We start from the raw sequence: 222,447 nt of genomic DNA, 5'->3' as shown, positions 1-222,447 counted from the left end.
TCTATGTCGCGGTCAAGGGCGGGCAAGTACTCGCGTTCCTGATGGCTTACAGCTCCGACCGTGTCGAGCCGGACGAATGGCTGAACCGCCGGATCAAGACGGCGCTCGGCAACTTCCTGGTGATCAAGCAGATCTGTGTGGCCCGGGAGGCGGCGCGGAGCGGGGTCGCGTCGATGCTCTACTACCACATCCTCGATCAGTGGGACGAGAGCCCCGTGATCGCCGCCGTGGTCAACGATCCTCCCAACGAGGCGTCCGCGCACTTCCACCACAAGCTCGGCTTCCAGGAGCTGACCCGACTGGTCCCGCCGGACGGACTGCCCCGGGTGGTGTGGGTGTGGCGCAAACCGCGCGAGGCGATGCTGCACGCCCAATATCAGATCGCGGTGGACCTCTACAAACACGAGGACAACCTCAACTGGCAGAAGCTGAACAACTTCTTCTACATCACGGCGGGCCTCGCAGCCGCCACCGCCTTCTTCCTCGGCAAGGAGGGCGCGGGCGGCACCCTGGGAAAAGGGCTCGCGATCATCATCGGGATCATCGGCATCGGGGTATCGGTGGGCTTCTCACTGATGCTGCGCTTCGGCCGCCAGTACCTTCTGGCGCGCAAGGAGGCGGTGATCGAGCTTGAGGAGTACATGGCCTGGCACGGCGGCGAGCGGATAGTGAACCGCCGCACCGACGCTCCCAACTCCGCCTATCTGAAGGTCTCCCCGACCGGCGCGATCATGGTGCTCCTCCCCGTACTGGTGGCGGTCTGCTGGCTCGCGGTACTCGGGGTACTGATCGCTGATTGACCGGCTGAGACGGAGGGCGGGGTACGCCCTCACGTCCCTTCGCCGGTTAAGGGATTGCCGGGCAAGTATTCGTCAGAATCTGGAACACGGTGCAATAGGTGTCGGCTTTGGTGCTCTGGGGCTGTTGGGTGGCGGCAGCGGCGGGAGCCGCGAAGAGTCCGATCAGGGCACAGATTCCGAGAGCGGTTGCAGCAGCACGACGCATGAAGAGCCTCCGTGGTGAACTGAGCGAACGGATGCCTTAGCAGGTACCCCCAGCCCCGGCGTGCACGCTCCAGGTCATTCGCACGGGTGACCTGCCACACGAATGCGCGAGGCCAATACGACGTCGGAGTCGGTCGCCTCGGCCTTCGCCGGGCCCCCTGTCCGCCGGCCGGTCACGACGCACGGGCGGTCTCCACTACCCGCATCCGTCCCACGGTGCTCACCCCAGGAAGCTCAACCGCACATCACGGTTGATGTGGGAGATGTTGGTGTCGACCAGGCATACCGACTGCCATGTGCCCAACTCCAGGGCGCCCGCGATGACCGGCAGTGTGGCGTGGGGTGGGAGCAGTGCGGGGAGTACGTGGTCTCGGCCGTGGCCGGGGGTGCCGTGGCGGTGTTGCCAGCGGTCGTCCGCCGGCAGGAGTTGGCGGAGGTCGCGAGCAGGTCCACGTCGCTGCCCGCGCCCGTCTCGATCACGGCGATGCCGGCGGTGGCGTGCGGGACGAACACGTTCAGGAGACCGTCGCGGCCCTGGGCGACCTCGCCGAGGAACGACACGCACTGCCGCGTCAGATCGACCACGGCCTCCTCGGATCCGGTGACGACGTTCAGGACACGGGTGGTGAAGGCATCGGGCATGCCCCTCATCGTCGCGCACCGCCCGCCCCGTGCGTTCGCGACAGGCTGCCGGGGCTCCCACCGCACGCGGTCGGCCCAGGCGTTGGCCCTCGGGGGCCGGAGGCTGCTTACCTCGCGGATTACTTCTCGGACCACCCCTCGATACTCTTCGTCCGCCTTTCGAGACGGCATTGACCGTGTGCCGACGACCTGGCTACGTTCAGCCGCATGTCGCGATCAGTCCTGCTCACCACGCGCGGTCACATCGACCTGCTGCGGGTGGCCTCCGCCGCGTGTCGCCGCGGCCACTGACGCCTCTTCACCCCGCCTTCGCCCGCGCCCTCCGGCGCCCCGCTTCGCCCCGATTCACCCCGAACGCACCCGCGCTCGTCGTGGTGCTGACCAGGCCATGATCAGGCCGTGATCCGGGCGTGAACCCCGTGGGGGCGGGCGCCGAGGCGCACCCGCGCACATCCGCGTACCCATGCGGACCTCCGCAGACCCCCCGCGCCCCCGCTGCCGTCCTCCCGCCATGGAGTCTTCATGAGCGTCAGCCACGCCCCACCGAAATCAGCTGGTACCACGGATGCCACGGATACGTCGCTACCCGGCCCTCCAGCCTCCGAGCTGGAAATCCTCATCCCCTCCTCGTCCCGCCGCACCCGGGTCCCCCGCTGGCTGCGGCGCACCTCGGGGCCGGTCCTGCTGCTCGTTCTGTGGCAAGTCCTCAGCGCCACCGGCGTGTTGACATCCGATGTACTCGCGTCGCCGGGCACCATCGCCCGGGTCGCCGGCGATTTGATCCGTGACGGCTCCCTGCCGCACGCCATGGCCGTCTCGCTGCAACGCGTCGCCGCCGGTCTTCTGCTCGGCACCGTCGTCGGCACGTCCCTCGCACTCGTCTCGGGGCTGTTCCGTATCGGCGAAGACCTGGTGGACGCGAGTGTGCAGATGCTGCGCACGGTGCCGTTCGTCGGGCTGATCCCGCTGTTCATCATCTGGTTCGGCATCGGCGAGACACCCAAGATCGCGATCATCACACTCGGTGTGTCCTTCCCCCTCTATCTCAATGTGTACGCGGGCATCCGCGGCGTCGACGCCCGACTCATCGAGGCCGGTGAGTCGTTGGGCCTGTCCCGCTGGGGTCTTGTGCGGCATGTCGTACTTCCGGGCGCGCTGCCCGGCGCGATGACCGGGCTGCGCTACTCGCTCGGTATCGCCTGGCTCGCGCTCGTCTTCGCCGAGCAGGTCAACGCGGACGCCGGTATCGGCTTCCTGATGGTGCAGGCCCGGGACTTCCTGCGCACCGACGTGATCGTGGTCTGCCTCATCGTCTACGCCTTCCTCGGCCTCCTCGCCGACTTCGTCGTCCGTACCCTCGAAAGGCTGCTGCTGCAATGGCGACCGACCTTCACCGGACGGTGAACACCACCACCGAGCAGGCTCCCGCGCCCGCGCCGCCCAGGGCTTCGGTGCCCGCGCCGTCGGCGGTCCGGGTACAGGGGCTCACCCGCTCCTTCGACGGACGTGCCGTCATCGACCGGCTCGATCTCGACATCCGCCCCGGCGAGTTCGTGGCCCTGCTCGGCCGCAGTGGCTGCGGCAAGTCCACGCTGCTGCGGATCCTCGCGGGGCTCGACCGCGAGATCGAGGGCACCGTGCTCGTACCCCGCCGCAAAGCCGTCGCCTTTCAGTCGCCGCGTCTGATGCCGTGGAAACGGGTGTGGCGCAATGTGCTGCTCGGGCTGCCCGGCCGCCCGGACCGCGCGCACGCCGAACGGGCGCTCACCGAAGTCGGTCTTGAGCACCACGCGCGGGCCTGGCCCAAGACCCTCTCCGGCGGCGAGGCCCAGCGCGCCTCGCTCGCCCGCGCCCTGGTCCGCGAACCCGATCTGCTGCTCCTCGACGAGCCGTTCGGCGCGCTCGACGCACTCACCCGTATCAAGGCGCAGCGGCTCGTGGACGAGTTGTGGCAACGGCGCGGCTGCGCCGTACTCCTCGTCACCCACGACGTCGAGGAGGCATTGCTGCTCGCCGACCGGGTGCTCGTGATGGACGGCGGTGTCATCGCGTACGAGACCGAGGTTGGTCTCGACCGGCCTCGCGACATCGCAGATCCGCGCTTCGCCGCGCTGCGCACCCGGCTGCTCGAACGTCTCGGCGTCGACACCCCGGCGGCCACCCCATGAACGACCCGACACCCGCCACATCTGCCCACACCACATCTGCCCGCACCACATCGACCCCCACCACACGGGCACGCGCCACGGCGAACGGACTCCCCATGCGACGACACACCGCCCCCTTTCACACCGCCCCCTTCCTCCTGCTCCCCCTGGCCCTGCTCCTCGCCGCCTGCTCCGGCGTCTCCTCCGCCGACTCGTCGTCCGGTGGCGCGGGAGGAGGTGACGGAACCGATGGCAAGGGTTCTGTCACTCTCAACGTCGGGGACCAGAAGGGAGGTTCCGAGGCGGTGCTACGAGCTGCCGGAGAACTGAAAAATCTTGACTACAAGATCCGCTGGTCGACCTTCACCTCGGGCCCACCGCTCCTGGAGGCCGTCAACGCCAAGGCGGTGGACATCGGCGCGGTCGGCAACACACCACCGGTCTTCGCCGCCGGAGCCGGTTCGAAGATCACCGTGGTCGCCGCCTCGCACGGCTCGTCGCGGGGCGAGGCCATCCTCGTACGCGAGGACTCTCCGCTGAAGACGCCGCAGCAGCTCAAGGGCGCGTCGGTGGCGGTGGCTCAGGGGTCGTCGGCGCACTTCCAGCTGGTCGCCTCGCTCAAGGCGGCCGGGCTCACCCTGGACGACATCGAGGTCAAGTACCTCCAGCCGGCCGACGCGCTCGCCGCGTTCACGGGCGGCAAGGTCGACGCGTGGGCGGTCTGGGACCCGTACACCTCACAGGTGTTGCAGGCGAAGCAGGGGCGGGTGCTCACGGACGGTGAAGGGGTGGTCAACGGGCTCAGTTTCCAGGTCGCGGCGCCCGGGGCGCTCCAGGACGAGAAGAAGGCCGCCGCCATCGGTGACCTGGTGAAACGCCTCCAGCGCGCGCAGGACTGGGTGTTCGACCATCCCGAGGAGTGGGCCAAGGTGTGGGCCAAGGACACGGGTCTGCCGTACGAGGTGGCGCTCGCGTCCGTGAAGCGGACCAACGGGACCCGGGTCCCGGTCGCGCTCGACCGGGCCGCCATCGCGTCGGAGCAGGAGATCGCCGACACCTTCGCCGCGCTGAAGCTGATTCCGCGGACGTTCGCGTTCGAGGACTACGTCGACACCCGGTTCAGCGGCGGCCTTCCGGCGTCGACCTCCGCACCGCGTACCTACAAGGAGTCCTGACCATGACCGTGCACCTTCACTGGTTCCTGCCGACCGGCGGCGACGGCCGCACGCTCGTCGACCGGCACGCCTACACGGACGGTGGCGTCAAGCGGTCCCGTATCACTCCGGTGAGCGGGATCAGGGCGCCCGACATCGAATATCTGATCCAGATCGCCAAGGCCGCCGAGCAGTTGGGCTTCGAGGCGGTCCTCACGCCCACCGGCACCTGGTGCGAGGACGCGTGGCTGACGACGGTCGCGCTGTCCCAGCACACGGAACGGCTGAAGTTCCTGGTGGCGTTCCGGCCCGGGGTGATCTCGCCGGTCCTGGCCGCGCAGATGGCGGCGACGTATCAGCGCATCACCCGTGGACGACTGCTCCTCAATGTCGTGACGGGCGGCGACTCGACCGAGCAGCGCCGCTTCGGCGACCATCTCGACCACGACCGCCGGTATGCCCGTACGGCCGAGTTCCTGTCGGTGGTACGCGGGGTGTGGAGCGGCCGGCCGTACGACTTCGAGGGCGAGCACTACCAGGTCGAGGGCGGGCTGACGGCGCTGCCGCCGGATCCGCTGCCGGAGATCTTCTTCGGCGGTTCGTCGGCCGCCGCGGGCCCGGTGGCGGCCCGGCACACCGATGTGTACCTCACGTGGGGCGAGCCTCCGCAGCAGGTCAAGGAGAAGATCGAGTGGATTCGGGGCCTGGCCGACGAGGAGGGGCGCACGGTCCGGTTCGGGATCAGGTTGCACACGATCTCGCGGGACGCGTCGGCGGACGCGTGGGCGACCGCGCACCGGCTGCTCGACGACCTGGACGCCGACACGGTCGCCGCTGCCCAGCAGGCCCTCGGCCGCAGTGAGTCGGTGGGCCAGCAGCGGATGCTGGCGCTGCACGGAGGCTCCCGCGACCGCGACCGGCTGGAGATCGCGCCCAATCTCTGGGCCGGGGTCGGTCTGGTGCGCGGCGGCGCGGGAACGGCGCTGGTCGGCAGCCATGCCCAGGTCGCGGACCGGATCGAGGAGTACCACGCGCTCGGTGTCGAGCACTTCGTCCTGTCGGGCTATCCGCATCTGGAGGAGGCGTACTGGTTCGGTGAGGGGGTGATTCCGGAGTTGTCGGCGCGGGGGTTGCTGCCCCGGATTCCGGCCTCGCAGGCGGGCGTGGCGCCTTGGCCGGACGGGGCGTCGGCTTCGCCGGGGGTGCCGTTGCTGGTGGCCGGGGGGAGGTAGCGCGAGCGGGAGCCGGAGATGGTCGATCGGGGGCGGGAAGATCCGGCTCCCCGGCCCGGTTAGTAGAAAAGTGAACGACACAAGGGACGTGGAGAGCGGCACAGAGGTAGGCACAGCGGTAGCCACAGAGGTGGTCGTCATAGGCGCCGGGCAGGCGGGTCTGTCCAGCGCCTATCACCTGCGCCGTACCGGCTTTGTGCCGGACCGGGACTTCGTCGTCCTCGATCACGCGCCGGGCCCCGGCGGCGCCTGGCAGTTCCGCTGGCCGTCGCTCACCTACGGCAAGGTGCACGGGATGCACTCGCTGCCCGGCATGGAGCTGACCGGGGCCGACCCGTCCCGGCCCTCCTCGGAGGTGATCCGCGCATACTTCGACCGGTACGAGCGGACCTTCGGCCTCCGGGTGCACCGGCCGGTCGACGTACGGGCCGTCAGGGAGGGTACGGACGGGCGGCTGCGGGTGGAGACGTCCGAGGGGGTGTGGTCGGCGCGCGCCCTGGTGAACGCGACCGGCACCTGGGACCGGCCCTTCTGGCCGCGCTATCCGGGTCAGGAGACCTTCCGTGGACGGCAGTTGCACACCGCCCAGTACCCCGGTCCCGAGCAGTTCGCCGGGCAGCGGGTCGTCGTGGTGGGCGGTGGCGCATCGGGGACCCAGCATCTGATGGAGATCGCGCCGTTCGCCGCCGCGACGACCTGGGTGACCCGCCGCCCGCCGGTCTTCCGCGAAGGCCCCTTCGACGAGGATCTGGGGCGCGCCGCGGTGGCCATGGTGGAGGAGCGCGTACGGCAGGGGCTGCCGCCGAAGAGCGTGGTGTCGGTCACCGGGCTGCCGCTGACAGATGCGGTACGGGAGGCCCGCGCGAGCGGTGTCCTGGAGCGGCTGCCGATGTTCGACCGGATCACTCCGGACGGTGTGGAGTGGGACGACGGGCGCCGGGTGGACGCCGATGTCATCCTCTGGGCGACCGGTTTCCGTGCGGCGATCGACCATCTGGCACCGTTGCGGCTGCGGGAAGCGGGCGGCGGTGTGCGGGTCGAGGGCACCCGTGCGGTCGCCGATCCCCGGATCCATCTGGTCGGCTACGGCCCGTCCGCGAGCACGATCGGGGCGAATCGCGCCGGGCGCGCGGCCGTCCGCGACATCCGTCGGCTGCTCGCCGGGGAGCCGGTCGCAGCCTGAGGCACCCGGCCGGCTCGCCCCGGCTCCGATCCGCGGGTCGTACGCGGGTCGTACGCGGGTCGTACGCGGGTCATTCGCTCGGCGTGGCGGTCTTCATGTTCTCGTTGAACTCGGTGACGTTCTTCTGCTGCTCCTCGTAGCTCGCCGTGAAGCGGGTGTCGCCGGGCTTCACGGTGACGAAGTACAGCCAGTCGCCGGACGCCGGTGCGGTCGCGGCGCGCATCGCGTCGTCGCCCGGGTTGGCGATCGGGGTCGGTGGCAGCCCCATGCGTGTGTAGCTGTTGTAGGGGCTGTTGATCTTTGTGTCGTCGTCGCTGGTGAGCAGGGTGCTGCGGTTCAGTGCGTAGTTGATGGTGGAGTCCATCTGCAACGGCATGCCCCGGTCGAGCCGGTTGTAGATGACGCGGGCCACCTTGCCCATGTCGTCCTTGCTGCCCGCCTCGGCCTGGATGATGCTCGCGATGGTGACGGTCTGATAGAGGTTCTGCGTGGTCCGGGTCGCGCCCGCCGCCACCGGTGCCGGGGCGAACCTCTTGTTCGCGGTGTCCACCATGTACGCCAGCAGGGATGTGGGCGTCGTCTTCTTCGTGACCGGATAGGTGGCCGGGAAAAGATAGCCCTCGGGGTTGCCCGCGGCGTCGCGAGGGAGCTTCAGGCCGGCCTTCGGCAGGATGTTCTTCGTCGTACCGGCCGGAACGGCGAGCGCCTTGTCGACGGCGTCGTACACCTGCCCGGCGCGCCAGCCCTCGGGAATGGTGAGCGCCCTCGGCTTCTCGGGCTTGGCCTCCCACCACAGCAGCAGTGGCGCCGCCACCGCGGTGGCCGTCACAAGGGCTCCGGTCGCGATGAGGGCGATCCGGCCCCGGCGTGTCAGTCGCATCGAGCTACGACGCGGATCCATGTTCTGCATGCGGGCACGGTAACCCGACAATTACTCCCTACCCTTGCAAATCCGGCATATTTTCATCTTGTCGGCTCCAGTTGGGCGTCCCGGTGCACAAGTCCGGCGTAACGGCCGTCCAGGTCCAGCAACTCCTCGTGCGTACCCTGCTCGGCTATGCGGCCGGAGTCGAGGACGACGATCTGGTCGGCGCCGCGAACGGTGGAGAGCCGGTGCGCGATGGTGATCGTGGTGCGGTTGGCCGAGAGCGCGTCGATGGCTTCCTGCACGGCCTGTTCGGTACGGGTGTCCAGGGCGCTGGTCGCCTCGTCCAGGACGAGGACCGGCGGGTCGCGCAGGATGGTGCGCGCGATGGCGAGGCGCTGCTTCTCGCCGCCCGAGAAGCGGTGGCCGCGCTCGCCGACCACCGTGTCATAGCCATCGGGCAGGGAGGCTATGTGGTCGTGGATCTGGGCCGCTCCGGCCGCCGCGACAAGTTCTTCGTCGGTGGCGTCCGGCTTGGCGAAGCGCAGGTTCTCGGCGACCGACGCGTGGAACAGGTAGGTCTCCTGGGAGACCACGCCGACCGCGCGGGCGAGGGTGTCGAAGTCGAGGTCGCGTACGTCGACGCCGTCGAGCGTGACGCGTCCGCCGGTGACGTCGTACAGCCGGGGCACCAGATAGCTGAGGGTCGACTTTCCGGCGCCGGTGGGTCCGACCACGGCGAGGCTGCCACCTGCGGGGACGGTGATGTCTATGTGGTCGAGTATGGGTCCGCTCTTGGTGTCGTAGCGGAACTCGACGTCCTGGAAGGCGACTTCGCCCTTGACGGTGTCCAGGTGCACCGGGTGCTCGGGCTCGGTGATGTCGATCGGCAGATCGAGGTACTCGAAGATGCGCTGGAAGAGCGCGAGCGAGGTCTGCATGTCCACACCGGTCGACAGCAGGCTGACCGTGGGCCGGAACAGGCCCTGTTGGAGCGAGACGAACGCGACGAGCGTACCGATCGAGACCGCGGTGCCGCCGACCGCGAAGGCGATGCCCGCGGCCCAGTAGATGAAGGCGGGCATGGCGGCCATGACGATGGAGATGACGGCCATCCGCCAGCGTCCCGCCATGTTCGACCGGACTTCCAGGTCGACCAGGCCGTCGGACTCGCCGGCGAAGGAGCGGGTCAGCGAGTCGGAGCGGCCCATGGTGCGGCCGAGGAGGATGCCGCTGACGGACAGCGACTCGGTGACGGTGGCCGCCATCGCCGCCATCTGCTTCTGGCGCTGGGTGGCGATCTTCTTGCGCTCGCGGCCGACGCGGCGGCTGATCCAGACGAAGACCGGCAGCAGGAGCAGGGAGACCACGGTGAGCCGCCAGTCCAGCGCGACCATCGCCACGATGGTGGCGACCACGCTGGTCAGGTTGGAGACCAGGGAGGTCGCCGTGGAGGTGACGGTCGCCTGCATACCGCCGATGTCATTGGCTATCCGGGACTGGACCTCGCCGGTGCGGGTGCGCGTGAAGAAGGCGAGGGACATCCGCTGCAACCGGTCGTACACGGCCGTGCGCAGGTCGTGCATCACGCGCTGGCCGACGGTCGTGGAGATCAGGGTCTGGAGCACGCCGAAGATGCTGGAGACGACGGCGCTGAGGATCATGCCGAGCGCGAGCAGGCTCAGCAGGCCGGTGCGGCCCTGCGGGATCGCCGTGTCGATGATCGCCTTCAGCATGAACGGCGAGGCGACCGATACCAGCGAGGAGGCGCCGACGAGCAGTCCGACGACTGCCAGCCGGCCGCGATAGGGACGGAAGAGACGGAGGATACGGCGCATCTGCCGCGGCTGCTCCTCATCGGGAGGCGGCGGCGTCCAGGGGACTTCTCGGGGACTCATGGGCTCCTACGGTGGTGGACGGGCGGCCGGTCCCGGCCGCGGCTTGACTTCGAAGAGCATAGCTCATTGTTACCTATACTCACAATGCACAAAGTCCTGGTATTGTTCCCCGTATGAGCACCCCAGACGCCGACGGCCTGCTCGCCGAGCAGCTGCTGCGGCTGACCCGCCGCGTGCACCGCATCCAGAAGCGCCATCTGGAGGCCTCCGGTGTGGGCATCACGCCGGCCCAGTCCCGGCTGCTGCGCACCCTCGCGCACTACGGATCACCGCCCCGCATGGCGGATCTGGCCCAGCGCCTCGAAGTGGTGCCACGGGCCGTGACCACGCTCGTGGACGGCCTGGAGGCGAGCGGCCAGGTGCGCCGGGTGCCGGACCCCGACAACCGGCGGGTCATCCGCATCGAGATCACGGAGGCGGGCCGCCGGACCCTGGGCGAGCTGCGCAAGGCGCGCCGCTCGGCGGCGGAGGACATCCTGGCCCCGCTGGACGCCGGGCAGCGTGCCGTGTTCGGCGGCCTCCTGTCGGCCCTGGTCGACGGAGTGGCGGTCGGCCACGCGGGCCAGGCGGTGAGCGCCCACACCAAGGACAACGGCACCGGCACCGCACCGGGCACCCAGGACGCCCAGAACGGAAACTGCTGAGGACGAGCCGGCACCAGTAAGACGTAAGAGCAGAGACCCACACCCGGAAGAACAAGGAACGAGGAGCGCACGATGCCCCTGCTGGAGCCCGACCCGGACGCGCTGCGCCCCGTATCCCGCCCGGCGGGCCCGGCGCCCGACCGGGTGCCCGGCGACCGGGCGGCGGGCACGCCCGAGCCGCTCAAGGGCGAGCTGATCGCCCTGCTCGGCGAGAGCAAGGTGCTCACCAAGGTCTCGGACCTGGTGCGGTACGCGTCGGACGCGAGCCCCTACCGCTTCCTGCCGCAGGTCGTGGTCGTCCCGGAGGACATCGACGACATCTCGGCCGTGCTGTCGTACGCGCACGGCAAGGGCCGCGAGGTGGTGTTCCGCGCGGCGGGCACCTCACTCAACGGGCAGGCGCAGGGCGAGGACATCCTGGTCGACGTCCGCCGGCACTGGACGGGCATCGAGGTCCTGGACGACGGCGCGCGGGCCCGTATCGGACCCGGCACGACCGTCGTCCGGGCCAACGCCACCCTGTCCCGGCACGGGCGCGTACTCGGCCCCGATCCGGCCAGCGCCATCGCGTGCACGGTCGGCGGTGTCGTCGCGAACAACGCCTCCGGCATGACCGCCGGCACCACCCGCAACTCGTACCGCACGGTGGCCTCGCTGAGCTTCGTCCTCCCCTCGGGCACCGTCGTGGACACCGCGGAGCCGGACGCCGACGAGCGGCTCGCCCGCGCCGAACCCGCCCTGTGCGCGGACCTTCTGGCGATCAAGGCGGACATCGAGTCGGACCCGGACCTGGTGGCCCGTATCCGCGCGAAGTACGAGATCAAGAACACCAACGGCTACCGGCTGGACGCCTACCTCGACGGCGCGACACCGGTCGAGATCCTGCGCGGGCTGATGGTCGGCTCGGAAGGCACCTTCGGATTCATCTCGGAGATCGTCTTCGACACGCTTCCGCTGGACCGGCGGGTGACCACGGCGCTGCTGTTCTTCCCCTCGCTCACCGCCGCCGCAGCGGCCGTGCCCGTGTTCAACGAGGCCGGGGCGCTCGCCGTGGAGCTGATGGACGGCAACACCCTGCGCGCGTCGGTCAGCGTCCAGGGCGTGCCCGCCGACTGGGCCACGCTGCCCAAGTCGACCGCGGCGCTCCTGGTGGAGTTCCGCGCGCCGGACGAGGCGGGACAGACGGCGTACGAGGAGGCCGCGCGCAAGGCGCTCGAAGGGCTCGACCTGGTCGCACCGGTCGCGTCCGTGACGAACACGTTCACGCGGGACGCGAAGACCATCGCCGGGTACTGGAAGGCCCGTAAGGCGTTCGTCAGCGCGGTCGGCGGCTCCCGTCCGTCGGGGACCACGCTCATCACGGAGGACTTCGCGGTGCCGCCGTCGCGCCTCGCCGACGCCTGCGAGGCGCTGCTCGAACTCCAGACACGGCACGGTTTCGACGCGGCGGTCGCGGGCCATGCCGCGCACGGCAATCTGCACTTCCTGCTCGCCTTCGACGCGGGCCGCGCCGAGGACGTCGACCGGTACGCGGCCTTCATGGACGAGTTCTGCCGCCTCACCGTCGAGCGGTTCGACGGCTCCCTCAAGGCCGAACACGCCACCGGGCGGAACATCGCGCCGTTCCTGGAGCTGGAATGGGGCCCCAGGGCCACCGAGTTGATGTGGCGCACCAAGCAGGTCATCGACCCGGACGGCGTGCTCGCCCCCAGGGTCGTGCTCGACCGCGACCCCAAGGCGCATCTGCGCGGCCTGAAGACCATCCCCAAGGTGGAGCTGATCGCCGACCCGTGCATCGAGTGCGGCTTCTGCGAGCCCACCTGCCCCAGCCACGACGTGACCACGACACCCCGCCAGCGCATCGTCCTGCGCCGCGAGATGATGCGGCAGCCCGCCGGATCGGACGTCGAGGAAGGGCTGCTCGACGCCTACGGGTACGACGCGGTGGACACCTGCGCGGGCGACTCGACGTGCAAGCTGGCCTGCCCGGTCGGTATCGACACCGGCGCCATGATGAAGGACTTCCGCCACGCCCGGCACTCGCCCCGCGAGGAGCGGACGGCCGCCCTGGTCGCCCGGAACTTCAAGGCCGTCGAGGCGTCCGCGCGCCTCGCGGTGGCCGCCGCCGACAAGATCGGCGACCGGCTCCTGACGAAGGTCACGCGCGCGGCGCGTACGGCCGTGCGCCCCGATCTCGTACCCGAGTGGCTGCCCGGCATCCCCGGCGCGGCGGCGCGCAAGCTGCCGCGTACCGCGCGCGTGGGGGCGTCCGCCGTGTACTACCCGGCCTGCGTCAACCGCATCTTCGGCGGCCCCGAGGACCGCGAGGGTCCGTCGCTCTCCGAGGCCGTCGTGGCGGTGTCCTCGCGCGCGGGGAAGCCGGTATGGATCCCGGACGATGTCGCGGGCACCTGCTGCTCGACGATCTGGCACTCCAAGGGGTACGACCGGGGCAATGTCGTCATGGCCAACCGCGTCGTCGAGGCCGCCTGGGGCTGGACGGCGGGCGGCAGGCTGCCGCTCGTCGTGGACGCGTCGTCGTGCACGCTGGGCATCGCGCACGAGGTGGTGCCCTATCTGACGCCCGACAACAAGGAGTTGCACCGGGAGCTGACCGTGGTCGACTCCGTCGTCTGGGCCGCCGAGGAGCTGTTGCCGCATCTCACCGTGCGACGCACCGTCGGCAGTGCGGTGCTGCACCCCACGTGCTCCATGCAGCACCTGGGCGACGAGGCGCAGTTGAGGGCGGTCGCCGAGGCGTGCGCGGACGAGGTCGTCGTACCGGACGACGTCGGCTGCTGTGCCTTCGCGGGCGACCGCGGCATGCTCCACAAGGAACTCACCGAGTCCGCCACCCACAAGGAGGCGGCGGAGGTGACGGCACGCCACTTCGACGCGCATCTGTCGGCGAACCGGATGTGCGAGGTCGGCATGGACCATGCGACGGGGCGGAGCTACTACTCGGTGCTGATGGAACTGGAGGCGGCGACGCGGCCGTGACGAGGGGTGTCGGGCGGGGCGGCGGGTGCGGAGTGGGTGGAATGGGTGGCCGGGGCGGGGGTGCCGGGGGTCGGAGCGGCTGAGGTGAGCGGCTCCCGGCCGGCTGAGGTGGGCGGCTCCCGGTCCGCCAGATAGCGGTCCAACGCCGCCGCCCCCGCGAGCATCGCCCGGGACCGGAGCGACAGTTCCTCCTGGCGCTGGGCGATGGCCGTACGCAGGGCCTCACCGCTGCCCGTGCGGCGCAGGCCGTCCAGGACCGCCCGGATCTGCGGCAACCCGTACCGGCCCTGCCGCAGCATCTTGATCATGCGGGCGTCCCGGATGTCGGCGGGGTGATACCAGCGGTAGCCGGTGCCTCGTTCGCGTTCCGGGGTGAGCAGGCCCGCCGACTCCCAGACCCTCAGCGCCGAGGTCCGTACGCCCAGATGGCCCGCCACATCGCCGATCCGCATACCCGCCCGGGGCGGCGCGGCGGCATCCGGCGACTCCCCCGCGACCGCCTCCAACGCCTCCCCGACCTCCCGCAGGGCCACACGCTGCTCGTGCAACGCCGCGTGGCCCGCGTCCACGGCCGCCAACGCCGCGCGGTGGTCCTCCGCATGGACCGCGCGCATCACCGCGCGGGCCGTCTCCGCCCCGTACCCCCGGGCCAGCACCCGATAGGTGAGCAGGGCACCACGGTGACTCTCGTCGAAGCGCCGGTACCCGCTCTCGGAGCGCGGCACCGGGGGCAGGAGGCCCGCGTCCTCGTAGTTACGGATCTGCTGGGTGGAGATCCCCGCGCTCCGGGCGAGATCGATGGGCCGCAGCCCCCCACGCGCGCGGCTCATCCGGGACCCCTTCCGAAGGCGGCGTCACGAGGGGAGCGAAAGCGAGCCGTGAGGCGAATGCGCCATCCCTCGTCTTCCCGTACCGCCAGATGCAGTGCGCCGGCGCGGGCTGTCAGGGGCAGGAGGGGGCGTAACCGGGTGGCCACGGTGAGGGTCTCCTCGTCGGTGGACCCCGTGGCGACGGTGACGTGGGTCGGAGGGTGCGGGCCGAAACGACCGCTGTAGGGGGCCATGCCCGGCCACAGTTCGCCGAAGGCATCGGCCACGGGCTGGAGCGCGGGCACGGCCACGGCGACGAAGCCCTGAGCTGTCGTCACCTCGGTCAGCTCCACCTCGCGCGCGGGCGTTGCCGCCGCGAAGTCCCGTACCGCCCGATCGGTCGCGGCGGACAGTTCGGCGGCCGGCAGGAACGGATAGCGGAGGGTTACGTGGGCGGGGAGGCCGGGGCGGACCAGGGAGGCGTTCACCTGCCGGGCGGCATCGAGCAGTACGTCGGCCTCCGCGAGCGTGATCACCACCGCCGTCGTGCCGGTCGGGGCGGGCTTCCCCGACCTCCCCGGCGCCTCCGACGTCGCGGGCTCCCCCGGCTCCCCCGGCATTTCTGGCGTCGCTGCGCTGGACATGGCGGCATCATGTCAGCCCGGTGCGGGGGTGCCGCGCGGGCGGTTCGTCCGGAGGCGAACATCGGCGTCCCGTAGCAGGCTCGACGCATGCGACAACTGCTGGACACTGACTGGAAAGGGTGCGGTTGCCATGGAACACGTCTCACTCGGCGGACTGGACGTCTCCCGTATCGGACTCGGCTGTATGGGGATGTCGGCCTTCTACACAGGCGCCAACACCGATGACTCGGAATCGGTCCGTACGATTCACCGGGCGCTCGACCTCGGGGTGACGTTCCTCGACACGGCCGAGGTGTACGGCCCGTTCACCAACGAGGAGTTGGTCGGGCGGGCGCTCGCCAAGCGGCGCGACGAGGTGGTCCTCGCCACCAAGTTCGGCATCATGACCCACACCCCCGACGGACCCCGGCGCGGTGTCGACAGCTCCCCGCAGAATGTGCGGACCGCTGTCGAGGGCTCCCTGAAGCGGCTCGGAACCGACCGGATCGACCTGTACTACCAGCACCGCGTCGACCCGGACACACCCATCGAGGACACCGTCGGCACCCTGGCCGACCTGGTCCGGGAGGGCAAGGTGCGGCACATCGGCCTGTCGGAGGCGGCGCCCGAGACCATCCGTCGGGCGCACGCGGTGCATCCGGTCGCCGCGCTCCAGACGGAGTACTCACTGTGGACGCGGGACCCGGAGGCGGAGATTCTGCCGCTGCTGCGCGAGCTGGGCATCGGGTTCGTCCCGTACTCGCCGCTCGGCCGCGGCTTTCTCACCGGTCAGATCCGCAGCCGTGAGCAGTTGGCCGACGACGACTTCCGTAAGAGCAACCCGCGTTTCAGTGACGAGAACTTCGAGCGGAATCTGCGGCTGGTGGACGAGGTCGAGGCGGTGGCCCGCGAGGTGGGTGCGACCCCGGCGCAGACCGCGCTGGCCTGGCTGCTCGCGCAGGGCGACTACATCGCCCCGATCCCCGGTACGAAGCGGGTGTCGAGGGTCGAGGAGAACGCCGCCGCCGACGCCGTGCGGCTCACGCCCGAGCAGATCCGGCGGCTCGGCTCCCTGACGGCACCCGCCGGGGACCGGTACGCCGACATGTCGCCGCTCAACCGCTGAACCCGGTCCGGCACGAGCCGTCACCGAGCCGCGCGGCACGCCGGCGCCCAGGTACCGGTCGGGTACTGGACCGGGCGCCGGTCGGAGCCGCACGCTGCTCGGGTGCCGAAGAACCCCGCCCCTCCCGCAGACCCGACCGCCCGCCCCCCGCGTCCTTGGTACGCGCGACCGGCCGCCCGCGCCTGGAGCTGTACGCCTGCCCCCGTCGCCGTACGGGACTTCCACGCCTCGCTGCCCGGCTACGCCCCCACGCCCTTGGTCGAACTTCCCTCCCTGGCTTGTGAGTTGGGAGTCTCCCGCGTTTTCGTGAAGGACGAGTCGGACCGTCTCGGACTCCCCGCGTTCAAGGCGCTGGGCGCGTCCTGGGCGATGCACCGGGCGCTCGCCGGAGGTGCGTCCGAGGAAAGTGGCCAGATCCTTGCGCCTGCCGCAGATCTGGTCACTTTCGTCACCGCGACCGACGGCAACCACGGCCGGGCGGTGGCCCGGACGGCACGGCTCATCGGGCAGCGCGCCGAGGTGTTCGTACCGCGCGGTGTACATCCCGCCGCCGTGGCCGCCATCACCGCCGAAGGCGCCCTCGTGACCGAGGTCGACGGATCGTACGACGAAGCGGTACGACGGGCCGCCGACGCCGCCCAAAGCCCCATGGAGGCGGGCGGGTCGCGCCGGGTCCTCGTCCAGGACACGGCGTGGCCGGGGTACGAGCAGATCCCTCGCCGGATCGTCGAGGGCTACTCCACTCTGTTCACCGAGGTCGACGCCCAACTCGCCGCCGAGGCAGCCGGACCGCCGGGGCTGGTCGCCGTGCCGGTGGGCGTCGGATCCCTGGCCCAGGCCGCCGTCACGCACTACCGCGGCGCGCCGGCCGGGCACCACGGGACGGCCCTGCTCGCCGTCGAACCCGAGGCCGCCGCATGCGTGCTGGAAAGCCTCACCAGAGGCGAGCTGACTTCGATCACGACCGGTGCCACCACGATGGCCGGCCTCAACTGCGGTACGCCGTCCGCGCTCGCCTGGCCCTTTCTGCGCGACGGACTGGACGCCGCCGTCGCGGTCACCGACGCCGAAGCAGCCCGCGCCGCACGGGACCTGGCCGCTCACGGAATCTCCTCCGGCCCGTGCGGTGCCGCATCCCTGGCCGGGGTCCGTGCCGCCCTCACCGGTCCGGGCGCCGCCGACCGCCGTACCGCCCTCGCCCTGACCGCGACTTCGACGCTCGTCCTCCTCAACACCGAGGGCGCGGCAGCCAATCCGCTGACGCCCGCACCGGACCCGGAACCGGACCCGGACCCGAACCCCGAGGGCTGACGCGGGGGACTCTGTCCGGAAACCGTCCACATATGGCATGGACATGTCCAGACCAAGCTGGGACTCTGACTTCGGTTCGCCGTGGACAACGTTGTCGGTTCGCAGAGATGGACAACGTTGTCCACCCCCCACCATGCACGCACCACATGCACCCGCACCCCGCACCCCGGCACCCCCGTACTCCCTCCCCCCACACAGAACTTGGAGCCGCCTCCATGAAACGAGCCATGACGTTCCTGAGCGCGCTGACCCTCGCCACCACCGGCTGGGCCTTCGGCACCGCCCAGGCCGCCGCGCCCGCACCCACCGGCACGCACACCACCGCCGTGTCCGCCGCCGAGCAGCGCGCCGCCCTCCACTTCTGGACTGACGAACGGCTGCGTACCGCAAGGGACATGACGACGTCGCCGACCACGACCGCCACCGCCACCGCGACGGCTGCTGAGAAGGCACCCCACATACAGGTCCCCCCACTCTCCGCCCCCGCCACTATCACGCCCAACACCCCCACCCCTCCCTCACTGCGCGCCTCCTCCCCCACGGCCTGGACCGGCGACGGTCTGATCAGCACGACCGCGGGCAAGGTGTTCTTCCAGAACGCGTCCGGCGGGACCTTCGCGTGCTCGGCCACGGTCGCCAACAGCGACAACCGGTCCGTCGTCCTCACGGCGGCCCACTGCGTGGTCAACTCCGGTACCGGCGAGGTCTACCGCAACTGGGTCTTCATCCCCGGCTACGCCAACGGCAACCGACCCTTCGGCACCTTCACCGCCTCACGCCTGATCACGGACGCGCAGTACGTGTCGACGGCGGGCAACGCCAACTGGGACTTCGCGTTCGCCGTGCTCGGTACGGTGAACGGCCGGACGGTCGGCGACACCGTCGGTGCCGAGGGCATCGCGTTCAACTCCCCCACCGGCCGCCATGTGCACTCCTTCGGCTACGGGGGTTCGGCGGCCGAGGGCAACGGTGAGCGGCTGAACCACTGCGAGGGCGACGAGTTCGCCGACGCGGGCCGGCCGGGTTCGACGATGTGGGGCATCGACTGCGTCCAGACCGGCGGTTCGAGCGGCGGCGGCTTCCTCGCCGACTTCAACACGGGGAACGGCGGCGGCTATCTGATCGGCAACATCAGCGTCAGCGCGGGCGCCAACGAGTACCACCCGACCCTGGGCAATGAGGCGCTGGCCGCATACCGCCAGGCAGGCGCGTCCTAGCCTTTGGCCGCCGAGCTTCAGGCGAACATCGGCCCCATTCAGTTCGTACGGAGCACGCAGGGCGTAATTCCCCAGCGCGCGCGAGACGCCCGACGCCCGGCATCCCGGCGGATGCCGGGCGTTCGCCTCATCCCGATGCCGGAAGGGTTACGCGAACGGCTGCATATTGCTTCCATATTGCTTCCCCGCGTTCCCTGCCATAGGGTTTCTCGCATGACTGCCGGGTCGGCCATGGGCCATACACGAGTGGGGCTCCCGGCCTCGGAGTGATTCCGGGGCGGGCGCGAGGCCCTCCATTCTCTTTACCCTTCCGCGTGTTGAGTGCGCGCTCTTCCGCATGCCTCCACGCTTCCTCTCTCACCACGGCCTCAGTGCGCCGTGGAATTCTCAGCCGCCCGCCGGGCGGTTGCTCCGCATGCCTGCCTTCACGCCCTGCCCACCTCTGCGGCCCGGCGTTTCATCGGCATGCCCGAAACAGCACCTCCCCCTGCCCCGTAAAGAAAGCCGAGAATGCCGAACGATTTCAATCAGCAAGTCATCGACGAATTCCGCGCCAACAACGGACGCGTCGGCGGCCCCTTCGAGGGTGGCCGGCTCCTCCTGCTCACCACCACCGGTGCCCGCTCCGGAGCCCCGCACACCACTCCCGTCGGCTACCTTCCCGACGGCGGCGAACGTGTCCTCGTGATCGCGTCGGCCGCGGGCGCCCCGAAGCACCCCGCCTGGTTCCACAACCTCGTGGCGCACCCCCGTGTCACCGTCGAGGACGGCGTCTTCGTCTACGAGGCGGACGCCACCGTCCTGGAGGGCGACGAGCGCGACACCGCTTTCGCGCGCGCCGCCGAGGCGGATCCCGGCTGGACGGAGTACCAGGCCCGCACGGAACGGATCATCCCGGTGGTCGCCCTCACCGCCATCCACAACGGGCCGCCCACCACCGCCGCCACCTCCTTCGGCGAGGCACTGCGCACGATCCATGACGCCTTCCGCCGTGAACTCACCCTGATCCGCAAGGAGATCGCCGCGTCGGGCCCCGGCCTGGGTGCTCAACTGCGCGTGAACTGCCTCAGCTTCTGCCAGGGTCTGCACAACCACCACCAGGGCGAGGACGCCGGAATCTTCCCGTTCCTCGCCGCACGCCATCCCGACATCGCCCCGACGATGGAGCGGTTGCACGAGGAGCATGTGGCGATCGCCGGGCTCGTCGAGGAGTTGCGGACGGTCGTCGCCGACGCCGACGCGGACCCCGCGACCGTACGCGCCGAAGTGGAGCGGCTCTCGGACGCGCTCGAACGTCATCTGACGTACGAGGAGGAGCAGTTGATTCCGGTGTTCGAGGCGTCGGGTCCGTGACCGTGTAGCGCCGGCCGGGCATATGAAAGGCGCCGGTCACGGAGGGGTGCTCCATGACCGGCGCCGGACCGGGCGGCGTACACGACCGGGTGCGTCCAGGTGGACCGTGCCTAGTACTCCACGGCGGGCAGCAGCCCGGTGACGGGAGCGACCAGGTCGGTCACCTGGTGGAGTTCGTTGAGGCGGCTCACGCCCTCGTGCAGCCCGCCGAGCTGGCCGGTGACGGTCGGCATCTGGGCGCGGTGCTCCGGCGTCACGGAGTTCGCGGAGAGCGAGTCGAGCTGGCCGACGACGGAGGGCACTTCCAGCGCCTGCTGCGAGGTGCCGGCCGCGAGCGCGGTGGGGGCGGCGAGTGCCGAGGCGCCGGTGGCGAGGGCCACGGCGGCGAGGATGCGTCGTGTTGAGGTCATGCCCCGTGCAACGCCCGAGGTCACGGCTGGACACGGCCGTTCGGCGGGGCTCACCCGTGGGGCGCATCCGGTCACCGTGCGCACACCTGGTCGACAGGAGGGAAAGCAGTTGTCCGTGGTGAGCCGGGCGGGTAGGAAGGGGCGCATGACTGATCTCGGAGCGGTTTTCCGTCCCCAGCTTCCCCCGGAACGGCTGCGGCAGGTGGTCCGCTCGGCCGAGGCCGCCGGACTTGAGGAACTCTGGCTCTGGGAGGACTGCTTCCTGGAGAGCGGTATCGCCAGTGCCGCCGCAGCGCTCGCCTGGACCGACCGCTTGAAGGTCGGGGTCGGCCTGCTGCCGGTGCCGTTGCGGAACGTCGCGCTCACCGCGATGGAGACCGCGACGCTGCTCCGGCTGTTCCCCGGGCGGCTGACGCTCGGTGTCGGACACGGGGTGCAGGACTGGATGGGCCAGGTCGGCGCCCGGGTCGAGTCGCCCGTGACGTTGCTGCGCGAGTACCTGACCGCGCTGCGCGCCCTCCTCGCGGGCGAGCGGGTCACCACACAGGGCCGCTATGTGCGGCTCGACGGCGTGGCGCTCGACTGGCCGCCCGCGACGGCGCCCGCCGTGTTCGCGGGGGCGACCGGTCCACGGTCGCTACGGCTGACCGGCGAGGCGGCGGACGGCACGGTCCTCGACGCGTCGGCCTCACCCGACACGGTACGCACGGCACGGGCGCTGGTGCGGGAGGGGCGGGCGGCGGCCGGGCGCTCCGGCGACCACCCGTTCGTCGTCTACCTCCTCACCACGACCGGCCCCGACGCCGCCGTGCGCCTCCACGCCGAACTGTCCGCCCAGGGCGCCGAACCCGACCCGGACCTCGGGGTCGCCGGCGACGCGCGGGCGGTGGCCGATGCGGTGCAGCGGCTCGTGGAGGCGGGCGCCGACACGGTGGTGCTCCAGCCCACCGGCGACGAACCGGATCCCGAAGGGTTCGTACGGTTCGTGGCCGACGAGGTGCGCCCGCTGGTTCCGTAGCGGACGCACCAGTCACCTTCGGTGGTCATGGAGCGGCGCCTCTCCCCGGTGGTCCGGGAAGGGGCGCCGCTCTGCTCGCGCGTTCTGCTCGCGTATCGCCGGCAGGGGCCTGGTCAGGGGCAGCTGGCGATGGTGCTGCGCGCACGTTCCGGGTTGGCGTGCTCGACCTTGCAGGTGTCCTCGCCGATTCCGCCGTCGACGACACCCCAGCCCGGTCCGACCTTGAGGACGGTGTCGCCGGTGCCACGGATCGTGTCCAGGCCGGGGCCGCCCTGGATGACTCCGCCGGTCTCGACGCCGACGCCCTTCGCCTCGATGATGTCGTCCTCGCTGCCGCCGAGCACCCGGCCGCCGAAGTCGATGACACCGGTGGAGATGGTGTCGTTGCCGTCATTGCCGAAGACCTGGCCGCCGCCGCGCATGAACGGCCCTGGCTGGCCGAAGACGCTGCCGACGGTGATGGTGTCGTTGCCCTGGTCGCCGTAGACGGTGGCGCCGTGCTCTGCGGTGCCGATCACGGTCGCGACGATGATGGTGTCGTCGCCCGCGCCGCCCCGAATGGTGCTCTGCCCCTGGCGCGGCAGCAAGTGGCTGGTCTGGATGCGGTCGTTGCCGTCGCCGCCGAGGATCTGCGAGTCGATGATGAGACCCTTGACGCGGATGTTGTCGTCACCGTCGTCGCCCCAGATCGTGACGTTCTCGACGTCGTTCTCGCACTCGATCACGTCGTTGCCCGGGGTGCCCCTGACCATGTCGCCGGGGGGCGCCGCCTTGCCGTTGACCACACAGTGGTGCGACGGCAGGCCGGATTCGGCCTGGACGGGCGTGACCGTCAGCGAGGCCACCGCGATGACGGTGGCGACGACGGCCAGACCACGCAGTGCGGTACGGGGCCGGGCTCGGTCGGTGCGCGGCCATGAGGGCTGAGCGGGCATACGGGTCTCCTGAGGGGAGGCGGGCGTGACCGCCCCACCGTGCGCCCCGGCCGAGGGACACGCCCGAACATTTGACGCAGCGTCACCCGGCCGGACCCCGCGCCCCGCGCTCACCTGCGCACGACCGCTTCGGCCGCCACGCCGGGGTGGCGGGCAGCCGGGTGACGCGCACCCCCGACCGGACCTGGCCCGATCCACGACGGCGACGGCGACGGCTACGGCGACGGCCACGGCTGTACGGCAAGCTGACGCGGTCGGCCCTCCCGAGGGGCGCCGTGGGGGCGCGCTGCTTAGCGTGACTGCGTGAGCCAGCCCAGATCGCCGCGCCGTACGGACGTACCGGCTGCCGTGCGGCCCGCTCCGCACGGCTGGGGCTGGGTCCAGGCGCTGATCGCGGTGCTCGCCTCGCTCGTCACGATGGGCGTCCTGGCCGCGCTCGGCCTGTGGGCCGCCGGCGCGAACGGGCTGCCGGACTCCGCGTTCCCGAGGGTCGTCGTCGCGGTCGTCGTCATCGCCGTCGGCGGGTCCGTGGACATCTCGGGCGGCGCGGGCGCCCTGGCCACGACACACGGTGACCTGACGGTGCTGCCGCTGTCGGTGACGCTGGCCGGCGCGCTGGTGATGGGCGCAGCCTTCCTGCGTCCGCTCCGCCGTCGGGCGGTGGCGGGGACAAGGGAACTCGCCGGCTGGGCCGCGCGGATCGCCGTGTTGTGGGCCCTGGCTCTGATCGGGCTGTCCCTCGCGGCCAGGCAGGAGTTCGCGGTGTCGACCGGGAACGGCACGCTGAACGCGATCGGCAACCTGCTGGGCACCTCACCGACGGTCGCCTTCCGGGCCGATGTGCCCCTCTCCGTCGTGATCGGCCTGGTCTGGCTGGCCGGTCTCTTCGTGCTGACGCTCCTCGCCTCCCGCAGCGCCCCACTCCCGTCCCGGCTCGTCCCCTTCCATGAGTCGGTACGGCCGACCGCGCACGCCATGGTCGTGCTGCTGCTCACCTACGTCGCCGGAGGACTCGTCGTCGGCCTGGTCGTGGCGGCGAGCCGGGGGCACACGGCGGAGACGTTCGCCGTGCTGCTGCTCGGGCTGCCGAACCTGGTGTGGCTCGCTTTCACCCTCGGGCTCGGGGTCTCGTGGGAGGGCCGGGTCGAAGGGCCGTTCGGGCTGCCGATGCCGCAGATCCTGGACACCGTGCTGCGCCACCCCGGGAACTCGACGGTGAACGTCCGTACGCTCGCCGCCGTCGACGGCCGGGCGTGGTGGCTGATCGTCGTCGCGGCGGTGCTGCTGCTGGCCGCCGCGTTCCTGTCGGCGGCCCGCTCGCCCACCCTGGTGCCCGCCTGGCGGCACGCCGTGCGTTTCGCGGTCGCGCTGGTCGTGACGGTGCTCGCGATCTGCCTCCTCGCCCGGGTCTCCGCGCACTACGGACTCTCGCTGCTCGGCATCGGCTCGGTCGGCGGCGCCCTGTCCGGCGAGGTCGTCCTGTGGCCCCACTGGTGGACGGCGCTGGGGTTCGCCGCGCTGTGGGGCCTGGTCGCCGGTTTCCTGGGCGCGCTGTCGGCCCGAGGGGTGCGGCGACGCGGCGGGGTCGCGCGCAGGTAAGGACTCGTACACAGGTAAACAGGTACGCAGGGGGCAGCGGCCCGCTTCGGCTCGCCCCCCGGTGTCACCTCCGCATGACCGCGGGCTCCTGTCTCCTCAGCAGCCGGGTGATCACGTACCCGAAGACCGCCGACAGGACGACGAGCATGCCGATGTCGAGGAGCCAGACGCCGGGCGAGTGGTGCAGGAGTGGGTCGGCGGTCAGGTTGCCCGGGGCGATCGTCGCGAGGTCGACCGTGCTGCCCATCGCGGCGAGCGCCCACCGCGAGGGCACCAGCCAGGACACCTGTTCAAGCCCCGGCACCCCGTGCAGTTTCAGCAGGGCGCCGCAGAACACCACCTGGACGATCGCGAGGAGCACCAGGAGCGGCATGGTGACCTCCTCCTTGCGCACCAGCGCGGAGACGAGGAGGCCGAGCATCATCGAGGTGAACGCCAACAGGGCGACGGCGAGGGTGATCTCCACGAGGGGTGGCAGGAACACCCCTCTGCCGCCGGGCGCGTCGAGGTCGACGCCGAGGAGCGCGACCAGGGTGAGCACGACGGCCTGGAGCACGGTGATGGTCCCGAGGACGATGACCTTCGACATCAGGTACGCGGATCTGGAGAGCCCGACGGCCCGTTCCCGCCGGTAGATCACACGCTCCTTCACCAGTTCCCGTACGGAATTGGCGGCGCCGGTGAGGACGCCGCCGACGCACAGGATGAGCAGCGCGTTCATCGCGGTCTGCTGGGTCAGCCGGCTGCCGGCGAGTGCGCGGGCCATGGCGCCCATCACGAACGGCAGCACGACCATGATGACGAGGAAGGTCCGGTCGGCGCCGAGCGCGGCGGCGTACCGTCTCACCAGGGTGCGCAGTTGGGCGCCCCAGCTCTGGGCCTTCGGCGGCGGCGCGGGAACGATGGTCACCGCGTCGTGCGGGAGGTCCGGCAGGGCGACGGGGGCCGCGGGGGCGACGATGTACATCTCGTGGAGCGGGGATGCCCAGTACTCGCCCGCCCAGTCCCGCGTGCGGTCGTGTTCGAACGCCTCGAACGCCTCGGGCCACTCGGTGAACCCGAAGTACGGCAGGGCGTCGCGCGGTGGACCGTAGTAGGCGATCCTGCCGCCGGGCGCGAGGATGAGCAGCCGGTCGCAGACGTCGAGGCTGAGCACACTGTGGGTGACGACGACGACCGTGCGGCCGTCGTCGGCGAGGCCGCGCAGCATGTTCATCACGGAGCGGTCCATGCCGGGGTCGAGTCCGGAGGTGGGCTCGTCGAGGAAGAGCAGCGACGGTTTGGTGAGGAGTTCCAGGGCGACGTTGACGCGTTTGCGCTGGCCGCCGGAGAGGCGGTGGATGGGCTGGTCGGCGCGCTGCTCCAGGCCGAGTTCGCGGATGACCTCCTCGACCCTGGCCCGGCGTTCGGCGTCGGAGGTGTCCTGCGGGAAGCGCAGCCGGGCCGCGTAGCCGAGGGCGCGGCGCACGGTGAGCTGGGCGTGCAGGATGTCGTCCTGCGGTACGAGTCCGATACGGCGGCGCAGCTCCGCGTAGTCGTGGTAGAGGTCGCGGCCGTCGTAGAGGACGGTGCCGTGGTCGGCGGGGCGCAGTCCGGTGAGGGCGTTCAGGAGCGTCGTCTTGCCGGCGCCGCTCGGGCCCACCACGGCGAGCAGGAACTTCTCGCCGACGGGGAACGACACGTCGTCGAGCAGCGTCTTGCGCCCCTGGTCCACCTCGACGGTCAGGTCCTGTACGTCGAGGGAGACCTCGCCCGTGTCGACGTACTCCTGCAACTGGTCGCCGACGAGGCAGAACGTCGAGTGACCGATGCCGACGATGTCACCCTCGACGACCGGGGCCCGCCGGACCGGGCGGCCGTTCAGATAGGTGCCGTTGTGGCTGCCGAGGTCGACGATCTCGTACGTGCCGTCGGCGTGGGTCCGCAGTTCGGCGTGGTGGCGGGAGACGACGAGGTCGTCGATGACGAGGTCGTTGTCGGCGGCGTGTCCGATCCGGACGGTGCGGGTGGGCAGCGGGCGGACGGAGGCCGGGTGCCGGAAGGTGCCGCTGACGGCCGGGGCGACGACGGCGGCGGGGCGGGCGGTGAGCGGATGGGCCTGCGAGAGCGGTACGGGCGCGGGCGACGGCGGCAGGTCACGGTCGGTGAGCAGGACGCGGGGGCCGTCCTCCGGGCTGCCGAAACGGATCTCGGAGCCGGGGCCGACGCCGTGCGCGAAGATGCGCAGGCCCTCCTCGTAGGTGCCGTTCGTGCTGCCCTCGTCCTCCAGGGTCCAGTGGTCGGCCTCCACCCGGATGACCGCGTGGTGCCAGGAGACCCGGGGGTCGTCGATGACGATGTCGCTCGACGGGTCGCGCCCCACGTGGTAGTCCCGGCCCGGGGTCAGCACCGTGGAACCCGTGTCGGTCTCCAGGACGAGGTCCGGTGCGGTCGGCACGACGGGCCGCTCTACCATGCCGGAATTCTACCCATTGGTAGGCATGTGCGCCCGCCCGACCGAGGACGGTGGGACGGGTTCAGTCCTTGGGCTTCAGTCCTTGGCCAGATGCGTCACGATCAGCGTCACGCCGGCCAGGGTGACCACCCGGATCGCCGCATCCAGGCCGTTCCAGTTCTCCGACTGCCACATGGCGAACCACTCGCCGCCGATCCCGATGAAACCGAGCCCGAAGAGCAGGAGCAGCATGACCAGGCCGAGGGTGCCCGCGCGCCGCGCGCGGTCGGCGCCGCCCGACCGCCCCAGGGCCCGGCACCACAGCCAGGCGGACGTCAGCAGCAGCACCGCCGCGACGGTCTCCCAGACGATGACGGCCACGTAAACGATGTCGGCGAGGGTGTGCGAATCAATCGCGCGCCACATCAGGTCGGGGTCCTTGAACGTGGTGTCCATCGCGAGGACATGCCGGACGAACTGCTGATTGGTCCCGAAGTCCGTGATGTTGCCGAGGGCGACGAGCGCGGTGTAGACGGCGACGGTCACGGTCAGCGCGGTCGCCGCTAGCGGCAGCGTGCCCCAGGAGAGGACACGGTCGAGCGTGCCGCCGGCCCCGGTCCTGCGTTCTCGGTCCAGCACTGTGTCCCCCTCGCTCCCCCGCACTCGGCGGGCCCGCCCCGGTCGATCATCAACGAGCATGCGCCGGGCGCCACTTGGGCGCCACCGTCGGCGATCGAATCCGGCCGCGCGCGAACCCGGGGCGACAGCAACGCGACAGCAGAGCGACACCGGGGCTGCACGGCACCACTCGGACCCCAAGGGTGAAAACGGACCACCAATGGTGACCCCTGCCCACGCGCCGCCCGACCGCCCCCGCCTAGCGTGACGGCATGCCGATGCAACCCTGGTTCTCCGACGCAAAGTTGGGCATTTTCCTCCATTACGGTATCTACGCGGTCGACGGCGTGCCCGAGTCCTGGGCGTTCTACACAGGCGACGTCCCGCACGACCGGTACATGCGGCAGCTCGACGGATTCACCGCGTCCCGCTACGACCCGCGCGCCTGGGCCGACCTGTTCGCGCGGACGGGTGCCCGGTACGCGGTACTCACCGCCCGGCACCACGACGGCGTCGCCCTGTGGGGCACGGCCCACGGCGACCTGAACGTGGTCCGCCGCACCCCCGCGGGCCGCGATCTGGTCGCCCCCTATGTCGACGCGCTGCGCGAACGCGGCCTCAAGGTCGGCCTGTACTACTCGCACTCGGACTGGAACCACCCGGACTACGCGAGCGTCGTGCACCCCGACCCGCCGGCTCACGACGGTGTGGCCACCAACCCGTACGTGACCCCGAAGGACGGCGTCGAGGACCCGGCGGCATGGGCGCGCTATCTCGCGTACCGCGACGGCCAGGTCGGCGAACTCGTGGAGCGGTTCCGGCCCGACCTGCTGTGGTTCGACGGGGAGTGGGAGCGCAGCGAGGAACAGTGGCGGATACGGGAGCTGGCGCGGCGCATCCTGGCGGGCAACCCGGAGACGGTCCTCAACGCGCGCATGCTGAGCCAGGGCGACTACGCGACCCCGGAGCAGGGCCTGCCGGTGCGGATCCCGGACGGGCCCTGGGAGCTGTGTCTGACGGTCAACGACTCCTGGGGCCATCAGCCCGCCGACGACCGCCACAAGTCGGTCGGCATGCTGGTGCGCTACTTCGCCGAGACGATCGGCATGGGCGGCAACCTCCTCCTCGGCGTCGGCCCCCGCGAGGACGGCACGGTGCCTGAGGCGCAGGCCGAGCGGCTGACGGGCCTCGGCGACTGGATCGCCCGGCACGCCGACGCGGTGTACGGCACGTCCGCCGGACTGCCCCCGGGCCACCACTACGGCCCGAGCACCCTGTCCGCCGACGGCCGCACCCTGTACCTGTTCTGCTTCGACGCGCCGCGCGAGCATGTCGCGGTACGGGGGCTGCGTACGCCGGTGAAACGGGTCCGCGTCGTCGGCACGGGCGCGGAACTCGGCCATGTCGTCGTCGGCGGGCTGCACGAGGTGCCCGGTGTGACGTGGATCGACGCGCCGGCGCCCGGTGACATCGACCCGTACGCGACGGTCCTCGCCCTGGAACTCGACGGGGATCTGGACGTGTACCGGGGCAAGGGGCGGGACTGACCGGGATCAGATGGTGCCGCCGCGCAGGGCGCGCGGGGACGCGCCGAGTTCGCGGCGGCACGCCTTGTTGAACGCCTGGAGGTCGGCGATACCGACCGATGCGGCAACGGCCGAGATCGACAGGGTCGACTCGCGCAGCAGATGCCGGGCCCGCTCCATCCGGCGGGCGCGGATGTAGGCGACGACGGTGCCGCCGGTCTCCGCGCGGAACAGCCGGGTCAGATGGTTGTGCGAGACACCGGCGGCCCTCGCCAGGTCGGGCACGGTCAGCGGCCCCGCGAGATGTGACTCGATGTGCGCCATCGCCGCCGCGACGGGGGCGGGCGCCCGGCGCGGTCCCCCGTCCGGCGCGGCCAGTTCTGCCAGTTCTGCGACGCACCACAGCGCCGTCCACACCTCGGCGGCGGCACGTGCGGGGTTACGGGGCGCCACGGCGACGGCGCGGCGGAGCAGTCCCGTCAGCAGGGGTGTCTCGGCGCCGGCGTCCTGCATCACCGGAACCGCCAGGGCCGCACCTGTCGTACCTGTCGCAGCTGGCGCACCCGTGTCGCTCGGCGCGAAGTGTACGTACAGATGCTCCGACCGCCCCCGGTACCGGAAGTGGACCTCGGCCCCGGGCGGGACCAGACTCACGCGGCCGGGCCGGATCGCGTACGGGGTGCCGTCCACCGTGAGGTCGGCCGTGTACCCGTACAGGTGGAACTGCCACAGATCAGGGAGGCGGAAGGTGTCCGTGGGGCCTGTGGTGCCGTGGACGCCCACGCCGAGGCTCGCCAGGCGCGGGGGCGCGTCCAGACACAGGGTCACGTGGGGCCCGCTCTCGCCGGGAATCACGGTGAGAAGCTACCAGCGGAGCCGGGCGCGGGGGCGCGCGGATGCCCCCTTTCGTCTCCTTGACGATAATCGGCGCGGACCGATATCGTCGCCATGACGAAAAGGGGGATCTCCATGGCCGACATCAGCAGGCGCCTCGGCTGGCGACACCTGCGCTCCGCGCCCACCGCACACGTCCGGCACCACAAGGGCGGCAAGCTCGTCCACGACGGCCCGGGGCTCAGCTTCTGGTACCGGTCGCTGACCGCCGCGCTCTCCGAAGTGCCCGTGGACGACCGCGAGTTGACGATGGCCTTTCACGCCAGGACCGCCGACTTCCAGGACGTCACGGTGCAGGCCACCGTCACGTACCGCGTCGGCGACCCGGCCCTCGCCGCCGCCCGCCTCGACTTCTCCGTCGACCCGGACACCGGAGTCTGGCGCGGCACACCCCTGGAGCAGATCTCCACCCTGCTCACGGAGGCCGCACAGCAGCACACGCTCGACACCCTCGCCCGCAGCCCCCTCGCCGACGTCCTGCTCACCGGCGTCGCCTCTGTGAGGGAGCGGATCGAGGAAGGTCTCGCCACCGAGCCGCGGCTGCCCGCGACGGGACTCGAAGTCGTCGCGGTCCGCGTCGTCGCGATCCGCCCCGAACCCGACGTCGAACGCGCCCTGCGGACCCCCGCCCGGGAACAGATCCAGCAGGAGGCGGACCGGGCGACGTACGAGCGGCGGGCCGTCGCGGTGGAGCGGGAGCGCGCCATCGCCGAGAACGAACTCGCCAGCAAGATCGAACTCGCCCGCCGTGAAGAGGAGTTGGTCGAGCAGCGCGGCACCAACACCAGGCGCGAGGCGGAGGAGAGCGCGGCGGCCGACGCGGTACGCGCCGAGGCGGAGGCGGCCCGCAGTGTGCGGCTCGCCCGCGCGGAGGCCGAGGCGGCCCGGCAGGTGGGCGAGGCCCGCGCGGACGCGCAGGCGGCCTGGCTGCGGGTGCACGCCGAGGTGGATCCGGCGACGCTGCATGCCCTGGGTCTGACGCGGCTCGCCGAGAACCTGCCGCGCATCGACAGCCTGACGCTCTCGCCCGACGTCCTGACGGGGCTCCTCGCGAAGCTCGGCGCCACGGGAGGCGGACGGCCGTGAGCCTCGCGCCGCGTGTGGTCCTGGTCCACCGGGTCACCGAGTACCAGGAGCTGCTGGCCCACCACGGCACCCACGGGCAGGCCGAGTTCTTCCTCACCTCACGCGGCGCCTCACGCGGCCGGAGCCTGACGGAGGCGGCGGACCGGCATGCCCGCACACACAGCGCGCTCGCCGAGGTGACGGCCGCCGTTCCGCTGGCATGGCGTCACGTACGCGTCGAGCGCTCCGATCTGGACCGGTTCCTGTTCGCACCCGAGGACGTGGTCGTGGTCGTGGGGCAGGACGGTCTCGTCGCGAACACCGCCAAGTACCTCGCGGGTCAGCCGGTGATCGGTATCGACAGCGACCCCGGGCGCAACCCCGGGGTCCTCGTACGGCACCGGGCGCGGGACACGGCGGCGCTGCTGCGCGCCGCCGTGTCGCGTACGGGCGCCTTCGACGACCTCACGATGGTGGAGGCCGTCGCCGACGACACCCAACGGCTGCTCGCGCTCAACGAGATCTATCTGGGCAGACCCGACCATCAGACGTCCCGCTACCTCCTGGGGACGGACCCGCCGGGCGGCGCCGGTTCGAAGGGCGGGAAGGGCGGGAAGGGCTCCGACGGCGACGAGGCGCAGGCGTCGTCGGGTCTGGTCGTCGGCACCGGCACGGGTGCCACCGGCTGGCTGCGGTCCCTGTGGCTGGAGCGCGGGAGCGCCCTCGCACTGCCGGGACCGACCGATCCGGCGCTCGCCTGGTTCGTCCGCGAGGCATGGCCGTCGCCCGCCACCGGCACCACCCGCGTCCAGGGCACACTCACCCGTGCCGGACGGCTGCGGCTGACGGTCGAGTCGGAACGCCTGGTCGCCTTCGGAGACGGTATGGAGTCGGACGCGCTGGAGTTCACCTGGGGGCAGACGGTACGGCTCGGCGTCGCGGACACCCGGCTGCGGCTGCTCGTCTGAAGGCCGCGCCTCCTCGACTCCGTCGGAAGACTCCGTCAGAAGTGGGTGGCGATCCCGAAGGCGTCGCGCAGCAGCGCCATGTCGTGCAGGTCCCGCTCCGCCGGCTCGTACCCCTGGTGGAAGCGGACCTGCTGCTCGGCGGAGAGACACGGGACGGTGGCGCCCTGGATCGTGCCGGTGGAGAAGCAGGACGCCGGGTAGGTGAAGGGGTGCTCCGGGTCCATGGACGTCTGGACCGCTGAGCCGTCGGGTGCGAACTCCAAGGGGTGCAGGTCGAGTTCACGGCCCCGGCCGTCGGCGAGGACGAAGCGGACGGGCCGCCAGTCGACGGTTTCCGTGAACCCGGCGGCGCCGAGCGCGGCGAGCAAGTCCGGTTCCTGTTCGGCCCGGTGGACCAGGTCCAGGTCCCGGTGCGGGCGGGTGGCCCGTCCCACGAGCGCGTCGATCCCCCAGCCCCCGCCGATCCAGACTTCGGCCCCCGCGTCGTGGAGCAGCGCCAGGACGGCGAGTACGTCGTCGCCGGTCATCCTCGCCCCGACCCCCTCGTCGCCGGTCACCGCGGCCCCGGCTGGGTCGTGACCTTGCCGCGCGGGACGGCGGAGGTGGTGGCGTTGGCGGGCTCCGGGCCCTCGACGGTCACCTCGTCGCCCGGCCTGACCTGCGTGTAGAGCCACTTGGCGTCGCGCGTACGCAGTCCGATCCAGCCGCCCGTGGCGTCGTACTCGCCCGGCGCCTTCTCGTTGAACGTGAGCGCGACGATGTAGTTCGTGCCGCCACTGGGCGTACGCAACTGCACCACCCACGGCAGTCTCATGTCGTACATGCCGAAGGTCGCCGAGGTGGCGGAGAGTCGCTGCGTCGCGTATTTGGCGACGACGGTCATGCGGCCGGTGGGCGTCGGGCTCTTGGCGTCGCCCGTGGAGACCGGGAGGTCGCGGCCGTCGACGGTCATGGCCCGGCGCTCCAGGTCGACCGTGGCGAACGGCTCCTCGGTGTCGCTGGGTGCGGCGGCCCGGACCGGGCGGGTGTGGGGCGCCTCGTCGCCGAAGTCGGCGGTGAGCGCGAGGGTGAGGGCGGCGATGCCGACGGCGGCGCTCCCGGCGAGGCCCGTCCTGCGCATCCGCCTGCGGCGTACGGCCCGGCGGCGGATCTCGGCGGCGGGCACGACCGGTGGCATGCGGTGCCCGGCGGCGAGGTCGCGCAGCGCGAGAGTGAGGCGATCATCGGACACGGCCGTCCTCCTTCTCACCCTTCTCACCCGTCTCGCCGAGGGCTTCCGCGTCCGCCAGGGACAGGTGCCGGGCCAGCGCGGTGCGTCCACGCGACAGCCGGGCCTTGACGGTGCCGATCGGCGCGCCGGTTTCGGAGGCTACCTGTTCCAGGCTCATGTCGCACAGATGGTGCAGGACCACGGCAAGGCGCTGCGGTTCCGGAAGCTTCCGCAACGCCTGGACGAGCGCGGTGCGTTCCGGTCCTGGGCCCGGCGTCGGTTCGGGAGGCGGGGTGCGGCGCACGATGTCGGCCCAGCGGCGGGCGCGGCGCCAGCGGCTCACGGCGAGCCGCATCGCGACGGTGCGCACCCAGGCCTCGGGAGCCTGGTCGGCGAGCAGGTGCTGACGCTTGTCCCAGGCCCGTACGAAGGCTTCTTGGGCGACGTCCTGGGCCTCGTTGCGGTCGCCGGTGAGGGCGAACATCTGGCCCACGAGGCGGGGGAACGCGGCGGCGTAGAACACGTCGAACTCCTCCTCGGTCATGCCCCGCCAGCCTCACAGACTTCCCGGTGTGCCGTACGACCCGCCCGTCTCCGTCCCGCGTGCCGGTCGCGTACATCGAAGCACAGGGCGGTACTTGAGCCGAGCGCGACCCGGGACGCACCGTTCGGGACGGGTTCCGGGACGCGCGGGTGTGACGACGGCGGTTACGCGTGCGGGTCGGTCCCCCGGCCGCAACCGCCGCGAACCCGGCCGCGAACGCCGCGAACCCCGCCGCGAACGCCACGAACCCGGCGGCAGCCGTCGCGTCCCGGACCGTGGCTCGAAGTCACCACAACCCCGCGCCCGCGGGTATCCCGAAGCGGGACGCCATGCGCTGCATCCGCAGGGCGTCCACGGACTCCGCCATCAGTTCGTACTCCGTGGTGTCGTCCTGGGCGGCGAACCGCATCAGCCGGCCGCCCGTCAACTCCACCGCCACGGCGTCCTGTTGGGCCGGGTCGCCGCACCACACCCGCAGGGCGGTGGGGACGTCGGGGGTGCCGTCCGCCACGGGCGCCAGCGCGCCCGACGGGAAGGGTGCTCCTTCGGGGTCGGGATCGAGCCTTTCGGCGATCCACAGGGCCCGGTCCCGCAGCCACCACAGGGCGAGCGGCAGTGTGGGCGCGCGATAGGTGCCGAGCGGTACGCCGACCCATTGACCGCCGCACACGCCGTACGCGGTGAGCTGGCACAGGAATTCGTCGTGCACGGCCACCTCCGTGGCGTCTGCGTGCCGAGCACGGGGTTTCGGGGCCCCCGTAGCTCCTTCCCCTCTCTATTGCCCCTATTGACTCGCTGTCACCATGCGATTCCAGCCAGTCTCCAGACTGCTTCACGACAACTCGTGTCCGAAACCGCTCGGTGCGCCTCCTGGACACCGCACATGAGGCCGTTCATTGGCATGGACCTGCTCATGATCCTCCGTTAGGCTCCCCACCGGCAGTCCCTGAGAGCGCTCTCTCGGGGCTTTGCTGTTCCTCCCCCACACGCTGGAACAACGAAGGGCCACACCCCATGAGACCCACGAAGACCCTGCGTACCGCCCTGTCCGCACTCCTCGTCGCCGGCCTCTGTACCGCGGCGGGGCTCGTCCCCGCGTCGGCCGCCGACAACTCCGCGTCCTCCGGCGCGGCCGAGGCTCCCGCCTCGGGGGCGCTGCTCTCCGCCATGCAGCGCGATTTCGGGCTGACCAAAAGTCAGGCCGAGGCGCGGATCGCGGCGGAGAAGACGGCAACCGCCGTCGAGGGCAAGGCGCGCAAGGCCGCCGGTTCGTCGTACGGCGGTTCCTGGATCGACTCCGAGACATCGCGGCTGACCGTCGCGCTGGCCGACACGAGCAAGGCGTCGGCGGTACGGGCGACCGGGGCGAGCGTGAAGCTCGTCGAGCACACCGCCAAGGAGCTGGACGCCACCAAGGCCCGTATCGACAAGCTCAAGGCGCCGCAGGGCGTCGCCAGTTGGCGCGTCGACCCGAAGACGAGCCGCGTGGTGGTCGAGGTGGTCTCGGCCAAGAAGTCTGACAACGATGTCCGCTCCTTCCTCGCCAAGGCCCGCAAGACGGGTCCCGTGACCGTGGGCGAGACCGCGCACACCCCGACGACCTTCGCGGCCGGCACGGTCGGCGGCGACCCGTACTACACGGGCAACGTCCGCTGTTCGATCGGCTTCTCGGTGTACGGCGGGTTCGTGACGGCCGGTCACTGTTCGGTCCCCGGACCGGCGGTGTACGGCTGGGACCGCTCGTACATAGGCAACTTCCAGGGCTCGACCTTCCCGGGCAACGACTACGCCTGGGTGAACGTCGGCAGCGGCTGGTGGACCGTCCCGGTCGTCCTCGGCTGGGGTCAGGTCTCCGACCAGCTGGTGCGCGGGTCGAACGAGGCCCCGATCGGCGCCTCGATCTGCCGGTCGGGCTCCACGACGCACTGGCGCTGCGGCAATCTGCTGGCCAAGAACGAGACGGTCAACTACAGCCAGGGCGCGGTCTACGGGATGACGAAGACCAGCGTGTGCGCCGAGGGCGGCGACTCGGGCGGCTCCTTCATCAGCGGTGACCAGGCGCAGGGTGTCACGTCGGGCGGCTGGGGCAACTGCAGCTCCGGCGGTGAGACCTGGTACCAGCCGGTCAACCCGATCCTGAACCGCTACGGGCTGACCCTGCACACCGCGTAACAGGCACTGGCGTAACACGCACTTGCGGGAAGGGGACCCCGGGGACGGGCGCGCGTCAGCCGTCCCCGGGGTCCTTGCCGGTGGTCACCCGCACCGTGTTCGACCGCTCGCCGTACCGGAAGGCGCGGACCCGGTACGAGGCGTGCTTCTCCTCCGGGAGGGTGCTGAGGCCGAAGGAGTTGATGTCGGGGTCGAGGACGGCCACCACGCGGTACGCGGCGCTGCCCTCGGGTCTGTTCTCCAGGAGGTAGCCGTCCTCGTCGGACGCGTGGTCGGTCCAGGTGAAGGAGACGCCGTTGGCCTGCTCGACCTTTGCCTTGAGGGCGGTGGGTGCGGCAGCGGCGGCGCGCAGCGGGTGCGTGGCGACGCCTTCGGCGCGGACCGTCCTGGGGCGGGCCCAGACGGCGTCGTCGTTCCGGTCGTCGGCGCCCGGTCCGCCGGGTGGCAGGTCGACCGTCACGGGTCGTGAGACCGGGCCCGTGTAGGCGCGCAGGCGGTAGTAGAAGGTGGTCTCCGGTATGAGCCGGGGGTGCTGATAGGACGTCACCCCGGTCGGCAGATACCCGAGAATCGTGTACGGGCCCTTGGGGTCCGTCGCGTACTCCAGCGCCTGGCCGGACGCGGTGGACGGCGCCGTGGTCCAGGTCAGCCGGGTGTCGACGGGTGAGACACGCGTGGCGCGCAGGGCGGGGTCACGGGCGGGGGAAGTCGCGGTCCCGCCGGGCTCCGGTGCCGAGCAGCTCACCGTGCCGGCGCCAATCAACAGGGCCACGAGCACGGCCCGTTGAAGAATCCGAACGACCCAGTGGACTTGGTGGACCCGGTGGACCCGTACACGATTCCGGGGCGTCATCGGGTCACTTCCGCCAGAACTTGACGTTGCTCCAGCTGACGGTGACCGGTCCGTTGCCGCTGTTGGTGCGGTAGGCGCCGAACTTGTCGTAGTAGCTGCCGGACGCGCTCGACACCGCGTTCACCAACGAGCCGTTGATGTAGGTGCGGTGGGTCTTGCCGACCTGGTTCACGGTGTTGACCCGGACGGTGGCGCCGACGGTGCCCGCGTTCGGCGACAGGGTGGCCCCGCCCTCCACGCTGTAGAGCCGTCCGCCGCGCTCCACGGCCAGCATGAAGAACGGGCCCTGGGAGCCGCTGGTGTCACGGAAGGTCTGCTTCAGGCTGATCCGGCTGCCGCCCATGCTGGAGATCCGGAACGAGCCCTCGAACTGATGGGTGCCGCCGGTGTAGGTGGCGTAGCGGCGCTCGGCACGCTGCTCACCACTGGTGTCGCCGCAACTCAGGCTGAAGGTGAGCCCGCTGATGGTGCCGCAGCCCCGCTCCTGGGTGGTGAACGAGGGTGACTCGGATGTCCAGCCGCCGGGTTCGACCTCGGCGTGGGCCTGGGGTGCGGTGACCGCCAGGAGCCCGCAGACGGCGGCTAAGCCGGCGCCCGCGCGCTGTGTCTTCGACATGGTCGTGTGCACAGTTCCGATCCCTTCACTGCGATTCACATGACTGAACGATGGCCTGTCATTTGAACGAGTGGCGCGTGGAGCAGTAAAGGACCGGACCAGTCCGGCGTCAAGGGCCGTGCGCGATCACGCAGGGTTCAGCAAGAAGGTCTGTTCAAACCGTGGACTTGAAAACACCGTTCTGCAATTCTCCAACAACTGAACGCAAGAACCTGAGCCTCCGGATCAAGCAGCCATGGACAGGGGAAGCATGAGAAGACATCGTTGGCGATGGCGGACGCTGGCCGCCCTCCTCACGGCCGCCCTCGTGATGATCGGACTCCCGGCCCTGACCGCCTCGGCGGCCGGGGGTCCGAACCTCGCCGCGGGCAAGACGGCCAAGGCGAGCAGCGCGAAGGCCGACTACGGCGCGGCGAACGTCACCGACGGCAACGCGTCGTCGTACTGGGAGAGTTCGGGCTCGGACTTCCCGCAGTGGGTACAGGCCGACCTCGGCGCGAGCACGCGCGTGGACGAGGTCGTCCTGAAGCTCCCGGGTTCCTGGGAGAGCCGTACGCAGACCCTGTCCGTGCAGGGCAGCAGCGACGGCACCGGTTTCGACACCATCAAGACCTCGGCCGCGTACAGCTTCAGCCCGGGGTCGGCGAACACGGTCACGATCGCCTTCCCGGCGACGCAGACGCGCTACGTCCGGGTGAACATCACCGCCAACTCGGGCTGGGGAGCCGCCCAGCTCTCCGAGTTGGAGGTGCACGGCGCGAGCGACTCCTCGGGCAACCTGGCCCGCGGCAAGACGTTCACGGCGAGCAGTTCCACACAGACGTACATCCCGGCCAACGCCGGTGACGGCAACAGCTCCAGCTACTGGGAGAGCGCCAACGGCAACCTCCCGCAGTGGATCCAGGCCGACCTCGGCGCGTCCCTGCGCGTGGACAAGGTCGTGCTGCGGCTCCCGGCGGGCTGGGGCACCCGGACCCAGACCCTGAAGATCCAGGGCAGCACCAACGGGACGGACTTCTCCGACCTCGTGGCCTCGAAGGGGTACGAGTTCAGCGCCGCGAACGACCAGTCGGCGACGCTCTCCTTCGACGCCACCACCACGCGGTACGTACGCGTCGTGGTCAGCGCCAACACGGGCCAGCCGGCCGGGCAGTTGTCCGAGCTTGAGGTCTACGGACCCACCACCGGCGACACCCAGGCGCCGACCGCGCCCGGCTCACTGTCGTACACGGAGCCCGCGACCGGCCAGATCAAACTCACCTGGACGGCGTCCACGGACAACGTCAAGGTCACCGCGTACGACATCTACGCCAACGGGGTGCTGCGTTCAACTGTCGACGGCGCCGTCACCACGTACACGGACACCCAGCCCGCGTCCGAGACGGTCTCCTACTACGTGCGCGCGAAGGACGCGGCGGGCAACCAGTCCGCGAACAGCAACACCGTCACCAGGAACGGCGACTCGGGTGACACGCAGGCACCGACCGCGCCGGGCAGCCTCGCCTTCACGGAGGCCGTGGCCGGTCAGGTCAAACTGACCTGGCAGGCGTCGACCGACAATGTGAAGGTCACCGGCTACGACATCTACGCCAACGGGACACTCCTCAAGAGCGTCGCAGGCGATGTCACCACGTACACCGACACCCAGCCGTCCTCGGCGACGGTGACGTACTACGTGCGGGCCAAGGACGCCGCGGGCAACCAGTCCGCGAACAGCAATTCGGTGACCCGTAACGGCTCCACGAGCGACGACGTGAATCTCGCCGTGGGCAAGGCGATCAGCGCGTCCTCGTCGGTGTTCACGTTTGTCGCGACGAACGCCAACGACGGTCTGACCAGCACCTATTGGGAGGGCGCCGGAGGCAGTTACCCGAACACGCTGACGGTGAAGCTGGGCGCGAACGCGGATGTGAACACCGTGGTCGTGAAGCTCAACCCGGACGCCGCGTGGAGCCAGCGCACGCAGACGTTCCAGGTGCTCGGCCGGGAACAGAACGCGACGGACTTCACCAGTCTGGTGGCGGGCAAGGACTACACGTTCAACCCGTCGAGCGGGAACACCGTGTCGATCCCCGTGACCGCCCGGGTCGCGGACGTCCAGCTGAAGTTCACCGCGAACACCGGTGCTCCGGCCGGTCAGGTCGCGGAGTTCCAGGTACTCGGCACCCCCGCGCCGAACCCCGATCTGGTCGTCACTTCGATCACCTCCGCGCCCGCGGACCCGATCGAGTCCGACCCGATCAGCCTCACCGCGACGGTCCGCAACATCGGCAACGCCGCGTCCGGCGCCACCGATGTCGCGTTCCAGCTCGGCGGCACCAAGGTCGGCACGGCCGCCGTCAGCGCGCTCGCGGCCGGTGAGTCGAAGACCTTCACGGCGACCATCGGCGCCAAGGACGCCGGGACCTACCAGGTCGGTGCCGTGGTCGACCCGGACAACAAGGTCATCGAGCAGAACGACGGCAACAACAGCTACACCAGTCCGACAGCGCTGGTCGTCAAGCCGGTGTCCAGCTCGGACCTGGTCGCGTCGGCGGTGAACTGGTCGCCGAGCGCCCCGGCCGGGGGCGACACGGTCACGTTCTCCGTCGTCCTGAAGAACCAGGGCACCATCGCGTCGGCGGGCGGCAGCCACGGCATCACGCTGACGGTCCTCGACGCGAACGGCTCCACGGTCCGCACCCTCACGGGCGCGTACGACGGGGTCCTGGCGGCCGGGGCGAGTTCGAACGCGATCAACCTCGGTACCTGGCCGGCGGTGAACGGCAAGTTCACGGTGAAGACCGTGATCGCCGCCGACGCCAACGAGGTCCCGGTCAAGCGCGAGAACAACACCTCGTCCAAGCCGCTGTTCGTCGGGCGGGGCGCGAGCATGCCGTTCGACATGTACGAGGCCGAGGACGGCACCGTCGGCGGTGGCGCGAAGACCGTCGGCCCCAACCGGACCATCGGTGACATCGCGGGCGAGGCATCGGGCCGCAAGGCCGTCACGCTCGACAACACCGGCAACTATGTGGAGTTCACGGCCAAGGCCAGCACGAACACGCTGGTCACCCGCTTCTCCATCCCGGACGCGGCGGGCGGCGGCGGCACCAACGCGACGCTGAACGTCTACGTCGACGGCACCTTCCTCAAGGCCATCGACCTCACGTCGAAGTACGCGTGGCTGTACGGCAACGAGGCGGGCCCCGGCAACTCGCCGAGCGCGGGCGACCCCCGTCACATCTATGACGAGGCGAACATCATGCTCGGCCGTACAGTGCAGGCGGGCAGCAAGATCCGGCTCCAGAAGGACGCGGCGAACACCTCCAAGTACGCCATCGACTTCGTCAGCATGGAGCAGGTCACCGCCACACCGAACCCGGACCCGGCGACGTACGCCGTACCGACCGGTTTCGCGCACCAGGACGTGCAGAACGCGCTCGACAAGGTGCGCATGGACACCACGGGCAAGCTGGTCGGTGTCTATCTGCCGGCCGGTGACTACGAGACGTCCAGCAAGTTCCAGGTGTACGGCAAGGCGGTCCAGGTGGTCGGGGCCGGGCCCTGGTTCACCCGGTTCCGCGCGCCGTCGTCGCAGGAGAACACGGACATCGGCTTCCGCGCCGAGAACTCGGCGAAGGGCTCGTCGTTCGCGAACTTCGCGTACTTCGGGAACTACACGTCCCGTATCGACGGACCGGGGAAGGTGTTCGACTTCTCCAACGTCTCCGACATCACCATCGACAACATCTGGAACGAGCACATGGTGTGCCTCTACTGGGGCGCCAACACCGACAACATCACCATCAAGAACTCCCGTATCCGCAACATGTTCGCCGACGGCGTCAACATGACCAACGGCTCCACCGACAACCACGTCGTCAACAACGAGGCGCGGGCGACCGGCGACGACAGCTTCGCGCTGTTCTCGGCGATCGACGCGGGCGGCGCGGACGAGAAGAACAACGTCTACGAGAACCTGACCACGATCCTGACCTGGCGTGCCGCGGGAATCGCCGTCTACGGCGGTTACAACAACACCTTCCGCAACATCCACATCGCGGACACCCTGGTCTACTCCGGCATCACGGTCAGCTCTCTGGACTTCGGCTATCCGATGAACGGCTTCGGCACCGAACCGACGACGCTGGAGAACATCTCCATCGTCCGCGCGGGCGGCCATTTCTGGGGCGGACAGACCTTCCCCGGTATCTGGATGTTCTCCGCGTCGAAGGTGTTCCAGGGGATCCGCGTCAACAATGTCGACATCGTCGATCCGACGTACAGCGGCATCATGTTCCAGACCAACTACGTGGGAGGCCAGCCACAGTTCCCGGTCAAGGACACGATCCTCACGGATGTCACGATCACCGGGGCGCACAAGAGCGGCGACGCGTACGACGCGAAGTCGGGCTTCGGGCTCTGGGCGAACGAGATGCCCGAGGCGGGGCAGGGTCCCGCGGTCGGTGAAGTCACCTTCCACAACCTGAAGATGAGCGACAACGCACAGGACGTGAAGAACACGACGTCCACCTTCAAGATCAACCTACTGCCGTAAGGCGACCGCTCACCGGGGCGGGCGACGGGGTCTTTCTTCCCGTCGCCCGCCCCCTCGGCGTTCCCGGGGGCACTGCGCCGTTCGGTGCAGCTCACATGCCCGAGTCGAGAATCGGATATAGGGTTTATTCCGGGTCGACCCGGAATAAACCACGGGCCGGTGTCCAGTACAGCCCGGCGCAATCCGCCCGCTCGGGAAAGGGTTCCATGCATCCCGCACTCACTCCCGCCGTCCTCGCCCGACTGCGCGCCCCGCGCCCGTACCCCGCCGTCTCGCTCGTGATGCCGACGCATCGCCGTGAGCCGGACAACGCCCAGGACCCCGTACGGCTGCGCAATCTGCTGGCCGAGGCGAAGGAGCGGCTGCGGGCCGACCCCGCCGTCACCCGCGAACGGCGCGCCGATGTCGAGGACCAGCTCGACCGCGCGCACGCCGAGGTCGACCTCGCGCATGTCGAGGACGGGCTCGCGATCTTCGCGGCGCCCGGTGAACACCAGGTCTGGTATCTCGGCCGCAGCGCACCCGAGCGCGTGGTCCTCGCCGACACCTTCCTGACCCGGAACCTGGTCGCCGCGCGCGAGGCCGAGCGGCCCTACTGGGTCATGGCGGTCTCGGCCGACCGGGTCTCGCTGTGGAACGGCGGCCCGGAGCGGGTCACCGAGGTGCACAAGGGCGGCTTCCCGCTGACGCGCAGCCTGACCGCGCAGGACGTGGAGCGCGAGGAGCGGATCGGCGATGTGCCGAGCACCTTCACGGACGAGGCGACCCGGCAGTTCCTGCGCGGCGCCGACGAGGCGATGCGCCATGTCCTGGCGGCGGCGCCCCGGCCCCTGTACATCGCCGGTGAGGCGGCGGCGCTCTCCCTGCTCGACGGCGCCGGCACGGTCTCCCGGGGGGCCTCCCGGGTGCCGCACGGCGGGCTCGCGGACGGGCCGGCCGACGTGGTGTGGCAGGCCGTGCGCCCCTTCCACGCCGCGCACCACGAGGCGGAGATCGGCGCCCTGCTCCAGGAGTTGGACAAGGCCAGGGGCCGCCGGGACTTCGCCGCCGGGGTGGACGAGGTGTGGCAGAGCGCGCTCGGCGGCCGGGTGGGGGTGCTCGCCGTCGAGGAGAACTACCGTACGACGGTACGGGACGACGGCGAGCACCTGGTCCCCGCGGAGGCCGGTGATCTGGACGCTCGCGAGGATCTGGTGGACGAGATCGTGGAGCGGTCCCTGGACACCGATGCGAAGGTCCGGTTCGTGCCGGACGGCACGTTGGCGGAGCAGGACCATATTGCGGCGGTGCTGCGGTACTAGTCGCTCCGCGGGTCGACCGGTTCGGAATCTGGGGACCGTTGCCTCGGTGGCCGGTTTGCGCCGTTCCCCGCGCCCCTTGTGGGGGTGGCTGGCGGCCGGTGTCTAAGCCGCAGGCCGTCCGTGGCTGGGTGCGCAGTTCCCCGCGCCCCTGAAGGGGTGGCTGGCGGCCGTGGCCAATCCGCGGGCCGTTCGTGGTGGTTATTCTCCCTCGAAGGCCTTTCTTAGTTCTGCGATGTTCAGTTTGGTCATCGCCAGCATGGCTCGGGTTGCTCGGGCTGCCTTTTCTTGGTCGGGGCTGCCGATCATGGCTGTGAGTTCCTTGGGGATCACCTGCCAGGAGAGGCCGAATTTGTCCTTCAGCCAGCCGCACTGGCTGGGGCTGCCGCCCTCCAGGAGCCGGTTCCAGTAGTAGTCGACCTCGTCCTGGTCCTCGCAGTGGATCTGGAACGAGATCGCCTCGTCGAAGGTGAACTGCGGCCCGCCGTTCAACCCGATGAACTTCTGGCCGTTGATCTTGAACTCGACGACGATCGCCGTTCCCTCGGGGCCCGGCCCGGCCTCCGTGTACCGGCCGATCGCGCCCAGTTCGGCGTCCTTGAAGATCGAGATGTAGTGGTTCGCCGCCTCCTCGGCCTGACCGTCGAACCACAGGCAAGTGGTGAGTGGCTCGCTGCTCATGGGTGCCTCCCTGCACGCGCGCGAATGCTTACCGGTACGACCGATGCTGCTCCGGAAACTCATCGCCCGCGCGCCGACGGCTCGCCCCGGTCACCGGTCAGTCGTGCGGCATCGCTAGGGTGCCGTCACCGCGATGGCCCCTACCGGGCACACCCGGACGGCCTCGCGCACCATCGGGTCGCCTCCGCCGTCCTCGCGGCCCGGTAGCAGGGCGCTGAGGCCGTCGTCGTCCTGGGTGAACACGCCCGGTGCGGTGAGCGCGCACTGTCCGGCGCCGACGCAGCTTTCCTTGTCGATGTCGATCCGCATGGCCTCGCCCTTCCTCACCAGGTCACCGGCAGTTCGAGCATGCCCTGGATCGAGTCGCCCGGCTTGAACGGGATCTCTTCCGGGGGCGCCGCGAGGCGCAGCCCCGGCAGCCGCGTGAAGAGTGTCCGCAGGGCGATGTCCATCTCGGCGCGGGCCAGGTTCTGGCCGAGGCACTGGTGGACGCCGAAGCCGAAGGCGACGTGGTGGCGGTTCGGGCGGTGCCAGTCCAGGGCGTCCGGCTCCGGGAAGACGTCGGTGTCGCGGTTGATGACGGAGGTGGAGAAGACGATGCCCTCACCGGCCCGGATCGTCACGCCGTCCACCTCGATGTCCTCGGTGGCCAGCCGCAGCAACCCGTCGGCGATCGACAGGTACCGCAGCAACTCCTCCACGGCGGCGGACATCAGCGAACCCTCGGCACGGAGTTCGGCCAACTGCTCCGGGTGGCGCAGCAGCGTGAAGGTGCCGAGCGAGATCATGTTCGCGGTGGTCTCGTGCCCGGCGATCAGCAGGATCGTGGCGACCGCGATCAGCTCCTCGCGGTCGTAGGTCCCCTCCGCGAGCTGCCGCTCGATCAGCTCGTCGAGCAGCCCGTCCCCCGGGTCCTTCCGCTTCCGGTCGATCAGGTCGCCCAGATACGCGTCGAGCCGAAGCCGCGCCCTTTCGGTGTCGGCGATCGCCGGGCCGCGCAGCAGCCGCCGCGACTGCTCCTCGAAGAAGTCGTGGTCGGCGTACGGGACACCGAGCAGCGCGCAGATCACCATGGACGGCACGGGCAGCGCGAACGCGTTCACCAGTTCGGCGGTCGGCCCCTGTGCCTCCATGGCGTCGAGCAGCCGGTCCACGGTCTCCTGGATGCGCGGGCGGAGGGTGTCGATCCGTTTCACGGTGAAGCTCGGGATGAGCCGGCTCCGCTGGGTGCGGTGTTCGGGTCCGTCGACGCCGAGGAGCGCGGTGCGGCGGTCGCGGAGCGCGGCGATGCGCGGGTTCGTCAGCGGGAAGCCGTCGCGTTCGCGTGCGCTGGACAGCCGGGTGTCGGCGAGGAGTGCGCGGGCCGCCGTGTGCCCGGTGACGACCCACACCTCCCGGCCGTCGTACAGCGAGATCCGGGTCAGCGGCCGGTCGGCGCGCAGCGGTTCGTAGGCGGTGGGCGGGTGGTAGGGGCAGGTGCGGTCCTGGGGGAAGGCGACGGGATCGGTCATCGAGCACCTCGCGGGTGAGGGTGTCGGCCTGACGATCTTCATTAGATGCCTCGGGCAACATGAAGGCCACGCCGAGTTCGGCCAGACCGGTCAATTGCTACATCTGGCCGATCCTCACCGCCCGCCGCCGGCGGGCCGCCGGACCGCCCTGGTCAGCGGGGTGCGCCCCGGCGCGGGGTGGCCGCGCCGGGTGCCGCGCGTCCGGAAGCACACCCGCCGGTCCGGAAGTCCCGGCTCCAATTCGCCCGCGAACTCCTGTACGGGCCACACATACCGGTTCCGCTCGACCGATCAGCTCCGCTCAGCCGATCGGCTCCGGCATCGGCACCACGTCGTACGCGAGCCGGATCGTGTCCCCCGTCGCCGGGTCCGCCAGCTCCACGCGCCAGCGCTCGGCGAACTGGTCGACCCCTTCGGCCATCGGGATGGTCCCGGAGATCAGGACCGTGCCGGGCGCGAGGTCGCCCCGGTCGCGCAGCACATCGGCCCAGTAGCCGGGGGTGAGCAGTTCGGCGAGGGTGCCGTGCTGGATCTCGGTCTCCGCACCCCGGTGGGTGACCCAGGCCCGCAGGGTGAGCGCGTCGAGACGGTCCTCGACCTCGGCCAGGCGCCAGGCGCGGCGCGCGAGCACGTCGGGGCCCGCGTTCTTGCTCCAGGCGACCCCGTGCACCTCCAGCGCGCGGTCGGTGTGGTCGCAGGCGGCGGTGAGGAGCAGATCCCCGTCGGCGTCGACCACGAGCGCCCACTCCGCCTCGCCCGAGGTACGGCCGTGCTGCACGGCGACCTGCTCGGTCTGCTGCGCGAGGTAGGGCGACACAGGGTAGAGGGCGGGGGTCACCGAGGGCGCCGGCACGCCCAGCTCGGCCAGTTCGGCGACATGGGCGGCCACGTCCTCCTGGCCGCGCCCGGCGTACCCGGCGTTGAGCAGACGGACGACATCGACGGCGCGCGTGGAGCCGTCGGGGAGTTCGAAGGTGAGGGTGGCCATGGCATCTCCAGAAGGGGTGTCGCGGACGGGCGGGCAGGGGTGTCGCGTACAGAAGTGGGTTTCGAAGCGGTTAACTTCCGGCGCGGGGGTTGCGCATACGACCTGTATACAAGAAGTATGCCGAAAGGTCGATGTCCCCCAGGCAAGGAACGGGAACATGCAGCACACCCCACAGGGCGCACAGGCGCCGGCGCCGGAAGCGGCCACGCCGACCGCCGCGACACCGGCGGGCCGCTCGGGAATCCGCCGCGCCTTCTTCGCCAGCCTCACCGGCACCGCCCTGGAGTGGTACGACTTCGCGGTCTACTCGGCGGCGGCGGCCCTGGTCTTCGGCGACCTCTTCTTCCCCTCCGAGGACGCCTTCACGGGCACCCTGCTGGCCTTCTCGACCTACGCCGTCGGCTACCTCTCGCGCCCGCTCGGCGGTTTCGTCTTCGGCCGCCTCGGCGATGTCATCGGCCGCAAGAAGGTCCTCATCGCCACGCTCGTCCTGATCGGCGTCGCCACTTTCCTGATCGGCCTTCTGCCCTCGTACGCGACGGTCGGCGTGGCCGCTCCGATCGCGCTGGTGCTGCTGCGGTTCGCGCAGGGCGTCGGGGTCGGCGGTGAGTGGGGCGGCGCGGTACTGCTGTCGAGCGAGTTCGGCGACCCGCGCAAGCGGGGCTTCTACGCGTCCGCCGCCCAGGTCGGCCCGCCCGCGGGCAACCTCCTCGCGAACGGTGTACTGGCCGCGCTCGGCGCCCTCCTGACGGAGGATCAGTTCATGTCGTGGGGCTGGCGGGTGGCGTTCCTGCTGTCCGGCGCCCTGGTCGCGTTCGGCCTCTGGATCCGCGCGAAGCTGGAGGAGACGCCCGTCTTCAAGGCGATGGAGGCGGAGAAGAGCCGTCCCGAGGCGCCGATCCGCGAGGTGTTCATGACCCAGCGGCGCGCGCTGATCGCCGCGATGCTCGCCCGGGTCGGCCCCGATGTGCTGTACGCGATGTTCACGGTCTTCGTCCTCACCTACGCCACCCAGGAACTCGGCATGTCGCGCGGTTCCGCCCTGACCGCCGTCCTCATCGGCTCCTCGCTCCAGGTCTTCCTGATCCCGCTCGCCGGCGCCCTCTCGGACCGTGTCAACCGCCGTCTGCTGTACGGGTGTTCCGCTGCCGCCGCCGGAGTGTGGCCGTTCGTCTTCTTCCTGATCGCCGACGGCGGTTCCTGGCTCCCGCTGGCCCTCGGTGTCGTCGTCGGACTCGCGCTGCACTCGCTGATGTACGGTCCGCAGGCCGCGTTCGTCGCCGAACAGTTCTCGCCCCGACTGCGCTACACCGGCTCCTCGCTCGCGTACACCCTGGCCGGGATCATCGGCGGTGCCGTGGCGCCGCTGCTGTTCACCGCGCTGCTCGGTACCTTCAACAGCTGGGTGCCGCTCGCGCTGTACCTCGCCGTGGCCGCCGCCGTCACCATCGTGGGCCTGAGCCTGGGACGGGACGCCGACCACGCCGAGGAGGAGGACGCCCTGCTGGTCGGCACGGCCGCGGGCACCGATGCCCCCTAGTCGGACCCTGACTCCCCGTCCCTCTCACCGGAAGGCCGCTCCCGTGCGTATCGCCCTCAGTCAGCTCACCACCGGGCCCGAACCGGCGCGGAATCTCGACCTCCTCGCGGCGGAGACGGCGCGCGCCGCGTCGGCGGGCGCCCGGGTCGTGGTGTTCCCGGAGGCGTCGATGGCGTGCTTCGGCACCCCGCTGACACCCGTCGCCGAACCGCTCGACGGCCCCTGGGCGACGGCGCTGCGCGCCCTCGCCGCCGACGCCGGGATCACCGTGGTCGCGGGCATGTTCACCCCGGCACCGGGCGGGCGCGTGGCCAACACGCTGCTCGCGACCGGACCGGGCGTGGACACGGCGTACGACAAGATCCATCTGTACGACGCCTTCGGGTACCGCGAGTCCGACTCCGTCGCGGCGGGCTCGCGGGTCGCCACGATCGACGTGGACGGCGTCCGGTTCGGCCTCGCGACCTGCTACGACGTCCGTTTCCCCGAACTGTTCCGCGCGCACGCGGACGCGGGGGCGGTGGCGACCCTGCTCGCCGCGTCCTGGGGCGCCGGTCCCGGCAAGCGCGAGCAGTGGGAACTCCTCGTCCGGGCACGGGCGTTGGACGCGACGGTGTGGGTCGCGGCCGTCGGCCAGGCGGATCCGGCGGCGGGCGATCCGGCGGCGACGGGAGCGGCGGCGCAGGGGTCGGCGCCGACCGGGATCGGGTACAGCGCGGTCGTCGGGCCCGACGGGACGGTGCGCGAGCGGCTCGGCGCCGGGCCGGGGCTGCTCGTCGCCGAGCTGGACGTGGCCGAGGTGGCGGCGGTCCGCGAGAAGATCCCCGTACTGGCCAACCGACGGCTGGGCGACGGAACCGGCAGCGGAATCGGAACGGGAAGAGGTGCAGGGGCGTATGAGCAAGCCTGAGCTGGAGTTCCATCACCCGGCCGGGGAGTGGACGGCGCCCGAGGGCGCGGGCCCCGGCGTCCTGGAGCGGGTGCTCGCCGACGACGGCTCGGGGCTGCGGACCACCGCGCTCGTGCGGTGGGAACCGGGCACCGACACCTCGGCGCAGGGCGTGGCGCGGCACGACTTCTGGGAGGAGGTCTATCTGGTGGCGGGCTCGCTGCACGACCTGACGCTGGACCGCACCTTCACCCGGGGCTCGTACGCGTGCCGCCCGCCCGGCATGCCGCACGGCCCGTGGACGTCGGAGGAGGGCGTCACGATGCTGGTGTTCACGTACCCGGCCACGGATGCCGCTGACTAACCCGCGAGCAGCACCTTGAGCGTCGACTCCAGGTGGCTGTCGATCGCGGCGCGCGCCGCGCCCGAGTCGCCGGCGGTGAGGGCGTCCAGGATGGCCCGGTGCTCCTGGAGCACCGCCTCCTGGCGGCCGTGGCCGCTGTAGAGCGCGACGACACCGGCCCGGACCTGGCGGCTGCGCAGCCCGTCGTAGTGCCGTTCGAGCAGGGAGTTGCCCACGGCCGAGACGAGCGTGGCGTGGAAGAGATGGTCCACCGCGATGAACTCGCGGGCCTGGTCGGGGCCCGTGAGACCGCGCTGCCGGTCCAGGAGGTCGCCCAGCTCCTTCAGGGGTGCGCGGCCCGAGCCGATGGCGTGCTCGGCCGCGTACCGCTCCACCAGGCCGCGCAGCTCCATCAGTTCGGTGATCTCGCGGCCGGACAGGGCGGCGACCCGGGCGCCCCGCTTGGGCACGAGCTGGACCAGGTCCTCGGCGGCGAGCAGCAGCAGTGCCTCGCGGATCGGGGTGCGGGAGACCCCGATGCGGTCGGCGATCTCCTGCTCGGAAAGGAACTCCCCCGACATCGCGGGGTCCGTCAGGACGGTCTCCTTGAGGTACGCGTACGCCTTCTCGCGGCCGGACGTCACCACTACCCCCAAGAGATCGCATACAGCTCGTATACGGAGCTATGGAAAAGCTACCACCGCCCCCGTTGCCGATGGAGCCACGGGAGCGGGGATCCGCGCCGTACATTGGGCGGAGACAGTGGGGGACAGAAGGGAAGACACGGTGACCGCAGCCCCGGCTCGCACGCTCAACGACGGCACCCCGCTCCCCGGCCTCGGTCTGGGCACGTATCCGATGGACGACGCCGAGGCGGAGAGAGCAGTCGCCGGAGCACTGGACCTGGGGTACCGGCTGATCGACTCGGCTGCCAACTACCGCAACGAGACGGGCACCGGACGCGGCATCGCCCGGAGCGGGATCCCCCGCGAGGACGTCGTCGTGACGACGAAGCTCCCCGGCCGCGACCACGGGTACGAGCAGACACTCGCGTCCTTCGAGGGGTCCCGTCGGCGTCTCGGCCTGGAGTACGTGGACCTGTATCTCATCCACTGGCCGCTGCCGCGCGTGGACCAGTACGTGGCGTCCTGGCGGGCGATGATCAAGCTCCGGGACGAGGGCCTGATCCGCTCGATCGGCGTCTCCAACTTCACCGAGGCCCAGATCGAGCGGCTGGAGCGGGAGACGGGGGTCCTCCCCTCGGTCAACCAGATCGAGATGCACCCCCTGCTCCCCCAGGAGGCGCTGCGCGCCTTCCACCGCGCGCGGGGCATCGTCACCGAGAGCTGGAGCCCGCTCGGCCGGGGCGGCGCCCTGCTCGACGACCCGGCGGTCACGGCGGTCGCGAAGGCCCATGACGTGACCCCGGGCCAGGCCGTGCTGCGCTGGCACACGCAGCTCGGTGCGGTACCGATCCCGAAGTCGTCCGATCCGGGGCGGCAGCGGGACAACCTCGATGTGTTCGGCTTCTCGCTGACGCCGGACGAGCTGGCGTCGATCACCGACCGGCCGCAGCGCCGGCTCGGCGGCGACCCGGACCACCACGAGGAGTTCTGACAGAAGGCGCGAGGAGATCCCGGCGAGAGGGGGAGGCGGACGGTGGACGAGGACGAGGACCGGCGGCTGCGGGAGATCATCCCGGACATCTCACGGATCTCGGTCGCTTTGCTGCGCAAGGTCGTCGGGCTGCATCCGGCGGAGCGGATCCCGGAGGAGGCGCTGGCCGTCGCCGACGAGGTCCTGGAGGAGTACGGCACGGACGGGCTGCGGGTCCTGGTGATGAGCCTCGCGGGGTGGGCGGCCGTGGAGATCGAGCGGGACGCCCAGACCACCGGACGCACCCATGAGGCGCTGCTCGACGACATGGACCTGACGCGCCTGGAAGCCAACCCCGACGACTGAGAGCCACCGGCGACCGGGGACCCCGTACCGCTCAAGGCCACGCACGACCGGGGCCCCGCGTCACCGGCGTTCCGCGACCACCAGCCGCGCCCGCGGGCTGCCGTCCGGGCGGCGGCCCAGCTCCGGCAGGGCGTACAGCTCCACCGTGAAGCCCGCGCGGGCCAGCTCCCGCTGGACGTCGGCGAGGCGGAACACCCGGTAGTACATGACGAACGGGGGCCGCCACACGGCGTTGCGCACCCGCATCCCGGAGTCGAAGCCGAGCAGGACCCAGTAGCCGAGGGAGCCCGGACGCGGCGGCGCCACGATCGGGAACGCGAACCGGCCGCCGGGCCGCAGCGCCGCGTGGACCTGCGCGAACAGCGCGGGCCTTTCCCGGGGCAGGAAGTGCCCGAAGGCGCCGAAGCTGACGACGAGATCGAAGACGGGGCCGAACGGCAGCGACAGCGCGTCCCCGCGCACCCAGTCGGTCGGCGGCCCGGCCTGCGTACCGCCGTCGTCGGCGGCGGACTTGCGGTGCCGCTCGCGGCCCACGGCGAGCATGCCCGCGCTGATGTCGACGCCGGCGACCCGCTCCCGGCACACCTCGCGCAGCACCCGAAGGCCCGCGCCGGTACCGCAGCACAGGTCGAGCCCCCGGTCGAAGGGGCCGAGCCGGGCGAGGAGCGACCCGACGGGGTCCAGGATGTCGTCCGGTGTGCGGAACGGCGTGTGGTCGAACTTGGGGGCGAGCAGGTCGTAGCCGTACTCGACGGACGACAGCGCCTGCACGGCGAGTTCGCGGAAGGTGGGGCCCTCGGGGGTGAACATCGCGTTCAGCATAGGCCGTCGGCCGGGTCAGCCGGAGTCGCGTACCAGGTCGTCGGCGGTGAGCGTGGCGGGGCTCGCGTGCCCGGAGAGCGCGAGGGTGAGGTCGAACTCGGCGAGCAGACAGCGGATGACGTGGTCGACGCCCGCCTGCCCGTCGAGGCCGAGCCCGTACGCGTACGGACGGCCGACGAGGACCGTGCGGGCGCCGAGCGCGAGGGCCTTGACCATGTCGTCGCCCGTGCGCACCCCGCTGTCGAAGAGGACGGCGAGCCGGTCCCCCGCCGCCTCGACCACGCCCGGCAGCGCGTCGGCGGCGCCGATGGATCCGGCGACCTGCCGCCCGCCGTGGTTGGAGACGACGACGCCGTCCATGCCCGCGGCGGCTGCGCGGCGGGCGTCGTCGGGGTGCAGGATGCCCTTGAGGACGATCGGCCCGTCCCAGTGCTCCCGCAGGAAGGCCAGGTCGGGCCAGGACTTCGACGGGTCCGCGAACATGCCGACGAAGTGCAGGACGGCAGCGTTCAGGTCCTCGTGCACCGGCTTGGCGAGGCCGGCCTGGAACGCCGGGTCGGTGAAGTAGTTGGCGGTGCCCACGCCGTGCAGGAACGGCAGATACGCCTGGTCGAGATCGCGGGGGCGCCAGGCGAGGATCGGGGTGTCGAGGGTGACGAACAGGGCCGTGTACCCGGCGGCCTTGGCGCGCGCCAGGAAGCTCTTGGTGACCTCGCGGTCCTTGGCCCAGTAGAGCTGGAACCAGCGCTCCGCGTCGCCCATCGCCTCGGCGACCTGCTCCAGGGGGGTGCTCGACGCGGACGACAGGATGTACGGGATGCCCCGGGCCGCCGCGGCGCGGGCGGCGGCCGGCTCGGCGTCCGGGTGCATGATCGACAGGACGCCGACCGGTGCGAGGGCCAGGGGTGCGGGCAGCGTACGGCCCAGGACGTCGACGGACAGGTCGCGTGCGTGGACGTCGCGCAGCATGCGCGGCACGATCCGCAGCCGGTCCAGGGCGGCCCGGTTGGCGCGCGCGGTGCTGCCGTTGCCCGCGGCGCCCGCGACATAGCCCACGGCTCCCGGGGCGAGGCGCTGTTCGGTCAGCTCCTCAAGCCGGGTCAGATCGGTGGGGAGCCGGGGCACCGCGCCCGTCATGCCGTTCAGATAGATCTCGTACTGGAAGTCAGCCCAGTGCGTGGTCATTCGCCGGTTCCGCCTCTCGTCCGTGAGATCGCGCCGCAACGGCACGATCCTGGCGAGTGCGGCCTGGTACGTCCAGCAGGGGCCCGTGGAGTGCGGTCGCGACGCGGCGCACCGGAGCGTCCTGCCGTCGCCGGGCGGGTCCGCGTACGAGAGTGGGCCCTGCGATGCGAGCCGGTGAGCGTGGTGGGGTGCGACGGAATGCCTGAACGGATGCAGGACGTACGAGGCGCGGTGGCCGCCCCGGTGGCCGATCTGATGCGGCGGGGCCGTGAGCCGGTGGTCGTGCAGACCCTGCGGTCCACGGCGGCGGCGACCATCGCGTACGTCGTCGCGCTTCAGCTCAGCAACGAGACCGCACCGCTCACCGCGCCCCTCACGGCGCTCCTGGTGGTGCAGGTGACGCTCTACAACACGCTCACGACCGGGATCCGCCGGGTGAACTCCGTGGTCGTCGGGGTGCTCATCGCGATCGGGTTCAGTGCGCTGGTGGGGCTGAGCTGGTGGAGCCTCGGGCTGATCATCCTGGCGTCGCTCACGGTCGGACAGTTCGTGCGGGTCGGCGAGTTCGTGCCCGAGGTGGCGATCAGCGCGATGCTGGTGCTCGGTGTGACCCGGGTCGGCGACACGGCGTGGGACCGGGTCCTGGAGACCCTGATCGGCGCGGTCGTGGGGCTGCTGTTCAACTTCGTCCTGGCACCGCCCGTCTGGACCGACACGGCGGGCGAGTCCATCGAGGGCCTGGCCCGCCGGATGCGGCAACTGCTGTTGCGCAGCGGGGAACAGCTCACCACGCGGACGCCGCCCGAGAAGGCCGCCGAGCAGTTGCACGAGGCGCGGCGGCTCGACAACGACATCGCCGAGGTCGACGCGGCGCTGCGGCAGGCCGAGGACAGCCTGCGGCTCAACCCCCGGGTCCGTGAGGGCCTGTTGAACCGGATCCTGCTGCGCACCGGCCTCGACACGCTGGAGATCTGCACGGTCGTCCTGCGGGTCCTCGCCCGTACCCTCGCGGATCTCGCGAAGGAGCGCGAAGGGGAGCGGATGTTCCCGCAGGAGGTGGGCGTGGCGCTCCAGGAGCTGCTGGGGCATGTCGCGGACGCGGTGGTGAGCTTCGCGGTGCTGGTGACGACGCAGGTCAGCACCAATGCCGACGCGGCCGAGGAGCGGCTGGCGGAGGAGCTGAGGGCGGCGGGCGCGAGCCGCGACCACGTGGCACGGCTCCTGCTCGACGGGGTACGGCGCGACCCCCGCGACTGGCAGTTGCACGGCGCGCTGCTGACGGAGGTGAACCGGATCCTTGACGAGTTGGACATGGAGCACCGGGGGCGGCGCCTGATGGAGGAGCTGGACCGGGGCACCCGGGAGCAACTCGCGCCGCGGGCCTGGCTGGACCGGGTGCGGGGGCGGTTCGCGCGGGGCGGCGGGCGGTGAGGCCGGGCGGCGGGCGCCGACTTCAGTCGGGGGGCGGCTCAACGGGCGAGTCGGCCGAGGAGCGAGGACGCCGCGAGGATCCCGACGATCGCCGCGAACACCAGCACGCCGTAGTCCAGGGCGAGATGGGCATGGGTGCCGAGGAGCAGTCCGCGCAGGGCGTCCACCTGGTAGCTCAGCGGGTTCGCCTTGCTGATGGCCTGGAGCCAGCCCGGCATGATCGCCACCGGGTAGAGGGCGTTGGAGGCGAAGAAGAGCGGCATGGTGATGGCCTGGCCGATGCCCATCAGCCGGTCGCGGGTCAGCACGATGCCCGCGATCGTCATCGACAGACAGGAGAAGAACACCGACCCGAGGATCACGGCGACGGCGACTCCCAGGAGCCGCAGCGGGTTCCAGGTCATGGCGACTCCGAGCACCGCCGCGATGACGATGACGACGACCGCCTGGATCAGCGCCTTGACGCCCGCCGCGAACGACTTGCCGGTGATCAGGGCGGACCGGGGCGTCGGTGTGACCAGAAGCTTGGTGAGGATGCCGGCGTCCCGCTCCCAGATGATCATGATGCCGTAGAAGATGGCGATGAACATCGCGGACTGGGCGATGATGCCGGGCGCGAGATAGTCGATGTACGGGATGCCGCCGGTGGGTATCGCCTTGATCCGCGTGAACGTCTCACCGAAGATCAGCAGCCACAGCGCGGGCTGCACGGCCCGGGTGTACAGCTCGGTCCGGTCGTGGCGCAGCTTCTGGAGTTCGACGACGCACATCGCGACGACCCGGGCGGGCAGTACGCGCCAGCCGGTGCGGGGGCTGGGCGGGGAGACCAGCAGATCCAGGCCGCGCGGGTGCTTGCCGGCCTTGGCGCCGGCCTTGGCGTCAGCCGACGCGGGTCGCTGTACGACGGGTGCTTCGGACATCGCGGAAGTCTCCTGACTGGTCGTCGAGGCCGCTGCCCGCGATGTCCCGGAAGACGTCTTCGAGCGTCGGCAGCTCGTCGGTCGCGGCCTTTCCCTCCGCACGCCACCGCTCCCCCAGGCCCGCCCGCAGTTCGGCGGAGGTCCCCAGGGCACGGACGCGCCCTCGGTGCATCAGGGCGACCCGGTCGCAGTACTGGTCGGCCTCGTCCATGTAGTGCGTGGTGACGAGGACGGTCATGCCGGTGGCGGCCCGTACGGCGTTGATGTGCTCCCAGACGCTGGTACGGGCGATGGGGTCGAGGCCGATCGTCGGCTCGTCCAGGATCAGCAGCCGGGGGGCGCTGACCAGGGCCTGGGCCAGTTCGAGGCGGCGGATCATGCCGCCGGAGTAGGTCTTGGCGAGCCGGTCGGCGGACTCGGTGAGGTCGACGGCCTCCAGCGCCTGGGCGACCCGCTCGGCGCGCTCGCGCCGTGACACGTCGAAGACGCGGGCGAACAGGGTCACGTTCTCGCGCCCGGTGAGCCCGGCGTCCGCCGACAGTTGCTGGGGCACGTACCCGAGGAGCCGCCGTACGGGCATCCGCTCCTTGCTGGGGTCGTGCCCGAACACCCGCACCATGCCCGCGGGGACGGGCAGGAGGGTGGTGACGCAGCGGATCGCGGTGGTCTTGCCCGCGCCGTTGGGCCCGAGCAGCCCGAACACCTCGCCCTCGGTGACGTCCAGGTCCAGGCCGTCGACGGCGACGGTCTCGCCGAAGGCGTATCGGAGGCCGGTGCAGGTGACCGCGGCGGGTGCGGACGGGGCCGCGGTGTCCGGGGCGTCCGGGGCGTCCGGGGTCATGTCCTCTCGACCTCCTCGTGCAGCGAGCGGGCCAGTCGGCGCAGTGCCGGAATGGCCGCTTCCAGTGCCTGTCGGTCGGCCTCGTCGAGGCGGGCGACCTGCTCGCGGACCAGCGCCGAACGGCGCTCGTGCCAGTCCGTCAGGCGGGCCTCGGCCGCCGGGGTCGGCAGCAGCCGGGCGGAGCGCCGGTCGTCGGGGTCCGTCTCACGGACCAGATATCCGGCGCTGCCCAGTTGGTTGACGAGGGTGGAGACCGAGTTGCCCGCGAGATACAGCTCCCGGGCGGCGTCGGAGACGCCGATACCGGGCCGGGCCACGATCAGCCGCAGCAGATCGACCTGGGCGCCGCGCAGCCGTGGCTCGGTGGTGCCCCCGCGCAGCCGGCGGCGGATCAGCCGCTGCACTCCGGCGAGGGCGTCGGCCAGTTCACCGACCCGGTTGTCGGTGTGCACCGCGGTCCCGATGTCCGCGCTGTCCGTTTTCTTCACTTCTCCAGATTACCTCTGAATGAGAGGTATCAGGGAAAGGGGACGTCAAGGGTGGGCCAAGGCTGCTCCTACGCGGGCTCGGCCACGGATGCGGATACGGGTCCCGCCGCCGACGCCAGTCCGGGCGGCGCGAGCGCCAGCGCCTGGCGTACCGCCTCGATCAGCGCGAGCGCCGCCTCCTCGGTGAGTTCGACGGCGACGCGCGCCGACGGGCCCTGCGCCGGGTTGAGGAAGTCGATGTTGACGGTGTGTTCGTAGGGGGCGTGCTGGGGGTGGTCGATGTAGACCATGGCCTCGGTGAGCGGGAAGTACCCCTGCGCCCCCTTGCCGCTGCCTTCGATGGCGATCTTCTCCGTGAGATACGTGCACATGGTGTCGCCTTCCGCGTATGCGTGGGGGCCGGGGGTGGGTCGGGGTGGTCAGTCGGAGAGGTGGCGGCCGAAGAAGTCGAAGACCCGGTTCCAGCCCTCGACGGCGGCCTGCGGCCGGTAGCTGGGCCGGTCCACCGCGAAGAACGCGTGCCCGGCGCCTTCGAAGGTGTGGAACTCGTACGTCTTGCCGTGCTTGCTCAACTCGGCTTCCAGCTCGGCCGTTTCGGCGGGTGCCGGGTGCTGGTCGTCGGCGCCGAAGAGGCCGAGCAGCGGGGCGGAGAGGTTGCCCAGGAGAGGGGTGAGGGGTTCGGCGGCGAGCCCGAGCCCGGCGGGCGGGCTGCCGATGACGAACGCGCCGTAGCAGTCGACGGCGGCCTGGACGTCCAGGCTGCACGCGGCGAGCACGGACTGCCGGCCCCCGGAGCAGTAACCGATGGTGGCGACGCGCTGGTTGGACGACGGCAGGCCGCGCAGATACCGGATCGCGCCCGCCACATCGCCGACCAGCCGCGCGTCGGGGACACCGCCCTGGGCGCGGGCGGCGGCAGCCGCGTCGTCGGGGTCCGCGCCGGGGGCTTCGCGGCTGTAGAGGTTCGGGCACACGGCCGCGTACCCCTCGGCGGCGAATCGGCGGGTGATCTCCTTGGAGGCCCGGTCGTAGCCCGGCATGTGGTGGATGACCACGACACCGCCGAGCGGTCCCGGGGCGAGCGGCCGTGCGGAGTATGCCTCGATGAGGTCGCCGTCGTGACCGGCGAGCGTGACGGTCTCGGCGAGCAGTGCGTCGTACATGGGGTGCGTTCCCTAGGGGTGGGGGGCGGTACGGGGGGCGGTGGTGCGGGGTTCGGCGGTGCGGGGGCTCACGGTGCGGGGGGATCGGGAAGAGCGGCGGGCCTGGGTGCCGAGGGCGTCCAGGGCGGGCAGCGCGTCGTGGAGGAGCTGTTGGAGTTCCGGCGACAGGAGGGCGACCTCGCGGGCGAGATTGCTGGTGTTCTCTCGGCGTACGGACGTCAGCACCGTAAGCCCCGATGCGCTGAGGCCGACGAGGCTGGCGCGCTGGTCGAGCGGGTCGGGCTGCCGGTCGAGCCAGCCGGCGCAGACCAGCGGGTCGACCATGCGGGAGGCGGTGGACAGGGCGATGCCCATGCGGGACGCCAACTCGCTGATGCGCAGCGGGCTTTCGGCCTCCAGGACGGCGAGGGCCGCGAGCCTGCTGGGCGTCAGATCGGGGTGCACGGTCTGGCCGCGCAGCAGGGGCATCAGATGCTGGATGGCCGCGCGCAGCCGTCCGGCCAGTTCTCGTTCGGCCAGTTCGCGTTCGGCCGCGGGGGCGCCGTCCGGCTCCGGCATCAGGGGCTCCTCGGGTCGTTCGGGGGTGCGGTCGGTGTCACCCGGTGTGCCGTGCCCGGGGCGGACCGGGGCTCGGGGGCCGGGGCGACCGTCGCACCCGCCGTACGGGTACCCGCCGTACGGACACCCGGCTCACCGGCCAACGACTCGCCGGTGACCGGCGTTCCCGCGGCCCGCTCGCCGGTGACCGTCCGGCTGCCCCGGTCGTCATGGACGTACCGGCCGCCGCGCAGCAGCGAGGCCACCGCGGCGATCAGGCAGGCGGCGATGGCGAAGTCGAAGGCGACGGAGAGCCCGTCCGAGAAGGGGCCCGAGATCAGTTGCGGGAAGAACTCACGGCCCGTCAGATAGGAGGCATGGCCGGGCGGGAGGCCGCTGAGCACCTGGGGTCCGAGGAGGGTCGCGATCGGGTTGTAGCCGAGGAGCGAGGCGAAGAGCACGCCGACCGGGGGCAGCGAGGCGACCCTGGCGGCGTCGGCCGGCGGCACGCCCTGCGCGGTGAGGCCGGTGGAGAGGGTGTGCGGGAGGGCTCCGGCGAGCCCGGCGATCATCAGCGAGAAGAAGATGCCGATGGACAGGACCATGGCGGAGTTCTGGAAGGTGGTGCTGATCCCGGCGCCGACTCCGCGCTGGTCGGGCGGCAGGCTGTTCATGATGGCGGCCCGGTTCGGGGCGGCGAACAGGCCCATGCCGATGCCGTTGAAGAGCAGGATCAGCGCGAACGCCGGATAGCTGAAGTCGACGGGCAGCGCCTGGAGCGCCACGAAGGTCCCGGCGGCGATCAGCATGCCGCCGGTCGCGAAGGTGCGCGCCCCGAACCGGTCGGACGCCCACCCCGACACGGGCCCGGCGACCAGGAAGCCGACGGTGAGCGGCAGCATGTAGATGCCGGCCCACAGCGGTGTCTCGGAGAAGCTGTAGCCGTGCCGGGGCAGCCAGATGCCCTGGAGCCAGATGATCAGGATGAACATCAGGCCACCGCGCCCCAGTGAGGCGAGGAGGCTGGCGAGGTTGCCCGCCGTGAAGGCCCGGATCCGGAACAGCCCGAGGTGGAACATCGGCGAGGGCACCCGGGTCTCGACCACGCAGAACACGGCGAGTACGGCGATTCCGCCGCCGATCATGGCCAGCACCAGAGGGTTGGTCCAGCCCATGGGGTGTCCGCCGTAGGGCTGGATGCCGTAGGTGATGCCCGCGAGCAGCGAGACGAGCCCGACGGCGAAGGTGATGTTGCCCCACCAGTCGAGGCGCGCGGGCGTCCGGATCCCGGTGTCGCGCAGCCGCAGATACGCCCACACGGTGCCGAAGACGCCGAAGGGCACCGAGACCAGGAAGACCAGACGCCAGTCGAGCGGACCGAGCAGTCCGCCGAGTACGAGTCCGAAGAAGGAACCCGCGATCCCGGCGACCTGGTTGAGGCCGAGGGCGAGACCGCGCTGCCGGGCCGGGAAGGCGTCGGTGAGGATGGCGTTCGAGTTGGCCATGAGCATGGCGCCGCCGACGCCTTGCAGCACCCGCATGGCGATCAGCCAGAGCGCTCCCGCCGTGCCGTGCATCCAGGTCACCGAGAGCAGCACGGAGAACACCGTGAACACGGCGAAGCCCAGGTTGTACATGCGGGTGCGCCCGTACATGTCGCCGAGCCGTCCGAAGCTCACCACGAGCACGGCCGTGACCACGAGATAGCCCATGATCAGCCAGAGCAGCAGCCCGGTGTTGCCGGGCTGGAGCGGATCGACGCCGATGCCCCGGAAGATGTCGGGCAGCGCGATCAACATGATCGACATGTTGATCGTGGCGATCAGCACACCCAGGGTCGTGTTCGACAGGGCGATCCACTTGTAGCGAGGTCCGGGGACGAAGCCGCCGGGCGCGGCGGCCTTGGCCGGCTCCGGGCCGGGCTCCGACGATTCAGCGGCGGCACTTCCCACGGGACACCACTCCCACCGGGACAATTACTTGCTTGACTTCAACCAATTGACTTCAACCAATCTAGTCCCGATACGGGGTGGCGGCCACTACGGGACGGACCGGGCACCGCCCGCCGGAATGCGCGACACATTCGAGTGAATTGCGCGAGATGTCCGTTACGTGACTTACGGGTAACCTTGACGAGCGTCGTGGAAGCTGTCGACACGGGTGACGCCGGTGGCGCACCGCGACTCCCCCGCGACCCCCCTGCCCCCGACCGCTAAGGAACCCTCCCTCATGCGCGCTCTCCCGTCGTTCCGTAAGGCCGTCGTGGCCACTGGCCTCGCGGTCAGTTCCGTCGCCGTCGTCGGTCTCTCCGCGTCGGGCGCCGTCGCGTCCTCGGTGCCCCCCGAGCCGTTCAACCCCTTCAACCCCTCCTCCGGCCAGCAGCAGGGCCCCGTCCTCGGACAGGGCGGCGTCCTCGTGTCGAACCCGACACTCGCCGACGGAAAGACCACCGCGAAGGTGTACGAGTTCGGACCGCACCACTACGAGGCCGACATCTTCATAGGCAGCACGAAGGTGGGCGTCATCATCGCCAACGGGCACGACGCGTCCGCGCAGAACACCTTCCTGCGCGTCACCCTGCACCCGAACGGTGACCTGTCCTCATCCCTCCGCCGCTGACCGGGCCCCGCCCTGCCGGGCCACCCCCAGAAGGGACCCGCTCCGCCCGTCGGCCCAGAGGGAGAGCGGGTCCACATGCGGGCGCAGGAGCGCGGTCAGCTCCGGGTCGCCCCGGTCGTTCAGCTCGTCGGATGCGAGTTTGCGGGCCACTCCGGCGAGGAAGTCCGCGAGCTGGACACGCGGATCCGACCACGAGGCGACGAGCCGCAGCCCGGCCAGGGGCAGCGCGCTCCTGAGCCACGCGACGCGCTCGTCGGTGAGCATGTTCTGCCGGTCGTGCACCAGCGTCACGGGACGGCCCGGCCCGTGCGCGTGTGCGGCCGTCGCCGCGATCGCGGGGAACAGGGGGTCCATGGCCGGAATCGGGTCCGGGGTCCCGGCGATCCGCGCCCGGAACTCCTCGGCGCGGGGCCGTTCCCGCCGCAGCAGATCCAGAATCCCGCCCAGCCCGCCCCCGCCGTCGCCGGGCGGGCACAGACCGTCGGCCGCCTGGAAGAACACGTCGACAGGGTCGGCGTCCTCCACGCGGTATCTGACCCGCATCACGTCGTTGGACGCGATCAGGAAGCGCCGCCACCGCGCGCGCTCGGGCGTCCGGCGCCCCTCGCGGTAGAGCGCCACGGCGATCTCCTCGACCCCCGGGTCCCGGAACATCCCGGCGCCGGGCGGCCGTCCCGGCTCCCCGAGGAACAGCTCCACGACCCTGCCGACGGCGAAGAACGCCTTGTCCGTCAGATGCACCCCCGCCCCGCCGGCCAGCGGCCCCGACGGGCCGAGGAACCAGGTCAGGACCGGGCGGTGCTTCTCCCGGAGCAGATGGTTCGCCTTGTACTCACGGGCCGGGGAGCGCACCCGGTCCCGGATCTCCACCAGGGCCGCCTCCGCGACGCCGGTACCGACGCGCACGCCTGCGTGGGCGAACACATCGGTGTTGCCGCCGATGAGGTTCTCCCCGTCCGATCCGGACTCGTCACAGACGATCTCCAGCACCTGCCCGGCCTCCTGCGCAGCCTCTCCGTCGACCGGTTTCCGGCGACCGGGTCGACGCCTTTCATGATCGGTGATCGGGGCCTGGTTCTCCATGGGATATCCCGCCGCGCAGGGGGGCGGGGCGCGGCACAGCACAGCACCCGGGGACTGCGGGAGTCTCGTATACCTTGACAGGTATATACCGTACAAGGAATATAGAGCCGTGTCCGTGGATACGTTCTCCGTGCTCTCCGAACCCACTCGCCGCCGGATTCTCGACCGGCTCCTGGTGGGCGACAGCAGCGTCAATGAGCTGGTCGAGACGTTGCGGGTCAGTCAGCCCACGGTGTCCAAGCATCTGAAGGTGCTGCGCGACGCCGGTTTCGTGACGTGCCGTACGCAGGCACAACAGCGCATCTACCGGATTCACGCACGCCCCTTCCGCACCCTGGACGACTGGCTCCAGCCCTATCGCGCGCTGTGGGATCACCACCTCGACGCCCTTGAGCGCCATCTCGACGCGCTCGACGACCCCGGCCCAGACCCGGATACCGACCCCGCCCCCGATACCGCCCCCGAACGGAACTCCCAGGAGGAGTCATGACCCCCGACGCCTACCGTCCCAGCCCCATCGGCCAAGTCGACTACGCGCCCGCCGGCGACCGCTGGACGCTCGTCTTCACGCGCGATCTGCGGCATCCGCCCGAGAAGGTGTGGGCCGCGCTCACCGAGCCCGACCAGCTCGCCGCCTGGGCCCCGTACACCGCCGCCCGCGCCCTCGGCACACCGGGCGAGACCACGCTCACCATGATCGACGACGAAAAGCCGCAGGACCTGCCCGCCGAGGTGACACGCGCCGAACCGCCGACGCTCCTCGAATACACCTTCGGCGACGACGTCCTGCGCTGGGAGCTGACGGCCACCGGTCCCGGCACCCGGCTCACCCTGCACCACACCGTCCAGGCACGGGACTGGCTCCCGAAGGTCGCCGCGGGCTGGCACCTCTGCCTCGATGTCGCCGAGCACCTCCTCGACGGCGATCCGATCCCGCCGATCCGGGGCATGGCGGCGACAGAGTTCGGCTGGAACGAACTCAACGATCAGTACGCGCGCAAGTTCGACATCCCGAACACCGGCCTGCCCGAGCAGCCGGGGGACGAGTAGCCGGAAAACAAGTAGCCGCAGGAGACGGACACCGCCTCCTGACCGCCCCCGGCGCAGGCCGTCGGGATCGCTCCGCCTCGCCGTGCGGGAACGGCACGCAGCGGGCAGCCTTGTTGTTCGGGAGCCCGATCGGGCAGTCGTCCCGGAGGCGTGACAGGCCGAGGAGGCGATCCGTCGTGTCGGACTGGACATCCACCGGACAGCGGCCTGCCGTCGCCCCCGCGCCCGCCGCAGCCCCGGCCGAGGAGCCCCTTCTCACGCAGGCACTCGCCGACATGATGGACGACGTGCGGGCCCACGCCGGCGCCGTCTACCTCCTCGCACCCGATGAGCCGGTCCTGGTCATGGCGGTCATGGGGGGCCTCCCGAGATCCTTCGCCGCGCCCTGGGAGCGCGTCGCCCTCAGCACCCCGCTCCCGGTCGCCGACGCCGCGCGGGAGCGCCGCATGGTCTGGGTGAGCGGCGAGGAGGACATGTCGACGCGCTACCCCCGGGTCGCGGTCGTCGTCCCGTACGCCTTCACGGTGGCCTCCCTGCCGATCGCGGCGAACGGTGTCACCTACGGCGCGGTGTTCGTGATCTGGCCAGGGCCCGAGCCGCCGGAGGCGCCCGACCGGAAGCGGGAACTGCTCACCGCCGCCTGCGACCTGCTCGCCCTCCGCCTGGAGCATGCCGCCCGTGCGGGACGGCCCGTCGTCCCGCACGGGAATCCGCCGGCGCCCGGCCCGGCGAGCGTCGCGGCGGGCGCCGTCGAGGCGGTCCGCATGGTGGCGCGGCTGCCGTACGGGATGTGCGCGCTCGACCTCCAGGGCCGGGTCACGTATGCCAACACGGCGGCGGTCGACCTGCTCGGCACCACCCTCCAGCACATCCTGGGCAGACAGCTGTGGGAAGCGCTGCCGTGGCTCGACGACCCGGTGTACGAGGACCGCTACCGTGCCGCGCTGATCAGTCAGCAGCCGACCTCGTTCGTGGCACTGCGCCCGCCGGGAAGCTGGCTGTCGTTCCGGCTGTACCCGAGCACTCGCGGGCTCACTCTGCGGATCGTCGAGGCCAAGTCCCGTGCGGTTCCCGGGCGTTCGGACACGGAGCCCGACGCTCAGGCCGGGCGTCTGGTACACGTCTGGCACATCCTGAGCTTCGCGAGCGCCCTCACGGAGGCGGTCGGGGTGCAGGACGTGATCCAGCTCGTCGCCGACGAGATCCTGCCCGCGCTCGGCGGTGACGCGCTGGTGGTCCTCGGCTCGGAGCACGGGAGGCTGCGCGTACTGGGGCATCGCGGCTACCCGGACCCGTCCATGGTGGACCGCTTCGACGGGATGCCGCTCACCGCGCCGGGCCCCGGGGCCCATGCGCTCGTCACGGGTGTCCCGGCGTTCTTCGAGTCGCGGCAGGAGCTGGAACGGCTCTACCCCGGCCGCCGCACCACCCCCGACGGGCTCGCGGCCTGGGCGTATCTGCCGCTCATCGCCTCCGGCCGCCCGGTGGGCATCTGCGTCCTCGGCTACGCCGACGCCCGGTCCTTTCCGGCCGAGGAGCGGGCCCAGCTCACCAGCCTCGGCGGCCTGGTGGCGCAGGCCCTGGAGCGGGCCCGCCTCTACGACTCCAAGTACCGTCTCGCGCACGGCCTCCAGGACGCGCTGCTGCCGCACCGGCTGCCCCGGCTGACGGGCATCGAGGCGGCGGCCCGGTATCTGCCGGGGACCCGGGGCATGGAGATCGGCGGGGACTTCTACGATCTGATGCCGGCCGGTACCGGCGCCGCCGCGGTCATCGGGGACATCGAGGGACACAATGTCACCGCGGCCGGCCTGATGGGCCAGGTCCGCACGGCGGTCCGCGCCTACACGGCGGTCGGCCAGCCACCGACGGAGGTCGTCCGCAGCGTCAACCGGCTGCTGGTCGAACTGGACGCCGACCTGCTGGCGAGCTGTCTGTATCTCCATGTGGACTCCGCCGCCGACCGGCTGGTGCTGGCGCGGGCCGGGCATCCGCCGCCGCTGCTGCGCGGACCGGACGGCCGGGTCCGGGTGCTCGGCGTGGGTGGTGGCCCGCTGCTCGGGGTGGAGGCGGGCGCCACCTATCCGAGGACCGTGGTGCCCTTCCCGCCCGGTTCGCTCCTGGCCCTCTACACCGACGGGCTCGTCGAGTCCCGCGGCACCGACTTCGACGACGCCCTCGCGGAGTTCACGCACCGACTGGCCACCGCCCCCGCCCAGCCCCTGGAAGACCTCGCGGACCATCTCCTGCGCCATGGCGAGCAGAGCGGGGAACGCACGGACGACGTGGCCCTGATGCTGCTGCGGCACCTGGACGGCCACAGGTGACGGGCGCCCGGACCGCGAGTGGCCGCCGATGTCGACCGGGAGGGCCGGCAGCCGTCCCCCGTTGACGGCTGCCGGCCCGCACCGGCCCCTCTGCGCTCCGCCGCCGGCCGGTGAGGTTCCGGCGGCGCCTCGCCCCCGCAGCCTGCCTTCGGCGCCCCGGCCGTCACAAGCACTTCAACGTTCTTCGAACTGTCCGCGCCGTCGCCCCACCGCGGCGCACCCACCCCCGGCGCATAGGGTGATCCCTTCGCCACCGAAGGGGCCCCGCCATGACCGACGACCGCATCGCGCCTCCGCTGATCGCCGACGAGCGCGACATGCTGCGGGCCTTCCTCGACTACCAGCGCGCGACGCTCGCCATGAAGTGCGAGGGGCTGACCGACGAGCAGTTGCGGCGCCGGTCGATGCCGCCGTCGACACTGACCCTGCTCGGTCTGGTGCGGCACATGGCGGAGGTCGAACGGACCTGGTTCCGGCGGGTGATCGGCGCCGAGGACATTCCGCTGGTCTGGTCGGAGGACGGCGACTTCCAAGTGGCGTACGACGCCGAGGACTCGACACGTGCGGAGGCCTTCGACGCCTGGCGCGCCGAGGTCGAGCACGCCCGCCGGATCGAACAGGAGGCGGAATCCCTGGATGTGACGGGATATCAGGCCCGTTGGGGCGCGGACGTCTCGCTGCGCCTGGTGATGCTGCATCTGCTCCACGAGTACGCGCGCCACAACGGTCACGCGGACTTCCTGCGCGAGGGAATCGACGGGGTCGTCGGCGCCTGATCGCCCTCGGACGCCGCCGGTCAGGAACGGGCCCCATTCGGCCACATTGGTACGGACCTTACTGTCGACAGAAACGTCAACTACCGCTGAATCGTATTCAAGTTGCCTCTTCGGTGGGCACACCCAAAGGACAACTCGCTTTTCGTCCGGGCCCTTTCCCCATTTCCCTTGTTACGCGTGAGCCGTATGTGCCAGGGTGACAGCGTTACCGCACGAGCAATGGCCGAGTCAGCACCATCGGTCCCCTTGAGGGGAACGTCCTCCTGCCGCCCGACCCCAAAAGGCGTTCAGGCGGCGGCATCACACGGCCTGTCACGCCGAGGCCCCATCCCCCGAGCGCCGTCGGCAAGGTGTGCCGCCGCGGAGTCGTCCTCTCGCCGGCCTGATCTTCTGCGTGCCCCGTGCGCCCTGGAAGGACCTATCGCTGTGCCGTCCCCGCGCCCCCCTCGCCCCAGTTATCCGCCCAGCGCCGGGTCCGCGCCCGGCCGCCCCGACGACGACCTCACCGCCATCCTCAGGACGTCCACCGCCGATGAGGACACCCACGCCGTCGCGGCCCTGCTGATACGCCACTGGGAACCGGTCCACGACTACGCGGCGATCTGCTCCGCCGCATCGCCCGAGACCACGCCGATGCTCGCGGCAGCCGCCTTCCGCCGCGTCCTCGACGACCTCCGCAGGACCGAGCCCGCCCTCGCCCTGCGCCCCTTGTTCCTGCTCGGCGTACGGGACCTGGCCACGGCGTGGAGCACCGACCCCGCCATCGCCGCCCTGCTCCCGGAGGGCCGGGGGCCGGTCGCCGGACGGGATCCACGCGCCGGACGGGTACGCATCGCCGAGAACCGGCAACTCGCCGGACGCGCATTCCGGTCCTTGTCGAGAACCGCGCAGTACCTGCTCTGGCACACCGAGGTCGACGCCGAGCCGCTATCCGTACCGGCCGGTCTGCTGGCCATGGAAAACGGTGAGGCGGAAGTCAAAAGGGAACAGGCGCGCGATCAATTCAGGACAGCTTGCCTTCGCGCCCATATCGACCTGGCGACGCTTCAGGAATGCCGTTACTACAACCGCCTGCTCGACGTACCGATGCGTCGCGGCGGCCCCCTTCTGCCCGACGTGGAGCAGCATCTCCGCGCCTGTGAGCACTGCCGGTCAGCCGCCGAACAACTCAGCCATTTCAACGGGAAATTGGGCGTACTTCTTGCCGAATCCGTACTCGGCCGGGGCGCCCGCCCCTATCTCGCGGCACGGCTGAGCAGGCGTACCCCGGGCTTCCCGCCCCGTCCGGGATTCCCGTCCCGCGCCGCCTTCGCGACCCGCGCCGCCTTCCCGTCCCGGACGTCCTCGCCGTCCCGCTCCGCCGAAGGTCCCGCTCCGCGTGCGACCGGCGCGGGCCGGCACCGGCTGCTGCCCGTGATCGTGAAGGGCGCTCCCCGGCGCGACGGCGGCTCCCACCGCCGCGATTCGAAGACGGTCGTCGCGGGCATCGGGGTCGGCTCGGCGGTCCTGGCCGCGGCCGTCCTCACCGCCAGTCTGTGGCCGAGCGGCGCCGACGACGCCGGATCCGGCGGGGCCGCGGCGTCGCCCGGTGGCAGGCCGGCGACCCCGCCCGTCACCTCGCCGGACCTCCCGCCCGCGTCGGCCGGGCTCCCCGTCGACGCGCTGCGCAGCAGACTGCGCAATGCCGCCGCCGACCTGTGCATCGACGTCGTCGGCGGCAGGGCGGAGTCCGGCGCGGGCACCACGCTCGCCGACTGTTCGACGGCCCGGACACAGCAATGGGCGTACGAGGACGACGGACTGCTGCGCAGCCTCGCCGACACGGAACTCTGTCTGAACTCCCACGCGGACGACGGCACCGTGTCGCTCGGCCGCTGCGCCGGACCGACGGCGCCCGGCGCGGACGACGTGCGGTACGACCTGACGGTCCAGGGCCGGCTGATCACCCGTTGGGACGACGACCTCGCCATCGCTCCGACCGGTGCCGAGAAGGGCGCGGCCGTGGTGGTCAAGATCCGCGACGCGTCCCCCGAACAGCGGTGGCTGATCGACCCGATACCGATGAGCGCCAAGAACGCACCGACCGAGGGGGCGTCACCGTCGACGAAGAAGATCACCGACACTCCGGGCGACTCGGACGGCGCGCAGGCGGACTCGGACGAGGCCGGGGACCGGGGCCAGAGCGAGGACTCGGGCCGGGACACCGACCGCGACGGCGCCCCGGACGGGGAACAGGAGGACGCGCCCCCGCCGGCGCCCCGGTCCGACCGGCAGCAGATCGGCGCCGGCGTGACGGCACCGGCGGACGCCCTCCGCCACGAAGCTTTCCACCACGAAGCTTTCCGCCACGAAGGTGACCGCCGTTCGGGCGAGGCGAGGAAGATTTCCCCGCCGGGCGTTGTTGACTCGTGATCACCGGCTCTGCCGGGACACGGGACACCACGAGACGAAGGAGTCGCCATGCCGCTCGAAGGCGAGTACGAGCCGAGCCCCAGCCAGTTCGCCCGCGACCAGGTCGAACTGTACGAAAGCTCCGGCGGGACCAAGGGCACGACCATGCGGGGCCTGCCCGTCGTCGTTCTCACGTCGATCGGCGCCAAGAGCGGCAAGCTCCGCAAGAGCCCGCTGATGCGCGTCGAGCACGAGGGGACGTACGCGGTGGTCGCCTCGCTGGGCGGCGCCCCGAAGAACCCCGTCTGGTACTACAACGTCCTCGCCGACCCCCGCGTGGAACTCCAGGACGGCCCGGTCCGCCGGGACATGACCGCGCGTGAGGTGACCGGCGAGGAGAAGGCGCTCTGGTGGGACCGCGCCGTCGCCGCCTTCCCGGACTACGCCGACTACCAGACCAAGACCGACCGGCAGATCCCCGTCTTCGTCCTGGAGCCGACCGGGTGACTCGGCGGTACGAGTGACACCGCGGCGACGCGTCACGCCCCGGCGAAAGGAAAACGACGTGCCGGGGCGGCGACCCGCAGGCTAGCGTCGCTCGCATGAAGGACCAGCCCACGGACGTCGACGAGTCCGCACTGCGCCGTGCCCTGACCGCGTGGAAGATCGACACGGTGTCCCTCACGCACGCGCCGGTCGGCTTCGGTGACCATCACTGGACCGCTGTCGACGCTCGCGAACGGCGGTGGTTCGTCACCGTCGCCGACCTGGCGCACAAGCCGCACTGCGGAACCGGCGCGCGGGCCGCGTACGAAGGGCTGCGGCGCGCCATGGACACCGCCGCGTCGCTGCGCGAGGACCTGGACTTCGTCGTCGCGCCGGAGCGGACACCCGAAGGCCGGACCGTCCTGCGGCTCGACGAGCGGTACGCCGTCAGCGTGTTCCCGTTCCTCGACGCGACCGCCGGAGAGTTCGGACAGCCGCTCGACACCGGGGAACGGGGTCGCGTACTCGATCTCCTGGCGGCGCTGCACCGAGCCGCGCCGCCCGCGTCCGTACCCCTCCTCGCACCCGAACTGCCGTCCCGCGCCACCCTGGAGGCCGCGCTCGGCGCACTGGACCGGCCCTGGAGCGGGGGCCCCTACGCCGAGTCCGCGAGGGCGCTGGTCACCGAGCACGCGGTGGGGTTCCGGCGCCGCCTGGACGAGTTCGACCGGGAGACCGCCGCCCTGCGGGAGCGGAACGCGCCGGCCGTCGTCACCCATGGCGAACCCCATCCCGGCAATCTGCTGCGGCTCGGCACCCGGCCCCTGCTGGTCGACTGGGACACGGCGGGGCTCGCCGTACCGGAGCGGGATCTGTGGCTGGTGGCCCGTGGCGCGGACGACCTCGCGCGGTACGCGGAGGCCGCCGGGCGTGTGCCCGATCCGGCCGCGCTGGCGCTGTACCGGCTGCGCTGGGACCTGGACGACGTGTCCGTCTTCCTGGATCTGTTCCGGGGGCCGCACACCGGGACGGCCGACGCCGAGCAGTCCTGGGAAGGGCTGACCGGGACGCTGGCGCGGCTCACGGAGACGACGGACACGGCGACGGCGTAGAGGGGGAAGGCGCCCGCGCCGCCACGGCATCCCACTCGTCGGTGTCGAGGGCGCCGGCCGGGACGCCCACCGGCACCAGGGCCGGCACGTACGTCGGGCCGCGCATGGCCTCGCGCAGGGCCGGGGCCGGGATCGGCCAGGTGAGCGGCATCCGCTCGGCGGCCTCCACACGGCGCGTGAACCAGACGAGTTTGCCGCCGCCCGGCGTCCCGCAGGTGCCCCAGCCGTCGCTGAGGGCCGCGACCTTCGCCAGGCCGCCGCGCGCGGGGCCGAGCAACCGGGGCGGACGCCTGTCGTTGTCGGACACCGACGCGATCAGATGTCTGCCGTTCCACCACAGCTCGACGACGGCGTTCTTCGCGTCGGCGTGCTCGACGACGTTCAACAGGAGTTCGTCGACGCCCTGGCACACGGGCGCCACCTGGAGGTCGAGTTTCCAGTACTTGAGATGTGCGGCCAGAATGCGCCTTATCTGCGAAACCCGTTCCTGATGCGCCTCTACCTCGACGCAGTAGTAGCAAGGGGACGGATCGTTCATGTGCGTGGCTCCTCACCCGCGAAGCACAGTCGCTTTCCTCGCCCGTCAGGGACGAGCGCCGAATACGAAGCGTGAGCGGTTGTCGCTTCTGAGTTACTCCAGACTGCGGCCATTACTCCACTCGTGCAACACGAGAGGGATTTCACTTGCCCGGACCGCTCTGTTCCGGCGTGGCGGCTCCGGTCCGACAGGAGGACCGGACGGTTTGGGGTGAAGATGTCGGCGTCGACGCGAGTGCCGTCGGGAGGTGAGCGGTGTGATGCTTCTGCCGGACAAACCACAGGTCGCCGGACTGCTGGAGCGGTATCGGGTGTGGGAACGCCTGACGCTGGCCAATCCGTCGAACAAGGCGGCCCGCGGCCGGTTCGAGGACACGGCGTACACGCTGTGTGTGCTGATGGGGCAGCAGGACGGCCGCGAGGCGGTACTCGCCGCGGAGCGCTATCTCCGGGTGCGGACGGGGCGCTGTACCGTGTCCGACGCGCTCGGGTAGTGTTCCCTTTCCCAGCGAGGAACCACCGGGGAGGTGAGACACATTTCCGCCAGTTCAGGCCGGGTGCTCTCGCCTTTCGGCCGAGCGGTCCACCGCGCTTAGGTGACCGGGAGAGCGCCCTTCGGCTCCCCGAAAGGCATGCCTTCCCCATGACGGTCCCACCGCCACCCTCTCCTTCGCTTTCCCTGCCCACGGTCGTCTCCACGCTGCGCGCCGCCGGGTGCGTGTTCGCCGAGGACGAGGCACGGCTGCTCCTGTCCACCGCCCGGACCCCGGCGGAACTCTCCGCGATGGTGGAGCGCCGCGCGGCCGGTCTTCCCCTCGAACACGTCCTGGGCTGGGCCGAGTTCCACGGACTGCGGATCGCGGTCGACCCCGGGGTGTTCGTACCGCGCCGCCGCACCGAATTCCTCGTCGACCGCGCCGTGGACCTGGCGCCCCGGTCGGACGCCGTCGTCGTCGACCTCTGCTGCGGCTCCGGCGCGGTCGGCGCGGCGGTGGTCGCGGCGCTGGACGGTGCCGAGTGGTACGCGTCCGACGTCGACCCGGCCGCCGTGGCCTGCGCCCGCCGCAACGTCACCGGGGGCGAGGTGTTCGAAGGCGACCTGTTCGCCCCGCTGCCCGCAGGGCTGCGCGGCCGGGTCGACATCCTGCTCGCCAATGTGCCGTACGTGCCGTCCGGCGAGGTCGGGCTGCTGCCGCCCGAGGCGCGCGAGCACGAACCGCTGGTGGCGCTCGACGGCGGCGCCGACGGGCTCGACGTCCTGCGCCGGGTGACGGCCGGCGCGCCCCGCTGGCTGGCGCCCGGCGGCCATCTGCTCGTGGAGACGAGCGAGCGTCAGGCGGCCGGTGCCGTCGAGGTGTTCGCGCGCGACGGGCTCCCCGCGCGCGTGGAGCGCTGCGACGAGTTGTATGCGACCGTCGTCGTCGGTACGCGGCCCGGCGGCCGGGACGACCGGAGTCGCTGAGGCGGCCGGGATGGCCGGGGTGGCGCGGACTCCTGCAGTCCGCGCCACCCTCGGTTGGTGCTCGACCGGCCGGGCGGGGGCCAAACCCCACCCGGCCGGTCCCCCACTGGGACCCCCCACGCGCGCGACCAAGGCCCCCCACGGACCGTGATCGCGCAAGGTCCCGGTCTCAGAACGTGAAGAACGCCGAATCCTGGGCGTTCCTCACACAGTCGTTGCCGAAGGTCCGCTCGTACGTGACCCGGTGGCCCCGCCAGACGCCCTCCACGGTGACGACCACCGGGTCGTACTGCCGGGTGCACACACCGGTTCCGGTGTCCGGCAGGGCCGCGAAGTCACCGGCGGCCCGGGTGAGTTCGTCGCAGGCCCGCTCGGCGGCCGGGTGGGTGCCGGACGCCGTCGGCGCGCAGCTCAGGGTGGCGGCGCGCTCGGGCGCCGCGCTCGCCGCGCTCGCACCGCGGCCCACCGTGAGGACGAGGGCCGACGGCGCGTACAGCCCCGACGGCGCCGCGGCGGGGGCAGCGTGCGCGGGGCCGGTCAGCGGTCCGCAGAGTGCCGCTGTCATCAGCGTTCCCGTCGCTGCCCAGTGCGCGGTGTTCGGCATGGTGTGCGTCCTTCCGCTCGGGTGGATGCCCGGTGGATCGGTGCCTGGTGGATCGGTGCCTGGTGGATCGGTGCCTGGTGGATCGGTGCCTGGTCGGCGAGCGTGAGTCTGCCGAGTTCGGCGCCGGAATTCACGTCGACCCCCTGCGTTTCAGTAACCTTGCGTATTGAATCAGTGGCGTGAAGTGACGGAATACGGCCACGGGAATCCAGGAATCAGGCGGGCGCGGGGAGTTCCGTTCGGCCGTCTGGCCGGAATGTCGTCGTTCAGTAATCGGCCGGAAACATTCCGGGGGAGAACTCCGGCGGAGGTCGCGGGGATTTCGTTCGGCACCGGGGCAACCTGATGGCGCGCCCGCCCGGTTGAAGTGATGTGGTGACACATACGGCGACAAGGGCGCGACGGCGGGGGCTCGACGGTGGAGGAAGCGGTAGGGGACTTCGAGGAGTTCGTCACCGCGCGCGGTCCACGCCTGTTGCGGGTGGCGTGGCTCCTGACCGGAGACGCGCATCTGGCGGAGGACCTGTTGCAGACGGTCCTGGCGAAGGTGTGGCCGCGCTGGCGGCGGATCGCGGACCAGAACCCCGAGGGATACGTGCGCGCGGCCCTGTTCAACACGTATGCCTCGATGTGGCAGCGCCGTTGGCGGGGCGAGATACCGCATGGGGAGCTGCCGGAGGTGGCACAGCGCGGCGACGCCTTCGCGGCCGTCGACCTGGAGCGGTCGCTCGTCGAGGCGCTGCGCCGGCTGCCGCCGCGCCAGCGGGCCGTGGTGGTCCTGCGCTACTTCGAGGATCTGGACATCGCGGAGACGGCCCGGATCCTCGGCTGCCACCCCGGCACCGTCAAGAGTCAGACCTGGAAGGCGCTGGGCGTGCTGCGCGCCCATCTCGCCGTACCGGAGTACGTCGAGGCCGAAGGAGGTGACGTCCGTGCGTGAGCCCGATCCGGAGCAGGAGTTGCGGGTGCTGCTCGACCGGGCGGTGCCCCGGCTGGAGGCGCCGCCCGATCGAATGGACCGGATCCTGTGGCGGGTACGGCGGCGCAGGCGGCGGCGGGCCGCGGCGGTCGGCGCCTTCGCCGCCACCGCTGCCGTCGTCGCCCTGGTGCGGCCCTGGACTCCGGCCCCGGCGCCCGACAGCAGGGCGTCCGCCGCGTCCTCCCCAGCCACCTCCGACGTGCGGTTCCCCGATCTCGCGGATCTGGTGGTGACCGCGCCCAAGGGCTGGGACACGGTGACCGTCGAAGTCAGGTCGGGCACCACGGTCGTCGGATACGTGGGCAGCCAGAAGCTCACATCGCCCGCCCTGTCGTGCAACGACGAACTGGGCGGAGGCGGCATGTGCTCCACGGGGGTCACGCTGCGCGTCGTACCGATCGCCATCGCCTTCCGGCTGGTCCCCGACCCCGAACACCGGGCCGAGGACACACCCCAGCTCGCGCCTCCTGATGACACGAACCCTGACGAGCGCGACATCGGCTGCGGCCTGCTGGGCATGGAGGAGCAGGTCAGTACGGTGCGGTGGGCGCCGGACGATGTCGCAGGAGAGGGGCGGGCGCTCCGGACGTCGATGTGCGCCGACGAGAAGCCGACGACCCTGCTCGGCCCGGCCAAGGCCCTCATGAACTCCGTGGCGTTCGCGGGGGACGGCACGCCGGCGCCGAGCGTGACCGTGTACCAGTGACCGGCGCGTGACCGGCGCGCCCTGGCCCTCCCACCCCCGAATCCGCTAAGTTAGGCAAGGCTTACCTAATCTTGGAGGTACGGATGGGTGTCCGTCAGGCTGTCGCGACCGCCCCCACCGCGGCGGAACGGGCGCGTTCGATGCTCGCCGCCGCGTGGTCCTGCGCGGTGACGACGGAGAACTGCCGCGAGGAACTCGTCGGCGCACACGCCGTCACCGAGGACGGCGGGGTGCGGCTGTGCGTTCCCGACGACAGCGTGCTCGCCGCCGCCGCGGTGTGCGCGCCGCGCGGTGAGCCCACCGCACTCCTTGAGTTCTGCGACGCGGCCCCGGTGCCGGTACGGGACCGGATCCGGTCCCGGTTGTGGCTGTCGGGGCGGTTCGTCGCCGATACGGGCGCGGGGGCCGATGCGGGGGCGGTCGCGGGGGCCGACGAAGGCTGCGGGGTGGGGGCCGGGGGCGGGCATCTCCTGTTCAAGGTGTCGTGCGTGGTGCTGCACGCGCCGAGCGGCCATATCGGTGTCGACCCGGACGAGTTCACGCGGGCCGCGCCCGATCCGCTGGCCCTGGCGGAGGCGCATCTGCTCACGCATCTCGCCGACGCGCACGGGGACGCCGTCGAGTGGCTGACGCGGCTCGTGGACGCCGAGAGCCTGCACGGCGTGGTCCGCGCACAGCCGCTCGCGCTCGACCGGTACGGGCTGACGCTCCGCCTTGAGCGGGCCCGGGGCCACGGGGACGTACGGCTGCCGTTCCACCGTCCGGCGGACAGCCTGGCCGAGGTCACCGAGCGGATGCACGTCCTGATCGCCTCGGCCCGCGCACTCCGGCGCCCGGTGCTCCGGCCGCTCCCTGAGGACTGAGCCGCGCCCCTTCGAGGAGGCCGTCAGTCCCGGTACCGCAGAAGCAGCAGGGCCGCGTCGTCATGGAGCGGACCCTCCGTGTGCTGGAGAAGGTCCTCGCGCAGGGCGTCCAGAGCCGTTTCCGGGTCGGGGTCCTTCAGCAGGTGGGCGCGCCGTCCCAGTGGGTAGAAGCGGCCCTCGGCGTCGCGGGCCTCGGTCACGCCGTCGGTGTGGAGCAGGAGTTGGTCGCCGGGACCGAAGCCCACGCGGAACGGCCGGGGGGACTCGGTGCCGTGGATGCCGAGGCCGAGCGGCAGCGCGAACTGGGGCGGCTCGGGGAACTCGACCTGTCCGCCGTGGCGGACCACCATCGGCGCCGTGTGCCCGTAGTTGAGGAAGGTCGCGCCGCCGTCGGGGCTGATCTCGCCGATGAGCGCGGTGACGAACTTCTCGCCCTGGAGGGCACGGTCCACCGCCCGTTCCACCCGCGCGCCGACCGCCGGCAAGCCGTCCTCGTCGTGCGCCGCCTCGCGGAACGCGCCGAGCACCACGGCCGCCGTCTCCACCGCGTCGAGCCCCTTGCCCTGGACGTCGCCGATGATGACGCGGACCCCGCCGGGCGCCGGTACGACCTCGTACAGATCTCCGCCGATCCGGGCCTCGGCGACCGCCGACATGTACGAGACGGCGGCCCGCAGATGTCCCGCGCCGCGCGGCACCGGGCGGAGCAGGACGCGTTGGGCGACCTCCGCGATCGAGCGGAAACTCGCCAGTTCGGCCTCCCTGCGCTGCCGCATCAGCGCCGCCACGACGCCCGCCACGGTGACCCCGGCGACCGAGGCGAGGGCGGTGTAGCCGCGCCGGTTCTCGAAGAGGTCGTTGTACACGCCGAGTCCGTAGCACAGGAGCAGGGCGATGAGGCCGATCAGGGCGGTGCGGCGCCAGCCGCCGACGAGTCCGCCGAAGGCGGGACCGAGCGAGACGAGAGGCAGCAGACCGACGCCGGGGCCGACCGACAGGTCGACTGCGGCCACGACGGCCATCACGGCGAACGGGAGCACGGAGAGCACCGTGTGACCGGTACCGGAACCGTCTCCTCCGCCGACACGCCGTATTCGCCCTGGATTGCTCACGCCTGACCCCCTTGGCCCCTTCCCGAAGGGAGACTATGCAAAGGTCACCGTGGAGACTCGTTCCCGCCACGGTGCTGTTATCGAATCGAAGCCGGTCGGCCGGGTGTCCGGGTCGTCGGCGAAAAGGGGCAGCATGGCGCGCAAGGTCCGCGAGACGCCGTCACCGACGGGCTGGCGGCGGCGTCTGGCCCGCGCCCCGATCCTGCTCTACCGCTGGCACCTGGGCGCCCTGCTCGGCCACCGGACCCTCCTCCTGACGCACACGGGCCGCACCTCGGGCGAGGCCCGTCAGGTGGTCCTGGAGATCACCGGACGGGACCGGGCGACGGGCGCGTACCACCTGGCGTCCGGCTTCGGCCCCGGCGCGCAGTGGTACCGGAACGTCCGCGCCACCCCCGATGTGACGGTCCAGGTCGGCAGGCACCGCGTCGCGGCGGTCGCCCGCGCCATGAGGCCGGAGGAGTCGGGCCGCGCCATGGCCGGCTACGCACCCCGCCACCCGAGGGCCGCACGGCGGCTGATGGAGGCGTGCGGGATCGAGACGGACGGCACGGCGGAGGACTACTACCGTGTCGGCCACGACCTGATCCCGTTCGTCGAGGTGACACCCGTACGCCGACTCTGAGCCCGTGCCGTGGGCGGCCGGGCCCGGACCGCGATCCGGAAAGATCGCGAAGGGCGTGAAACCGTGGACGGCGTGCGGCAGTCTTACTCCTCGTGCCCGCTCTCCCCACGCAACCAGCAGCCGCTCCCGCCGCTCCCTCCGGACACATGGTCGTCTGCGGGGACGACGCCCTCGGGCGGCGCCTCGCCACCGAACTCCGGTCCGTGTACGGGGAGCACGTGACGCTCGTCCTGCCACCCGCCGGCCGGGGCGCACGCCCGACCGTGGTGGGCCGGGCCCGCGCCTCCGCGTTCATCGGCCGGGTCTCCGCCGTGATGAACCGCGCGGCGGGCAACGGCGAACCCGCCCTGCCCGAACGGCTGGTGGAGGCCGACGAGGTGACCGACGAGGTGCTGGCCGACGCGGGGGTGGAACGGGCGGCGGCGCTCGCGCTGGTGCACGACGACGACGAGACCAACATCCGTACGGCGCTCGCCGCCCGCCGTCTCAACCCCCGGCTGCGGCTGGTGATCCGGCTCTACAACCGCAGGCTCGGCCAGTATCTGGAGGCCGTGCTCGACCAGGCGGCGGCGCTCGCGGCGCCCGGGATGTCTGCGCGGGAGTTCGACGCGTCGACGACGATCCTGTCCGACGCCGACACGGCCGCACCGGCGCTCGCGGCGGCGGCCGTCGCGGGCACCAGCAAGGTGGTCGAGGCGGAGGGGCTGATCCTGCGGGCCGCCGAACGTACGGGCCCCGGAGTTCCCGGCAGGTCCGACATCTGCACCCTGGCGCTCCTGTCGGACCCGTCCGCCGAACCGGCGCCCGACGGGGGCGTGCCGGGGCCCCAACTCCTGCCCGACGAGGAGACGGTGGCGGCGGGGGCCGCGCGTGGGCGGGTCGTCCTGGAGACCGTGTCGTACTCGGGGCCGGATCTGCCGGGCCGGCGGAGCGTACCGCTCGGCCATCTGCTGTCGCGGCGGCTGCGCTGGTCGTTCGCGGGCCTGGTCGGTGCGGTCCTCGCGCTGGCGGTCGCCGCGATGCTCACCACCAGCGACCGCGACTATCCGCTGCACGCCGTGTATCTCACACTGCTCGACCTGTTCTCCATCAACGAGCCCGCCACCGGCGAACCCGCCGCCCGCCAGATCCTTCAACTCCTCTCCGGCCTGGTCGGGTTGCTGCTGCTCCCGGTGCTGTTCGCGGCGGTCCTTGAGGCGCTCGGCACCTTCCGCAGCAACTCGGCGGTACGCAGGCCGCCGCGCGGGCTGTCCGGGCATGTCGTTCTGCTGGGCCTCGGCAAGATCGGAACCCGGGTACTGGCCCGGCTGCGGGAACTCGACATTCCCGTGGTGTGCGTCGAGTCCGACCCGGACGCCCGGGGGCTCGCGCTGGCCCGGCGGTTAAGGGTTCCGGTGGTGCTCGGGGACGTGACGCAGGAGGGCGTACTCGAAGCGGCCAAGGTGCACCGTGCGCACTCGCTGCTGGCGCTGACCAGCGTGGACACGACGAATCTGGAGGCCGCGCTGTACGCCAGGTCGGTCGACCCCGGACTGCGCGTGGTGATGCGGCTGTACGACGACGACTTCGCGACCGCCGTGTACCGGACCCTGCGCAGCGCGCATCCACGGGCGACGACGCGCAGCCGCAGCGTCTCCTATCTCGCGGCGCCCGCCTTCGCCGGGGCGATGATGGGGCGGCAGATCCTCGGGGCGATCCCCGTCGAGCGGCGGGTGCTGCTCATCGCCGCCGTCGAGGTCGCCGGACATCCTCAGCTCGCGGGCCGTACGGTCGCGGAGGCGTTCCGGCCCGGGGCGTGGCGGGTGCTGGCCCTGGACACGGGGTCCACCGGATCGGCGCCCACGATCCCGGCCCCCGCCCCGCCACCCGATGCCCGGGGCACCGCGACACCACCCCGGCTCCTCTGGGAGCTGCACCCCGGCTACGTGCTGCGCCCCGAGGACCGCGTGGTGGTCGCGGCGACCCGCTGGGGCCTGGCCGACCTCCTGGGCCACCGCCCCGACGCCAGGGCCGGCGATCACGCGCACCCGTGACCCCGGCCGGGCCCGGCGTGACCCCGGCGTGACCCCGGCCCCGCGCCCGGCATCAAAGAAGCGTAAAGACTGCCGGAACCCGGCAATGTGTTCCATGATGTGTTCATGCGATCATGGCGGTGGTCAAGGTAGCGCCAGGGCCGGTACAGGACCCGGGCCGGGCGGAGCCAAGGCCGAGCGGGACATGAAGGAAGACGGCTGCACGGAGGGGGTTCGACGATGACCTGGTTTCTCGGATTGGGTATCGCGGGCCTCGCCGTCCTCGCTCTCTCCCTCGTCTTCGACGGGGTCATCGAAGGGCTCTTCGGCGGCGTCTCCGTCATCGACGGACTGTTCGACGGGTTCCTGTCCCTCCCGGTCATCGCCGGATTCGTGTCGATGCTCGGCTTCGGCGGAGCCATCGTCCTCGGCGCCACCTCACTCGGTACGGGCCCCGCGACCGTCGCGGGCGCGGCGGCAGGCACCGGCGCGGCCTGGCTCACCTGGCGCTTCAGTCGGGCCCTCATGCGGGACCAGACCGCGGCCACTCCCCGGGGCACCGACCTCGTGGGCACCGCGGGCAGTGTCGTCACCGCGATCCCGGCCGACGGCTACGGCGAGGTCATGCTCCGCCTCGGGGGCCAGCCGATGAAGTTCTCGGCCCGCAGCGCGGTCGCCGTCGCGTACGGCGCCGAGGTCTGGGTCGAGGCGGCGCCCACGCCCACCTCGGTCGTGGTCCGGCCCGTCCACACCGAGGGCGACTGACCGCCCACTCCCCCACCCCACGTAACACCACGCACCACTGCACACCGCTACACACCACCGCACACCGCCAACACCCACCAATACCCACACGTACCGCTTCGATCTGCCGTCCCCGGAAGGCAGGGGGGATCACCTCATGAGCCCAGTCGCCATATCCGTCATAGGAGTCGTCGTACTCCTCGTCCTGCTCGCTCTCATCGTCGTCACGCGCTACAAGGTCGCCGGGCCCAGCGAAGCCTTCATCGTCACGGGGCGGCGCGGCAAACAGTCCACCGACCCGGAGACCGGGCGGGTGTTCACGGACAACAGCGGCCAGAAGGTCGTGGTCGGCGGCGGCGTGTTCGTCGTGCCGTTCGTGCAGCAGAAGTTCACGCTCGACCTGTCCAGCCGGCACATTCCGATCGCCGTGCGCGGCGCGGTCACGCTGCGCGGTGTGAAGGCCAACCTCGAAGGCGTCGCGATCGTCAAGGTCGGCGGCACCGAGGACTCCATCCGCGCGGCGGCCCAGCGGTTCCTCGCCCAGCAGGGCGGCATCGTCGGCTTCACGCAGGAAGTGCTCTCGGGCGCCCTGCGCTCCATCGTCGGCCGGATGTCGGTCGAGGACATCATCCGGGACCGGGCCGCGTTCGCGGGGCAGGTCGCCGAGGAGGCGGAGGCGAGCCTGTCCGGACAGGGCCTCGTCCTCGACGCCTTCCAGATCCAGGACATCACCACCGAGGGCTCCTACCTGGAGGACCTGGGCCGCCCCGAGGCCGCGCGCGCCAAGCAGGAGGCCGACATCGCCGAGGCGGTCGCCCGGCGCGCCGCCGAGCAGGCACGTCTCAAGGCCGAGGAAGAGATCGCCATCGCGCAGCGGACCCTGTACCTGAAGCAGGCCGAGATCAAGGCGCAGACGGACGAGGCCGCGGCGACGGCGAACGCGGCGGGTCCGCTCGCCGAGGCCGCGCGGCGCCAGCAGGTCCTCAGCGAGCAGGAGAAGGTCGCCGAGCGGCAGGCCGCGCTGACCGACCGCGAGCTGGACACCCAGATCCGCAAGCCCGCCGACGCGGCCCGCTACCAGGCCGAGCAGGAGGCCGAGGCGCGGCGGATCGCGCAGGTCAAGGAGGCCGAGGCGGACGCGCAGCGGTCGCGGCTCACCGGTGAGGGCGAGAAGGCGCACCGTGCCGCGCTCGCCGACGCCGTCCGTATCGAGGGTGAGGCCGAGGCCGCCGCGATCGGTGCGAAGGGTGCCGCCGAGGCGGACGCCATGCGCAAGAAGGCGGACGCGTTCGCGCAGTACGGCGACGCGGCGGTGCTCCAGATGCTGGTCGAGGTGCTTCCGCAGGTCGTCGCCAAGGCGTCGGAGCCGCTGAGCGCCGTCGAAAAGATGACGGTGATCTCCACGGACGGCGCGAGCCAGCTGTCCCGTACGGTCGCCGACAATGTCGCCCAGGGCGTCGAACTCCTCAGCTCCACCACGGGAGTCGACCTGGCCGCGCTCCTGAAGAACCTGGGGCAGGGCGGTACGTCCGACAAGGGCGCCGGATCCGCCGAGGTGGCGGCCGAGACGGCAGGCGGCGGCAAGGTCAACGGCAAGATCGAGCTGACCGACTGAGAGCGGGGCCCCTCCGGGGGCGCGGGGCGTATGCCGAGGGGATCGGCGTGCGCCCCGCGCCGCGTTGGGCATCCCGGCCGCGTTTGGCATTCTGGCCGCATGACCACTCCCGCCGGACGCCGTGACCCCGTCACACCCACTGACCTCGTCACCGCCGCCGACCTCGTCGCCTTCGTGGACGAGCTGCTGGCCGTTCCGGGGCCGCTGCCGATCGTCGCCGCGGGCCATCCGGTGCTACGCCGCCCCGCGCAGCCCTTCGACGGCCAATTGGACCCCGTACGCCTGGCGGCCCTCGTCTCGGCGATGCGCGACACGATGCGCGCGGCGCCCGGCGTCGGGCTCGCCGCCCCGCAGATCGGTGTGCCGCTGCGGCTCGCGGTCATCGAGGACCCGGCCCCCGTGCCGCCGGAGATCGCGGAGGTGCGCGGCCGGGTGCCGCAGCCGTTCCGGGCGCTGATCAATCCCGAGTACGAGCCGGTGGGCACGGGACATGCCGCGTTCTTCGAGGGCTGTCTGAGCGTGCCGGGGTGGCAGGCGGTCGTGGCCCGGCACGACCGGGTGTGGCTGCGGGCGCTGGACGAGCACGGGCGGGTGGTGGACGAGGAGTTCGCGGGCTGGCCGGCGCGGATCGTCCAGCACGAGACGGACCATCTCGACGGCACGCTGTATCTGGACCGGGCGGAGTTGCGTTCGCTGTCGTCGGCCCAGGCGATGGCGGAACGCTGGACGCAGCCGACGCCGGCGGAGGCCGCGGAGGCGCTCGGCTTCCGGTGCTGAAGGTGCTCAGAGGCGCCATCGGGCGTCACCGAACCGCAGTTCGCTCGCCGTGGCGTCGCCGGGCAGCGAGAACGTGACCCAGCCGTCGGCCCGTTCGCCGAGGAGAAGCCGCCCGCGCGGTTCGAGCGTGTCGCCGACCGTGAGCCCGGCGATGCCGGGCACCGGCCGGTGGCTGCGTCCGCCGGTGTCGAGCAGCGTGAAGGAGTCACCGATGCCTCCCTCGTAGGTGTCCCAGCCGGTGTTGGTGACCTGGACGCGGACGGCGTCCCAGCGCTCCGCGTCGGCCGGTCCGCGTCCACCGTTCGCCGCCGGGCGTGCGTCGGTGAGTACGGCGTCCGGTGTGACGGTCAGTTGCGCGGGGGGCTTCCGTACGCCGGTCTTCTCGGCGGCCCGGGAGATCGCCGGCTGATCCGGCACCGGCAGGTCGAGCGCCCTGCTCTCGCCCAGGTAGGCGGTGGTCCTGTGACCCGGCGAAGAGACGGCGGCGACGGCCTGCCGGGCGCCGGGGGCGTTGTCGGTGACGTCCGCCCGCCCGCACGCCGTACAGGTGATCGCGGCCATCAGACAGGAGACGCCGACAGCGGCGAGTGAGCGGTGCACCCGCGCATCATGGCGGAGGCTCCGTCCACCGCGCACCCTGCGGGGTTCCCCCCTGGGGGTGACTTTTCCGATGGACCACCCGTCGGATCGATCACCCTTACGACAGGTCACTCTTTACGACGGGTCACTCTTTACGACAGGTCACACTTTCCAGGCTCCGGCGTCGGCCGCGTCCCGCGCGTAGGTGGCGAAGTCGCGGGGTTCCCTGCCGATCGCCTCGCGCACTCCGTGCACGAGATGCGCGTTGCGTCCATCGACCAGGAGGTCGAAGAGGTCGGCGAAGTCGAGGGGCAGTCCGTTCTCGGTGAGATGGGCGCGGAAGGCGTCGAGGGTGACGGGTACGTAGGTGATCTCGCGCCCGGTGGCCCGGGAGAGTTCGGCGGCCACGTCGTCGAAGCTGAGCAGCCGGGGACCGGATAGTTCATAGGTCCTGCCGATGTGCCTGCCGCCTTCGACCAGGGCCGCGGTGACGACGTCGGCGATGTCGTCGGCGTCGACGAAGGGCTCGACCGCGTCCCCGGTCGGCAGGGCGATCTCGCCGGAGAGCACCGAGTCCAGGAAGAAGCCCTCGTCGAAGTTCTGGGCGAACCAACTGGCTCGGACCACCGTCCAGTCGGCCCCGGACTCCTTGACCTTGTCCTCGCTGATCCGGGCGCCCTCCTCACCACGCCCGGACAGCAGCACCAGGCGCCGGGCCCCCCGGTCCACGGCGACCCGGGCGAACGCCCCGACGGCCTCGGCGGCGCCCGGGAAGGCGAGGTCGGGGTAGTACGTGATGTAGACGGACCCGACACCTTCCAGGACCGGTTCCCAGGTGCCCGGGTCCTCCCACACGAAGCCCGGCTCCCCGCTCCGGGACCCGACCCGAACGGACACCCCACGCGCGGCGAGCCGCTCGGCAACACGGCGCCCGGTCTTCCCGGTCCCACCGATGACCAGGGTGATCTTGTCCTGCACATGAACTGATTTCGTCATACCCCCACCCAACAGCCCCCCGCCCCCACACTCCATGGCCACGCGCCTCAACCACATAAGCGAGCGTCTACACACCCGAACGAACGGACACCCGCACCCGCACCCGCACCCGCACCCGGGGCAATCATCTAGCCCGGCCGGCGTTTGAGGCCGAGGCGGCGCAGCCGCCGACAAACGGCACCCCAGGCGCACGGACACCCCAAGGCACCCCCGAACCCACCCCCCGATCAGGCGGCCCGGCCTCAGGGCACCGTACGTCCACCCGGATCAAGCCGATCTGCGCGTCGGGCCGTCCGTTTCTACGGTGGCTGAATGGCCATCAGATATGTTTCGCGCCCCGGCTCCGCCCGCAATGTGGCCCTCGCGATCGGTGCGCTGATGTTGGTGTCCGGGCCTGTCGCGGTCGCCCGGCCCACGGAGCCCGAGCCGCCCCGCCCCCGGCCCGCGCCCGCCGGGACGGCCCTCGAAGCGCCGGGGGTCCGGAGCAACCCCGGTTCGCAGGGCACTCCCGCGCCGCCGTCGGACGTGTCGGCGCTGTCCTGGGTCGTCGCGGACGCCGGTTCGGGTGAGGTGCTGGCGGCGCGGGACGCTCACCGCAAGCTGCCGCCGGCGAGCACGCTCAAGACCCTGTTCGCCGTCACGACCCTGCCGCATCTGCGCTCCGGCACCCGGCACACCGTCAGCGAGGACGAGTTGGACGGGGTCGGCGACGGCAGCAGCATGGTGGGGGTTTCGGCCGGGCAGAGCTACCGCGTGGCGGACCTGTGGCGCGGGGTGTTCCTCAGCTCCGGCAACGACGCCGTGCGCGTGCTCGCCGCGATGAACGGCGGCGTGGAGGACACGGTCCGTCAGATGCAGGCCAAGGCCCGGTCGCTGGGCGCGATGGACACCCATGTGGTCTCGCCCGACGGGTACGACGCCGAGGGGCAGGTGTCGTCGGCCTACGACCTGGCGGTGTTCGGGCGCGCCGGACTCACCGACCCGGAGTTCGCCCGGTACTGCGCCACGGAGCTGGCCGACTTCCCGGGCGACGGCTACGTGTACCCCATCCAGAACACGAACCGTCTGCTCACGGGCGCCGACGGCGTCGCCCCGTACCGCGGTCTGATCGGGGTGAAGAACGGCTACACCACCAACGCCGGCAACACCCTCATCGCGGCGGCCGAGCGCGACGGCAGGACCATCGTCGTCTCCGTGATGAATCCGCAGGACGGGGACGGGCACGCCGTGTACGAGGAGGCCCGTTCGCTGCTGAACTGGGGCTTCGAGGCCGTGGGTCACGTACGGCCCGTCGGATCGCTGCTGCCGCCGTCCGCCGAACCCCGGCCCGCCGCCGCCCCGGAGACGGCGCACGTCCCGGCGGCGGAGTCGCAGGACGACTCGGCGCTGCCCGCCTCGCCGGGGGCCCTGGCCGGCGCGGCCGGTTCGGCGTTCGTCCTGACCGGGCTGCTCGTCCTGCGTGCCCGGCGCCGCAGGAAGGCGGGCCGGCCCGACGACTGGCAGGAGGACTGAAGCCTCCTGACATCCACTGGAGCATCGGCCGGCCGCCCGGACCACGGCCTTCCACCCGACCGGCCCACTGCGGACCGCGTGGACCGGCGGCGCCCCGGTGGCGGTGCTACGACGGGTGGAGAGGCCCAGGACGGCAGGTCCGGGCCGCGAGAAGGGACGTTGGCGTCATGACACAGCCCCTCGCGCTCTCGGTCGACTTCGGTACGGGCTTCTCGGACGCCTGGTCGTCCGTGGCAAGGTTCATCCCCAAACTGATCGCCTTCCTGGTGATCATGGCCATCGGCTGGTTCGTCGCGAAGCTCATCGCGCGCGTGGCGGACCGGCTGCTCCGCAGGGTCGGCTTCGAGAAGCTGTCGGAGCGCAGCGGCGTGGCGAACACCCTGAGCGGGTCGAAGTACGACGCGACCGGCATCCTCGTCAAGGTCATCTACTACGCGATCCTGCTGATGGTGCTGCAACTGGGCTTCGGCGTGTTCGGCGCCAACCCGATCAGCTCGATGCTGCGCAGCATCGTCGCGTGGCTGCCGCGCGCGATCGTGGCCCTGATCATCATCGTGGTGGCGATGGCCATCGCGCGGGCGGTACGGGACATCATCTCGGGCGCGCTCGGCGGTGTGTCGTACGGCAGGTTCGTGGCGACGCTCGCCTGGGCCTTCATCGTGGGCCTCGGTGTCATCGCGGCGCTCGGCCAGGCCGGTATCGCGACCTCGGTGACGGGTCCGCTGCTGACCGCCGTCCTGGCGACGGGCGCCGGCATCCTGATCGTCGGTGTGGGTGGCGGTCTGGTGCTGCCGATGCGGGAGCGCTGGGACCGCTGGCTGGCGACCGCCGAGCGGGAGACCGCGGCGGCGCGCAGCAGCATGGACGCGTATCAGCGCGGCCGGACCGACGCGCAGGCCGGTCAGCCGGCACAGGCGCCGGAGCGGCAGCGCCCCGGTGGCGGCCGGGACACCGGGACGTCCGGTACCGACATGGGCGGCGGCCCGACGGGCGGCCCCGGCAGCGGCGGCCCGACCACCTGACGCCCGCCGGCGACGCACCCATACGTACGGCCCCGGTCGCGCCCTCTCGCGGGTGGGATCGGGGCCGTACGTCTCGGGGACCCGTCAGGGACCCAGCAGATCGTGTTCCCGTACGAGCCAGCAGATGGCCGTCAGGCGCAGGGCGGCGAAGTCGTAGCCGACGGGTTCGTCCCAGGCGTTCTCGGCGAGGACGTCGGTGAAACCGAGGGCGTAGTCCTCCAGGTCCTCGCGGCGCGGTGACGGAATGCTGCCGGGGTCCTGTTCGGCGCGGCGCGGCGCGGGGACGAGTGCGTCACGCACCGCCGCCGCGTGCTGGTCGACGGCCGCCACCAGGCCGGGTTCGAAGGCGAACTCCGAGAGCCGGGGCATGAACCGGTCCACCACCCGGGCCAGCGGGCGCCCCACGGGTTCGTCGGACGACTCGTACATAAGTCGACTTTAACCACGACTGCCGACCGCTCCGACCCCTCCGAACAGCCGGAATGCCCCCGCACCCGGTGATTCGGCTCACAGCCGCACTCCCCCGCCCGCCCCCTGCCCGGCCCCCGCGCAACCCTCACGCGGCCCTCAGGGCGACGTCCGATTCCCGCCAGCGCAAGGCTCCCCGGCCCCCGCACGATGGACGGAGATCCATCCCCAGGGAGCATCCGATGACTGTCCGCACCACCCCGCCCGCCACCGCCACCGTCGCCGCCACGGCCACCGCCACCGCCCTGACCCGGGTCGCCGCCGTCGACCGTGACGCGCTCGCCGCCGGGCTCGACGCCGAGGGCAGCGCGTTCACGTCCCGGCTGCTGTCACCGGCCGAGTGCCGGGAGATCGCGGGTCTCTACGACGACGTGACGCGGTTCCGCTCCACGATCGACATGGCGCGGTACCGGTTCGGCTCGGGCCAGTACCGGTACTTCGACCATCCGCTGCCCGAGGCGGTGAGCGCCCTGCGGACCGCGCTGTACCCGGTGCTGCTGCCGATCGCCCGGGACTGGGCGGCGCGCCTGAAGCGGCCCGCGCCCTGGCCCGACACCCTCGACGCCTGGCTCGCCGAGTGCCACGAGGCGGGGCAGACCAGGCCGACGCCGATCCTCCTGCGGTACGGCCCCGGCGACTGGAACGCCCTGCACCGGGACCTGTACGGGGACCTCGTCTTCCCGCTCCAGGTCGTCATCGGGCTGGATGTGCCGGGCGAGGACTACACCGGCGGCGAGTTCCTGATGACCGAGCAGCGCCCCCGCGCACAGACCAGGGGCCATGCCATGACGCTGCGTCAGGGGCATGGTCTGGTGTTCACCACGCGGGACCGGCCGGTGCGTTCGGCGCGCGGCTGGTCGGCGGGGCCGATGCGGCACGGGGTCGGCACCGTACGGTCGGGGCTCCGGCACACCCTGGGGCTGGTGTTCCACGACGCGGCGTGAGCGCCCACCGGGAGCAACTGGCGCCCCGTACGGGAGCACATGGGGCGGTGGGCTCGCGTTTCGCCGTCCCGGGGGTCACCCTGGTGTCAGTCACCCGGAGGGAAGGATCCCTGTATGAGCCAGCCGCCCGATGTCACCGACGTACCGGACGCGAACCGCTACGAGGCCCGGTTCGGCGACACCTTGACGGGGTTCGCCCAGTACATCCGGACGGCGGAGCTGATCGCGTTCGTGCACACCGAGGTGGATCCGGCGTTCGAGGGGCGGGGCGTCGGCGGCGCGCTGGTGCGGACCTCGCTGGACGCGGCGCGGGCGGACAAGGCGCAGGTCCTGGCGGTGTGTCCGTTCTACACGGCGTGGATCGCACGGCATCCGGAGTACCAGGACCTGCTGTACGCGAAGCGGAGCCGAGTGAGCGACTGACGTGAGCGGCGGCCGACTCGACAAGGGGGACGCGGGCCAGGGTGCGGGGGCCGACGCGGGGGTCCGCCTTTCGTCGGCGCGCGGACGCTGGATCCTGACGTGTGTCGTCCTCGCCTCCGGCATGGCGATGCTGGACGGCACGGTCGTCAATGTGGCGCTGCCCCGGATGGGCCGCGATCTGCACGCGTCCCTGTCGGCGCTCCAGTGGGTCGTCAACGCGTACATGCTGACGCTGTCGGCGCTGCTGCTCCTCGGCGGCGCGCTCGGTGACCGGCTGGGCCGCAAGCGGACGCTGGTGCTCGGCGTCGCGTGGTTCGCGGTGGCGTCGGCGCTGTGCGGGATCGCGCCGAACGACGCCACGCTGATCGCCGCCCGCGCCCTCCAGGGAGTGGGCGGCGCCCTGCTCACACCGGGCTCGCTCGCGCTGGTGCGCTCCACCTTCCACCCCGACGACCAGTCCCGTGCGGTGGGTGCCTGGTCGGGCCTCACCGGCGTCGCGGGCGCGCTGGGGCCGTTCCTCGGCGGCTGGCTGATCGACGGCCCCGGCTGGCGGTGGATCTTCCTGATCAATGTGCCGATCGGCGCGGTGGTGATCGGGATCGCTCTGCGGCACGTGCCGGAGAGCCGGGACCCGGAGGCCGCCGACAAGCCCTTCGACGTACTGGGCGCGTGCCTCGGCGCCCTGTTCCTCGCCGGGGTGAGCTATGCCCTGATCAGCGCGTCCGGGCACGCCTCGACCGCGGGCGTCGCCGTATCGGCGGTGTGCGGTGTGCTGGCCGGGATCGCGTTCCTCATGGTGGAGCGCCGCAGGACCAACCCGATGCTGCCGCTGTCGCTGTTCCACTCCCGCCTGTTCAGCGCCACGAACGCGATGACGCTGTGTCTGTACGCGGGCATCGGCGGTGTGCTGTTCCTGCTGCCGGTGCAACTGCAGACGGCCCTCGGGTACGACGCGCTCCAGGCCGGCGTGGCGACGCTGCCGATCACTGTGCTGATGCTGCTCCTTTCCGCGCGGGCCGGGGACCTCGCCCGCCGGATCGGGCCCACGCTGCCGCTGGTGGCGGGCCCGCTGATCGCGGCGATCGGGGTGCTGCTGATGCTGCGCGTGCACCCCGGTTCGGGCTACGCCCCCGATGTGCTGCCCGCCGTCGTCGTCCTCGGTCTGGGCATGAGCCTGTTCGTGGCACCACTGACGGCGACGGTCCTCGCGTCGGTCGAGCCGGTGCACGCGGGCCTGGCGAGCGGCGTCAACAACACGGCGGCCCGGATCGGCCAGTTCCTGGTGGTCGCCGCGCTGCCCCTGGCGGTCGGCCTGTCCGGGGCGGCGTACACCGTGCCGAGCGCCGTCAACACCTCGTTCCACCGCGCCGTGATCGGCTGCTCCGCGCTGTTCGCGCTGGCCTCGCTGACGGCGGCGCTCCTCATCCGCCCGGCCGCCGTGCGCCCCCGTCTGGCGAAGGCCCCGGAACCCCTGTGCCGCTCGAACATGGCGGCGACCTGCCCTCCGCTGGAACCGGGCGAGCCGGAGATCCCGGGCGAGGAGGACGGGCAGGGGACCCGGAAGTGAAGCGGTCGGCACGGGTGCGGTGCCGGACGGTCAGGTTCCGAAGAAGATGCCGAACTCCGAGTACAGCCCGGTCGGTACGCGCTTGATGCCCCGGGCGGCGTCCGCCAGCGGGACGCGGACGATGTCAGTGCCGCGCAGCGCGACCATCGTGCCGAACTCGCCGTCCCGTACCGCGTCGACGGCGTGCAGCCCGAAGCGGGTGGCGAGCCACCTGTCGTACGCGGTCGGGGTGCCGCCGCGCTGGACATGGCCGAGGACCGTCGTACGGGCCTCCTTGCCGGTGACGCCCTCGATCCGGTGGGCCAGCCAGTCGGCGATGCCGGAGAGCCGGACATGCCCGAACTCGTCGCGGGCGTCGTCCTTGAGGACCATCTGCCCGGCCTTGGGCACCGCGCCCTCGGCGACCACGATGATCGGCGCGTAGTTGATCTCGAACCGTTTCTCGACCCAGCCGCACACCTCGTCGAGGTCGAACTCCAGCTCGGGGATGAGGATGGCGTTGGCGCCCCCGGCGACACCCGCGTGCAGCGCGATCCAGCCGGAGTGCCGTCCCATGACCTCCACGACGAGGGTCCGCTTGTGCGACTCGGCCGTGGTGTGCAGACGGTCGATGGCCTCGGTCGCGATGTTCACGGCCGTGTCGAAGCCGAAGGTGTAGTCGGTGCCGCTGACGTCGTTGTCGATGGTCTTGGGCACCCCGACCAGCGGGACGCCCTCCTCGGCGAGCCGGCTCGCCACACCGAGGGTGTCCTCGCCGCCGATGACCACCAGGGCGTCCAGTTCATGGGCGGCGACGGTCTCCTTGATGCGGTCGATGCCGTCGGGGGACTTCAGCGGGTTGGTGCGCGACGACCCGAGGATGGTGCCGCCGAGTGGCAGGATGCCCCGGACGGCGGCGACGTCCAGGCGCATGGTCCTGTCATGGACGGCACCGCTCCAGCCGTCCACCAGGCCGGTGAACGACCAGCCGTACTCCTGCGCGCCCTTGCGGACGACACTGCGGATGACCGCGTTGAGTCCCGGGCAGTCGCCACCGCCGGTGAGTACGCCCACCCGCATGATTCGTTCTCCCTCGGCCCGTCCCGCACGGTTTTTTGTGATCCATCTCCCAGCTTGACCCCATACGGCATGGATTGCATCCGGCGCCCTGTCGCCCTCCGGGCTCGTCCTCGAACGCCGGACGGGCTGAAGGGGGTCGGCCCACAACGCGACGGCGGCCGGTGACCGCTCTCGCAGTCACCGGCCGCCGCCAGGTCCGTTCCGTTCAGTTCATTTCAGCGTGCCTGCTCGAAACGCGCCGCCCAATACGCCGTCCGGTCCAGGTACGCGGTCTCCGCGTTCGCGCCCGTCCGGCCGTAGGCGCCGTCGTACGTCTGGTAGCCGTGGCCGGCGGGTGGGGTGGCGTCCGCCGGTTCTATGGAGCTGCCCTCGTGCCATTCGTTGAACGAGGTGACGGACACCCAGGTCGGTGAGCCGCCGATCGCCGGGTCGAGGGCGTTGGACCACTCCTTGTCGTAGGTGGCGCCTGCCGCGCGGCCCAGGGTCGGGGTCGTGTTGCCGGGGACCGCGCGGTCGTCCAGATAGCCGGGGGCCACCGACGGCGCCCAGATCAGACCGTTCGCGCGGGCGTAGTCCCCGGCCTGCTTCCAGCCGGGAGCGGTGGCGCCCGCGATGCCGTCGTAGGTGTACATCCCCGAGAAGTGCGCGATCTTGGAGGTGTCGGTGGTCTGGGCGAGGACGATGTTGTCGCCCGTCACCGCGTCGAGCGCCGACCAGTCCGTGATGCGCAGACTCTCGAAGACGTAGAACGCGCCTTTGCCGCCGTGCTCGGCCGAGCGGTAGTAGGCGGGGTGGTCACCGAACCGCCGGTCGAGAGAGGCGATGTCGGCGGCGACGGACGCGGCGGTGCGGCCCCCGTAGGGCTCGATGTGCCAGGCGACTTTCACGCCCTCGCGGGCCGCCGCGTCGAGCACGCCTTGCGCGAGCCCGTCCTCGTAACTCCCCTGTCCCCACCAGCTGTAGACGAGGACGCCCGCGCCCGACTGGCGGATCCAGCGCATGTGCTGGGCGACCGCTCCGGCGTAGTCACCGGAGTCGTAGGGGCCGAGCGCCGGGTAGAGGTCGGCGCCGATGTCGGTGGGCGGGGTGTGTCCGCCCTGCTGCCAGTGCCGCCAGGAACCGGCGGTCTGGGGTGTGCCGTACCAGGGGTAGTAGAAGAGGTGCACGTTGGACGAGGTGCCCGCCGGAGTGGTGGTCGGGCCGCAGTTGGCCGTCACGGTGCCCGCCGTCCAGCGGACCGCGCCGAGCAGCAGGGAGCGGAAGTTGCTGTCGGTGTACGACTCGGCGGTATGGCCGAGACCCGTGTAGAAGGCCCGGCCCTGACCCTGCGGATGGCACCAGGTGATCGGGTGGTCGCCGCTCATCTCGCCACCGCTGTAGGTGGATTCGTCCAGGCTCTGCAGGACGCGCACACCGGGGCGGGGGTTGGTGCGGTAGTTGTACCACTCGTCGGTGCGGGTCCAGGTCGGGCCGAGGTGGGCCGTCGCCGGGTGGCTGCGGTCCTCGTTGACGACCTTGGCCTGCTGGATCGCGGGATGGCTCTTGAACCAGGCACCCACGAGCTGTCCGTAGTACGGCCAGTCGTACTCGGTGTCGGCGGCGGCGTGCACGCCGAGGTAGCCGCCGCCGGAGTCGATCCAGGTCTGGAAGGCGTTCTGCTGCGTGGTGTTGAGGACGTCACCGGTCGTGGAGAGGAAGACGACGGCCTTGTACGGGGCGAGTCCGGCCGCGGAGAACACGGACGCGTCCTCGGTGGCCGTGACGGAGAAGCTGTTGGCCGCGCCGAGTTCGGTGAGGGCCTTGATGCCGGCCGGGATGGAGTCGTGGCGGAATCCGGCCGTCTTCGAGAAGACGAGGACCTGGAACGATGCCTCGCCGGTGCGTGCCTGCGCGCCGGGCGCGCCGAGCAGGGCGGCGAGGGTCAGGGCCGTGACGGCGGCCACGGCGGTGGTCAGCCGGCGCAGCAGGGAGCGCCGGCGCGGGACGGAGGGACGGCGCCGTGCGGAGAGTCGGCGCTGTAAGGAAAGTCGGCTCATGTCAGGACCCGATCGTGAAGGAGTCGAGGTCGAAGAGGTTGCCCTGGCCCGTGGGGCCCTTGAAGACGAGGTACAGCGAGGTCGTGCCCGAGGGGCCTCCGGCGAGGGTGCCGGTGACGTTCTGGTAGTTGTCCCAGCCGCCGGTCACGGGCACGGTGAGCGTGCCGAGCAGGGTGCCGGTCGGTGAGCCGGTGCGGACCTCCAGGGTGCCGCCGGCGCCGCCGGACGCGATCCGCGCGGTCATCGACCGGGCGTTCTGGAGGGCGTAGGGCTCGAAGGCGATCCAGTCGCCGTTGTCGGTGAAGCCGACGGTGTTGCCGCCCTCGGCCCCGCCGTGCGCGGCGAGCTGGATGCCGTTCTGCCGGGTGAAGTGCTCGGCCTGCCGGTGGCGCGGTTGCAGCTTGCGGATGCTGTGCGTGGTCAGACCGCCGTTGTCGGTGTACTCGGCGTCGAAGACCCCGTACAGGTTGGCCGCGCTGTCGTGTTCACCGTCGGTGGGGATGGTGAGGGTGCCGGTGCAGCCGTTCTTGGAGGTGATCGAGTGGGTGTGGCTGTCGTGGCCGAGCGCGTACGTGACCTTGACCTTGGCGCAGTCGATGGCCCCGTCCTCCGGGTCGCTGACCTGCACGGTGAAGGGCACGGTGTCGCCGAACGTGAACAGGGCGCCGTCCTGCGGCTGTTGGAGCGTGACGGTGGGCGCCGTGTTGCCCGCCGTGATGACGAGGCTGGCGGTGCCGGTGAGCCCTTCCGGGTCGGTCACGGTGAGCGACGGACGGAAGGTGCCGTTCGTGGTGTACGTGTGCACCGGGTTGGCCTGCGTCGACGTGGAGCCGTCGCCGAAGTTCCAGGAGTAGCGCAGGGCGCCGCCCTCGGGGTCGGAGCTGCCCGCCGACGAGAAGGCGACGGTGAGCGGGGTCGCGCCCGATGTGCGGTCGGCGGCGGCCTTCGCCACCGGGTTGCGGTTGCTGCCCGCCAGGTACTCGATCCGGTAGAGGGCCTGGTTGTTGCTGCCGGTGCCGTAGTCCAGGACGTACAGGGCGCCGTCCGGTCCGAAGGCCATGTCCATGACCTGGGTGCCGGTCCACGGGAAGGCTTCGATGACGCCGGGTGAGCCGTCGCCCTTGACCTCGATGGCCTTGATCCACTTACGGCCGTACTCCCCCGCGAAGAAGCGGCCGTCCAGGGACTGCGGGAACTTGACGGACGAGTTGAGCCCGGCGTCGTACCGGTAGACCGGGCCGCCCATCGGGGACTCGGAGCCGCTGCCGAACTCGGGGGGTGACCCGGCGTCGCCGGCGTAGCGGATCCAGCTCGGTTTGGCGGGCGGGAGCTTTGTGAGCCCTGTGTTGTGCGGCGAGTTGTTGGTGGGGCCGCCCGCGCAGTCGTACTTGGCTCCGGACGGGCCGTTGGGGAAGGTGTACTTGTTGTACGTCTCGGTGGTCGTGTTGGTGCCGGTGCAGTAGGGCCAGCCGTAGTTGCCCGCCGAGGTGATCCGGTTGAACTCGACCTGCCCGCTCGGGCCCCGGTCGGCCGCGGTGCCGCCCGCGTCGGGCCCGTAGTCACCGAGGTAGACGATGTCGGTCGCCCGGTCTACGGACATGCGGAACGGGTTGCGGAAGCCCATCGCGTAGATCTCGGGACGGGTCTGCGCGGTGCCCGGCGCGAACAGGTTGCCGGCCGGAATGGTGTAGCCGCCGGCGGCGGTCGGCTTGATGCGCAGCAGCTTGCCGCGCAGGTCGTTGGTGTTGCCGGAGGAGCGCTGGGCGTCGAACTGCGGGTTGCGGTTCGCGCGTTCGTCGAGCGGCGAGTAGCCCTGCGACTCGAACGGGTTGGTGTCGTCGCCGGTCGTCAGCAGCAGATTGCCCGCGCTGTCGAAGTCGATGTCCCCGCCGACATGGCAGCACTGGCCGCGGTCGTTGGGCACTTCGAGGACGACCTTCTCACTCGCGGGGTCGAGGGTGCCGTCGCTGCGGAGGGTGAAGCGCGAGAGGTTCAGATGGCTCTTGAACGGTTCGAAGTCGGCCGCCGATCCGCTGGTCGGGGCGTCACCGGCCGGGGTGTTCAGCCGCGGCGAGTAGTACAGGTACACATAGCGGTTCGAGGCGAACGCCGGGTCGACGGCGACGCCCTGGAGACCTTCCTCGTCATGGGTGTAGACGTCGAGCTTCCCGGCGACCTTGGTGCTGCCCGCCGCGTCGGTGAGGCGTACCGTGCCGTCGCGCGCGGTGTGCAGGACGGATCGGTCGGGCAGTACGGCCAGGGACATGGCCTCGCCCAACTCGGCGGCTCCGAGGGCGAGTTGGACCTGCTGGTAGTCGCCGGGAGGTATCGCGGCGGGAGAGGGTGCGTCGGGGGCGGCGGACGCCGAGGGCGCGGCGAGCGCCGCGGCCACCAGGACGGCGCACGCCGTGAGCAGTCTCCACCCGATGTGCGGGCGTGTGGACATGAGGCTTCCTTCCTGACGTACGTGGGGGTGTCAGGCAAGGCGCGCGCCGGCCGCGCTTGCACTCTGCTCGTGCTCGCTTGCACGTGATGTGTGAAATCTTGCGTGAGCGGCTCAATTCTTTTGCATGCTGGCAACGCCCGATCTATTTGTCAAGGCTCTGTCAAAACTCTGGGGAGAGCGCTTCCGACGCCGCAGGCCCCGCCACATCCGAGGGAGGTGACGGGGCCTGCGGCGGGGCGGCCGACGGGGACGCCAAGGAGGGGAGCGCCCGCGGAGGCCGCCCGGCTCAGTGGCCGGTCGGCGCCGGAGCGCGGAAGCGCCGGTACAGAACCGTTCCGGCGAGCAGGGCGAGACCGGCCGGGACCGCGAGGGTCAGAGGGTCGGCGCCGGTGTGCGCGAGCGCGGTGGTCGGACCTAGCGCCGGGACGTGCCGGGGCGCCGGACGGTGCGGCTCGGGGTGCGCCGGCCGGGCCTCGGGCTTCGGCCGCCCGGGTCGCGGCTCGGGGCGCGTCCCGGGGCCCGGGGTGTTCGTCGACTCGTTGCCGACGGCCGCGTTGCCGATGCCTACGACGCTCACCGAGTTCCCCGTGACGTTCACCGGGAGATCCACGGGGAGTTGGAGCGTGTTGCCGGACAGCAGCCCCGGGGAGTCCTTGCCGCCGCCGAGCGCGGTGGCCCCGCCACCGTTCGCCCCGCCGCTGCCGCCGGTACGGCCACCGTGACCGCCCGGGGCCGCCTTGTGCCCCGCGCCGCCCTTGGCGGGCCGCTTCGCTCCCTGCGAACGGTTCGCGCAGGAGTTGCCGGCCGCGGGGTTCAGGAGACCGGCCGCGTCGACCGTGTTCCCGCACACGTTCACCGGGATGTGCACCGGGAGCTGGATCGTGTTGCCGGAGATCAGACCCGGAGAGCCGGCCGAGCCACCGCCGGCGGCGGAGTCGGCGTGGGCCGGCGCGGCGCCGACCACGGCACCTCCGGCAACGGCCACGGCGATCAATCCATTTCGGGTAACCCGTTTCATAGGTTTCCCTGCCTTCCAGACATCGTCGCGGGCACTCGCCCGCACCGGGTGAAACGCGAAGGAACCATCCGAGTTATGGCTTATCGGTCTTTCACCCCATCGAGTGCTCTGTTCATCGAACTGACCGCCGGACCCCGTCGGAGGCCCGGCACCGGAGGTCCGACCCCCCTCCCCTCGCCCGCCAATCTAAGTGTTGACTTATATAAGCGGCAGATGGCACAGTCGCAGACGTGCACGCATTCGATGTACTGGGCGACCCGGTGCGGCGCCGGATATTGGAGCTGCTCGCCGAAGGTGAGCGGACATCGGGCGCGGTCAGCGAGGTGATCCGGGCCGAGTTCGGGATCTCCCAGCCGGCCGTGTCGCAGCATCTGCGGGTGCTGCGCGAGTCCGGTTTCACCTCCGTACGGGCCGAGGGCACCCGGCGGCTCTACGCCGTCGAGGCCGCTCCCCTCGCGGAGGTCGACCGGTGGCTTGAGCGCTTCCGGGGCTTCTGGGAACAGCGCCTCGACGCACTCGGCACCGAACTGGCGCGCGGCAAACGCGAGCGCCGACGACGCCCCGCGCAGGACGACACGAACGACAAGAACGACGCGAACGACGCGAACGACAAGGAAGAGCGGCCATGAGCGACATCGTCGACCGGATCAACGACATCCACCGTGAGGTCGGCTCCCGCACGGTGCCCGACGGCGAGGCCCGTACGGTCCTGCTGCGGCGGACCTACGACGCGGGCGCCGACGACGTCTGGGACGCCTGTACGGACCCCGAGCGGATCGCCCGCTGGTTCCTGCCGGTGAGCGGCGACCTGAAGCTGGGCGGCCACTACCAACTGGAGGGGAACGCGGGCGGCGAGGTGCTGCACTGCGAACCGCCGCGTCGGCTCCGGGTGAGCTGGCTGTTCGGCGAGAACCCCGGCTTCAGCGAGGTCGAGGTGCGGCTGACCCCCGAGGGCGACGAGCGGACCGTCTTCGAACTGGAGCATGTGGCCGTGGTGCCGCCCGAGTTCTGGGACACCTTCGGTCCCGGCGCGGTCGGCGTCGGCTGGGACCTGGCCCTCCTCGGCCTCGGCATGTATCTGCTCACCGGCGAGACCATGGAGGACCCCGTGGGTTGGCAGGCCACGGACGAGGCCCGGGAGTTCGTCGGCCGCAGCAGCGAGGAGTGGGGCGTCGCGCACGAGGCGTCCGGGGCCGACCCGGAGACGGTGGCGACGGCCGTGGCGGCGACGACGAACTTCTACGCACCGCCCGCCCAGGACAGCGCGGCACCGGAGACGCCCGGGACACCCGGGACACCGGAAACCCCGGGAGCCTGAACCGCTCGGGTACACCGGACGCGCGCCGCCCCGGTCGGCCGGTCAGTCCTTCATGGCGCGGGCCAGAACCAACTCCGCGTCCGCCTCGACGCCCTGCCGGAACGCCTTGTCGTAGACCGCGTCGCCCACCGCCGCGCGGGCCGTGCGCTCGCACTCCACCCGGATCGGACCGATCTCCGGGGTGCCGCGCTGGGCGTGGCCGACGGCCCGCCAGTAGGCGAGGCTCTTGCCCGAGACGAGCGCGGCGGCCTCACCGTCTCCCCCGGCGGCGACCGCGGCGGCCAGCAGATCCAGGCCGAGCGCGATCCCGAAGCTGTCGCCGATCCGGCGCTTGCCGTCGAGCATCGACCGGGCGTGCGCGGCGGCCTGCCCCGGCCGGTCCTGGAACAGGGCGATCAGCGAAAGCTGGTAGTCCGTGTACGAGCGGGTCCAGTACTCGTCGCGTTCGACGCAGCCCTGCCGCAGCGCGTCCGCCTCGGCCGCCGCCAGGTCGAGCTGTCCGGCGCCGGTCAGCGCGAACACCCGTACCAGATGGCAGCGGAGCAGCGACGGAGAGGCGAAGGGGTCGGCGGGGGCGGTGGCGAGCACCTGGTCGGCGACGGCTCCGGCGGCGAGCGGGCGCGCCGCGAGGAGGTGGGTGAGGCCGAGGAGGTACGCGGCCGAGCGCATCCCCTCCAGATCGTCGTCCCGTTCCGCTTCCTTGGCGCACCGCTCGCCGAGAGCCGCCGCCGCGTCCGGCTCGCTCTGGAGCAGCACGGTGACGCCGAGCGCCCACAGAGTCCGGGTGCGGGTGGCGCCGGTCGTGGTGTAGCGGGCGAGTACCCGCTCCAGGTAGCCGCGGGCTTCGTGCAGGTGGCCGGTGCACGCCCAGAAGAAACCGACCCGGGCCGTCATGTCGGCGGCGCCCTGCGGATCCTTCGCGATGAGGTGGTCGAGCGCGGCGCACACATCGGGGTGGGCGGCGGCGAGACTCCGGTACCCGTCGGCCTGGGAGGGTCCGAGCCAGCCGTCGTCGGCGCCGCGGACCAGATTCCGGAACGCGCGGGCGTGCCGGTCGGCCGCCGCCTTCTCCTCGCCCAGCTCGGTCAGCCACATGTTCCCGTACTCACGGACCGTGTCCAGTATCCGGAAGGAGTTGCCGGACCGGGCGAGCACCGACTTGGCGGCGAGGCCGTCCAGCGCGGGCGCGACCGACTCAGCGGGCAGCGGGCCGCCCGCGCAGACCGCCCGCGCGGACGCCTCGTCGAAGGTGCCGCGCAGCACCGAAAGCCGGGCCCACAGCAGCCGTTCGAGCGGGGCGCACAGCTCGTGGCTCCAGCCGATGGCCGTACGGAGGGTCTGGTGGCGCAGCGGGCGGATCGGTTCGGCAGCGGTGAGACCCGCGAGGCCGGAGCCGCCGGTGCGCAGCCGCTCGGCGACCTCTTCGAGCGTGCCCTCGCGGAGCTGGGCGCCGGCCAGTTCGATGGCGAGGGGAATGCCGTCGAGGCGGCGGCAGATGGTCGCGGCGGCCTCCGCGGTCTCCGGGTCCTCGAAGGACATCCCGGGCACCGCGGCGGCGGCACGGTCCGTGAACAGGGTGAACGCGTCGTCGTCGCACGGCAGCGGCTCGACGTCGAACCGCAGCTCCCCCGGTACGCCCACGGGCTGCCGGCTGGTCGCGAGGACCGTCAGACCCGGGCAGACCGTCAGCAGGTCACCGGCCAGATCGCGGCAGGCGTCGACCAGGTGCTCGCACGAGTCGAGCACCAGCAGCAGCTTCTTGTCGGAGAGCCAGGCGCACAGCGCGTCGGCGGGCATCCGGGGCGTGTGGTCGGCGAGGCCCGTCGCATCGGACACCGTTGCCGCGAGCAACCGGTCGTCCTGGAGCGGCGACAGATCGACCCAGGCCACGGAGTCGGCGTGCGCGAGGACGCCCGTCGCGATGGCGTGCTGCGCGAGACGGGACTTGCCGACGCCACCCGTCCCGGTCAGCGTCACCATCCGGTGTGTCCCGAACGCGGCTGCCAGTCGGGTCAGTTCGGACGTGCGCCCGACGAAGCTCGTCGACTCCTGCGGAGTACTACCCACCACGTGGACAGTGTGGCGCAGCACACACGCCCCGCGCACCGCTCGTGCCGGAAAGCAGCCAGATTCGGTCACCGGGTGGCGCGTGTTGACCAGCGCCGTCGACAGGGACGCGTCAGACACTGATGACCTGCGATCGGCTTGGCGATCAGGCGCAGCGGGCATGGGGCCTGTTACGGGACGAACGGGGTGCCCGGCACAGGCGGGCGCGAGAGTGACCGCCGTCCCGGGCGAGGGGAGTGGTGATCATGCGCGCGCATCTGCGCGGCGGACGGCGCACGGCACGCGTCGAGTTCCTTCTTCCGCACGGCTCCGCGTCGGCGGGCCGCGCCAGGCGGCTCACCAGGGAGTTCCTCGGCGACGGCCCGTGCGGCGCGCCGGACGCGGGGGGCACGTCCGAGCGGGTGCGGGACGCCCAGCTCGTGGTGTCGGAGCTGGTGGCCAACGCGACCCGGGTGGGCAGCAGCCACTGCCGGCTGAGCCTCCGCGTCGACGCGGACGAGTTCACGGTCGAGGTGCACGACGACAGCCCGGACCGGCCGGTGCTGCACGCGCCGTCGGCGACCGCCGAGTCGGGCCGGGGCATCGCCCTGGTGCACGCGCTGTCCCGCCGGTGGAGCGTGGTCGGCGACGGACAGGGCGGCAAGACCGTGCGAGCGGTGCTCTCGCTGAACTGAACCGCGTCCGAACCGCGTCCGAACCGCGTCGTCCGAGGGCGACCGCGGCCCACCGGTCAGAGCGTCCCGGTCACCGTCACCCGTACGGTGACCGTCACCCGCTCGTCCTCGCCGGACAGGGTGTCCCGCGCCGCCGCCCCGGCCGCGTCCCGTACGGCGCGGGTCACATCGACCACGCGGTGCCCCGGCAGGGTCGTCAGCTTGATGTCGACGCGCCAGCCGCTCCGGTCCGCCGTGGGTACGGCACGGACGCCGGATACCGGCTCGGGGCGGCCCGTGGCCCGTGCGATCCGGGCGGTCGTGCCGCCCAGCAGACCGCTCAGCCCCGGCCGCAGATAGGCCACTCCCGGCACCTCGCGTGCGGCGTCGGCAACGGCCTCCTCGACCGAGTGCCGCATGGTCTGCGCGTTCATCGTCCGTCCCCTCGGCCGTCGTCGTATTCGTAGTCGTAGCTGTCGCCGTCGTCATCGTCGTCCAGGAGGTCGACGACCTTCACGTCCACGCTCCGTACCTCCATGCCGAGGCGCCGCTGTGCCGCGTCGGTGACCCGGTCGCGTACGGCTTCGGCGACGTCCTGGAGGTTCCAGCGCAGGGAGACCAGTACCTCCAGGCGGACCCGCACCGGGCCGCGTACCCGGTCGGCGCCCGGTGTCACCGGCAGGACCTGGCAGCTTCCGGCGCGGACCCCGGGCAGCGCGTCGGCCGCCGCGCGGAACGTCTTCGCCGCCGCCGCCTCGACGATCCACAGGTCTTCTTCGTAGTCGCCGAGGGGCAGGGTGCGGCCGGGCCGCAGTTCTAGGCGGACGATGTCCATGACCCGGGCCGTGAACAGGTCGGCGTCCGGCCCGGCACCGCTGTCGGCCGCCGCTTCGTCGGTCGTGCGCGCGTGCTGCACGAGCCGGTCGAGCGCGGTCAGCTCCCGGAGCGCCGCCGAGCAGTACGGGCAGTCCCGCAGATGCGGGTCCCGGTCGGCCTCGGGGGTGTCGTGGACCGCCCAGATCGACTCCAGGGACCGGCCGCAGGCCAGGATCTCGTCGTCGGCCACACCGTCGGGCGGCCCCGGGTTCGCGTTCAACGCCATGCTCCCATCGCCTCCGTCAGTGCGCGCCTGGCCCGGAAGATCCGGCCGCGGACGGCCTGCTGACTGATCCCGACCGCTTCCGCGATCTCCTCGTACGACTGACTGTGCAGCTCGCGCAGCACCCAGCAGGCCCGCTGTTCCGGCGAGAGGTCGCCGAGGGCGACGGCCAGGTCCCGCATCGCCTCGTGCGCCTCGGCGACCCGCACCGGTGACCCCTCGTGCTCGGGCGCGGCCGGCTCGGGGACGGCGTCGAGGCGGGCGGCGGGGCGGCGGGCGCGCAGCACGTTGAGACAGCGATTGGTGACGATCCGGTACATCCAGGTACGGAACGCGGCGTCGCCCCGGTACTCGGGCAGCCGGCGCCAGGCGCTGACGAAGGCGTCCTGCACGGCGTCCTCGGCCTCCGCGCGGTCACCGAGCACCCGGGTCGCCAGATTCAGCAGCAGCGGGCCGTGCCGGCGCACCAGGGCCTCGAACGCGTCCTCGTCGCCCTCGCGCGCGCGGACGGCCAGGACGCTGTCGTCCGGCTCCGCCGCGCGGGGCGGGTCGGGCGCGTGTCCCGACGGTTCGGTGGCGTCGCTGCCGTTCCCGTCGCTGCCGTTCCCTGGCAATCGCTCGCTCCTCCGTGCTGGGCGCGGTACGCGGCTGTGCGCGCCGTCCGTCCTGCTGTCCGCATAGGACACCGGGCGGCGCGCGTCGTCACGGAAGATCTCTCCCCGATCGGCGTGACACATGCGCCACCACCCGTGTCCAACGCTCGACAGGACGACAGCGCAAGCGACGTCGCCATGCGACACGGGAGAGAACGGGAGAGATCGGCATGACCACTCAGGAAGTCTCCAATGCCAAGGCTCCCGCCGCGACCGCGCGGAGCGCGGCGCGCGCGGAGCACTCGACCACGCGCTCGACCACCCACTCGACCACGCTCCGTGGCGGAAAGACCGGCCACGAGGAGCCGGCCGCCTCGCGCGGCAGGACGTCGATCGCGGACATCGTGGTCGTGAAGGTCGCCGGTATGGCCGCACGCGAGATTCCCGGCGTGCACGACATGGGCGGCAGCATCTCCCGCACCTTCGGCGCGGTCCGCGACCGGGTGCCGGTCGGCGGGACCGGTGTCGGCCGGGGCGTCAAGGTCGAGGTCGGCGAGCGTCAGGCGGCGATCGACATCGACGTCGTCGTGGAGTACGGCGTGCCCCTGACGGAGGTCGCGCGGGACGTGCGCGAGAACGTCATCGAGTCCGTCGAGCGGATCACGGGCCTTGAGGTCGTCGAGGTCAACATCGCGTTCAACGACGTCCATCTGCCCGGTGAGGACGACGACGAGTCCGCGTCCGAGGCGCGGGTCGCGTAGCCCGACGCAGGCACCACAAGCAGGTACCCCCACTCCGAGAGGTTGACGATGAACAGAGCAGTGCTGGGTCTCCTGGTGGGGATGGCCCTGGCGTTCGCAGGGTGGTTCGGCGGCTTCGGCGCGTTCCTCCTGGTGGCCGCCCTGGGCGCGGTCGGCTTCGCGGTGGGGCATCTGCTGGACCGTGACATCGACCCGCGTGACCTCCTCGCGCCGCGCGGCGGGCGACGGTGATGGAACCGCCGGCGGATCGCGGTGCGACGAGGATCGCGGACCGGGCGGTGCGCCGTATCGCCGAACGGGCCGCGACGGAGACCGCCGCCGTCCCGGTCGGCGAGGAGCCCCGGGCCGAGGTGGTCCGGCGGGGTGGTTCGGCCCGTCTCCGCCTGGACGTGGGGCTCGGATATCCGGCCGATCTGCCGGGCGCCGGCGACCGGGTCGGGCGCCATGTCACGGACCGGACGGCGGAGTTGACCGGTCTTGAGGTGCCCGGCACCCGGGTCACGATCACGCGGCTCGGCGCGCCGGAACCCGCCGCCCCGGCCGTCCCTCCGGCGGACGAGCCCGCTCGCACGCGCAGGCCCTGGTCGGACCGGCGGCTGCCCGCGGGGCTCGTCGCGCTGTCGGCGGCGGTGGCCTGCGGGCTGTTCCTGACCGACTTCGCCCTCGTCCGCGCGGGCCGTTCCGCCGCCGCCTGGCGGGTCGGCGCCCTCGACCGGATCTCGGCGGTCCACCTGGTCGACCCGTGGGTGTGGGGCGTGGGGGCGGCGGTCGCGGTCCTCGGGCTGTGGCTGGTCGCGCTGGCGCTCACGCCGGGCGCGCGGCGGCATCTGCCGCTGACGGTGCCCGGACCCGGCACCGCGGCGACCCTGGACCGCGCGGCCCTCGGTCTGCTGCTGCGGGACGCGGTCCTCGCGGTGTCCGGCGTCTCGGCGGTCCGGCTGCGGACGCGCCGCCGATCGGTGCGGCTGCGGGTCACGGCCGCGTTCGGCGATCCGGCGTCCGTACGCGAGGCCGTGGATCTGGCGGTCGGCGAGGCGCTACGGGGATGCGGGCTGCTGAGACCGCCCCGGGTACGGGTGCGGATGGTGCGGGACGCGCGGGGGTGGGTCGGATGAGGCCGTCCCGAGGCCCGGTCAACCGGGTGCTGCTCGGACTGCTGGGCGCCGGACTCGTCGTGGGCGGCGGCTGGGTCGCCGTGACCGCGCTGGTCGAACGGGGTGACGTGGGATTCGGGCTGCCCGGCTGGTGGCCCACGCCCGACGCGGGCGCCCGGCTCCTGGACCGTGACTCCTTGTCCCGGATGCAGGGGTACGGGTGGTGGGTGCCCGTCGTGTTCGCCGTGTCGGCGGTGCTGTTCCTGGCGTTCGTGTGGTGGTTCCTCGCCCAGACGAGGACCCGGCGGCAACGGAACCTGACCCTGCCGGCACCGGAGGTACGGCTCCGCACCCGGGCGCTGGCCCGTGCCGTGGAGGCGGACGCCGACCGGCTCCCGGAGGTGTCCGGCAGCCGGGCCCGTATCGACAGCACCCGGGCGCGCCCCCGCGTGACGCTGACCGTGGACCTGGAGCCCCGCGCGGAACCGGCCGGCGTCCTGCGTGCTCTGGTCGCGGGTCCCGTCGAGCGGGCCCGGACGGCGACCGGGGCGGACCGGGTGGACACGGTGGTGCGCTTCCGCAACCCCAGGCACCGCGCGGGCCGCGTCGAGTGAGGGTCCGCCGCTCCGTGAGGGTCCGCCGGGTGACGGACCCTCACGACACATCGGTGGACCGGCCGACCAATCCGGGACCGCCGCGGCTCCGAACACCTTTCGTGGCCCGCGAACGTCCTGGAGGATCGCCCGAGTGGAAGAAGCCGCGCGCATCGGCGCGCCCGACACGTCCAGACCGGATCTGCAAGAGCTGATGGCGCTGGTGGCCCGGGGCGACCACGCGGCCTTCGCCCAGGTGTACGACGCGGTCTGCGGGCCGGTCCTCGGCCTGGTCCGCACCGTCCTGCGGGACCCGGCCCAGTCCGAGGAGGTCACCCAGGAGGTGCTGGTCGAACTGTGGCGTACGGCGGCCCGGTACCGCCCGTCACGCGGCAGTGCGATGACCTGGGTGCTGACCCTCGCCCACCGCCGAGCGGTGGACCGCGTCCGCTCGGCGCAGGCGGCCGGTGAACGCGAACGCAGAGCGGCGCTCCTGGCCCGGACACCGGCGTACGACCAGGTCGTCGAGCAGGTCGAGGCCCGCCTGGAGCGTGAGCAGGTACGGCGCTGTCTGCGCGGCCTCACCGAACTCCAGCGCCAGTCCGTGACGTTGGCGTACTACCAGGGGCTGACGTACCGCGAGGTCGCGGAGTTGCTGGCGGTGCCGCTCGGCACCGTCAAGACGCGGCTGCGGGACGGTCTGATCCGGCTGCGGGACTGTCTCGGGGTGGGCGCGTGAACGAGGTCGATCCGCACACTCTGACCGGCGCCTACGCGCTGAACGCCCTGCCCGGCGACGAACGGGACGCGTTCGAGCGGCACTTGGGCGGGTGTGCCGCCTGTGCGCGCGAGGTGGGCGAACTGTCCGCGACGGCGGCGCGCCTCGGGCTCGCCGTGTCGGTGACACCGCCGCCCGCGATGAAGGACCACGTGCTGCGGCGGGTCGGCGCGATCCGCCAGGAGCCGCCGCGCTCGGGCCGGGGGGTCAGGGGCGCACCCGGGCGCCGCCGCCGGATGTCCCGGTTCGCGCTGGCCGCGTGTCTGGTGGCCGCCGCGCTCGGCGGGGTCGCCGTCTGGCAGCAGCGCCAGGCCGAGCAGGCCCGCCAGGAGGTACGGGCCGAACAGCGGCGCGCCGCCGGCCTCGCGGAGATCCTCGCGGCCCCGGACGCCCGTACCCGGTCCGGCGCGCTGGGCGGGCACGCGCGCGGCACGGTCGTCGTGTCGCTCCAGCGGGACAAGGCCGTGTTCGTGGCGTCGGGGCTGCCCGCGCCGCCGAGCGGGAAGGTGTACCAGCTCTGGTTCGCCGACGCCGGCGGCACGATGCGGCCGGCCGGGCTGATGGATCCGGGGCGGGCATCGGACGCGGTGCTGATGGACGGCGCGGTGGGCGAGGCGTCCGGCATGGGGGTGACGGTCGAGCCGGCCGGGGGCTCGGCGCGGCCGACGACGAAGCCGCTGACGCTGCTGGAGTTCCCGGCGGGGTGAGGCGCGGAGGGGCGGGTTCCCGGGAGGCGGCCACTGCCGCCTCCCCGGGGCGGCTTCAGTGTCCGCGCGCGATCCACTCCGCCAGATGGGGCGCCTCGTCCCCGATGGTCGTGCTGTCGCCGTGGCCCGTGCGGACGACCGTGTCGGGCGGCAGGGTGAGGAGCCGGTCCCGGATGGAGTCGACGATCGTCGGGAAGTCGCTGAAGGACCGCCCGGTGGCGCCGGGTCCGCCCGCGAAGAGGGTGTCCCCGGTGAACACGCTGCCCAGGTCCGGCGCGTACAGGCTGACGGCGCCCCGGCAGTGCCCCGGCGTGTGCAGTACGCGCAGCGCGGTGCCCGCCACGGTCAGCTCCTGGCCGTCGGCCAGCTCGCCGTCGGGCGCCCGGTCGGGGTGCGTGAGCCGCCACAGCTCCGCGTCGGCGGGGTGCAGCAGGATCGGCGCGCCGGTACGGTCGGCGAGGGCCGGGGCCGCGTCGATGTGGTCGTCGTGCGCGTGGGTGCACACGATCGCGGTGAGGCGGCGGTCGCCGACGGCGGCGGCGATGGCGTCCGCGTCATGGGCCGCGTCGATGACGACGCACTCGGTGTCGTCGCCCACGATCCACACGTTGTTGTCGACGTCCCAGGTGCCGCCGTCGAGCGAGAAGGTCCCCGAGGTGACGAGGTGGTCGATCCGGGCGGTGCCCTCGGTACGGGCGGCCATCAGAAGACCACCACCGAGCGCAGTACGTCACCCTGGTGCATCCGCGCGAACGCCTGCTCGACCTCGTCGAGCGCGATGGTCTCGGTGACGAAGGCGTCCAGGTCGAGGCGGCCCTGGAGGTACAGGTCGATCAGCATCGGGAAGTCACGCGACGGCAGACAGTCGCCGTACCAGGACGACTTGAGGGAGCCGCCCCGGCCGAAGACGTCGAGCAGCGGCAGGTCGAGCCGCATCTCGGGCGTGGGGACACCGACCAGGACGACGGTGCCGGCGAGGTCGCGCGCGTAGAACGCCTGCTCGTACGTCTCGGGCCGGCCGACCGCCTCGATGACGACGTCCGCGCCGAAGCCGCCGGTCAGCTCGCGGATGCCCTCGACCGCGTCCGCCGAGCGGGAGTTGACGGTGTGCGTGGCGCCGAGGCCGCGCGCGGTCTCCAGCTTCCGGTCGTCGATGTCGACGGCGATGATCTTCGCGGCGCCGGCCAGTCGCGCGCCGACGACGGCGGCGTTGCCGACACCGCCGCAGCCGATGACCGCGACGGAGTCGCCGCGGCCGACGTTGCCGGTGTTGATCGCGGCGCCCAGGCCGGCCATCACCCCGCAGCCGAGGAGTCCGGCGGCGGCCGGGGACGCGGCGGGGTCGACCTTGGTGCACTGTCCGGCGGCGACGAGGGTCTTCTCGGCGAAGGCTCCGATGCCGAGGGCCGGGGAGAGTTCGGTGCCGTCCTCCAGGGTCATCTTCTGTCGGGCGTTGTGCGTGTCGAAGCAGTACCAGGGGCGTCCGCGCAGACAGGCGCGGCACTGGCCGCAGACGGCGCGCCAGTTGAGGATCACGAAGTCACCGGGGGCGACCTCGCTGACGCCCGCGCCGACCGACTCGACGATGCCCGCCGCCTCGTGGCCGAGGAGGAAGGGGAAGTCGTCGTTGATACCGCCCTCGCGGTAGTGCAGATCGGTGTGGCAGACCCCGCACGCCTGGATCCTGACCACCGCTTCACCCGGACCCGGGTCGGGCACCAGGATCGTCTCGATCCGGACCGGCTCGCCCTTCGCCCGCGCGATCACGCCCCGCACCTGCTGCGTCGCCATGTCTGCCTGCCTCTTTCCTGTCACGCCGTTCGGCCTGCACCGTCCCCAGGAGCGTACGGTCCCGGTCGCGGCGGGGACACCGTGGCTCACGGGACGGCGCATCCGTAACGGCGCCCAGTCCACCGGCGGGCCCAGGTCCCGTCGTCCTAGGGTTGCCGGGTGCGCCCTCTCGTATCCCCCTCTCCCCTCGACTCCCCCGGGGCCCCGCTCCCGTACCACGCGGCGCAGGTGCTGCTCCCGGTGAACGCGGGGCTGGCCGTGGCGCTCGGGGTGCTGCTGCTGATCGCGGCGGCGACGGCCGCCGTGTTCCATCTGTCGTCCGACGGGTCGAACCGCAGGGCCCGGGACATGCTCGTCGCGGGCGCCCGTGCCGCCGCTCAACTCGCCGTCGTGTCCCTGGCGATCGGCTGGGTCGTCCAGCACATCGCGGCGACGCTCGGGTTCCTGCTGCTGATGTTCGCGGTCGCCACCCGTACCGCCGGGCGCCGGGTGACGGCCAACCGGACCTGGTGGTGGGCGGTGGTGCCCGTCGCCGGGCCGGTGGTCCCGGTGGTGGCCGGGCTGGTCCTGGCCGGGCTGCTGCCGGTGCGCGGGATCGCGATGATCCCGGTCACCGGCATCCTCATCGGGGGCGCGCTGACCGCGACCGTGCTGGGTGGCCGCAGGGCCCTGGACGAACTGCACGCCCGTGCCGGTGAGGTGGAGGCGTGTCTGGCGCTCGGGTTCCTGGAGCGGGACGCCCGGCTGGAGATCATCCGCCCGGCGGCATCGGACGCGCTGCTGCCGGGCCTGGACCAGACCCGCACGGTGGGCCTGGTGACCCTGCCCGGCGCGTTCGTCGGCATGCTCCTGGGCGGTGCGTCGCCGGTGATGGCGGGTGCGGTGCAACTGTTCGTGCTGATCGCGCTGATGGCGGTGCAGGCGGTGGCGGTGGCCGTCACGGTGGAGCTGGTGGCCCGGGGACGGCTCAACCGGGATGTCGGCATCGTCGACGGCCCTGCTGGGGCTGCCGGTCCCCCACGTCAGGCGTCCTGAGGCGCCGCGGTCCCCGGGGGCGGAACCATTGGGTCGTCCCGTTCGTGGTAGGAGCGGGGACGGATTCGGATGTGAGGGGGGCGTCATGGCGGTCGGTTCGGCGCGGATCGACGGGAACAGTCTGTTGCTCGGGCGGGTGCGGGTCCGGTTCATCCGGACGCTGCGGCTGCCGGAGTCCGGTACGCATCCGCTGCCCCCGGGGCTCGGTGAGTTCCCGGTGCGCCGGGTCGAGGACTATCCGGACACGGTGCCCGCGGAGTGGCGGGCGCGGGGCGGTGTCATGCTCCCGGTGTTCCTGCGTGAGGCGATGTGGCTGAGCTTCGGCGGCACCACCGAACCCTCGGCGCTCCAGGTCGGCGTGGGCAAGGTGTGCGCCGTCTCGGGCGAGCCGTGGACCGGCACCCTGGCGCGGAAGCCGCAGAACTATGTGGTGCTGCCCCGCCAGCCCTGGCTCGACGGCATCAACTCCGGCAAGGGCACGGTCCGTCAGTTCGTCGCCGTCCCCCTCGGTCTGGGTGCCACGGTCGAGGGCCAGGTGACGGGCGAGGAGACCTGGGGCGGCGTACAGCTCCAGGCGTTCCCGCTCGGACCCGACGCCCACCACGCCTGGCGTGCGGAGCAGGAGGTTCTGGCGCGGCGCAGACAGTCCATGGGCCCGCAGCAGGGGTACGGTGCCGCGTTCCCGCTCTCGGCCCAGGCCATGGGCCCTCCCCCCGCACCGGGCGGAGCGCTCCCGGTACCGGGCGGAGCGCCGCGCGCGCCGGGTGCGGCGCCGCGCTCGGCGCCCGCGATGGGGCTCGGCGCGGGAGGCCGGATGCGGCAGGAGGTCTACCGCGACGACCGCGCCCTGACGGACTGGGCGGCCGAGCCGTCGGCCCGTACGTTCGTGCATCTGGTGACCCCGCCCGAGTGGCGCCGGATCACCGGGGAGCAGGCGCCCCCGTCCCCGGTCGACCGTGCCGCGTACACCCGCGCGGGGCTGCCGTGGTTCGACTACTACGACGAGGACGGCACCGACCTCGCGCCCTCCGGACCGCTGAGCGGTGTGAAGCCGGTCGGTGACTGGCTCGGCGACGACCACGAGCCGTGGCAGCCGCCCGCCCCGGGCCAGGTGAAGCCGCTGGGCGACGCGGGCCCCGGCCGCCCGGTCGAGGACGGACAGTGGTGAGGCCCGGAGGCGTAAGGGGTCGTAGGGGTCGTAGCGGTCGTAGAGGTCGTAGGGATCGTCCTCGTCGGACGGGTCAGCTCAGCACCAGTTCGGGCCGGTAGATGTCCAGCCACAGCGCGAGATCGAGGGTCCGCTCCAGGCCCCGCCGAGACCCCTGGTCGACGCTCGGCTCCGTCCGCTCGGCGGCACCGCGCACCCGGTCCGGGTCGACCAGGTCGAAGACCGGGTGCGAGGGCCGGGTCAGCAGCTCCTTGACATGGCCCTGGAGCGCGACGGCGTAGGCGGGGTCCTGCGTCGACGGGTAGGGGCTCTTGACCCTGTCGTACACGGACCGGGGCAGCAGATCGGCGGTCGCCTCGCGCAGCAGGCTCTTCTCCCTGCCGTCGAAGGACTTGAGGGACCAGGGCGCGTTGTAGACGTACTCGACGAGCCGGTGGTCGCAGTACGGCACCCGGACCTCCAGGCCGACCGCCATGCTCGTACGGTCCTTGCGGTCGAGCAGCACCCGCACGAACCGGGTCAGATGCAGATGGCAGATCCGCCGCATCCGGTACTCGAAGTCGCTCTCGCCGTCGAGGCGGCGGATCCCGGCGACGGCACTCGCGTAGCTGTCCCGGACGTATCCGGGGATGTCGAGGTGCTGCCTCAGGTCGGACCGCAGGACGTCCGTCGCGTCACCCGCCTGCGGTACGCGCCCCACCAGCCACGGGAAGGTGTCGGCGCGCCGGGCCCGCTCGTCGAAGAACTGGAGGTAGCCGCCGAAGACCTCGTCGGCGGATTCGCCGGACAGGGCGACGGTGGAGTGTTCGCGGATCGCGCGGAAGAGCAGGAGCAGCGAGGCGTCCATGTCGCCGAAGCCCGCCGGCAGGTCGCGGGCCCGGACCACCTGGGCGCGGACCTCGGGGTCGGCGAGCGCGTGCGAGCCGAGGACGATGTCCTGGTGTGCGGTGCCGGAGGCGCGGGCGACGTCGTGCACGAAGGGGGTGTCGGGGGTCTGGCGGAAGTCGTCGGCGACGAAGTGTTCGGTCTGGCCGACGAAGTCGACGGCGAAGCTGCGGACCTTCTCGCCGTGCTCGGCGAGTTGCCGGGCGGCGAGCGCGGTCATCGCCGATGAGTCGAGGCCGCCGGAGAGCAGGGTGCAGCGGGGCACGTCGGCGACGAGTTGCCGGCGGACGATGTCGTCGAGGAGCGAGCGGACGGTGGCGATGGTCGTGTCGCGGTCGTCGAGGTGCGGCCGGGTGGGCAGCTCCCAGTAGACGCGGCGGTGGAGACCGGCGCGGTCGACGGTGACGACGGTGCCGGGTTCGACCTCGCGCATGCCGTCCCACACGGCGTGGCCGGGCGTCTTGACGAAGGCGAACAGCTCGCGGAATCCGTCGAGGGTGACCCGGGGCCTGACCAACGGGTTGGCGAGGATCGCCTTGGGCTCGGAGCCGAACAGGACGCCGTCGGAGGTCGGGTGGTAGGAGAAGGGCTTGATGCCCATGCGGTCGCGGATCATCACGAGCCGGTCGTGGCGGCCGTCCCAGACGGCGAAGGCGTACATGCCGTTGAGGCGTTCGGCGAGCCGGTCGCCCCACTCCAGATAGCCGCGCAGGACGACTTCGGTGTCGGATTCGGTGGTGAACCGGTGGCCGTGACCGGTCAGTTCCCTACGCAGTTCGGTGAAGTTGTAGGTCTCGCCGGAGTAGACGAGCGCGACGGTGCCGTCGGGTGTCGCGGCGGTCATCGGCTGGCGCCCGCCGGGCAGGTCGATGATGGCGAGCCGGCGATGGCCGAGCGCGGCGGGCCCTTCGATCCAGGTGCCCCGGTCATCGGGCCCGCGGCAGGCCATCGTCTCCGTCATCGCATCCACGGTGCCTGCCGCGGCCCGCAGGTCACGGTCGAAGGAGACCCAGCCGGTGATGCCGCACATATGCGTCCTCCCGCGTCCGCTGCCCCGTCCGTACCCGTACCGGCCTGGCGTTCTCCAGCCGTGAGCGACGGCCGGACGGAAACAAGCTGTATCCAGCATCTACATCACGAGCGTGTGTCATGCGGGACCCGCGGTCAACGCGGCCGTAACCCGGACGGCGGCGCCACCCGACCGGTTTCGGCCCCTGCGGGCCGCTGCACGGAGACCCCCCGGCCGGGCCGGACCCGGGCCACCTGGGCCCGCGCCACCCGGCCGGGGGTACGGATCGCCGCGAATCGGCCACCGGCAAAGTCTTCATCAACGCCGGTCACGTACACGCAAAGGCTCTCAGCGGGCCCCCTCGACGCGCCCGTGCCTTACTGCGTGACCTTGCCCGGCTCGGTCGCCGGCGGTGGCGTCGCCTTCGCCTCCGCCGTCTTGCCCTTGGCGGGCGGCTTCGGCTTGTTGGGCGTGGTGTCCTGCGGGAAGGTGAGCTGACCGCTCATCCACTGGAGGGCGGGCCCGATCTCCCGGCGCCAGGTGGTGAAGTGATGGCTGCCCCGGTCGAGGATGATCTTCGCCGAGACCATCGGGGGCTTCACGGCGGCGAGGAACTTCAGGGTGTCGCCGTAGTCGTTCTCGCCCTGCTTGCTGCTGGCGAGCAGGACCGAGATGCGCGGCTGCGGCAGGTTCTTCAGCCGCCAGATCAGGTCGTGGCCCTGCCTGCGGCCCTCGGCCCCCGGACCGTTGCCGAAGAGGTTTCCGGTGGTGAGGTCGTTGCCGACCTGGTAGTCCGCCGAGAGGGCCGCCGCCGAGGTGTACACGCCCGGGTGACGCATCGCCAGTTGCAGGGCGCAGGTGCCGCCCGACGAGTAGCCGAGCGCGCCCCACGCGCTGGGGTCGTGGCCCACGCGATAGGTCCGCTTCAGCGCCTCGGGCAGATCCTTCACGAAGTACGTCTCCGCCTGCGGGCCGCCCGGCACGTCCACGCACTCGGTGTCGCGGGGCGGTGCGATGGTCGGCCGGAGCATCACGATCACCGTGGGCTGCATCTTGTCGGCACGCAGCAGTCCGGCCGCGGTCTGCGGGACCCGGAGGTGCTGGGCGAGGTTCATGATGCCGCCGGGGTAGCCGCTGATCGCGACGATCACGGGGAAGCGCTGGCGGTGGAACTGCTTCTGGAAGTACTGCGGCGGCAGATACACGAAGGCCGGGTTGATCGCCCGTGACCTGCGCCCGGTGATGCGTACGGACTCGACGCGCCCCACCTTGTCGGCGGGCCCGCGCGGCAGGTCCTTGATGGTGTCGAGCCCCTGCGGCCCGGCGGGCTGCACCAGACCACCGGACACCGCACCGACGGTGGAGTACGGGCCCTTGGCACCGAGATTGGTGACCTGCGCGGGCGCCTTGTCGACATGGCCGAGCAGCTCGTTCCAGGAACCGTAGAACTCGAAGTTCGTGTTGATCGCGAGAGCGAAGGCGCACAGCACGGCCGTCTGGGTGACGGCGATGGTGCCGAGCCTGCCGGCGACCGTCAGCGGCCCCGTCTTCGCCAGACGTGGCCACAGCCACGCGGTGAGCGCCACACACGCCACGGCGATCAGCACCACGGCGTATTCGAGTGCCCGACTCGTCAGGCCCATGTATCCCTCGACTTTCCGCCCCGTGAGGGGGAGTTCACTCGCGGTCCGGGCGCCGCACTGGCGACCGCCCGGTGTCGTTCACCGGAGAAGAGGCGGGGAAGAGGGCCGGGGTTTGCTCGTCATCCCGTTCTTACCCAGCTCCTGCCCGGCTCTTACTCCGCTGCCGCTCAGCGCTCGTACGCTGCCGCCGTGAGACAACGACCCGCGTCCTTGGCCGGTCACACCTGCCTGATCATCGGGCTCGCCGACATCGTGTCCGCCGTGGTGCCGCGGATACGCGAAGGCCGGTTCGAGAACATCGCGCTCTATGTGCCGGGGCTCGCCGACGACGTCGCCCGAGCCGGTTCCCTGGCCGCCGGAATCCTTCTGGTGATGCTCGCCGGAGGGCTTCGCCGCCGTAAACAGCGCGCCTGGCAGGCCGCCGTCGTGCTGCTCGCGCTGAGCGCCGTGCTGCAAGGGGTACGCCATCACGCGCTGGTGCCCGCCGCCGTGTCCGCCGCGCTGTGCGTCACCCTGGTGGCCGAACGGCGGCAGTTCCGTGCCCTGGGCGATCCGCGCACCCGCAGCCGCGCGCTGTGGAACCTCCTCGTCCTCGGCGCTTGCAGCACCGGACTCGGCCTGGCCGTCGTCGGCGTGCGCGCCGGTGACGAGGCCGGCCACGGCATCAGCCTCATGGACCGGCTGCGCCAAGTGGCGTACGGCCTCTTCGGCATGCGCGGCCCCATCGTCTACGAGAGCGACCGGGCCGCGGACCTCGTGTACTTCTCGCTGCTCGCGCTCGGCCTGGTCACGGCGGTGACCACCGCCTATCTGGCGCTGCGGCCGGTCCCCTCGCGCGCCGGGGACGGCGGCGACCGGCTGCACGCGCTGCTCGCGAAGGAGGGCCGGCGGGATTCGCTGGGCTACTTCGCGCTGCGCCGGGACAAGAGCGTGCTGTTCTCGCCGACCGGCAAGGCGGCCATCGCCTACCGGGTGGTGTCGGGCGTCGCCGTGGCGGGCGGTGATCCGATCGGGGACATCGAGGCGTGGCCCGGCGCGATCAAGGAGTTCCTGGCCGAGTGCGCGCTGCACGCCTGGACGCCCGCGGTGATGGGGTGCAGCGAGGTCGGCGGTCAGGTGTGGACCCGCGAAGGGGGCCTCAGGGCGCTGGAGCTGGGCGACGAAGCGATCGTCGACACCGCCGCGTTCAGCCTCGGCGGGCGCTCCATGCGCAATGTGCGCCAGATGGTCAACCGCATCGAACGCGGCGGCTACAGCTGCCGGGTGCGGCGGATGCGGGAGCTGTCCGACGAGGAGAAGCGGCGGCTGCGGGAGGCCGCGGCGGCCTGGCGGGGCAGCGCGACGGAGCGTGGTTTCTCCATGGCGCTCGGCCGGTTCGGCGACCCCGACGACGGGGACTGCGTCGTCGTCACCGCCCACCAGACCGACGACGGCGGGCAGGAGCGCGTACGGGCCCTGCTGCACTTCGTGCCCTGGGGCGACGACGGCCTGTCGCTCGACCTGATGCGCCGCGACCGTACGGCGGAGCCCGGCCTGAACGAGCTGCTGATCGTGGCGGCGCTGCGGGCCGCGCCGGGTCTCGGCGTCGACCGGGTCTCGCTCAACTTCGCGGTGTTCCGGGCGGCGCTCGCACGGGGCGAGCGGATCGGCGCGGGGCCCGTCCTCCGGATCTGGCGCGGGCTGCTGATCTTCCTGTCGCGCTGGTTCCAGATCGAGTCGCTGTACCGCTTCAACGCCAAGTTCCAGCCGGTGTGGGAGCCACGGTTCGTCGTGTACCCGAGCGCGCGGGACCTGCCGCGGATCGGCTGGGCGTGCCTCCAGGCCGAGGCGTTCGTGGTGCTGCCGCGCCCGGCGGAGCGGCTGCGTCAGCTGGTACGGGGCGGTGCGTGGCGGGGCGAAGGGCCGGCGCCGGAGCCTCGGTCGGCGCCCCTCAGCCCGTGACCGCGATCGGCGCGCCTGAGCCCGCGACCGCGAGGGCGGCTCGCGGATCCGGCGGGCCCGCCGGAGGATGGCGGCATGCTGCTTGTCCGGCTCGCCCATGTGTCACGGGACGTCGCCGCCACCTCGGCACGGTCCCGGAAGATCGCCCTGCTCGCCGAGCTGTTCCGCGACGCCGCCCCGGACGACGTGCCGATCGTCATCCCGTACCTCGCGGGCCGCGTCCCGCAGGGCCGGCTCGGTGTCGGCTGGAGCGCGCTGCGCGAGAGGGTGGCGCCCGCCGCCGAGCCGTCGCTGACCGTCCAGCGGGTCGACGCGGCGCTCACGGAGCTGGGCGCGGTGTCCGGCGCCGGGTCGCAGGCCGAACGCAAGCGGCTGGTGGGCGCGTTGATGGGCGCGGCCACCGAGGACGAGCAGCGCTTCCTGTTCGGGCTGCTCACCGGCGAGGTACGGCAGGGCGCCCTGGACGCCGTCGCGATGGAGGGCCTGGCGTTGGCCACCGGCGCCGAGCCGGACGCGGTGCGCCGCGCGGTGATGCTCGCCGGATCGCTGCAGACCGTGGCGCAGGCGCTGCTCGCCGACGGGCCGCCCGCCCTGGACACCTTCCGGCTCACCGTCGGGCGGCCCGTCCTTCCGATGCTGGCGCAGAGCGCGCCGTCCGTCGGTGACGCGCTCGACAAGGCGGGTCCGTGCGCGGTCGAGGAGAAGCTCGACGGCATCCGGGTCCAGGTGCACCGCGACGGCGACCGGATCCGCGCGTACACCCGTACCCTCGACGACATCACCCACCGGCTCCCCGAAGTCGTCGTCGCTGTACGGGAGTTGGCGGGTGACCGGTTCATCCTGGACGGTGAGGTGATCGCGCTCGGCGGCGACGGGCGGCCCCGGTCCTTCCAGGAGATCGCGGGCCGGGTCGGCTCCCGTGTCGACGTCCGGGCGGCGGCCGAGTCGCTGCCCCTGTCCCCCGTCTTCTTCGACGTGCTGTCCTCCGGCGACCGCGACCTGCTCGACCTGCCGTTCGCCGAGCGGCACGCGGAGCTGGCGCGTCTGGTACCCGAGCCGATGCGGGTGCGCCGGGCGGTGGTGGCCGACCCGGCCGATCCGGTGGGGCGGGCCACCGCCGAGGCGTTCCTCGCCGCCACCCTGGACCGGGGCCACGAGGGCGTCGTCGTCAAGGGTCTCGACGCGCCCTACAGCGCCGGGCGGCGCGGCGCGTCCTGGGTGAAGGTCAAGCCGGTGCACACGCTCGACCTGGTGGTCCTGGCCGCCGAGTGGGGCCACGGGCGGCGCACCGGCACGCTGTCCAACCTGCATCTGGGGGCGCGGCGGCCGGACGGCTCGTACGCGATGCTCGGCAAGACGTTCAAGGGGCTCACCGACAAGATGCTCGCCTGGCAGACCGGGCGGCTGCGGGAGCTGGCCGTCACCGACGACGGGTTCGTGGTGACGGTACGGCCCGAACTCGTCGTCGAGATCGCCTTCGACGGGCTCCAGCGCTCGACCCGCTACCCCGCCGGGGTCACCCTCCGCTTCGCCCGCGTGGTGCGCTACCGCGAGGACAAGACGCCCGAGCAGGCCGACACCGTCGAGACGGTGCTCGCCGTGGGGTCGGGTGCGGGGTCGTGACGGGCCGGCGCAGCGCGGGTCTCCTGCTGTTCCGGCGCTCGTCCGGCGGCCCCGAGGTGCTGCTCGGGCACATGGGCGGCCCGTTCTGGGCGCGCCGCGACCACGGCGCGTGGACCGTCCCGAAGGGCGAGTACGTGCCGCCCGAGGAGGCGTGGGACGCGGCGCGCCGGGAGTTCCAGGAGGAGCTGGGGCTCGCGCCGCCGGACTGCGATGCGCTGCCGCTCGGCGAGGTCCGGCAGGCGGGCGGCAAGACGGTCACCGTCTGGGCGGTCGAGGCCGACCTCGACCCGGCCGCCGTGGTGCCCGGCACCTTCACCATGGAGTGGCCGCCGCGCTCGGGCCGTACCGGTACCTTCCCCGAGCTGGACCGGGTCGCGTGGTACGGCCTGGCGGCGGCCCGCGAGGCGCTGGTCAAGGGGCAGGTGGAGTTCCTGGACCGGCTCGCGGACGCCCTCTCCGCCGACCCGCCGCCGGAAGGCGCCGACGGACCGTGAGGCCGTGAGCGCGCCGACACCGCGCGCCGACCCCCGGGCGCCCGTCGCCTTGCGTCGCTCCCCGCCCGGGGCGAAGGTCGGAGGACCGCGGCTCAGGAGGTCCTTGCCATGCCCATCGCGACGGTGAATCCGGCCACCGGCGAGACGGTCGCCACGTACGACGCCCTGGACGACCGGGACATCGAGCGGCGCGTCGCGACCGCGCGGTCCACGTTCGAGCACTACCGCACGGTCCCCCTGGACGAGCGGGCCCGGCTGCTGCGCGCCGCCGCCGATCTGCTCGACCACGACCGGGACGAGATCGCGAAGACCATGACCACCGAGATGGGCAAGCCGGTCGCGCAGGCCCGCGCGGAGGCCGCGAAGTGCGCGAAGGCGATGCGCTGGTACGCGGACCGCGCGCCGGCGCTCCTCGCGGACGAGCACCCGGCCGAGGCCGATGTGAAGGACTCCGGCGCCGTCCGCGCCCGGGTCGTGTACCGGCCGCTCGGTGTCGTCCTCGCGGTGATGCCGTGGAACTTCCCGCTCTGGCAGGTGGTGCGTTTCGCGGCGCCCGCGCTCATGGCGGGGAACGTCGGTCTGCTCAAGCACGCGTCGAACGTGCCGCAGACCGCCCTCTACCTGGAGGACCTGTTCGGGCGCGCCGGTTTCTTCGACGGCTGTTTCCAGACCCTGCTCATCGGGTCCCGCGCCGTCGAGGGCGTCCTGCGGGACCCCCGGGTCGCGGCGGCGACCCTCACCGGCAGCGAGCCCGCGGGCCGGGCGGTGGCGTCGGTCGCCGGGGACGAGGTCAAGAAGACCGTCCTCGAACTCGGCGGCAGCGACCCGTTCGTGGTGATGCCGTCGGCCGATGTCGACCGCGCGGCGCGGACGGCGGTGACGGCCCGGGTGCAGAACAACGGGCAGTCCTGCATCGCGGCCAAGCGGTTCATCGTCCACGAGGACGTGTTCGCGGCGTTCGCCGAGCGGTTCACGGCCGGGATGCGGGCCCTCAAGATCGGCGACCCGCTGGAGGAGTCCACCGATGTGGGCCCGCTCTCCACCGAGCGGGGCCGCGGCGACTTGGAGGAGTTGGTGGACGACGCGGTGGAGGCGGGGGCGACGGTGCTGTGCGGCGGGCAGCGTCCCGACGGTTTCCGCGACGGCTGGTACTACGAGCCGACCGTCCTCGCCGACGTCACGCCCGACATGCGCATCCACCACGAGGAGGCGTTCGGCCCGGTCGCCACGCTGTACCGGGTGGCGGACCTGGACGAGGCCGTCGCCCTCGCCAACGACTCACCGTTCGGCCTCAGCTCCAACGTATGGACCCGCGACGACACCGAGACCGACCGCTTCACCCGCGATCTGGAGGCCGGCGGGGTCTTCTTCAACGGCATGACGGCCTCGCACCCCGCGTTCCCGTTCGGCGGGGTCAAACGTTCCGGCTACGGCAGGGAGCTGTCCGGCCACGGCATGCACGAGTTCTGCAACATCACCACGGTGTGGCAGGGCGCCTGACCGGCGTAGTGGGGTTACGCACCGCTCACGCGTCCGGGAGCTACCATCCACAAGTCGTCGTCCGCAGGGCCGACGCGATGGGTCCAGTGGCTCGGGAGGTTCTGTGGGTCGGGAAGTGACACCGCCTCTGATCATCGACAGCCATGGCCACTTGCATGTGGCGGCGGAAGATGTCAGCAAGCTGTTGCGCGCGGTCGGCAGCCACTGGCTGCGCATGGTGGACGCCGGGCGGCCCGACCTCGACGAGGACACGGTCGCCGCGCTCACCATCGAACTGGCCAAGCTCGCCGACCGTATCGACGTGGCGTGCATCGCCCACAGCAGCGCCACACCCGCGAAGACGGCACGGCGCCCGAAATCCTGAGGCACGGCAGACTCGGCGGCCTGTCAGAGGTCGGCCAAGGTGTCCCAGAACATCGCCTCGTACCCCTGGAGCAGCCGCCCGTGTGCGCGGGCCGTGCGCTCCGTCAGACGTCCCGACGCCAGGCCCGCCCGGACGGCATCGGTCGCGAGCCGGTCCAGGTCAGGTGCGGGTTCGGCGAAGAAGTCGAAGAATCCGCAGGCGGTGTCGGTGAGGCCGTAGTGCGCGCGCAGACCCCCGGCGATCGTGGCGCAGTAGCCGCCCCAGGCCGAGAAGTTCGCGGAGAGCGCGAGGACCGCGTCGGACGGCGCCGCGTTCAGGGCGAGCCATGCGACGTACGCCGGATACGCCTGGCAGCCCGCCAGCGGTTCGTACGCATCCGCCGCCGCCCTGTCCGCACCCAGCGCCGTGACCAGCGCGCCGAGCCGGTCCCCGGCCAGGGACTCGCCGGCCGCGAGCGCCGAGAAGAACGCGGCGCACTCAGGATCTTCGGCCGAACGGGTGACAAGGTGCTCGAAGGCGCGGCGGTCGGCGGGGATGACGTGCCGCTGCTCCAGGACGAGGGCGAGGAGGGCGGCGGGAGTGGCGGCGCCGCGTGCGACGAGGGGGACGAAGCGGTTGGCCGCCGGGTCGGGCGCCAGATCGGCCGTGGTGGAGCGGAGCAGATCCTCAGCCGTACGTGCGGTACTCGTGCCGGTCGTCCGCGCCATCCGTACACCCTTTCGGTCAGGGCGGCCCGGTCCCCGCCGTGGTCTTCTCAGCGTCTCACGCGTGGCGTGACCCGATCGGGCGGTTTGCCGGCCGACGGCGAGCCGACCGCTCCGCAGGGGGGTGCCGTGTTGCCAGAGTGAGCGGCGCCCGAACACACCCCACCAGGGAGGATCCCCCGATGCGGACCCTGAGCGCCCGTGCCCGCCTGCTCACCTCGACCGCGGCACTCGCCGCACTGGCCGCCGGTGTCCCCGCCGCGAGCGCGGCCCTGGACGACCGGTCCGCACCGCCGTCCAGCGCGCAGGGCGCCCCCGCCGCGCGGGGCAAGGCGTACGTCGAGACCCGGCTGTTCTTCGGCACCGAGCGCCCGGACGGCGGGCCCGCCGTCACGGACCGGCAGTTCATGGCGTTCATCGACACCAAGGTGACCCCGGAGTTCCCGGAAGGGCTCACGGTGCAGGACGGCCGCGGCCAGTGGCGGGACAGGCACGGCACCATCGAACGGGAGCGCTCGTACGAGCTGATCCTGCTCTACCCGGCCGCCGAGGCCCGCGCCCGCGACGCCCGGATCGAGCGCATCCGCACCGCATACGAACGCCAGTACGACCAGGACTCCGTGGCCAGGCTCGACGACGCGACCCGCGCGGACTTCGGCTGACGCTCCCGGGCAGACGCCCCGGCCGAAGGGCCGGGGCGCACGCTCCACCCCCCGGTCTGGAGTAACCCCGCGCGATATCCCGGTCGGTCCGGGAGATCGTGGGTGGAACACCCTTCAGCCGGGGGGCGAGAGAAGGCTCAGCAACATGGCGACTCTGTGCAGGCCCGCTGTATCCGTTCCGGAACACATCATCACCATGGAGGAGACACTCGCCCTGGCGAGTTCCCGCCATGCGGACCACCCTCAACTGCCGCTGGCATTGCGACTGATCAGGAACACCGGCGTCGAGAAGCGGCACATCGTGCAGCCGATCGAGGAGACGCTGAAGCACCCGGGGTTCGAGGACCGCAACAAGCTGTACGTGGCCGAGGCCAAGGCCCGGGTGCCCGCGGTGGTGCGTCGCGCGCTCGACGACGCCGATCTGAAGCCCTCTGACATCGATGTCATCATCTATGTCTCCTGCACGGGCTTCATGATGCCGTCGCTCACCGCATGGCTCATCAACGCCATGGACTTCCGCAGTGACACCCGCCAGATACCCATCGCCCAACTGGGCTGCGCGGCCGGCGGCGCGGCGATCAACCGCGCACACGACTTCTGCACCGCCTATCCGGAGGCGAACGCGCTCATCGTGGCCTGCGAGTTCTGCTCGCTGTGCTACCAGCCGACCGACCTCGGTATCGGCTCACTGCTCTCGAACGGGCTCTTCGGTGACGGTGTGGCCGCCGCCGTGGTGCGCGGACAGGGCGGCACCGGGATCCACCTGGAGCGCAACGGCTCCTATCTGATCCCCAAGACGGAGGAGTGGATCGCCTACGACGTGCGCGCCACCGGATTCCACTTCCTGCTCGACAAGCGGGTGCCCGCCACGATGGAGCCGCTGGCTCCGGCGCTCAAACAGCTCGCGAGCCTGCACGGCTGGGACGCGACCGACCTGGACTTCTACATCGTGCACGCGGGCGGTCCCCGGATCCTGGACGACCTCAGCAAGTTCCTTGAGGTGGATCCGGAGGCGTTCCGGTTCAGCAGGGCGACGCTCACCGAGTACGGGAACATCGCCAGCGCCGTCGTCCTGGACGCGCTGCGCCGCATGTTCGACGAGGGCGGCGCGGCCCACACCGCCCGCGGGCTCCTCGCCGGATTCGGCCCCGGGATCACCGCCGAGATGGCGCTCGGCCGCTGGGTGAACGCCGACGAGCCGCTGCCGCACCATCTGCGGGTCGCGCGGACTCCGGCACCGGCCCACTGAACCGCGCCGCCGCATCACCGCATCGCCGAAGGCCCGGCGCGGACCACCCGCGCCGGGCCCGGCTCCACCGATTCGACGAGGACGGACACCCTCCGCATGACCGACGAGATGACGACCGATGTCACTGCCACCCTGCCGCCCGTCAGGTTCTGGCCCGCGCTCGACCTGACGGCCGTGGATTTCGACCCCGTCCTCGCGGAGCTGATGCGCGAGGGTCCGGTCACCCGTATCGAACTGCCCAACGGCGAGGGCTGGGCCTGGCTGGTGACCCGCTACGACGATGTGCGCGCGGTGACCAACGACCCCCGGTTCAGCCGCGAGGCGGTCATGGGGCGGCCGGTGACCAGGCTCGCCCCGCACTTCATCCCGGTGGCGGGCGCGGTCGGCTTCGCGGACCCGCCCGACCACACCCGGCTGCGCCGCTCGGTCGCGGCGGCGTTCACGGCACGGGGCGTGGAGCGCGTACGGGCGAGGTCGCAGGAGTTGCTCGACGGGCTGGTGGACGAGTTGCTGCGGGACGGGCCGCCCGCCGATCTGACCGGGCGGATCCTCGCGCCGTTCCCGATCGCCGTGATCTGCGAGCTGATGGGCGTCCCGGCCGGGGACCGGGAGCGGATGCACTCCTGGACGGACCGGATCCTGTCCTCGTCGTACGGCGCCGAGGTCAGTGAGCGGGCCAAGGACGAGATGGTCGCGTACTTCACGGAACAGGTGCGGGAGCGGCGGGGCAGCAGCGCCGAGGACGTCGTGTCGCTGCTCGGCGCGGCGGTGGGCCGCGGTGAGCTGACCGAGGACGAGGCGGTGGGGCTCGCGCTGCTGATCCAGATCGGCGGCGAGGCCGTCACCAACAACAGCGGGCAGATGTTCTACCTCCTGCTGACCCGGCCCGCGCTGCGCGAACGCCTCGTGGCACAGCCGGAGTTGCGCTCGCAGGCCATCGACGAGCTGATCCGCTACATCCCGCACCGCAGCGCGGTGGGCCTGTCGCGGATCGCCATGGAGGACGTCGAGGTACGCGGGGTGCGGATCCGCGAGGGCGACGCGGTCTATGTGTCGTACCTGGCCGCGAACCGCGACCCGGACATCTTTCCCGATCCGGAGCGCATCGACTTCGACCGCAGCCCCAATCCGCATGTGTCGTTCGGCCATGGACCGCACTACTGCGTGGGCGGGATCCTCGCGAAGATGGAGTCCGAGCTGCTGGTGTCGACGCTGTTCGAGCGGCTGCCGGAGCTGCGGCTCGCGGTGCCGCCCGCCAAGGTGCCGTGGCGGCGCGGCGCCCTGATCCGGGGCCCCGAGGCTCTTCCGGTCACCTGGTGACCGGGCGGCAGGGGGTCCGATGACCGCGCTCACCCCGTCCGAGGGGCTGCTGGTGCCGCCGGGCCACGGCCGCAAAGTGCGCACCGCGGCCCAGGACGTCACCTTCAAGGTCACCGGTACGCACTCACGGATCGCGTCGAGTTTCGAGGTGGTCGTGCCGCCGGGGTTCGATGTCGGCGCCCATGTGCACACCCGCAGCGAGGAGCTGTTCTACGTCCTGGAGGGCGAGTTGGACGTGCTCGCCTTCGAGCCGCGGGTGCGCACCCCGGACCGCTGGCAGCGCTGGGAGTCGTCGTCGGGCACCCGGGTGGTACGGGCGACTCCGGGCACCGTGATCCTGGTGCCGCCCGGGTGCCCGCACGCCTTCGCGAATCCGACCGGGGCCCCGGCGAAGATGTTCTTCCAGGCGTCGCCGCCGCCCGATCACGAGCGGTACTTCGACGAACTCCTGGAGATCCTGTCGGCGGACGGTCCCCCGGACCACGACGCGATCGCCGCGCTGCGGGTGCGGTACGACATCGAGCAGTTGACGCCGCTGCGGCACGGGCACGACGGAGAGCCCGAGCCGGCCGTGCGGTCAGCGGATGGGCATCCCTGACAGGGTGCGCGCGATGACCAGGCGCTGGATCTCGCTCGTCCCCTCGAAGATGGTGTAGATGGCGGCGTCGCGGTGCATGCGCTCGACGGGGTACTCGCGGGTGAAGCCGTTGCCGCCGAGGATCTGCACGGCCTGGGCGGTGACCTCCTTGGCGGTCTCGCTGGCGAACAGCTTCGACATCGACCCTTCGGCCGAGGTGAACCGCTTGCCGCTGACGGCCATCCAGGAGGCCCGCCACACCAGCAGCCGCGAGGCGTCGATACGGGTGCGCATGTCGGCGAGCTGGAAGGCGATGCCCTGGTTGTCGATGATCGGGCGGCCGAACTGTTCCCTCGTCGTCGCGTAGTCGAGGGCGACCTCGTAGGCGGCGCGTGCGGTGCCGACGGCCATCGCGCCGACGGCGGGGCGTGACGCCTCGAAGGTGGCCATCGCCGCGTTCTTCACCCGCTCGCCACCGTCGGCCGCCCTGGCGCGCTCACGGGCGCGGGCCAGCCGCTCGTCCAGCTTCTCCTTGCCGCCGAGCAGACAGGAGCCGGGGACGCGTACGTCCTCCAGGACGACCTCGGCGGTGTGCGAGGCGCGGATGCCGTGCTTCTTGAACTTCTGTCCCTGTGAAAGGCCCCGGGTGCCGGGCGGGACGATGAAGGAGGCGTGGCCCTTGGAGCCGAGGTCGGGGTCGACGACGGCGACGACCACATGGACGTTGGCGATGCCGCCGTTGGTCGCCCAGGTCTTGGTGCCGTTCAAGACCCACTCGTCCTTGGCCTCGTCGTAGAGGGCGCGGGTGCGCATGGACGCCACGTCGGAACCGGCGTCGGGTTCGGACGAGCAGAACGCGGCCACCTTCACGTCGTTCTGGTCGCCGTACATCTGCGGGATCCAGGTGCCGATCTGTTCGTCGGTGCCGTTGGCGAGGACACCGACCGCGGCGAGACCGGTGCCGACTATGGACAGGGCGATGCCCGCGTCACCCCAGAACAGCTCCTCCATCGCCATCGGGATGCCGAGTCCGGTGGGGTCGAAGTACTGCTGGGCGTAGAAGTCGAGGGAATAGATGCCGACCTTCGCGGCTTCCTGGATGACGGGCCACGGGGTCTCCTCGCGCTCGTCCCACTCGGCGGCTGCGGGCCGGATCACATCGGCGGCGAATCCGTGGAGCCAGTCCCGCACCTCCCGCTGATCGCCGTTCAGCTCCATCGTGAATTCGGCCATGACCCCTCCAGCGCATGCGTCCACAGCAGATGTTACTTGCGGTAACAGTGAGTCTGTTACCGCCCGGTAGGGCCTGTCAACTCCGCCACGGGCCTTCTGATCCCGTTCTCGGTGCTTCCGACCGGGAGTGTTACGTTTCGCAGGCGTCAACGAGTCATCAGGGGTGGGGAGAGACCATGGACACCACACAGCGCAGCGATCAGCAGCGGTCGGCCGACCGCCGCCGTCGCGAGCTGCTGGAGGCCGCGGACCGGGTCGTGCTCCGGGACGGGCCCGGGGCCTCCATGAACGCCATCGCCGCCGAGGCCGGCATCACCAAGCCGATCCTCTACCGCCACTTCGGCGACAAGGGCGGTCTGTACGCGGCCCTCGCCAAGCGGCACACCGACGCCCTGCTCGCCTCGCTGCGGGCCGCCCTCGACGCGCCGGCCGAGCGCCGCGCCCGCGTCGAGGCGACCCTCGACACCTACCTCGCGGCGATCGAGGCCCGGCCGCAGGTGTACCGCTTTCTGATGCATCCCGCCGATGCCACCTCCCAGGGCGAGGGCGGCGGGGACCAGGGTTTCGACGTGGGGCTGCACTCCGCTCCCCTGCTCCGCCGCCTGGGTGAGGAACTCGCCGACGTCATCGAGGAACGGCTCGACCTCGGACCGCAGGGCGAGCGGCTGTCGCGGGTCTGGGGCCACGGCATCGTCGGCATGATGCACGCCGCCGGCGACTGGTGGCTCGGCGAACGCCCCTGCTCGCGAAGCGAGTTGGTGACGTGCCTGGCGGATCTGCTGTGGGGGCGGCTCGCCGCCGCGGGCGACCGCGTGGGCGGTCCGGGGTTCTGACCCCGGACCCCGCCCCGGCAGCGGCGTGTTTCCTCCCGCCGCAGCGCCGGCGCGCCACGACGGTGTGGGTCCGGCGGCATCTGTGGCGGGCTCAGGTGTCGCTGTTCCACCTGGCTTTGGAGACCGCCCGCAGCAGGCGACGGCGCCGCAGGCCGGTGACCCGGTCGACGTACAGACCGCCGTCGAGGTGGTCCATCTCGTGCTGGAGGCAGCGCGCGAAGAACCCCGTACCGTGCACCCGCACCGGCTCGCCCGTCAGCGTCACGCCCTCGACCACCGTGTGGTCGAAGCGTTCCGTGCCCGCCTCCAGGCCCGGCAGGGACAGACAGCCCTCCGGACCCCGTACCACCACCCCGTCCGTCTCCACGAGACGGGGGTTCACGACATGCCCGAGGTGACGGCGGTCCTCGTCGTCGGGGCAGTCGAACACGAAGACCCGCGCCGACTCGCCGATCTGGTTCGCGGCGAGACCGACCCCCCGGGCGGCGTACATCGTGGCGTACAGGTCCTCCACCAGACACGCCAGACGCGGCCCGAAGTCGGTGACGTCGTCGCAGGGCGTGCGCAACAGCGGATCGCCGAGCAGGATGAGGGGCCGGACACGCCCCGAGGCGCCCGGAATCGTGCTGTGAGGCATGGCCGCAAGGGTACGTTCACCAGACCCGCCCACTCCGCGCCGGTGCCGCAGTTCGGGCACGTGACCGGATCTCGATAGGCTGAGGGCCATCGATGCCGGGCAGGCGCGGCGCCGTACGCAAGGAGGATCCAGAACGATGGCAGGCAACTCGGACCCGCTGTCGCCGCGGGCCAAGCTGGCCGTGACGGCGGGCAAGGCAGCCGCGGCGGTCTCTCGGGCGGCGGGCCGCGGCAGCGGCTCGGTGATCGGCGGCCGGGTGGCGCTCAAGCTCGACCCGGAACTCCTCGGACGGCTCGCCCAGCATCTCGACGTCGTCCTCGTCTCCGCCACCAACGGCAAGACCACCACCACCCGGCTGATCGCGGAGGCGCTCGGCGCCGCCGGTCCCGTCGTCTCCAACGCGCTCGGCGCGAACATGCCCGCCGGTATCACCTCGGCCCTCGCGGGCGGCTCGGACTCCCGGTTCGGCGTCATCGAGGTCGACGAGAAGTACCTCGCGGGTGTCGCGCGGGACGTGGAGCCCAAGGCCATCGCCCTGCTGAACCTCTCGCGCGACCAGCTCGACCGCGCCGCCGAGACCCGGATGCTCGCCGAGCACTGGCGCGAGGGCCTGGCCGGATCCAAGGCCGTCGTCATCGCCAACGCGGACGACCCGCTGGTCGTCTGGGCGGCGTCCTCGTCGCCGAACGTCGTCTGGGTGGCGGCGGGCCAGATGTGGAAGGACGACGCCTGGTCCTGCCCGTCCTGCGGCGGTGTGATGCAGCGCCCCGGCGACGACTGGTACTGCGGCGAGTGCGGCTTCCGCCGGCCCGCGCCGAGCTGGGTGCTCCAGGGCGACTACGTCCTCGACCCGCACGGCTCCGCCTGGCCCATCCACCTCCAGCTCCCCGGCCGCGCCAACAAGGCCAACGCCGCCACGTCGGCCGCCGTCGCCGCCGTCTTCGGCGTACCGCCGCAGGTCGCGCTGGAGCGCATGTACCAGGTGCAGGCGGTCGCCGGACGGTACGACGTCGTGCAGTTCATGGGCCGCGATCTGCGGCTGCTCCTGGCGAAGAACCCGGCGGGCTGGCTGGAGACGTTCTCGCTGATCGACCCGCCGCCGACCCCGGTCATCCTCTCGGTGAACGCGCGCGGCGCGGACGGCACCGACACCTCCTGGCTCTGGGACGTCGACTACACCCGGCTCGGCGGACACCCGATCTTCGTGATCGGCGACCGCAAGCTGGACCTCGCGGTACGCCTCGAAGTGGCCAACCAGAACTTCCAGGTGTGCGAGTCCGTCGACCAGGCCGTGCAGATGGCGCCGCCCGGCCGGATCGAGGTCATCGCGAACTACACCGCGTTCCAGGACCTGCGCCGCCGCGTCGGCAACTGACCCGCACACCACACGCCTCGGGGATCACCGCCCCACGGACCAAGGAATCTCGATCATGAGCGACAGCAGTCTGCGACTGGTGTGGGTCTACCCGGACCTGCTGAGCACCTACGGCGACCAGGGCAACGCGCTGGTCGTGGAGCGCCGGGCGCGCCAGCGCCGTCTCGACGTCACCCGTATCGACGTCCGCAGCGACCAGCCGGTACCGACCTCCGGCGACATCTACCTGATCGGCGGCGGTGAGGACCGCCCGCAGCGCCTGGCGGCCGAGCGGCTGCGCCGCGACGGCGGTCTGACGCGGGCCGTGGAGAACGGCGCGATCGTCTTCTCGGTGTGCGCCGGGTACCAGATCCTCGGCCACGAGTTCATCAACGACCTCGGCGAGCGCGAGCCGGGCCTCGGGCTGCTCGACGTGATCTCCACGCGCGGCGAGGGCGCGCGCTGCGTCGGGGACGTGCTGGGCGACATCGACCCGCGCCTCGGGCTGCCGCAGCTCACCGGCTTCGAGAACCACCAGGGCGTCACCCACCTGGGCCCGACGGCCCGCCCCTTCGCACGGGTCCGCCTCGGCAACGGCAACGGCACGGGCGACGGCACCGAGGGCGCGTACAACGACACCGTCTTCGGCACCTACATGCACGGTCCCGTGCTCGCGCGCAATCCGCTGATCGCGGACCTGCTGCTCAAGCTGGCGCTCGACGTGAACGCGCTGCCGCCCACCGACGACCGCTGGTACGACGCCCTGCGCGCCGAGCGCGTCGCGGCGGCCCAGCAGCCGGCCTGACCCCCGGGCGTCCACCGTCCCGTCTGATGCGTAATCCGCTCACTTGTGCGGGTGTGTCCAGTGGGCGGACGCCTGGTAGGGCCGGAACCGGGGCCGCCGGTATGGTGGCCGTGTCCCGCCGGACAGCGTGGTCCGGTCCTCGGTCCACGGTGCAAAGGTATTCCGGGCAATGCGTATTGGTGTCCTCACCTCCGGCGGCGACTGCCCCGGTCTGAACGCGGTCATTCGATCGGTCGTCCACCGCGCCGTCGTCGACCACGGCGACGAGGTCATCGGCTTCCACGACGGCTGGAAGGGCCTGCTGGAGTGCGACTACCGCAAGCTCGACCTGGACGCGGTCGGCGGCATCCTCGCACGCGGCGGAACCATCCTCGGCTCGTCCCGTGTGCAGCCCGCACATCTGCGTGACGGCGTGGAGCGGGCCCGGGGCCACGTCGCCGAGCTGGGGCTCGACGCGATCATCCCGATCGGCGGCGAGGGCACCCTCAAGGCGGCCCGGCTGCTCTCCGACAGCGGCCTGCCGATCGTGGGCGTGCCGAAGACCATCGACAACGACATCGCCGTGACCGACGTCACCTTCGGCTTCGACACGGCCGTGGGCGTCGCGACCGAGGCCCTGGACCGGCTGAAGACGACCGCCGAATCGCATCAGCGGGTCCTCATCGTGGAGGTCATGGGCCGCCACACCGGCTGGATCGCCCTGCACTCCGGCATGGCGGCGGGCGCCCACGCCATCGTCGTACCGGAACGCCCCTTCGAGATCGAGGAGTTGGCGAAGCGGGTCGGCGAACGGTTCTCGGCGGGCAAGAAGTTCGCGATCGTGGTGGCCGCCGAAGGCGCCAAGCCGGCCGCGGGCTCCATGGAGTTCGACGAGGGCGGCAAGGACGTCTACGGGCACGAGCGGTTCGCGGGCATCGCCCGGCAGCTCTCGCTTGAGCTGGAAGAACGCCTCGGCAAGGAGGCGCGTCCGGTGATCCTCGGACACGTCCAGCGCGGCGGCACCCCCACCGCGTACGACCGGGTGCTCGCCACACGCTTCGGGTGGCATGCCGTGGAGGCCGTGCACCGGGGCGAGTTCGGCAAGATGACGGCGCTGCGCGGCACGGACATCGTGATGGTGTCGCTCGCCGAGGCCGTCGAGACGCTGAAGACCGTGCCCGACGAGCGGTACGCCGAGGCGGAGTGCGTGCTGTGACCCGCTGACCCGAGTTCCGTACCGGAACCGCCCCCGGCCGCAGTGGTGGCCGGGGGCGGTTCTAGTCTGGTCCGGACAGACGGCGTTCAACCAGCACGAAACAGGAGCCGGTGGATGGATCACAGCGGGCACGGCATGACCATGGATCTGCCGCCGTTCACGCTGGGACGGGGGCTCCAGTGGTCCACGGACCCGTTCTTCCTCATCGGCTGCGCCCTGGCGCTCGCCCTCTACGGGTGGGGTGTGGTGCGGCTGGTCCGGCGCGGTGACCGCTGGCCGGTCGGCCGGACGATCTCCTTCACCATCGGTGTGCTGTCCATCGTCCTGGTGATGTGCACCCGGCTGAACGACTACGGCATGGTCATGTTCAGCGTGCACATGGTGCAGCACATGGTGATCAGCATGCTGTCGCCGATCCTGCTGCTGCTCGGGGCGCCGATCACGCTGGCCCTGCGGGCGCTGCCCGTCGCGGCGCGCGGCCACAAGGGGCCCCGCGAGGTGCTGCTGATGTTCCTGCACAGCCGGTATCTGAAGGTGATCACGCACCCCGCGTTCACCATCCCGCTGTTCATCGCCAGCCTCTACGGCCTGTACTTCACGCCGATCTTCGACTTCCTGATGGGCTCCAAGGTCGGGCACCTCTCGATGATGGTGCACTTCCTCGCGACGGGCCTGGTGTTCTTCTGGCCGATCATGGGCGTCGACCCGGGCCCGCACCGGCCGGGCTATGTGATGCGGATGCTGGAGCTGTTCGCGGGCATGCCCTTCCACGCCTTCTTCGGGATCGCCCTGATGATGGCGAGCGGCCCGATGATCGGCCCCTACCAGAACCCGCCCGCCTCGCTCGGCATCGACGCGCTGGCCGACCAGACGGCCGCGGGCGGTATCGCCTGGGCGTTCAGCGAGGTGCCGTCGGTCCTGGTGCTGATCGCCCTGCTGTTCCAGTGGTACGCGTCCGACCAGCGGCAGGCGCGCCGTCAGGACCGGGCGGCCGACCGGGACGGGGACAAGGAGCTGGAGGCGTACAACGCCTATCTGGCCTCGCTGAACGCGCGCAGTCGCTAGAACACCGGATGTCGCCGTGAGGGTACTGGTGTGCCTTCTCTAGCGGTGGGCCCCGTTTCCGGGTGAGGATGGACATATGGCCGCAGCTCGGGCGGACGGCGCCCCGCTGCCGTGAGGAGGGTGTCCAGATGCCCGGTTCCACGCACGGTTCCACGAAGACCATGGGGGTACTCACCGTCGGCGGGCTGGTGGCGGTGACGGCCTACTCGGTGGCGCTGGGAAGCAACGGCTGGCTGTGGTTCGGCTGGGTGATCCTGGTCCTGCTGACGCTCGGGATGGTGGTGTCCCGGGGCAACTGAGGCGGTCCCGGGTTCGCGTCGGTCCCGTGGGACCTGGGGTCAGTCCCGTTCCGCCGGTACCACCTTGACCAGCTCGTCGCCGTCACAGTAGGTGACCGCAGTGTGCTCGTACCCGCCGACCGCCCGGCAGTCGGATGTCGTCTCCCACAGCACCTTGTCGTCATGGCCGAACAGGACGAGACGGCGGCCGTCCTGCCAGAAGCGGTTTCCCGTGACGGCTGTGGCGTCGGGGCCGAGGCCCTTGGGGCGTACGGGGTCGGATCCGTGCAGCGGCCGGTCGGCGCGTCCGTCGGCGCGGACGACCGGCTCGGTGTCGCTGCCGCCGTCGTGGACGAGGTACTCGCCGGGCGCGAGCCGCACGCCCGGGGTGTTCTCGGTGTCCGCCCCGATGATCCGTGCGCCCTCCTTGTCCGGCAGGACCATGCCGAGCCGCTCGACCAGCGGAATCCGGCGGTCCCAGCGGCAGCCGGTGGTGGGGTCGCGGGGCGCCTGCGGCTGGTCCCAGACGATGTCCCAGCGGCGGCCCCGGTCCCCGTCGACGGAGGCGGCCGGGCCCGCGACGACGGTGGTGCGGCAGGTGCCCTTGGCGGGCGCGGTGATCAGGACGGTGCGGTCGCCCCAGCGGCCGATCCGGTCGACGGTTCCGGCCGGCGGCTTCAGGCCCTGCTCCCAGCGGACGGCGCCGTCCTCGACGCCGACGGTTCCGACACGGTCGTCGGTGACCAGGTACGGCAGGCAGTACCCGTACACGCTGTCCTTGTCGCGGACGAGCGCGTCGGCCTGGCAGGAGTCGAGGACGCGGACGGGGCCGTCGACCGTGCGGGTCCAGACGCGATCGCCGGACCATGAGTTCCAGCCGGTGAGGCGGCAGCCGGCGGCGGCTTCGGGGGCGCACGTGACCGCGACGGCCACGGCGGTGGACGTGTCGTGCGGCAGGAACACCCTTGTGTGCGCGGGCAGTTGGTGCCGCCAGGAGAGGGTGCCCGAGGTCAGGTCGACACCCGCGACGGCGGTGGCCCCGGAGCCCTTGCCGTCGCCGCCGACCAGGACGGTCGTCGCGCCGAAGGTCAGGGCGGAGTGGGGTGTGCCGGGCTGACGTGACGTCAGCGCGAACTCCTCGGGCAGGGTCACGCTCCAGCCCCGTCCGTCCGTACTCCCGGACTCCTCGTCCCCGCTCTCCGGGAGACGTACGAGCGTGCGGCCCTGGCCGAGCAGGCGTGTCGTGACGTCGGTCAGCGCCCAGCGGCCGTCCGACGCGGGGGCCACCGGCAGGGCGGTACGCGAGGACTCCCGGGGCACCGCATCGCCGTCCCCCCACATCGGCGGGCTCTGCCCGAAACAGCCCGCCAGCGCAAGGCCGGCCAGTACCGTGCCCAGCGCACGGCCCCCGACACGTCGCATCCCGTCCGTCCCCCCGTTCGCGCGATGAAGTCCACCAGTGTGTACATACGTGGAGCGGGGTGCGCCAGGGACAGTTCGGCCGGTCACTGGTATCCGTCCGATCAGAAGTGGTCACACGTGGGCGCGCCGCGCTTACACTGGGCCCCTTCGAACCACCCCCCTGAACTGCGAGAACGCAGTTCGTTCGGCCCACTGGCGCAGTCGGGAGCCCGCCCGTGTTCTATTACGTCCTCAAGTACGTGCTCCTCGGCCCCCTGCTGCGGCTGTTGTTCCGGCCCCGCATCGAGGGTCTTGAGCATGTGCCGGAGACGGGTGCCGCGATCGTCGCGGGCAACCATCTGTCGTTCTCCGACCACTTCCTGATGCCGGCGATCCTGAAGCGGCGCATCACGTTCCTCGCGAAGGCCGAGTACTTCACGGGCCCCGGGATCAGGGGGCGGCTCACGGCGGCGTTCTTCCGCAGCGCCGGGCAGATCCCGGTGGACCGGTCCGGCAAGGAGGCCGGGCAGGCGGCGATCCGTGAGGGCGTCGGGGTGCTGAGCAAGGGCGAACTCCTCGGCATCTACCCGGAGGGCACCCGCTCGCACGACGGCCGGCTGTACAAGGGGAAGGTCGGGGTCGCCGCGATGGCGCTCAAGGCGGGCGTCCCCGTGGTGCCGTGCGCGATGATCGGCACCTTCGAGGCCCAGCCGCCCGGTCAGGTGCTGCCGAATCTCCACCCGGTCCGTATCCGCTTCGGCAAGCCGCTGGAGTTCTCGCGGTACGCGGGCATGGAGCACGAGAAGGTCGTCCTGCGCGCGATCACCGACGAGATCATGTACGCGATCCTGGAGCTGTCGGACCAGGAGTACGTGGACCGGTACGCGGCGGTGGTGAAGGCGGAGGAGACGGCCGCGAAGGCCGCGAAGCCCGAGGAGACCGGCGGCTCGTCCCGCAAGTTCCCCCGGCTGCCGCTGAGTTGAGACCGTCGGTCCGGCGGTCCGGAACCGGTTCGCCCGGCGCGAAATCTGCTGCCCGCTAAGTTGCCTGTTCCCGTGGCTCGACATCGGCCTACGGTCCCCGCATGAAGAACGCAGTGGTGATCGGGGCGGCGGGACAGATCGGGCGGGCGGCGGTGCGTGCGCTCGCCGAGGACGGATGGACGGTGACGGCGGCGTCGCTGGGAGGCGGCGGAGACCCGAACTGGCCGGAGGACGTACGGACCGTGCGGCTGGACCGCACGGACGACGCGGCCGTGGCGGACGTCGTCGGGGACGGCTGCGACGTACTGGTGGACATGGTCGCGTTCACGGCCGGACACGCCCGGCAGCTCATCGGGCTCGGTGACCGGATCGGCTCGGCGGTGGTGATCTCCACCGGCGCGGTCTACGCCGACGAGCAGGGCCGCAGTTTCGACACGCAGGACGAGCCCGACGGCTTCCCCGCCTTTCCGGTGCCGCTCCCGGAGACCCAGCTCAGGGTCCCGCCGGGCGACGCGAGCTATGGGACGCGGAAAGTCGAGATGGAGAACGAACTCCTCGCGGCGGGCGACCGGTTGCCCACGACGGTGCTGCGCGCCGGCGCGGTCCACGGCCCGCACTGCCGCACCCCGCGTGAGCTGTACTTCGTGAAGCGGAACCTGGACGGCCGGGGGGTGCGGGTGCTCGCGTACGGCGGGCGGAGCCGGTTCCATCCGCTGAGCCTGCGCAATGCCGCCGAGCTGATCCGGCTCGCCGCCGCCCGGCCCGGCAGCCGGGCGCTCAACGCGGGCGACCCGGACGTACCGACCGTCCTGGAGATCGGCGCCGCCGTCGACGCGCTGATGGACCGCGAGACCGAGACGGTCCTCGTCGAAGGGGAGCCGCCTTCGCCGGAGGTCGGCGGCAGCCCGTGGGGGATCGCGCATCCCATCGTGTACGACATGACCGCCGCCGAGCGCGAACTCGGCTACCGGCCCGTGACCACGTACCGCGAGGCCCTGCCGGAGACGGTGGCCTGGCTGACCGAGCGGGTGCGCGGCCGGGACTGGCGCGAGGCGTTCCCCAAGATGGCCGCCTCCTACGACCCGATGGGCGATCTGTTCGCCTACGCGGCGGAGGACGCCTGGCTCGCGGGGCGCTGAGCGGGCGTCGGACACCCGCACGCGAAGGAGGGGCGGCCGGATGGTCCGGCCGCCCCTCCCCTGTGTCGCTGCCGGTGCCTACGGCTTGGGCGTGGCGTGCGGCTCGCACGTCACGTCACGGCTGTCCAGCGCGCCGCTCAGCAGGTAGGCGTCCACCCGCTCGTTGATGCACGGGTTGACCAGGTTGGTCACACCGTGCGAGCCCGCGTCCTTCTCGGTGATCAGGCGGGAGCCCTTGAACCGCTTGTGCAGTTCGAGCGCGCCGGGGTACGGCGTCGCCGCGTCCCGGGTCGCCTGGACGATCAGGACGGCCGGCAGGCCCTTGCCGGTCTTGACGTCCACGGGCGTCTGCTGCTTCACCGGCCAGGTCGCGCACGGCAGGTTCATCCAGGCGTTGGCCCACGTCATGAACGGGTAGTCCTTGTGGAGCCGCGTGTTGTCGCGGTCCCACTTCTTCCAGTCGCTCGGCCACTTGGCGTCGGTGCACTCGACGGCCGTGTAGACGGCGTTGCCGTTCTCCGACGAGGCGTTGCCCGCGGTGTCCGACATGTCGGGCGACGCGGCGTCGATCAGGGGCTGCGTGTCACCGGCGACGTACTTGCTCCACGTGGAGGCGATCGGCACCCACTGCGAGTCGTAGTACGGCGCGCTCTGGAAGAAGCCGATCAGCTCGGCCGGGCCGACCACGCCACCGAGGGGGCTCTTCTTCGCGGCGGCCCGCAGCTTCAGCCACTGCTGCTCGACCTGTGCCTGGCTGGTGCCCAGGTGGAAGGTGGCGTCGTTCTTGGCGACCCAGGTGGTCCAGTCGTTCCAGCGCATCTGGAAGGCGACGTCCTGGTCGAGGTTGGCCTCGTACCAGATCTTGTCGCGCGACGGGTTGACCACGCTGTCCACGATCATGCGGCGGACGTGCGTCGGGAAGAGGGTGCCGTAGACGGCGCCCAGGTAGGTGCCGTACGAGACGCCCAGGAAGTTGAGCTTCTTCTCGCCGAGGCCCGCGCGGATGACGTCGAGGTCGCGTGCGGTGTTCGGCGTGGTCATGTGCGGCAGCATCTCGCCGCTGCGCTCGGCGCAGCCGTCCGCGTACTCGGCGGCGAGCTTGCGCTGCGCGCGCTTGTCGGCCTCGCTGTCGGGGACCGGGTCGGCCTTGGGGGCCTTCACGAACTCCTGCGGGTCGATGCAGGAGATGGGCGCCGAGTGGCCGACACCGCGCGGGTCGAAGCCCACGAAGTCGTACGCCTTCGACGTCTTCACCCACAGCGGGGCCTTGTTGGTGACCCGCGTCGGGAAGCGGAGGCCGGAGCCGCCGGGACCGCCCGGGTTGTAGACGAGGGCGCCCTGGCGCTCCGCCTTGGTGCCGGTGCTGACCGCGCGGTCGACGGCGAGCTTGATCTGCTTGCCGTAGGGCTTCGCGTAGTCGAGGGGAACGGTGACCCAGCCGCACTGGACGCCCGTGGGAAGCCCCCAGTCGGCGTCACAGTCCTTCCAGTCGATGCCGGCCTTCTCCGCGCGTGCCGCGGCGATCGCGGCGCCGAGGGCCTCGCGGTCCTGGCCGTGCCCGTCGGAGTGCGCGCTGGCCGCCGGTGCGGACAGCGCGCCGGCTATCAGCGTCCCCGCGATGAGGGTGCCGGCGGAGCCGAGTACGGCGACTCGTCTCGCTCGTCCTGTCCGTCTCAAGTGTGACCTCCCGTACGCAGTTTCGAGCAGTACGGGGATCCTGTCGGCTGTGAGGTCCCTGAGAACAGGCGTGGACCGCGTTCTTTACCAATCCGATAACCGGGTACCGACGTTCCGTTGAGCGGAGATGTCGGCCTGCCGAACGGTGGGGTTCGCGGCGCCTCACGCGAGCCGGTGCAGCGCCGCGTCGAGGTCGCGCCGTACCTGCCGTGCGTCCGGCGCGACGACGGTGACCAGAACGGCGGGCCCGGCGAGCGGCATGACCGCTCCGTGGTCGCCGAGCGGCCCGGCCTCCGGCATGGCGTGCGCGAACTCCGGTCGTACGAGGACGAGTTGCCCGAGGGCGCGGTGGCCGGCGAGTCCGGCGGGTCCGTCCCAGCCGCCGGGTGCGCCGGGTCCGCAGGCGAGTTCCTGGTCGAGGAGGGTGCGGCCCGCGAGGCGGACGGTCAGCCGGCTGGTCAGGGTGCCGGGGGCCTCTCCGCTGCGGCCGAATACCTGTTCCTCGCGCAGTACGAGCCGGGCGCCGGGGGCGAGTTCGGCGCGGGTGGTGACGTGGAGTTCGCTGTCGCGAGCGGAGATGAGCTGTTCGGGCAGCCAGCGCAGCGAGGCGCCGTCGGCGACGGTGAGGCGGACGTCGTAGCGCGCGGGCTGCTTGGACTGACCGGGCAGGGCGAGGGTCGCGGCGGCGGACCCGATGTGCAGCCGCGCTCCGCCGCGTACGTCCGCGTCGACGGTGAAGTGGTCGCCGCCGAGGGGTCCGCTCATGGCGCCGACCAGCAGGACGCGTGCCTCGGGTCCGGCGGCGCGGGTGCGGCGGACGGCGAGCGGGCCCTCGCCGGTGAGCAGGGGAAGCGCGGTGGCACCGCGGCCGTCGGGGGCGGCGGTGATCCGGGCGGTGGCGCGGACGCCCGCCGCCGAGGTCATGCCGTGGTCCAGTCGGCGAGGCGTCCGCGGACCCAGTCGGCGACGGACCGTACGCCGTCGTCGGTCCGCAGGGACTGGAAGACGACGGGGAGTCCGGCGCGCTGGGCCTTGGCGTCGGCGGCCATGCGCTCCAGGTCGGAGCCGACGTACGGCGCGAGGTCGGTCTTGTTGACGACGAGGAGGTCGGCGGTGGTGACGCCGGGACCGCCCTTGCGGGGGATGTCGTCGCCGCCCGCGACGTCGATGACGAAGATCTGCGCGTCGACCAGGCCCTTGGAGAAGGTGGCCGTGAGGTTGTCGCCGCCGGACTCGACGAGGATCAGGTCGAGTGGTCCCACCTCGTCCTCCAGGTCCTCGACGGCTTCGAGGTTGGCGGAGATGTCGTCGCGGATCGCGGTGTGCGGGCAGGCCCCGGTCTCGACGGCGGTGATCCGCTCGGGCGGCAGCACGGCCTCACGGAGCAGGAACTCGGCGTCCTCGCGGGTGTAGATGTCATTGGTGACGACGGCGAGGGAGAGGCTGTCGCGGAGTTCCTTGCAGAGCGCGGCGACGGTCGCGGTCTTCCCGGATCCGACGGGCCCACCGAGCCCGACCCGCAGCGCACGCCGGGTGCCGTCGCCGCGCAGGGGCGCGGCGCTGTGGGTGTGGCGCTGGGGGAAGGTGGTGGTGTCGTGGTCGAGATGCATGAGGGGGTCCTTCGGGGGGCGGGGTGTATGGGCGGGTGCGGGATCGGGGGGCGGCTTGTGGTCGAGCGGGCGGAGGCCGGGGCGGGCGAAGGTCGGAGTGTGCGGTGAGAGACAGGGTGGGTGGGCTCATAAAAAGAAAAGGCGTGCGGGGGTCAGGACGCGAAGAGCCGTACCGGCCAGGCCGCGTGGGCCTCGGCGGCGATCTCCAGGAGCGGCGCCGACGCGGCGGGCAGCGCGTCGGGGCCCTCCTCGCGCACGCGCAGCGCCGCGTCGACGGCGCGCCGTGCGACCTGGTCCATGTCCGGCGCGAGCCGGGCGAGCACGCCGGTGGCGTCGAACGGGTCGAGGCTGAGCAGCCGTACGGTCGCGGTCGCGGGCCCGCTGACGCTCTCGTACGCGGCGCAGTACGCGGCGTCATCGGGCCCGAGTCCGGCCGCGCGGGCGGTGAGGCCAAGCACGACGGGCTGATGGGCGCCGCGCGGGCGGGCCGCCGCCAGTGCGTCGAGTTCGGGGTGTGGCCAGGTCGCGCGGGCGGCCCGGGTGAGCTGCCTGCCGAGCCGGCGGGCGGCGGTGCGCAGGGCGGGTGAGGGGGTGCGGGCGTCGGCGGCCTCGTCGAGGACGAGCGGGTCGGTGCCGAGCGCGGCGGCGGCGGCGAGCACGGCGGACACCAGCCCGGTGGTGTGCAGCCGCCCCCGGCAGAAGTCGCCCAGGCTCGGTCCGTCGGTGACGCGTCCGGCGGCGACGGCCGCTTCGGCGCCGCCGGAGTGGGCGTGCCCACCGGCGGGGAAGCGGCCGTCGGCCAGGACGAGCAGTGCGGCGCGGGACATCAGAACAGGAAGTAGCGCTGAGCCAGGGGCAGTTCGGTCGCCGGGGCCGGTTCGACCAGCTCTCCGTCGATGGTGACGGCGAAGCTGTCGGGCGCCACGTCGACCCGGGGCAGCGCGTCGTTCTGCCGCATGTCCGCCTTGGTCAGTCCGCGGGTCGAGGTGATCGGGACGAACCGGCGGGCGAGGCCGAGGCGTTCGGGCAGTCCGTCGTCGAGTGCGGCCTGGGCGACGAAGTTCAGCGAGTTCGCGGCCGGGGCGCGGCCGTGTGCGCCGAACATCCGGCGCGGCAGGACGGGTTGCGGGGTCGGGATGGAGGCGTTGGCGTCGCCCATCTGCGCGTACGCGATCTGTCCGCCCTTGATGACGAGCTGCGGTTTGACGCCGAAGAACGCGGGGCTCCAGAGGACGAGGTCGGCGAGTTTGCCGGGCTCGACGGAGCCGATCTCGCGGTCCAGGCCCTGGGCGACGGCCGGGTTGATGGTGTATTTGGCGACATAGCGACGGGCGCGGTGGTTGTCGGCGCGGGTGTCGCCGGGCAGCGCGCCCCGGCGCCGCTTCATGACGTGCGCGGTCTGCCAGGTGCGCAGGACGATCTCGCCGATACGGCCCATGGCCTGGGAGTCCGACGACATCATCGAGATGGCGCCCAGGTCGTGCAGGATGTCCTCGGCGGCGATCGTGGTGGGCCGGATCCGGGACTCGGCGAAGGCGAGGTCTTCGGGCACGGCCGCGTTGAGGTGGTGGCAGACCATCAGCATGTCGAGGTGTTCCTCGACGGTGTTGACGGTGTGCGGGCGGGTCGGGTTGGTGGAGCTGGGCAGCATATGGGGCAGCGACACGGCCGTGATCATGTCGGGTGCGTGTCCGCCGCCCGCGCCCTCGACATGGAAGGCGTGCAGGGTGCGTCCGGCGACGGCCGCGAAGGTGTCGCCGACGAATCCCGCCTCGTTGAGGGTGTCCGAGTGGATGGCGAGTTGGGCGCCGCTGTCCTCGCAGACGCCGAGGCAGGCGTCGATGACGGCGGGCGTCGCGCCCCAGTCCTCGTGGATCTTGAACCCGAGTACGCCGGCCCGGAGTTGGGCGTGCATCGACTCGGTGGACATGGTGTTGCCCTTGCCGAGGAAGCCGATGTTGACGGGGCTGGACTCCATCGCCTCGAACATCCGGGCGAGGTGCCAGGAGCCGGGCGTGATGGTGGTGGCCTTGGTGCCTTCGGCGGGTCCGGTGCCGCCGCCGACGAGCGTGGTGACGCCGGACGCGAGAGCTTCGTCCACGAGGGTCGGCGAGATGAAGTGGACGTGGGTGTCGATGGCTCCGGCGGTGACGATCTTGCCGTTGCCCGCGATGACCTCGGTCTCGGGTCCGATGACCAGGTCGGGGTGTACGCCGTCCATGGTGTCCGGGTTGCCGGACTTGCCGATGCCGGTGATCCGGCCGTCCCGGATCCCGATGTCGGCCTTGACGATGCCCCAGTGGTCGATGATCACGGCACCGGTGATGACGGTGTCGGGGGCGCCCTGGGCCCGCGAGGTGCGGGACTGGCCCATCGACTCGCGGATGACCTTGCCGCCGCCGAACACGGACTCGTCGCCGGAGCGTCCGGGGCCGCCGCAGCGGTCCTCCTCGATCTCGACCAGCAGATCGGTGTCGGCGAGGCGGATGCGGTCGCCGGTGGTGGGGCCGAACAGATCGGCGTACGCGGCACGGGACAGTTCAGGCATCGAGGGCACCTCCGGTCTCGCCGCGCAGGCCCGGCACGATCCGCAGGCCGGCCAGGGGGACGAGTTCGACGTCGACGGGGATCCCGGGTTCGAAGCGGACGGCGGTCCCGGCGGCGATGTTGAGCCGCCTGCCGTGGGCGGCCGTGCGGTCGAAGGCGAGCCCGGGGTTGGCCTCGGCGAAGTGGTAGTGGGAGCCGACCTGGACGGGCCGGTCGGCGGCGTTGAGCACGGTGAGGCGGGTGGTCTCGCGGCCCTCGTTGACGACGACGGGCTCGTCCGCGAACAGGAACTCTCCGGGAATCACGCGGCGGCCCCCGTCAGACGATCGGGTCGTGGACGGTGACGAGTTTCGTGCCGTCGGGGAACGTGGCCTCCACCTGGACGTCGTGGATCATCTCGGGGATGCCGTCCATGACGTCGTCGCGGGTGAGGACCTTGCGGCCCGACGCCATGAGTTCGGCGACGGTCCGGCCGTCGCGGGCGCCTTCGAGCACATGCGAGGTGATCAGCGCGATCGCCTCGGGGTGGTTGAGCTGCACGCCGCGGGCCCGGCGCTTCTCGGCCACGTCCGCGGCCACATGGATGAGCAGTCTCTCCTGCTCGTGCGGGGTCAGTTGCACGGCTCCACCTCATGATCCTCGCTCCGGACCGTGCGGGGTCCGGTCGCCGCGGCCACCGCGACGGTCGGGACGTCCGGGGCGGGCAGGCCGTCACGGACACACCGACGCACGTGATGATCACGCGCTTCGCCTACGAAATCCCAGGTGGCACGGGTACGCACGCTAGTTCAGCGGAGTTTCGGGGACGTTAACCATTCCTTGACCGACCCATGACCGTCACCGGGAGTCTCCGCCAGCGGTCCCCGTGGTCCCGGCGACCGCGGTGGCCGGTGCCCCCATGCTCATCAGGCCCCGCAGCCCCTCCCCCAGCGTCTCCAGGGGCACGGCCCCGAACAGCGCCTGCTGCGCGGCGAACCCCTGCGCCGCCGCGATCATGATCCGCGCGACGCTCTCGGCGGGCACGTCGGCCCGCACCATCCCGGCCTCCTGGTAGGACTCGACGATCCGCACCCAGAGGGCCCGCACCTGCCGGTACCCGTCGCGCATCACCTCGGCGAGGTGTTCGTTGCGCAGGGTCTCGGTCCAGGCCTGGATCAGCAGGCGGGGGAAGAGCCAGTCCCCGTCCGCCGACAACTCGGGCTTCATCCGGAGCACTTCGCCGAGCACCCGGGGGATCAGGATGTCCGGGGGCGGCGGCGGGTTCTCCTCGGCGGCCCGCTCGAACTGGCCCCGGACGCTCTCCAGCGTCTCGGCGACGATGGCGCCGATCAGCTCCTCCTTGCCGCTGAAGTAGCGGTAGACGGCGCCGGCCGACAGGTCGACCTCCTTGAGTACGTCCTGCATGGACGTGGCGTGGAAGCCGTTGCGGGCGAAACAGATGGCGGCGCCGTCGAGGATCTGCCGGCGCCGGGCGTCGAGGTGCGCCTGGGATACACGAGCCATGGCATCAATGTAAAACGAACGTTCCTTCTTGACAAGAGCGGCCCGGCGGGGCAACAGTCGGAAGAGCTAAAACGAACGAACATTCTTTTTACCGACCCAAGCCCAAGCCCGAACCCGAAGCCGAACCCAAGCCCGAACCCCGAGGGGACCCCATGTCCGCCGTACCCACACCGCCCGCGCGCCGGCTCCTGGCGGTGATCATCCTCGTACCGACCGTCGTGGCCGTGGCGCTGTGGGCCTTCGCCTGGCCCGCCTCGCGGACCGCGCCGCGCGATCTGCCGCTCGGCGTCGCGGGCTCCCCCGCCGCGACGGCACCGCTGGAGCGTCAACTGGCGGCGCACGAGGGCGCGTTCGAGGTCCACCGGTACGCGGACGAGGCCGCCGCGCGGAAGGCGATCGAGGACCGTTCCGTATACGGCGCGGTGGTCGTGACACCGACAGGACCCGAGGTGCTGACCGCGACCGCCGCGAGTCCGCTGGTCGCGCAGTTGCTCCAGCAGACGGTGGCCGCGCAGGCCCCGGAGGGTACGCCGGTGGTGACGAAGGACGTGGTCCCCACCCCGGCGGCCGATCCGCGGGGGGCGGTGCTCAACGCCAGCGTCCTGCCGATGGCCATCGCGGGTGTCGCGGCCGGCGCGATCGTGACGATGCTTGGGCTGCGCGGGCTCAGGGCGCTCGCCGCGCTCGTCACGGCGGCGGCCCTGGTGGGCGTCGTGGCGACCGCCCTGACGCACTCCTGGCTGGGCGCGCTGACCGGCAACTGGTGGGCGGAGGCGGGGGCGTTGAGCCTGTCGACCCTCGCGGTGAGCGCGGCGATCGCGGGGCTCGCGTCCCTCCTGGGCACGGCGGGCATCGGGATCGGGAGCATGGTCGTGGTGCTGCTGGGGAACCCGTTCTCCGGCGCGACCTCGGCGCCGCAACTGCTGCCGGAGCCGGCCGGTGCGATCGGCCAGTGGCTGCCGCCGGGCGCGGGGGCGAGCCTGGTGCGGTCGGTCGCGTACTTCGACGGGGCACGGGCGGCGGCGCCGGCGCTGATACTCGCCCTGTGGGCCGTACTGGGTCTCGCGGCGGTGCTGCTCGGCGCGCGGCGGAACCGGCGCGGCGAGCCGGACGGGACCCCGGCGCCCGCACGGCACCAGGCGGCATCCGTGGCGTGACCACACCGGCCCCGACCCGGACCGCCGGACACAGATCGACCGTGCGTCCCCGCCGTAGCGGACGGGGGCGCACGGTCCTGTGCGTAGTACGTACTGCGTGCAGGCCGGGGGTTACCGCGCCTCGGGACCCCGGTGTTCGGCCGTGATGCCGAAGCGCTGGCGCTCGGCCGCCGGTGAGGACAGGGCCCGCAGCGTGGACACCGAGCTGACGACCTGCTCGTCCACCGACTCCGCAGGCTGCTCGGACTCCTCCAGGCGCTCCAGATCGGCCGCCGACACCAGGGCCACGAGGGGTTTCCCGTGGCGGGTGACGACGACGCGCTCACCGCCGTAGACGACACGGTTGATCAGATCCGCGAGTTCGGCTCGGGCCTGCGTCACCGGAATCTCGTAAGCCATGGTCCCCAGCTTAGACGGCCCCTGCGGCGACCGGCCGGTCCCGCCGTGGCGGTGGCGCGCGGCCCGGATTCACCCTCAGCGAACGGCGATACGGCTCTGAGCTGCTGTTTTGCTGATTGTGCGGGCGTACGAGGATCTCATCGACCACTCTCCCGGTGCGTACGTCCTGTACATTTTTTACAGAGCCCGTTCCGAGGAGGCGACCACCATGAAGCGCCCGTCCCGTCCGCACCACCCGTCCCACCGGTCGGCGGACGCCCGCCATGTGCTGCCCGAGTTCACGGAGCGCACGACCGCGGGACAGCGCACGCTGGACCCGTACGCGAAGCTGCTTGAGGAGCGGATCGTCTTTCTGGGCACGCCGGTCGACGACATCTCGGCGAACGACGTCATGGCGCAGTTCATGCACCTCGAATATCTGGCGCCCGACCGCGACATCTCGCTGTACATCAACTCCCCCGGCGGCTCGTTCAGCGCGATGACGGCGATCTACGACACGATGCGGTTCGTCGCCTGTGACGTGGAGACGGTGTGTCTCGGGCAGGCCGCGTCGGCGGCGGCCGTGCTGCTGGCCGCCGGCACTCCGGGCAAGCGGTCCGCGCTGCCGGGCTCCCGGGTACTGATCCATCAGCCGTCGCTGCGGGAGCCGATCGAGGGGCAGGCGAGCGATCTGGCGATCCAGGCGGACGAACTGCTGCGCACACGTGACCTGCTGGAGGAGATGCTCGTCCGGCACACCGGCCGGAGCCGGGAGCGGGTCCGCGCCGACATCGAACGGGACACGATCCTCGACGCGCGGGCGGCCGTCGAGTACGGCCTGATCGACCGGGTCGTCCCGAGCCGCAAGTCCTCGCGTACCGCGCCGGACGCGGGGTGACGCGCCGATGCTTCCGCCGGAGCTGCCGCCACTGCCCGCGCTGACCCGCGCCGAGGGCGAGCTGATCGACCGTTATCTGGAGGTCGTCGACCTGCTGGGCCGGATCAATCCGGCGCGGGGCGGCGACACCTATCGGGGGCTGCGTGCCGCGCAGGCGCTCGTCGGCAGGGCGCAGGAGCTGCGGGACGCGCTGGTCCTGATGCACCAGCGGGGCGAGAGCGAGGTGCACGGCGAGACGCTGACCCGGGCGCTGCGCACCCTCGACGGCGAGCGACGCGCGGCGCGGGTGGGGATACCGAGGGTGCCGACGGGACAGGAGTGAACCGCCGCCACTCAAGGAATGAGTCCGCCGCCACGCCGGGAGCGAGTCCGCCGAAGCCGACATGGCGTCCGGAACGCGGCACAAACGGGCCGAAAGAGCTACCGCCGAACGACGTATTAAGTGGTCGTCACGGGGCTCGGCCGAGTTGCGCATCCTGGCCACCTTGACACCCGAAAAATGCGTTCCGCCGCTGGTACGACGTTCGTCGGGTGTCCCGTCGGCTGTTCGAAAAGGGGCCTGTCCACCCGAACGGATCAGCGGTGAGGAGGCTCACAAACCACCGGTAACTCTCGGATTTCCCGACATTCATGCGTGAAGATCCCTTCCGACGACAAGCCCCCGCCACCAGCGGCGGGGCGGTCCGGGCGGACGCCGAGTCCTGCCGCTGTCCGGATGCCAGGTCGACAGAGGTGGATCGGCAGGAGTGGAGGACCCAGGCACGACGGGCCGCCGGAGAGATCCGGACCGGCCCTTGGGGTGAAGCCGCGTCAGCGGCCGGGCATCTTCGCCTGCCCGAACCCGACAGGTCATCCTTCACAGGCGGCTGACGAAGGGTTGCGCATGACTGCGCTCAATCGTGTCCCGTCGCTGCTGACCCGGGCCGGCACCGCTTCGGCCCTGACGCTCGCCGCCGTCGGCGGCAGCATCGTGGTACCCGGTGCCGCGTCCGACGCCGCGGCGGCGGCGATGGGAAACAGGGCACTCAAGGTGGCCGCCTCCAAGAAGGGCGCCCCCTATCTGTACGGGGCGACCGGACCGCGCCGGTTCGACTGCTCCGGGCTGACGCTGTACTCGTTCAAGCGCGCGGGCAAGAAGCTCCCGCGCACTGCCGCGGCGCAGTACAACAAGACGCGCCATGTGTCGGCGGGCGACCGCCGCTCCGGGGACCTGGTGTTCTTCCACTCGGGCCGGAACGTCTACCACGTCGGCATCTACGCCGGGAAGGGACGTATCTGGCACTCGCCCAAGACCGGGGACGTGGTGCGCCTCCAGAAGATCTGGACGAAGAGCGTCTGGTACGGCCGGGTGAACTGACCCGCGCCGCGCGGCGCGCTCCCCCGGTGTCAGCTCCGGCCCGGTGTCGGCTCTGGCTCGGTGTCAGCTCTGGCTCTGGACCGGAACCGTCCACGGCAGGGCGATCCACACCGTCTTGCCGCCCTCGGGTGTGGGGCTGACGGACAGTCGGCCGCCGCACTCCGCGGTGAGACAGCGGATGATCACCATGCCGCGGCCGTTGTCCTGCTGGACGGCGGCGGGCAGCCGCTTGGGGTAGCGCGGGTGGCTGTCGGTGACGCCGATCCGCAACTGTTCGTCGCGTTCGAGCGCGATGTCGACGGTGAAGGTGGGCGACTGGCCCAGGGTGTGCTGGACGGCGTTGGTGGCCAGTTCCGACACGATGAGCCGGACCGTGTCGTGCGCCTCGGCGTCGCCCGGCAGGCCCCATCCGGCGAGGACCTCGCTGACGTACTTGCGTGCCGTGGGGACCGAGGCGGGATCGCTCGGCAGGGTCACGGATGCTTCCTGGTGGTCAGCCATGGCGACGTCGTCCCTTTCCCACCGGGACCGGACTCCGACACGAGGCGGATGGTTCGAGGGCGGTCCCGGACTGGTGCTGCGCGCCAGCCTGCCATCTCCGCGCCGGTCACACGTGGCGATCCACCAGGATGTGCATATATCTGTCGCTCGAAGCGGTGAACTCTGCCACGACCGACCGTATTTGACGGCGCTCCTTCCCCCGTATTTGCCACCGGCCCCCACCCGTCCTCTACCGTCTGGCGGTGAATCCGTCCGCGGCCGGGAGGAGACGGCCATGCACTACGGTCCCGCGGTACGCCGCCGCAAGCTCGGCGCCGAGTTGCGCACGCTGCGCGACGGCGCCGGGCTCACCAGCGGTCAGGCCGCGCGTCTGGTCGGCTGGCACCAGTCCAAGGTGAGCCGGATCGAGACGGCGACCAGCGGTGTGAAGCCGGAGGACGTGCGGCTGCTGCTCGACGCCTACCGGGTCGACGACCCGCGCCGGCGTGAGCTGCTGGTCGCGCTCGCCGGGGACGGCGATGACGGCGGCAGCCGCTGGTGGAACGCCTACCGGGGGCTGCTGCCGCCCGAGTACCGGGACTTCATCTGTCTGGAGGCGCAGGCCAGCCAGATGCGGACGCTGGAGACGTCGGTGGTGCCGGGGCTGCTCCAGATCCGGGACTACGCGCGGGCGGTGACCCGCTCGGCGGTCCAGGGGGTGCCGGAGGACCAGATCGACGCGCTGGTGGACGTACGCCTCGCGCGCCAGGACGTGTTGCGCGCGGATCCGCCGCCGGAGCTGAGCGCGGTGGTCGACGAGGCGGTGCTGCGGCGGCCGGTCGGCGGCGCCCCGGTGATGGAGCGTCAGCTCGCGCATCTGGTCGAGTCGGCGCGGCTGCCCCATGTGCGGCTCCAGGTGATGCCGTTCGCCGCCGGGGAGCACATCGGACTCACCGGCCCGTTCGTCGTCTTCTCCTTTCCGGACATCGCCGATCTGGACGTGATTGTTCTAGACCACTTGACGCATAGCCTCTATCTGGAGCGGGAAGAGGACCTCAAGGCGTACGTCGATGCCTTCACCTCCCTGCAGAGCCACGCCCTTTCCCCAGAGGACTCGTTGGACTTCATCGCCGGAATCCGTCCCGGCGCATAAGGAGGCACCATGTCTGCACTGCCTCGTCCCACCCTGCCCGTTCCGAGGAGCACGTCCCTGCGCGGCGTCCACTGGCGCCGCAGCAGCCGCAGCACGGGAATGAACAACTGCGTGGAGACGGCCGAGCCGCGCGCCGGCCGTGCGGCGGGCCTGCTCGCCGTCCGCGACTCGAAGAACCCGCAGGGACCGGCCCTGCTCTTCACCCCGGCCGCGTGGAGCACCTTCGTCGACACTCTCGGCTAGGGTCCCGGGCCCGGCGTCCAGGGTCCCGGGCCCGGCGTCGAAATCCTCCGCACCCGGCGGCTATCGGGGCGCGGTGTCCACGATCACCCGTACGGCTTCGCCGATCTGTCGGTCGGTCAGGTCCGCGCGGGCGGTCAGCCGCAGCCGCGAGACGCCGTCGGGTACGGACGGCGGCCGGAAACAGCCCACCACCAGGCCCGCTCCACGGCAGTCGGCGGCCCAGCGCACGGCCGACTCGGGCGAGGGCGCCCGTACGGAGACCACGGCGGCGTCCGGCCGTACCGCCTCAAGTCCCGCCGCCGTGAGCCGGGCGTGCAGTCCGGCGGCGACCTCGCGCGCCCGGTCGGCGCGGTGCGGCTCGCGGCGCAGCAGCCGCAGGGCCGCGAGTGCGGCGCCCGTCGCCGACGGGGCGAGCCCGGTGTCGAAGATGAAGGTGCGGGCCGCGTTCACGAGATGGTCGATCACGCGGGCCGGGCCGAGCACCGCGCCGCCCTGGCTGCCGAGCGACTTCGACAGGGTCACGGTGGTGACCACGTCGTCGGCGCCCGCGAGCCCCGCCGCGTGGGGCGCGCCCCGGCCGCCGGTGCCGAGTACGCCGAGTCCATGGGCGTCGTCCAGGAGCAGTCCGGCTCCGGCGCGGCGGCAGACGGCGGCGAGTTCGGTGAGGGGGGCCGCGTCGCCGTCCACGGAGAACACCGCGTCGGACACCACCAGCGCACCGCCCGTCCGGGTGGCGAGGGCCTTGTGCACGGCGTCGGGGTCGGCGTGCGCGACGACCTGCGTGGTGCCGCGCGCGAGTCGGCAGCCGTCGATGAGTGAGGCGTGGTTGCCCGCGTCGGACACGATCAGCGAGCCGTGCGGGGCGAGGGTGGTGACGGCGGCGAGGTTGGCCGCGTATCCGGAGGACAGCACGAGGGCCGCCTCGAAGCCGCAGAACGCGGCGAGTTCGCCTTCGAACTCCGTGTGCAGCGCGGTGGTACCGGTGACCAGGCGTGAGCCGGTCGATCCCGCGCCCCAGCGGTGGACCGCGTCGGCGGCCCCGGCCACCACCTCGGGATGCCGGGTCAGGCCGAGGTAGTCGTTGCTCGCGAGGTCCAGGAGTGGTGAGTCGGCGGGGCGGGAGCGCAGGGTGCGGACGAGTCCGGCCGCGCGGCGCCGGGCGGCCTGTGCGTCGATCCAGTCGAACGGCGTTGCCGCCATGCGCGCCTCCGGCGTGTGCGGATCCGGCCGGTCCGGGGACCGGTGGTCCGGGTTCCGGGCAGGCGGCATCCAGGGGTGGTTTTGTAGGCAGTGCACAGACCCTAGGGCCTGTCGTCAAATTCCCGCCTGCCGTGCGGCGTCTGGCACGCACGCTCGCGGCGTTGCCGAAAGGCCCACGTAGCCCCGCTACGAGGACCTTCCGGCGCCTTGCGATCGCACGCACCAGACGCCGCACGGCCCGCCCTACCGGGCGAACACCGGGAATTTGACGACAGGCCCTAGCGGTCGCGCCGCCCACCCAGGATGTGGCAATACCCACACCTTGACCGGGCAGTGTTGTGCGATGTCTCCCTGGCCGGGAGAGGTGGCGTACGTCAAGATCTGCCCCATGAACCTGTTGAACACGCTGGTGGACAAGGGGCTTCGGCGTGAGCTGCCGACCCGCGACGAGGCGCTGGCCGTGCTGGCCACGTCCGACGACGACGTGCTCGATGTGGTGGCCGCGGCCGGGAAGGTGCGCCGGCACTGGTTCGGGCGGCGGGTGAAACTCAACTATCTGGTCAACCTCAAGTCCGGCCTCTGCCCCGAGGACTGCTCGTACTGCTCCCAGCGCCTCGGTTCCACGGCGGGGATCCTCAAATACACCTGGCTGAAGCCCGACGAGGCGTCGCGGGCCGCGGCGGCGGGGCTCGCGGGCGGTGCGAAGCGGGTCTGTCTGGTGGCGAGCGGGCGGGGCCCCACGGACCGGGACGTGGACCGGGTCTCGGACACCATCAAGGCCATCAAGGACCAGAACGAGGGCGTCGAGGTGTGTGCCTGCCTCGGGCTGCTGTCGGACGGCCAGGCGGACCGGCTGCGGGACGCGGGCGCCGACGCCTACAACCACAACCTCAACACGTCCGAGGGGACGTACGGGGACATCACGACCACGCACACGTACGCCGACCGGGTCGACACGGTCCGCAGGGCGCACGCGGCCGGGCTTTCGGCGTGTTCGGGGCTGATCGCGGGCATGGGCGAGAGCGACGGGGACCTGGTCGACGTCGTGTTCGCGCTGCGGGACCTGGACCCGGACTCGGTGCCGGTGAACTTCCTCATCCCCTTCGAGGGCACCCCGCTCGCCAAGGAGTGGAACCTCACGCCGCAGCGCTGTCTGCGGATCCTGGCGATGGTCCGGTTCGTGTGCCCGGACGCGGAAGTCAGGATCGCGGGCGGCCGTGAGGTCCATCTGCGCACCCTCCAGCCGCTGGCGCTGCACCTCGCCAACTCGATCTTCCTCGGCGACTACCTCACCAGCGAGGGCCAGGCGGGCAAGGCGGACCTGGAGATGATCGCGGACGCCGGTTTCGAGGTGGAGGGCGCGGACACCGTGACGCTGCCGGAGCACCGCACGGCGACGGCCGGCGGCTGCGGCTCCACCGACCAGGCCGACGCGGGCGGCTGCGCAGGTGGTGGCGGTGGCGGTGTCTGCGGTACGGGCGAGTCCGCTCCGGAGGTCCCCGAGGCGCGCACCGACCTCGTCGCGGTACGCCGCCGGGGCGCCGGAACGGATCTCGCGCCCAATGCCTGACGCCCTCCCCACCGATGAACTGCTCGCCCTGGACCGCCGGCACGTCTGGCATCCGTACGGTCCGATGCCCGGCCGGCGGGACCCGCTCGTCGTCGCGTCGGCGAGCGGGGTCCGGCTGCGGCTCGCGGACGGCGGCGAGCTGGTGGACGGCATGTCGTCGTGGTGGTCCGCGATCCACGGCTACCGGCACCCCGTCCTGGACGACGCGGTGCGCGAGCAGCTTGCCCGGATGAGCCATGTGATGTTCGGCGGACTCACGCACGAACCCGCCGTACGCCTCGCGAAGCTCCTTGTCGACATGTCGCCCGAGGGTCTGGAGCATGTCTTCCTCTGCGACTCGGGTTCGGTCTCGGTCGAGGTCGCCGTCAAGATGTGCCTCCAGCACTGGCGTTCGCTCGGCCGCCCCGGGAAGCACCGGCTGCTGACCTGGCGCGGCGGCTACCACGGCGACACCTGGCAGCCGATGTCGGTGTGCGACCCCGAGGGCGGCATGCACGAGCTGTGGTCAGGCGTCCTGCCCCGGCAGGTGTTCGCCGACGCGCCGCCCACGGAGTACGACGAGACGTACGCGGACGGGCTGCGGGAGCTGATCGGGCGGCACGCGGACGAGCTGGCCGCGGTGATCGTGGAGCCGGTGGTGCAGGGCGCGGGCGGGATGCGGTTCCACTCCCCCGCGTATCTGCGGGTGCTGCGCGAGGCGTGCGACGCGCACGGGGTGCTGCTCGTGTTCGACGAGATCGCGACCGGGTTCGGCCGTACGGGTGAGCTGTTCGCGGCGGACCACGCGGGGGTCACGCCGGATGTGATGTGCGTGGGAAAGGCGCTGACCGGTGGCTACATGACGATGGCGGCGACGCTGTGCACCGCGCGCGTGGCCGACGGGATCTCGCGCGGCGAGGTGCCGGTGCTGGCCCACGGGCCGACGTTCATGGGAAATCCGCTGGCCGCCGCGGTGGCCTGCGCGTCCCTCGGTCTGCTCCTCGACCAGGACTGGCGTACGGAGGTCAAACGGATCGGGGCGGGGTTGCGTGAGGGTCTGGCACCTGCGGCGGACCTGCCCGGGGTGCGGGACGTCCGGGTGCTGGGGGCGATCGGTGTGGTCCAGCTCGACCACGAGGTGGACATGGAGCGGGCGACGCGGGCGGCGGTGCGCGAGGGCGTGTGGCTGCGGCCGTTCCGGGATCTCGTCTACACGATGCCGCCCTATGTGACGGGCGACGACGACGTGGCACGGGTGGCGCGCGCGGTGTGCGCGGCGGCGGCGGAGGGGTGAGGCGCGGATGGCCGTGCTGGTGGTGACAGGGACAGGCACCGAGGTCGGCAAGACCGTGACCACGGCGGTGCTCGCCCGCGCGGCGCTGGCCGCCGGGCGTTCCGTGGCGGTCCTGAAGCCCGCGCAGACCGGTGTGTCCGGGGACGAGCGGGGTGACGTCGACGAGGTGGTACGGCTGGCCGGCGGGGTGACGGCGGTCGAGCTGGCCAGGTTCCCCGACCCGTTGGCCCCGGCCACGGCCGCGCGCCGGGCCGGGCTGGCCCCGGTCGGCGCGCGAGAGACGGCCGACGCGGCGGCCAAGCTCGCCACCGACCACGATCTCGTGCTGGTCGAGGGCGCGGGCGGTCTGCTCGTACGGTTCGACGCCGCGGGCTCCACGCTGGCCGACGCGGCTCGGCTGCTGGGGGCCCCGGTGCTCCTGGTCGCGTCGGCGGGGCTGGGGACGCTCAACACGACGGCGCTGACCGCCGAGGCGCTGCGGGCGCGGGGTGTGGACCTGCTCGGTGTGGTCGTCGGGTCCTGGCCGGGCGCGCCCGATCTGGCGGCCCGCTGCAACCTCGCGGACCTGCCGGCGGTCGCGGACGCGCCCCTGCTGGGGGCGGTGCCGGAGGGTGCGGGGGCGTACGAGCCGGTGGCGTTCCGGGCGGCGGCTGCCGGGTGGGTGGCGCCGCCGCTGGACGGGACATGGGACGCGACGCGCTTCACCGCGGAACAGGCGCCGGTCCGGGGCAGCCTCTAGGCTCGGTGACCCAGCCGTCCCCAGGCTCGGTAGACCAGCCGTCCCGAGGAGTCCTCTCATGCCGCAGCGGCCGACCGCCGTCCCGAAGGACGCCGTGCACCACCCTTGGTTCGCCCGGTTCTACGCCCGTATCAGCGTCGCGACGGAACCGTCGGTCGGGCCCCTGCGTGCGGAACTTCTCGCCGGGCTCACGGGCCGGGTCATCGAGATCGGCGCGGGGAACGGACTCAACTTCCGGCACTACCCGCCTGCGGTCTCCGAGGTCGTCGCGATCGAACCGGAGTCCATGCTCAGGGAGTTGGCGGTGACGGCGGCAGCGCGCGCCGATGTGCCGGTCGACGTGGTGCCGGGGGCGGCGGAGGCGCTGCCGGTCAAGAGCGAGGCGTTCGACGCGGCGGTCGTGTCCCTGGTGCTGTGCAGTGTGCGGAGTGTGCCCCGGGCGCTCGAAGAGATCCGGCGGGTGCTGCGGCCCGGCGGTGAGCTGCGCTTCTTCGAGCACGGGCGGGCCCCGGGGCGGGCCATGGGCGCGGTGCAGGGGGGCCTCGACCGGACGGTGTGGCCGCTGCTGTTCGGCGGCTGCCATGTGGGGCGCGAGCCGCTGCGGGCGATCGAGGACGCGGGGTTCGGGACCGGTGCGTACCGGCGGCTGCTGCTGCCCGACCGGGGGCCGCGCCTGCCGACCTCGTACTGCGTACTCGGCTCGGCGCGGCGCCCCTAACCAGCGAGGGTCACAGGCTCCACTGGCGGAGTTGCTGTGCGATGTCGTGCACGGTGGCCTCGCCGCTCTTGACCAGCCGGGCGAGGTCACGCACCTGCTCGGGCGAGGTCACGACCTTGAGGCCGCTCGCGACGAGGTAGGCATACGCGACCGAGGCCGCGAACAGCGCGTTGGAGCGCTCCAACGCCGGTACGTGGAGCAGGAGTTGGAGCAGGGCCGCGGCGCGGTCGTGCGGCGTTTCGTAGACGGGGATGCCGAATATCTCGGCCTCGTGCCGGCCGACGGCCGCCACGAGGGCTCCCCAGTCGGTGACTTGGGGATCTCCTGGGGTCTTCTGTTCGGCGATCATGAGGAGCCAGGCAAGGTCGACGGAGAGGTTCAACGGCTCAACGACGACCTTCGCGCTCCGCGCCGAATTCCTCGACGAACACGGATTCGTACTGCTTCATGAAATCGGCCGCGGCCTCCACGAACGTATGCCCCATCTCACCGGTGTCCTGTCTGACCAGTTCCTCGATGTAGCGGTTGACACTCATCCCCCGGGCCAGGGCGCGTTCGCGCGCGGCTCGGGCGGTGTCCTCCTCCACCCGCACGTTCAGCTGAGTCTTCGCCATAGCCTTGAAGCTAGCGCCAGGACGCTAGCACTCGCAAGGGGGCGCCGGAGGCACGGGCGGAGCGGGAGGCGCGGGAACGGCGCATCGGGGGCACCCCGGGGGTGCTCACCTTCCATGCCCCCTACATTCCGTGCCCCTTACACAGGCCCCCGGCTCCCCGACTTCTGAGGGATTCCCGGTGTGCCGTGCGCCACACTACGCTCGGGCGCGCGTACGAGAGCCGGAACACCCATCGACAGGGAGGCCGCCTTGTCCACATCTGCCGCAGAACCGGCAACCGGGCGCGCGGGCGCCACGGGAACCGCCGCGCGGGCCCGCGCCCTGACCAAGGCGTACGGGAGCGGCGAGACCCAGGTACTCGCCCTCGACTCGGTCGACGTCGACATCGCGCGCGGGCGCTTCACGGCGGTGATGGGTCCGTCGGGTTCCGGCAAGTCCACGCTGATGCACTGTCTGGCCGGGCTCGACAGCGTCTCGGCGGGGCAGGTCTGGCTCGGGGACACCGAGATCACCGGGTTGCGGGACCGGGAGCTGACGCGGCTGCGCCGGGACCGGGTCGGCTTCATGTTCCAGTCGTTCAACCTGATCCCGACGCTGAACGCGGCCGAGAACATCACGCTCCCGATGGACATCGCGGGCCGGACGCCCGACCGGGCGTGGGTCGACCGGGTCATCGGGACGCTCGGGCTCGGCGACCGGCTGAAGCACCGGCCCGCGCAACTCTCCGGCGGTCAGCAGCAGCGGGTCGCCTGTGCGCGGGCCCTCGCCTCGCGCCCGGAGCTGATCTTCGCCGACGAGCCCACCGGCAATCTGGACTCGCGCTCCGGGCTCGAAGTCCTCGGCTTTCTGCGCGAGGCCGTGGACGAACTGGGCCAGACGGTCGTCATGGTGACGCACGACCCCGGTGCCGCCGCCCACTCCGACCTGGTGCTCTTCCTCGCCGACGGACGCATCGTGGACGAGATGCCCCGGCCGACGGCGGCGGCGGTCCTGGAGCGGATGCGGCTGTTCTCCGGCACGGGTCCCGCGGACGGCTCCGGTGTCTCCGGTCCCGCGCGCGGCTGAGGCGGGGCCCGGATGCTGAAGGCGACCCTGCGGAGCTTCCTCGCGCACAAGGGGCGGCTGCTGCTGTCCGCGCTGGCCGTGCTGCTGTCCGTGGCGTTCGTCGCGGGCAGTCTCATCTTCTCGGACACGGTGACCCGTACGTTCGACCGGCTGTTCGCCTCGACTTCGGCCGATGTGACGGTGAATCCGAAGAAGGACCTGTCGTCGTCGAACCTGTCCGGGACCACCCGGACCGTGCCGGTGAGCCTCGGGGAGCGGGTCCGCTCGGTCGACGGGGTCGCGGCGGTCCACGCCGAGGCGTCCGTCGAGAACATCACCGTCGTGGACGACGGGAACGACCCGGTCGGCCCGACGACGGGCGCGCCGACCATCGCGACCGCCTGGCAGCCCACCGACCGCAGCCCGGTCCGCCTCACCTCGGGACGCGCGCCGAACGGCCCTGCCGAGGCCCTGCTCGACGCCGACACCGCCGACGCCAAACACCTGGGCATCGGCGACACCCTGACGGTCATCGCGCGCCCCGGCTCCTTCAAGGTGACGATCGTCGGCATCGCCACCTTCCGTACGACCAACCCGGGCGCCGCCCTCGTCTTCCTCGACCCGCCGACCGCGCGGCAGGCGCTGCTCGGCGCGGACGACCTCGCCACCGCTCTCTCCGTGGACGCGGCCCCCGGCGTCTCGGACGAGGTGCTGAAGCAGCGCATCGCAGCCGTACTCGGCGACGCATACGACCTGGAGACCGCCGCCGAGCAGGCCAGGACGGCCGCCGCCGAACTCGGCAGCTTCCTGTCGATCATCAAGTGGGTGATGCTCGGCTTCGCCGGGATCGCCGTACTGGTGGGCGTGTTCCTGATCGTCAACACCTTCTCCATGCTCATCGCGCAGCGCACCCGTGAACTGGGTCTGCTGCGCGCCATCGGCGCCGACCGCCGCCAGGTCCGCCGCTCGGTCCTCGTCGAGGCGGTCCTGCTCGGTCTGGTCGGCTCGACCCTCGGCCTGGCCACCGGTATCGCGCTCGCGTGGGGCCTGATCGGGCTGATGGGCGCCTTCGGGATGAATCTGAAGTCGACCGAGATGGTCATCGGCTGGGGCACCCCGGTCGCGTCCTACGCGGTCGGGCTCGGCGTCACCTTCGTCGCCGCCTATCTGCCGGCCCGCCGCGCGGCCGGCGTCTCGCCGATGGCCGCGCTGTCGGACGCCGAAATCACCGGCGTGGGACGGCCGTTGCGGCGGCGGGCCGCCGCGGGGGCCGTCGTCGGCGCGCTGGGCGCCGCCGCACTCGTCGGGTGCGCCACGGCCGACCGGACCGCGACCGCGAGTTCGCTGCTCGGGATCGGTGTGGTCCTCACCCTCACCGCCACGGTGATCGCGGGGCCGCTGCTGGTGCGTCCGGTGATCCGGGTGCTCGGGGGCGCGTTCCCCGTCGTGTTCGGTCCGGTGGGGCGGCTGAGCCAGCGCAACGCGCTGCGCAATCCCCGCCGTACGGGTGCGACCGCGGCGGCCCTCATGGTGGGGCTCGCGCTGGTGGGCGGGATGTCCGTGGCGAGCGCGTCCATGACCGCGTCGTTCGACCGGCAGATCGACAAGACGCTCGGCGCCGACTTCACCGTGCAGAACGGTATGGGGCTGCCGTTCCCGCAGGAGATCACCGAGAAGGTACGGGCCACCGAGGGCGCGGGCCTGGTCGTCCGGTCCCGGATGACGAAGCTCGCGCTGACCATGCCCGACGGGCGGCGCGTCGAGTCGACGGCGTCGGGCTACGAACCACGGCTCGACGACGTCACCCGTCTCACCTACGCCTCGGGGAACACCGCGTCCGCGCTCGCGCCCGGCCACCTCGCCATGGAGCGCGACTTCGCCGACGAGTACGGGCTGGCGGTCGGCAGCCGTGTCCCCGTCGAGTTCCCGGGGCTCGTGCGCGCCGAGCTGACGGTCGGCGCGCTCACCGACATGGACACCCCGGAGGGGCCCGGGATACGCGGCGGCCTGTTCATGGGCTTCGGCACGGTCGAGAAGTACGTACCCGGCGGCCAGGACTCGGCGCTCTTCGTGAACGCCGCGCCCGGCACCGGCGCCGACACTCTGCGCACCCGCCTGGAGGCGACCCTCGACCCGTATCCGCAGGTGAAGGTCCGCGACCAGGCCGACTACAAGAAGCTGGTCCACGACCAGGTCGCCGTCCTGCTCTACCTCGTGTACGCGCTCCTCGGGCTCGCCATCGTCATCGCGGTCCTCGGGGTGGTCAACACGCTGGCCCTGTCGGTCGTCGAGCGCACCCGGGAGATCGGACTGCTGCGCGCGATCGGTCTGGGACGGCGCCAGTTGCGCCGGATGATCCGCCTCGAATCGGTGGTGATCGCCGTGTTCGGCGCGGTGCTCGGGCTCGGCCTCGGCCTGGTGTGGGGGCTCGCCGTGCAGCGGGTCCTCGCCCTGGAGGGCATGACGGCGCTCGCGATCCCCTGGGGCACCATCGTGGCGGTCGTCGTCGGCGCGGTCGTCGTCGGACTCGCCGCCGCCCTACTGCCCGCGCTGCGCGCGTCCCGGATGAACGTGCTGGCGGCCATCGCCCACGAATGACCCTCCGGAGGCCGCGTCACACCCGCGCCGCCCCCGTCCCGCATTAGCGTGGCGAGCACAACTGCCGAACCAGCGAGGAGAGTTCATGCCGCGACCGTTCCGTTTCGGAGTCAACATGCTGGCCCCCGCTCCCGGCGACGCCTGGCGCGAGAAGTGCCGCCGAGCCGAGGAGCTGGGCTACGACGTGATCCTCGCGCCCGACCATCTGGGGATGGCGGCGCCCTTTCCCGCCCTGATCGCGGCGGCCGAGGCGACCGAACGGCCGCGCCTCGGCACCTTCGTGCTCAATGCGGGCTTCTGGAATCCGACCCTGCTGGCCCGCGAGGCGGCGACCGCCGACGCGCTGACGGGTGGCCGGCTGGAGCTGGGCCTCGGCACCGGGTACGTCCCGGTGGAGCACGAGACGGCCGGTCTGCCGTTCGGCTCGCCCCGGGAGCGGGTCGACCATCTGCAGCGCACCGTCGAGGAGGTCGGGCGACTGCTCGGCTCCCCCGACCACCAGCCGCAGCCGGTGCAGCCCCGGGTGCCCCTGCTGATCGGCGGCAACGGCGACCGGATGCTGCGGCTGACCGCGGAGCACGCCGACATCGCCGCGTTCGCCGGGGGCCGTGCGGTACCGGGCGACAAGGCCGGAATGCTCGCCCCGCTGACCGCCGACGAACTGGACGAGCGGGTGGCGACGTACCGGCGCTACGCCGCCGACGCGCGCCCCGAACCCGCCGAGTTGAACCTGCTCGTCCAACTCGTCGTGGTCACGGACGACCCGGGGGCCGCGGTGAGCCACTGGCTGCCGATCTTTCCGCAGTTCACCGAGGACCAGATCCTCGGTCTGCCGATCGTCCTGGTGGGCACGGCGGACGAGATCGTCCGGAAGGTCCGCGCCCAGCGGGAGCGGTACGGCTTCTCGTACGTGACCGTGATGGAGCACTCGATGGAGGCGTTCGGGCAGGTCATGGGCGAGCTGCGGGCGTCCGGCTGAGCCGCCCTCTCAAGGGGTGGGGGTCGCGCAGGGCGAGGGGCTGCCGGTGTCGCCGGGGCTCGGTGTGGGCTCGCCCGACGGGTCCGCCGGCGGTGACGCGCCGTCCGTGGGGCAGGGCGTGGTGCCGGGGTCCGTGGTGGGCGGATCGGTCGGGGGGTCGGTCGAAGGACCGGTCGAAGGCGTGCCGGGGTCCGTGGGCTGCGGGCTGTCGGTCGGGGACGTCGTCGGGGACGGGCTTCCGGTCGGGCTTCCGGTGGGGGCGGGTGTGGAGGGTGACGGGCTCGGCGTGGGGCTGCGTGTCGGGTCGGGGCCGATGACGATACCGCCGCCTCCGCCCTTGCCACCGCCCCCGTCGCCGTCTCCGACGGGGCGCGTGGCCGGAGTCTTGCCGCCCGCGCCTGGGCTGTCCGGGATCACGCCTTTGCCGTCCGGGACGGTGTGCACGCCTTCGCGGTAGAACTCCAGCCAGTACAGGATCAGTTGAAGGTAGTCGCGCGAGTAGTTGTAGCTGAGGATCGCCCGTTCGAGATCGGCCGTGCGGCTCAGGTCACGGCCGCCCGCGCACAGGTAGTGGCCGGCGGCGAGCGCCGCGTCGAAGATGTTGTTGGGGTTCGCGCGGCCGTCGCCGTTGCCGTCGGCGCCCCAGCGCCGCCAGGTCGACGGCAGGAACTGCATCGGCCCCACGGCCCGGTCGTACACCGTGTCCCCGTCCCACGCGCCCTTGTCGGTGTCGCGGATCAGGGCGAAGCCGTTCCCGTTCAGGGGCGGTCCGGTGATCCGGCCGAGGGTGTCGCCGCGCGCGTCCACCGCGCCGCCGCGCGCCTGCCCGGACTCGACCTTGCCGATCGCCGCGAGCAGTTGCCAGGGCAGCCGGCAGCCCGGGTCGGTACGCGCCACGGACGCCTCCGCCCTGCGATAGGCGGCGAGGACGGTGGCCGGGATTCCCGACTCGGCCCGCACCCGCGCGGGCTCCGGGGTCGGGACATCCGGGGCGTCCACGGTCGCCAGGGGCGGCAGTTCGGTGTGGTACGAGTCGTCGCCCTGGGATGCGACGGGGGGCAGCGGTCCGCCCTCCGACACCGACTGCTCGTCGTGCCGGTCGGCCGTCAACTCCTGGAGGACACCCGGCGCTTGGGAGGCCGTGAGCAGGGCCATCGCGGCGGCGGCCACGGCGGTGCCGCGCACGCCACGGAGCAGGCGGGGGCGGGGACGGAGGCGTCGGAGACGCGGGAACAGCGGAGACAACGCAGACAGCGGAGACACGGAAGGGCCCTTTCGTCAGGTCAGCTGCCGAAGGTGTCGATGCCGGAGATCAGCCAGTGGCCGTCCTTTCGGACGAGGTCGACGGCGAGCATCGCGCCCGCGTAGGTGGGTTCCTGGGCCTTCGCCGAGGTGCCGGTGCTGCTCTGGTCGGCGAAGACGAGCACCCGGGCGCGGTCGCCGTCGATCCGCTCCACCGCGCTGTCCGTCACGGTGGTCGTGATCACCGCCTTCTGCCTCTTCGCCTGGGCGATCACCCCCGAGACGAGCGTGCGGTGCTGCTCGACGGCCTTGCCGGTGAGATAGGTGGCGGCGGCCTTCTCGGAGGTGCCCGGGTTGGCGTAGTCGTACGAGAAGACACCGCCGACGGCCCGGCTCACCTGACCCTTGATGTCGCTGGTACGGGCCGGGTCGGTGAGCGCGGTGTTGCGCAGCGCGGGCCGGTCGCGCAACGCGGTCACCTCGGCGCGGGCCCAACCGGCGAAGGCGCCGAGGAGGAGGGTGAGCAGGCAGAGACCGGCGACGGTGCGGAGGCGACGGCGGGCGGTACGGGGGGTGGGGGCCGCCGGTGCCGATTCAGGTGCCGTCCCGGGTGCCGTCTTCTTCGGTGCGGGACTCGGTTTGGCGGCCGATTTGGCGGCCGGTTTGGGGGACGGCTTGGCGGCCGTCTTGAGGGACAGCTTGGGCGCCGGCTTGGTCACCGGCATCGGGGAAGGCTGCGACGACGGCTTGGTCACCGCCTCGGACGACGGCTCGGTGTCCTCCGGTGCGGCCGTCGCCGTCAACGCCGCTCCCCCGGTGTCCCGTTCGCCCCGGGTCGAGTTCGCCTCCAGGCGGCGCCTGCGGTTGATGTGATGGCGGGTCGTCGACATGTCCGTACCTCCTCAGTCCGTCGCCGTGTCGCCGACCGGCGCCTGGCCGAGGGCGCTGAGCTTCCAGTGGCCCTTCGTCCGGGTCAGCTCACCGAGCATCCGGCTGTCCTTCTCCGTGGCCTTGGCCCCCGACGCCCGTACGGTGACGCGCAGCGCGACCAGCACCCGCGCCCGGCCCGCCCGCTGGTCCAGCTCCGTCAGCGCGCCGGACAGCACCTTCGCCGTACTCACCGTCTGCGCCTCCGCGACCTGCACGGAGAACTCCTTGCGCCCCTTGGCGAGTTGGCTGTGCAGCTCGCCCGTCGTGGACGCCTCCCACAGATCGAGCCCGCGGTCCAACTGGCGGTGGTCGAGCGTGTTGAGGTTCTGCACGGCCTGCTCCCCCGCCTCCAGCGCCGCGTCTCGGGCCGCCGCGTAGTCCGCCGACTCGTCGTGGGCCGCGCCGTACCAGGACCAGCCGGCCCAGGCGGCGACCCCGCCCGCGACCAGGGTCAGGGCCAGGGCCGCCGCGAGCAGCGGCTGGCGGAACAGCACCGCTGTTCGGAATGACCGTGTCATGCGCTGGTTCCCTTCCACGGGCCCTTGAGGTCAACGGGCCTTGATGTCGACGATCTGCCACACGCCGTCGCGCAACTGTGCCGTGACGGAGAGCTGGGCGGCGGACGTGGTGGGCTTCTTGTCGCCCCGGTGTGCGGTCTGGTCGAGGAAGACGAGCAGGTGGGCGCTGTTCCCGTCGAGGCTGACGGTGCCCACGCGCACGGCCTGCGTGGTGAGCGTGACGCGCTGCTCGCTGACGTTCTCCCTGACCTGGGCGAAGAGTTCGGTGTATTGGCGGGCGGCGCGGCCGGAGAGCAGTTCGCGGGCCGAGCGCTCGGTGGCGGCGGTACCGCCCGGTGTGTACGAGAAGACCTTGGCGAGGGCGTTGCTGACGTCGCCGTTGACGCGGGTGGTCGCCTCGACGTCGGTGAGGGCGTGGTTGGCGGCGGCGGGCGTGTTCCTCAACTGGTGTGCCTGGTGGAGGAGGAGGCCGCCGGTGAGGGCGAGCAGCACGGCTCCGGTCGCGAGACCGATCAGCCATCGCCGCTCGCCCGAGCGCTCGGGGGGCCGCCCGTCCTCGCCGTCGTCCTCCCCGACGGAGTCCGGGGCCGCGCCCGCCTCGCCCGCCTCCGCGTCCCCATCCCCGTACGCCACATCCTTCGTCACGTCAGCCTTCGTCACGTCGACCTTCGTCACCTCGGCTGCCGACACATCCGCCGCCGTCACGTCCTCGTCCCCGGCGACGTCCGCCGTCCCCTCCTCGACCCGCACGACAGGCCCGGCCCCCTCCCGGCTCATCCGTTCTCCCCGCTCGCCCCGTCCGGCTCGGTCACGGGCACGGCGTTGAGCGCCTTGATCTTCCAGCTCCCGTCGGACTCCCGGGCGAGGACCGCCTCCAGGCGTTTGCGGTCCGTCGAAGGGGCCGTGGCACCCTTCGACGTGATGTCGATCCGTACCGTCGCGATGACCTTGGCCGTGCCCGCCCGGTCGTCCAGCGCGGTGACCGCCGCGTCGGTGACCACGCCGCGCGAGGAGGGCCCGGTGGCGGGCTCGACGCGTTCGATCTCGGTGCGCAGCGCGCCCGTGGTGACGGCCGTCCACTTGCGCGCCCCGGCCTTGGCCTTCTCCAGGGTCGAGGCGTCGAGGGTGGACAGCGCGGCGATGCCCGTCCGGCCGTCGGCGAGCGCCGCGTCCCTGGCCCGCCCGTAGGCGAGCGAGTCGTCGCCGCGCGCCTGTGCGTACGACCAGCCGCCGACGCCGCACAGCGCGACCGCCACGGCGAGTCCCGCGCCGACCGCGAGCCTCCCCGGGGCCACCGTGAGCTTCCTCATCGGCCGCCCCCGGACTCACCCGACGCGCCGGACGCGGGGGACAGCCCGAGCAGCCCCGCCATGCCGTCCTCCGGGGACCCGGCGCCCGTCTCGTCCAGCGAGGGCAGCGAGAGCGCCCCCGGCTTCGCGGGTTCGGGTACGGCACCGCCCTTGGGCGCGTTCGCGGAGCCCCGGACGTTGATGCCGCTGGACGGGGGTGACGTACAGCGCGCGTCGGTGTTGAGGGCGGGCGCGGTACCGAGTTCGACTCCGGAGCGGTAACGCGTACCGGAGTAGCCCTCCGTGCAGGGCAGGGGCTTGAAGAACGTGACCGTCATGCCGAAGTTGACCTTCTTTCCGTCGACGGCGGTGGCCCCGGCGGCGACGGCCTGGGGCAGCTTGACCAGCAGCTCCTCGGTGCCGCGCTGACGGGTGACGGCGACCTCGGAGGTGGTGAGGAGGTTTGCGAGGACGACACCGAGGCTGGGGTCGAGGTCCCGTAGCAACCCGCTGACCTGGGTGGCGGCGTCGGGCGCCACGGTGACGAGGGTTCGGAGGTCGCTGTCCGAACTCTTCAGGGTCGCCGCCAGCTCCTTGGCGCCCGAGGCGAAGTCCTTGATGGCCTGGCCCTCTTCGGCCTGGGTACGCAGCACGATCTCGCCGTCGGCCATCAACTTGGTGGTGTACGGCAGCGCGCGGTCGGCGGCCTCGACGAAGTCCGAGCCGTTGTCCAGGAGGACCTGGAGGTCTTCGCCGTGCCCCTCGAACGCCTTGCCGAACTCGTCCACGACCGTGCGCAGGGAGTCCAGCGGCACCGAGTTGGTGAGGTCGTCCATGCTGGTCAGCACGTCGGTGACGGGCCTCGGCACGGCCGCCGACGACTCGTCTATTCGGGAGCCGTCGGCGAGGAAAGGACCGTCGGAACGGCCCGGCCGCAGATCGATGTACTGCTCCCCGACCGCCGACAGACTCGCCACGACGGCCTTCGCGTCGTCCGGGATACGCGGCGCGGACTTCTTGATCCGCAGTTCGGCGACGACGCCTTCCTCGGTGAGCCCGATCGGCCCGACCCGGCCGACGGACACCCCGCGATAGGTGACGTCGGAGTGCGTGAACAGGCCCCCGGTGCGCGGGAGATGGACCTTCACGGTGTAGTAGTCGGCGGCTCCGACATAGCGGCCGAGATCCGCGTACCGGATGCCGACATAGCCGAGGACGAGGACGGCGATGATCAGGAACGCGAGGTTCTTGAGCCGGACGGCGAGCGTGATCACCGGACCCCACCTCCGCTCGGTGTCGGTACGGAGGGCAGCGGGAGGGTGGACTCGGCGGACGGCGATTTCGCCGCTGAGGACTTGTCCGACGACGACTTGCCGGACGAGGACTTCGCCTGGGTCGACGGCGACGCCGAGGGTGACGGCGGCGCCTTCGGCGGCAGGGGCGGGATCAGCTCCGTGCCCGGCTCGGCCACCACATGCAGATACGCGTTCAGGTAGTCACCCTTGACCCCGTTCAGGACCTCGTCCGTGAACGGATACGTCAGCAGCACCTGGAGCGAGTCGGGCAGGTCCTTGCCGGAGTCGGCGAGCGCCTTCAGCGTCGGCGCGATGGCCTTGAGGTCGGCGACCATGTCCTCCTTGCTCGCGTCGATGGTGTCGACGGCGACCCCTGAGAGCCGGTCCAGGGCGCGCAACATGGTGAGCAGCGAACCTCTCTGTTTCTCCAGGGTCTTCAGGCCGGGCGAGAGGTCGGTCAGCACGGTTCCCACGTCCTGTTTGCGCGTCGCGAGTGTCGTGGAGAGCCGGTTGACGGAGTCGAGCGCGTCGGTGATGTCGCCCCGGTGGTCGTCCAGATCGGTGACGAGGGTGTTGACCCGGCGCAGTGTGGACCGGACCTCCGTCTCGCGGCCTCCGATGGCGGAGTTGAGTTCGGTGGTGATGGTCTTGAGCTGGTTGACGCCACCGCCGTTGAGGAGCAGGGACAGCGCGCCGAACACCTCCTCGACCTCCGTGTTGCGGCTGGTGCGCGAGAGCGGGATCCGGTCGCCGCCGCGCAGGGTGCCGGTGCCGTTCTCCGGCGGGACGAGCTGGATGTACTTCTCGCCGAGGAGGCTGGACTGTTCGAGGCGGGCGCCGGTGTCGGCGGGCAGCTCGACATCGCCGTTGATGCGCAGGGTGACGCGGGCCGTCCAGTCGTCCCGGCCGAGGTCGATGGCGGTGACACGGCCCACGGCCACGTCGTTGACCTTGACCGCCGACTGCGGGACGAGGCTCAGGACGTCCTTGATCTCGGCGGTGACGGTGTACGGGTGGGAGCCGAGGTCGGCGCCGCCGGGCAGCGGCAGGTCCTCGATGCCGCCGAACGACGGCGTCGGCACGGTGAACACGCCGATCACCAGGCAGAATCCGACGACGATCGGGACGGCGCAGCCGAGCCCGGCGCCGATGGCGGCCTTACGGCGGGCGGCCATCAGCCCTCACCTCCCACGGCGGGCAGCGGGAGCAGCGGCCCGCCCATGCTCAGCTCGTTGAGGTCGGCGCGGCCGTCGAGGGTACGGGTGTCCGGGTTGTACGCGCCCACGACGTTCCCTGCGGCGTTCGGCACCGTGTCCATGGCCTCGGCGAGTGAGGCGCGCTGGTCGACCAGGGCCTGCGTGATCGGCACGAGCCGGTCGACGTTCTTCTTCAGCTCGCCCCGGTTGTCCTTGATGAACTTCTTCACCTTGGTGAGCGCCTTGCCGAGTTCCTTCAGGGCGCCGGCGAGGTCGTCCTTGTTGTCGGCGAAGAACCCGGTGACGTCGTCCAGGCGTTCCTGCGCCGTGCGCACGTCGCCGTCCTTCTCCTTCAGCATCGTGGTGAACGTCTGGAGCTGGGCGAGAGTGGTGAAGAAGTCGTCGCTGCTGCCGTCGAGCGTCTTGGCGGCCTTGCCGAACTGCTCGATGCTGTCGCCCATCAGCGCGCCGTTGCCGTCGAGGTTCTTGGCGCCTGTGTCGAGCAGATCGGACAGGGCGCCCTCGGCGTTGGCTCCGTCCGGTCCGAGCGCCTTGCCGAGTTCGGTGATCGAGTCGTAGAGCTGGTCGATCTCGACGGGGGTGCGGTTGAGGGAGGCGGGCAGCTCGGCGCCGTCACGCAGCGCGGGACCTGAGGTGTAGGCGGGGGTGAGCTGGACGTAGCGGTCGGCGACGATGCTGGGGGCGACGGCGACGGCCCGCGCGCCCACCGGCACCTTCACGCCCTCGTCCACGTCGAGCCGGACCCGTACCCGCGTCCCCTCGGGCTCCACGGAGTGCACCTCGCCGACGCGGACGCCGAGGATCCGCAGATCTGATCCGGCGTAGATGCCGACGGCGCGGTCGAAGTAGGCGGTGATGCGGGTGCCGGTGGAGGAGGCGGCCCGTACGCCGACGATCCCGGCGGCGACGAGTACGCCCAGCGCGACCACGCCGGCCACGAGCTTGCGGCGAAGTGTCATCCCTGTCCGCCTCCCTTCACGTCGTAGGTGCCGTTCTTCGGCGGCCGGCAACTGTCCTCGGGCAGGGACGACTCGGGGAGGTAGGTGCGCGGTACGACCCCGCAGAGGTAGCTGTCGAACCAGCGGCCGTTGCCGAGGGTGTTGCCGACGAGCCGGTAGTAGGGGCCGATGAGGGAGAGCGTCCGGTCGAGCTTTCCCTTGTTCTTCTCCAGGACCTCGGTGACCCGGCCCAGCGCCTGGAGGGTGGGGCGGAGTTCCTTCTCGTTGTCGTCCACGAGGCCGTCGAGCTGCTTGCCGAGCGCCTGGCTGCCGGACAGCAGCGCCTTGATGGCGGAGCGCCGCTTCTTCAACTCGCCGAGCAGCGAACCGCCGTCGTCGATGAGCGTCTCGAAGCTGGACTTCTTGTCCTCCAGCGTCTTGGTCAACTTCTTGCTTCCGGCGAGCAGTTGGGCGAGTTCGGCGTCCCGCTTCGAGACGGTCTTCGACAGGGCGGACAACCCCTGGAGGGCGGCCCGTACATCCGGCGGCGAGTCCTTGAACGTCGTGGAGATCGTCTCGAAGCTCTTCGCGAGCTGCTGGGTGTCGATCTCGTCGATGGTGCCGCTGAGATCCTGGAACGCCTCGGTGACGTCGTACGGGGATGTCGTACGGGAGACCGGGATCCTGCTGCCCGGGTCCTGCTTCGCGGAGCCCACCGGGTCGAGGGCCACGTACTTGTCGCCGAGCAGGGTCTTGATGGCGATGGCGGCGGTCGTCCGGTCGCCGATCCACGTGCCCTTGTCCTTGATCTCGAAGGTGACCTTCACCTTGGCTCCGTCGAGGCCGACACCGGTGACCTCGCCGACCTTGACACCGGCGATGCGCACCTCGTCGCCGTCGCCGAGACCGGCCGCCTCGCTGAAGTCGGCCGTGTACGTGGTGCCGCCGCCGACGACGGGCAGGCTGCTCGCGTTGAAGGCGGCGAGCGCCACGAGGGCGAGCGCGACGAGTCCTACGACGGCGACGGCGACCGGGTTGCGTTCCTGGATCGGTTTGATGCGGGGGCGCCCCATGTCACTGACACCTCGATTCGGTGACGGTGATGCCGGTCGGTGGCGTGGAGCCGTCGGACATGGTCACGCCGCCGACCTTCGCCTCGCAGAGGTAGAGGTTGAACCAGGACCCGTAGGACGCGAGGCGGGAGAGCGCGGTCATCTTGGCGGGCGTCTTGTCGAGGAAGTTCTCGATCTGCGGGATGCCCTTGCCGAGCGAGGTGGACAGCCGGCCGAGCTGGCGGATGTCCTCCTTGAGGGGTGCGCGGGCGTCCTGGAGGAGGTCCGCGGTCACCGTCGTCAGATCGCCCATCGCGGCGACGGCGTCCCCGAGCGGCTTGCGGTCGTCGTTGAAGCCGGACACCAGGTCCTGGAGGGTGACCACGAGGTCGTCGAACTGTGCCTCGCGGTCGTTGATGGTGGTCAGTACGTCGGTGAGGTTGCCGACGACCTGCCCGATGACCTTGTCCTTGGCGGCGACCGTCGAGGACAGCGAGCCGACGTGCTCGATGAGGCTGTCGACGGTGCCGCCCTCGCCCTGGAGGACCTTGACGATGGAACCGGCCAGCTCGTTGACGTCCTTCGGGGACAGGCCCTCGAACAGTGGCTTGAAGCCGTTGAAGAGGAGCGTCAGATCGAGGGCGGGGGTGGTGCGGGTGAGCGGGATCGTGTCGCCGGGAGCCAGGTCGCCGCTCGCCGTTCCGGTGCCGCGGTCGAGAGCGACGTACCGCTGGCCGACCATGTTGAGGTACTTCACGGCCGCGGTGGTGGTGCGCGGCAGGACCCGGTCGTCGTTGACGGTGAAAGTGACCTGGGCGGTGCGCTGGTCGACCACGCGGACGTCGGTGACCTCACCGACCTTCACACCGGAGATCCGTACGCCGTCGCCGTCGATGAGGCCGGTGATGTCGGTGAACAGGGCCTTGTACGTCCTGGTCGCCTTGCCGACACCGGTGTTGGCGATGGACAGGCCGAGGACGGTGGTGGCCAGGGCGGTGACGAGCACGAAGATCAGGGATTTGACGAGGGGGCCCGCGAGGCTGCGGCGCCGGGTGTGGCTGCCGTAGGTGTCTGAGGTGGTGGCGGAGGTGTCGGTGGTGTCAGTCGTGGTGGGGTCGCGGTCCGGGGTGTCGGGGCCCGGGGTGGGTGCGCTCACTTCAGCTTCACCTCCGTTCCGCGGTAGAGGGGCCCGGCGAGCAGGCTCGACCAGTCGGGCAGGTCGGCGGGCCGCTTCTTGGCGGACGGGGCGAGGAGTTCATTGACGAGGTCGTTCTCCTGCGGCGAGTTGGCGGGACCGAGGTCCTGCTCGGTGGCGGCCGACGGAGTGATGGGCACGGTCGCGGTGGACCCGAGGTAGGGCACCGGGTAGCAGCGCGGACCGCCGGTGGAGTCGTACCGCGGGGTGTCCTTGCCCGCGACGTAGTTGCCGCGCGAGGGCACGGTGGAGACCTCCACGTGGATGCCCGGCTGGTCGGTGCCCTTGCCGAGCGCCTGGTCCATCCGGGGCACCAGCTCCGCGAGGGTGCGCAGGGTGCACGGGAACTCGGGCGCGTACTCGGCGAGGAGTTCGAGGGTGGGCCGTGAGGTGGTCGACAGCCGGATGATGTTGTCCTTGTTGGCGCGCAGGAAGGCGTCGAGATCTTCGGCGGTCCTGGTGGTGGCCCCGTAGGTGGCGGCCAGGTCGCCCTCCTTCTCGGCGAGGGTGCCGCTCGTGGTGGTGAGGTCCCGCAGCGCGTCGAGGATGCCGGGTGCGGCGTCGGCGTAGATGTGCGACACCTTCACGAGCTGTTTCAAGTCCTCGTTGAGGGTGGGCAGATGGGGGTTGAACTTCTTCAGGTGGGCGTCGAGCTGGGTGAGTGTGTCGCCGAGCTGGTCGCCGCGCCCCTCCAGGGCCTGCGAGACGGCGGACAGCGTCGCGGACAGCTTCTGCGGCTGCACGGCCGTGAGCATCGGCAGTACGTCGTCGAGGACCTGCTGGAGTTCGATGGCGTTGGCCGACCGGTCCTGCGGGACGGTCGACCCGGCGGGCAGCGTCCGCCCGCTCGGGGCCCCCGGGGCGACGAAGGCGACGTACCGCTCGCCGAACAGGGTGGTCGGCAGCATCTGCGCACTGACGTCGTCGGGTACGTGGTCCAGGGCGCCCGGTTCGAGGGCGAGGGTGAGGCGGGCGCCCGTGGCGGTGGCGTCGATCTTGCGGACCTCGCCGAGGACGACACCGCGCATCTTCACCTCCGCGCCCAGGTGCATCTCGTTGCCGACGCTGCCGGTCTCGACCACGATCTCGTCCGACTCGGTGAAGTCCTTGTTGTAGACGGCGACGGCGAGCCAGATGAGCAGCGCGGGGACGAGCAGGAAGACGACTCCGGCGAGTCGTCTGCGGACGGTGGTGGCCCGGGTCATGTCAGCCCGCCACCTTCACCGTCGTGGTGGCGCCCCAGAGCGCCAGCGAGAGGAAGAAGTCGGTGACGCTGATGAGGACGATCGCATTGCGCACGGACCGCCCCACGGCGACACCGACGCCCGCGGGCCCACCGGTCGCCCGGTAGCCGTAATAGCAGTGCGCGACGATCACCATGACGCTGAAGATGAGCACCTTCAGGACCGACAGGACGACATCGGTCGGCGACAGGAACAGATTGAAGTAGTGGTCGTAGGTGCCTTGCGACTGGCCGTTGAAGACGACGGTGACGATGCGCGAGGCGACGTAGGAGGACAGCAGCCCGATCGCGTACAGCGGGATGATCGCGACGACTCCGGCGATGATGCGGGTGGTGACGAGGTACGGCATGGACCGCACACCCATCCCTTCCAGCGCGTCGACCTCCTCGTTGATGCGCATGGCGCCGAGTTGCGCGGTGAACCCGGCGCCGACGGTCGCGGACAGGGCGAGCCCGGCGACCAGTGGCGCGATCTCGCGGGTGTTGAAGTACGCGGAGACGAAGCCGGTGAAGGCGGCGGTGCCGATCTGGTCCAGGGCCGCGTACCCCTGGAGGCCCACGACGGTGCCGGTGGCGGCGGTCATGGCGATCATCACGCCGATGGTGCCGCCGATGACGCCGAGCCCGCCGGAGCCGAAGGCGACCTCGGCGAGCAGGCGCTGGACCTCCTTCATATAGCGGCGCAGGGTGCGCGGTATCCACGCCAACGCCCGTATGTAGAAGAGGAGTTGGTCGCCGCAGCGGTCGAGCCAGGCGAGCGGCGCGGCGAGCGCCGTGGTGAGGGGGGAGGCCATGGCGGGCTCAGCCTCCCTTCGGCGGAACGATCTGGAGGTAGATGCCCGTCATCACCATGTTCACGAAGAACAGCAGGATGAAGGTGATGACGACGGACTGGTTGACGGCGTCGCCGACGCCCTTGGGTCCGCCGCGCGGATTGAGGCCGCGGTAGGCGGCGACGATTCCGGCGATGAACCCGAAGATGAGCGCCTTGAGTTCGCTGATGTACAGGTCGGGAAGTTGGGCGAGCGCGGAGAAGGAGGAGAGGTACGCGCCCGGTGTGCCGCCCTGGAGGATGACGTTGAAGAAGTAGCCGCCGAGGGTGCCGACCACGGAGACCATGCCGTTGAGGAGGAGGGCCACGGACATGGTCGCGAGCACGCGGGGCACGACGAGCCGCTGCACGGGCGAGACACCCATCACGGTCATGGCGTCCAGCTCTTCGCGGATCTTGCGTGAGCCGAGGTCGGCGCAGATCGCCGAGCCGCCGGCGCCCGCGATGAGGAGGGCGACGATGAGCGGGCTCGCCTGCTGGATGACGGCGAGGACGCTGGCGCCGCCGGTGAAGGACTGGGCGCCCAACTGCTGGGTCAGCGAGCCGACTTGGAGCGCGATGACGGCGCCGAAGGGGATCGAGACGAGGGCGGCCGGGAGGATGGTGACGCTGGCGATGAACCAGAACTGCTCGATGAACTCGCGGAACTGGAAGGGCCGGCGGAAGATCGCACGGCTCACTTCGATGGCGAGGGCGAAGAGGCGGCCGGTCTGGCGCAGCGCGCCGAGCCCGGGGACGGGCGTGCCCGCGCCGCCGCTGCGGCGGTGCTTGGCCGTCGCGTCCTGGGGCGGCACGCCCTGGGGCTGCCCGCCTTGCCCGCCGGGGGACGGCTCGCCGGCCGGTACCGCCGGATGCTGTTCGTCCACGCTCACGAGACGCCCCCGGCGCCGGTACGGCGGGGCAGCACGGCCGTCGGTTCGAGAGCTTCGGCGTACGTCGCCTCGATCGCGGCGCGGGCCGAGGGCGGCAGCGTGTCGAGCATGCCGAGGACGCGTTCGCGGCGCCGGGCCACGGCCCTGCGGGGCGGCAGTCCTGGCGAGGGTTCGAGCTGCGGCACGATGGCGCGCGGCGAAATCGGCCCGTTGCCCGCCGAGCCCGCGGCCTCGGCGGCGAGCGTCGCGGCGTCCTTCTCCTCGGACATGCCGATCGGCCCGGCCTTGCTCGCGGTCAGGAACTGCGCCACGACGGGCTCGCGGCTGGTGAGCAGGACCTCGCGCGGCCCGAAGGTGACGAGGTTGCGCCGGAACAGCATCCCCATGTTGTCGGGGACGGTCGCGGCGATGTCGAGGTTGTGGGTGACGATCAGCATGGTCGCGTCGATCTGCGTGTTCAGGTCGATGAGCAGCTGCGAGATGTACGCGGTGCGGACGGGGTCGAGCCCGGAGTCCGGCTCGTCGCAGAGGATGATCTGCGGATCGAGTACGAGGGCGCGGGCGAGCCCGGCGCGCTTGCGCATACCACCGCTGATCTCGCCCGGCAGCTTCCCTTCCGCGCCCAGGAGCCCGACGACCTCGATGCGCTCCATGACGATGCGCCGGATCTCGGACTCCTTCTTGCGGGTGTGCTCGCGCAGCGGGAAGGCGATGTTGTCGAAGAGGGACATCGACCCGAACAGGGCGCCGTCCTGGAACATCAGCCCGAACAGCTTGCGCGTCTCCATGACGTCACGTTCGGGGCTGCCGACCATGTCGACCCCGTTGATGAGGACACGGCCCCGTTCCGGCTTCAGCAGTCCGATGAGGGACTTGAGGAACACGGTCTTCCCGGTCCCGGAAGGGCCGAGCATCACGCTCACCTCACCGGCGGGCAGGGTGAGGGTGACGTCCTGCCAGATGTTCTGCTTGCCGAACGACTTGGTCAGGCCCTCGACCCTTACTTCGATTCCCATCTCACCTCCAGCGTGTCGAGCAGGTCCAGCAGGTCCAACAGATGCGCCGACGCGCCGTGGGGGCTGATGTGCACCAAGAGGCGCACGTTAGGTTGATCGATGCCGTTCGGACAAGCGGTCGGAACGGCAATTCCGCAGCTCTTTCGGCCATTTGTCACCGGCTGATGAACCCGCCGGGATTCTTTGTCACCGAGTGAGCATTTCCGGGGGCCGAACAGGGTGGGACCTCGCGTCTCCGGGGGTTGGATGGACGAGGCCCCACCCACGGGGATCTCGGCCCGGAAGGAGGTTCGGGACGGCGTTTTCCCCATAGGAACTCCAGGTCGACAGGGGGGCGTCGACAAGGAGTCGAGCGGCCACACCCGGGACGTTACGACCGGGTAACCTAAGGCCGCAATACCGGGCTGCGAACTTTCCGCGCCGTGGATTTCTGTCACCGTTTTGTTGGCATCGGGCGAGTGAGTCGCGAGGCGAATGTGTGGGCGAGTGACAAGTTCACCGCCGCCATCCGCCGATGCCCGCCCGATGCCTGTACGGCCGTGCGCCCCTGCGGACTACCTCACGGCCGAGTGCCAGTACTCCGCGAGCAGCCGGCCCTCGTTCGGCACCACGGTGTCCGGCGAGGAGAAGGCGGCGACATACGTGGACGCGCTGTTGAGGACCACGTTGTTGTTGCCGGCGGCCGACGGGAGGCCCGACTTCAGGTTGACCGCCCAGTCCAGGATGCCCAGGAGACCGCAGCCGTTGGCGCCGGGAACGGCGTAGGTCGTGTCGCCCTGGTTCGCACCGAGTGCGCTGAGCCGGTTGAGCACGCCGGTCGTGTTCGGTGTGCCGTCACCGTCGAACCGTTCGGTCTTCACCGAGGGCGCGGTCGCGTTCTGCGGGCGCAGCACGATCGGGTTGGCGGCCGAGCCGATGTAGCAACTGCCGCCGAGGAACGGGTTGTCCAGCTTGATGCGCACCGGCAGCGAGATGATCGGCTGCCCCTTCATCACTCCGGCGAGCAGCTTGAAGTCGGTGGGTGTGTTCACCGATTCGACGGTGGCCGTGACCCGGTTCAGGCTGTTGTCGGTGAGCTGCTTGCAGATGGCCGTGACGACCGGGATGTCACTGGGGCACATCAACCCGAGGAGCCCGCCGGGCAGTTGGGCGGGTTCGGCGACGAGGGCGCCGCCGGGCGGGGAGACCACGGTGGAGGTTCCGTTGGAGTGCGTGATCACTCCCGCCTGGAGGTCCGTCTTGCCGGTCGGCACCTGGGAGCTGCCCAGTTTGATGGAGCCGCTGGCGGAGCTGGAGGCGATGCAGATCGCGGTGTCGATCTGGCCGTCGGCGGCGAGCATCGCGGGCGCGTCCACGGGGCAGCGCGTGAACGGGCCCCAGGAGCCGTTCAGTTGGGTGGCGGCGGACGAGGGGGCTACGGACGCCAGCGTGGCGAGCGCGGTCACCACGGCGACGGTGCCCGCACGGGCCAGGATCGGAATGCGTCTGATGGAGCGCATGGCGGTGTTCCCCTCACGGTCGGAAGTGCAGAGTCGGGAGTCGTCGGCCAGGGACGTTACTGACGGGAAACACCTGGCGGCAATGGGCTCGTTCACGGCATTTTCACAGGACACGGATTTGTCGTCGGATGAGTAACTGGCGGGTCCACCCACTCATTCGGTGAGCAATCCGTGTCCCCGTGGGAGAACTGCTCACGAGCCGATAAGAACCGACCCCGGTTTCGCTAAGCGGATGCCAGGAACAAGACAGTCCGCTCATACCCTTCGTGATTCTGCTGCGTTCCCATTGCGGCGCGAGGTTACTTACTCGTAACGTCCTTCGGCAGGCGACGGACAAGGCCGCAGTCCCACCTTCTGCGACGTCCGCGTGGAACGAGCCGTACTCCCAGCCCGGACCCCCAACCGAGCGGATTTCCCACTCACGTACGCGACACATCCCTGGAGGGATACATCGTGCGCAGTATCGCCAGAAAGACCGTGATCGCCACCGCCGCACTCGCCGCGGCCCTCGGCCTGTCCATCTCGTCGGCCTCGGCCACCGCGCAGGCCAACTTCACCATCACGCCGGGCGGCGCGTTCACGGCGAACGCCGTCAACCCGACCCTGACCGTGCCCGCGGCTCAGCTGACGTGCAACTCCTCGCAGGCCAAGGGCACCCTCAAGGCAGGATCGAACCCCGGCACCGGCATCGGCGACATCACGTCGATCACCTTCAACACCTGCAATGTGGCCGGCATCGACTTCACCGTCACCCCCGACAGCACCTCGTACCCGTGGAAGATCAACCTCGACACGATGACCGGGACGGACCGCGCGAACGGCACCATCACCGGTATCCGCGCGACGATCACCGGCTTCTCCTGTGTCGCCACCTTCTCGGGCAGCGTGACCGGCTGGTACCAGAACAGCAACCGCACCCTGCACGTCACCGGCGGCGGCACCCTGGCCGCGGGTTCCAACGCCAACTGCCTCGGTCTGATCAACCCGGGCGACAAGGCGAACTTCGTCGGGGACTACGTCCTGACGGCGAACCAGACGATCTCCTCGCCGTGACCCGGTAACCCCGGGCCACGCCCGCGGCCCGCCACCGAGCCACCGCTCGGCGGCGGGCCCGACGGCGTTCCCCGCCGGCACCGCGCGACCAGCACCCGCGACCAGCGATCAGCCGCACCCGCAAGAGCCCGACGAGAAAGGGCAGATGAACGTGGAACGAGAGACCGTCACCGGCAGCCGCACCGGAGCCGCCCGTACCTGGCGGATCGCGTCGGTCGCCTCGGTCGCGCTCGTCGCCGGCCTGCTGTCGGGCCCGGGTTCCCGCGCGGAAGAGGCTCCGGCGCCGGTCGTGATCGCCTATGCGTGCGTGCTGCCCCCGGGGGCGTCGCCGGAGCCGTCGGCTTCCGACGGGACGGACTCCGGCGCGGGTGCCGACTCCGGCGCGGCGACCGGCTCCGCTACGGGGAACGCGCCCGGCGCGGGGGCGGCTGCCGGCGCCGAGAAGCTGCGTATCACCGTGGAGATCGCCACCTCACTGCCCTCGGCGGCCACGGTCGGCAAGCCGATCCAGCCCGGACCCGTACGGGTCGAGGCGAGGGTGCCGTACGCCGAGCTGGCCCCGAGGTTCCCGACGGGCACGACCGGCCTGTCCGGCGAGGCGACACTCGGCGTCCAGGTCCGGCAGAACGACGACACGGCCGAAGCCACGTGGTCCCGGCTCACGGCGCAGACGGAGACTCCGGCGGCCGAGGAGGAGTTGCGGCTCGGGCACAGCGGCGAGGTGCCGACGATCACGGTGGGCTCCCCCGGAGACATCGAACTGGCCGCCGGCGGGCTCACCCTGACGGTGACGCCCACGGTCGACGGCGCCCCGGCGGACGGCTCCACCGCCACCCTGACCTGCGAACCGTCCGACCCCGATCAGGCCGCGTTCGCGCGGGTCGCCGTCCCGGGCGACGGGTCGCCGAGCGCTCCGGGCTCCTCCGCGTCCGGTGCGACGCCCGGGGACGGTGGCGCGGGACGCGACGGGATCGACGTGGCACCGGACGAGGACGGACCGCGCGGCGCGGAGACCTGCCCTGCCGAGCAGCCGACCGGCGACCTGGACCTGAGCCAGCTCCCGGAGCCCCGGCCGGGCACGGTCCTGAACCCTCCGTTCAAGCTGCCGGGTGTGCCCGTGTGTGCCTACGCGGTGGGCCTGGGCAGCGTGCGCAAACTGAACGGCTCGATGATCATCAATGATCCCGAGCGGGAACCGGCCCTCATGAACGTGCGCGCGAACATGCAGTCGACAACCCGCAGCGCCGGTCCGTTCTATGTCCGCTTCGACTCGCTCGGCGCCCTCGACCTGCCGGACTCCCGGTCCACGTTCCTGGGCTTCGGGTTCACCCCCGTGACGGCCGCGGTGGAGTTCGAGACGACGCCCATCACCATCTCCACGGGCACGATCGACGTCTTTCCGAACGCCGAGCCCTTCGCGGTGGTGACCTTCTTCCAGTCACTGCGCCTCCACGACGTGAAGGTGAACGGCACGCCGCTGGACGTCGGCCCGAACTGCCGTACGTCGAAGCCGTTCCGGGTGACCCTGCGCGGTGACTTCACCTCGACCACCGGCCGCTACACCAACGTCCTCATCGGCGGCCTGCTGACCGGCGCCGTGGACATCCCCTCGTTCACCGGCTGCGGCACGAAGGGCGAGGACGTGAGCCCCCTGTTCACGGCCTCGATCAGCGGACCCGGCAACCTCATCACCATGAATCAAGCCACCGTGTGCTCCCCCGGCGGAGTCGGAACGCCCGGCTGCCCGCCCGCGATCCCTCCGCTTCCCGGCGCCAAGACCCCCTGACGACAAGCGCTTTCCGGTCAATGCCGAAGCAAGTGGTATACATCACAGGGCAGTTGTTCTAGCTTCGGGTGGTCCCAAAGGTACGCACCTGACGGCCACGGAACCGCCACATCAGCACACCCGGCGCACACCCCCTCGCGCGGGCAGACCGGCGGTGCCGCAGACCACCCCCACCGGGCGCCCCGAGAGCAAGGATCTGGTATGCCTCTGCCCGTGCAGTCGTCGGACATGGACGAGCCCCTGGGTCCCCTTCCCCGGGAATTCGCGGCGATCATGCGACCCGAACTGCCCGGACTGCTCAAGGAGATCCGGGTCGAGGTCACCCGCGCCTACCCGGAGTACGCCCAACTGCTCAACGGCCCCAACGCCACCGCCATCCGACAGGGCTTCGAACAGAGCCTGTCCGCCTTCGTGGACCGCGTCGCCGATCCGGGGTCGTCCACCACGCTCCGCGACGAACTCCTGCGCACCTTCGGCCGGGTCGAGGCGTACGAGGGCCGGGACCTGGACACGCTCCAGGGCGCGTACCGGCTCGGCGCCCGCGTCGCGCTGCGCCGGGCCAAGTCCATCGGCCGCCGCTACGACCTCTCCCCCACTCTGCTGCTCACCTTCGCCGACTCGCTCTTCGCCTACGTCGAGGAGCTGGAGGCGCTGTCCCGCGAGGGCTATCTCGAAGTGCAGTCCCGCGCGGGTTCGGCGGGCGAGGCGTTACGAAGACGCCTCCTCCATCTGCTCCTCGCGGGCACTCCTCTGCCGCAGGCCACGCTGAGCGAGCTGTGCGACCAGACCGGTTGGCCGCTGCCCGACGAGGTCACCCTGGTCGCCCTGCGGGCGCCGGCCCCCGAGTTCGTCCAGGCAGGCCTCGACCACGACGTCCTCGCCGACCTCGGTGTCCCGCAGCCCCACCTGCTCGTCCCCGGGCCGCTCACCCCCGAGCGCCGCACCATGCTGGAGACCGCGGTCGCCGGGACCCAGGTCGCCTACGGCCTCACCGTCCCGACCGCCCAGGCCGCCGACTCGCTGCGCTGGGCCCGGCGCATCCTGCAACTCGTGGACGAGGACATCGTTGCCGCCGCGCCCGTCCTCGACTGCGCCGACCACCTGGTCACGCTCTGGCTGCTGTCCGACCCGGCCCTGCTCACCGAGGTCGCCGCCCGCGAACTGGCCCCGCTGAACGGCGCGTCCGGGAACCGCAGGGCCCGTCTGGTCGAGACCCTGCACGCCTGGCTCACCACCCGCGGCACCGCGGAACAGGTGGGCGACGCGCTCGGCGTCCACGCCCAGACCGTCCGCTACCGGCTGCGCAATCTGGAAGCGCACTTCGGGGACCAACTCGACAATCCCGAAAGGCGGTTCGCCATGGAGACGGCGCTGCGGGCGCTGCATCTCCACGGCACGCTCCTGCATCCCGCCGAGTGAGGCGCGCCGCCGATGCGGCGCCGGGGTCGATCCGGGGCGGGGGTCACTCCGGGGCGGTGGTCGCTCCGAAATCGTTCGCCGGAAGGACGCGCTCTCTGCTTGGCTCCCCGCATGAGCGATCTCCACGTCCGCCCCGCCGCCCCCTCCGACGTCGACGCCGTCCTGCGGTTCTGGCGCGAGGCCGCGGAGGGCACGAGCATCAGCGACGACCCGGCCGGTGTGGCCCGGCTCATCGCACGCGACCCCGATGCCCTGCTGCTCGCGGAGCGTGACGGCGTACTCACCGGGACCGTGATCGCCGGATTCGACGGCTGGCGCTGTCACCTGTACCGGCTCGCCGTGCACCCCGACCACCGGCGCAGGGGCGTGGGCTCCGCGCTGCTCGCGGCGGCCGAGGCGCGGTTCGCCCGCATCGGTGGGCGCCGGGGCGACGCGATGGTCCTGAAGCGGAACGAGAGCGCGCAGCACGCGTGGCGGGCGGCCGGATACGCTCCGGAGGAGCAGTGGCGGCGCTGGGTGAAGCACCTGGACGGATAGACGGCGGCCGGACGGGACCCTTGGGGCCCCCGTGGAGGTCGGGTCGGGTCGCGTTGCTTTGCGGGTCCTTTACCATAGTCGCACCCCTGTTCTCCCATTCTCCGTGAGACGAGTTCTCCGGTTCTTTGTGAAAGGTGTGAGCGTCCGTCCATGGGCGAGCCTCCCAGTAGTCGACATCGCGCGTTCCGTACGTCCCTGCATGATCATGGGACGGAGGTGACCCGATGACCGAAGTGCTCCTGCTCGCCGTGGCGGTTCTGCTCTCGCTGGCCTGCGGAGCCTTCGTCGCGGCGGAGTTCTCGCTCACCACCGTCGAGCGCGGCGACCTGGAACAGGCCGTGGAGCGCGGCGAGCGCGGCGCGGCCGGTGCGCTCAAGGCCGTCCGGAACCTCACCTTCCAGCTGTCCGGGGCGCAGCTCGGGATCACCGTCACCAACCTCGTCGTCGGCATGCTCTCGGAGCCGTCCATCGCGAAGCTCATCGCGGGCCCGCTGGAGAGCCTCGGCATACCCGGCTCGGCGGCGAGCACCGTGGCCCTCGTCCTGGGTACCGCACTGTCGACCGTTTTCCTGATGGTCGTCGGCGAGCTGGTGCCGAAGAACTGGGCGATCTCCTCGCCGCTGGCCGTCGCCAAACGGGTCGCGACCCCGCAGCGCCTGTTCACCACGGCCTTCCGCCCCTTCATCAGCCATCTGAACAACACCGCCAACCACGCGGTGCGCCGTATGGGCCTCGAACCCGCAGAGGAGCTGGCGTCGGCGCGCGGACCGCAGGAGCTGGTGGCCCTGGCCCGGCACTCCGCGAAGGCGGGCGCGCTGGAGGCCGACACCGCGGAACTCTTCGTCCGCACCCTGAACCTCGCCGACCTCACCGCCGAGAACGTGATGACGCCGCGCGTCCAGGTCATGGCCCTGGAAGCGCAGGCGACCTGCGAGGACGTGGCGAACGCGACCCGCGCCACCGGGCTCTCGCGGTTCCCCGTGTACCAGGGCAATCTCGACACGGTCGTCGGTGTCGTGCACATCAAGGACGTCCTCGCGGTACCCGCCGAGCGGCGCCGCCGTGAGCGGGTCTCCGGACTGATGCGCGAGCCGCTGCTGGTCCCCGAGTCCCTGACCGTCGAACGCCTCCTGGACCGGCTGTCCGGCAAGCGGACGATGGCCGTCGTCATCGACGAGTACGGCGGCACCGCCGGGGTCGCGACGCTGGAGGACATCGTCGAGGAGGTCGTCGGCGAGGTACGGGACGAACACGACCCGCACGAGACCCCCGATCTGGCCCCCGCGGGAGCGGACGACGACGGCCGCACGCTGTACTCGGCGGACGGCTCGGCCCGGATGGACCAGCTAGCCCGCATGGGCCTGCGCGTCCCTGACGGCCCGTACGAGACGCTGGCCGGTCTGGTCGCCACCGAGCTGGGGCGTATCCCGGCGGCGGGCGACACCGTCGAGGTGGCCGGCTGGCGGCTCGACGTCGTGGACGCGAGCGGACGCCGCGCGGCCCGCCTGCTGCTGCACGAACCTGTCACCCCGGTCGGGGCGGAGGAGGAGCGATGATCGCCGTCCAGTTGCTGATCGGCCTGGCGACCCTGGTCGCGAACGCCTTCTTCGTCGGCGCCGAGTTCGCCCTGATCTCGGTGCGCCGCAGCCAGATCGAGCCGCACGCCGAGGAGGGCGACCGGCGGGCCCGCAGTGTGCTGTGGGGCCTGGAGCACGTGTCGGCGCTGCTGGCCGCCGCTCAGCTCGGTATCACCCTGTGCACGCTGGTGCTCGGTGTGGTCGCCGAGCCCGCCATCGCGCATCTGCTGGAACCCGTGTTCCACGCGGTGGGCGTGCCGGACGGTGTGATCCACCCGATCTCGTTCGTGATCGCGCTGGCCGTGGCCACGTATCTGCACATGCTGCTCGGCGAGATGATCCCGAAGAACATCTCGCTCGCCGAGCCGGTGCGCAGCGCGCTGATCCTGGGGCCGCCGCTGGTCGCCCTGGCGCGCGCCCTGCGTCCGGTGATCTTCACGGTGAACGCCTTCGCCAACGGGCTGCTCCGGCTGCTGCGCGTGGAGGTCAAGGACGAGGTCACCGCGACCTTCTCGGACGACGAACTCGCGCGGCTCGTCAAGGACTCCGGTGACGCCGGGCTGATCGACGGCCGCGCGCAGGAGCGCCTTCACGACGCCCTTGAGCTGGGCCGCCGCCCGGTCAACGACGTGGTGCTGCCCGTCGAACGCGTGGTCTACGCGCACCTGGGCGTCACGCCCGAGCATCTGGAGCGGCTGTCGACCGAGTCCGGGTTCTCGCGCTTCCCCGTGGTGGACGACGGGCAGCGGATCGTGGGCTATCTGCATGTGAAGGACGCCCTCGACGCGATGCCCCGCGACCTGCCCTTCCAGATCCGCGACATGCGCCCGATCGCCCGGATCCGCGCGACGACGCCCCTGGACGACGTCCTCACGGCGATGCGCCGCAGCCGTACGCATCTCGCGGCGGTCATCGGCTCGGACGGGAAGCTCGCGGGTCTGGTGACCATGGAGGACGTCCTGCGGGAGCTGTTCGGCCAGCCTGCGTAGACGGTGGGGCGCGGGGGGTCGCGGGGCGGGCGTGGTGGGTGAGCGGGGGGGCGTCGCGGTGGGTGGCCGGGCCCGGGTGCCTCGGGATCCGACCGCGATACGATCGCTCCCGCCATGGAGATCAATGCCAACTACACCAGTCTCGTCGCGGTCGGCGACAGCTTCACCGAGGGCATGTCGGACCGGCTGCCGGACGGCTCGTACCGTGGCTGGGCGGACCTTCTGGCGGCCCGCATGGCCGCCCGGACGCCCGGCTTCCGGTACGCGAATCTCGCCGTCAGGGGCAAGCTCATCGGCCAGATCGTGGACGAGCAGATCGCCACGGCGGCGGCGATGCGGGCCGACGTGGTGACGCTGGTGGGCGGGCTGAACGACACGCTCCGGCCCCAGTGCGACATGGGCCGGGTCCGCGCCCTCCTGGAAGAGGCCGTCGAACGCCTCGCGCCGAGCTGCGAGCGGCTGGTCCTGATGCGCAGCCCCGGACGCCAGGGTCCCGTCCTGAAACGGTTCCGCCCCCGCATGGAGGAGCTGTTCGCCTGCGTCGACGCGCTGGCGGCCCGGCACGGCGCGGTCGTCGTGGACCTGTACGGGGCTCCCGTACTCGGCGATCAACGGCTCTGGGACGTGGACCGGCTGCACCTCACCGGCGAGGGGCACCGCCGGGTCGCCGAGGCGGTCTGGCAGGCGCTCGGGCACCCGCCCGAGGACGACTGGCGGGCGCCGCTCGCCCCGGCACCGGCCCCGAGCTGGGCCGCCCGCCGGACCGCCGACGTCCGCTTCGCCCGGCAGCATCTCGTGCCGTGGATCGGGCGCCGGCTCACGGGCCGCTCGTCGGGCGACGGCCGCCCGGCCAAACGACCGGAGCTGCTGCCGTACGAGGGGTTGTCGCAGGACGTGTAGGTGTCGGTCCTGGTAGGCGTCGGTCCTCGTAGCTGTCGGTCCTCGTAGGTTCCGACGAACGGACCCATGGCGCTGGCCTGCGCGAATCGACAGTAGAATCCGTCCACGTGACTCCTGCGCCTGCGAAGCCCCGTATCCCCAACGTCCTGGCCGGTCGCTATGCCTCCGCCGAGCTGGCCACCCTGTGGTCGCCCGAGCAGAAGGTACGGCTGGAGCGTCAGCTGTGGCTCGCCGTACTGCGCGCCCAGAAGGACCTCGGGATCGACGTACCGGACGCGGCGCTCGACGACTACGCGCGCGTGCTGGACGACGTCGACCTCGCCTCGATCGCCGAGCGCGAGAAGGTCACGCGCCATGACGTGAAGGCCCGGATCGAGGAGTTCAACGCCCTCGCAGGTCATGAGCACGTCCACAAGGGCATGACCTCGCGGGACCTCACGGAGAACGTCGAGCAGCTTCAGATCCGGCGATCCCTGGAGCTGATGCGTGACCGCACGGTCGCGGTCCTCGCCCGCCTCGGCAAGCTCGCGGGCGAGTACGGCGAGCTGGTCATGGCGGGCCGCTCGCACAACGTCGCCGCGCAGGCCACCACGCTGGGCAAGCGCTTCGCGACGGCCGCCGACGAACTCCTCGTGGCGTACGGACGGGTCGATGAGCTGCTGGCCCGCTATCCGCTGCGCGGCATCAAGGGCCCGGTGGGCACCGCGCAGGACATGCTCGACCTGCTCGGTGGCGACGCGGCGAAGCTCGCCGATCTTGAGCAGCGCATCGCCGCGCACCTGGGTTTCTCGCAGGCGTTCACCTCGGTCGGCCAGGTCTACCCGCGCTCCCTGGACTACGAGGTCGTCACCGCGCTCGTCCAGGTCGCCGCGGCGCCGTCGTCGCTCGCGAAGACGATCCGGCTGATGGCGGGCCACGAACTGGTCACCGAGGGCTTCAAGCCGGGCCAGGTCGGCTCGTCGGCGATGCCCCACAAGATGAACACCCGGTCCTGCGAGCGCGTGAACGGTCTGATGGTGATCCTGCGGGGTTACGCGTCCATGACCGGCGAACTGGCGGGCGACCAGTGGAACGAGGGCGACGTCTCCTGCTCGGTGGTCCGCCGGGTCGCGCTGCCCGACGCGTTCTTCGCTCTCGACGGGCTCCTGGAGACGTTCCTGACGGTGCTCGACGAGTTCGGCGCCTTCCCCGCCGTCGTCGCGCGGGAGCTGGACCGCTATCTGCCGTTCCTCGCCACCACGAAGGTGCTCATGGGTGCCGTACGGGCGGGTGTCGGCCGTGAGCTGGCGCACGAGGCGATCAAGGAGAACGCGGTCGCGTCCGCGCTGGCCATGCGCGAGCAGGGCGCCGAGCGCAACGAACTGCTCGACAAGCTCGCCGCGGACGACCGGATTCCGCTGGACCGTGCGCAGCTCGACGCGCTGATGGCGGACAAGCTGTCCTTCACGGGCGCGGCCGGCGACCAGGTGGCGGCCGTCGTCGCCCGGGTCGAGGAGATCGCGAAGCGGCATCCGGAGGCCGCGGGGTACACGCCGGGGGCGATCCTCTGACGGCGCGGTTCAGCGCCGCCGAACTGGAGGCCGCACGGGACCGGCTGGTGCCGGACATCAGCGCCGACGGCCTGCGTGTCCTGTTCTGCGGGATCAACCCTGGCCTGATGACGGCGGCGACGGGCCACCACTTCGCCCGCCCCGGCAACCGCTTCTGGCCGGTCCTGCACCTGTCCGGCTTCACACCCCGGCTCCTGCGGCCGTCGGAGCAGGACGAGTTGCTGTCGTACGGGCTCGGCATCACCAATGTGGTGGCCCGCCCGACCGCCCGCGCCGACGAGTTGACGCCCGGCGAGTACCGCGAGGGCGGGCGCCTGCTGACCGCGAAGGTCGCGCGGCTGCGCCCGCGCTGGCTCGCCGTGGTGGGCGTCACCGCGTTCCGCGCCGCCTTCGACGACCGCCGGGCCACGATCGGCCCGCGCGACGCGACGATCGGCGGCAGTCGCGTCTGGGTCCTCCCCAACCCCAGCGGCCTGAACGCGCACTGGACGGCCGCGACGATGGCGGAGGAGTACGGGCGCCTGCGGGTGGCGGCTGCGGAGTAGTCGGTACGGGCGCCTCGCGCGCGTGGACTGGTCGACTGTGGGAGTACGGGTCAGGGCTTGCGGGCGACCGCGCCGAACTGGGCGACCTGCGGGGGCTGCGGCCCACCGCCGGGGTCGGGGTCGGGGTCGGGTCGCCAGTGGGCGCAGGACACGAGCCCAGGCTCCAGCAGCTCAAGACCCTCAAGGAAGCTCTCGACCTCGGCGCGGCTGCGGGCGGTGAGGGGCGGTGTCGCGTTCTCGTTCCAGAAGCGCATCGCGTCGGCGTTGCCCTCGCCGCCCAGTTCGAGCGTGGGGTGGGTGAGCACGAGGTGGCTGCCGGGCGGTACGGCGGCCAGGAGGCGGCGGACGAGGGAGCGGGCCTCGTCGGTGTCGAGGACGAAGTTGAGGATGCCCAGCATCATGACGGCGACCGGCCGGTCCAGGTCCAGGGTGCCGGCGGCGCCCGCGAGGATGCGGTCCGGGTCCCGCGCGTCGGCGTCGACGTAACTGGTGGCGCCCTCCGGCGTACTGGTGAGCAGGGCACGCGCGTGGAGGAGCACGAGCGGGTCGTTGTCCACGTAGACGACGCGGGCGTCGGGGGCGATGCGCTGGGCCACCTCGTGGGTGTTCTCGACGGTCGGCAGACCCGTGCCGATGTCGAGGAACTGCCGGATGCCGAGGTCGGCGGTCAGATGGGTCACGGCGCGGCCGAGGAACGCCCGGTCGGCGCGCGCCACTTCGCCAATGGCCGGGTACAGGGACGTGACGTGGTCGCCGACCTGTTCGTCCACCAGGTAGTGGTCCTTGCCGCCGAGCCAGTAGTTCCACACGCGCGCGTTGTGCGCGACATCGCTCGCGATCCCGTCACCCTGACGCGATCCACCGCTGTCGGTCATGCACTCCTCCTGGGCCGGTTGGTCCTTCAAGATCCCACAGGGGTACGGCGGCTGCCGAGGGCTTGGTACGCCGTACCGCCGGAAGTCATCATGGCCGCATGATCACGACATCCCGGCTGGTGCTACGCCGCTGGCGCCCCGAGGACATCGCTCCCCTGGCAGCGATCAGCGGCGACCCCGTGGTGATGCGCTGGATCGGCAACGGTTCGGTCCGCTCCCCCGAGCAGACCCGCGCCGGTGTCGAGGCGATGGAGCGGGCCTGGGACACCCAGGGCTTCGGCCTCTTCGCCGTCGAACTCCGGGAGACGGGACAACTCGTCGGCTTCACGGGCCTCTCGGTCCCCGACTACCTTCCCCAACTGCTCCCTTCCGTCGAGATCGGCTGGCGCCTCGGCCGCGCCTTCTGGGGGCGGGGGCTCGCCACCGAGGCGGCCCTCGCGGCGCTCCGCTTCGGGCTGGCGGACCGGGGCCTGGACCGGATCGTCAGCGTCGCCCAGGAGGACAACGGCGCATCGGAGCGCGTCATGTCCAAGCTGGGCATGCGCCTGGACCGGGAACTGGTCGACCCGTCGTGCGGGCGGCGGGTGCGGGTGTACGCGGTGACCAGGGCGGAGTTCGAGGGTGTGGGCCGGTGATGTGGCGGTCTGTTGATGCCGGGGCCGTTGATGCCGGGCCTGCCTGTGCCGTGGTCCGTCGAGCCCTGGTGGTCCCGTGCCGTGGGTCCCGGGCGCCGTCATGGTGGGTCGATGTCCGTCACCGCGGCCAGGAAGCGGATCGGTGATTCCGGGTCCCTGCGGGTGATCGCCAGAACCAGCCAGCGGTCGGCTGTCCGCCATATCAGGGCGTCGCCGCTCGGTGCGCTGAGCGTCGCCCACGGCTCGGGTATCGCCCCGTCGGGCTCCGTGCCCGCCTCGGTGTCGGCGGCGCGCAGGAAGATGCCCTGGAGCCCGATGTGGTCCGGGTCCCCGATCCGCTCGGTGAGCAGCACGGCGAGCGCGTCCCGGTCCGCGTACGCCTGCTCCTCGGCGACCGCGTACGCCCCGCCGTCCTCGTCGCCCCGCCCGTCCCGGCCGGTGAGGTCGACCACGAAGTACCCCGGCCCCCCGGAACCGCCGACGCCATCGACCGCTCCGCCGTGCTCCGCGGGGAGTTCCCGGGAGCACAGCAGATCGATCGTGGCGAGGTGCTGTGCGGTGCTCATGCTCTCCAGTAAAGCCGCCCCCACTGACAATTGGCGGCGGGTCACCCACGCGCCCCGCCCGAACTCACGCGTCGCGGCGGCGAATCGCCCACCATCCGGCCAGCAGCGCCGCCCCTGCCCAGAGCGCCAGGACCGCGAGTCCGGTCCAGGGTCCGGGCGCCCCCGGCGCATTCTGGTACAGCACCTGACGCCCGGCCCGATCGGGTAGGTATCTCGCGGCGCCTCCCGCGACGTCGCCGACGACGAACGAGACGATCAGTGTGAACGGGATGAGCAGGCTCAGCACGGCCACGCCGCTGCGCAGCAGCACGGTGAGCCCCGCGGCGAACAGCGCCATGAGCGCGAGGTAGATCCCGCCGCCGAAGCACGCGCGCAGGGCGCCCGGTTCACCGAGCCCGATGGCGTACTCCCCCATGAAGGCCTGCCCGGTGAGGAAGCTCGCCAACGAGGTGAGGAGCCCCACGGCGAGCGCGGCGCCGCCGATGACGGCCATCTTGGTGCCGTACCACAGGCCGCGTTTCGGGACGGCCCAGAGCGAGACGCGCAGGGCGTGGTTCAGGTACTCGGACGAGACGGCGGTGGCGCCGAAGGAGATGGCCGCGATCTGCGCGAAGTTGAGGGTGTAGAAGGCGGCGAGCACCGGGTCACCGCCGCCGCTCTCGGCCTCGGCCTGACCCACCGTGGGGAACACGATCAGGGTGATGCCGACCGTGACGGCGAAGACCGCGATCAGCGAACCGAAGCTGGCGCGCACCGAGCGGACCTTGATCCACTCGGAGCGCAGAACCGCGCTGGTGGACATCGTCAGACCTCCTGGGGAGTGGTGGTGGCTGCCGCGAACTCGACGTCGTCGGCGGTGAGCGCGAGATACGCCTGCTCCAACGACGCCTGGTCGTCGGAGAGTCCGAGGACGGGGATGCCCTCGCGCGCGGCGATGGCGCCGATCTCCTCGGCCTTCACCCCGTCGACGAGCCACTTGCCGTCCACGTCGGGCAGCATCTGGTGGCCTCCCCGGGCCAGGACGGCCCGCAGGCGTTCCGGCTCCGTGGTGCGTACACGCGCGCGGGGCGCGGTGTGCGCGGCGAGGAACTCCGGCAGCGGTGTGTCGGCGAGGAGCCTGCCCCGGCCCAGGACGACCAGGTGGTCGGCGAACGTGGCGGTCTCGTTCATGAGATGGCTGGAGACGAGAACGGTGCGCCCTTCGCGCGCGAGGCGGCGCAGTGTCTCGCGGATCCAGATGATGCCTTCCGGATCGAGGCCGTTGGAGGGCTCGTCCAGGAGCACGACAGCGGGGTCGCCGAGCAGGGCGGCGGCGATGCCGAGGCGCTGGCGCATCCCGAGCGAGAACGTCTTAATGCGGCGCCGGGCGACCGAGGCGAGTCCGGTCTCGTCCAGGACCTCGTCGACCCTGCGCGCGGGGATGCGGTTGCTGACGGCGAGGGCGAGGAGGTGGTGGTACGCGGTACGGGAGCCGTGTGCGGCCTGGGCGTCCAGCAGGGCGCCGACCTGGCGCAGGGGTTCGTCGAGGGCCGCGTAGGGGCGCCCGCCGAGCGTGGCCGTGCCGCTGGTGGGCCGGTCGAGGCCGAGCACGAGCCGCATGGTGGTGGACTTGCCGGCGCCGTTCGGGCCGAGGAATCCGGTGACCCGGCCCGGCAGGACGGAGAAGGTCAGCCGGTCCACGGCCCGGGTCGTCCCGTACTCCTTGGTCAGGTCTTTCACGTCGATGCTGGTCATGGGCCCAGGCTCGCGGGCCGACGGCCCCGCGGTCCTCCCCCGTGGGCGGAGATCGTCTCCCCCGCGCGGGGGAATCAGGCGCTCCGGGGTGCTGGCACGATGACGGGTATGTCCCGCCTCATCGGCCGTGTGCCGCGCCTCCTGCGTCCGCTGCTGCGCGCCGTGACGTACACGCGCTGGCTGCACATGCTGGTGGCGTCGGTCTTCGCCTTCGTGTGCGCCATGGTCTACCCGGGGCTCGACAGCCCGAGTCCCGCGCGCTGGGCGCTGATCGCGGCCCTGCCGGTTCCCATGGTCACGGCGGTGGCGCTGATTCCGGTGATGCGGCGCGCGGAGGGGCTTCAGGCGCGGCTGATGCTGTTCCCGGGCTCCCGCGCGCGGGGGAGGGACGGCGACGGGTCGGATCCGGGTATCAGCGCCGCGCCGTCGGCGTCGTGGCGTGACGGGGCGCGGACCGCGGTGTGGATGGTGCTGCGGCTGGAGGTCGGCTGTGCGGTGGCCCTGACGTGCAGCCAGTTCATGGCCACCACCCTGGCGCTGATCGGCGGGGCTGTCGGCGATCCGCTGACCGAAGGCGTCCTGCTCCGGGCCCCGGCCACACCCTGGCTGGCGGCCCTTCTGATCCCGTTCCGCTCGCGGCGATGATGGCGTTCGTCACGCTCACAGGTGCGGGCATGGCCGCCGCGGCCCGCCGGCTTCTGGGGACCTCGCCCGCCGAACGGCTCGCGGCCCTGGAGGAGCGCACGGAACGCCTCCTGGAGCGCAACAGGATCGCCCATGAACTGCACGACTCCATCGGCCACGCCCTGACGGTCGCGGTGGTCCAGGCGGGCGCCGCGCGCGCGTCGGGCGACCCGGCGTTCACGGACCGGGCGCTGGGCGCGATCGAGGAGACCGGACGGGCCGCCCTGGAGGAGCTGGAGCGGGTGCTGATCGTGCTGCGTGAGACCGAGCGGCCCGCGAGTGCGCGCCCCACGCTCGCCGACGCCGATCGGCTCCTGGACTCCGCGCGCGCGTCGGGCGCCAAGCTGGACGTCGACGTGTCGGGGCCCCTGGAGCGGGTGCCGGGACCGGTGTCCCGTGAGGGCTACCGGATGCTCCAGGAGTCCCTCACGAATGTGCTCCGGCACGCGGGCCGGGTCACCGTGGAGGTCAGGGTGACCGTGCACCACGCGCGCGTGGAGATCGACGTACGGAATCCGCTGGGCGTCGACGCGGCGCGCGATCTGTCCGCCGGCGAACCGGCCGGGACGTCGGGGACGTCGGGGCGCGGCAGTGGGCTGCGTGGCATCCGGGAGCGCGCCGCCCTGCTCGGCGGCCGGGCCCGCACGGGACCCGACGGCGGCGAGTGGCGGGTCCATGTCGAACTGCCCCTGACCTGACTCCGGGCCGCGCCTGGCGGCTCCTCTACGCTGGCCGAATGCCTCTCACCGTCCTCCTGGTCGACGACGAACCTCTCGTACGCGCGGGCCTGCGGGCCGTGCTGGAGGCGCAGCCGGACATCGAGGTCGTCGGCGAGGCGGCGGACGGGGCCGCCGTGATCCCGCTGGTGCGGAGTCTGCGTCCGGACGTGGTGGCGATGGACGTGCGGATGCCCCTCATGGACGGCATCGAGGCCACGCGCGCGGTGCTGCGCACGGTGGCCGACCCACCGAAGATCCTGGTGGTGACGACGTTCGAGAACGACGAGTACGTGTACGAGGCGCTGCGCGCGGGCGCCGACGGCTTCCTGCTGAAGCGGGCCAGGCCGGTGGAGATCGTGAACGCGGTGCGCCTGGTCGCGCAGGGCGATTCGCTGCTGTTCCCGGCGGCGGTGCGGAGGCTGGCCGCCGAGCACGGCAGGGAGTACGGCGATCCGGCGGCCCGCGAGGCCCTGGACCGGGCCGCGCTGACGGATCGCGAGGCGGACGTGCTGCGGCTGATGACGCGGGGCCTGTCCAACGCGGAGATCGCCGCCCGGCTGATCGTGGGCACCGAGACGGTCAAGTCGCATGTGAGCGCCGTCCTGGCCAAGCTGGGGGCCCGGGACCGTACGCAGGCGGTGATCGCGGCCTACGAGTCGGGTTTCGTCTCGCCCGGGTGAAGGGCGTGGCCCGGATTGCCGAAGGGCGTGGCGCGGATTACCGAGGGGCTTGGCCCGGATTCCGGATCCGCGTGGCGCCGGGGACACGCCCCGGATTCGACATGGTCACGACCTCGCCGGACACTCGCCGTAGTCGTCCGGTGCCGAGTACGATCCGGGCCATGCGCACAGGCGGGGAGGACGGACGTTGGGGCGGCTGACCGGCGGGGATCCCTCTCTGCTGCGGCGGATCAATTCCGCCGTGGTGCTGCACGCGTTGCGGGCCACGGACTACGCGACGCTCACCGAGGTGACTCGTGTGACGGGGCTGTCGCGGCCCACGGTCGAAGGCGTGGTCGAAGGGCTCATCGAGGCCGGTCTCGTGGTCGAGACGGCCGCCGAGGAGGGCGCGGCGCGGCGCCAGGGGCGCCCGGCCCGCAGGTTCCGGTTCCGCGCCGAGGCGGGGCATCTGCTGGGCCTGGAGATCGGGCCGCACCGGGTCGCCGCCGTGCTGGCCGATCTGGACGGCACCTTCCTCGGCACGGCTTCCAAGGCGGTCTCCGAGACGGCGTCGGCGGACGAACGGCTCGACCGGTTGCGGGTGGCCGTCGCGGATCTGCTGCGCCGTGCGGGCGTGGCCCGCAGTTCGCTGCGTGCGGTCGGTGTCGGCAGCCCGGGGATCGTGGAGGCCGACGGGACGGTACGGCTCGGTACGGCCCTGCCGGGGTGGACGGGGCTGGACCTGGGTGAGCGGCTGCGCCGGTCGTTCCGCTGCCCGGTCCTCGTGGAGAACGACGCCAACGCGGCTGCGGTGGCCGAGCACTGGAAGGGCGCGGCGACCGGGTCCGACGACATGGTGTTCGTCCTGGCCGGTCTCAGCCCCGGTGCGGGGTCGCTGATCGGCGGGCGGCTGCACCGGGGGTTCGGCGGTGCGGCGGGCGAGATCGGCGCGCTGCATCTGCTGGGCCGTGAGGCGACGCCGGAGACGCTGCTGTCGACGACGGACAAGCCGCTGCACCCGCTGGACGAACAGGCCGTCGCCGAGGTGTTCGCGCACGCGCGCAAGGGTGACGCGCGGGCCCAGGCGGCCCTGGACCGCTTCATCCAGCGGCTGGTGCACGATGTGGCGGTGCTGGTTCTCGCGCTGGATCCCGAGCTGGTCGTCGTGGGCGGTTGGGCGGCCGGTCTGGACGGCGTACTGGAGCCGCTGCGCGGCGAGTTGGCCCGCTACTGTCTCCGGCCGCCGCGGGTGGCCCTGTCGATGCTCGGCGAGGCCGCCATCGCGACGGGGGCGCTGCGGCTGGCGCTCGACCATGTCGAGGAGGAGCTGTTCGCGGTGGAGAGCACGGTGACGGCGCGGCGGTGAGCGCCGCGCCGTCGTGTCCGGGGCCCGTAGGCGGGTTGCGGAACCGCTGGACGGGCTCCGGGGCCCGAAGGCGGGTCCGGGCCCGTAGGCGGGTCAGGAGGCGGGGTCAGGATGCCTGGCGCTCGGGACCGTGGTGTATTTCGACGCCGCCGGAGTCCCCGAAGGTGAGCCGGCAGGTGTCCGCGCGGTAGGTCGCCACGGAGACGGCCGCGGTGCGGCCCTCGGCGAAGTACCGGGTGGTGACCACCAGGACGGGCGAGCCGGGCAGCCGGTCGAGTTCCTTGGCGTCGTCGGCGCGGGCCGAGCCCAGTTCGACGGCGCGGTCCTGGCCTTCGAGACCGAGGCGCTGGAGTTCCCGGAGCACGGCACGCGCGCGTGCGCTCGGCGAGGGCGCGTTGATCGCCGACAGGTCGGGCACCGAGGACTCGGGGATGTACAGCAGCTCGGCCGCCACGGGCTGCCCGTGCGACACACGGCTGCGGCGGACGACGTGCACGGCCTCGCCGCCGGGGGTCTCCAGCATCCTGGCGACGGCGGCGGGAGCGGCGGCGGTCTCGCAGTCGGCGGTCTGCCAGGCGTCACCGAGGGCGCCGGGCCAGTCCTGGTCGACGGAGCCGACGGCCACGCCCATGCGCGGGGGCGCGACGGTGGTGCCGACGCCCCGGCGGCGCTGGAGGCGCCCTTCGAGTTCGAGCTGTTCGAGGGCCTGGCGGAGGGTGGCCCGCGCGACGCCGAAGCGCGCGGCGAGGTCCCGTTCGTTGGGCAGGATCTCTCCCACCGCGAACTCCGAGTCCAGTGCCTCGGTGAGCACGGTCTTGAGGTGCCAGTACTTGGGCTCCGGCACCGATTCGAGCTGCGTGGTCCCCACCCTGTCCTCCGCAATCGCCGTGTCCCGGCAGCGTTTTAAGCGCCCTTGTTTATTAAAGGTTCCTGCACTATCTCTGCGACGATAGGCCGGTCCCCACAGTTGGTCAAGACCAATCCTGGAACGGTTGCAGGGCCCCCGGGCCCGTTGCCCGGGAGCGTTCACGCGACGTTCGTGCAGCACACGCGCGCGTAAGGCGCCCGTCACATGGCGCGAGCGGGGCACGGGCGCGGCGGGGCCGGGGCGGAGACTTTGCCGGATCCAGAAGGTCTCACGCACCGGAGTGATCAAGCCTCACCCGAGGGTCGGCATCTTGTCGGGGTTGCGGATGAGGTACATGCGCTGGATGTGACCGTCGACCACATCGAACTGGAACACGGAGTCCGGTTTCTCGCCGTCGAGGGCCAGGACCGCGACACCGCCGTTGAGTTCGAGGACGCGGAAAGTGAGTTCCGCCGCGCCCTTCTCGGCAACGCCGTGCAGGAAACGGCTCACCTTGGCCGCCGACTCGATGATCCGCAGCGGCGCCCTGGCCTTGCCGTCGGTATCGCTGACCAGGCTGACGTCCGCCGCGAGCAGGGTCATCAGGCCGTCCAGGTCACCGCTCGTGGCCGCGGCGAGGAACCGTTCGGTGAGGTCGCGGCGTTCGTCCGGGTCGACGCGATAGCGCGGCCTGCGCTCCTCGACGTGCTGCCGCGCGCGGGCGGCCAGTTTCCGTACGGCGGGCTCGCCGCGTTCGAGCGTCGTGGCGATCTCCGCGAACGGGTACCCGAACGCCTCCCGGAGCACGAACACCGCGCGCTCCAGCGGCGACAGCGACTCCAGGACGACCATGACGGCGAACGAGACGGAGTCGGCGAGCACGGCCCGCTCGGCGGTGTCCGGCGCGACCGGGCCGAAGTCGGTGACCATCGGTTCGGGCAGCCACGGCCCCACGTATGCCTCGCGGCGCGCCTGGACCTGGCGGAGCCGGTCGATCGCGAGGCGGGTGGTGGTTCGCACGAGGAACGCGCGCGGGTCGCGGACCGGTTCCCGGTCGGCGCCCGCCCAGCGCAGCCAGGTCTCCTGGACGACGTCCTCCGCGTCGGCCATCCGGCCCAGCATGCGGTAGGCGACGCCCATCAGAACGCCTCTGTGCTCCTCGAAGACCTCGGTCGCGATGTCGGTTGCCACCCGTCCATCCCACCGGACGCATCGCGCGGTGTCCACTTCCCGTACGCGAACTCGCCACCGGGGTCTACCCGTCGGTAGCTATTGCTGACAAGCTGTCTACTCACGCTCACCCCCTCACGCCCACCCCCTGTCGGCCGTCCGTCCGCCGCGTCCACCGCGCGCCCTGTCCGAGGAGCAGCAGCATGTCCGACACGGTCTCCCTCACCGTCGATTCCCCGCTCGGCCCGCGGACGGTGTCGCTCTCCTACGCGCGCGTGGGCAGCGGTGAACCGCTGCTCCTGCTGCACGGCATCGGCCACCACCGCCAGGCGTGGGACCCGGTGATCCCCGCGCTGGCGGCCGAGCGGGACGTGATCGCCGTGGACCTGCCCGGCTTCGGCGCGTCACCGGCCCTGCCGGACGGTCTCGGGTACGACCTGACGACCGTGGTGCCGGTCCTCGGGGCGCTCTGCGCCGCGCTGGACATCGAACGGCCGCATGTCGTGGGCAATTCGCTCGGCGGTCTCCTGGCCCTGGAACTGGGCCGCGAGAAGCTGGTCCGTTCCGTGACGGCCCTGTCCCCGGCCGGGTTCTGGACGGAGAGCGAGCGCCGGTACGCGTTCGGGACGCTGCTCGCGATGCGCCGGGGCGCGCGTCTGCTGCCCCTTCCGGCGATCAGGGGGCTCGCCCGGACGGCGGCCGGGCGCACCGCGCTGACGAGCACGATCTACGCCCGGCCGGGGCGCCGTTCACCCGAGGCCGCCGTCGCCGAGACGCTCGCCCTGCGGAGCGCCACCGGGTTCTACCCGACCCTCGCGGCCGGCCGGGACGTGCGCTTCACGGACGACATCCCCGAGATCCCGGTCACCGTGGCCTGGGGCACCCACGACCGGATCCTGCTGCGCCGTCAGGGGATCCGGGCCAAGCAGGCGATTCCCGGCGCCCGGCTGGTGCGGCTGCCCGACTGCGGGCATGTGCCCATGAACGACGACCCCGCTCTCGTCGCGCGCGTCATCCTCGACACGAGCCGCTGACCGCCCGCCGCGAGACATCCGCCCACCGGGCAGGTGACGGCCCCGTGGCCGCCCGCCCAGCACCCCGGAACCCACCGCGACGCCCGCTCCCACCAGGGCGCTGCCGACGGCCTGTGCCGGGCCGTAGCCGCCCGCGCCGACGAGCGGCGCCGTGCAGGCCGCGGCGACGGGGATGAGCCCGGAGAACAGCGTGGCGCGCTCCGCGCCGATCCGCTGCATGCCGATGTACCAGCAGACGAAGCCGATGACGGTGACGATCGCCGCCTGCCACAGCAGGGCGACGGTCTCCGGCGTGTCGGGGCGGCGCAGCCAGTCGCCGCCGTCGACGACCACACCGACGACCGCCGACTCGGCGGCGGCGATCGCACACACGGTGGCCGACAGCAGTCGCGGTCCGAGCGGCCTCAGCACCGGGACGGCCAGGACGGCGAACCCGACCTCTCCGGCGAGCGCGCACACCGAGAACGCCACCCCCGCCGCGTCGGTACGGCCCCAGCCCTGGACGGTGCACGCTCCGGCCGCGACGAACAGGGCGCCGTACAGGACGGTGCGCTGCGGGCGGCGGCCGTCGAGCAGCGGTACCAGGACCGCGACGACGACGGGCGCACAGCCGACGAAGACGCCGGGGACGGCCGGTTCGGCGGTGCGCTCGGCGGCGATGACGGCGATGTTGAAGCCGACCATGCCGACGGCGGCGAGCAGCCCCAGGCGCACCCATTGGCGCGCGTTCAGGGCCCGCAGCGGCGCCGCGCCGCCCCGGCCGACGAGCGGGACGAGCAGCAGGCAGGCGAGCCCGTAGCGGAGGAACTGGCCGCCCGCGTACGGGTAGGTGCCCAGGACGCTGTTGGCGGTGAAGGACCCGCCGACGAGGATGCAGGCGAGGGCGGCGAACAGGGACCCTCGCACGGAGTTGGCGTTCATGAGGTTGACGCTAAGGACGCGCGTGGACCGGTTTAAGGTCCACTTCCATGACGTCATCGGGGACCAATCAGCCGGCGCGTGGCGGGCCGGGAAGCGGCAGCACGGCGTGGGAGATGCTGCTGCCCGCGGCATCGGCGCCCGCGCGCGGGCGCGGGCGGGCGCTCCAGGCGGCGCTGCGTGACGCGGTGCGGTCGGGGCGGCTCGCGCCGGGCACCCGGCTGCCGTCCAGCCGTGATCTGGCCGCCGATCTGGCGGTGTCGCGGGGTCTGGTCACGGAGGCGTACGAGCAGTTGACGGCGGAGGGCTATCTCCGCAGCGACCGCGGAGCGGGCACCTGGGTCGGCGGCGCGGCGCGCGCGGCCCACCCACGCGCGCGTGACGGCGCTCCGCGACCGCCCGGTGCGACCGTCGACTTCGTGCCCGGCACACCCGATCTGTCGCTGTTCCCGCGCGCGGGATGGGCGTCGGCCTACCGCGAGGTCCTGGCGGGGCTGCCGCACCGGGCCCTGGGCTACCCCGATCCGCGCGGACTCCCCCGGCTGCGTACCGCGCTCGCGGACCTGCTGACGCGCAGGCGCGGGGTGGTCGCCGATCCGGAACGCCTCGTCGTGTGCTCGGGCGTGGCCCAGGGGGTGACCCTGCTGGGATTCGTGCTGCACGCGCGCGGGGAGCACACCGTCGGTGTGGAGGACCCGGGAAGTCCGGAACACGACGCGCTGTTCGCGTCCGCCGGGGTCCGCTCCCTGCCACTGCCGCTGGACGCCGAAGGACTCGCCCTGGAGCCACTGCGGGCGTCCGGGGTGCGGTCCCTGGTGACGACGCCCGCCCACCAGTTCCCGTCGGGCATCGCGTACTCCGCCCGACGCCGTACCGAACTCCTCGACTGGGCACGGTCGGTGGACGGGCTGGTCGTCGAGGACGACTACGACGGCGACTTCCGCTACGACCGCTCACCCGTCGGCGCCCTCCAGGGACTCGACCCGGAACACGTCGCCTACACGGGGTCCGTCAGCAAGTCCCTGGCACCCGGGCTGCGGCTGGGCTGGCTGGTGGTGCCGGCGCGGCTCACGGAGGAGGTCGTCGAGCGCAAACGCACCATGGACCTGGGCAACCCGGCGCTGGAGCAGGAGACGCTGGCCCACTTCGTGGAGCGCGGTGACTACGACCGTCAGTTGCGGCGCTGCCGCACCGCTTACCGGGAGCGCCGCGACACCCTGGTGGCCGCCCTGCGCGACGGTTTCCCCGGCTCCGAGGTGACCGGGATCGCGGCGGGTCTGCACGTCATCGTCCGGCTGCCCGCACGGTACGGGCCGCAGGAACGGCTCCTCGCGCGCGCGGACGCGGCCGGTGTGGCGGTCCGGCCGCTGACGGCCTACGGGACGCGGACACCGGACGACGGATCGGTCCCGCTGGTCGTCGGGTACGCCCATCTGACGCCCGCGCGGATCCAGGAGGGCGTACGGCTGCTGGTCGCGGCTGCCCGGGAGAGGTGACCCGTGGGTGATCCCGCGCGCGTGCCGTGTTCCCCGACGGGCACGGCGAGTTGTTCACTTGGGGTTCGCGTGAGCGCTGCGGCGCACCAGTAGGTGTGTGACAGCGCCAGGTGTGGCACCGCACGCCGGCCGGACCCGTCACTGGAGGCGTACCCATGTCCCCTCGCCCGCCCAGCCCGCTCCCCGGCCGCCGCAGCGTGCTGCGCGGTTCCCTGGCCGCGTCGGCGGCCCTCGCCCTGCCCGCGACCGTCACCGCCCCCGCGCTCGCCCTCTCGGGACGCCCCAAAGCGGGCTGGGGAGTCCAGACCGGTGATGTGACCACGGACTCGGGTCTCGTGTGGGTGCGCTCCGACCGTCCCGCGCGGATGATCGTCGAGACCTCGGCCACCGAGTCGTTCCGCCGTACCACCCGATGGCACGGTCCCCTCCTGGGTCCCGGCACGGACTTCACCGGTACGACCCGGCTGCGCGGGCTGCCGTCGGGCGAACAGATCCACTACCGGGTGCTGCTCGCCGACCCCGACGACCCGCGCCGCACGGGCGAGCCGGTGCCCGGCACGTTCCGCACGGCGTCCACGCACCGGCGCGGCGGTGTGCGCTTCCTGTGGTCGGGCGACATCGCGGGCCAGGGCTGGGGCATCAACCCGGACCTGGGCGGCTACCGCGTGTACGAGGAGATGCGCCGCCTCGACCCGGACTTCTTCCTGTGCAGCGGCGACACCATCTACGCGGACAACCCGATCCTGCCGACGGTGACCCTGCCCGACGGCCGGATCTGGCGGAACGTCACCACCGAGGAGAAGTCGAAGGTCGCCGAGAGCCTCGCGGAGTTCCGCGGCGCGTTCCGCTACAACCTCCTCGACGAGAACGTACGGCGCTTCAACGCGCAGGTGCCGACGGTCATCCAGTGGGACGACCACGAGGTGCACAACAACTGGTACCCGGGTCAGATCCTGGACGACGACCGGTACACGGTGAAGGACGCCGACCTTCTCGCGGCGCGCTCCCTGCGCGCGTTCGGCGAGTACTTCCCGATCTCGACGCTGCCCACCGGCGACGCCAAGGGCCGCGTGTACCGGGTGCTGCGGCACGGTCCGCTGCTCGACGTGTTCGTCCTGGACATGCGCACCCACCGCAACGCCAACTCGCCGAACCGGCAGCCCGACGACACGAACGGCATCCTCGGCGCCGAGCAACTGGCCTGGCTCAAGCGGGAGCTGTCCCGGTCCCGGGCCACCTGGAAGGTGATCGCGTCCGACATGCCGCTGGGCCTGGTCGTCGCGGACGGCGCCGTCAACTTCGAGGCGGTCGCCCAGGGCGACCCGGGCGCGCCGCTGGGCCGCGAACTCCAGATCGCCGAGCTGCTGCGCCACATCAAGCACCGGCGCATCACCGGCACGGTCTGGCTGACGGCGGACGTGCACTACACATCGGCGCAGCACTACGACCCGGCGCGGGCCGCGTTCAAGGACTTCGCACCGTTCTGGGAGTTCGTGTCCGGTCCGCTCGCCGCCGGCGGCTTCCCCGCGGTCAAGCTGGACGGCACCTTCGGGCCCGAGCAGCCGTTCGTGAAGGCCCCGACCCGCGCCAACGTCTCCCCGGCCGAGTCGCCGCAGTACTTCGGCGAGGTCGACATCGACGGCGCCAGCGGCGAGCTGACGGTGCGGCTGCGGGAAGAGGGAGGGGTGCTCTTCACGAAGGTGCTGCAGCCGGGGCGGGTGGGGCAGTAGGTGAGGGTCTGAGGCCATCAGTGAGGGTCTGAGGCCCTCACTGATGGCCGTCCATCTGAGGAACCGTCAACTCCGTTTGGTTTCAGGGGCTGTTTGCGCAGGTCAGGGCGATTGTCAGTGGTCGCGTCTACGGTTTTCCCATGACGCGATCACTGCAGGCCGTGGCCTACTCCCGACCCTCGACGCTGGAATCCGCACCGGACGGCGGGCGGCTCGGGCTTGAGACGTCCCGAGGCGCCACGCCGTCGGGGATAAAGGACCATCCGCGGTTCTTCGCGGGGTTCCTGACCTCACCCCAGATCGCGTCGGCGGGGCTGCTCGCGGTGGCCGACGTGGCCGCGACCCGTTACTACCAGCGGCAGTTGGCCGCATCGCTGGACCCGGTCGTGACGGGGAACGGCGACCGGCTCCGCTTCGAGTCGTTCTCGGGCTGCGGCGGCGTGTATGCCCGCCTCGACGTCCTCGCGGCCGGCCTCGACGGCGGCCGGATCGGGCACGGCACCACCAATGTCGACGTCAACAACCCGCTGCGGGAGGCTCTTTCCCGGATCGGCGCGGACGATCCGCTGCATCTGCGCGTCGGGCCGGACGAGATGGCCGTGACCACGGTGGACGGCCCGGTCGTCGAGAAGAAGGTTCCGCTCCCGGACCGGTGGCTGCGCGGCTTCGCCGAGGCCCAGGTGATCGCGGCCGGTTTCGATCTGCGGGCGGAGCTGCCCGCCGGGGAGGCCGTGCGGTTCCTGCGGTCGCTGCCGAGGGGTTCCGCGCGCGGGGCGTCCCGTGGCGCCTCCTGGGTGGTGCCCGCCGGGCGCGGCCTGCGGCCGACGACCCGGCCCGTCCCCGGCGCCGTCGCCCTGCCGGGACCGGAGCGCCTGGTGGCCCTCCTGCGGGTGCTCCGGCACGCCACGGCCCTGCGGGTGTACGGTCCGCCGGTCACCGGTGGCGCCGATCCGACCGCGGCGGCCTGGGAGGTCGTCCTGCCCGGCATGCGCCTCACCCTCACGCTGTCGCCGGAGGCGTCCCGGGGCTTCTCCGGCGAGGGCGGCGTACTGGACGCGCTGGCGACCGACGAGGCCGCGGAGGACGCCGAACTGATCTCGGTCCTGCTGGCCTGGGAGCCGCGCATCGACATCGCCGACCTCGCCGCGTCGTCCGGACTGCCGGCCGAGCGGGTGCGGGCCGCGCTGGTCCGCCTCGGCACCTCGGGCCGCGTGGGGTACGACACGGCGGAGGCCGCCTACTTCCACCGGGAACTGCCCTATGACGCGGGGCGGGTGGAGCGGCACAATCCACGGCTGCGGTCCGCCCGCGCGCTGCTCGACGCCGCCGCGGTGACCCTGGACGGCGCCCTGGGCACGGTGACCGCCGACGACGGGCACGTCCACCGGGTGCGCGACGACGCGGGGAGCCTGACCTGCACGTGCCAGTGGTGGGCGAAGTACCGCGGTGGACGGGGACCGTGCAAACACGCGCTGGCCGTCCGCATGGCACGGCGCGGCGCCGCTCCGTCACCGGGCCCCGCCACGGCGACCGCGGGTCCGGGCAGCGCGTCTGCCGTCGACGGCACGGAGATCGCCGGAGGCGCCCGATGAGTACGGAACTCCTCATGCGCTCGGTGCGCTCGGGCCGGATGATCGAGACGGTCGACCTGCTCGAAGGCATGACCGCCGCCGAACGCCGCGCGTGCGTCACCGGGTTGAAGTCCCTGCGCAAGGAGCTGCGGGGCGATCCCTGGTCGGCGGCGACCCGCAAGACGCATCCCGTACTGCACGCCGCCGGGGCGGCCTGCCACAGCGGCGTCGTCGCGGCGGCCACCTGGATCACGGCGGCCGACATGCGCTGGTCCCAGGCGTCCCCGGGCGTGCTGCTGCAGTTGCTGGGCGAGCGGGACCCCCAGTGGCTCGGGGACCTGGCGCACAAGCTGGCGGAGCGTCCGGTCTCCTCGTCCGTGCCCTATGCGCTGATGTCGGGGCTGGTACGGCGCGCGGGATGCGACGCACCGACCACGGACGCGTACGTCCAGGGCTGGATGGACGACACCAGCGGTATGTGGCAGCGCGGTACCGCGCTGTCGGAGCGGCTGCGCGGCGATCCTCATCTGGTGCCGCTCGTCGCCGCGCTGTTCGAAACGGAGGACATCGGCTCGCGCATCGAGTGGACGTACGGCGAGGAGGCGCAGAGCTGGACCGCCGCGCTGGTCCGCCTGACGGGGGACGGCGTCCTGGACCGGAAGGTGATGATCGAGGCCTGTGTCGCCCGCCTGCTGCGGGGTGGCTCACCCAGCGACCACCGGGCGTTCCTGAAGTTGCTCAAGGCGCTGTCCCTGACCCCTGAGGAGGAGCGCGAGCGCCTGGCGGACTGGACGGCGCTGGCCGCCGACGCGCCGTCGGTGGTCGCGGCCCACGCGCAGTCCGTGCTCGGCGCGCTCGCCCAAAACGGCGAACTGACGCACCGTCACCTGGCGGAGATGTCGCGGGGCGTGCTGTTCCGCACCGAGAAGAAGCTGGTCAGGACCCAGCTCATCCTGCTCGGAAAGATCCTCAGGGCCGACCCGGCCGCCGCGACCGTACTGCTGCCCGCGGTGGCCGACGCGTTCGGCCATGAGGACACCGACCTCCAGGAGCGCGCCCTGAAACTGGCCGAGCGGCATCTGGACCAGGCCGGTCCCGACGCCCGGGACGAACTGGCCGGAGCCGTGGAACAGTTGAGTCCCGGACTGCGTCCGCGCGCGGCCCAGGCGCTGGGTGTGACACCGGCCCCCGGCGACGCGGAGCCCTATACGGAGCTGCTCCCGCCCCCGCCCGAGCGCCGCCGGGTAGCGCCAGCCCCGGGGTCCGCCGCCGAGGTCGCCGAGGAGACGGGCGCCCTGCTGGAGGCGGGCGGCGGCGTGCCTGCCTTCGAACGGGTCCTGGACGGTCTCGTCCGGCAGGCATACGCGGACCGGGCGGCCCTGATCGAGGCCCTGGGTCCCCTGTCGGAGCGGCAGTGGTGGCACGGCGACAAGTCGGGGCACAGGGATCCGGACCATTATTTCCGGGACGATCCCCGTGGCATCGAGGTCGTCCTGGCGACCCTGTTCGACGAGATCAGGACCGTCACTCTGCACCACTCCGTCCAGCGCGGGGTGGTGCGCAAGGAGTGCGCGCACACGGCCCTGTCGCGCGCCTGGGAGGCACGGCTCTGGGAGGCCGCGTACCGGATCCGGACCGAGCCGATGCCCTTCCTGCTGGCCACACCCACCTGGGAGTCCGGCGTCCTGGAGCCCGACGAACTGGTGGCGCGCCTGACCGAGTACGGACGACTGGGTGTGCGCCCGGGTGAGGCGGACTTCGCGCAGGCGCTGCTCCGGGTGCACCGCGACCCGGCGGCGGCCGGGGCGGCGAGCGCCCTCGGTACTCCCGAAGGCGACCGCCTGGCCCGATGGCTGAGCGGCGGCCCCGCGCGGCCCCGCCCGTCCGCTCTCCGCCCCGCGGGCACCCGGATCCTGGTCCAGGTCGACGAGGACACCGAGCTGACCGACTTGGAGAAGCAACTCCCGCGCGCGTTCGCGAAGCTGGGTGCCGAGGTGATCGTCTCGGACGGGCCGAGGACCTGCTACCACTGGACGCTCGACCAGCGGGCGCACTGGCTCGCCGTCGTCCCGGGACGGCGGGACGTCGTCGCTGCCCTGCTCCTGAAGGAGACGTCCGACGCGGCCGTCGAGGACGCCGGCGACGACCCCACGTATCTGCCGCTGCTCGCCGAGACCGACGGCGAGGCGGGCGACGCGGTGCACCTCGCGGTGGCGTACGGTCTGGGCGCCCGGCGGTCCGACGAACGGCTCGCCGCCGTGGACGCGCTGCTGGTCCTCGCCGCGCGGGGGCAGCTCGACGCGGATCTGCTCGGCGGCGCGCTCGGACGCCTGGTCGTGAGCGGTGCGGTCAAACCCGTACGGCTGGTCGAATCGGGACGTGCGGCGGCGGCCACGGGGGCGTACGCCACGACGTGGTCCGTGCTGCGTGAGGCGCTGGTGCCCTTGCTGACAGCGTTCGCCGAGGGCCGTTCGGCCGGGGTCCGGGGCGCCGGTGACCTGCTCGCGGTGGCCGCCGAGTGCGCCGAGCGGACGGGCGCGCGGGGCGCGATACCCCGGCTGGCGGAGGTGGCGGAGCGCGGCGGTTCGTCACGGCTGGTGACCCAGGCGCGGCGGTTGCACAAGGCGCTCGGGGCGGAGAACGGCACGGTGACCTGAGCGGCGCCCCGAGAGGGGCACACGGGGGCTTTCAGTGAGATACGGGGGACATTCCTTGAACACGAAAACGTTAAAAAAGGGGACAGAAGCAGCCTTTACCCATCAGTCACACAGGGTTCGTGATCACGCAACACCGCTCCGTAACAGTGGCCGCATGAATCCGGAGATGTCTGATGTGACGCGTGCGAGGCACGGACGCCCCGTACACCACTGGCGGCGCGATGTCGTCGAGCTGGCTGCCCTGTTCACCGCGGTCGCGGTCGCCGACGCCGTGGCCAATCTGATCGGGCACGGCCCCGACGGCCCCGCCCTGCTGGTGATCTCGGCGGTGACCCTGCTCGCCACCGCCGCCTTCCACACCTGGTGGTCACGGCGCCACAGCCATGCGCCACCGACAGGCGATACCGGCGCCCGGCCGCTCGCCACCGTCGAGCAGTCCGGGCGGACCGAGGGTGCCGGGCGGTCCGGGCAGGCGGAAGGCGACGGCACCAAGAGGTCCCGTACGGGCGGGCTGTCCGCTGACGGCGGGGCAACCGTTCCCGGCGAGCCGTCCGCCGCGCCGGACCTGGGCACCGATGGGGCGCCCGGCGTTGCCGCGGACCCGTCCGTCGCGCCCGCGGGCGGGAGCGCGCTGTGGCGGATGCGGACCACCGTGCGGGACGCGCCGGGCTCGCTCGCGGCGCTGTGCGCGGCGATGGCGGGCCGGGGGGTGGACATCCTCAGCCTCCAGACACATCCGCTGGCCGAGGGCACCGTCGACGAGTTCCTGCTGCGCGCACCCGCGCCGCTGTCGGCTGCCGAGATCACCCGGGCGACGGCGCAGGCCGGCGGCAGCGGCACCTGGATCGAACGGGCCGACGCCCATGACCTGGTGGACGCCCCGACCCGCGTACTCGGACTCGCGACCCGTACGGCCCTGGACGCGGCGGAACTGCCGCTCGCCCTGCGGCAGCTCCTCGGCCGGTGCACCATCCGCTCCCTGCCCGCAGCCCCACCGGCCGGCGGCCGTCCGGGCCCGGAAGGTGCCCCGGTCGAGGGCGCGTTGGAGGACACCGTGATGCGGCTGCGGGCGCCGGAGGGCGGGGTGATCACGGTGGAGCGGCCGTATCTGCCGTTCACGCCGACCGAGTTCGCTCGGGCCCGTGCCCTCGTCGAGCTGGACGCGCGGCTCGGCCCCCGGATGCCGCGTGGAAGGCAGGTCCTGACCCTGCACGAGGGCAGCGCCGTCACCGTGCGCCGGGCCGACATCGCCGATCTCGACGCGGCGAAGGCGATGCACGACCGCTGCTCGGCGGACACCCTGAGGCTGCGGTACCACGGTCCGGTGGGTGACGCGGACCGCTATCTCAACCATCTGCTCAGCCCCCGGTTCGGCCGCACGCTCGTCGCGCAGACCGCGTCCGGCCGCGTCGTCGCCCTCGGACATCTGCTCTGGGACGGCGACGAGACCGAAATAGCGCTGCTCGTGGAGGACGAGTGGCAGCGCCGGGGCATAGGCGGTGAACTCCTCGGCCGACTCGTGGCGATGGCGGTCGAGGCGGGCTGCGAGAGCGTGTACGCGGTGACGCAGGCGGCGAACACCGGGATGGTCGCCGCGATGCGCGGGCTCGGGCTGCCGCTGGACTACCAGATCGAGGAGGGCACCCTCGTCATCACCGCCCGCCTGGACGCGACGCCGATGCGCTCGCGGGTGCCGTACGACCAACTGCCGCACATCACGGCGCCGCATGTGTCGGCACCGCACGTGACAGCACCGCAGGTGGCCGCGCCGCGCACCGGGCCGTCGCGTACAGGCCGGTCGCGCACAGGCCAGACCGAGCGCGCCGACCACCGCGACGAGACACCCTAAGGCCGGGCCCCTTGGCGGACCTGCTGGCGGACGTGTTGGCCCGACCCGAGACGGACCTCTTGGTGGGGACCTCGGCCGCCGAGGGCCTGATCCAGGTCGCGCCACAGGTCGTCCACGTCCTCCAGGCCGACCGACAGCCGCAGCAGCCGGTCCGACACACCGGACGCCAGCCGGTCGGCGGGGTCGACGATGCGGTGGCTGATCGACGCGGGGTGCTGGATCAGGGAGTCGACGCTGCCGAGGCTGACCGCCGGGGTGATCAGCCGCACCCCGGCGATCACCTCGTGCGGGTCCCCGGTCACCTCGAAGGCGACCATGGCGCCCCCCAGTCGGGGATAGCGCACCCGGGAGACACGGGGGTCACCGCCGAGTCGCCGGGCGAGTTCCGCCGCGGTCGCGGACGCGGCACGGACCCGTACCGGAAGGGTCGACAGGCCGCGGAGCAGCAGATAGCCGGCGAGGGGATGCAGCACGCCGCCCGTCGCGAAGCGAACTTGGCGCAGCGCGCGGGCGAACTCCTCGTCGCAGGCGACGATCCCGCCGAGTACGTCGCCGTGTCCGCCGAGGTACTTGGTCGCGCTGTGCAGGACGAGTCGCGCGCCGCTCTCGGCGGGCCGTTGGAGGACGGGGGTGGCGAAGGTGTTGTCGGCGAGCAGCGGCACCGCGCCGCAACTGTGGGCGATGGCGGGCAGATCGAGTTCCGCGAGGGTCGGATTGGCGGGCGACTCGACCACGACGAGACCGGTGTCGGGCCGGATGGCGTCCGCGATACCGGCGGGATCGACCCAGGTCACCTCCGTGCCGAGGAGCCCGGCCCCGAGGAGGTGGTCACTGCACCCGTACAGCGGCCGGACGGCGACGACATGGCGCAGGCCCGCGGCGTTCCGTACCAGGAGGACGGCCGTGAGGGCGGCCATGCCGCTGGCGAAGGCGACGGCGCTCTCGGTGCCTTCGAGCCGGGCGAGGGCCGTTTCGAAACGGGCGACGGTGGGGTTGCCGAGCCGGGCGTAGACCGGCGGACCTTCCGGTTCCGCGCCGTGAGCGGCGAAGGCGTCGATCCGGGCGGCCTCGCCCCGGCTGTCGTAGGACGGGTAGGTGGTGGACAGGTCGAGGGGCGGGGCGTGCAGGCCGAGCGCCGGCAGGTCGTCCCGCCCGGCGTGCACCGCCTCGGTGGCCAGGGCCCGAGGGCCACCGGCGGCAGGACCACGGCCCGGACGCGCGCCGGCACCCGAACCCATCCCCGTACCCATCCCCACGCTCATGTCCGCCTCAGTGTCCGTGTCGGTGTCCGTGCCCGTGTCGGTGTCCATGCCCAGAGCCTGAACACTGGCCGGGTGGAAGGCGGCGCATGCCGTGTTACGTTCGGCCGATGGCCGATTCCGTCGTACTGGATCCGGTGGATCTGCACATACTGCGCGTTCTCCAGAACGACGCCCGGACCACCTACCGCGATCTGGCGACCCAGGTCGGTGTCGCGCCGTCCACCTGCCTCGACCGCGTCACACGGCTGCGGCGCAGCGGAGTGATCCTCGGCCATCGGCTCCAGGTCGATCCGGCGAAGCTCGGGCGGGGGCTCCAGGCGCTGCTCACGGTCCAGGTGCGACCGCACCGCCGGGAGTTGGTGGGACCGTTCGTCGAGCGGATCAGGGCCCTGCCCGAAGCGCGCACCGTCTTCCATCTCACCGGTCCCGACGACTACCTCGTGCATGTCGCGGTGTCCGACGCGGCCGATCTCCAGCGGCTCGTCCTGGACGAGTTCACGGCGCGGCGGGAGGTCGCCCGGGTCGAGACGCGGCTCATCTTCCAGCAGTGGGAGTGCGGCCCCCTGATGCCACCCGGCGCGACGCCGACAGCTGAATCCTCGTGACGCGGGACCGTCCGCCGTATGAGGATGTGCGCATGTCAGTCACCAATCCCCCGCTGCCCCGCGAGGTCGCCGACGCGTATGTCGACGACCTCATCGCCCTCGACCCGATCACCGGCACGTACCTCGGCGTCAAGGACAGTTCCAGCAGACTGCCCGACTACTCCCCCACAGGCCAGGAAGCGATTGCCGAGCTGGCGAGGCGCACTCTCGCCCGGTTGGACGAGGCCGAGCGGCAGCCGGGCGCGGACCAGGACATCGAGCGCCGCTGCGGTCGACTGCTGCGCGAGCGGCTCACGGCGGAACTCGCCGTGCACGAGGCGGACGAGTCCCTGCGCGCCGTCGGCAACATGCACTGGCCCGCACACTCCGTGCGCGAGGTGTTCACCGTGACGCCGACCGAAACGGACGAGGACTGGGCGGCGATCGCGGAGCGGATGCGTGCCGTTCCGGCAGCCCTTGACGGGTACCGGGAGTCGCTGGGCATCGGCCTGGAGCGCAAGCTGTACGCGGGCCCGCGCCCGACGGCCACCTTCGTGGAACAGCTGACCGAGTGGACGGCGCCGGACGAAGAGGGCCGCGCCTGGTTCGAGCAGTTCGCGGCGGCCGGCCCCGCATCGCTGCGGGCCGAACTGGACGCGGCGGCGCAGGCGGCGACCGGCGCGTTCGCCGCGCTGCGCGACTGGATGCGGGACGTGTACGCGCCGACGATCGAGGGTGCCCCCAACACCGTCGGCCGCGAGCGCTACGCCCGCTGGTCCCGCTACTTCAACGGCACGGACCTCGATCTGGACGAGGCGTACGCGTACGGCTGGGCCGAGTACCACCGGCTGCTCGCCGAGATGAAGACCGAGGCGGAGAAGATCCTGCCGGGTGCCGCGACCCCTTGGGTGGCGCTCGCACACCTGGACGAGCACGGGCGGCACATCGACGGCGTCGACGAGGTACGCGTCTGGCTCCAGGGCCTGATGGACGAGGCGATCGAGGCGCTGGACGGCACCCACTTCGACCTCGCCGCGCGCGTCCGCCAGGTCGAGTCCCGTATCGCGCCTCCCGGCGGCGCGGCGGCCCCGTACTACACGCCTCCGTCGGAGGACTTCTCGCGGCCCGGCCGGACCTGGCTGCCGACCATGGGCCAGACCCGTTTCCCGGTGTACGACCTCGTGTCGACCTGGTACCACGAGGGTGTGCCGGGCCATCACCTCCAGCTCGCCCAGTGGGCGCACGTCGCCGACGACCTGTCGCGCTACCAGGCGAGCATCGGTGGCGTGAGCGCCAACTGTGAGGGCTGGGCGCTGTACGCCGAGCGGCTCATGGACGAACTCGGCTTCCTCACCGACGCGGAGCAGCGGCTCGGCTATCTGGACGCGCAGATGATGCGGGCCGCCCGCGTCATCGTGGACATCGGTATGCATCTGGAGCTGGAGATTCCGGCGGATTCGCCGTTCCACCCCGGTGAGCGCTGGACTCCGAAGCTGGCGCAGGAGTTCTTCGGCGCGCACAGCAGCCGCCCGGCGGACTTCGTGGAGAGCGAGCTGACCCGCTACCTCTCCATTCCCGGGCAGGCCATCGGCTACAAGCTCGGTGAGCGCGCGTGGCTGCTCGGCCGCGAGAAGGCGCGGGAGCGGCACGGGGACGCGTTCGACGCGAAGGCGTGGCACATGGCGGCGCTGTCGCAGGGGTCACTGGGCCTGGACGACCTCGTGGACGAGTTGTCGAAGCTGTAGTTCCGGTGAGCGGTGCGGGGCCGGCCGCGCGGTCGGCCCCGCTGCCCGAGCCTCCGGGTACAGGAGCACCGGAGCCTCCCGGCCTCAGCGCCGGAACCCGCCCTCCGAGTCGATGACCTGGCCGGTGACCCACTCGGCCTCGTCCGTGGCGAGCCACGCGATCAGCCGCGCCGGATCGTCGGGCATGCCCCAGCGGCCCGCCGGGAAACACGCGGCGATGGTGTCGTAGTCGTCGCCCGTCATGTAATCGGTGTCCACCGGGCCGGGGTTGACGGTGTTCACGGTCACGGCCCGCTCGGCGAGGGCGGTCGCGAGGGAGCGGGTCGTGGAGGCGAGCGCGCCCTTCTGGAGCCCGTACGCGATCTCGCCCGGCATGCCGCCCGCGATGTCCTGCCCGGAGGTCATCATCACCACGCGCCCACCCGGTGCACGCGCCGGCAGACTCGCCCGCTGCCGCGCGTACGCCTGCACGAGCAGGATCACCGACCTGGTGTCGACGGCCCAGTGGGCGTCCAGCATGGCCGCGTCGATCGAGTCGAGGGTGCCGTCGTGGCCGCTCAGCGCGTGGTTGGCGACGAGGATGTCGACGGGCCGTCCGAAGGCGGAGCCGGCGGCCTCGACGAGCCGGGCCGGTGCGGCGGGGTCCGACAGATCGCCGGGCCCGTCGAAGACCGGCGCGTCCGGGTCGGCGCGCGCCTCGCGCACGCCCGCGACGACCTCTTCGACGCGGTCGGCGCCCCAGGGCATCGCGGCATCGTGCGGCACATGGTGGTGTACGTACACCCCGGCGCCGTACGCGGCGAGGCGGCGCGCCACCGCGTAACCGATTCCGCCCCGCCGACTGGCACCGGTGACGAGCGCGGTCCGGCCGCGCAGCGGCAAGGGGTCGCGGCGGAGTTGCGCGGGGGTGGGTGAGGTGAGTCGTGGCATGACAGATCATCATCGGCGGTACGGGGGCCGGGTGCACGCGAATTACGGGCGGGCGGAGGGTCCGGGCGGGAGAGTCAGCAGCCGCAGGCCGCCGCGCCGACCGGCGCCGTCAGCGGATCGGCGACCGGTTCCCGGCGCCCCTCCCAGGTCTCGTACGCGAAGCCCTCACGCACCCAGTACTCGAACCCGCCGAGCATCTCCTTGACCTGGAAGCCGAGTTGGGCGAGGGCGAGTGCCGCGCGGGTGGCGCCGTTGCAGCCGGGGCCCCAGCAGTACGTGACCACGGGTACGGACCGGTCGAGCAGTTGTTCGGCCTGCGCCGGGACGAGCGCCGTCGGCAGGTGGATCGCGCCGGGGACATGGCCCTGGTCCCAGGACTCGGTGGAGCGGCTGTCGAGCACCACGAATCCGGGGTCACGGCCGTCCGCGAGCGCCGAGGCGACGTCGGACACGTCGGCGTGGAAGGCGAGGCTCGCGCCGAAGTACGCGACGGCCTGCGCCGGAGGGGCGGGCGGGATCCCGAGGACGGGGTGGGCGGCGATCGCGCCCCGGGTCACGGGCGTGGCAGCGGAGGTGGCTGCGGACGTGGATGCGGACACGGGCGGGGCTCCCTGGTCTCGTCGTGGTCTCATCGGTCCTGGTCTCGACGGTTCTGGTCTCGACGGTTCTGGTCTCGCTGACCAGAGGTCTCGTCGACCAGAAATCTACGGACCCCAACCGCTCCCCTGAAGGGGTGATCCACGGCCACATTCTTGATCGACCGACGATTTCCCTGGTATCTGTCGGGCATGACCGGCTATTCCCCGGACGCCACGGACTGGCGCATCCTTGAGGTCCTGCAACGCGAGGGCAGGGCCAGTTACGCGGACCTCGCACGGGCCGTCTCCATGTCGCCGAGCGCGGTGACGGAGCGGGTGCGGCGGCTTGAGGAGGCGGGCGTCATCCAGGGGTACGCGGCGGTGGTCGACCCGGAGCGCCTCGGTCTGCCGATCCTGGCCTTCGTCCGGCTCCGCTATCCGACCGGCAACTACAAGCCCTTCCACGATCTGGTCGACGTGACGCCGGAGATCCTGGAGGCGCACCACGTCACCGGCGACGACTGCTTCGTGATCAAGGTCGCGGCGCGTTCGATGCGTCATCTGGAAGAGGTGTCGGGCCGGATCGGCACGCTGGGATCGGTGACCACGAACGTCGTGTACTCGTCTCCGCTGCCACGCCGCCCGGTCGGACGCTGACCCGGCGGGCTCAACCACCCACCCCCCGCTGCCGGACCGCCGAGCCGTCCCGCCCCTTCACCACCTCCAACTGCGCGTGGACACGGCGCCGCAGATCCGGCACATGGCTGACGATGCCGACGCTCCGGTCCCGTTCGCGCAGGGAGTCCAGTACGTCCAGGACCTCGTCCAGCGTCTGGTCGTCCAGGCTGCCGAAGCCCTCGTCGATGAAGAGGGTGTCGAGGCGGACTCCCCCGGCCTCGTCGGTCACCACATCGGCGAGGCCCAGCGCGAGGGCGAGGGACGCGAAGAAGGTCTCGCCGCCGGACAGCGTCGCCGTGTCGCGTTCGCGGCCCGTCCAGGCGTCCACGACATGCAGCCCCAGGCCCGAACGCCCGCGCCCCGCACGGTCGTCGGAGTGCACCAGCGTGTAGCGGCCCTGCGACATCCGGGACAGCCGTGCCGTGGCCGCCGCGGCGACCTGTTCGAGGCGGGCCGCGAGGACGTACGACTCCAGGCGCATCTTGCGCTCGTTGTCCGCGGAGGTGCCCGCCGCCAGGGCCGCGAGCCCGGCGACGCGGTCGTGTGCGGCGCGCACGGGTGCCAGGCGGCGGGCTCCGGTGGCGGCACGGTGGGAGAGACGGTCGAGTTCGGTGCAGCGGCGGGCGGCGGCATCGCGCGCGGACGCGGCGGCGCGCAGATGCCGGTCGGCCGTGTCGGCGGCGGATTCGGCGGCACGCACATCGGCGGGCGGGCGCGCGGCGGCGTCGGCCGTGTCGCTCTCGGCGAGTGCCGCACGGACGGTGGCCTCTTCGTGCTGCCAGGCGTCGATGCGGTGCTGGAGCGCACGGTGCGCGGCGTCGTCGAGGAGTGCGGCGGCGGCTGCCTCCGGGGTGTCGAACCGGGCGCGGAAGGCCGCGTCGGCGAGGCGCGCGTCGGCGTCCTTGAGGAGGTGTGCGGTGTCCTCGGCGACGCGCGCGCTGTCGGCCGCCGCCGTGAGGAGTTCGGCGCGCCGCTCCAGCTCCCGCGCCCGGGCGGCGACGCTGGTCGCGGAGGACCGCGCCTGGGTGAGTTCCGCTTCTAGGGCGGTCTGTTCGCGCTGAAGCGCTTCCCGCAGCGAGGCGCGAGCCGTCGCGCGGTGTGCGGCTTCCTGCTGGGCGCCGACCCTGCGGTCGTGTTCCCGCTCGGCCTGGTCGAGGGCTTCACGGGCCGCGTGGAGGCCGGACGCGCGGGTGCGCGCGTCGGCGTGTGCGCTCCGCAACTCCTCGACGGCTTCGGCGAGTCGGTCCGTGGGTTCGCCGGTGGCCGCCGCGGTGGCGGCGGCCAGGGCTTCGCGTACGGTGCCGAGCCGCTGTTCCGCGTCGGTGCGCTGTTGGTCGGCGCGGCGGTGTGCGGCGAGTGCGGCCTCCTCGGCGGTCCGGTCCACGTGTCCGGGGGCCTTGCGGGCGGGCCGGGGGTGTTCCGTGGAGCCGCAGACGGCGCAGGGGTCGCCGTCGGTGAGGGCGGCGGCGAGTTCGGCGGCGATGCCTTGGAGGCGCTGTTCCTTGAGGGCGAGCCAGTGTTCGTGTGCCGTGGCCGCGCGCTCGCGGGCGTCCTGGCGGTCGTCCTGCGCGCGGGCGACGTCCTCGGTGAGCCGGTCGCGCCGCAGGGCCGCGTCGAGCCGGGTCTGCGCCGGGTCGAGTTGGCCGGCGAGGTGTTCGGCGCGGGCCGCGGCCTCCTGCGCGGACTCGACGGTCCGCCGGAGGGCGGTCCGGGTGGATTCCCAGGTGTCGAGCCAGGCGGTGGTGTCCTGGGTCAGGTCGTCGTCGGCGCGCTCCTCGCGCTCGGACGCGGCGCGCTCGGCGGCGAGTTCGGCGAGGCGGTGTTCCGCGCGGCGCGCCGAGGCGAGGCCGCCCAGTTCCTCCGCGGCCCTGCGGGCGGCGGCGGCGAGTCCGGTGGCGCCCGCGTCCGTGAAACGGTCGGGCAGAAGGGCACGCGCGCGTGCCTCGTCGCCGGCGGCGCGGCGGTGCTGTGCCGCGGCGCTTTCGCGCAGGGCGAGGGCCGGTGCGACGGTCTCCGCCTTGCGTGCCCGCTCCATGCGCCGCTCGTCCGCGCGGTGGTCGTCGGCGCGCTCCTGGAGCCGGGCGGCGCGCTCCCGTGCCTGCGCGAACCGGGTCTGCAGCCGGTGCAGTTCGCGTACGCCGGCCAGGTCGGTGTGGGCCGCGGCCTGGGCGGATTCGGCGGTGCGCAGGGCGCTGTGGGCGATGGTGAGCCGTTCGCGTGCGCCCGCGCGGGCGACGGCTGCCCAGGTCAGTACGGCGTCCGCGAGGCCGGGGTCGCCGGGTGCCGCGTCGGGCGGCGGAATCTCGGCCGCGTCCCCGGCGGCCTGCTGCATGCGGTGGGCGTCGGCGAGCAGGTCGGCATCGCCTTCGCGGACGGTGGCCTCGCCTCGGCGGCGCTGTTCGGCGAGGTGCTGTTCGACGGCGGCGAAGCGCCGGGTGTCGAACAGGCGGCCGAGGAGCTTGCCGCGGGCTTCGGCGTCGGCGCGCAGGAAGCGTGCGAAGTCGCCCTGCGGCAACAGGACGACCTGGCAGAACTGGTCCTTGCTCATGCCGAGGAGCTGGGTGATCTCCTCGCCGATCTCCTGGTGCGACCGGCTGAGGTCCTTCCAGGCGCCGGGCGCCGGGGCGTACTCGCGGAGGTGGCTCTGTGCCTTGTCCGTCGTGGTGCCGGTGCCGCGCTTCTTGGGGCGGTCCCACGGGGGCTGCCGGGTCAGTTCGAGCCGGCGCCCCGCGACCGTGAAGTCGAGGGTGACCTCGGTCCGCGTACCCGGGTCCGCGTGGTCGCTGCGCAGGTTCGCGCCCTGGCTGCTGTGGCGGGCGCCGGGCACCGAGCCGTACAGCGCGTAGCACACGGCGTCCAGGACGGATGTCTTGCCGGCGCCGGTGGGGCCGTGGAGCAGGAACAGGCCGGCGGCGGAGAGCGCGTCGAAGTCGACCTCCTGACGGCCGCCGAACGGTCCGAACGCGCACAGCCGCAGCCGGTGCAGCCTCATCGGGTCACCTCGCGGACGGTGTCGTCGGCCCGGACGGCGTCGAAGGCGCCGCGCAGTACGGTGCGCTCGTCGGCGTCGGGGCCCGCGCCGCGCACATGGGCCACGAAGTCCTCCGCGATCTGCTGGTCGCCGCGCCCGGCGAGCCGACGCGCGTAGCTGATGTCCGGGTCCTCGGGTGGCCGTTCCGGCGCGAAGACGAGACTGAGGGTGTGCGGGAAGCGTGCGGTGAGGCGGGCCATCGGGTCGGCCGGGCGGACGGGGTCGGTGAGGGTCGCCTCGATCCACGCGTCCTCGTACCGGCTCAGCCGCGGGTCGGCGATCAGGTCGTCGATCCGGCCCCGCACGCGCGCGAGGGCGCGGGGTACGGGGCATTCGACGCGCTCGGCCTCGACCTCACCGCCGGGCCCGATGTCGACCAGCCACATGCTTTTGCGGTGGTCGGCCTCCGAGAAGGAGTACGCGAGGGGCGAGCCCGAGTAGCGCACGCGCGGGGTGAGGGTCTGGCTGCCGTGCAGGTGGCCCAGGGCCACATAGTCGACGCCGTCGAAGACTCCCGTGGGGACGGCGGCGACACCGCCCACAGTGATGTCGCGCTCGCTGTCGCTGGCCTCTCCGCCGGTCACGAACGCGTGCGCGAGGACGACGGAGCGGGTGGTGTCGGGCCGGGTGGCGAGATCGGCGCGGACCCGGTCCATGGCAGCACCGAGCACGGCCTCATGGCTCGCTCCGCCGACCCCGAACTCGTCCTTGACCAGGGCCGGTTCGAGATACGGCAGGCCGTAGAACGCGACGTCGCCATGGGTGTCGGTCAGGACGACCGGGGTGGCGCACGCGGACGGTTCGGTCCGCAGATGGATGCCGGCGCGGCCGATGAGTCCGGCGCCGACGCCGAGCCGGCGCGCGGAGTCGTGGTTCCCGGAGATCATGACCGTGGGCACACCGAGGTCGGCGAGGCGGTGCAGGGCGTTGTCGAACAGCTCCACGGCGGACAGCGGCGGCACGGCCCGGTCGTACACGTCCCCCGACACCACCACGGCGTCCACCTCGCGCTCGCGGGCGGTCGCGACGAGATGGCCGATGAATTCGGTCTGGGCACCGAGCAGGCCGACCCGGTGGAACGCCCGTCCGAGATGCCAGTCGGAGGTGTGCAGAATCCTCAATGTGCCGCTCCGACCCGCATGTATCCCCTCAGTCCGCCCCCGGACCCGGCACCGAACCGGCACGGGCCCCGCCACCCTCACTCACCACGCTAGTACCAGGCAGTGCCTGATCCATCACGGACCTCAGTGTGCCACCGGCGTCCGGGGTGAGGTGGCGTCGCCCTCCCGAACACGCCCCCGGTCAAGACCGGACGCCTCTCTTCAGCGGCGGACGGTCACCCTGAACAGCCTCACGATGCCGGCCGCAGGCCCCACGTCTGCAGGGCATACGGCCGTCCCTTCTCCTCCCCCTCGATCAGAGGCACGTCGTCAAGCAGGCTGAAGCCCGCCTTGGTGGCCACGGAGACGCTGGCGGCGTTTTCGGCCTCCAGCTCCAGGATCACCTGTTCCACGCCCAGCCGCTCGAAGGCGTATGCGGCCATCACCCGCACCGCCCGCGCGGCCAGCCCCTGGCCTCGGTGCGCCGGGCCGACCGCGTAGCCGATCTCCGTGCCCTCCGGAGCGCGCCGCAGCATCACCTCGCCGAGCGGCGCACGCCCGTCAACGGTGATGGCGAGCAGGATCGTCGTACCCTCCGCCCGCATCTGCCGGTCCCGGTCCAGCCGTGCGCGAGCGGCTGCCGCGTCGAAGGGGGAGACGATCGGCGTCCAGTACGCGATGTCGGGATGGTCGAACAGATCCGGCATCGTAGCCAGGTCTGTTTCCGTCCAGTCGCGCAGGACGAGCCCTTCCCCTGTCAGCTCGATCCGGTCGGGAAACGGCAATGTGCTGCTGCTCATGGTGCGGGACCTCCGTGGCCTGTAGGACGAGGCAGCATAACGGTACGGTGCGGTCATTCCGGCTCACCCGATTTTCTGGGCGGAGATGTGCAGGGGCGTCATGGTGAGGCCCGCGTAGTAGACATGCAGACTCGCCGCCGGCTCCAGAGTGTCGTTCACCACCTCGTGCACATACCCCGGCGCGAAAACTCGCTGCGCTCCCGCCGACAACGCGCGCGTGCCGCGTCCGGTCCGCTCGGTCAGCGTGCCGACCAGGACGGTCAGGGGAGCAGGCCAGGCCGACGAACTCGGCGACGGTGGTCGGATGCTCCCGTGGAGGCCGCATGAGGTGCGGATCGGTTCGGTCGGCGATCAGAGCCTGAGCTTCTTCCTCGGTCAGATCCTCGATTTCGGCGAGGATCTGGTCCTCGACGACGAGCGCGGTGTCCTCCGGCGTCCGGCTGTCGAACAGGACGCGGATGGGCGGTTCGGTGCCGAGCGCCTTGCGCAGGCGGACCACCGCGCGCATGGCCATGAGCGAATCTCCGCCGAGGGCGAAGAAGTTGTCGTGGATGCCGGCGCGCCCGACCTGGAGCATGCCTCCCAGACCTCGGCGACGGTCTCCTCGGTCGGCGTCCGTGGGGCCCATAGGGCGGCGCGGCCTCCTCGCCGTCGACCCCGACATCGGTCTGGCCGACATCGTTGCCCGCCAGGAGGCCGAACTCGCGGCCCGGCAGGCCCAACTGGCCGCATCCCACGCGGCGGTCACCGCCTCCATCATGGAACGCCTCAGCGCCTCCAGCCGCTTCGAAGCAGGCATCAAAGCCGCACAACCTGGCTGGCACTGACGGGCTGATCCGTGGCTTGGGCGCCGTTGCTCACTGTCCGGTTCGATCGGAATGGTCGTGAGGTACATGCCGCCGTGCGCCGACGGCCTCACCCCGCCCCGTACGCCTCCCCGCCCACCTCGAACCCGGCCGTCCCCGCGGTGACATCGGCGAGCCAGGCGCGGAAGGTTTCGACCTCCGCGTCCGGCAGGCCGATCTCCAGCGTGACCGCCTCGCCGTAGCGCACGTCGCGGATCTCGCGCCCGGTGGCCCGCAGCTCGTTCTGGAGCTTGCCCGCGCGCTGGTGGTCGACGGTCACGGTGGCCAGGCGGAAGCGTCTGCGGGTGATCGTGCCGACGGCGTCCAGCGCCTCGCCGACCGCTCCCCCGTAGGCCCGGATGAGTCCGCCCGCGCCGAGTTTGACGCCGCCGTAGTAGCGCGTGACGACGGCGACGACGTACCGCATGTCGCGGCGCAGCAGCATCTGGAGCATCGGCACGCCCGCGGTGCCGCCCGGTTCTCCGTCGTCGCTCGCCTTCTGTACGGAGGCGTCGGCGCCGATGACGTAGGCGAAGCAGTTGTGTGTGGCGTCCGCGTGCTCCTTGCGCACGCGCGCGATGAAGTCCTGGGCCTCCCGCTCGGTGGCCGCGGGTGCGAGCGCGCACAGGAACCGTGAGCGGTTGATCTCGGTCTCGTGCACACCCTCGCGGGCCACCGTGCGGTACGCGTCCTGCATCAGGCCAGCGTAGGCGGTACGCGCGCGTGTCTCGCGGCTGCCCTGCGTCTGCCATGTGCCTGGGCGCTCGCGAGGGGACGCGGCGGGCCGGGAATCTCCGGACGTGCCCGCTCGTTTGCCTGGACGGACAAGGCAGCGACTCCAGGAGGCACGCCATGTACGGCGACAGGGCGACCGTCCGCAAGATCCTCACCGAGACCGGTGACACGTGGGCCGTGGTCGGCCTGTCGAACAACGAGTCGCGCGCGGCGTACGGCGTGGCGGCCGTGCTCCAGCGCTTCGGAAAGCGCGTCGTACCGGTGCACCCGAAGGCGGAGACGGTGCACGGCGAGAAGGGCTATGCGTCGCTGGCCGACATCCCCTTCGACGTGGACGTGGTCGACGTGTTCGTGAACACGGACCTGGCGGGTGGCGTCGCCGACGAGGCCGTGGCCAAGGGCGCGAAGGCGGTGTGGTTCCAGCTGGGTGTGGTGGACGAGGCCGCGTACGCGCGCACGCGCGAAGCGGGCCTCGACATGGTGATGGACCGTTGCCCCGCGATCGAGATACCGCAGCTCGACTGAGCCGCCGGCCCGACCGGCCCACTCCCTTGGCGATCGGCGACCCGGCCGCCGTCAGCCCTGGCCCAGCCCCTCGACCACGACCGCGCCCGGCAGCTCGGCCAGGGCCTTGCCGGGCAGGATGAGCTTGCCCCGGCGCCTGCCGCTGCCCACCAGGACGTACGGGAGGTCGACCACCGCCGAGTCGACCAGCAGGGGCCAGTCGGCGGGCAGCCCGATCGGGGTGATCCCGCCGTACTCCATGCCGGTCGCCCCGGTGGCGGTGTCCATGGGGGCGAACGACGCCTTGCGGGCGCCGAGTCGGCGCCGGACCGTCCCGTTGACGTCCACGCGCGCGGCCGACAGGACGACGCACGCGGCCAGGGTCGTCTCGCCGCCGCGCTTGCCCGCGACGACGACACAGTTCGCCGAGGTCGCCAGCAGCTCGGGCCCGTAGTGCTCCACGAAGGTCGCGGTGTCGGCCCACTCGGGCTCGGTGTCGACGTGGATCAGCTGCTCGGCCGGCACACTGCCCTGCCACGCGCGCACCGCGTCGGCGACGGGTGCGACAAGGATGTCGAGGCAGTCGGGGGCGGGCCGGGCGTCGTCGAAGTGTCCGATGGGTGCGCGCATGGCGGCACGCTAACAGCCGCCCCGCGCGCGATGACCGTGCGTCTCACACGACGGGTGGCACGGACACCGCCAAGGTCATCTCCACGGGCTCGGTGCCGTCGTTGCGGTAGGCGTGCGGCACATGCGCCTCGAAGGTGGCCGACGCACCGGCCGGTACGGGATGCGGCTCCCCGTCGACGACGAGCGTGAGGACGCCCGCGGTGACGTGCAGCAACTCGATCGTGCCGGTGGGATGCGGGTCGGACGTGCTGCCGTCGCCGGGCATCAGGCGCCAGCTCCACAGCTCCAGCGGGCCGCGCTTCTCGGTGCCCACGAGCAGCGTGCTGTGGCTTCCCGCTTCGGTGGACCACAGCCGCACGGCCTGTTCCTCGGGCACCAGACGGACCTGGGGACCCTGCTCCTGGTCGAGGAGGGTGGCGATGGAGACGCCGAGCGCGTCGGCCAGCTTCACGGTCGTACCGACGCTCGGGTTCGTGCGGGCCTGCTCGATCTGGATGATCATGCCCCGGCTGACTCCCGCGCGCGTGGCCAGGGTGTCCAGGGTGAAGCCGCGTTCGCCGCGCCAGCGCTTCAGGTTGCGCGCGAGGGACTGGGTGAGCTGGTCGAGGTCCGACACATTCCGTCCATTATTTTGGATGACAGAGTTCAATACACTGAACTACGGTGTGGTGCACCGAAGGTTCATCGCACTGTACTGCGAGGTCGTCCGTGACAGCACTCTTCGCCCTTGCCACCAGCCTGTTGTTCGGCCTGGCCGACTTCGGCGGCGGGCTGCTGGCACGACGGATTCCGGCGCTCACGGTGGTCGTGGTCTCGCAGGTGATCGCGGTCGTGGTGCTCGGCGTGATCGTGGCCGCGACCGGCGCCTGGAGCGAGGCGGACGCCCGGCTGTGGTTCGCGGTCGCCGCCGGTCTGGTCGGGCCGGTCGCCATCCTCGCCTTCTACAAGGCTCTCGCCCTGGGCCCGATGGGGGTCGTGTCGCCGCTGGGTTCGGTGGGGGTCGCCGTCCCGGTCGGCGCCGGCCTGGCGCTCGGCGAGCGCCCCGGGCTGCTCCAGATCGCGGGCATCCTTGTCGCCGTCACGGGCGTGGTGCTCGCGGCCGGGCCGCAGTGGCGCGGGGCACCGGTACAGCGCCGGGCCGTGCTGCTGACGCTGGTCGCGGCGTTCGGCTTCGGCGCGGTGATGACCCTGATCTCCGAGGCGTCGACCACGCTCACCGGACTGTTCCTGGCCCTGTTCGTGCAGCGCGTGACCAATGTCGTCGCGGGCGGTACCGCGCTGTACCTGTCGGTGCGCGGCGGCGCCCCGGCGCTCCCCGAGGAGGGCGGTATGGCCGTCGTACGGTCCGCGCTGCCCGCGCTGGCCTTCGTGGGCCTCGCGGACGTCGCCGCGAACGGCACGTACGCCATCGCCGCCCAGCGCGGCCCGGTCACCGTCGCGGCGGTTCTCGCCTCGCTCTATCCGGTCGTCACGGCACTCGCCGCGCGCGGGGTGCTCAGCGAACGGCTGAGGGGCATACAGGCGGCGGGTGCCGGCCTCGCCCTGATCGGGACGGTGCTGCTCGCGTCCGGATAGCCACGCCGACCCACCGGACCACCCCCCATGACCCTCACCCCCTACGCCTCGGACGCGTCCGCCTCCAGATCGGCCAGCGCCAGCAGTTGCTCCGGCGTGATCCCCTCCGGGATCGGCACGGGCGCCGGTGTCCGCAGCGGCGGCTGCCAGCCCGCCTCCGGGTCCCAGCGCCGCACCACGCGCGCGGGGGCACCGGCCACCACGGCGTGATCGGGCACGGCACCCCGTACGACCGCGCCCGCCGCGACGACCACGTTCCGGCCGACACGCGCACCCGGCAGGATGACCGCCCTGGTGCCGATCCAGCAGCCGGGACCGATGACCACGGGCTCCATACGCGGCCACTGTTTGCCGATGGGCTGGTGCGGGTCGTCGTACGAGTGGTTCGTCGACGTCACATAGACGTACGGCCCGAAGTAGCAGTCGGCGCCGATCGTCACCGTGGTGTCGGCGATGACATGGCTGCCCCGGCCGAGGACCACACCGTCGCCGATGCGCAGGATCGGATCGGGGCCGAGGTCGAGGTCGGGCATCAACCCGGCGGTGAGGGTGACCTGTTCGCCGACGACGCAGTGAGCGCCGAGATGGATCCAGGGCTCACCGAAGACGGTGCCCTGTGGGAAGGCGAGGCGGGTGCCCCTACCGATCGCGCCGAATCTCAGCCGCCCCGGATGGTCCGCCGTGACGGCGCCCGCCCGCTGTGCCCACGCCCAGCCCGTCTGGACGGCGTACTGCACTGCGTGCCGGACGGCGCGGCGCGGCCGGCCGGAGACGAATGAGAACGTGTTCTTGTTTGTGGGCACCCACTCACGGTACTCAGGGGCACGTCGGGGCGGTGTGCGGACCGCTGTGATCTTCACCCCACCCGGTGCACGGCCCGCGCCACCCGTCGCCTACGGTGCCGGTGAGCGCCGGCGCGAGCAGGCGCGGGCGACGACGAGGAGACGGCCATGGCCGAGCGGGCGCTGATCACGGGAATCGGCGGCAAGAGCCCCGAGGTGGACAAGGACGCGTTCGTCGCGCCGACCGCCGTCGTCATCGGCGAGGTGACCGTGCACGCGGGCGCGAGCGTCTGGTACGGCGCCGTGCTCCGCGCGGACGGCGGACCGATCGTCCTCGGGGCCGACAGCAACGTCCAGGACAACTGCACGCTCCATGTCGACCCCGGCTTCCCCCTCACGGTCGGCGAGCGCGTCACCGTCGGCCACAACGCCGTGCTGCACGGCTGCACCCTGGAGGACGACGTCCTGGTCGGCATGGGCGCCACCGTCCTCAACGGGGCCGTCATCGGCGCCGGTTCGCTCGTGGCCGCCCAGGCGCTCGTACCGCAGGGCATGCGCGTACCGCCGGGATCGCTGGTCGCGGGCGTGCCCGCCAAGGTGAAGCGCCCACTCACGGACGAGGAGCGGGAAGGCGTCACGCTGAACGGAACCCTGTACGTGGGCCTCGCACGGGCGCACCGGGAGGTGCACGAAGAGCACGCGCGCGAGGAGTGCGGCCAGGGCGGTCGGGACGGCCACGCGCGCGAGGATCACGCGTAGACGGCGAGCGGGCTTCGCCCGGAAACGTTCAGTCGGCGGCCGGTACCGCGGCCTGCGGCGCGACCCCCGCGCCTTCCGCCGCGATCTCGGCCTCCGCCGCCTTGGCCCTGCGCTTGAGCACGAGCATCGACCCGATGCCGAACAGCACCGCGAGGACGAGCCCGAGCCAGGAGAACCGCTTGAGCCAGGACTCGGCGACGATGCCGACGTAGTAGATGACCGCCGTGGTGCCGCCCGCCCACACGATGCCGCCGAGGACGTTGGCGACGAGGAACTTCCAGTACGGCATGCGCAGGACGCCCGCGAGGGGGCCCGCGAAGATGCGTAGCAGGGCGACGAAGCGGCCGAAGAACACAGCCCACATGCCCCACTTCTCGAAGGAGCGTTCCGCGCTGCGGATGTGGCCCTCGCTGAAGTGCTTGGGGAACTTGCGGCCCAGCCGGGCGAGCAGCGGACGGCCGCCCTTGCGTCCGATGGCGTACCCGATCGAGTCACCGATGATGGCGCCCGCGCTGGCGCAGGCGCCGAGCACGAACGGGTCGATGCCCGCGTGCTGCGACGAGAGGAGCGCGGCGGAGACGAGGACGATCTCGCCCGGCAGCGGAATGCCCAGGCTCTCCAGACCGATGATCACGCCCACCAGGGCGTAGACGCTGACCGCCGGTACGGTCTCAAGCCAGTCCTGGACGTGCAACGCCCGCTCCTCGGGTGAGGGTGTGTGAGGTGGTGACGGACCGGTGATCCACCTCGGCGCGCCGCGGGCAGCCTACCGGGTCCGCGACGCCCGGCATCCCGGACCTGCACCGCCCCTGCCGGGCGCGGACCGGCACCCCGAAGGAGCGAGGTCAGCCGAGGTCAGCCGTTCGGCCGGAGGGTCCAGACGACCGTCATCTCGCCGGTCACGGCGCCGTCACCGCGCCGGATGGCGATGCTCACCGGGAACTCGGGCCGCTGCCCGGCGTCCAGTTCGGCGACGACGTCGGCGACGGGGCGCCCGAGCGTCGCCGTCGCGGTCACGGGCCCCATGGCGAGCTTCTTGTACGCGATCTCGGCGCTGACGGCGAGCGGAACGGCCCGCGAAAGCTGCTCACCGAAGGCGGCCAGCACGATCGCCCCGCTGGCGGACTCGCCGAGCGTGAACATCGCTCCGGCGTGCGGCCCTCCGACGTGGTTGTGGTAGTCGCCCTGGTCGGGCAGGGAGACGACGGCCCGCTCGGCGGTGGTCTCCAGGAATTCGAGGTGCAGGGTGCGGACCATCGGCACCGTGGCGGCGAGCATCTCGCCCATCGACATCTGATCAGCGCTCATACGAAGAGATGTTACCCACGAGTAGCCAATCTTGACCAGGGTCGCCGGTGATCACCTAGACGAGTCATTCCGAATGCTGACGGTGTGTCTGGGAACGCAGACAGGGCGTCCAAGATCGTTGTGTGACGAACAACCTGGACGCCCTGCTG

General features: G+C 71.9%; 213 protein-coding genes, 6 pseudogenes and 1 riboswitch (1 of these 220 only partly in view). Of the genes and pseudogenes, 117 read left to right on the top strand and 102 right to left on the bottom strand.

The features are described from left to right. Window positions 1-800, top strand: the 3' portion of a protein-coding gene (locus ACIQNU_RS31290; protein ID WP_401372835.1) for a GNAT family N-acetyltransferase. It extends 190 nt beyond the left edge of the window; only the last 800 of its 990 coding nucleotides appear in the window; its start codon lies beyond the left edge, outside the window; its stop codon occupies window positions 798-800. Window positions 801-1,224: 424 nt separating this feature from the next. Here ACIQNU_RS31290 and ACIQNU_RS31285 read toward each other — a convergent pair. Then, a pseudogene (locus ACIQNU_RS31285) lies at window positions 1,225-1,646 on the bottom strand (YjbQ family protein). Window positions 1,647-1,853: 207 nt separating this feature from the next. On the opposite strand from ACIQNU_RS31285, the gene ACIQNU_RS31280 reads away from it, so the two are divergent. The 6 genes from ACIQNU_RS31280 to ACIQNU_RS31255 all read left to right on the top strand — a co-directional run bounded on the left by ACIQNU_RS31280 (window position 1,854) and on the right by ACIQNU_RS31255 (window position 7,362). Next, window positions 1,854-1,937, top strand: a complete 84-nt coding sequence (locus tag ACIQNU_RS31280; RefSeq protein WP_389888168.1) for a putative leader peptide — start codon at window positions 1,854-1,856, stop codon at window positions 1,935-1,937. A 231-nt stretch (window positions 1,938-2,168) separates the two neighbouring features. After that, window positions 2,169-3,050 (top strand): ABC transporter permease, encoded by an 882-nt coding sequence (locus ACIQNU_RS31275; RefSeq protein WP_401372833.1) that lies wholly within the window; start codon window positions 2,169-2,171, stop codon window positions 3,048-3,050. After that, window positions 3,023-3,814 (top strand): ABC transporter ATP-binding protein, encoded by a 792-nt coding sequence (locus ACIQNU_RS31270; protein WP_401372831.1) that lies wholly within the window; start codon window positions 3,023-3,025, stop codon window positions 3,812-3,814. Before ACIQNU_RS31275 ends, ACIQNU_RS31270 begins: the two co-directional genes overlap by 28 nt. Before the next feature lie 95 nt (window positions 3,815-3,909). After that, the gene (locus ACIQNU_RS31265) at window positions 3,910-4,968 is read left to right on the top strand and encodes an ABC transporter substrate-binding protein (protein ID WP_401372829.1); all 1,059 of its coding nucleotides are present in this window, start codon (window positions 3,910-3,912) and stop codon (window positions 4,966-4,968) included. A gap of 2 nt (window positions 4,969-4,970) precedes the next feature. Next, window positions 4,971-6,179 (top strand): LLM class flavin-dependent oxidoreductase, encoded by a 1,209-nt coding sequence (locus ACIQNU_RS31260; RefSeq protein ID WP_401372827.1) that lies wholly within the window; start codon window positions 4,971-4,973, stop codon window positions 6,177-6,179. A 70-nt stretch (window positions 6,180-6,249) separates the two neighbouring features. After that, window positions 6,250-7,362: an NAD(P)-binding domain-containing protein gene (locus tag ACIQNU_RS31255; RefSeq protein ID WP_401372825.1), complete on the top strand. Its 1,113-nt coding sequence runs from the start codon at window positions 6,250-6,252 to the stop codon at window positions 7,360-7,362. Between the two features lie 70 nt (window positions 7,363-7,432). On the opposite strand, the gene mltG is transcribed toward ACIQNU_RS31255, so the two are convergent. Together mltG and ACIQNU_RS31245 are read right to left on the bottom strand one after the other, a co-directional pair. Then, a complete protein-coding gene (gene mltG, locus ACIQNU_RS31250; protein ID WP_401372824.1) occupies window positions 7,433-8,272 on the bottom strand; it encodes an endolytic transglycosylase MltG in 840 nt (279 codons plus the stop codon). A 53-nt stretch (window positions 8,273-8,325) separates the two neighbouring features. After that, complete coding sequence (locus ACIQNU_RS31245) at window positions 8,326-10,125, bottom strand: ABC transporter ATP-binding protein (RefSeq protein ID WP_401372822.1); 1,800 nt, start codon at window positions 10,123-10,125, stop codon at window positions 8,326-8,328. Between the two features lie 113 nt (window positions 10,126-10,238). Here ACIQNU_RS31245 and ACIQNU_RS31240 point away from each other — a divergent pair, with 113 nt between their 5' ends. Both ACIQNU_RS31240 and ACIQNU_RS31235 read left to right on the top strand, forming a co-directional pair. Further along, a complete protein-coding gene (locus ACIQNU_RS31240) occupies window positions 10,239-10,769 on the top strand; it encodes a MarR family winged helix-turn-helix transcriptional regulator (protein ID WP_401372820.1) in 531 nt (176 codons plus the stop codon). Between the two features lie 72 nt (window positions 10,770-10,841). Continuing rightward, window positions 10,842-13,769, top strand: coding sequence for an FAD-binding and (Fe-S)-binding domain-containing protein (locus ACIQNU_RS31235; protein WP_401372818.1), 2,928 nt, complete (start codon window positions 10,842-10,844; stop codon window positions 13,767-13,769). 128 nt (window positions 13,770-13,897) lie between these two features. Here ACIQNU_RS31235 and ACIQNU_RS31230 read toward each other — a convergent pair. Beyond that, a pseudogene (locus ACIQNU_RS31230) lies at window positions 13,898-14,599 on the bottom strand (MerR family transcriptional regulator); the annotation flags it as partial. Next, complete coding sequence (locus tag ACIQNU_RS31225; protein WP_401372817.1) at window positions 14,596-15,222, bottom strand: 2'-5' RNA ligase family protein; 627 nt, start codon at window positions 15,220-15,222, stop codon at window positions 14,596-14,598. The pseudogene ACIQNU_RS31230 and the gene ACIQNU_RS31225, both read right to left, overlap by 4 nt. Window positions 15,223-15,352: 130 nt before the next feature. Between ACIQNU_RS31225 and ACIQNU_RS31220 the strand changes: the two genes are divergently transcribed. The 4 genes from ACIQNU_RS31220 to ACIQNU_RS31205 all read left to right on the top strand — a co-directional run bounded on the left by ACIQNU_RS31220 (window position 15,353) and on the right by ACIQNU_RS31205 (window position 20,208). Further along, on the top strand, window positions 15,353-16,327 hold the full coding sequence (locus ACIQNU_RS31220; RefSeq protein WP_401372815.1) for an aldo/keto reductase: 975 nt from the start codon (window positions 15,353-15,355) through the stop codon (window positions 16,325-16,327). Between the two features lie 102 nt (window positions 16,328-16,429). Next, window positions 16,430-17,638, top strand: coding sequence for a diaminopropionate ammonia-lyase (locus tag ACIQNU_RS31215; RefSeq protein WP_401372814.1), 1,209 nt, complete (start codon window positions 16,430-16,432; stop codon window positions 17,636-17,638). Between the two features lie 227 nt (window positions 17,639-17,865). Then, complete coding sequence (locus ACIQNU_RS31210) at window positions 17,866-18,855, top strand: trypsin-like serine peptidase (RefSeq protein WP_401372812.1); 990 nt, start codon at window positions 17,866-17,868, stop codon at window positions 18,853-18,855. 510 nt (window positions 18,856-19,365) lie between these two features. Then, window positions 19,366-20,208 (top strand): nitroreductase/quinone reductase family protein, encoded by an 843-nt coding sequence (locus ACIQNU_RS31205; protein WP_401372810.1) that lies wholly within the window; start codon window positions 19,366-19,368, stop codon window positions 20,206-20,208. Window positions 20,209-20,318: 110 nt separating this feature from the next. Here the strand turns inward: ACIQNU_RS31205 and ACIQNU_RS31200 are convergent, their stop codons facing one another. After that, window positions 20,319-20,618, bottom strand: coding sequence for a hypothetical protein (locus ACIQNU_RS31200; RefSeq protein ID WP_401372808.1), 300 nt, complete (start codon window positions 20,616-20,618; stop codon window positions 20,319-20,321). Window positions 20,619-20,763: 145 nt separating this feature from the next. Here ACIQNU_RS31200 and ACIQNU_RS31195 point away from each other — a divergent pair, with 145 nt between their 5' ends. Further along, entirely contained in the window at window positions 20,764-21,636 is an 873-nt protein-coding gene (locus tag ACIQNU_RS31195) for an LLM class flavin-dependent oxidoreductase (RefSeq protein WP_401372807.1), read from the top strand. 113 nt (window positions 21,637-21,749) lie between these two features. Here ACIQNU_RS31195 and ACIQNU_RS31190 read toward each other — a convergent pair whose 3' ends face one another. After that, a complete protein-coding gene (locus ACIQNU_RS31190) occupies window positions 21,750-22,571 on the bottom strand; it encodes a hypothetical protein (RefSeq protein ID WP_401372805.1) in 822 nt (273 codons plus the stop codon). Between the two features lie 417 nt (window positions 22,572-22,988). Here ACIQNU_RS31190 and ACIQNU_RS31185 point away from each other — a divergent pair, with 417 nt between their 5' ends. Next, the gene (locus tag ACIQNU_RS31185) at window positions 22,989-24,170 is read left to right on the top strand and encodes a streptophobe family protein (RefSeq protein ID WP_401372864.1); all 1,182 of its coding nucleotides are present in this window, start codon (window positions 22,989-22,991) and stop codon (window positions 24,168-24,170) included. Between the two features lie 64 nt (window positions 24,171-24,234). On the opposite strand, the gene ACIQNU_RS31180 is transcribed toward ACIQNU_RS31185, so the two are convergent. Next, a complete protein-coding gene (locus tag ACIQNU_RS31180) occupies window positions 24,235-26,625 on the bottom strand; it encodes an FHA domain-containing protein (protein ID WP_401372803.1) in 2,391 nt (796 codons plus the stop codon). 75 nt (window positions 26,626-26,700) lie between these two features. Next, window positions 26,701-27,243 (bottom strand): DUF2165 domain-containing protein, encoded by a 543-nt coding sequence (locus ACIQNU_RS31175; protein ID WP_401372801.1) that lies wholly within the window; start codon window positions 27,241-27,243, stop codon window positions 26,701-26,703. A gap of 251 nt (window positions 27,244-27,494) precedes the next feature. Here ACIQNU_RS31175 and ACIQNU_RS31170 point away from each other — a divergent pair, with 251 nt between their 5' ends. After that, window positions 27,495-28,769, top strand: coding sequence for an alpha-L-fucosidase (locus tag ACIQNU_RS31170; protein WP_401372799.1), 1,275 nt, complete (start codon window positions 27,495-27,497; stop codon window positions 28,767-28,769). 6 nt (window positions 28,770-28,775) lie between these two features. Here the strand turns inward: ACIQNU_RS31170 and ACIQNU_RS31165 are convergent, their stop codons facing one another. Then, entirely contained in the window at window positions 28,776-29,603 is an 828-nt protein-coding gene (locus ACIQNU_RS31165) for a helix-turn-helix transcriptional regulator (protein ID WP_401372797.1), read from the bottom strand. 114 nt (window positions 29,604-29,717) lie between these two features. Here ACIQNU_RS31165 and ACIQNU_RS31160 point away from each other — a divergent pair, with 114 nt between their 5' ends. Further along, window positions 29,718-30,728 (top strand): SPFH domain-containing protein, encoded by a 1,011-nt coding sequence (locus ACIQNU_RS31160; protein ID WP_401372795.1) that lies wholly within the window; start codon window positions 29,718-29,720, stop codon window positions 30,726-30,728. After that, window positions 30,725-31,675 carry a hypothetical protein gene (locus tag ACIQNU_RS31155; protein WP_401372794.1) on the top strand — a complete coding sequence of 317 codons (951 nt, stop codon included), beginning with the start codon at window positions 30,725-30,727 and terminating at the stop codon, window positions 31,673-31,675. Before ACIQNU_RS31160 ends, ACIQNU_RS31155 begins: the two co-directional genes overlap by 4 nt. A gap of 35 nt (window positions 31,676-31,710) precedes the next feature. On the opposite strand, the gene ACIQNU_RS31150 is transcribed toward ACIQNU_RS31155, so the two are convergent. The 4 genes from ACIQNU_RS31150 to ACIQNU_RS31135 all read right to left on the bottom strand — a co-directional run bounded on the left by ACIQNU_RS31150 (window position 31,711) and on the right by ACIQNU_RS31135 (window position 34,138). Further along, complete coding sequence (locus ACIQNU_RS31150; protein WP_401372792.1) at window positions 31,711-32,202, bottom strand: nucleotidyltransferase domain-containing protein; 492 nt, start codon at window positions 32,200-32,202, stop codon at window positions 31,711-31,713. A gap of 26 nt (window positions 32,203-32,228) precedes the next feature. After that, window positions 32,229-32,906, bottom strand: coding sequence for a L,D-transpeptidase (locus tag ACIQNU_RS31145; protein WP_401372791.1), 678 nt, complete (start codon window positions 32,904-32,906; stop codon window positions 32,229-32,231). Then, entirely contained in the window at window positions 32,896-33,429 is a 534-nt protein-coding gene (locus ACIQNU_RS31140) for a SigE family RNA polymerase sigma factor (protein WP_401372789.1), read from the bottom strand. The genes ACIQNU_RS31145 and ACIQNU_RS31140 overlap by 11 nt, the downstream gene beginning before the upstream one ends. A 286-nt stretch (window positions 33,430-33,715) precedes the next feature. Continuing rightward, entirely contained in the window at window positions 33,716-34,138 is a 423-nt protein-coding gene (locus tag ACIQNU_RS31135; protein WP_401372787.1) for a hypothetical protein, read from the bottom strand. 305 nt (window positions 34,139-34,443) lie between these two features. Here ACIQNU_RS31135 and ACIQNU_RS31130 point away from each other — a divergent pair, with 305 nt between their 5' ends. Further along, window positions 34,444-35,601 (top strand): S1 family peptidase, encoded by a 1,158-nt coding sequence (locus ACIQNU_RS31130; protein WP_401372786.1) that lies wholly within the window; start codon window positions 34,444-34,446, stop codon window positions 35,599-35,601. 55 nt (window positions 35,602-35,656) lie between these two features. Here ACIQNU_RS31130 and ACIQNU_RS31125 read toward each other — a convergent pair whose 3' ends face one another. Then, window positions 35,657-36,373 carry a fibronectin type III domain-containing protein gene (locus tag ACIQNU_RS31125; RefSeq protein ID WP_401372785.1) on the bottom strand — a complete coding sequence of 239 codons (717 nt, stop codon included), beginning with the start codon at window positions 36,371-36,373 and terminating at the stop codon, window positions 35,657-35,659. An 85-nt stretch (window positions 36,374-36,458) separates the two neighbouring features. Continuing rightward, the gene (locus ACIQNU_RS31120) at window positions 36,459-37,070 is read right to left on the bottom strand and encodes a hypothetical protein (protein WP_401372783.1); all 612 of its coding nucleotides are present in this window, start codon (window positions 37,068-37,070) and stop codon (window positions 36,459-36,461) included. A gap of 250 nt (window positions 37,071-37,320) precedes the next feature. On the opposite strand from ACIQNU_RS31120, the gene ACIQNU_RS31115 reads away from it, so the two are divergent. After that, window positions 37,321-41,610, top strand: coding sequence for a discoidin domain-containing protein (locus tag ACIQNU_RS31115; protein WP_401372781.1), 4,290 nt, complete (start codon window positions 37,321-37,323; stop codon window positions 41,608-41,610). 206 nt (window positions 41,611-41,816) lie between these two features. Further along, entirely contained in the window at window positions 41,817-42,911 is a 1,095-nt protein-coding gene (locus tag ACIQNU_RS31110) for a chemotaxis protein (protein ID WP_401372779.1), read from the top strand. A gap of 198 nt (window positions 42,912-43,109) precedes the next feature. Here the strand turns inward: ACIQNU_RS31110 and ACIQNU_RS31105 are convergent, their stop codons facing one another. From ACIQNU_RS31105 to ACIQNU_RS31090, 4 genes are all read right to left on the bottom strand, one after another. After that, on the bottom strand, window positions 43,110-43,589 hold the full coding sequence (locus ACIQNU_RS31105) for a VOC family protein (RefSeq protein ID WP_401372778.1): 480 nt from the start codon (window positions 43,587-43,589) through the stop codon (window positions 43,110-43,112). Between the two features lie 114 nt (window positions 43,590-43,703). After that, window positions 43,704-43,898: a ferredoxin gene (locus ACIQNU_RS31100; RefSeq protein ID WP_401372777.1), complete on the bottom strand. Its 195-nt coding sequence runs from the start codon at window positions 43,896-43,898 to the stop codon at window positions 43,704-43,706. 14 nt (window positions 43,899-43,912) lie between these two features. After that, window positions 43,913-45,100: a cytochrome P450 gene (locus ACIQNU_RS31095; protein WP_401372775.1), complete on the bottom strand. Its 1,188-nt coding sequence runs from the start codon at window positions 45,098-45,100 to the stop codon at window positions 43,913-43,915. 301 nt (window positions 45,101-45,401) lie between these two features. Further along, the gene (locus ACIQNU_RS31090; protein ID WP_401372773.1) at window positions 45,402-46,088 is read right to left on the bottom strand and encodes a DUF2848 domain-containing protein; all 687 of its coding nucleotides are present in this window, start codon (window positions 46,086-46,088) and stop codon (window positions 45,402-45,404) included. 157 nt (window positions 46,089-46,245) lie between these two features. On the opposite strand from ACIQNU_RS31090, the gene ACIQNU_RS31085 reads away from it, so the two are divergent. From ACIQNU_RS31085 to ACIQNU_RS31075, 3 genes are read left to right on the top strand one after another with little or no spacing between them, the layout of a single operon-like run. Beyond that, a complete protein-coding gene (locus ACIQNU_RS31085) occupies window positions 46,246-47,628 on the top strand; it encodes an MFS transporter (RefSeq protein WP_401372771.1) in 1,383 nt (460 codons plus the stop codon). 43 nt (window positions 47,629-47,671) lie between these two features. After that, window positions 47,672-48,538 (top strand): carbon-nitrogen hydrolase family protein, encoded by an 867-nt coding sequence (locus ACIQNU_RS31080; RefSeq protein WP_401372769.1) that lies wholly within the window; start codon window positions 47,672-47,674, stop codon window positions 48,536-48,538. Further along, window positions 48,525-48,881 carry a cupin domain-containing protein gene (locus ACIQNU_RS31075; RefSeq protein ID WP_401372768.1) on the top strand — a complete coding sequence of 119 codons (357 nt, stop codon included), beginning with the start codon at window positions 48,525-48,527 and terminating at the stop codon, window positions 48,879-48,881. Before ACIQNU_RS31080 ends, ACIQNU_RS31075 begins: the two co-directional genes overlap by 14 nt. On the opposite strand, the gene ACIQNU_RS31070 is transcribed toward ACIQNU_RS31075, so the two are convergent. Further along, complete coding sequence (locus ACIQNU_RS31070) at window positions 48,878-49,504, bottom strand: GntR family transcriptional regulator (protein WP_401372766.1); 627 nt, start codon at window positions 49,502-49,504, stop codon at window positions 48,878-48,880. The genes ACIQNU_RS31075 and ACIQNU_RS31070 overlap by 4 nt on opposite strands. 142 nt (window positions 49,505-49,646) lie before the next feature. Here ACIQNU_RS31070 and ACIQNU_RS31065 point away from each other — a divergent pair, with 142 nt between their 5' ends. Beyond that, the gene (locus ACIQNU_RS31065; RefSeq protein WP_401372763.1) at window positions 49,647-50,477 is read left to right on the top strand and encodes an aldo/keto reductase; all 831 of its coding nucleotides are present in this window, start codon (window positions 49,647-49,649) and stop codon (window positions 50,475-50,477) included. A 42-nt stretch (window positions 50,478-50,519) separates the two neighbouring features. Beyond that, window positions 50,520-50,822 (top strand): hypothetical protein, encoded by a 303-nt coding sequence (locus ACIQNU_RS31060; protein WP_401372761.1) that lies wholly within the window; start codon window positions 50,520-50,522, stop codon window positions 50,820-50,822. 60 nt (window positions 50,823-50,882) lie between these two features. Here the strand turns inward: ACIQNU_RS31060 and ACIQNU_RS31055 are convergent, their stop codons facing one another. Both ACIQNU_RS31055 and ACIQNU_RS31050 read right to left on the bottom strand, forming a co-directional pair. Then, window positions 50,883-51,632 (bottom strand): class I SAM-dependent methyltransferase, encoded by a 750-nt coding sequence (locus ACIQNU_RS31055; protein ID WP_401372758.1) that lies wholly within the window; start codon window positions 51,630-51,632, stop codon window positions 50,883-50,885. A 27-nt stretch (window positions 51,633-51,659) separates the two neighbouring features. Then, complete coding sequence (locus tag ACIQNU_RS31050) at window positions 51,660-52,829, bottom strand: lactate 2-monooxygenase (RefSeq protein ID WP_401372755.1); 1,170 nt, start codon at window positions 52,827-52,829, stop codon at window positions 51,660-51,662. Between the two features lie 210 nt (window positions 52,830-53,039). Here ACIQNU_RS31050 and ACIQNU_RS31045 point away from each other — a divergent pair, with 210 nt between their 5' ends. Next, window positions 53,040-54,260 (top strand): aromatic acid exporter family protein, encoded by a 1,221-nt coding sequence (locus ACIQNU_RS31045; RefSeq protein ID WP_401372863.1) that lies wholly within the window; start codon window positions 53,040-53,042, stop codon window positions 54,258-54,260. Window positions 54,261-54,298: 38 nt separating this feature from the next. Here the strand turns inward: ACIQNU_RS31045 and ACIQNU_RS31040 are convergent, their stop codons facing one another. The 7 genes from ACIQNU_RS31040 to ACIQNU_RS31010 form a co-directional block, all read right to left on the bottom strand. Next, a complete protein-coding gene (locus ACIQNU_RS31040; RefSeq protein ID WP_401372752.1) occupies window positions 54,299-55,180 on the bottom strand; it encodes an ABC transporter permease in 882 nt (293 codons plus the stop codon). Further along, on the bottom strand, window positions 55,140-56,021 hold the full coding sequence (locus ACIQNU_RS31035) for an ABC transporter ATP-binding protein (RefSeq protein ID WP_401372750.1): 882 nt from the start codon (window positions 56,019-56,021) through the stop codon (window positions 55,140-55,142). The genes ACIQNU_RS31040 and ACIQNU_RS31035 overlap by 41 nt, the downstream gene beginning before the upstream one ends. Continuing rightward, complete coding sequence (locus ACIQNU_RS31030) at window positions 56,018-56,473, bottom strand: MarR family winged helix-turn-helix transcriptional regulator (RefSeq protein ID WP_401372861.1); 456 nt, start codon at window positions 56,471-56,473, stop codon at window positions 56,018-56,020. The genes ACIQNU_RS31035 and ACIQNU_RS31030 overlap by 4 nt, the downstream gene beginning before the upstream one ends. Before the next feature lie 104 nt (window positions 56,474-56,577). Beyond that, the gene (locus ACIQNU_RS31025) at window positions 56,578-56,880 is read right to left on the bottom strand and encodes a DUF6295 family protein (protein WP_401372747.1); all 303 of its coding nucleotides are present in this window, start codon (window positions 56,878-56,880) and stop codon (window positions 56,578-56,580) included. A gap of 48 nt (window positions 56,881-56,928) precedes the next feature. After that, a complete protein-coding gene (locus tag ACIQNU_RS31020) occupies window positions 56,929-57,672 on the bottom strand; it encodes a dienelactone hydrolase family protein (protein ID WP_401372745.1) in 744 nt (247 codons plus the stop codon). A 12-nt stretch (window positions 57,673-57,684) separates the two neighbouring features. Next, entirely contained in the window at window positions 57,685-58,230 is a 546-nt protein-coding gene (locus ACIQNU_RS31015; protein ID WP_401372742.1) for a MarR family winged helix-turn-helix transcriptional regulator, read from the bottom strand. Then, window positions 58,230-60,161, bottom strand: a complete 1,932-nt coding sequence (locus tag ACIQNU_RS31010) for an MFS transporter (RefSeq protein WP_401372739.1) — start codon at window positions 60,159-60,161, stop codon at window positions 58,230-58,232. The genes ACIQNU_RS31015 and ACIQNU_RS31010 overlap by 1 nt, the downstream gene beginning before the upstream one ends. 277 nt (window positions 60,162-60,438) lie before the next feature. On the opposite strand from ACIQNU_RS31010, the gene ACIQNU_RS31005 reads away from it, so the two are divergent. Beyond that, on the top strand, window positions 60,439-60,828 hold the full coding sequence (locus ACIQNU_RS31005) for a hypothetical protein (protein WP_401372737.1): 390 nt from the start codon (window positions 60,439-60,441) through the stop codon (window positions 60,826-60,828). Here the strand turns inward: ACIQNU_RS31005 and ACIQNU_RS31000 are convergent. Then, window positions 60,811-61,818, bottom strand: a complete 1,008-nt coding sequence (locus ACIQNU_RS31000) for a hypothetical protein (protein WP_401372734.1) — start codon at window positions 61,816-61,818, stop codon at window positions 60,811-60,813. The genes ACIQNU_RS31005 and ACIQNU_RS31000 overlap by 18 nt on opposite strands. A gap of 202 nt (window positions 61,819-62,020) precedes the next feature. Here ACIQNU_RS31000 and ACIQNU_RS30995 point away from each other — a divergent pair, with 202 nt between their 5' ends. The 7 genes from ACIQNU_RS30995 to ACIQNU_RS30965 all read left to right on the top strand — a co-directional run bounded on the left by ACIQNU_RS30995 (window position 62,021) and on the right by ACIQNU_RS30965 (window position 70,053). Further along, window positions 62,021-62,401: an ArsR/SmtB family transcription factor gene (locus ACIQNU_RS30995; RefSeq protein ID WP_401372732.1), complete on the top strand. Its 381-nt coding sequence runs from the start codon at window positions 62,021-62,023 to the stop codon at window positions 62,399-62,401. Further along, window positions 62,398-62,961 carry an SRPBCC family protein gene (locus ACIQNU_RS30990; RefSeq protein WP_401372729.1) on the top strand — a complete coding sequence of 188 codons (564 nt, stop codon included), beginning with the start codon at window positions 62,398-62,400 and terminating at the stop codon, window positions 62,959-62,961. The genes ACIQNU_RS30995 and ACIQNU_RS30990 overlap by 4 nt, the downstream gene beginning before the upstream one ends. A 275-nt stretch (window positions 62,962-63,236) precedes the next feature. Continuing rightward, a complete protein-coding gene (locus ACIQNU_RS30985; protein ID WP_401372860.1) occupies window positions 63,237-65,288 on the top strand; it encodes a SpoIIE family protein phosphatase in 2,052 nt (683 codons plus the stop codon). 269 nt (window positions 65,289-65,557) lie between these two features. Then, window positions 65,558-66,064, top strand: coding sequence for a DinB family protein (locus tag ACIQNU_RS30980; protein WP_401372726.1), 507 nt, complete (start codon window positions 65,558-65,560; stop codon window positions 66,062-66,064). Window positions 66,065-66,490: 426 nt separating this feature from the next. Next, window positions 66,491-68,476, top strand: coding sequence for a ricin-type beta-trefoil lectin domain protein (locus tag ACIQNU_RS30975; protein WP_401372724.1), 1,986 nt, complete (start codon window positions 66,491-66,493; stop codon window positions 68,474-68,476). Between the two features lie 48 nt (window positions 68,477-68,524). Beyond that, complete coding sequence (locus tag ACIQNU_RS30970; protein ID WP_401372721.1) at window positions 68,525-68,962, top strand: nitroreductase family deazaflavin-dependent oxidoreductase; 438 nt, start codon at window positions 68,525-68,527, stop codon at window positions 68,960-68,962. Between the two features lie 95 nt (window positions 68,963-69,057). Beyond that, window positions 69,058-70,053 (top strand): phosphotransferase, encoded by a 996-nt coding sequence (locus ACIQNU_RS30965; protein ID WP_401372718.1) that lies wholly within the window; start codon window positions 69,058-69,060, stop codon window positions 70,051-70,053. On the opposite strand, the gene ACIQNU_RS30960 is transcribed toward ACIQNU_RS30965, so the two are convergent. Beyond that, window positions 70,022-70,591 (bottom strand): ATP-binding protein, encoded by a 570-nt coding sequence (locus ACIQNU_RS30960; RefSeq protein WP_401372715.1) that lies wholly within the window; start codon window positions 70,589-70,591, stop codon window positions 70,022-70,024. The genes ACIQNU_RS30965 and ACIQNU_RS30960 overlap by 32 nt on opposite strands. A 259-nt stretch (window positions 70,592-70,850) precedes the next feature. On the opposite strand from ACIQNU_RS30960, the gene ACIQNU_RS30955 reads away from it, so the two are divergent. Both ACIQNU_RS30955 and ACIQNU_RS30950 read left to right on the top strand, forming a co-directional pair. After that, complete coding sequence (locus ACIQNU_RS30955) at window positions 70,851-71,084, top strand: DUF5133 domain-containing protein (RefSeq protein ID WP_401372858.1); 234 nt, start codon at window positions 70,851-70,853, stop codon at window positions 71,082-71,084. A gap of 149 nt (window positions 71,085-71,233) precedes the next feature. Then, window positions 71,234-72,052: a putative protein N(5)-glutamine methyltransferase gene (locus ACIQNU_RS30950; RefSeq protein WP_401372712.1), complete on the top strand. Its 819-nt coding sequence runs from the start codon at window positions 71,234-71,236 to the stop codon at window positions 72,050-72,052. Window positions 72,053-72,221: 169 nt separating this feature from the next. Here the strand turns inward: ACIQNU_RS30950 and ACIQNU_RS30945 are convergent, their stop codons facing one another. After that, on the bottom strand, window positions 72,222-72,656 hold the full coding sequence (locus tag ACIQNU_RS30945; RefSeq protein WP_401372709.1) for a subtilase-type protease inhibitor: 435 nt from the start codon (window positions 72,654-72,656) through the stop codon (window positions 72,222-72,224). 418 nt (window positions 72,657-73,074) lie between these two features. Between ACIQNU_RS30945 and ACIQNU_RS30940 the strand changes: the two genes are divergently transcribed. The 3 genes from ACIQNU_RS30940 to ACIQNU_RS30930 all read left to right on the top strand — a co-directional run bounded on the left by ACIQNU_RS30940 (window position 73,075) and on the right by ACIQNU_RS30930 (window position 75,204). Then, on the top strand, window positions 73,075-73,596 hold the full coding sequence (locus tag ACIQNU_RS30940) for a SigE family RNA polymerase sigma factor (protein ID WP_401372706.1): 522 nt from the start codon (window positions 73,075-73,077) through the stop codon (window positions 73,594-73,596). Continuing rightward, complete coding sequence (locus tag ACIQNU_RS30935) at window positions 73,589-74,341, top strand: hypothetical protein (protein WP_401372703.1); 753 nt, start codon at window positions 73,589-73,591, stop codon at window positions 74,339-74,341. Before ACIQNU_RS30940 ends, ACIQNU_RS30935 begins: the two co-directional genes overlap by 8 nt. Window positions 74,342-74,424: 83 nt before the next feature. Continuing rightward, window positions 74,425-75,204, top strand: coding sequence for a DUF2470 domain-containing protein (locus ACIQNU_RS30930; RefSeq protein ID WP_401372700.1), 780 nt, complete (start codon window positions 74,425-74,427; stop codon window positions 75,202-75,204). 23 nt (window positions 75,205-75,227) lie between these two features. Here the strand turns inward: ACIQNU_RS30930 and ACIQNU_RS30925 are convergent, their stop codons facing one another. After that, window positions 75,228-76,226 carry a PP2C family protein-serine/threonine phosphatase gene (locus ACIQNU_RS30925; protein WP_401372856.1) on the bottom strand — a complete coding sequence of 333 codons (999 nt, stop codon included), beginning with the start codon at window positions 76,224-76,226 and terminating at the stop codon, window positions 75,228-75,230. Window positions 76,227-76,449: 223 nt separating this feature from the next. On the opposite strand from ACIQNU_RS30925, the gene ACIQNU_RS30920 reads away from it, so the two are divergent. The 5 genes from ACIQNU_RS30920 (at window position 76,450) to ACIQNU_RS30900 (ending at window position 82,089) form a co-directional block, all read left to right on the top strand. Beyond that, window positions 76,450-76,941: a nitroreductase family deazaflavin-dependent oxidoreductase gene (locus ACIQNU_RS30920; protein ID WP_401372697.1), complete on the top strand. Its 492-nt coding sequence runs from the start codon at window positions 76,450-76,452 to the stop codon at window positions 76,939-76,941. 146 nt (window positions 76,942-77,087) lie between these two features. Next, window positions 77,088-78,974: an NAD-binding protein gene (locus ACIQNU_RS30915; protein ID WP_401372855.1), complete on the top strand. Its 1,887-nt coding sequence runs from the start codon at window positions 77,088-77,090 to the stop codon at window positions 78,972-78,974. Between the two features lie 219 nt (window positions 78,975-79,193). After that, window positions 79,194-79,718 (top strand): hypothetical protein, encoded by a 525-nt coding sequence (locus ACIQNU_RS30910; protein ID WP_401372694.1) that lies wholly within the window; start codon window positions 79,194-79,196, stop codon window positions 79,716-79,718. Window positions 79,719-79,854: 136 nt separating this feature from the next. Then, entirely contained in the window at window positions 79,855-81,312 is a 1,458-nt protein-coding gene (locus ACIQNU_RS30905; RefSeq protein WP_401372691.1) for a flotillin family protein, read from the top strand. 99 nt (window positions 81,313-81,411) lie between these two features. Then, window positions 81,412-82,089, top strand: coding sequence for a peptide deformylase (locus ACIQNU_RS30900; RefSeq protein ID WP_401372688.1), 678 nt, complete (start codon window positions 81,412-81,414; stop codon window positions 82,087-82,089). 6 nt (window positions 82,090-82,095) lie between these two features. Here ACIQNU_RS30900 and ACIQNU_RS30895 read toward each other — a convergent pair whose 3' ends face one another. Together ACIQNU_RS30895 and ACIQNU_RS30890 are read right to left on the bottom strand one after the other, a co-directional pair. Next, window positions 82,096-82,689 (bottom strand): hypothetical protein, encoded by a 594-nt coding sequence (locus ACIQNU_RS30895; RefSeq protein WP_401372685.1) that lies wholly within the window; start codon window positions 82,687-82,689, stop codon window positions 82,096-82,098. A gap of 141 nt (window positions 82,690-82,830) precedes the next feature. Next, complete coding sequence (locus ACIQNU_RS30890) at window positions 82,831-83,664, bottom strand: NmrA family transcriptional regulator (protein ID WP_401372684.1); 834 nt, start codon at window positions 83,662-83,664, stop codon at window positions 82,831-82,833. Between the two features lie 312 nt (window positions 83,665-83,976). Between ACIQNU_RS30890 and ACIQNU_RS30885 the strand changes: the two genes are divergently transcribed. Both ACIQNU_RS30885 and ACIQNU_RS30880 read left to right on the top strand, forming a co-directional pair. After that, a complete protein-coding gene (locus tag ACIQNU_RS30885; RefSeq protein WP_401372681.1) occupies window positions 83,977-85,176 on the top strand; it encodes a D-alanyl-D-alanine carboxypeptidase family protein in 1,200 nt (399 codons plus the stop codon). Between the two features lie 167 nt (window positions 85,177-85,343). Next, entirely contained in the window at window positions 85,344-86,198 is an 855-nt protein-coding gene (locus tag ACIQNU_RS30880; RefSeq protein ID WP_401372678.1) for a hypothetical protein, read from the top strand. An 84-nt stretch (window positions 86,199-86,282) separates the two neighbouring features. Here the strand turns inward: ACIQNU_RS30880 and ACIQNU_RS30875 are convergent, their stop codons facing one another. Beyond that, window positions 86,283-86,627 carry a DUF6401 family natural product biosynthesis protein gene (locus ACIQNU_RS30875; RefSeq protein ID WP_401372676.1) on the bottom strand — a complete coding sequence of 115 codons (345 nt, stop codon included), beginning with the start codon at window positions 86,625-86,627 and terminating at the stop codon, window positions 86,283-86,285. A gap of 221 nt (window positions 86,628-86,848) precedes the next feature. Here ACIQNU_RS30875 and ACIQNU_RS30870 point away from each other — a divergent pair, with 221 nt between their 5' ends. The 3 genes from ACIQNU_RS30870 to ACIQNU_RS30860 all read left to right on the top strand — a co-directional run bounded on the left by ACIQNU_RS30870 (window position 86,849) and on the right by ACIQNU_RS30860 (window position 89,600). Beyond that, window positions 86,849-87,610, top strand: a complete 762-nt coding sequence (locus ACIQNU_RS30870; RefSeq protein WP_401372674.1) for a 2OG-Fe(II) oxygenase — start codon at window positions 86,849-86,851, stop codon at window positions 87,608-87,610. Window positions 87,611-87,724: 114 nt separating this feature from the next. Beyond that, the gene (locus ACIQNU_RS30865) at window positions 87,725-88,033 is read left to right on the top strand and encodes a GNAT family N-acetyltransferase (protein ID WP_401372670.1); all 309 of its coding nucleotides are present in this window, start codon (window positions 87,725-87,727) and stop codon (window positions 88,031-88,033) included. Between the two features lie 121 nt (window positions 88,034-88,154). Continuing rightward, window positions 88,155-89,600 (top strand): MFS transporter, encoded by a 1,446-nt coding sequence (locus ACIQNU_RS30860; protein WP_401372853.1) that lies wholly within the window; start codon window positions 88,155-88,157, stop codon window positions 89,598-89,600. A gap of 30 nt (window positions 89,601-89,630) precedes the next feature. Here ACIQNU_RS30860 and ACIQNU_RS30855 read toward each other — a convergent pair whose 3' ends face one another. From ACIQNU_RS30855 to ACIQNU_RS30840, 4 genes are all read right to left on the bottom strand, one after another. Beyond that, window positions 89,631-90,659, bottom strand: a complete 1,029-nt coding sequence (locus ACIQNU_RS30855; RefSeq protein WP_401372668.1) for a 6-phosphofructokinase — start codon at window positions 90,657-90,659, stop codon at window positions 89,631-89,633. A 215-nt stretch (window positions 90,660-90,874) separates the two neighbouring features. After that, window positions 90,875-92,695 (bottom strand): ThuA domain-containing protein, encoded by a 1,821-nt coding sequence (locus ACIQNU_RS30850; RefSeq protein ID WP_401372665.1) that lies wholly within the window; start codon window positions 92,693-92,695, stop codon window positions 90,875-90,877. Between the two features lies 1 nt (window position 92,696). Further along, a complete protein-coding gene (locus tag ACIQNU_RS30845) occupies window positions 92,697-95,141 on the bottom strand; it encodes a PQQ-dependent sugar dehydrogenase (RefSeq protein WP_401372662.1) in 2,445 nt (814 codons plus the stop codon). A 286-nt stretch (window positions 95,142-95,427) separates the two neighbouring features. Beyond that, window positions 95,428-96,126, bottom strand: a complete 699-nt coding sequence (locus ACIQNU_RS30840) for a chaplin (protein WP_401372659.1) — start codon at window positions 96,124-96,126, stop codon at window positions 95,428-95,430. Between the two features lie 263 nt (window positions 96,127-96,389). Between ACIQNU_RS30840 and ACIQNU_RS30835 the strand changes: the two genes are divergently transcribed. Both ACIQNU_RS30835 and ACIQNU_RS30830 read left to right on the top strand, forming a co-directional pair. After that, window positions 96,390-96,788, top strand: coding sequence for an ArsR/SmtB family transcription factor (locus tag ACIQNU_RS30835; RefSeq protein WP_401372656.1), 399 nt, complete (start codon window positions 96,390-96,392; stop codon window positions 96,786-96,788). Continuing rightward, the gene (locus tag ACIQNU_RS30830) at window positions 96,785-97,477 is read left to right on the top strand and encodes an SRPBCC family protein (protein ID WP_401372654.1); all 693 of its coding nucleotides are present in this window, start codon (window positions 96,785-96,787) and stop codon (window positions 97,475-97,477) included. Before ACIQNU_RS30835 ends, ACIQNU_RS30830 begins: the two co-directional genes overlap by 4 nt. 42 nt (window positions 97,478-97,519) lie before the next feature. On the opposite strand, the gene ACIQNU_RS30825 is transcribed toward ACIQNU_RS30830, so the two are convergent. Continuing rightward, window positions 97,520-99,547 carry an ATP-binding protein gene (locus ACIQNU_RS30825; protein ID WP_401372653.1) on the bottom strand — a complete coding sequence of 676 codons (2,028 nt, stop codon included), beginning with the start codon at window positions 99,545-99,547 and terminating at the stop codon, window positions 97,520-97,522. Between the two features lie 242 nt (window positions 99,548-99,789). Here ACIQNU_RS30825 and ACIQNU_RS30820 point away from each other — a divergent pair, with 242 nt between their 5' ends. After that, window positions 99,790-100,218, top strand: a complete 429-nt coding sequence (locus ACIQNU_RS30820) for an ATP-binding protein (RefSeq protein WP_401372651.1) — start codon at window positions 99,790-99,792, stop codon at window positions 100,216-100,218. A 56-nt stretch (window positions 100,219-100,274) separates the two neighbouring features. Here ACIQNU_RS30820 and ACIQNU_RS30815 read toward each other — a convergent pair whose 3' ends face one another. The 3 genes from ACIQNU_RS30815 to ACIQNU_RS30805 are packed head-to-tail and all read right to left on the bottom strand — an operon-like array spanning window position 100,275 to window position 101,910. Next, complete coding sequence (locus ACIQNU_RS30815) at window positions 100,275-100,631, bottom strand: Asp23/Gls24 family envelope stress response protein (protein ID WP_401372649.1); 357 nt, start codon at window positions 100,629-100,631, stop codon at window positions 100,275-100,277. After that, on the bottom strand, window positions 100,628-101,299 hold the full coding sequence (locus ACIQNU_RS30810) for a hypothetical protein (RefSeq protein ID WP_401372647.1): 672 nt from the start codon (window positions 101,297-101,299) through the stop codon (window positions 100,628-100,630). Before ACIQNU_RS30810 ends, ACIQNU_RS30815 begins: the two co-directional genes overlap by 4 nt. Further along, the gene (locus ACIQNU_RS30805) at window positions 101,290-101,910 is read right to left on the bottom strand and encodes an RNA polymerase sigma factor (RefSeq protein ID WP_401372645.1); all 621 of its coding nucleotides are present in this window, start codon (window positions 101,908-101,910) and stop codon (window positions 101,290-101,292) included. Before ACIQNU_RS30805 ends, ACIQNU_RS30810 begins: the two co-directional genes overlap by 10 nt. A 209-nt stretch (window positions 101,911-102,119) precedes the next feature. Here ACIQNU_RS30805 and ACIQNU_RS30800 point away from each other — a divergent pair, with 209 nt between their 5' ends. The 6 genes from ACIQNU_RS30800 to ACIQNU_RS30775 all read left to right on the top strand — a co-directional run bounded on the left by ACIQNU_RS30800 (window position 102,120) and on the right by ACIQNU_RS30775 (window position 105,822). Next, window positions 102,120-102,650, top strand: a complete 531-nt coding sequence (locus tag ACIQNU_RS30800) for an Asp23/Gls24 family envelope stress response protein (RefSeq protein ID WP_401372644.1) — start codon at window positions 102,120-102,122, stop codon at window positions 102,648-102,650. A gap of 48 nt (window positions 102,651-102,698) precedes the next feature. Next, the gene (locus ACIQNU_RS30795; protein WP_401372642.1) at window positions 102,699-102,881 is read left to right on the top strand and encodes a hypothetical protein; all 183 of its coding nucleotides are present in this window, start codon (window positions 102,699-102,701) and stop codon (window positions 102,879-102,881) included. Beyond that, on the top strand, window positions 102,881-103,765 hold the full coding sequence (locus ACIQNU_RS30790) for a DUF6286 domain-containing protein (protein WP_401372640.1): 885 nt from the start codon (window positions 102,881-102,883) through the stop codon (window positions 103,763-103,765). The genes ACIQNU_RS30795 and ACIQNU_RS30790 overlap by 1 nt, the downstream gene beginning before the upstream one ends. Beyond that, window positions 103,762-104,358, top strand: a complete 597-nt coding sequence (amaP, locus tag ACIQNU_RS30785) for an alkaline shock response membrane anchor protein AmaP (protein ID WP_401372638.1) — start codon at window positions 103,762-103,764, stop codon at window positions 104,356-104,358. Before ACIQNU_RS30790 ends, amaP begins: the two co-directional genes overlap by 4 nt. 193 nt (window positions 104,359-104,551) lie before the next feature. Beyond that, window positions 104,552-105,076 (top strand): ECF RNA polymerase sigma factor SigK, encoded by a 525-nt coding sequence (gene sigK / locus ACIQNU_RS30780; protein ID WP_401372851.1) that lies wholly within the window; start codon window positions 104,552-104,554, stop codon window positions 105,074-105,076. Beyond that, window positions 105,073-105,822: an anti-sigma factor domain-containing protein gene (locus tag ACIQNU_RS30775; protein WP_401372636.1), complete on the top strand. Its 750-nt coding sequence runs from the start codon at window positions 105,073-105,075 to the stop codon at window positions 105,820-105,822. The genes sigK and ACIQNU_RS30775 overlap by 4 nt, the downstream gene beginning before the upstream one ends. 55 nt (window positions 105,823-105,877) lie before the next feature. Here ACIQNU_RS30775 and ACIQNU_RS30770 read toward each other — a convergent pair whose 3' ends face one another. Next, a complete protein-coding gene (locus ACIQNU_RS30770; RefSeq protein WP_401372635.1) occupies window positions 105,878-106,525 on the bottom strand; it encodes an MBL fold metallo-hydrolase in 648 nt (215 codons plus the stop codon). Beyond that, entirely contained in the window at window positions 106,525-107,613 is a 1,089-nt protein-coding gene (locus ACIQNU_RS30765) for an S-(hydroxymethyl)mycothiol dehydrogenase (protein WP_401372633.1), read from the bottom strand. Before ACIQNU_RS30765 ends, ACIQNU_RS30770 begins: the two co-directional genes overlap by 1 nt. Window positions 107,614-107,841: 228 nt before the next feature. Between ACIQNU_RS30765 and ACIQNU_RS30760 the strand changes: the two genes are divergently transcribed. Then, on the top strand, window positions 107,842-108,648 hold the full coding sequence (locus ACIQNU_RS30760) for an ABC transporter permease (protein ID WP_401372849.1): 807 nt from the start codon (window positions 107,842-107,844) through the stop codon (window positions 108,646-108,648). 85 nt (window positions 108,649-108,733) lie between these two features. Continuing rightward, a complete protein-coding gene (locus ACIQNU_RS30755; RefSeq protein ID WP_401372632.1) occupies window positions 108,734-109,816 on the top strand; it encodes a hypothetical protein in 1,083 nt (360 codons plus the stop codon). Window positions 109,817-109,889: 73 nt separating this feature from the next. Here ACIQNU_RS30755 and asnB read toward each other — a convergent pair whose 3' ends face one another. Further along, window positions 109,890-111,731 carry an asparagine synthase (glutamine-hydrolyzing) gene (gene asnB / locus ACIQNU_RS30750; protein ID WP_401372630.1) on the bottom strand — a complete coding sequence of 614 codons (1,842 nt, stop codon included), beginning with the start codon at window positions 111,729-111,731 and terminating at the stop codon, window positions 109,890-109,892. 356 nt (window positions 111,732-112,087) lie between these two features. Continuing rightward, on the bottom strand, window positions 112,088-113,353 hold the full coding sequence (locus ACIQNU_RS30745; RefSeq protein WP_401372628.1) for an alpha/beta hydrolase: 1,266 nt from the start codon (window positions 113,351-113,353) through the stop codon (window positions 112,088-112,090). Window positions 113,354-113,542: 189 nt separating this feature from the next. On the opposite strand from ACIQNU_RS30745, the gene ACIQNU_RS30740 reads away from it, so the two are divergent. The 5 genes from ACIQNU_RS30740 to ACIQNU_RS30720 all read left to right on the top strand — a co-directional run bounded on the left by ACIQNU_RS30740 (window position 113,543) and on the right by ACIQNU_RS30720 (window position 119,275). Beyond that, a complete protein-coding gene (locus ACIQNU_RS30740) occupies window positions 113,543-115,294 on the top strand; it encodes a phosphatidylglycerol lysyltransferase domain-containing protein (protein ID WP_401372626.1) in 1,752 nt (583 codons plus the stop codon). 75 nt (window positions 115,295-115,369) lie between these two features. Further along, entirely contained in the window at window positions 115,370-116,917 is a 1,548-nt protein-coding gene (locus ACIQNU_RS30735) for an ATP-dependent DNA ligase (protein WP_401372624.1), read from the top strand. Beyond that, window positions 116,914-117,411, top strand: a complete 498-nt coding sequence (locus ACIQNU_RS30730; RefSeq protein ID WP_401372623.1) for an NUDIX domain-containing protein — start codon at window positions 116,914-116,916, stop codon at window positions 117,409-117,411. Before ACIQNU_RS30735 ends, ACIQNU_RS30730 begins: the two co-directional genes overlap by 4 nt. Window positions 117,412-117,519: 108 nt before the next feature. Continuing rightward, window positions 117,520-118,911: an NADP-dependent succinic semialdehyde dehydrogenase gene (locus tag ACIQNU_RS30725; RefSeq protein ID WP_401372621.1), complete on the top strand. Its 1,392-nt coding sequence runs from the start codon at window positions 117,520-117,522 to the stop codon at window positions 118,909-118,911. A gap of 103 nt (window positions 118,912-119,014) precedes the next feature. Continuing rightward, window positions 119,015-119,275: a DUF6213 family protein gene (locus ACIQNU_RS30720; protein WP_401372619.1), complete on the top strand. Its 261-nt coding sequence runs from the start codon at window positions 119,015-119,017 to the stop codon at window positions 119,273-119,275. 23 nt (window positions 119,276-119,298) lie between these two features. Here ACIQNU_RS30720 and ACIQNU_RS30715 read toward each other — a convergent pair whose 3' ends face one another. After that, window positions 119,299-119,982, bottom strand: coding sequence for a transcriptional regulator (locus ACIQNU_RS30715; protein WP_401372617.1), 684 nt, complete (start codon window positions 119,980-119,982; stop codon window positions 119,299-119,301). A 179-nt stretch (window positions 119,983-120,161) separates the two neighbouring features. On the opposite strand from ACIQNU_RS30715, the gene ACIQNU_RS30710 reads away from it, so the two are divergent. The 4 genes from ACIQNU_RS30710 to ACIQNU_RS30695 all read left to right on the top strand — a co-directional run bounded on the left by ACIQNU_RS30710 (window position 120,162) and on the right by ACIQNU_RS30695 (window position 123,808). Further along, entirely contained in the window at window positions 120,162-120,641 is a 480-nt protein-coding gene (locus ACIQNU_RS30710) for a DUF3574 domain-containing protein (protein WP_401372616.1), read from the top strand. 145 nt (window positions 120,642-120,786) lie between these two features. Beyond that, entirely contained in the window at window positions 120,787-121,890 is a 1,104-nt protein-coding gene (locus ACIQNU_RS30705) for a type III polyketide synthase (RefSeq protein ID WP_401372614.1), read from the top strand. Window positions 121,891-121,986: 96 nt separating this feature from the next. Continuing rightward, a complete protein-coding gene (locus ACIQNU_RS30700) occupies window positions 121,987-123,210 on the top strand; it encodes a cytochrome P450 (protein WP_401372612.1) in 1,224 nt (407 codons plus the stop codon). Between the two features lie 19 nt (window positions 123,211-123,229). Next, window positions 123,230-123,808: a cupin domain-containing protein gene (locus tag ACIQNU_RS30695; protein ID WP_401372610.1), complete on the top strand. Its 579-nt coding sequence runs from the start codon at window positions 123,230-123,232 to the stop codon at window positions 123,806-123,808. Here the strand turns inward: ACIQNU_RS30695 and ACIQNU_RS30690 are convergent. Continuing rightward, window positions 123,788-125,020 carry an acyl-CoA dehydrogenase family protein gene (locus ACIQNU_RS30690; RefSeq protein ID WP_401372608.1) on the bottom strand — a complete coding sequence of 411 codons (1,233 nt, stop codon included), beginning with the start codon at window positions 125,018-125,020 and terminating at the stop codon, window positions 123,788-123,790. The genes ACIQNU_RS30695 and ACIQNU_RS30690 overlap by 21 nt on opposite strands. Before the next feature lie 176 nt (window positions 125,021-125,196). Here ACIQNU_RS30690 and ACIQNU_RS30685 point away from each other — a divergent pair, with 176 nt between their 5' ends. Further along, the gene (locus ACIQNU_RS30685; protein WP_401372606.1) at window positions 125,197-125,853 is read left to right on the top strand and encodes a TetR family transcriptional regulator; all 657 of its coding nucleotides are present in this window, start codon (window positions 125,197-125,199) and stop codon (window positions 125,851-125,853) included. A 91-nt stretch (window positions 125,854-125,944) separates the two neighbouring features. Here ACIQNU_RS30685 and def read toward each other — a convergent pair whose 3' ends face one another. Next, complete coding sequence (gene def / locus ACIQNU_RS30680) at window positions 125,945-126,490, bottom strand: peptide deformylase (protein ID WP_401372604.1); 546 nt, start codon at window positions 126,488-126,490, stop codon at window positions 125,945-125,947. Window positions 126,491-126,626: 136 nt separating this feature from the next. Here def and ACIQNU_RS30675 point away from each other — a divergent pair, with 136 nt between their 5' ends. The 5 genes from ACIQNU_RS30675 to ACIQNU_RS30655 all read left to right on the top strand — a co-directional run bounded on the left by ACIQNU_RS30675 (window position 126,627) and on the right by ACIQNU_RS30655 (window position 131,208). Next, entirely contained in the window at window positions 126,627-127,865 is a 1,239-nt protein-coding gene (locus ACIQNU_RS30675; protein ID WP_401372603.1) for a MurT ligase domain-containing protein, read from the top strand. 55 nt (window positions 127,866-127,920) lie between these two features. Further along, on the top strand, window positions 127,921-128,649 hold the full coding sequence (locus ACIQNU_RS30670) for a type 1 glutamine amidotransferase (RefSeq protein ID WP_401372601.1): 729 nt from the start codon (window positions 127,921-127,923) through the stop codon (window positions 128,647-128,649). Between the two features lie 169 nt (window positions 128,650-128,818). After that, entirely contained in the window at window positions 128,819-129,844 is a 1,026-nt protein-coding gene (locus ACIQNU_RS30665; protein WP_401372599.1) for a 6-phosphofructokinase, read from the top strand. 114 nt (window positions 129,845-129,958) lie between these two features. Then, entirely contained in the window at window positions 129,959-130,909 is a 951-nt protein-coding gene (locus ACIQNU_RS30660; protein ID WP_401372597.1) for a cytochrome c oxidase assembly protein, read from the top strand. A 128-nt stretch (window positions 130,910-131,037) separates the two neighbouring features. Next, window positions 131,038-131,208 (top strand): hypothetical protein, encoded by a 171-nt coding sequence (locus ACIQNU_RS30655; RefSeq protein WP_401372596.1) that lies wholly within the window; start codon window positions 131,038-131,040, stop codon window positions 131,206-131,208. Between the two features lie 39 nt (window positions 131,209-131,247). On the opposite strand, the gene ACIQNU_RS30650 is transcribed toward ACIQNU_RS30655, so the two are convergent. Beyond that, window positions 131,248-132,609 (bottom strand): hypothetical protein, encoded by a 1,362-nt coding sequence (locus tag ACIQNU_RS30650; protein WP_401372594.1) that lies wholly within the window; start codon window positions 132,607-132,609, stop codon window positions 131,248-131,250. 215 nt (window positions 132,610-132,824) lie between these two features. On the opposite strand from ACIQNU_RS30650, the gene ACIQNU_RS30645 reads away from it, so the two are divergent. Together ACIQNU_RS30645 and ACIQNU_RS30640 are read left to right on the top strand one after the other, a co-directional pair. Continuing rightward, entirely contained in the window at window positions 132,825-133,571 is a 747-nt protein-coding gene (locus tag ACIQNU_RS30645) for a lysophospholipid acyltransferase family protein (RefSeq protein WP_401372592.1), read from the top strand. Between the two features lie 101 nt (window positions 133,572-133,672). Then, a complete protein-coding gene (locus ACIQNU_RS30640; protein ID WP_401372590.1) occupies window positions 133,673-134,710 on the top strand; it encodes an NAD-dependent epimerase/dehydratase family protein in 1,038 nt (345 codons plus the stop codon). A gap of 78 nt (window positions 134,711-134,788) precedes the next feature. Here the strand turns inward: ACIQNU_RS30640 and ACIQNU_RS30635 are convergent, their stop codons facing one another. From ACIQNU_RS30635 to ACIQNU_RS30600, 8 genes are all read right to left on the bottom strand, one after another. Further along, window positions 134,789-136,387 (bottom strand): alpha/beta hydrolase, encoded by a 1,599-nt coding sequence (locus ACIQNU_RS30635; RefSeq protein WP_401372588.1) that lies wholly within the window; start codon window positions 136,385-136,387, stop codon window positions 134,789-134,791. Between the two features lie 162 nt (window positions 136,388-136,549). Beyond that, window positions 136,550-137,311, bottom strand: a complete 762-nt coding sequence (locus ACIQNU_RS30630) for an urease accessory protein UreD (protein ID WP_401372586.1) — start codon at window positions 137,309-137,311, stop codon at window positions 136,550-136,552. After that, the gene (gene ureG / locus ACIQNU_RS30625) at window positions 137,308-137,997 is read right to left on the bottom strand and encodes an urease accessory protein UreG (RefSeq protein ID WP_401372585.1); all 690 of its coding nucleotides are present in this window, start codon (window positions 137,995-137,997) and stop codon (window positions 137,308-137,310) included. Before ureG ends, ACIQNU_RS30630 begins: the two co-directional genes overlap by 4 nt. A 152-nt stretch (window positions 137,998-138,149) precedes the next feature. After that, complete coding sequence (locus ACIQNU_RS30620; RefSeq protein WP_401372583.1) at window positions 138,150-138,824, bottom strand: urease accessory protein UreF; 675 nt, start codon at window positions 138,822-138,824, stop codon at window positions 138,150-138,152. Continuing rightward, window positions 138,824-140,545, bottom strand: a complete 1,722-nt coding sequence (locus ACIQNU_RS30615) for an urease subunit alpha (RefSeq protein WP_401372581.1) — start codon at window positions 140,543-140,545, stop codon at window positions 138,824-138,826. Before ACIQNU_RS30615 ends, ACIQNU_RS30620 begins: the two co-directional genes overlap by 1 nt. Next, window positions 140,538-140,849, bottom strand: coding sequence for an urease subunit beta (locus ACIQNU_RS30610; RefSeq protein WP_401372579.1), 312 nt, complete (start codon window positions 140,847-140,849; stop codon window positions 140,538-140,540). Before ACIQNU_RS30610 ends, ACIQNU_RS30615 begins: the two co-directional genes overlap by 8 nt. A gap of 13 nt (window positions 140,850-140,862) precedes the next feature. Next, complete coding sequence (locus ACIQNU_RS30605) at window positions 140,863-141,165, bottom strand: urease subunit gamma (protein WP_401372577.1); 303 nt, start codon at window positions 141,163-141,165, stop codon at window positions 140,863-140,865. A gap of 216 nt (window positions 141,166-141,381) precedes the next feature. Further along, the gene (locus ACIQNU_RS30600) at window positions 141,382-142,047 is read right to left on the bottom strand and encodes a TetR/AcrR family transcriptional regulator (RefSeq protein WP_401372575.1); all 666 of its coding nucleotides are present in this window, start codon (window positions 142,045-142,047) and stop codon (window positions 141,382-141,384) included. 152 nt (window positions 142,048-142,199) lie between these two features. Here ACIQNU_RS30600 and ACIQNU_RS30595 point away from each other — a divergent pair, with 152 nt between their 5' ends. Continuing rightward, window positions 142,200-143,204 (top strand): ABC transporter permease, encoded by a 1,005-nt coding sequence (locus ACIQNU_RS30595; protein WP_401372574.1) that lies wholly within the window; start codon window positions 142,200-142,202, stop codon window positions 143,202-143,204. A gap of 111 nt (window positions 143,205-143,315) precedes the next feature. Here ACIQNU_RS30595 and ACIQNU_RS30590 read toward each other — a convergent pair whose 3' ends face one another. Next, on the bottom strand, window positions 143,316-143,603 hold the full coding sequence (locus tag ACIQNU_RS30590) for a type II toxin-antitoxin system Phd/YefM family antitoxin (RefSeq protein WP_401372572.1): 288 nt from the start codon (window positions 143,601-143,603) through the stop codon (window positions 143,316-143,318). Between the two features lie 208 nt (window positions 143,604-143,811). Between ACIQNU_RS30590 and ACIQNU_RS30585 the strand changes: the two genes are divergently transcribed. From ACIQNU_RS30585 to ACIQNU_RS30575, 3 genes are all read left to right on the top strand, one after another. Next, a complete protein-coding gene (locus tag ACIQNU_RS30585; RefSeq protein WP_401372570.1) occupies window positions 143,812-144,480 on the top strand; it encodes an ATP-dependent Clp protease proteolytic subunit in 669 nt (222 codons plus the stop codon). Window positions 144,481-144,487: 7 nt separating this feature from the next. Further along, window positions 144,488-144,802, top strand: a complete 315-nt coding sequence (locus ACIQNU_RS30580; RefSeq protein WP_401372568.1) for a hypothetical protein — start codon at window positions 144,488-144,490, stop codon at window positions 144,800-144,802. Between the two features lie 384 nt (window positions 144,803-145,186). Then, window positions 145,187-145,360: riboswitch (cyclic di-AMP (ydaO/yuaA leader) on the top strand. A 3-nt stretch (window positions 145,361-145,363) separates the two neighbouring features. After that, window positions 145,364-145,837, top strand: a complete 474-nt coding sequence (locus ACIQNU_RS30575) for a C40 family peptidase (RefSeq protein WP_401372566.1) — start codon at window positions 145,364-145,366, stop codon at window positions 145,835-145,837. Window positions 145,838-145,900: 63 nt separating this feature from the next. Here the strand turns inward: ACIQNU_RS30575 and ACIQNU_RS30570 are convergent, their stop codons facing one another. Continuing rightward, complete coding sequence (locus tag ACIQNU_RS30570) at window positions 145,901-146,338, bottom strand: ATP-binding protein (RefSeq protein ID WP_401372565.1); 438 nt, start codon at window positions 146,336-146,338, stop codon at window positions 145,901-145,903. A 274-nt stretch (window positions 146,339-146,612) separates the two neighbouring features. Between ACIQNU_RS30570 and ACIQNU_RS30565 the strand changes: the two genes are divergently transcribed. Together ACIQNU_RS30565 and ACIQNU_RS30560 are read left to right on the top strand one after the other, a co-directional pair. After that, the gene (locus ACIQNU_RS30565) at window positions 146,613-147,470 is read left to right on the top strand and encodes a helix-turn-helix domain-containing protein (RefSeq protein WP_401372563.1); all 858 of its coding nucleotides are present in this window, start codon (window positions 146,613-146,615) and stop codon (window positions 147,468-147,470) included. A gap of 9 nt (window positions 147,471-147,479) precedes the next feature. Beyond that, a complete protein-coding gene (locus ACIQNU_RS30560) occupies window positions 147,480-147,713 on the top strand; it encodes a DUF397 domain-containing protein (protein ID WP_401372561.1) in 234 nt (77 codons plus the stop codon). Window positions 147,714-147,773: 60 nt separating this feature from the next. Here ACIQNU_RS30560 and ACIQNU_RS30555 read toward each other — a convergent pair whose 3' ends face one another. Continuing rightward, complete coding sequence (locus ACIQNU_RS30555) at window positions 147,774-148,913, bottom strand: 8-amino-7-oxononanoate synthase (protein WP_401372559.1); 1,140 nt, start codon at window positions 148,911-148,913, stop codon at window positions 147,774-147,776. A 388-nt stretch (window positions 148,914-149,301) separates the two neighbouring features. Between ACIQNU_RS30555 and bioB the strand changes: the two genes are divergently transcribed. From bioB to ACIQNU_RS30535, 4 genes are read left to right on the top strand one after another with little or no spacing between them, the layout of a single operon-like run. Continuing rightward, window positions 149,302-150,483: a biotin synthase BioB gene (gene bioB / locus ACIQNU_RS30550; RefSeq protein WP_401372557.1), complete on the top strand. Its 1,182-nt coding sequence runs from the start codon at window positions 149,302-149,304 to the stop codon at window positions 150,481-150,483. Beyond that, the gene (locus tag ACIQNU_RS30545) at window positions 150,476-151,756 is read left to right on the top strand and encodes an adenosylmethionine--8-amino-7-oxononanoate transaminase (protein WP_401372555.1); all 1,281 of its coding nucleotides are present in this window, start codon (window positions 150,476-150,478) and stop codon (window positions 151,754-151,756) included. The genes bioB and ACIQNU_RS30545 overlap by 8 nt, the downstream gene beginning before the upstream one ends. 7 nt (window positions 151,757-151,763) lie before the next feature. Next, a complete protein-coding gene (bioD, locus tag ACIQNU_RS30540; RefSeq protein ID WP_401372553.1) occupies window positions 151,764-152,495 on the top strand; it encodes a dethiobiotin synthase in 732 nt (243 codons plus the stop codon). Between the two features lie 58 nt (window positions 152,496-152,553). Next, a complete protein-coding gene (locus tag ACIQNU_RS30535) occupies window positions 152,554-153,213 on the top strand; it encodes a class I SAM-dependent methyltransferase (protein ID WP_401372551.1) in 660 nt (219 codons plus the stop codon). 10 nt (window positions 153,214-153,223) lie between these two features. On the opposite strand, the gene ACIQNU_RS30530 is transcribed toward ACIQNU_RS30535, so the two are convergent. Beyond that, window positions 153,224-153,562 carry a fic family toxin-antitoxin system, toxin component gene (locus ACIQNU_RS30530; RefSeq protein ID WP_401372848.1) on the bottom strand — a complete coding sequence of 113 codons (339 nt, stop codon included), beginning with the start codon at window positions 153,560-153,562 and terminating at the stop codon, window positions 153,224-153,226. A 37-nt stretch (window positions 153,563-153,599) separates the two neighbouring features. Next, window positions 153,600-153,827, bottom strand: a complete 228-nt coding sequence (locus tag ACIQNU_RS30525; protein WP_389887794.1) for an antitoxin — start codon at window positions 153,825-153,827, stop codon at window positions 153,600-153,602. A gap of 249 nt (window positions 153,828-154,076) precedes the next feature. Here ACIQNU_RS30525 and ACIQNU_RS30520 point away from each other — a divergent pair, with 249 nt between their 5' ends. From ACIQNU_RS30520 to ACIQNU_RS30510, 3 genes are all read left to right on the top strand, one after another. Continuing rightward, a complete protein-coding gene (locus tag ACIQNU_RS30520; protein WP_401372548.1) occupies window positions 154,077-154,892 on the top strand; it encodes an ABC transporter ATP-binding protein in 816 nt (271 codons plus the stop codon). 12 nt (window positions 154,893-154,904) lie between these two features. Then, complete coding sequence (locus tag ACIQNU_RS30515) at window positions 154,905-157,469, top strand: ABC transporter permease (RefSeq protein ID WP_401372546.1); 2,565 nt, start codon at window positions 154,905-154,907, stop codon at window positions 157,467-157,469. An 85-nt stretch (window positions 157,470-157,554) separates the two neighbouring features. Beyond that, window positions 157,555-158,448: a TIGR03621 family F420-dependent LLM class oxidoreductase gene (locus ACIQNU_RS30510; protein ID WP_401372544.1), complete on the top strand. Its 894-nt coding sequence runs from the start codon at window positions 157,555-157,557 to the stop codon at window positions 158,446-158,448. Window positions 158,449-158,457: 9 nt separating this feature from the next. Here ACIQNU_RS30510 and ACIQNU_RS30505 read toward each other — a convergent pair whose 3' ends face one another. The 15 genes from ACIQNU_RS30505 to ACIQNU_RS30435 all read right to left on the bottom strand — a co-directional run bounded on the left by ACIQNU_RS30505 (window position 158,458) and on the right by ACIQNU_RS30435 (window position 173,586). Continuing rightward, entirely contained in the window at window positions 158,458-159,633 is a 1,176-nt protein-coding gene (locus tag ACIQNU_RS30505; protein WP_401372542.1) for a lytic transglycosylase domain-containing protein, read from the bottom strand. A 98-nt stretch (window positions 159,634-159,731) separates the two neighbouring features. After that, window positions 159,732-160,580: a hypothetical protein gene (locus ACIQNU_RS30500; RefSeq protein ID WP_401372540.1), complete on the bottom strand. Its 849-nt coding sequence runs from the start codon at window positions 160,578-160,580 to the stop codon at window positions 159,732-159,734. Between the two features lie 12 nt (window positions 160,581-160,592). Then, a complete protein-coding gene (locus ACIQNU_RS30495) occupies window positions 160,593-161,138 on the bottom strand; it encodes a hypothetical protein (protein WP_401372538.1) in 546 nt (181 codons plus the stop codon). A gap of 30 nt (window positions 161,139-161,168) precedes the next feature. Then, window positions 161,169-161,915, bottom strand: a complete 747-nt coding sequence (locus ACIQNU_RS30490; RefSeq protein ID WP_401372536.1) for a hypothetical protein — start codon at window positions 161,913-161,915, stop codon at window positions 161,169-161,171. Beyond that, on the bottom strand, window positions 161,912-162,448 hold the full coding sequence (locus ACIQNU_RS30485; RefSeq protein ID WP_401372534.1) for a hypothetical protein: 537 nt from the start codon (window positions 162,446-162,448) through the stop codon (window positions 161,912-161,914). Before ACIQNU_RS30485 ends, ACIQNU_RS30490 begins: the two co-directional genes overlap by 4 nt. Continuing rightward, the gene (locus ACIQNU_RS30480; RefSeq protein WP_401372532.1) at window positions 162,445-163,701 is read right to left on the bottom strand and encodes an MlaD family protein; all 1,257 of its coding nucleotides are present in this window, start codon (window positions 163,699-163,701) and stop codon (window positions 162,445-162,447) included. The genes ACIQNU_RS30485 and ACIQNU_RS30480 overlap by 4 nt, the downstream gene beginning before the upstream one ends. Then, entirely contained in the window at window positions 163,698-164,897 is a 1,200-nt protein-coding gene (locus ACIQNU_RS30475) for an MCE family protein (protein ID WP_401372531.1), read from the bottom strand. Before ACIQNU_RS30475 ends, ACIQNU_RS30480 begins: the two co-directional genes overlap by 4 nt. Next, the gene (locus ACIQNU_RS30470) at window positions 164,897-165,898 is read right to left on the bottom strand and encodes an MCE family protein (RefSeq protein WP_401372529.1); all 1,002 of its coding nucleotides are present in this window, start codon (window positions 165,896-165,898) and stop codon (window positions 164,897-164,899) included. Before ACIQNU_RS30470 ends, ACIQNU_RS30475 begins: the two co-directional genes overlap by 1 nt. Beyond that, a complete protein-coding gene (locus tag ACIQNU_RS30465) occupies window positions 165,895-166,950 on the bottom strand; it encodes an MCE family protein (protein WP_401372527.1) in 1,056 nt (351 codons plus the stop codon). The genes ACIQNU_RS30470 and ACIQNU_RS30465 overlap by 4 nt, the downstream gene beginning before the upstream one ends. Window position 166,951: 1 nt before the next feature. Continuing rightward, entirely contained in the window at window positions 166,952-167,944 is a 993-nt protein-coding gene (locus ACIQNU_RS30460; RefSeq protein WP_401372847.1) for an MCE family protein, read from the bottom strand. A gap of 137 nt (window positions 167,945-168,081) precedes the next feature. Then, window positions 168,082-169,329 carry an MCE family protein gene (locus tag ACIQNU_RS30455; RefSeq protein ID WP_401372525.1) on the bottom strand — a complete coding sequence of 416 codons (1,248 nt, stop codon included), beginning with the start codon at window positions 169,327-169,329 and terminating at the stop codon, window positions 168,082-168,084. Window position 169,330: 1 nt separating this feature from the next. After that, window positions 169,331-170,161 (bottom strand): MlaE family ABC transporter permease, encoded by an 831-nt coding sequence (locus ACIQNU_RS30450; protein WP_401372523.1) that lies wholly within the window; start codon window positions 170,159-170,161, stop codon window positions 169,331-169,333. Between the two features lie 7 nt (window positions 170,162-170,168). Further along, entirely contained in the window at window positions 170,169-170,918 is a 750-nt protein-coding gene (locus ACIQNU_RS30445; protein ID WP_389888203.1) for an MlaE family ABC transporter permease, read from the bottom strand. 149 nt (window positions 170,919-171,067) lie between these two features. Further along, window positions 171,068-172,087: an ABC transporter ATP-binding protein gene (locus ACIQNU_RS30440; protein WP_401372522.1), complete on the bottom strand. Its 1,020-nt coding sequence runs from the start codon at window positions 172,085-172,087 to the stop codon at window positions 171,068-171,070. A 554-nt stretch (window positions 172,088-172,641) separates the two neighbouring features. Then, complete coding sequence (locus ACIQNU_RS30435) at window positions 172,642-173,586, bottom strand: hypothetical protein (protein WP_401372520.1); 945 nt, start codon at window positions 173,584-173,586, stop codon at window positions 172,642-172,644. Between the two features lie 453 nt (window positions 173,587-174,039). On the opposite strand from ACIQNU_RS30435, the gene ACIQNU_RS30430 reads away from it, so the two are divergent. The 9 genes from ACIQNU_RS30430 (at window position 174,040) to mug (ending at window position 183,942) form a co-directional block, all read left to right on the top strand. Continuing rightward, window positions 174,040-174,639, top strand: a complete 600-nt coding sequence (locus ACIQNU_RS30430) for a hypothetical protein (RefSeq protein WP_401372518.1) — start codon at window positions 174,040-174,042, stop codon at window positions 174,637-174,639. 145 nt (window positions 174,640-174,784) lie between these two features. After that, window positions 174,785-176,425 (top strand): DUF6801 domain-containing protein, encoded by a 1,641-nt coding sequence (locus ACIQNU_RS30425; RefSeq protein ID WP_401372516.1) that lies wholly within the window; start codon window positions 174,785-174,787, stop codon window positions 176,423-176,425. Window positions 176,426-176,626: 201 nt separating this feature from the next. Beyond that, complete coding sequence (locus ACIQNU_RS30420) at window positions 176,627-177,844, top strand: helix-turn-helix domain-containing protein (RefSeq protein ID WP_401372515.1); 1,218 nt, start codon at window positions 176,627-176,629, stop codon at window positions 177,842-177,844. Between the two features lie 111 nt (window positions 177,845-177,955). Further along, the gene (locus ACIQNU_RS30415; RefSeq protein WP_401372513.1) at window positions 177,956-178,381 is read left to right on the top strand and encodes a GNAT family N-acetyltransferase; all 426 of its coding nucleotides are present in this window, start codon (window positions 177,956-177,958) and stop codon (window positions 178,379-178,381) included. 224 nt (window positions 178,382-178,605) lie between these two features. Continuing rightward, window positions 178,606-179,937: a hemolysin family protein gene (locus tag ACIQNU_RS30410; protein ID WP_401372512.1), complete on the top strand. Its 1,332-nt coding sequence runs from the start codon at window positions 178,606-178,608 to the stop codon at window positions 179,935-179,937. Beyond that, window positions 179,934-180,947 (top strand): hemolysin family protein, encoded by a 1,014-nt coding sequence (locus ACIQNU_RS30405; RefSeq protein WP_401372511.1) that lies wholly within the window; start codon window positions 179,934-179,936, stop codon window positions 180,945-180,947. The genes ACIQNU_RS30410 and ACIQNU_RS30405 overlap by 4 nt, the downstream gene beginning before the upstream one ends. A 114-nt stretch (window positions 180,948-181,061) precedes the next feature. Beyond that, window positions 181,062-181,847 carry an SGNH/GDSL hydrolase family protein gene (locus ACIQNU_RS30400; RefSeq protein WP_401372510.1) on the top strand — a complete coding sequence of 262 codons (786 nt, stop codon included), beginning with the start codon at window positions 181,062-181,064 and terminating at the stop codon, window positions 181,845-181,847. Window positions 181,848-181,954: 107 nt separating this feature from the next. Beyond that, window positions 181,955-183,397, top strand: coding sequence for an adenylosuccinate lyase (gene purB, locus ACIQNU_RS30395; protein WP_401372509.1), 1,443 nt, complete (start codon window positions 181,955-181,957; stop codon window positions 183,395-183,397). Between the two features lie 44 nt (window positions 183,398-183,441). Further along, the gene (gene mug / locus ACIQNU_RS30390; RefSeq protein ID WP_401372844.1) at window positions 183,442-183,942 is read left to right on the top strand and encodes a G/U mismatch-specific DNA glycosylase; all 501 of its coding nucleotides are present in this window, start codon (window positions 183,442-183,444) and stop codon (window positions 183,940-183,942) included. A gap of 50 nt (window positions 183,943-183,992) precedes the next feature. On the opposite strand, the gene ACIQNU_RS30385 is transcribed toward mug, so the two are convergent. After that, a complete protein-coding gene (locus tag ACIQNU_RS30385; RefSeq protein WP_401372508.1) occupies window positions 183,993-184,817 on the bottom strand; it encodes an SAM-dependent methyltransferase in 825 nt (274 codons plus the stop codon). Between the two features lie 98 nt (window positions 184,818-184,915). Here ACIQNU_RS30385 and ACIQNU_RS30380 point away from each other — a divergent pair, with 98 nt between their 5' ends. After that, on the top strand, window positions 184,916-185,452 hold the full coding sequence (locus ACIQNU_RS30380; RefSeq protein ID WP_401372506.1) for a GNAT family N-acetyltransferase: 537 nt from the start codon (window positions 184,916-184,918) through the stop codon (window positions 185,450-185,452). A 98-nt stretch (window positions 185,453-185,550) separates the two neighbouring features. On the opposite strand, the gene ACIQNU_RS30375 is transcribed toward ACIQNU_RS30380, so the two are convergent. From ACIQNU_RS30375 to ACIQNU_RS30365, 3 genes are all read right to left on the bottom strand, one after another. Further along, window positions 185,551-186,018, bottom strand: a complete 468-nt coding sequence (locus ACIQNU_RS30375; protein WP_401372505.1) for a hypothetical protein — start codon at window positions 186,016-186,018, stop codon at window positions 185,551-185,553. A gap of 64 nt (window positions 186,019-186,082) precedes the next feature. After that, window positions 186,083-186,820 carry an ABC transporter permease gene (locus ACIQNU_RS30370; RefSeq protein WP_401372503.1) on the bottom strand — a complete coding sequence of 246 codons (738 nt, stop codon included), beginning with the start codon at window positions 186,818-186,820 and terminating at the stop codon, window positions 186,083-186,085. A 2-nt stretch (window positions 186,821-186,822) separates the two neighbouring features. Then, window positions 186,823-187,752 (bottom strand): ATP-binding cassette domain-containing protein, encoded by a 930-nt coding sequence (locus ACIQNU_RS30365; protein WP_401372501.1) that lies wholly within the window; start codon window positions 187,750-187,752, stop codon window positions 186,823-186,825. A 129-nt stretch (window positions 187,753-187,881) separates the two neighbouring features. On the opposite strand from ACIQNU_RS30365, the pseudogene ACIQNU_RS30360 reads away from it, so the two are divergent. The 3 genes and pseudogenes from ACIQNU_RS30360 to ACIQNU_RS30350 all read left to right on the top strand — a co-directional run bounded on the left by ACIQNU_RS30360 (window position 187,882) and on the right by ACIQNU_RS30350 (window position 191,180). Then, window positions 187,882-189,134: pseudogene (locus ACIQNU_RS30360) on the top strand (sensor histidine kinase). Between the two features lie 38 nt (window positions 189,135-189,172). Continuing rightward, window positions 189,173-189,835 carry a response regulator gene (locus ACIQNU_RS30355; protein WP_401372499.1) on the top strand — a complete coding sequence of 221 codons (663 nt, stop codon included), beginning with the start codon at window positions 189,173-189,175 and terminating at the stop codon, window positions 189,833-189,835. Window positions 189,836-190,022: 187 nt separating this feature from the next. Continuing rightward, a complete protein-coding gene (locus ACIQNU_RS30350) occupies window positions 190,023-191,180 on the top strand; it encodes an ROK family transcriptional regulator (protein WP_401372497.1) in 1,158 nt (385 codons plus the stop codon). A gap of 106 nt (window positions 191,181-191,286) precedes the next feature. Here ACIQNU_RS30350 and ACIQNU_RS30345 read toward each other — a convergent pair whose 3' ends face one another. Together ACIQNU_RS30345 and ACIQNU_RS30340 are read right to left on the bottom strand one after the other, a co-directional pair. Then, window positions 191,287-192,048: a GntR family transcriptional regulator gene (locus ACIQNU_RS30345; RefSeq protein WP_401372496.1), complete on the bottom strand. Its 762-nt coding sequence runs from the start codon at window positions 192,046-192,048 to the stop codon at window positions 191,287-191,289. Window positions 192,049-192,339: 291 nt separating this feature from the next. Further along, window positions 192,340-193,218 carry an RNA polymerase sigma-70 factor gene (locus tag ACIQNU_RS30340; protein WP_401372494.1) on the bottom strand — a complete coding sequence of 293 codons (879 nt, stop codon included), beginning with the start codon at window positions 193,216-193,218 and terminating at the stop codon, window positions 192,340-192,342. A gap of 182 nt (window positions 193,219-193,400) precedes the next feature. Here ACIQNU_RS30340 and ACIQNU_RS30335 point away from each other — a divergent pair, with 182 nt between their 5' ends. Further along, window positions 193,401-194,231 carry an alpha/beta fold hydrolase gene (locus ACIQNU_RS30335; protein WP_401372492.1) on the top strand — a complete coding sequence of 277 codons (831 nt, stop codon included), beginning with the start codon at window positions 193,401-193,403 and terminating at the stop codon, window positions 194,229-194,231. 84 nt (window positions 194,232-194,315) lie between these two features. On the opposite strand, the pseudogene ACIQNU_RS30330 reads toward ACIQNU_RS30335, so the two are convergent. Then, window positions 194,316-195,152, bottom strand: a pseudogene (locus ACIQNU_RS30330) (DMT family transporter); the annotation flags it as partial. A 47-nt stretch (window positions 195,153-195,199) separates the two neighbouring features. Here ACIQNU_RS30330 and ACIQNU_RS30325 point away from each other — a divergent pair. The 5 genes from ACIQNU_RS30325 to ACIQNU_RS30305 all read left to right on the top strand — a co-directional run bounded on the left by ACIQNU_RS30325 (window position 195,200) and on the right by ACIQNU_RS30305 (window position 204,452). Next, window positions 195,200-196,645, top strand: coding sequence for a PLP-dependent aminotransferase family protein (locus ACIQNU_RS30325; protein ID WP_401372490.1), 1,446 nt, complete (start codon window positions 195,200-195,202; stop codon window positions 196,643-196,645). A gap of 155 nt (window positions 196,646-196,800) precedes the next feature. Beyond that, entirely contained in the window at window positions 196,801-198,375 is a 1,575-nt protein-coding gene (locus ACIQNU_RS30320) for an alkaline phosphatase D family protein (protein WP_401372489.1), read from the top strand. 140 nt (window positions 198,376-198,515) lie between these two features. Continuing rightward, window positions 198,516-199,967, top strand: coding sequence for an SWIM zinc finger family protein (locus ACIQNU_RS30315; protein WP_401372488.1), 1,452 nt, complete (start codon window positions 198,516-198,518; stop codon window positions 199,965-199,967). Beyond that, window positions 199,964-202,603, top strand: coding sequence for a DUF6493 family protein (locus tag ACIQNU_RS30310; protein ID WP_401372487.1), 2,640 nt, complete (start codon window positions 199,964-199,966; stop codon window positions 202,601-202,603). Before ACIQNU_RS30315 ends, ACIQNU_RS30310 begins: the two co-directional genes overlap by 4 nt. 166 nt (window positions 202,604-202,769) lie before the next feature. Then, window positions 202,770-204,452 carry a GNAT family N-acetyltransferase gene (locus ACIQNU_RS30305; RefSeq protein ID WP_401372485.1) on the top strand — a complete coding sequence of 561 codons (1,683 nt, stop codon included), beginning with the start codon at window positions 202,770-202,772 and terminating at the stop codon, window positions 204,450-204,452. Here ACIQNU_RS30305 and ACIQNU_RS30300 read toward each other — a convergent pair. Further along, window positions 204,449-205,690, bottom strand: coding sequence for a trans-sulfuration enzyme family protein (locus tag ACIQNU_RS30300; protein ID WP_401372843.1), 1,242 nt, complete (start codon window positions 205,688-205,690; stop codon window positions 204,449-204,451). The two genes, ACIQNU_RS30305 and ACIQNU_RS30300, sit on opposite strands and share 4 nt — an antisense overlap. 131 nt (window positions 205,691-205,821) lie before the next feature. Here ACIQNU_RS30300 and ACIQNU_RS30295 point away from each other — a divergent pair, with 131 nt between their 5' ends. After that, window positions 205,822-206,319, top strand: a complete 498-nt coding sequence (locus tag ACIQNU_RS30295; RefSeq protein ID WP_401372484.1) for an Lrp/AsnC family transcriptional regulator — start codon at window positions 205,822-205,824, stop codon at window positions 206,317-206,319. 32 nt (window positions 206,320-206,351) lie between these two features. Then, the gene (locus ACIQNU_RS30290; protein ID WP_401372482.1) at window positions 206,352-208,043 is read left to right on the top strand and encodes a DUF885 domain-containing protein; all 1,692 of its coding nucleotides are present in this window, start codon (window positions 206,352-206,354) and stop codon (window positions 208,041-208,043) included. 84 nt (window positions 208,044-208,127) lie between these two features. Here the strand turns inward: ACIQNU_RS30290 and ACIQNU_RS30285 are convergent, their stop codons facing one another. Together ACIQNU_RS30285 and ACIQNU_RS30280 are read right to left on the bottom strand one after the other, a co-directional pair. After that, entirely contained in the window at window positions 208,128-208,973 is an 846-nt protein-coding gene (locus tag ACIQNU_RS30285; protein ID WP_401372481.1) for an SDR family oxidoreductase, read from the bottom strand. Window positions 208,974-209,047: 74 nt separating this feature from the next. Then, window positions 209,048-209,572 carry a rhodanese-like domain-containing protein gene (locus ACIQNU_RS30280; protein ID WP_401372479.1) on the bottom strand — a complete coding sequence of 175 codons (525 nt, stop codon included), beginning with the start codon at window positions 209,570-209,572 and terminating at the stop codon, window positions 209,048-209,050. 189 nt (window positions 209,573-209,761) lie between these two features. Here ACIQNU_RS30280 and ACIQNU_RS30275 point away from each other — a divergent pair, with 189 nt between their 5' ends. Next, a complete protein-coding gene (locus tag ACIQNU_RS30275) occupies window positions 209,762-210,208 on the top strand; it encodes an Lrp/AsnC family transcriptional regulator (protein WP_401372477.1) in 447 nt (148 codons plus the stop codon). Window positions 210,209-210,218: 10 nt separating this feature from the next. On the opposite strand, the gene ACIQNU_RS30270 is transcribed toward ACIQNU_RS30275, so the two are convergent. The 5 genes and pseudogenes from ACIQNU_RS30270 to ACIQNU_RS30250 all read right to left on the bottom strand — a co-directional run. Continuing rightward, a complete protein-coding gene (locus ACIQNU_RS30270) occupies window positions 210,219-213,221 on the bottom strand; it encodes an AAA family ATPase (RefSeq protein ID WP_401372475.1) in 3,003 nt (1,000 codons plus the stop codon). Then, window positions 213,218-214,381, bottom strand: a complete 1,164-nt coding sequence (locus ACIQNU_RS30265; RefSeq protein WP_401372473.1) for an exonuclease SbcCD subunit D — start codon at window positions 214,379-214,381, stop codon at window positions 213,218-213,220. Before ACIQNU_RS30265 ends, ACIQNU_RS30270 begins: the two co-directional genes overlap by 4 nt. Before the next feature lie 230 nt (window positions 214,382-214,611). Further along, complete coding sequence (locus ACIQNU_RS30260) at window positions 214,612-215,160, bottom strand: GNAT family N-acetyltransferase (RefSeq protein ID WP_401372471.1); 549 nt, start codon at window positions 215,158-215,160, stop codon at window positions 214,612-214,614. A gap of 63 nt (window positions 215,161-215,223) precedes the next feature. Further along, window positions 215,224-215,485 (bottom strand): annotated as a pseudogene (locus ACIQNU_RS30255) (hypothetical protein). Between the two features lie 105 nt (window positions 215,486-215,590). After that, window positions 215,591-215,737, bottom strand: a pseudogene (locus ACIQNU_RS30250) (phosphopantetheine-binding protein); the annotation flags it as partial. Window positions 215,738-215,777: 40 nt separating this feature from the next. Between ACIQNU_RS30250 and ACIQNU_RS30245 the strand changes: the two are divergent. After that, on the top strand, window positions 215,778-215,987 hold the full coding sequence (locus tag ACIQNU_RS30245) for a hypothetical protein (protein ID WP_401372469.1): 210 nt from the start codon (window positions 215,778-215,780) through the stop codon (window positions 215,985-215,987). A gap of 88 nt (window positions 215,988-216,075) precedes the next feature. On the opposite strand, the gene ACIQNU_RS30240 is transcribed toward ACIQNU_RS30245, so the two are convergent. After that, window positions 216,076-216,702, bottom strand: a complete 627-nt coding sequence (locus ACIQNU_RS30240; RefSeq protein WP_401372468.1) for a YigZ family protein — start codon at window positions 216,700-216,702, stop codon at window positions 216,076-216,078. A gap of 155 nt (window positions 216,703-216,857) precedes the next feature. On the opposite strand from ACIQNU_RS30240, the gene ACIQNU_RS30235 reads away from it, so the two are divergent. Next, complete coding sequence (locus ACIQNU_RS30235) at window positions 216,858-217,265, top strand: CoA-binding protein (protein ID WP_401372467.1); 408 nt, start codon at window positions 216,858-216,860, stop codon at window positions 217,263-217,265. Between the two features lie 51 nt (window positions 217,266-217,316). Here the strand turns inward: ACIQNU_RS30235 and ACIQNU_RS30230 are convergent, their stop codons facing one another. Together ACIQNU_RS30230 and ACIQNU_RS30225 are read right to left on the bottom strand one after the other, a co-directional pair. Next, the gene (locus ACIQNU_RS30230) at window positions 217,317-217,874 is read right to left on the bottom strand and encodes a YbaK/EbsC family protein (protein ID WP_401372466.1); all 558 of its coding nucleotides are present in this window, start codon (window positions 217,872-217,874) and stop codon (window positions 217,317-217,319) included. 43 nt (window positions 217,875-217,917) lie between these two features. Continuing rightward, entirely contained in the window at window positions 217,918-218,490 is a 573-nt protein-coding gene (locus ACIQNU_RS30225) for a helix-turn-helix domain-containing protein (protein ID WP_401372464.1), read from the bottom strand. A 92-nt stretch (window positions 218,491-218,582) separates the two neighbouring features. Here ACIQNU_RS30225 and ACIQNU_RS30220 point away from each other — a divergent pair, with 92 nt between their 5' ends. Further along, complete coding sequence (locus ACIQNU_RS30220) at window positions 218,583-219,449, top strand: DMT family transporter (protein WP_401372462.1); 867 nt, start codon at window positions 218,583-218,585, stop codon at window positions 219,447-219,449. 41 nt (window positions 219,450-219,490) lie between these two features. Here ACIQNU_RS30220 and ACIQNU_RS30215 read toward each other — a convergent pair whose 3' ends face one another. Further along, window positions 219,491-220,252, bottom strand: a complete 762-nt coding sequence (locus tag ACIQNU_RS30215; RefSeq protein WP_401372460.1) for an acyltransferase — start codon at window positions 220,250-220,252, stop codon at window positions 219,491-219,493. Window positions 220,253-220,399: 147 nt separating this feature from the next. Here ACIQNU_RS30215 and ACIQNU_RS30210 point away from each other — a divergent pair, with 147 nt between their 5' ends. Next, complete coding sequence (locus ACIQNU_RS30210; protein ID WP_401372458.1) at window positions 220,400-220,990, top strand: gamma carbonic anhydrase family protein; 591 nt, start codon at window positions 220,400-220,402, stop codon at window positions 220,988-220,990. A 28-nt stretch (window positions 220,991-221,018) separates the two neighbouring features. Here the strand turns inward: ACIQNU_RS30210 and ACIQNU_RS30205 are convergent, their stop codons facing one another. Both ACIQNU_RS30205 and ACIQNU_RS30200 read right to left on the bottom strand, forming a co-directional pair. Next, window positions 221,019-221,684 carry a DedA family protein gene (locus ACIQNU_RS30205; RefSeq protein ID WP_401372456.1) on the bottom strand — a complete coding sequence of 222 codons (666 nt, stop codon included), beginning with the start codon at window positions 221,682-221,684 and terminating at the stop codon, window positions 221,019-221,021. Between the two features lie 161 nt (window positions 221,685-221,845). After that, window positions 221,846-222,298 carry a DUF4442 domain-containing protein gene (locus tag ACIQNU_RS30200; protein ID WP_401372455.1) on the bottom strand — a complete coding sequence of 151 codons (453 nt, stop codon included), beginning with the start codon at window positions 222,296-222,298 and terminating at the stop codon, window positions 221,846-221,848. Window positions 222,299-222,447 lie beyond the last annotated feature (149 nt).

Origin of the sequence: Streptomyces sp. NPDC091292 (genome assembly GCF_044757265.1) — a bacterium.
In the GTDB taxonomy this organism is placed as follows: Bacteria; Actinomycetota; Actinomycetes; order Streptomycetales; family Streptomycetaceae; genus Streptomyces.
The sequence above is the reverse complement of the archived record's forward strand: the minus strand, read 5'-3'. Positions and strand labels throughout refer to the sequence as shown.

Excerpts from the sequence above, each read along its gene's own strand:
- ACIQNU_RS31130 (WP_401372786.1), top strand. The coding sequence starts at position 34,444 with ATGAGACCCACGAAGACCCTGCGTACCGCCCTGTCCGCACTCCTCGTC.
- ACIQNU_RS30295 (WP_401372484.1), top strand. The coding sequence starts at position 205,822 with ATGGCCGATTCCGTCGTACTGGATCCGGTGGATCTGCACATACTGCGC.
- ACIQNU_RS30655 (WP_401372596.1), top strand. The coding sequence starts at position 131,038 with ATGCCCGGTTCCACGCACGGTTCCACGAAGACCATGGGGGTACTCACC.
- ACIQNU_RS30755 (WP_401372632.1), top strand. The coding sequence starts at position 108,734 with ATGGCGGTCGGTTCGGCGCGGATCGACGGGAACAGTCTGTTGCTCGGG.
- ACIQNU_RS30700 (WP_401372612.1), top strand. The coding sequence starts at position 121,987 with ATGACCGACGAGATGACGACCGATGTCACTGCCACCCTGCCGCCCGTC.
- ACIQNU_RS30800 (WP_401372644.1), top strand. The coding sequence starts at position 102,120 with ATGACCACTCAGGAAGTCTCCAATGCCAAGGCTCCCGCCGCGACCGCG.
- ACIQNU_RS31225 (WP_401372817.1), bottom strand. The coding sequence starts at position 15,222 with ATGTCCAGCGCAGCGACGCCAGAAATGCCGGGGGAGCCGGGGGAGCCC.
- mltG (WP_401372824.1), bottom strand. The coding sequence starts at position 8,272 with ATGCAGAACATGGATCCGCGTCGTAGCTCGATGCGACTGACACGCCGG.
- ACIQNU_RS30650 (WP_401372594.1), bottom strand. The coding sequence starts at position 132,609 with ATGCGACGTGTCGGGGGCCGTGCGCTGGGCACGGTACTGGCCGGCCTT.
- ACIQNU_RS31195 (WP_401372807.1), top strand. The coding sequence starts at position 20,764 with ATGACTGATCTCGGAGCGGTTTTCCGTCCCCAGCTTCCCCCGGAACGG.
- ACIQNU_RS31015 (WP_401372742.1), bottom strand. The coding sequence starts at position 58,230 with ATGCCGGAGCCGGACGGCGCCCCCGCGGCCGAACGCGAACTGGCCGAA.
- ACIQNU_RS31170 (WP_401372799.1), top strand. The coding sequence starts at position 27,495 with ATGCCGATGCAACCCTGGTTCTCCGACGCAAAGTTGGGCATTTTCCTC.
- ACIQNU_RS30685 (WP_401372606.1), top strand. The coding sequence starts at position 125,197 with ATGGACACCACACAGCGCAGCGATCAGCAGCGGTCGGCCGACCGCCGC.
- ACIQNU_RS31075 (WP_401372768.1), top strand. The coding sequence starts at position 48,525 with ATGAGCAAGCCTGAGCTGGAGTTCCATCACCCGGCCGGGGAGTGGACG.
- ACIQNU_RS31085 (WP_401372771.1), top strand. The coding sequence starts at position 46,246 with ATGCAGCACACCCCACAGGGCGCACAGGCGCCGGCGCCGGAAGCGGCC.
- ACIQNU_RS31280 (WP_389888168.1), top strand. The coding sequence starts at position 1,854 with ATGTCGCGATCAGTCCTGCTCACCACGCGCGGTCACATCGACCTGCTG.
- ACIQNU_RS31050 (WP_401372755.1), bottom strand. The coding sequence starts at position 52,829 with ATGACCACGCACTGGGCTGACTTCCAGTACGAGATCTATCTGAACGGC.
- ACIQNU_RS30985 (WP_401372860.1), top strand. The coding sequence starts at position 63,237 with ATGATGGACGACGTGCGGGCCCACGCCGGCGCCGTCTACCTCCTCGCA.
- ACIQNU_RS31160 (WP_401372795.1), top strand. The coding sequence starts at position 29,718 with ATGGCCGACATCAGCAGGCGCCTCGGCTGGCGACACCTGCGCTCCGCG.
- ACIQNU_RS30305 (WP_401372485.1), top strand. The coding sequence starts at position 202,770 with ATGTCTGATGTGACGCGTGCGAGGCACGGACGCCCCGTACACCACTGG.
- bioD (WP_401372553.1), top strand. The coding sequence starts at position 151,764 with ATGGCCGTGCTGGTGGTGACAGGGACAGGCACCGAGGTCGGCAAGACC.
- ACIQNU_RS30400 (WP_401372510.1), top strand. The coding sequence starts at position 181,062 with ATGGAGATCAATGCCAACTACACCAGTCTCGTCGCGGTCGGCGACAGC.
- ACIQNU_RS30705 (WP_401372614.1), top strand. The coding sequence starts at position 120,787 with ATGGCGACTCTGTGCAGGCCCGCTGTATCCGTTCCGGAACACATCATC.
- ACIQNU_RS31035 (WP_401372750.1), bottom strand. The coding sequence starts at position 56,021 with ATGACCCCGGACGCCCCGGACGCCCCGGACACCGCGGCCCCGTCCGCA.
- ACIQNU_RS30810 (WP_401372647.1), bottom strand. The coding sequence starts at position 101,299 with ATGGCGTTGAACGCGAACCCGGGGCCGCCCGACGGTGTGGCCGACGAC.
- ACIQNU_RS30665 (WP_401372599.1), top strand. The coding sequence starts at position 128,819 with ATGCGTATTGGTGTCCTCACCTCCGGCGGCGACTGCCCCGGTCTGAAC.
- ACIQNU_RS30910 (WP_401372694.1), top strand. The coding sequence starts at position 79,194 with ATGACCTGGTTTCTCGGATTGGGTATCGCGGGCCTCGCCGTCCTCGCT.
- ACIQNU_RS31025 (WP_401372747.1), bottom strand. The coding sequence starts at position 56,880 with ATGTGCACGTATCTCACGGAGAAGATCGCCATCGAAGGCAGCGGCAAG.
- ACIQNU_RS31095 (WP_401372775.1), bottom strand. The coding sequence starts at position 45,100 with ATGACCGATCCCGTCGCCTTCCCCCAGGACCGCACCTGCCCCTACCAC.
- ACIQNU_RS30435 (WP_401372520.1), bottom strand. The coding sequence starts at position 173,586 with ATGCGCTCCATCAGACGCATTCCGATCCTGGCCCGTGCGGGCACCGTC.
- ACIQNU_RS30475 (WP_401372531.1), bottom strand. The coding sequence starts at position 164,897 with ATGGCCGCCCGCCGTAAGGCCGCCATCGGCGCCGGGCTCGGCTGCGCC.
- ACIQNU_RS30530 (WP_401372848.1), bottom strand. The coding sequence starts at position 153,562 with ATGATCGCCGAACAGAAGACCCCAGGAGATCCCCAAGTCACCGACTGG.
- bioB (WP_401372557.1), top strand. The coding sequence starts at position 149,302 with ATGAACCTGTTGAACACGCTGGTGGACAAGGGGCTTCGGCGTGAGCTG.
- ACIQNU_RS31115 (WP_401372781.1), top strand. The coding sequence starts at position 37,321 with ATGAGAAGACATCGTTGGCGATGGCGGACGCTGGCCGCCCTCCTCACG.
- ACIQNU_RS30385 (WP_401372508.1), bottom strand. The coding sequence starts at position 184,817 with ATGACCGACAGCGGTGGATCGCGTCAGGGTGACGGGATCGCGAGCGAT.
- ACIQNU_RS31150 (WP_401372792.1), bottom strand. The coding sequence starts at position 32,202 with ATGACCGGCGACGACGTACTCGCCGTCCTGGCGCTGCTCCACGACGCG.
- ACIQNU_RS30925 (WP_401372856.1), bottom strand. The coding sequence starts at position 76,226 with ATGGCCGTCGTGGCCGCAGTCGACCTGTCGGTCGGCCCCGGCGTCGGT.
- ACIQNU_RS30315 (WP_401372488.1), top strand. The coding sequence starts at position 198,516 with ATGACGCGATCACTGCAGGCCGTGGCCTACTCCCGACCCTCGACGCTG.
- ACIQNU_RS30860 (WP_401372853.1), top strand. The coding sequence starts at position 88,155 with ATGGCGATGCTGGACGGCACGGTCGTCAATGTGGCGCTGCCCCGGATG.
- ACIQNU_RS30950 (WP_401372712.1), top strand. The coding sequence starts at position 71,234 with ATGACGGTCCCACCGCCACCCTCTCCTTCGCTTTCCCTGCCCACGGTC.
- ACIQNU_RS30380 (WP_401372506.1), top strand. The coding sequence starts at position 184,916 with ATGATCACGACATCCCGGCTGGTGCTACGCCGCTGGCGCCCCGAGGAC.
- ACIQNU_RS30690 (WP_401372608.1), bottom strand. The coding sequence starts at position 125,020 with ATGGCCGAATTCACGATGGAGCTGAACGGCGATCAGCGGGAGGTGCGG.
- ACIQNU_RS30830 (WP_401372654.1), top strand. The coding sequence starts at position 96,785 with ATGAGCGACATCGTCGACCGGATCAACGACATCCACCGTGAGGTCGGC.
- ACIQNU_RS30955 (WP_401372858.1), top strand. The coding sequence starts at position 70,851 with ATGCTTCTGCCGGACAAACCACAGGTCGCCGGACTGCTGGAGCGGTAT.
- ACIQNU_RS30230 (WP_401372466.1), bottom strand. The coding sequence starts at position 217,874 with ATGCGCGCACCCATCGGACACTTCGACGACGCCCGGCCCGCCCCCGAC.
- ACIQNU_RS30270 (WP_401372475.1), bottom strand. The coding sequence starts at position 213,221 with ATGAGGCTGCACCGGCTGCGGCTGTGCGCGTTCGGACCGTTCGGCGGC.
- ACIQNU_RS31185 (WP_401372864.1), top strand. The coding sequence starts at position 22,989 with ATGGGCGTCCTGGCCGCGCTCGGCCTGTGGGCCGCCGGCGCGAACGGG.
- ACIQNU_RS30965 (WP_401372718.1), top strand. The coding sequence starts at position 69,058 with ATGAAGGACCAGCCCACGGACGTCGACGAGTCCGCACTGCGCCGTGCC.
- ACIQNU_RS30865 (WP_401372670.1), top strand. The coding sequence starts at position 87,725 with ATGAGCCAGCCGCCCGATGTCACCGACGTACCGGACGCGAACCGCTAC.
- ACIQNU_RS30880 (WP_401372678.1), top strand. The coding sequence starts at position 85,344 with ATGACACAGCCCCTCGCGCTCTCGGTCGACTTCGGTACGGGCTTCTCG.
- ACIQNU_RS30640 (WP_401372590.1), top strand. The coding sequence starts at position 133,673 with ATGAAGAACGCAGTGGTGATCGGGGCGGCGGGACAGATCGGGCGGGCG.
- ACIQNU_RS30335 (WP_401372492.1), top strand. The coding sequence starts at position 193,401 with ATGTCCGACACGGTCTCCCTCACCGTCGATTCCCCGCTCGGCCCGCGG.
- ACIQNU_RS30310 (WP_401372487.1), top strand. The coding sequence starts at position 199,964 with ATGAGTACGGAACTCCTCATGCGCTCGGTGCGCTCGGGCCGGATGATC.
- ACIQNU_RS31235 (WP_401372818.1), top strand. The coding sequence starts at position 10,842 with ATGCCCCTGCTGGAGCCCGACCCGGACGCGCTGCGCCCCGTATCCCGC.
- ACIQNU_RS30630 (WP_401372586.1), bottom strand. The coding sequence starts at position 137,311 with ATGACCTCGGCGGCGGGCGTCCGCGCCACCGCCCGGATCACCGCCGCC.
- ACIQNU_RS31205 (WP_401372810.1), top strand. The coding sequence starts at position 19,366 with ATGCCGAACGATTTCAATCAGCAAGTCATCGACGAATTCCGCGCCAAC.
- ACIQNU_RS30405 (WP_401372511.1), top strand. The coding sequence starts at position 179,934 with ATGATCGCCGTCCAGTTGCTGATCGGCCTGGCGACCCTGGTCGCGAAC.
- ACIQNU_RS30325 (WP_401372490.1), top strand. The coding sequence starts at position 195,200 with ATGACGTCATCGGGGACCAATCAGCCGGCGCGTGGCGGGCCGGGAAGC.
- ACIQNU_RS30200 (WP_401372455.1), bottom strand. The coding sequence starts at position 222,298 with ATGAGCGCTGATCAGATGTCGATGGGCGAGATGCTCGCCGCCACGGTG.
- ACIQNU_RS30370 (WP_401372503.1), bottom strand. The coding sequence starts at position 186,820 with ATGTCCACCAGCGCGGTTCTGCGCTCCGAGTGGATCAAGGTCCGCTCG.
- ACIQNU_RS30845 (WP_401372662.1), bottom strand. The coding sequence starts at position 95,141 with ATGTCCACACGCCCGCACATCGGGTGGAGACTGCTCACGGCGTGCGCC.
- ACIQNU_RS30970 (WP_401372721.1), top strand. The coding sequence starts at position 68,525 with ATGCCGCTCGAAGGCGAGTACGAGCCGAGCCCCAGCCAGTTCGCCCGC.
- ACIQNU_RS30620 (WP_401372583.1), bottom strand. The coding sequence starts at position 138,824 with ATGTCCCGCGCCGCACTGCTCGTCCTGGCCGACGGCCGCTTCCCCGCC.
- ACIQNU_RS31190 (WP_401372805.1), bottom strand. The coding sequence starts at position 22,571 with ATGCCCGCTCAGCCCTCATGGCCGCGCACCGACCGAGCCCGGCCCCGT.
- def (WP_401372604.1), bottom strand. The coding sequence starts at position 126,490 with ATGCCTCACAGCACGATTCCGGGCGCCTCGGGGCGTGTCCGGCCCCTC.
- ACIQNU_RS30595 (WP_401372574.1), top strand. The coding sequence starts at position 142,200 with ATGTCCGCCGTACCCACACCGCCCGCGCGCCGGCTCCTGGCGGTGATC.
- ACIQNU_RS30920 (WP_401372697.1), top strand. The coding sequence starts at position 76,450 with ATGGCGCGCAAGGTCCGCGAGACGCCGTCACCGACGGGCTGGCGGCGG.
- ACIQNU_RS30795 (WP_401372642.1), top strand. The coding sequence starts at position 102,699 with ATGAACAGAGCAGTGCTGGGTCTCCTGGTGGGGATGGCCCTGGCGTTC.
- ACIQNU_RS31100 (WP_401372777.1), bottom strand. The coding sequence starts at position 43,898 with ATGCGGATCGACATCGACAAGGAAAGCTGCGTCGGCGCCGGACAGTGC.
- ACIQNU_RS30235 (WP_401372467.1), top strand. The coding sequence starts at position 216,858 with ATGTACGGCGACAGGGCGACCGTCCGCAAGATCCTCACCGAGACCGGT.
- ureG (WP_401372585.1), bottom strand. The coding sequence starts at position 137,997 with ATGCATCTCGACCACGACACCACCACCTTCCCCCAGCGCCACACCCAC.
- ACIQNU_RS30450 (WP_401372523.1), bottom strand. The coding sequence starts at position 170,161 with ATGGCCTCCCCCCTCACCACGGCGCTCGCCGCGCCGCTCGCCTGGCTC.
- ACIQNU_RS30285 (WP_401372481.1), bottom strand. The coding sequence starts at position 208,973 with ATGCCACGACTCACCTCACCCACCCCCGCGCAACTCCGCCGCGACCCC.
- ACIQNU_RS30420 (WP_401372515.1), top strand. The coding sequence starts at position 176,627 with ATGCCTCTGCCCGTGCAGTCGTCGGACATGGACGAGCCCCTGGGTCCC.
- ACIQNU_RS30210 (WP_401372458.1), top strand. The coding sequence starts at position 220,400 with ATGGCCGAGCGGGCGCTGATCACGGGAATCGGCGGCAAGAGCCCCGAG.
- sigK (WP_401372851.1), top strand. The coding sequence starts at position 104,552 with ATGGCGCTGGTGGCCCGGGGCGACCACGCGGCCTTCGCCCAGGTGTAC.
- ACIQNU_RS30565 (WP_401372563.1), top strand. The coding sequence starts at position 146,613 with ATGCACTACGGTCCCGCGGTACGCCGCCGCAAGCTCGGCGCCGAGTTG.
- ACIQNU_RS30710 (WP_401372616.1), top strand. The coding sequence starts at position 120,162 with ATGCGGACCCTGAGCGCCCGTGCCCGCCTGCTCACCTCGACCGCGGCA.
- ACIQNU_RS30425 (WP_401372516.1), top strand. The coding sequence starts at position 174,785 with ATGAACGTGGAACGAGAGACCGTCACCGGCAGCCGCACCGGAGCCGCC.
- ACIQNU_RS31180 (WP_401372803.1), bottom strand. The coding sequence starts at position 26,625 with ATGGTAGAGCGGCCCGTCGTGCCGACCGCACCGGACCTCGTCCTGGAG.
- ACIQNU_RS30365 (WP_401372501.1), bottom strand. The coding sequence starts at position 187,752 with ATGACCAGCATCGACGTGAAAGACCTGACCAAGGAGTACGGGACGACC.
- ACIQNU_RS30850 (WP_401372665.1), bottom strand. The coding sequence starts at position 92,695 with ATGAGCCGACTTTCCTTACAGCGCCGACTCTCCGCACGGCGCCGTCCC.
- ACIQNU_RS31090 (WP_401372773.1), bottom strand. The coding sequence starts at position 46,088 with ATGGCCACCCTCACCTTCGAACTCCCCGACGGCTCCACGCGCGCCGTC.
- ACIQNU_RS30440 (WP_401372522.1), bottom strand. The coding sequence starts at position 172,087 with ATGGGAATCGAAGTAAGGGTCGAGGGCCTGACCAAGTCGTTCGGCAAG.
- ACIQNU_RS31005 (WP_401372737.1), top strand. The coding sequence starts at position 60,439 with ATGCGCGCTCTCCCGTCGTTCCGTAAGGCCGTCGTGGCCACTGGCCTC.
- ACIQNU_RS30515 (WP_401372546.1), top strand. The coding sequence starts at position 154,905 with ATGCTGAAGGCGACCCTGCGGAGCTTCCTCGCGCACAAGGGGCGGCTG.
- ACIQNU_RS30820 (WP_401372651.1), top strand. The coding sequence starts at position 99,790 with ATGCGCGCGCATCTGCGCGGCGGACGGCGCACGGCACGCGTCGAGTTC.
- ACIQNU_RS30660 (WP_401372597.1), top strand. The coding sequence starts at position 129,959 with ATGGATCACAGCGGGCACGGCATGACCATGGATCTGCCGCCGTTCACG.
- ACIQNU_RS30855 (WP_401372668.1), bottom strand. The coding sequence starts at position 90,659 with ATGCGGGTGGGCGTACTCACCGGCGGTGGCGACTGCCCGGGACTCAAC.
- ACIQNU_RS31210 (WP_401372812.1), top strand. The coding sequence starts at position 17,866 with ATGACGTTCCTGAGCGCGCTGACCCTCGCCACCACCGGCTGGGCCTTC.
- ACIQNU_RS31020 (WP_401372745.1), bottom strand. The coding sequence starts at position 57,672 with ATGTACGACGCACTGCTCGCCGAGACCGTCACGCTCGCCGGTCACGAC.
- ACIQNU_RS30590 (WP_401372572.1), bottom strand. The coding sequence starts at position 143,603 with ATGGCTTACGAGATTCCGGTGACGCAGGCCCGAGCCGAACTCGCGGAT.
- ACIQNU_RS30960 (WP_401372715.1), bottom strand. The coding sequence starts at position 70,591 with ATGAACGATCCGTCCCCTTGCTACTACTGCGTCGAGGTAGAGGCGCAT.
- ACIQNU_RS31110 (WP_401372779.1), top strand. The coding sequence starts at position 41,817 with ATGCATCCCGCACTCACTCCCGCCGTCCTCGCCCGACTGCGCGCCCCG.
- ACIQNU_RS30510 (WP_401372544.1), top strand. The coding sequence starts at position 157,555 with ATGCCGCGACCGTTCCGTTTCGGAGTCAACATGCTGGCCCCCGCTCCC.
- ACIQNU_RS30525 (WP_389887794.1), bottom strand. The coding sequence starts at position 153,827 with ATGGCGAAGACTCAGCTGAACGTGCGGGTGGAGGAGGACACCGCCCGA.
- ACIQNU_RS30290 (WP_401372482.1), top strand. The coding sequence starts at position 206,352 with ATGTCAGTCACCAATCCCCCGCTGCCCCGCGAGGTCGCCGACGCGTAT.
- ACIQNU_RS30575 (WP_401372566.1), top strand. The coding sequence starts at position 145,364 with ATGACTGCGCTCAATCGTGTCCCGTCGCTGCTGACCCGGGCCGGCACC.
- ACIQNU_RS30560 (WP_401372561.1), top strand. The coding sequence starts at position 147,480 with ATGTCTGCACTGCCTCGTCCCACCCTGCCCGTTCCGAGGAGCACGTCC.
- ACIQNU_RS30300 (WP_401372843.1), bottom strand. The coding sequence starts at position 205,690 with ATGGGTTCGGGTGCCGGCGCGCGTCCGGGCCGTGGTCCTGCCGCCGGT.
- ACIQNU_RS30415 (WP_401372513.1), top strand. The coding sequence starts at position 177,956 with ATGAGCGATCTCCACGTCCGCCCCGCCGCCCCCTCCGACGTCGACGCC.
- ACIQNU_RS30355 (WP_401372499.1), top strand. The coding sequence starts at position 189,173 with ATGCCTCTCACCGTCCTCCTGGTCGACGACGAACCTCTCGTACGCGCG.
- ACIQNU_RS30900 (WP_401372688.1), top strand. The coding sequence starts at position 81,412 with ATGACCACTCCCGCCGGACGCCGTGACCCCGTCACACCCACTGACCTC.
- amaP (WP_401372638.1), top strand. The coding sequence starts at position 103,762 with ATGAGGCCGTCCCGAGGCCCGGTCAACCGGGTGCTGCTCGGACTGCTG.
- ACIQNU_RS30905 (WP_401372691.1), top strand. The coding sequence starts at position 79,855 with ATGAGCCCAGTCGCCATATCCGTCATAGGAGTCGTCGTACTCCTCGTC.
- ACIQNU_RS30615 (WP_401372581.1), bottom strand. The coding sequence starts at position 140,545 with ATGCCTGAACTGTCCCGTGCCGCGTACGCCGATCTGTTCGGCCCCACC.
- ACIQNU_RS31140 (WP_401372789.1), bottom strand. The coding sequence starts at position 33,429 with ATGACCGAGGAGGAGTTCGACGTGTTCTACGCCGCCGCGTTCCCCCGC.
- ACIQNU_RS30930 (WP_401372700.1), top strand. The coding sequence starts at position 74,425 with ATGGGTGTCCGTCAGGCTGTCGCGACCGCCCCCACCGCGGCGGAACGG.
- ACIQNU_RS31045 (WP_401372863.1), top strand. The coding sequence starts at position 53,040 with ATGCAGGACGTACGAGGCGCGGTGGCCGCCCCGGTGGCCGATCTGATG.
- ACIQNU_RS30275 (WP_401372477.1), top strand. The coding sequence starts at position 209,762 with ATGACCGGCTATTCCCCGGACGCCACGGACTGGCGCATCCTTGAGGTC.
- ACIQNU_RS30945 (WP_401372709.1), bottom strand. The coding sequence starts at position 72,656 with ATGCCGAACACCGCGCACTGGGCAGCGACGGGAACGCTGATGACAGCG.
- ACIQNU_RS30455 (WP_401372525.1), bottom strand. The coding sequence starts at position 169,329 with ATGACCCGGGCCACCACCGTCCGCAGACGACTCGCCGGAGTCGTCTTC.
- ACIQNU_RS30815 (WP_401372649.1), bottom strand. The coding sequence starts at position 100,631 with ATGAACGCGCAGACCATGCGGCACTCGGTCGAGGAGGCCGTTGCCGAC.
- ACIQNU_RS30745 (WP_401372628.1), bottom strand. The coding sequence starts at position 113,353 with ATGGGCCTGACGAGTCGGGCACTCGAATACGCCGTGGTGCTGATCGCC.
- ACIQNU_RS31265 (WP_401372829.1), top strand. The coding sequence starts at position 3,910 with ATGCGACGACACACCGCCCCCTTTCACACCGCCCCCTTCCTCCTGCTC.
- ACIQNU_RS31220 (WP_401372815.1), top strand. The coding sequence starts at position 15,353 with ATGGAACACGTCTCACTCGGCGGACTGGACGTCTCCCGTATCGGACTC.
- ACIQNU_RS31120 (WP_401372783.1), bottom strand. The coding sequence starts at position 37,070 with ATGTCGAAGACACAGCGCGCGGGCGCCGGCTTAGCCGCCGTCTGCGGG.
- ACIQNU_RS30600 (WP_401372575.1), bottom strand. The coding sequence starts at position 142,047 with ATGGCTCGTGTATCCCAGGCGCACCTCGACGCCCGGCGCCGGCAGATC.
- ACIQNU_RS31245 (WP_401372822.1), bottom strand. The coding sequence starts at position 10,125 with ATGAGTCCCCGAGAAGTCCCCTGGACGCCGCCGCCTCCCGATGAGGAG.
- ACIQNU_RS30980 (WP_401372726.1), top strand. The coding sequence starts at position 65,558 with ATGACCGACGACCGCATCGCGCCTCCGCTGATCGCCGACGAGCGCGAC.
- ACIQNU_RS30890 (WP_401372684.1), bottom strand. The coding sequence starts at position 83,664 with ATGACGAAATCAGTTCATGTGCAGGACAAGATCACCCTGGTCATCGGT.
- ACIQNU_RS30470 (WP_401372529.1), bottom strand. The coding sequence starts at position 165,898 with ATGACACTTCGCCGCAAGCTCGTGGCCGGCGTGGTCGCGCTGGGCGTA.
- ACIQNU_RS31040 (WP_401372752.1), bottom strand. The coding sequence starts at position 55,180 with ATGTCCGAAGCACCCGTCGTACAGCGACCCGCGTCGGCTGACGCCAAG.
- ACIQNU_RS30490 (WP_401372536.1), bottom strand. The coding sequence starts at position 161,915 with ATGAGCCGGGAGGGGGCCGGGCCTGTCGTGCGGGTCGAGGAGGGGACG.
- ACIQNU_RS31200 (WP_401372808.1), bottom strand. The coding sequence starts at position 20,618 with ATGACCTCAACACGACGCATCCTCGCCGCCGTGGCCCTCGCCACCGGC.
- ACIQNU_RS31275 (WP_401372833.1), top strand. The coding sequence starts at position 2,169 with ATGAGCGTCAGCCACGCCCCACCGAAATCAGCTGGTACCACGGATGCC.
- ACIQNU_RS30675 (WP_401372603.1), top strand. The coding sequence starts at position 126,627 with ATGGCAGGCAACTCGGACCCGCTGTCGCCGCGGGCCAAGCTGGCCGTG.
- ACIQNU_RS30495 (WP_401372538.1), bottom strand. The coding sequence starts at position 161,138 with ATGACACGGTCATTCCGAACAGCGGTGCTGTTCCGCCAGCCGCTGCTC.
- ACIQNU_RS30375 (WP_401372505.1), bottom strand. The coding sequence starts at position 186,018 with ATGAGCACCGCACAGCACCTCGCCACGATCGATCTGCTGTGCTCCCGG.
- ACIQNU_RS31055 (WP_401372758.1), bottom strand. The coding sequence starts at position 51,632 with ATGTTCACCCCCGAGGGCCCCACCTTCCGCGAACTCGCCGTGCAGGCG.
- ACIQNU_RS30320 (WP_401372489.1), top strand. The coding sequence starts at position 196,801 with ATGTCCCCTCGCCCGCCCAGCCCGCTCCCCGGCCGCCGCAGCGTGCTG.
- ACIQNU_RS30585 (WP_401372570.1), top strand. The coding sequence starts at position 143,812 with ATGAAGCGCCCGTCCCGTCCGCACCACCCGTCCCACCGGTCGGCGGAC.
- ACIQNU_RS30695 (WP_401372610.1), top strand. The coding sequence starts at position 123,230 with ATGACCGCGCTCACCCCGTCCGAGGGGCTGCTGGTGCCGCCGGGCCAC.
- asnB (WP_401372630.1), bottom strand. The coding sequence starts at position 111,731 with ATGTGCGGCATCACCGGCTGGGTCTCCTTCGACCGTGACCTGCGGGCC.
- ACIQNU_RS30240 (WP_401372468.1), bottom strand. The coding sequence starts at position 216,702 with ATGCAGGACGCGTACCGCACGGTGGCCCGCGAGGGTGTGCACGAGACC.
- ACIQNU_RS30770 (WP_401372635.1), bottom strand. The coding sequence starts at position 106,525 with ATGGCCGCCCGTACCGAGGGCACCGCCCGGATCGACCACCTCGTCACC.
- ACIQNU_RS31270 (WP_401372831.1), top strand. The coding sequence starts at position 3,023 with ATGGCGACCGACCTTCACCGGACGGTGAACACCACCACCGAGCAGGCT.
- ACIQNU_RS30875 (WP_401372676.1), bottom strand. The coding sequence starts at position 86,627 with ATGTACGAGTCGTCCGACGAACCCGTGGGGCGCCCGCTGGCCCGGGTG.
- ACIQNU_RS30870 (WP_401372674.1), top strand. The coding sequence starts at position 86,849 with ATGACTGTCCGCACCACCCCGCCCGCCACCGCCACCGTCGCCGCCACG.
- ACIQNU_RS30535 (WP_401372551.1), top strand. The coding sequence starts at position 152,554 with ATGCCGCAGCGGCCGACCGCCGTCCCGAAGGACGCCGTGCACCACCCT.
- ACIQNU_RS30580 (WP_401372568.1), top strand. The coding sequence starts at position 144,488 with ATGCTTCCGCCGGAGCTGCCGCCACTGCCCGCGCTGACCCGCGCCGAG.
- ACIQNU_RS30500 (WP_401372540.1), bottom strand. The coding sequence starts at position 160,580 with ATGTCGACGACCCGCCATCACATCAACCGCAGGCGCCGCCTGGAGGCG.
- ACIQNU_RS30735 (WP_401372624.1), top strand. The coding sequence starts at position 115,370 with ATGCTGCTTGTCCGGCTCGCCCATGTGTCACGGGACGTCGCCGCCACC.
- ACIQNU_RS30725 (WP_401372621.1), top strand. The coding sequence starts at position 117,520 with ATGCCCATCGCGACGGTGAATCCGGCCACCGGCGAGACGGTCGCCACG.
- ACIQNU_RS30545 (WP_401372555.1), top strand. The coding sequence starts at position 150,476 with ATGCCTGACGCCCTCCCCACCGATGAACTGCTCGCCCTGGACCGCCGG.
- ACIQNU_RS30990 (WP_401372729.1), top strand. The coding sequence starts at position 62,398 with ATGACCCCCGACGCCTACCGTCCCAGCCCCATCGGCCAAGTCGACTAC.
- ACIQNU_RS30915 (WP_401372855.1), top strand. The coding sequence starts at position 77,088 with ATGGTCGTCTGCGGGGACGACGCCCTCGGGCGGCGCCTCGCCACCGAA.
- ACIQNU_RS30465 (WP_401372527.1), bottom strand. The coding sequence starts at position 166,950 with ATGGGGCGCCCCCGCATCAAACCGATCCAGGAACGCAACCCGGTCGCC.
- ACIQNU_RS31240 (WP_401372820.1), top strand. The coding sequence starts at position 10,239 with ATGAGCACCCCAGACGCCGACGGCCTGCTCGCCGAGCAGCTGCTGCGG.
- ACIQNU_RS30765 (WP_401372633.1), bottom strand. The coding sequence starts at position 107,613 with ATGGCGACGCAGCAGGTGCGGGGCGTGATCGCGCGGGCGAAGGGCGAG.
- ACIQNU_RS30885 (WP_401372681.1), top strand. The coding sequence starts at position 83,977 with ATGGCCATCAGATATGTTTCGCGCCCCGGCTCCGCCCGCAATGTGGCC.
- ACIQNU_RS31260 (WP_401372827.1), top strand. The coding sequence starts at position 4,971 with ATGACCGTGCACCTTCACTGGTTCCTGCCGACCGGCGGCGACGGCCGC.
- ACIQNU_RS31105 (WP_401372778.1), bottom strand. The coding sequence starts at position 43,589 with ATGAGCAGCGAGCCACTCACCACTTGCCTGTGGTTCGACGGTCAGGCC.
- ACIQNU_RS30715 (WP_401372617.1), bottom strand. The coding sequence starts at position 119,982 with ATGGCGCGGACGACCGGCACGAGTACCGCACGTACGGCTGAGGATCTG.
- ACIQNU_RS30670 (WP_401372601.1), top strand. The coding sequence starts at position 127,921 with ATGAGCGACAGCAGTCTGCGACTGGTGTGGGTCTACCCGGACCTGCTG.
- ACIQNU_RS30555 (WP_401372559.1), bottom strand. The coding sequence starts at position 148,913 with ATGGCGGCAACGCCGTTCGACTGGATCGACGCACAGGCCGCCCGGCGC.
- ACIQNU_RS30790 (WP_401372640.1), top strand. The coding sequence starts at position 102,881 with ATGGAACCGCCGGCGGATCGCGGTGCGACGAGGATCGCGGACCGGGCG.
- ACIQNU_RS30410 (WP_401372512.1), top strand. The coding sequence starts at position 178,606 with ATGACCGAAGTGCTCCTGCTCGCCGTGGCGGTTCTGCTCTCGCTGGCC.
- ACIQNU_RS30570 (WP_401372565.1), bottom strand. The coding sequence starts at position 146,338 with ATGGCTGACCACCAGGAAGCATCCGTGACCCTGCCGAGCGATCCCGCC.
- ACIQNU_RS30485 (WP_401372534.1), bottom strand. The coding sequence starts at position 162,448 with ATGAGGAAGCTCACGGTGGCCCCGGGGAGGCTCGCGGTCGGCGCGGGA.
- ACIQNU_RS30260 (WP_401372471.1), bottom strand. The coding sequence starts at position 215,160 with ATGAGCAGCAGCACATTGCCGTTTCCCGACCGGATCGAGCTGACAGGG.